Here is a 230,686-nt window from a genome sequence, read left to right on the forward strand (position 1 = left end):
ATCTGAACCGAAGCACTTCCTCACTGCTTACTTCGTCCAACTCTTTGATTATCAAGGAGTTTTCCGTTTCGTCTGCGCCGGAAGTGGGGCGAATTATAGACAGTTCCAGAGGGGCGTCAATACCTTTTTCATTAAATTGTCATATCGGTCAGAAATAGCCCTGAAAGCAAAGGGGCGAGCCTTGCGGCCCGCCCCTTGCGCTTAGTCATTACAAACTTGGGAACGCGAACTGCGACGCCTCATGGCTCGCACGCTGAGGCCAGCGCTGAGTGATTGCCTTACGCCGAGTGTAGAAACGCACGCCATCCGGACCGTAGGCATGCAGGTCGCCAAACAACGAACGCTTCCACCCGCCGAAGCTGTGGTACGCCACGGGAACGGGCAATGGCACGTTGACGCCGACCATCCCCACTTCAATCTCGTCACAGAACAGACGCGCAGCTTCACCATCCCGAGTAAAGATGCAGGTGCCGTTACCGTATTCGTGATCGTTGACCAGTTGCATGGCCTGCTCAAGGCTATTCACTCGGACAATGCACAGCACCGGCCCGAAGATCTCTTCTTTATAGATGCGCATCTCGGGAGTGACCTGATCGAACAGGCAGCCACCCAGGAAGAAACCATCTTCATGGCCCGACACCGTCAAGCCACGGCCATCGACCACCAACCTGGCGCCAGCGCCAACGCCGTCTTCTACATAACCAGTGACTTTGTCGCGGTGCTGGCCGGTTACCAATGGGCCCATGTCCAAACCACAAGAAGTACCTGCACCGATCTTCAGCGCTTTGATCTGAGGAACAAGCTTGGCCACCAGAGCATCGGCAACCTGATCACCGACACAGACCGCTACGGAGATCGCCATGCAGCGTTCACCGCACGAACCGTACGCTGCGCCCATCAATGCGCTGACAGCGTTATCCAGATCCGCGTCAGGCATCAGTACGGCGTGGTTCTTCGCGCCGCCCAGCGCCTGGACTCGCTTACCGCGGGCAGTCGCTTCTTTATAGATGTACTCGGCAATCGGAGTAGAGCCGACGAAGCTCAGCGCTTTGACTTCAGGCGCTTCGATCAGTGCATCCACCGCAGCCTTGTCGCCGTGCACCACGTTCAACACGCCTTTTGGCAAGCCGGCTTCGTGCAGAAGCTGTGCGATCAGAAGCGTAGAACTTGGGTCGCGCTCGGAAGGCTTGAGGATGAAGCAGTTGCCGCAGGCGATCGCCAGTGGGTACATCCACAGCGGCACCATGGCCGGGAAGTTGAACGGCGTGATGCCGGCCACAACACCCAAAGGTTGAAAGTCGGACCATGCGTCTATGTTCGGGCCGACGTTGCGGCTGTATTCGCCTTTGAGAATTTCCGGGGCCGCGCTGGCGTACTCAACGTTCTCGATCCCGCGCTTGAGCTCGCCCGCAGCATCTTCCAGAGTTTTGCCGTGCTCTTCGCTGATCAACTGCGCAATGCGCGCTTCGTTCTGCTCCAGCAACTGCTTGAAGCGGAACATGACCTGCGCACGCTTGGCAGGAGGCGTATTGCGCCACGCCGGGAACGCCGCCTTGGCTGAGTCGATCGCTTGCTGCACGGTTTCGCGGCTGGCCAATGGAACCTTGTGAATCGCCTGACCGGTCGATGGGTTGAAGACGTCAGCGGTACGGCCAGTGTCGCTGACCAACTCGCCGTGGATCAGGTGCTGGATGGTGCTCATGCGTTAACTCCGAAAAAAGTTTGCCCGCAGGCGCTACCGAAGTCGCGCCTGTTAATAGTAAGAGGAGATCAGTCGACCTGGTTGAGCGCTTCGCCCACGGCGTCAAACATGCGGTCCAGATCTTGCGGTGTGCTGTTGAAGGTTGGCCCGAACTGCAGGGTGTCTCCGCCAAAGCGCACATAGAAACCGGCTTTCCACAGCTTCATCGCTGCTTCGAACGGACGCACGATGGCGTCACCATCACGGGCAGCGATCTGAATCGCGCCAGCCAGCCCATAGTTGCGGATGTCGATGACGTTCTTGCTGCCCTTGAGACCATGCAGCGAGTTCTCGAAGTGCGGCGCTGTTTCAGCGACCTGCTGCACCAGATTTTCGCGCTGGAGGATATCCAGTGCCGCGAGGCCGGCGGCACAGGCCACTGGATGCGCCGAATAGGTATAGCCGTGAGGGAATTCAACCGCATATTCCGGCGTCGGCTGATTCATGAACGTCTGATAGATCTCGCTGCTGGCAATCACTGCGCCCATTGGAATGGCGCCGTTGGTGACCTGCTTGGCAATACACATCAGATCTGGGGTCACGCCGAAGCTGTCAGCACCGAACATCGAACCGGTACGACCAAAACCGGTAATGACTTCGTCGAAGATCAGCAGGATATTGTGCTGGTCGCAGATTTCACGCAGGCGCTTGAGATAACCCTGCGGCGGAACGATCACACCGGCAGAACCGGCCATTGGTTCGACGATTACCGCTGCGATATTTGACGCATCGTGCAGCTCGATCAATTTGAGCATTTCATCGGCCAGCGCGATCCCGCCCTGCTCAGGCATGCCGCGAGAATAGGCGTTGCTGGCGAGCAAGGTGTGAGGCAAATGATCGACATCCATCAATTGGCCAAACATCTTGCGGTTGCCGTTGACGCCACCCAGGCTGGTGCCCGCGATGTTCACACCGTGATAGCCACGAGCACGACCAATCATTTTGGTCTTGGTGGCCTGGCCTTTCAGGCGCCAGTAGGCACGTACCATCTTCACCGCAGTGTCCGCGCACTCGGAACCGGAGTCTGTGTAGAACACGTGGTTCAAGCTGCCGGGCGTCAGGTCGGTGATCTTTTCCGCCAGCTGGAAAGACAGCGGATGGCCGAACTGGAAAGCTGGGGAATAGTCGAGGGTGCCCAGTTGCCTGGAGACCGCTTCCTGGATTTCCTTGCGAGTATGGCCAGCGCCACAAGTCCACAGACCGGACAAACCGTCATAGATCTTGCGTCCCTTGTCGTCTGTCAGATAGCTGCCTTCTGCCGCAACGATCAGTCGCGGATCGCGCTGGAAATTGCGGTTGGCGGTGTAGGGCATCCAGTGGGCATCGAGCTTGAGCTGGCTTGCCACAGACATATCAGACGATTCGGGCATGTTCATTGGAATTAACCTCACAAGGGTGTGGGTGGCCTGTCTTCATATCTCTTGAACAGCGGCATGAAGCAGGTCCGGGTTGCAGCTACGTTGCCACGGGCATAAAGTCGGGAAAATCCTGCTTTTATGATCTTTAGTTGGCCGATTACTAAACTATGAGCACTCGCCGTTCCGACCCGCTGGCACAAGTCAGCGACTTTGATATCCGCCTGCTGCGCATTTTTCGAAGCGTAGTCGAATCAGGTGGCTTCTCCGCAGCAGAGAGCGCTCTGGGTATTGGCCGCTCTGCCATCAGTCAACAAATGAGCGATCTGGAGCAACGTCTCGGACTGCGCCTCTGTCAGCGCGGCCGAGCGGGGTTTTCGCTGACAGTAGAAGGCCGTGAGGTTTATCAGTCGTCGCTGCAGTTGCTGAGCGCGCTTGAAAGTTTTCGTACAGAGGTTAACGGCCTCCACCGACATTTGCGCGGTGAGCTGAACATCGGCTTGACCGATAACCTCGTCACCCTCCCCCACATGCGCATCACTCATGCGCTGTCGCAATTGAAAGAGCGCGGGCCGGATGTGCACATCAACATTCGGATGATCGCCCCCAATGAAGTCGAGCAAGGTGTGCTCGATGGCAGCCTGCATGTCGGCGTCGTGCCGCAGGCAAGCGCTCTTTCAGGTCTGGAGTATCAGCCGCTCTACAGCGAACGTTCGCTGTTGTACTGCGCAGTTGGCCACCCTCTTTTTTATGTGGATGACGCGCAATTGCCCGATGAGCGGCTTGCGGAGCAAGAGGCTATCGCGCCGACGTTCCGTTTGCCGACCGAAATCCAGGCCCACTACCAGGCACTCAAATGCACCGCCAGTGCTTCGGATCGAGAAGGCATGGCGTTTTTGATTCTGACCGGTCGCTACATCGGCTATCTGCCGGACCACTACGCAAGCTTCTGGGTGCAGCAAGGACGCTTGCGGGCATTGAAACCACAAGCGCGCTTTTATGATTTGAGCCTGGTGACCGTGACGCGCAAGGGACGCCGCCCTCATTTGGTGCTGGAGAGTTTCCTGGAAAGTCTGGACGCCACACGATGAAGCCTTCAATGCCTTCAAAGGCAAGTTCGAAAGCACACCGAACGCGTTAAAAAAACCAATAAGCATCTGTTTTAAAAAGATATTCACTTAAAGGATCTATAACTACCTGATCAGTTGGACAGGTTTTTGCAATGCAGGTGATGTCGGTGCAATGTCTCAGTGGTTCCCACAAGCGCGCGCCCGACTTGGCCAACACAAAAACCGAGAGTCCAGCATGCAGCCTGAAGCGCCAGACAATAACGACCTGATCTACGGCCTCAATGACAGACCCACCCCCGCACCCGCCATTCTCGCGGCCGTCCAACATGTCCTCGCAGCTTTCGTAGGGATCATCACGCCGCCACTGATCATTGGCTCGGCTCTGGGCCTGGGCGCTTACCTGCCCTACCTGATCAGCATGGCGCTGATGGTATCCGGCGTAGGCACTTTCATTCAGGCACGTCGTCCGTTCGGCATCGGCGCCGGGATGATCTGCCTGCAAGGGACCAGTTTTGCGTTTCTCGGCGCGGTTTTGTCCGCCGGCTTTATGGTCAAGCAACGCGGCGGCAGCCCAGAAGACATCATGGCAATGGTGTTTGGCGTGTGTTTCTTCGGTGCCATCGTGCAGATCGTGCTCAGCCGCTTCATCGGCCAGTTGCGGCGCGTCATCACCCCGCTGGTGACCGGCATCGTCATCACCCTGATCGGTGTCAGCCTGATCAAAGTCGGAGTGACTGATCTGGGAGGCGGTTTCAACGCCCCCGACTTTGGCGAACCGGTGAATCTGGTACTCGGCGTATTCGTGCTGCTGGTGATCATTCTGCTCAACCGCTCGAACACGCCCTGGGTTCGTCTTTCGGCGATCATCATCGGGCTGGCGGTTGGCAGCGTCGCTGCGTGGTTCAGCGGGAAACTGGTGCCGCACTCCATCAGCGATGTGGCATTGATCAGCATCCCTACGCCATTCCGCTTCGGTTTCAGCTTCGATTGGGCGGCTTTCTTGCCGGTCGCGCTGATTTATCTGATCAGCAGCATCGAAACCGTAGGCGACCTGACGGCCAACTGCATGCTCTCTCGCGAACCGATCAAGGGTCCGAGCTACATCGCGCGTCTCAAAGGCGGCGTGCTGGGTGATGGCGTCAGCTGCATGATCGCCGCAACCTTCAGCGCGTTCCCCAACACCACATTCGCCCAGAACAACGGGGTGATCCAACTGACTGGCGTCGCCAGCCGCTATGTAGGTCTCTACATCGGAGCGATCCTGTTTCTCCTCGGACTTTTCCCGGTGATCGGTGCGATTCTTCAACAGATCCCGAAACCGGTGCTCGGCGGCGCCACCCTCGTGATGTTCGGCAGCGTCGCAGCGGCAGGCGTTCGTATCCTCGCGCAATCACCATTGGATCGACGCAGCATGCTGATCATTGCGACGTCGTTCGGCGTCGGGCTGGGCATAGCCGCGCAACCGACGCTGCTCCATCACTTGCCACAGTTGGTACAAAACTTGTTTGATTCGGCCATCACCAGTGGCGGGCTCACAGCGATCGCGATGTGCATTCTGTTGCCGGAACGCAACGAGGCCAGCGCAGCAAAAAAGCCGGAAATCGAAGCCCTTGAGCACTAATTTCCACGGCCAACGCTTGTCGGATCGTCACGGGTGCGTTATCTGTTCAACCCGTCGCACCCAATGATCCGTCTGGAACCGCACATGACCCTTGAAGTCCCCGCTCACAGCGTCAGCGCCACTAAACCGGCGAGCCGTATTCGTCAGAAGAATGAAGAAACGATCATGAAGGCTGCCGAAGACGAGTTCGCTCGACACGGGTTCAAGGGCACCAGCATGAACACGATCGCGCAGAATGCAGGGCTGCCCAAGGCCAATCTGCACTACTACTTCACCAACAAGCTGGGGCTGTACATCGCGGTCCTGAGTAACATCATTCAGCTGTGGGACAGCACCTTCAACAATCTGAAGGTCGAGGACGATCCAGCCCAGGCACTGAGTCATTACATCCGCGCCAAAATGGAGTTTTCCCGGCGCCAGCCACAGGCCTCGCGGATTTTCGCGATGGAGATCATCAGCGGCGGCGAATGCCTGAACGAGTATTTCAGCCAGGATTACCGACAGTGGTTTCAGGGACGCGCCTCGGTGTTTCAGGCGTGGATCGATGCAGGCAAGATGGACGCGGTCGACCCGGTGCACCTGATTTTCCTGCTCTGGGGTAGCACGCAGCATTACGCCGACTTCGCCACTCAGATTTGCCAGGTTACCGGCCGCACACGCCTGACCAAGCAGGACATGGAGGAAGCCGGAAACAATCTGATCCGAATCATTCTCAAGGGTTGCGGGCTCACGCCACCGATCTGATACTCAAGACCCAAGCGTCTGGCTGGAACCGTCAATGCCCTCTACCCTCCTCGGCCCTTGCGAATTTCGTGAAGAGATTCGCAAGAGCCGTTTCATCACCCTCGCCGCTCCCATCAATAGCCCGGCTGACGCCCAAGCGTTTATCGAGCAAAACAGCGACCTCGATGCGACGCACAATTGCTGGGCCTGGAAACTGGGGGCGCAATACCGCAGCACTGATGATGGCGAACCCGGCGGCACAGCAGGCAGGCCGATTCTTGCGGCCATCGAAGCTCAGGATTTCGACCAAATCGTGGTACTGGTGATTCGCTGGTATGGCGGCATTCAACTGGGCACCGGCGGACTGGCCAGGGCCTACGGCGGTGGCGCCAACAAATGCCTGCAACGGGCTGAACGTAGGGCGCTGATCAACCGCGTCTCGCTGGCATTTGAGTGCACCTTCAGCGAACTGGCATTGGTTAAATTGCGCCTGGGCGAACTGAACGGTCTGGTAGAGAACGAGAACTTCATGGCCAACGGCGTGGAGTTGTCGATCGCGCTTGGCCCCGAGCAGATTGCAATCTTTCAGCGCCAGCTTTCCGATATCAGTCGCGGACGCATTGTCCTGCAACCGCAAAGTGACAACTGAGGCACCGTTTTTTATCCAGCCCGGCTATTCAGAGGTTGCCCACATCTACTGTGCATCCGCCTGTGGACAAGCTGAGCACATTCATGTGCAGGCCTTGATTCATATGGGCTTTACGACTTTGATCGTTTTTTGATCAACTCAGTTATCCACTGCACAAATAAGCCGTAAAACAGCAAGTTAGCCTCCCTTATCGCGACTCGGTCCTACTTTGTCCGGGCTTATGCCAGGGTTTGTGGGTTGCGCACATTAACTGTGGAGCAACCTGTGGATAACAAGTGCAAGGCTTCCCACAGTGCCGGGGATATCTCGCTCCGTGGCGACTGGTCATTTTTCATACAAAATTATTGAACCAAAATGACTCGGTGTTGAAATACTTCGCTCGGTGGTGGTGCTCCGTTGACCACAACGATGGCCAATTCCTGCGGGAGGCTGTCTTCCAAGCGTTAGCTGTTCCGTCGCAAAACCGCCGGCGGGCTGTGCCAATGGCGACTTACTGCGTGCCCAGCCTTGATCGCGATAAAAAACCTGACCAGCTGGCCAAGAAATTGCTAAGTGCAGTGGCGATCCACTTTTCCCGAGCCAGTCATGTCCAACACAACGACTCATGCGCGGCTGCAACTGCGCCACATCACCAAACGATATCCGGGGTGTCTTGCCAACGATGCCATCGACCTGAGCATTCAGCCGGGGGAAATCCACGCATTGCTCGGCGAGAACGGCGCGGGCAAAAGCACGTTGATGAAGATCATCTACGGCGTGGTTCAACCTGACGCCGGCCAGATCATCTGGCAAGGTCAAGCGTTGACGATGCGCAACCCCGCCCAGGCTCGAGAGCTGGGCATCGGTATGGTGTTTCAACATTTTTCGCTGTTCGAGACCCTGACCGTCGCGCAGAACATCGCACTGGCAATGGGCGCCTCTGCGGGTACACCCAAGCAACTGGAACCGCGGATTCGTGAGGTCTCGCAGCGTTACGGGATGGCCGTGGAACCTCAGCGGCTGGTTCACAGCCTGTCCATAGGCGAAAGGCAGAAAGTCGAAATCATTCGCTGCCTGATGCAGGACATCCGGTTGCTGATCCTCGATGAGCCGACCTCGGTGCTCACGCCGCAAGAGGCCGACGATCTTTTCGTCACTCTGCGTCGACTGGGAGATGAGGGCTGCAGCATTCTGTTCATCAGCCACAAGCTGGGTGAGGTTCGCGCGTTGTGCCACAGCGCCACCGTTCTGCGCGGCGGCAGGGTCTCAGGGCACTGTGTCCCTGCCGAATGCAGCGATCTGGAGTTGGCGCGGCTGATGGTTGGAGACGCAGAAGGACTGGTCGCTCACTACCCGAAGACAGAGGGCGCAGCCCCTTTTCTGCAAGTGGAAAGACTCTCCTGGCATAACCCCGACCCGTTCGGCTGCTCGCTCAAGGATCTGGATCTGCAGGTGCGTAGCGGCGAAATCGTCGGCATCGCAGGTGTCGCCGGTAACGGACAGGATGAGTTGCTCGCGTTGCTCAGCGGCGAACAAACCTTGCACCGCTCGCAGGCGCAACACATTCGTTTTGGAGACCTGGCTGTTGCTCATTTACGACCGGACGCCCGACGCAAACTGGGCCTGACCTTCGTGCCTGCCGAACGTCTTGGGCACGGGGCAGTGCCGGAAATGAGCCTTGCGGACAACGCCCTGTTAACCGCTTTCCAGCAAGGCCTGGTCAGCAAGGGGCTGATCCAGCGCAGCAAGGTTCTGGAGTTGGCAAACACCATCATCGAGCGCTTCGCGGTCAAAACGCCCGATGCGCAGACCGCCGCACGCAGCCTGTCGGGCGGCAACCTGCAGAAATTCATCCTGGGTCGCGAAATACTGCAAAAGCCGAAACTGCTGGTCGCGGCGCACCCGACCTGGGGCGTGGACGTTGGCGCAGCGGCAGCCATTCATCGCGCGCTGATCGCTCTGCGTGACGCAGGTGCGGCAATTCTGGTGATTTCCGAAGACCTCGATGAACTGTTTCAGATCAGTGACCGTATTGGCGCATTGTCGAGCGGACAACTGTCGGCACTGGTGCCCGCAGCGCAAACCTCGCAGGTGCAGGTCGGCGGTTGGATGGCCGGGCAATTCGACGCCGATCGCTCCTATCAACCTGCCTGCGCGCCGCTCACTTAAAGGAGGCTACGATGTTGCTTTCACTGGAACCGCGCGGACAAGAATCGCGCGCCATGTTATGGTTTTCCCCGCTGCTCGCGGCCATTCTGACCTTGATCTCGGGCTCGCTGCTGTTCGTTGCGCTTGGACTCGACCCGCTATTGACCCTGCACACATTGTTGATTGCGCCGGTCAGCGATCTGTATGGCTTGTCAGAATTAATGGTCAAGGCGCTGCCGATCCTGCTCTGCGCACTGGGGCTCGCCGTCGCCTACCAGGCACGAATCTGGAACATCGGCGCCGAAGGTCAGCTGTTGATCGGTGCACTGGCCGGGAGCGCGGTGGCCGTCAACGTCATCGACGTCGATAGCCGCTGGGTGTTAGCGCTGATTCTACTGATCGGCATTGCTGCGGGTGCCGCGTGGGCGGGCCTGACTGCCTGGCTGCGCACGCATTTCAATGCCAACGAAATCCTCACCAGCATCATGCTCAATTACATCGCGCTGAACCTGCTGCTGTATTTCGTACATGGGCCGCTGAAAGATCCTGCAGGCATGAACTTCCCCGAGTCAGCCATGTTCGGCGATGCCAGTCGTCTGCCGCTGCTGACCGAAGATGGTCGCGTCCACGCCGGGGTGTATTTCGCGCTGCTAGCCCTGGTTGCGGTCTGGGTCTTGTTGCAACGCAGCTTCGTCGGTTTTCAGATCAAGGTGCTGGGGCTGGACAAACGCGCGGCCGGATTAGTCGGTTTTCGTGAGAAACGTCTGGTCTGGCTGGCATTGCTGATCAGCGGCGGTCTTGCCGGCTTGGCTGGCGTCTGCGAAGTGGCCGGCCCGATCGGTCAACTGGTGCCTCAAGTGTCGCCGGGTTATGGCTACGCGGCGATTACGGTGGCATTTCTCGGCCGGCTCAACCCCATCGGCATTCTGTTCTCGAGCCTGCTGATGGCGCTGTTGTATCTGGGGGGTGAAAGCGCGCAGATGACCCTCAATTTGCCACAAGCCATTACGCAGCTGTTTCAGGGGATGATGCTCTTCTTCCTGCTGGCCTGCGATGTGCTGATTCTCTACCGCCCGCGCCTGAAGCTGCGCTGGGCTCGCCGCCAGATGGCCGCTGTGCCAGGAGCCGTGTGATGGATATCGATCTGCTGAGTAACATTCTCTTCGCAACCGTACGCTGCGGCACTCCGCTTCTGCTGGTGGCGCTGGGTGAGCTGGTCTGCGAGAAAAGCGGCGTACTCAATCTGGGCCAGGAAGGCATGATGCTGTTCGGTGCGGTGATCGGTTTCATCGTGGCTTTGAGCACCGGCAGTCTTTGGCTCGGCGTGTTGCTGGCGGTACTGGCGGGCATGCTGCTGTCTTCGCTGTTCGCACTGGTGGCGCTGGTGTTCAACGCCAATCAGGTGGCCACCGGTCTCGCATTGACGATCTTCGGTGTAGGACTCTCGAGTTTCGTTGGCGCCGCCTGGGTCGGCAAGCCGCTACTGGGTTTCGAACCCTTGGTTGTTCCTTATCTGAGCGACATTCCGCTGATCGGGCGGATGCTCTTCGCGCAGGACATTCTCGTGTATCTCTCCTTCGCACTGTTCGCTTTAGTGGCATGGACGCTTCTGAAAAGCCGTGTGGGTTTGGTGATTCAGGCTGTAGGAGAAAACCCTAACGCAGCCAGTGCGATGGGGCTTCCGGTGCTGTTCGTGCGCACGCTGGCCGTTCTGTTCGGTGGCGCCATGGCGGGTTTGGCAGGCGCTTATCTGTCCTTGGCCTATACGCCGATGTGGGCGGAAAACATGAGCGCGGGCCGCGGCTGGATTGCCTTGGCGCTGGTGGTGTTCGCCAGCTGGCGTGTCTGGCGTCTGCTGTTGGGTGCCTATCTTTTTGGCTTTGCGAGCATCTTGTATCTGGTGGCTCAGGGCGTTGGTCTGGCGATTCCTTCCAACTTGTTGGCGATGTTGCCGTATGTCGCGACGATCATGGTGCTGGTGTTACTGTCGCGAAATGCCCTGCGCACCCGACTGTATGCACCGGTTTCTCTGGGGCAGCCCTGGCAGTCGGGGCACTGACTCAGAGCCGAGAATGACCGTTGCGCCGGGAAAACCAAATTCCTGGGGTCCGGCGCGGTCAATTCTGCTGACGCTGCCTCGTTTCGTTTCGTTTTTCTAGGAGTTGCATCATGCCTGCCAAAAAAACCGCATTGATCATCGGCGCTTCCCGTGGCCTAGGGCTCGGGCTGGTCAAGCGCCTGACCGAGCAAGGCTGGGAAGTCACTGCAACCGTTCGCGATCAACACAATGCCGACGATCTCAAAGCAGTTCCCGGCGTTCACATTCAGACGCTGGACATGGACGAGCAATCGTCGCTGGAAGTGCTCACTCATAACCTCAAGGATCAGGTATACGACCTGCTGTTCGTCAACGCAGGCGTGACAGGTCCCAGACACGACAACCCGACCGACGCCACCGCCGGCGAACTCGGCCAGTTGTTCCTGACCAACGCCGTTGCCCCGATTCGGCTGGCCAAACGCTTCGTCGATCACATCCGCCCCAAAACCGGCGTCATCGCATTCATGAGTTCAGGCCTGGGCCGAGTCACCAGCCCCGGCTCACCTGAGCTTGCGCTGTACAAGGCGAGCAAGGCCGCACTCAACTCGATGACCAACACGTTCGTCACTCAACTGGGCGACAACAAACCCACCGTGCTGTCGATTCACCCCGGCTGGGTACGCACCTCCATGGGTGGAGAAGGCGCCGACATCGATGTAGAAACCAGCGTAAAGGGGATGGTCGAGCAGGTGGAGCGGTTCGCGGGGGAAGGCGGACACCATTTCGTGAATTACAAGGGGGAGACGATTCCTTGGTGAACGGAGACCTCTGACTCTTTGAGGCCCAAATTGGCAAGGGCCTCACACCCTGCCCCTCTCGCCCGTTTCCTACCCACTAAATCCGCGTTTACACCTCAACGAACATCCAGACGTCGGTTGTGCGTGTTATCGATGCCGATAACACTTGTGCATATCGAGCCTGGATGCAAAATATGAAGCCTGTAAAATTTTTAGGCGACTCACTGGAGCAGATACGAGCCTTCCCCGGCCCCGCACAATCAATCGCGGGTTTCCAATTGGACCGGATACAACGTGGAGTGGAAGCCGAGGACTGGAAGCCCATGACGTCGGTTGGCTCAGGAGTCCGGGAAATCAGAGTAAGGGAAACGTCGGGAGCGTTTCGTGTCATCTATCTGGCGACTCTGGCGGATGCGATTTATGTGTTGCACGCATTCCGTAAAACGACCCAACAGACCGAAAAGCGGGATATCGACCTTGCTGCGGCCCGGTTGCGTGACTTGATGAGAGGTAAGACATGAACGAAGAACAGGTATTTGCCAGTGTCTGGGATGCTCTCGCGGACACGCAACAGCAAGCAGCACATCTGAAGGTCAGGTCCGGGCTGATGATCGAGCTTAACGAGCGCATCAAACACTGGCCGGGTAGCGATACGGAAAAAGCACAAAGGCTCAAGATCACAAAGCCCCGCTTCTCGAACCTGAAATCGGGCCGGGTAGATCTGTTCAGCCTTGATGCGCTGGTAGATCTGGCCGCCAGCGCAGGCCTTGTCGTCTCGATGCATCTGGTCGCCGCCTGAATCGACGCAATACTTGATCGAAAGGTCAACTCGCCTCTACACTTCGCACCTTCGCCTCGCGGCTCCTTTTGAAGCCGCGGCGACCCTGGATCAGCAGACAGGGCAACACTGAGCTGGCGACCTGAACCCCACTTTCAGAGGAGCCGGCCAATGCCTGCGATCCGTATCTGGTTGAAAAATCCCCTTGCTGTGTTCACCGCCAACGACCTCGATGCTCGAGGCGGGCTGGTGGTACAAGGCGGTGTGATCGTTGAAATGCTTGCCGCGGGCCAGTCTCCTGCACAGCCTTGCGATCAGGTCTTCGATGCCCGCGAACATGTGTTGCTGCCGGGCATGATCAACACCCATCACCATTTTTATCAAACCCTGACCCGCGCCTGGGCGCCTGTCGTCAATCAACCGCTATTTCCGTGGCTGAAAACGCTGTACCCGGTGTGGGCGCGTCTGACGCCGGAAAAACTGGCGCTGGCCACCAAGGTTGCGCTGACCGAGCTGTTGTTATCTGGCTGCACCACCGCCGCCGATCACCATTATCTGTTTCCGGACGGGCTGGAAAACGCCATCGACGTTCAGGTGCAAAGCGTTCGCGAACTGGGCATGCGGGCAATGCTGACGCGCGGTTCGATGAGTCTGGGCGAGGCCGATGGTGGCCTGCCGCCGCAACAGACCGTGCAACAAGGCCACGTCATTCTCGAAGACAGTCAACGCTTGATAGACACCTATCACGAACGCGGCGATGGCGCGCAGATCCAGATCGCCCTGGCGCCCTGCTCGCCGTTTTCGGTGACCACCGAAATCATGTCCGAAAGCGCCGTGCTGGCGGACAAACTCGATGTTCGTCTGCATACCCATCTGGCCGAGACGCTGGATGAGGAGGATTTCTGTCTGCAACGGTTTGGCCTGCGCACCGTGGATTATCTGGACAGCGTCGGCTGGCTCGGCCCACGTACCTGGCTGGCTCACGGTATTCATTTCAACGAACAGGAAACCGCCCGACTGGGCGAGGCTGGCACCGGGATCTGTCACTGCCCGAGTTCGAACATGCGTTTGGCCTCGGGTATCTGTCCGACGCTGGACCTGATCGCCGCTGGCGCGCCTGTCGGACTGGGCGTGGATGGATCGGCGTCCAACGATGCCTCGAACATGATTCTGGAGGCCAAGCAGGCGCTTTATCTGCAACGGCTGCGATACGGCGCGGAGAAGATCACTCCGGAGCTGGCTTTGGGCTGGGCCACCAAAGGTTCGGCGAAGCTGTTGGGTCGCAGTGACATCGGTGAGCTGGCCGTGGGCAAACAGGCTGACCTGGCGCTGTTCAAACTGGATGAGCTGCGGTTCTCGGGCAGCCATGACCCGTTGTCGGCGATGTTGCTGTGCGGGGCCGACCGGGCTGATCGCGTGATGATCGGCGGTCAGTGGCGGGTGATCGATGGGCAGGTTGAGGGGCTGGATCTGAAGGGCTTGATCGCCGATCACCGGCAGGCTGCGGCGGAGTTGATCAAGGGCTAGCGCAAGGCTTGCTGTAGCAGCCCGGCCGATCGGCGTTCCGTTTGCCGGCGGTAGCGATATGGCTTATGCCACCGCCGGCAAGCCGGACTGCCAGATGATATGTGCGAGAACCCGGGTCAGGTTACAACCCCAACAGCGACAGCATCACGAACGTCGCAAACAGCACGAAGTGGGTCATGCCTTCGATGGCGTTGGTTTCACCGTCGTTGAGGTTGATCGCGCTGACCAGCAAGGTGACGAAGATCATCACGGTCTGCACCGGCGTCATCGCCATCTGGAACGGCTGGCCGGTGTACAGCGCCATGGCTTCCATCACTGGTACCGTCAGGATGACTGTGGATAACGAGGCGCCCAACGCGACGTTCACCACCGACTGCATCCTGTTCGCCAGTGCAGCGCGTAATGCCGTCAGAATCTCGGGGGCCGCCGAAATAGCGGCCACCAGGATTGCAGTCATCACCGGCGGCGCGCCGCTGCCTTCCAGTCCCAGGTCTACGGTTTTCGACATCACCTCGGCCAATGCGCCGATGATGATCACGCCGAAAACCAGCGTGCCGATGGAGAGTGGCAAGTTAACAGGCTCGCTCGGCTGCTCCGGCTGATCCTTACGCCGCTTCTTGTCCGGATAGCTGTAACTGAAGAAATAGCTGTGCGGCCCGACCTGCATCCGCAGAAACAATGCGTACAGCAGAATCATTGCGCCAATGGTGAAGGCCGAGTAGACCTTCCATTTCGACTCGGGAATGAATTCCGGCACCACCATTGAAACGGCCATCGCGGTGAGAATCATCACGCTGTAGGAGCGCGCCGAATCGTCGTTGTAGGACTGTTCGCCATGCTTGAGACCGCCCATCAATGCCGCCAGGCCAAGAATACCGTTGATGTCGAGCATGACCGCCGAGTAGATCGTGTCGCGCACCAGCGTCGGTGACGGCTCGTTGCTCATCATGATCGCCAGGATCACCACTTCCACCAGCACCGCCGACAGCGTGAGGATCATCGTGCCGTATGGGTCGCCGACTTTTTCGGCCAGCAGCTCGGCGTGGTGGGCCACACGCATGGAGGCGCAGACGATAAACATCACCAGCGCGATGCCAGCGATCAGGGCGACAGTGTTGCCGTGGCTGAGCAGTTGATGCTCGAAGGGGTAGGCGAAGCAGGTTGCGATCACCGCCAACAGAAGAAACTTTTCTTGCTTGAGAATCGTGCCCATCGCTGCCTTTTAGCCTTTGCGACCCAGGCCGCACATCCATGAAGTATTAACCGCTCAAGCGGTTGAGAGTGCTGGTTGTAAATAAAGGTTTCAAGACAGCAGCAATCAACCATCATTCTCTACGCTCGGTAAGCAGTGCGACACGCCGGCGGCGGCGATCTCATCGGTCACTCCGCCGGCAAGCCGTGCCGCTACAGAGTGAGTAGTCCTGCACCGGTTCGCGGCGTCTCCCTTCCCCTGCGCACCGTCCCTGAACACGCTGATCCCCTGACAGAGACCTTGCCATCAGAAGAATCCCGCCGCACAACGAGACCTGTCTTATTGGTCAGCTTTTTGCATTGAGTCGAACGCCCCGCCCAGACGGCCCGGCCCACAAGACCAAAGGAGCTCGACCTGCATGCTTTCCACCCTTCACTCACGTCGTCCGCTTAAAAAACTGATGTGCGCCATCGCCGCTGTCGTTGGCCTGAGTTCAAGCCTGATGGCCGCTGCGGCCGATCCCCTGAAAGTCGGTTTCGTCTACATCGGCCCTATCGGCGACCACGGCTGGACCTATCAGCATGAGCAGGGTCGTCAGGCCATGGCCAAGGCGCTGGGCGACAAAGTGACCACCAGTTTCGTCGAAAACGTACCGGAAGGCGCAGATGCCGAGCGGGTCATCCGCAACATGGCGAAGGGCGGTTATGACCTCGTCTTCACCACCTCGTTCGGCTACATGAACCCGACGCTTAAAGTCGCAAAGCAATTCCCCAAAGTGACCTTCGAGCACGCGACTGGCTACAAGCAGGACAAGAACATGGGCACGTATCTGGCCCGCACTTATGAAGGTCGCTACGTCGGTGGCTTCCTCGCGGCGAAGATGACCAAGACCAGGAAGATCGGTTATGTCGCCTCGTTCCCGATTCCGGAAGTGTTGCGTGACATCAACGCGATTCAATTGGCGCTGAACAAGTACAACCCGGGCACCGAAATCAAGGTGGTGTGGGTCAACTCCTGGTTCGATCCGGGCAAGGAAGCGGACGCCGCCAACGCGCTGATCGATCAGGGGGTCGACGTGGTCTTCCAGCACACCGATAGCCCGGCACCGATTCAGGCGGCAGAACGCCGTGGCGTTTATGCAGTGGGTTATGCCTCGGACATGGCGCACTTCGGCCCGAAAGCGGTGCTGACTTCCATCGTCAACAACTGGGGCCCGCATTACATTCAGGCTACCCAGGCAGTCATTGATGGCACGTGGAAATCCCAGGATTACTGGGGCGGTTTGAAGGAAGGGACGGTTGAGCTGCCGATCAGCGATCTGGTGCCTGCTGATGTGAAAGGCGAAGCACAGAAGATCATCGCCGATATTGAAAGCGGCGCGTTCCATCCATTCACCGGCCCGATCAAGGATCAGACCGGCGCCGTGAAGATCCCGGAAGGCAGTATTGCGACCAATGCCGAACTGGCATCCATGAACTATTACGTTGAAGGCGTGAAGGCGGATTTGCCGAAGTAAGGCAATCACAGCAATTAACCCGGTAGCAGCCTGGCTTGCCAGCGGTGGATATTTTGACAGCGCCGCCGCCCGCATCCCATCCTGCTACAGGGCGACATTTACCTTGTCTGGAGCCCGCATGAACCCGCTTCCCGTCATCGACATTTCCCCGCTCTACGCCAACGATGATCAGGCCTGGCATGACGTTGCCCGGCAGATCGATGCGGCCTGCCGCCAGTGGGGATTTTTCTACATCAAGGGTCACCCGATCAGCGCCGAGCGTATCGAACAGGTGATCGGAAATGCCCAACGGTTTTTCGCCCAACCCATGGATGAAAAACTCAACATCGACATCACCCAAAGCCAGCATCATCGCGGGTATGGAGCCATCGCCACCGAGCAACTGGACCCCAACCTGCCCAGCGATCTGAAAGAGACCTTCGACATGGGTCTGCATCTTCCGGCGGATCATCCTGACGTGGTCGCCGGAAAACCACTGCGCGGCCCTAATCGTCACCCCGACCTGCCGGGCTGGCAAAGCTTGATGGAGCAGCATTATCTGGACATGCAGGCATTGGCGCTGACCTTGTTACGGGCCATGACCCCGGCTCTGGGCATCGAACGTGACTTCTTCGATCAACGCTTCGAACAACCGGTCAGTGTGTTGCGAATGATCCATTACCCACCCCGCCACACTGCCACCAGCGAACAGCAACAAGGCGCTGGCGCGCACACTGATTACGGTTGCATCACGTTGCTTTATCAGGATGTCGCCGGTGGCCTGCAAGTGCGCGACGTTCGCGGCCAGTGGGTGGATGCGCCACCCATCGACGGCACGTTCGTGGTCAATCTCGGCGACATGATGGCGCGGTGGAGCAACGATCAGTACGTCTCGACGCCGCACCGGGTGATCAGCCCGTTGGGAGTCGACCGTTACTCGATGCCGTTTTTCGCCGAACCGCACCCGGACACGCGCGTCGAATGCCTGCCGGGCTGCGCCGACGACCAGCATCCGCCGCTGTATCCACCCACCACCTGTGCCGAGTTTCTGCTGTCACGGTTTGCTGATACTTACGCCTACAGAAGAGACCAGGAAGCCGAGGTCTGAACCGTCCGGTCAGGTTTTTAACCAGCCGTCACGCTCGACTCTGTAGAATGCCCACCATTGCACCTGATGAGAAAGCACATGTACGACTGGTTGAACGCCCTGCCCAAGGCTGAATTGCACCTGCATCTGGAAGGCTCGCTGGAGCCGGAGTTGCTGTTCGCCCTGGCTGAACGCAACAAGATCGCCCTGCCCTGGAACGACGTCGAAACCCTGCGCAAGGCTTATGCCTTCAATAACCTTCAGGAGTTTCTCGACCTTTATTATCAGGGCGCGGACGTACTGCGAACCGAGCAGGACTTCTACGACCTGACCTGGGCCTACCTGCAACGTTGCAAGGCGCAGAACGTCATTCACACCGAACCCTTCTTCGATCCGCAGACCCACACTGATCGCGGCATCCCCTTCGAAGTGGTGCTCAACGGCATCTCCAGCGCCTTGAAAGATGGCAAGGAGCAGTTGGGAATCGGCAGCGGCCTGATCCTCAGCTTCCTGCGCCACCTGAGCGAAGAAGAAGCTGAGAAAACCCTCGACATGGCCCTGCCGTTTCGCGACACCTTCGTCGCGGTCGGTCTGGACAGTTCGGAAATGGGTCATCCACCGAGCAAATTCAAGCGCGTATTCGACCGCGCTCGTGGCGAAGGCTTCCTGACCGTGGCCCACGCTGGCGAAGAAGGCCCGCCCGAGTACATCTGGGAAGCGCTGGACCTGCTGAAAATCCAGCGGATCGACCACGGTGTGCGAGCCATCGAAGACGAGCGGCTGATGCAGCGCATCATCGATGAGCAGATCCCGTTGACGGTCTGCCCGCTGTCCAACACCAAGCTTTGCGTGTTCGATCACATGAGCCAGCACAACATCCTCGACATGCTGGAGCGCGGGGTGAAGGTCACCGTGAACTCCGATGACCCGGCGTATTTCGGTGGGTATGTGACCGAGAACTTCCACGCGCTGCACGAACACCTGGGCATGACTCAGGATCAGGCGAAACGCCTGGCGCAGAACAGCCTGGACGCACGTCTGGTAAAACCGTAGAACGGGTCACGCCGCAGAAGCGATCTTGTTGATTTCGCGCTGCCCATTGGAGGAAACCTGCAAGGTGCAGGCTTCCTCTGTGGTGCGCAGCCATCCCAACTGCATGAACAGCTGCAATAACCCGGCCCCCAATGCGCCGCCCAGGTGCGGGCTGAGTTCGCTGCAGTCCGCACAGGCGCAGACCGTTTCCCGTTGTCGGTGAGCCAGCGCCGGGATGAAGATGCCTCGTTCGGCAAAGCGCGAGACTCCGATGTTGGTGACTTCAAGACGCTGATCGCACTGCTCGATCCAGCCTGCGCCCAACATCCGGTGATACAGCTCGGTCGCCAGCTCGCCTCCCAAATGGTCGGAACAGACACTCGCACGGCGTAAGGGCAAGGGCGGCAGTGGCTGCGCGACGCTACGACTGATCACCTCGGCACTGACCATCGACGCACTGGCCAACGCCTGAACCGCAGTGCCAACCTCGGGGGCGGCGAGCCTGAAAAATCGCTTCCTGCCACGGGTCTCCTGTCGCAACAAACCGCCCGAAGCCAGCCGTGCCAGATGCGCGCCGGCGGACGAGGTGGACAAACCTGCCAACAGCGCCAGTTCATCGGCCGCTCGCGAAGTCCCGTCCATCAGCGCCCACATCATTGCACTGCGTTTGGGATCGGCCAGCAGCGCGGCAATCTGACTGATGCAAGGTGCATGTTCCATGTCTTCACTCCCTGTTGAAACATTCGTCTATTACGATGACCGACTTGCCATTTACGTCGAGCAACCATGATCGTCGCCCCGAACGATCAATAGCCTTGATCTACATCACTGCATGGAAACTTCGCGCGGTAGAAGTCGTGAGGCAGTACAGATTTGCCTGGGCGACCACGACAGTTTCAAAGTCTTTGAGTTAATCCAGTCCATAGTGGCCGCATAGTATAAGCGCTGCACCTGCGCAGCGAATTAACTCCCCGAAGGCCAACACTGAGGCATGTCAGCCGTTTCGGTAAAACGTAGGGCAAAGGTTCCCCGCGCTCATTTCCGAAAAAACATACTCTCGCCTGATCGAAAAGCGCAGAACATCGGCCCTTCACAGGTTTGTGGGTGAAAAATCGCCGCGAGCAGCTGAGCAAATGCCTACAGCCAATAGTTAAAAAACTCTCAAGAAAAAAAGCGCTTGAGTCATCATCCCGCGTGAATTTCTTCCCTGTAGAAAGCGCCCTGATTTGTCCGACAGGCACACCCATGTAAGAAAAGTCTACTTTTTAAGTAGTAAACAACTTCAGCGAATTTCAATCTTTCCACCGACTTATCGATCCTCACAGCTACATCCGCCATCTGATGCAGCGCGCGCTCGACATACCCGCAAGGGCGCGGGCGACCTCTAAGTAGTCGCCTGCCCCCCCCCCGGGATCAGATACGAACGTCGTTATGCGGAATCAGCGCATCACGTTTTTGTTGCGCACGGCGCGTGACCACGGCAAGGCTGACCGCGAGCACCCCACACAAGGTGATGACCGTCGCCATGGGCACCGCCGTGCCGTCGTGCAGCACGCCAACCAGCGCTGCGGCTCCGGCTGCGACACTGAACTGCAGACACCCCAGAAGCGCCGAAGCACTGCCCGCGCGCTTGCCTTGGCCGGCCATGGCGCACGCGGAAGCATTGGGAATAATGCAGCCAAGACTCGCGATGTAGATGAACAGCGGAATAAGCAACGGCCAGAGTTTCTCGGTGTGCAGCGAGGCAATGCCGAGCAGCACCAGCGCCGCGCCCAGATACAGCCAGACCGTGCGCGACAATAACCACGCCGGGCCGAAGCGCCCGACCAGTCTGGCGTTGACCTGCGCGATGAGGATGAACCCCGCCGCATTGATGCCGAACAGCCAGCCGTAGTGCTCGGCGGGAACCCCGTACAACTTTATGAAAACGAACGGCGAGCCTGCGATGTAAGAGAACATCCCGGCCATGGCAATGCCGCCGGTCAAAGCGTGCCCCAGGAAAATCCGGTCCGCGAAAAGGCGCGCGTAAGCTTTCGGCGCGCCTGACAACGGGAGGCGCGGATGCCCGGCAGGCATGCTTTCGGGAAGCCCGATTGCGACGGCAGCGGCGGTCAGGGCGCTGAACAGCGTCAGCGTCATGAAGATCGTCTGCCAGCCATAGACATTCACCAGCAGACCGCCGAGCATCGGCGCCAGAATCGGCGCAAGCCCCATCACCAGCATCAGCTGGGAGAACACTTTCGCTGACTCCACCGGTGAGCATTTGTCACTGACGATGGCTCGCGACAGCACCATCCCGGCGCAACCGCCCAGGGCCTGGACAAAGCGCGCCGCAATCAGCCACTCAAGATTCGGCGCGAAGGCGCACGCCAGTGAAGCCAGGGTAAACAGCCCCACGCCGAACAACAACGGAGTGCGTCGACCAAAACGGTCAGCGATCGGGCCGTAGGCCAACTGACCAATGCTCAAACCCAGGAAGTAGGACGCCAGGGTCAACTGAACATGCTTTTCGTCCGTGCCGAACGCCAGGGCAATGGCCGGAAAACCGGGTAGATAAAAATCGATGGCCAATGGGCCGAAGGCGCTGAGCGCGCCAAGAATGAGGATGGTTCTAAGGTTCATTAATCTTCCAGGACAGGTCCGCGCAGCTCGACAGTTTAACAACCCTGAATCTACGCAGGCCCTCTGATAGAAAATTACTAGAAGACTTTTCAGAAATCCCAAACCGTCAGGCGGGAACAGGGAACTAACTCCCCTATACCGGGCATCGGTTAATGGATTTCTCACAGCGCTTTTACAAATAACTCACAGATCCGGTTCTAGACTTTTTTACAACTGTCGAGGATACGGACATGAACACGCGTTGGGTTGTGCTGTGGTGCTGCTTGGTTGTCGCCGGTTGTCAGTCTACCCATGACCAGTTACTGGCCGATGGTTATCCACCGGCGTTCGCTGACGGTTTTCAAGACGGCTGCGGGAGTGGACGGCAGTCAGTGGATGCCATGAAAGGTCAATACAAGAAAGATGTGCAGCGCTATTTGCGCGACACGATTTATGCGCAAGGCTGGAGTGACGGGTTTCGCCAGTGCCAGGCGCAACTGCAAAACAGCAACGTTCAGGATCAGGGCCGGAACAGCATCTGGAACGACCGTGATCGTGCCTGGGAACAACAGAAGACTCAGGACGCCGCCAAGGCGTACCGCTCGCACTGATATTCACAGGTCGCTGCGAGACATCCGGCGAAACTTCCGGAGTGCCAACATGGCCCAACGTTCATGACCCTTGAACAAGGAGCACATCATGAGTCGGGCCTTCGTCAATGAAGACCACGCCGCCGCGCAGGCCAGTCAGCCGGTCGAGCGGCAGATCAGTGGCAACCCCAACTACGTGACAGCCAGCGGACTTGCGCAGTTGCAGGCCCAGGTCGCGTCTCTGCAAGCGCAGCACAGCGACCAGACGGCTCGCGGTGAGAACGCCGACAAACAGCGTCTGGCCGACATCGAGCGCGATCTGCGCTACTTCAATCAACGTCTGCAAAGTGCTCAAGCGGTGCCCGCTGCGGTTTCCACCGAGAAGGTGCAGATCGGCAGTTGGGTGACCTTCGCCGACGAGCAGGATCATCGACAGCGCGTGCAATTGGTGGGGGAAGATCAGGCCGATGCGGCGAGTCAGCTGATCAACTGGGCCTCGCCATTGGGCAAAGCCTTGCTGGGCGCCGAGGTCGGCGATGAAGTCAGCTGGCGGCGTCCGGCGGGGGATCAGATGATCGAGGTTCTGCAGATCGAAGGGGATGTTTAAAGCATCGCTGTCTACGCGAAGATACGTGATTGATCGCAGTCTTACTGCAGACATGCAACCTGTGGGGAGGGAGGTTGCTCGCAAAGACATGGGTACATCCGATACCTCTGCATTGGTCGCGCCTGCATCTTCGCGAGCAAGCTCCCTCCTACAGAGATCGTGATCCTGCCGAGGAGGCCGGGGCTATCTGAACACCGGGGGCCATCTCAAAAACAAAAAACGGAGCCCGAGGGCTCCGTTTTCATGACACCAACCTGAAATCAGGCCAGTTTCTTGTGACGCACGCGGTGCGGTTGGGCAGCGGCATCGCCCAGGCGCTTCTTGCGATCGGCTTCGTACTCGGTGTAGTTGCCTTCGAAGAACACCGCTTGCGAATCGTCTTCGTACGCCAGGATGTGGGTCGCCACGCGGTCCAGGAACCAGCGATCGTGGGAGATCACAATGGCGGCGCCCGGGAAGTCCAACAGGGCTTCTTCCAGGGAACGCAGGGTTTCAACGTCGAGGTCGTTGGACGGTTCGTCGAGCAGCAGGACGTTGCCGCCCTCTTTCAGGGTCAACGCCAGGTGCAGACGACCGCGCTCACCACCGGACAGGTCCTTGACGAACTTCTGCTGATCGCCGCCCTTGAAGTTGAAGCGGCCGACATAGGTGCGCGACGGAATTTCGTAGTTGCCGATCTTGATCTGATCGGAACCGTCGGAAATCTGTGCGAAAACGGTCTTGCTGCCGTCAAGGTCATCACGGCTCTGATCGACGCACGCCAGTTGCACGGTTTCACCGATTTCGATGGAGCCCGAATCCGGTTGTTCCTTGCCCATCAGCATGCGGAAGAGTGTCGACTTACCGGCGCCGTTACCGCCGATCACGCCAACGATGGCGCCTTTGGGCATGGCGAACGATAGGTTGTCGATCAATACGCGATCGCCGTAGCCTTTGCTCACATTCTTGAATTCGATGACCTTGTCGCCCAGACGCGGACCGGCCGGGATGTAGATCTCGTTGGTCTCGCTGCGCTTCTGGAATTCCTGCGACTGCATTTCTTCGAAGCGTTGCAAGCGGGCCTTGGATTTGGACTGACGAGCCTTGGCGCCTTTGCGCACCCACTCCAGTTCTTCCTTCATGGCCTTTTCATGGGCCGACTGCTGCTTGGATTCCTGAGCCAGACGATCGGACTTGGCTTCCAGCCAGCCAGAGTAGTTGCCCTCGTACGGGATACCGGCGCCGCGGTCGAGTTCCAGAATCCAGCCAGCGACGTTGTCCAGGAAGTAGCGGTCGTGCGTGATTGCAACCACGGTACCCGGGAAGTCGTGCAGGAAGTGCTCCAGCCAGGCGACGGAATCGGCGTCCAGGTGGTTGGTAGGCTCGTCGAGCAGCAGCATGTCGGGTGCGGACAGCAGCAGGCGGCACAGGGCCACACGACGCTTCTCACCACCGGACAGGTGTTCGACCTTGGCGTCCCAGGCCGGCAGACGCAGCGCGTCGGCAGCGACTTCCAGTTGACGCTCCAGATTGTGGCCGTCGCTGGCTTGCAGGATCGCTTCCAGCTTCGCCTGTTCAGCGGCCAGCTTGTCGAAGTCGGCATCGGGCTCTGCGTAAGCAGCGTAAACCTCGTCCAGGCGCGCCTGAGCGTCCTTGATCACGCTGACCGCTTCTTCGACCACTTCACGAACGGTCTTGGTCGGGTCCAGCTGAGGTTCCTGCGGCAAGTAGCCGATGTTCAGTTCGGGCATCGGGCGCGCTTCACCATCGAACTCGGTGTCGACACCGGCCATGATTTTAAGCAGCGTGGATTTACCCGAACCGTTGAGACCGAGCACACCGATCTTGGCGCCCGGGAAGAACGACAGGGAGATGTTTTTCAGGATTTCCCGCTTCGGCGGAACAACTTTGCTCAGCCGATGCATGGTGAAGACGTATTGAGCCATGGAATGAAAACCTGGTTATGACGGTGAATAAAGGCGCGAGCTTTGCGTACAAACCCGGTGCTCCGTCGCAAAAACAGCATTTATTTATCTTCGCAACTTGCCGTCTCGCACTTGCGGGCCTTGAATTGATCGAGGCGTGATCACAATAGCGACGACAAAACTTCCGAGTACCGGTAATAAAGCTGGAGCAATGTTTGCAAGCGTTGCGCAAGGCTTGCAGAAATCGGGCACGTCGCGCGTGGCGCAAAGCTACCCGAATGCAGTCGACAGGGCAAACCGTGCAGCCCAATGGGGCTGGCACTTAGCCACAAGTCAGGGCATGCTAGCCGCCCTTTGGGCGTCGAGCTTATAGTGCATTTCGCACACGCTGATTCAGTCCAGCAGTCAGGATCACAGTTTGTCCACACCTACTCCCATTCCCTCCGTGCGCTCTACTAAAAGCGCCACGGCCGCGCCTTTTCGAGGCTCGCTCAAAGGCGCGCTGGCAGTGCTGGTGCTGCTCATGCTCGTGCTTTTGTTGTGGCAATTGGTCGAGCAGTTTCAGCAGACACAGGACCGTCAGCATCAACGCAGCGTCGATTACAGCATCCAGCTGGCAGACCGACTCAGCCTGAACATGGCCTTGAACGCCCAGGTCGCGCTGAACATGCTGGACGATGCCAAGGGCAAGCCGCAGAGCACCGGGCAACACGCCGCGACGGTGGATCGCCTGCGCCAGTCGATGCCCGATCTGCGAAGCGTTGCCTGGCTGGACAGTGATGCCAATGTCATCGCCGACACCGTCGAGGGCACCCCGGACGCCGACTTTTTGACTCGCCAGCGCGATAGGGTCAAGGGCCGTACCTACTATTACGCCGATGCCGACGATGGCTCGCTGTTTTACCTGTTCGTGCGCCAGCCAGGAAACGAGACTGAGCGCTACTGGGCCCTGCGCATGAACCCTGAGGCGTTGAAATCCCTGACCCGCCAGAGCGATCAGGATTTTCAGGCCCCCTGGCAGCTGGAAGACCGTGCGACACAGCGGCTGATCTATCGGGGCGACGCCGCCAACACGGCTTCGACCGACAAGAGTCTGCAGACCGTGTTGCTCGAACCCTTGACCAACAGTGACTGGCAACTGCGTGGGCTGTTCGATCCCGAGAAAACCCGTCAGGCCCTGATCGCGCCGCTGGTCGTCAAATGCCTGATCGCCCTGCTCTGCTCCATCGTGCCGTTGCTGGCGTTGCGCAGCTTGCGCCGTCGCCAGCGACAACTGCATGAAAGCCGACGCCGCTACAAGGATATCTTCGAAGGCACCGGGGTCGCGTTGTGCGTGCTCGATCTGTCCGGGCTGCCCGAGTACCTGAAACACCTGCAATTGCACAGCAGCGAAGAACTGGAAAAGCGCCTGATCGAGCATCCGGATCACCTCAAGGGTTTGCTGCACCAACTGCGTATCACCGAGGTCAATCAGGTTGCGGCGAGCCTGCTGCGCACCGAGTCTGCCGAGGGTGTCTGGCAGCAGTTGATCGAGGGCTGCCCGCGCGCGCGCCAAGGCATTGGCGTGCAACTGATCAAGGCGGTACTCGACGGCCAGAGTCAGCTGGAACTGGAAATCCTGCTGCCCGACGCCGAGGGTCACGATCAGCATCTGTGGCTGGTGGTGCGCCTGCCCGCGCAGCCCGAAGAATTCAACGCCGTCATCCTCAACATCAACGACATCACCAACCGCAAGCAGACCGAACTGGCGCTGCTGGAGCGGGAAAGCTTCTGGTCGGACGTGGTACGCACGGTCCCAGACCATCTGTACGTCCAGGACGTCGACAGCCGACGCATGATCTACAGCAACCATCATCTGGGCCAGACACTCGGCTACAGCAAGGAAGACTTGCAGCAGATGGGCGAGTACTTCTGGGAGATTCTGCTGCACCCGGACGATACCGACCGCTACGAGGAACTGCGCCTGACCCGCGCTCAGGAAGGCCGCAGCGAGTTGACCGAATGCCAGTTGCGCTTCCGTGATCGACTCGGGCAATGGCGTCGTTTCGATATTCGCGAGCAAGCCCTGGCCCCGGACCAGAATGGCCGCGTCACACGCATCATCGGTGTGGCCAAGGACATTACCGAGCAGGTCGAGGCCAGCCAGTCTCTGCGTGACAGCGAACAGCGCTACCGCATGCTGGCCGAAAGCATCAGCGATGTGATCTTTTCCACCGACCAGAAGCTGGCACCCAACTACGTCAGTCCTTCGGTAAATGCGGTACTGGGTTACAGCGCCGAGTGGATTCTGCAGAACGGCTGGAACTCGATCATCGCCAACCCGCAGCAGTTGTCGACTTTGGATGCCTTGCTGCATCGTGTCAGCAAGGCCCGGGGCAAGCCCGACGCCCTCGAAGCGTTGCGCAATGAAGTGACGACGCAGCTGTTCCTGTTCGACTGCCTGCGCGCCGATGGCCGCAAGATCCCGGTGGAACTGCGTCTGGTATTGGTGTGGGACGATTCCGGTAAGTTCGAGGGCATCCTCGGCGTGGGCCGGGATATCAGTCAGCAGCGCCGCGCGGAAAAAGACCTGCGCATGGCGGCGACGGTATTCGAGCACTCGACCTCGGCGATTCTGATCACAGACCCTGCCGGGTATATCGTTCAGGCCAACGATGCGTTCAGTCGGGTCAGCGGTTATGAAGTGCCTCAGGTGCTCGACCAGTTGCCGATGATGTTGACGGTCGAGGACCAGCAAGAAGCGCACATGGGGTACATCCTCAAGCAGCTGCATCAGCGCGGCAGTTGGGAGGGCGAGCTGTGGCTCAAGCGGCGCGATGGCGAACATTATCCGGCGTGGGTCGGCATCACGGCGGTGTTCGACGACGAAGGCGATCTGGCCAGTTACGTGTGTTTCTTCAGCGACATCAGCGAGCGTAAAGCCAGCGAGCAGCGGATTCACCGCCTCGCCTATTACGACGCCCTGACCCACCTGCCCAACCGCACGCTGTTCCAGGACCGTTTGCATACCGCGCTGCAACATGCCGAACGCCAGCACGCCTGGGTGGTGCTGATGTTCCTCGACCTGGACCGCTTCAAGCCGATCAACGACTCTCTGGGCCACGCCGCGGGCGACCGCATGCTCAAGGACATGGCGGCACGCCTGCTGGAGTGTGTGGCCGACGACGATACCGTGGCGCGCATGGGCGGCGACGAATTTACCTTGCTGTTGCAGCCCGGCGCCACGCAACAGGCCGCACTGACACGAGCAATTCACGTGGCCGAGCAGATTCTCGCCAGCCTGGTTAAACCGTTTGTGCTGGAAGGCCGTGAGTTCTTCGTCACCGCCAGCATCGGGATCGCGCTGAGCCCCCAGGACGGCAATGAGCTGAGCCAACTGATGAAGAACGCCGACACGGCGATGTATCACGCCAAGGAGCGTGGCAAGAACAACTTCCAGTTCTATCAGGCCGACATGAACGCCAGTGCCCTTGAGCGACTGGAACTGGAGAGCGACCTGCGCCATGCCCTGGAGCAGGAAGAGTTCACGCTGTACTACCAGCCGCAGTTCAGCGGCGACGGCAAGCGTCTGACCGGCACCGAAGCACTGCTGCGCTGGCGTCATCCACGTCGCGGCCTGGTGCCACCGGGGGATTTCATTCCGGTGCTCGAGGAGTTGGGTCTGGTGGTGGAAGTCGGCGAATGGGTGCTCAAGGAAGCCTGTCGTCAGCTGCGAGAATGGCACAAGGCCAAGGTGCGCGTGCCGAAAGTCTCGGTCAACATTTCCGCGCGGCAGTTCTCCGACGGCCAACTGGGGATGCGCATCGCCAATATCCTTCAGGAGACCGGACTACCTCCGGCCTGTCTGGAGCTGGAACTGACCGAAAGTATCCTGATGCGCGAAGTCAGCGAGGCGATGCAGATCCTCGATGGCCTCAAGCGGCTGGGCCTGAGTATCGCAGTGGATGACTTCGGCACCGGATACTCGTCGCTGAACTACCTCAAGCAGTTCCCCATCGACGTGCTGAAGATCGACCGCACCTTCGTTGACGGCCTGCCTTCCGGGGAGCAGGACGCGCAGATCGCCCGAGCCATCATCGCGATGGCCCACAGCCTGAACCTGGCGGTGATCGCCGAGGGCGTAGAAACCCTTGAGCAGCTGGAGTTCCTGCGTGAACACGGTTGCGATGAAGTGCAGGGTTACCTGTTCGGGCGCCCGATGCCGGCACAGCGATTCGAGGCGCAGTTCAGCAACGATGCGTTGTTCATGCTGGATTGATCTGACGCGATATCCACCGTAGCAGTCCGGCTTGCCGGCGGCAGCGATCCTGAGGACGTCACCGCCGGCAAGCCGGACGCTGCAGGGTCAGGTGTCAGCTCTTGAGCCACATGAAAACCGCTTGTCCACGACATGACCGGCTTTCATATGCCAGATAAAACGCGATGGGGTAGAATGCCCCCCTTTTCTATCGCCTGATCCCCGAGGACCGCCATGTTCAGCCGTAATTTGACTATCGCCAAGTACGACTCCGACCTGTATGCCGCTATGGAGCAAGAAGCCAAGCGCCAGGAAGAGCACATCGAGCTGATCGCCTCGGAAAACTACACCAGCCCCGCTGTCATGGAAGCCCAAGGCTCGGTACTGACCAACAAATACGCTGAAGGCTACCCAGGCAAGCGTTACTACGGCGGCTGCGAATACGTCGACATCGTCGAGCAACTGGCCATCGACCGCGCCAAAGAGCTGTTCGGTGCCGACTACGCCAACGTCCAGCCGCATGCTGGCTCGCAAGCCAACAGCGCCGTTTACCTGGCTTTGCTGAATGCTGGCGATACCATTCTGGGCATGAGCCTGGCCCACGGCGGTCACCTGACCCACGGCGCCAGCGTTTCCTCCTCCGGCAAGCTGTACAACGCCGTTCAATACGGCATCGACGGCAACGGCCTGATCGACTACGACGAAGTCGAGCGTCTGGCAGTCGAGCACAAGCCAAAAATGATCGTGGCCGGTTTCTCTGCCTACTCGCAGATCCTGGACTTCCCTCGCTTCCGCGCCATCGCTGACAAGGTCGGTGCCTACCTGTTCGTCGACATGGCTCACGTGGCCGGTCTGGTTGCTGCGGGTGTCTACCCGAACCCGGTTCCGTTCGCTGACGTCGTGACCACCACCACGCACAAGACCCTGCGCGGTCCACGTGGCGGCCTGATCCTGGCCAAAGCCAACGCCGAGATCGAGAAGAAACTGAACTCCGCCGTATTCCCGGGCGGCCAGGGCGGTCCTCTGGAGCACGTCATCGCGGCCAAGGCGATCTGCTTCAAGGAAGCACTGCAGCCTGAGTTCAAGACTTACCAGCAGCAAGTGGTGAAAAACGCCAAGGCCATGGCCGGCGTGTTCATCGAGCGCGGTTTCGACGTGGTTTCCGGCGGTACCGAGAATCACCTGTTCCTGCTCTCGCTGATCAAGCAGGACATTTCCGGTAAAGACGCCGACGCCGCTCTGGGCAAGGCGTTCATCACCGTGAACAAGAACTCCGTGCCAAACGACCCACGCTCCCCGTTCGTCACCTCCGGCCTGCGCTTCGGTACTCCGGCCGTGACCACTCGCGGCTTCAAGGAAGCAGAGTGCAAGGAACTGGCTGGCTGGATCTGCGACATCCTGGCTGACCTGAACAACGAAGCGGTGATCGACGCCGTTCGTGAGAAAGTCAAAGCCATCTGCGCCAAACTGCCGGTTTACGGCGCTTGATAGCAGTCGCTTGAAATGAAAAGCCCGGCTCTTGTGCCGGGCTTTTTTGTGTCTGGGCGGATTACTCCGCCGCCACTCTGGCAAAACCTTCCCGGATCTTCTCCTCGGGCAAGTCATCGGCGATGAACACGATCACGCTCTCGCGTTTCTCATCCGCGCCCCACTCGACATCGAAATCGAAGCCGTAGAGCTTCAACACGCCCTGGAACACCAGCTTGCGCTCTTCACCGGCGATGTTCAGCACGCCCTTGTAGCGCAGCAGCTGTTTGCCGTGGTCTTCGAGCAACTCGTTCATGAACTCGCTGAGCTTGTCGATATCCAGCGCCTTGTCGCTGCGCAGGACCAGGCTGCTGATGCGGTCGATGGAACGTCCCGCAGGTGCCGCCGGCCGAAGGACCATGCCGCCGATGTCGGCATTCAGGTTGAAGCCACGCACATCCAGCAACTCAGCCAGGTCGATCTTGCCGTGTTCGACCACTCGAATCGGCGCACGGCGGTTGATACGTGCAAGCCGCCCGCTCAGGGCCTTGAAAGTGGCCTCGTCTACAAGATCGGTCTTGCTCACCAGCAGGCGGTCGGCGAAACCGATCTGGGCCTGGGCGATGGTCTGTTCGAGATGGGTGTCGGCGTGCGCGGCGTCGACCAGGGTGATGATGCCGTCGAGGATGTAGCGCTCGCGCAGTTCCTCATCGATGAAAAAGGTCTGTGCCACGGGAGCCGGATCGGCCAGGCCGGTGCACTCGATCACCAGACGGTCGAAGGCGATCTCGCCACTGTCCAGACGCTCCAGCAGCAGGAACAGCGCCTTGGTCAGGTCAGTGTGGATGGTGCAGCAAACGCAGCCGTTGGACAGCGTCATCACTTGCACGGGCTCATCGCCCAGCAATTGCGTGTCGACCCCGGCATCACTGAATTCGTTTTCGATCACGGCGATTTTCAGGCCGTGCTCTTCCTTGAGCAGGTGACGCAGCAACGTGGTCTTGCCCGCGCCGAGGAAACCACTCAGGACGGTGACGGGAATAGGTTGCGAAGCGGTCATGCGTTCTCCTGCATCTTCTGATGTCTACGCCGCGTCATCCTGTGAAAGCGAACTCATTCGCGAGAGGGCGGCCCAGACAATGAAAGTCTTCAAATGAAAACGCGCCACGACAGGCGTGGCGCGCTCTTCAAACACGCGTAATCGGACTCAAGCCATCAACAGCACTTGGGCCCACCCTTGCCACCGTAACGCGCATCCTGGCGCTCGCGAAAGAACGCCTCGTACGACATGACCGGTTTGTCCGGGTGTTTGTTCTGCATATGTTCGACGTAGTTATCGTAGTCCGGCATGCCCACCATGAGGCGTGCAGCCTGGCCCAGATACTTACCCAAACGACTCAGGTCATTGAACATATGCAGCTCCTCGCCTCACAGCGCACTCAGTTGGTTTTCGGGAAGGCCTGGAATGGCGCTTCCTTGTCGGTACGCTCTTTCTTGGTCCAGGCGGCCCGTCCTACCTTGATTGCATAGAACAGGATGCTCAGCACCACAAACAGGAACAGCGTGGTCAGCGCCGCGTTGGTGTATGCGTTGAAGATCACGTGTTGCATCTGGTCCATGGATTTGGCCGGCGCCAGCACCTGACCGGCATCTGCCGCCGTACTGTACTTCTTCGCCAGCGCCAGGAAGCCTACCGCAGGGCTCGGGTCGAACAGTTTGATGAAGCCTGCAGTCACGGTGCAGATCAAAAGCCATGAGGCCGGCAGGATTGTGACCCACACATACTGCTGACGCTTCATTTTGATCAGTACGACAGTGGCCAACATCAGGGCAATACCGGCCAGCATCTGGTTGGAGATACCGAACAGCGGCCACAAGGTGTTGATGCCGCCCAGCGGATCGATCACGCCCTGATACAGCAGATAACCCCACAGCGCCACGCAACCACCGGTGCCAATGGCGTTGGCGGTCCAGGATTCAGTGCGTTTCAGCGATGGCACGAAGCTGCCGAGCAAGTCTTGCAGCATGAAGCGACCGGCACGGGTACCGGCGTCAACTGCAGTCAGGATGAAGAGCGCTTCGAACAGGATCGCGAAGTGGTACCAGAACGCCATGGTGTTCTGGCCCGGGAACGCCTGATGCAGGATCTGGGCGATACCCACCGCCAACGTTGGTGCACCACCGGCACGGGCCAGTACGGTGTTTTCGCCGATGTCTTTCGCGGTTGCGATCAGTTGATCCGGGGTAATGATGAAGCCCCAGCTGCTGACCATTTGCGCGACCGCATTGACGTCAGAGCCAACGATGGCCGCAGGGCTGTTCATGGCGAAGTAAACGCCTGGCTCGATGACCGAAGCCGCGACCATGGCCATGATTGCCACGAACGATTCCATCAGCATGCCGCCGTAACCGATGTAACGCGCGTTGACTTCGTTATCCAGCAGTTTCGGCGTGGTGCCCGACGAGATCAGCGCATGGAAGCCGGAAACAGCGCCACAGGCGATGGTGATGAACAGGAACGGGAACAGGGTGCCTTTCCAGACCGGGCCGGTGCCGTCGGTGAACTGGGTCAGGGCTGGCATTTTCAGCTCAGGCGCCAGAATCAGGATGCCGATTGCCAACGCGACGATGGTGCCGATTTTCAAGAAGGTCGACAGGTAATCCCGAGGCGCCAGCACCAGCCACACCGGCAGCATGGCGGCGACAAAACCATAACCCACCAGCATCCAGGTGATCTGTATGCCAGTGAACGTGAACATCGGCGCCCACTCAGGGCTGGCAGCGACCTGACCGCCGATCCAGATCGACAGCAGCAACAGCACCACGCCCACCACCGAGATCTCGCCAATGCGGCCCGGGCGGATGTAGCGCATGTAGATGCCCATGAACATCGCGATCGGGATGGTCGCCATGACCGTGAACATGCCCCAAGGGCTTTCGGCCAGGGCCTTAACCACAATCAGCGCCAACACCGCGAGGATGATGATCATGATCAGGAAGCAGCCGAACAAGGCGATAGTGCCGGGAACACGGCCCATTTCTTCGCGAACCATATCGCCCAGCGAGCGGCCGTTACGGCGGGTGGAAAGGAACAGGATCATGAAGTCCTGCACCGCACCGGCCAGTACTACGCCGGCGATCAGCCAGAGCGTGCCGGGCAGATAACCCATTTGCGCGGCGAGCACCGGGCCGACCAGCGGGCCAGCGCCAGCGATGGCAGCAAAGTGGTGACCGAAAAGGATGTGTTTGTTGGTCGGAACGTAGTCCAGACCATCGTTGTTGAGCACCGCAGGCGTCGCCCGGGTGGGGTCCAGTTGCATGACGCGCGACGCGATGAACAAGCTGTAGTAACGGTAAGCGACCAGATAAATGGCAACCGCAGCGACCACGATCCAGAGTGCGTTGATTGCCTCTCCCCGACGCAATGCAACCACTCCCAGGGCCCAGGCCCCAAGAATCGCAACCATCAGCCAGGGCACATGGCGCAGCAGACTATTATTGTTTTTCATTTTTTTATTTCCAGCTGAGTGGACTTGTGTGAGCAGCCTCCAGAGTTTAGCGCTGCTGAAGCGAAAGGCCACCCCCCACAATGGTCTAGCGCGGGATTTCACCTATAGTCAAAGCAGCCAAGGAGAAGTCGACACATGACAGATTCCCACGAAGACCGCAGACGCTTTAAACGCATTTCGTTCGACGCCAAGACCGAGTTGACTCAGGGCGACAAGAGTTGGGCGGTTCACCTCATCGACCTGTCGCTAAAAGGTCTGCTGATTGAGCGCCCATCACCGTGGCTCGGTAATCCCGCCGAGCCGTTCATCGTCGATATTCATCTGAACGTCGATATCGATGTGCAGATGGAAGTACGCCTGACCCACGACGATCACAACCATCTGGGGTTCGTCTGTGAACACATCGGGCTGGACTCAGTGACCCACTTGCGGCGATTGATCGAACTCAATCTGGCGGATCACGACGAGCTGGAGCGGGAGTTGGCGGCGTTGATTGAGGTTTGAGATGACCTGATTCAAATTCTCGGCAGAACCCAATCCCTGTAGGAGCTGCCGCTCAGCTAATTCGGGCAGGCAATCGGAGGTTACTCCTCAAACAACGCATCCAGCGCCTGATCGAGCCGGGTCACGGCAATCACGGTCAGGCCAGGCGGAGATTCCTTCGGCGCGTTGCCCTTGGGCACGATCGCGCGTTTGAAGCCGTGCTTGGCCGCTTCTTTCAAGCGTTCCTGACCGCTGGGCACCGGACGCACTTCGCCTGACAGGCCCACTTCCCCGAACACCAACAGATCACCCGGCAATGCCCGATTGCGCAGGCTGGACATCACGGCGGCCATCAGCGCCAGGTCTGACGCGGTCTCCAGCACCTTCACCCCGCCGACCACGTTGAGGAACACGTCCTGATCGTGAGTCGGAATGCCGCCGTGCCTATGCAGTACCGCCAGCAGCATTGCCAGACGGTTCTGATCCAGACCCAGCGTAACGCGGCGAGGGTTGGACAGATGACTGTCATCCACCAGCGCCTGAACCTCGACCAGCATGGGCCGGGTGCCTTCCCACGTCGCCATGACCACGCTGCCCGCAACAGCTTCCTGTGCGCGGGTCAGAAAAATCGCAGAAGGGTTGGAGACTTCTTTCAGGCCCTTGTCGGTCATGCCGAACACCCCTAGTTCGTTGACCGCGCCGAAACGGTTTTTCACCGCCCGCAACAAACGCAGACGACCGTCCGACTCCCCCTCGAAGTACAACACGGTGTCGACCATGTGTTCGAGCACGCGCGGGCCGGCCAAAGCGCCTTCCTTGGTCACGTGGCCGACCAGGAAGATCGCCGTGCCGCTCTGCTTGGCGTACCGCACCAGCAACGCAGCGCTCTCACGAACCTGCGATACGCCGCCCGGCGCCGATTGCAGTTGTTCGGTGAAAATCGTCTGGATCGAGTCGATCACCATGACTTTCGGCTGCTCGACCCGCGCGGTGGCGATGATGCTTTCGATGCAGGTCTCGGTCATCACCCGCAGTTTGTCCTGCGGCAACCCCAGGCGACGGGCGCGCATTGCCACTTGCTGTTGGGATTCTTCGCCGGTGACGTACAGCGCCGGCATGCGTTCAGCGATGGCGCAGAGGGTCTGCAAAAGAATGGTCGATTTGCCGATGCCGGGGTCGCCACCGATCAGCACCACTGAGCCGTCGACAAGGCCGCCGCCAAGCACGCGGTCAAGTTCCGCGGAGTTGGTGGAGAAGCGCGGGATCTCTTCGACGCTGACTTCGGCCAGGGTCTTGATCTGCGCCTGCTGGCCGGTCCAGCCCGCACGACCGCTGGGGGCCGCCGCTCCGCCGCTTTCGATGACCGTCTCTACCAGGGTGTTCCAGGCGCCGCATTCGCCGCATTGCCCGGCCCATTTGGGAAAGGTCGCGCCGCACTCGGTGCAGCCATACATGCGTTTGGCCTTGGCCATGAAACCCCCGCCGCAAAAAAGGGGGAATCATACCCCATGGCTCAAACGCCTGCGTGTGCGGGCAAGCAGGACCACCCTTTTGCGTGATTCGATAAAACTAACCCGCCCTGAGCCGGTCGATTGCATGGATTACGCGAGATGCGTGTAGCTGACATACACTGCATCCACCACCCTCATCTGTAACAAAGGAATACACCATGAGCGTACTAAGCGAGTTCAAAGCCTTTGCCGTCAAAGGGAACGTGGTCGACATGGCCGTCGGTATCATCATTGGCGCGGCATTCGGCAAGATCGTTTCGTCGTTCGTCGGCGATGTAATCATGCCGCCCCTGGGGCTGCTGATTGGCGGCGTGGACTTCAGTGATCTGGCAATCACCCTCAGAGGCGCAGAGGGAACGGCACCGGCGGTGGTACTGGCGTACGGCAAGTTCATTCAGACCGTGATCGACTTCATCATCGTGGCATTCGCGATCTTCATGGGCGTCAAGGCGATCAACCGCCTGAAGCGCGAAGAGGCCAAGGCCCCGACCGTCCCACCGGTTCCAACCCCGCAGGAAACCCTGCTGGCCGAAATCCGCGACCTGTTGAAAGAGCAGAACAGCAAGCCTGCTGCGCCAATCCAGGTGAATCCGGATCGTTTGGTCTGAGCGGCAGCTTGGCTGTCGGCACCGTTTGTGAAGTGCTGACGCAGCCCCAGTGGGAGGAAGCTTGCGCGCGAATGCGCCGGGTCATTGAAATGACATTGGCAGACACACCGCAATCGCGAGCAAGCGCCCTCCCACAGGTGATGATTTGCCGGCATGGCAGTTTCCGTCCTACCAATAATTCTCCACCGCCACCTGCCCCGGTTTGCGGGTCAGGGCCAGGCGCATGTCGCGGGTTTTGAGCAGTGCTCGGGTGTCGTCGATCATCTGTGGATTGCCGCAGATCATCACCCGCGAATGCTCCGGCGTCAGTTCCACACCTGCAGCCTTTTCCAGCGCACCGTTTTCGATCAGCGTGGTGATCCGGCCGTGCAGCGCGCCCGGATGTTCCTCACGGGTGACGGTAGCAATGAACTGAAACTTGTGCGCGTATTCGGCCAGGTACTCACGCTGGGTCAGGTCGGCGATCAGTTCCTGATAGGCCAGTTCCTGCGCTTCACGAACGCTGTACACCAGGATGATCCGCTCGAATTTCTCCCACACCTCGAAGTCCTGCAGAATCGACAGAAACGGGGCCACGCCTGTGCCTGTGGATAACATCCACAGATCGCGGCCATCGGTGAAGCGGTCCAGCGTCAGATAACCCACCGCCTGCTTTTCCACCATCAACGTGTCGCCCTCGCGCAAGCGGCTCAGCTCGCTGGTGAACTCCCCTCCCGGCACCACGATGGAGAAGAATTCGAGAAACTCGTCGAAGGGCGAAGACACCACCGAATAGGCCCGCCAGACCGTGCTGCCATCCGCCTTGGTGACGCCCAGCCGCGCAAACTGCCCTGCCGTAAAACGGAAACCCGGATCGCGGGTAGTGCGCAACGTGAACAGGCTTGGGGTAAGGGGAGTGACGTCCAGCAGCGTTTGCCGGGTGAACTTCTCTGCACTGGCAGTCATGGGGCGCTCCTGGCTCCTGTCGCTTGATCGAGGGCTAAGTCTCCCGCAAAAGTGCCGCAATAAACACCGTGGGTTTGTAGTGGTATCTCTCAAGGGAAGGTCAAGAAATCTGGTCGTTTTTAGAGCGTTTCGCGATTGGGCTTATCGCGATTGGACACAGGACAAAGGCCGCCAGCTTTTTAAAACCCTGAATACAATCACTTTTTCACGAAACCGGCTCTCGGCCATACGCTGTTCTCGTCGCTCGCGCCTGGCCGCCGGCAAACCGCAAAACGCGTTTTGTTCCTAGACTTCAATCAAAACGACAGTTGATTGAAATCAAGCACGGAGGCTTGTCATGGAACATCAGACACTGAACCTGCCAGAGGTCACAGATGGCATTCCTCTCGCAACCAGGGAACTGACGATTCGTGAAGTGGAAGTGCTCAAATGGTCCGCAGAGGGCAAGACCGCCGCTGAAGTGGCGATGATTCTGGATTTGAAGCTGCGAACGGTAAACTTCCACATCAGTAGCGCGATTCGCAAGATGGGCGTGACCAACAAGACATCCGCAGTAGTGAGAGCGGCACTCAACGGGGTATTCCAGGTGTAAAGATACCGGGGCAAAAAGCTCAGGTGCGAAACACCGAAAAACACGTAAAATCGCTGGTTTCGTGAGTCCGGTTGCAACGGCGCTTACATGACATCCGCCGAGCGCCTGAACGCGTCGCCAACGAATGGAAATACCCTGCACATGCCCCTGCTGACCACGCCTTTCGCCGAGCTCGACCTGATTCGCCAGCCGGAGCAGTCGGATGAACCGCTGCAGGCATTCGATGCCGCCGACGAGTACCTGCTCAATCACGTCGCCGAACACGGGCTGACGCTGCAGACCCGCGTGCTGATTCTCAATGACAGCTTCGGCGCACTGGCAGCCAGCCTGGCGCCGCATGCCGCGGTCACCAGCAGCACCGATTCGTTTTTGGCGGTGCAGGGCCTGGAGAAGAATCTGGCGCGCAACGGCCAAGCCTACGATGCCGTGCCGGTGATCCCCGCCAGCGAAGCGCTGACCGGGCCGTTCGACTGGGTGCTGATCCGCGTGCCGAAAACCCTGGCACTCCTGGAAGAGCAACTGATCCGCCTGCAAGGCCAACTGGCACCCGGCGCGAAAGTCGTTGCAGCCGGCATGATCAAACACCTGCCACGTTCGGCGGGCGAACTCCTGGAAGAGTACATCGGCCCGATTCAGGCCTCGTTGGCGGTCAAAAAAGCACGCCTGTTGTTCTGTACCCCTGAAGTCAAAACCTTTCAGCCATCGCCCTTCCCCACTCGCTACACGCTGGACGAGCCGAAGATCGAACTGATCAATCACGCCAATGTGTTCTGCCGCGACGGCCTGGACATCGGCACTCGCGCGTTCCTGCCGCATCTGCCGAAGAGCCTGGGGACGGCGCGGGTAGCGGATCTGGGCTGCGGCAACGGCGTGTTGGCAATTGCCAGCGCGCTGGCCAACCCCGATGCGCAGTACACGCTGGTGGACGAGTCGTTCATGGCGGTGCAATCGGCTCAGGAAAACTGGCAGCTTGCGCTGGGTGACCGCGAAGCTGTAATCCGTGCGGGTGATGGGCTGGCGGGTCAAGAACCCGATTCACTTGACGTGGTGCTGTGCAATCCGCCTTTCCATCAGCAGCAAGTGGTGGGGGATTTTCTGGCGTGGCGGATGTTCCAGCAGGCTCGCTCTGCGCTGGTGACGGGCGGCGCGCTGTACATCGTAGGGAACCGGCATTTGGGCTATCACTCCAAACTGTCGCGGCTGTTCCGGGGTGTGGAGCAAGTGGCAGCGACGCCGAAGTTCGTGATTCTCAAGGCCCGCAAATAAGCGACATCCCTGTAGCAGTTCGGCTTGCCGGCAGTGGCGTCCTCAAGATCGCTTCCACCGGCAAGCCGGACGGCTACAGGGATCTGTGCTGAAATCAGGAAGTCGTACACGCAAAAACCCGCCGAAGCGGGGTTTTTTGTTCAAAAAACACTCAATGCGTCTTCATCCCGGCCGCTGTCATGAACATGCGCAGCAAGCTGGCGACGATGAACAGCGCAAACACACTCCCCGCCCAGATGACCACTAGCCAGCCGAGACGCTGCCAGAGCGGTTTCTTCTGCGCAGGATCTTCGTCGTGAAAAGATTCTTTGCCGGACATCGCTAAACCCTCTCTTCTCGAAAAAGGCCCCGACTGCACGCCGGGACCGATGGCGACTAGTGGTAACCGTCCTCGTGGGTAACCTTGCCGCGGAACACGTAGTAGCTCCAGAAGGTGTAACCCAGAATGAACGGGATGATGAACAGCGTGCCGACCAGAATGAAGCCCTGGCTTTGCGGTGGCGAAGCGGCATCCCAGATCGATATCGCGGGCGGGATGATGTTCGGCCACAGGCTGATACCCAGACCGCTGTAGCCGAGGAATATCAGCACCAGCGTCAGCAGGAACGGCGTGTAATGCGCATTGCGCTCCACCGCTTTGAACAGCCCGTACATGGTCACCAGAACCAATGCAGGCACCGGCATGAACCAGAACAGGTTCGGGATGCTGAACCAGCGGTCAGCGATGTCCTGATGCGCCAGCGGCGTCCACAGGCTGACGATGCCCATCACCACCAGCGTGACAAGCGCCAGTGGCCGCGCCAGATCATGCATGGCCTTCTGCAAGTCGCCTTCGGTTTTCATGATCAGCCAGGTGCAGCCGAGCAAGGCGTACGCCACGATGAGCGCCAGGCCGCAGAACAGCGAGAACGGTGTCAGCCAGTCCAGCCCGCCCCCCGCGTAAGCGCGGTTGACCACCGGAATGCCGTCGATGTAAGCACCCAGCGCCACGCCCTGGAAGAAGGTCGCCACCAGCGAGCCGCCGATGAACGCCTTGTCCCAAAGATGGCGCTTGGCATCGGTGGCCTTGAAGCGGAACTCGAACGCCACGCCGCGAAAAATCAGCCCGATCAGCATGAAGATCAGCGGCAGATACAGCGCTTCGAGCACCACCGAATACGCCAGCGGGAACGCCCCGAACAATCCGGCACCGCCCAGTACCAACCAGGTTTCGTTGCCGTCCCACACGGGGGCGACAGTATTCATCATCACGTCACGGTCAGTCTTGTCCTTCATGAAAGGAAACAGAATCCCGATACCGAGATCGAAGCCGTCCATGATGACGTACATCATGATGCCGAAGATGATGATCACGGCCCAGATCAATGGCAGATCGATACCCATGGCTCAATTCCCCTCAGTCAGGCGGTCTTTACGATCATCGGTGCTGCTTTCATCCGCAGCGGAGAGAGGGCGTGCCGGCGTGCGTTTCTGACCTGGCCCGCCGTGAGTCGTATCGGCGCCCTCGTGGGTTTTCGGACCTTTGCGAACCAGACGCATCATGTAGCCGAAGCCTGCTCCGAACAGCATGAAATAGACCACGACGAACAGCACCAGCGTCAGGCTCATTTGTTCGACACTGTGATTGGACGATGCATTGGCCGTGCGCATCAGCCCGTAAACCACCCAGGGCTGACGCCCGATCTCAGTGGTAAACCACCCCGCCAGCAACGCGATCAGCCCCGAGGGTCCCATGCACATGACGAGGGTAAGAAACAGCCGGTTGCTGTAGAGATTTCCGCGCCAACGTAGCCAGGCACTCCACAAACCGGTCGCGATCATCAGCAAGCCAAGCGCAACCATGATCCGAAACGACCAGAAAATGATGGTTGAGTTGGGTCGGTCTTCTGGGGGAAAGGACTTCAATGCCGGGATCTGCTTGTCCAGACTGTGCGTCAATATCAAGCTTCCCAGATACGGGATTTCTACTGCGTATTTTGTTCTCTCCTCTTTCATGTCCGGCCAACCGAACAGAATCAGCGGAGTGGGTTCGTCCCCTACGTTTTCCCAGTGACCTTCGATCGCAGCAATTTTCGCAGGCTGGTGCTCCAGGGTGTTCAGACCATGGGCGTCGCCTACCATGGCCTGAATCGGCGCAACGATCAGCGCCATCCACATCGCCATCGACAACATCCGCCGAATCGCAGGATTATCGCGACCGCGCAGCAGGTGCCAAGCCGCCGATGCACCGACGAAAAACGCTGTGGCCACGAACGCGGCAATGGCCATGTGAGTAAGACGGTAGGGGAACGAGGGATTGAAGATCACGGCAAACCAGTCGACCGGAATAACGCGGCCATCGACGATTTCGTAACCTTGCGGCGTATGCATCCAACTGTTCGAAGCCAGAATCCAGAAGGTAGAAATCAGCGTGCCAACTGCCACCATAACGGTCGAAAAAAAGTGCAAACCTCGACCCACGCGGTTCCAGCCAAACAGCATGACCCCCAGGAAACCCGCCTCCAGGAAGAAGGCAGTCAGCACCTCATAAGTCAGCAGCGGACCGGTGATCGCGCCGGCGAAGTCGGAGAATCGGCTCCAGTTGGTGCCGAATTCGTACGCCATGACCAGACCGGAGACCACGCCCATGCCGAAGTTCACGGCAAAAATCTTCGACCAGAAATGGTAAAGATCGCGGTAGGTGTTGTCGTGAGTCTTGAGCCACAGGCCTTCGAGCACCGCGAGAAAACTCGCCAGACCGATGGTGATGGCAGGGAACAGGATGTGAAATGAAACAGTGAACGCGAACTGAATTCGGGCGAGATCGAGTGCCTCTAAACCGAACATAGGTCTTCCTCTATCAGGTGGTACCGGCTGCAGACCCGGGGCCTTCAGCGACTGCCCCCACGGTGTATTGAGTACGAGGTATTGCGTTTGTTCTTTTTAGTTTCGCGCTCGGGCCCCATAAGCAAAAAAGGCGACGCGGGAGTTGTGTCAAGCCGACAGATCAATCAAAACCAACCGCAGAATTGATGCAGATCAACCGACGTTGAAAGAGTAGTCCCATTTCGGCACATGCTCCGCGTGGTCTTTTGTCGCGTGGCGAGTTGCCTCACCCCTTGATGCAGAGCAGTTGGCTCGAAACCGGATCAGAGGGATCGCATTGGCGGGGGAAAGACTTCTCAGAGGCCGGCTCTCAGAAGGAAGCCCTGCGGGTGTCAGAGCGTTATGCGCAGGAACCCGAGCAGCGCCGTGACCAGTCGTCGGTAAAGCGCATCCACTTCCGGCACCAGGCCTTTGCCGCGCAGGCTGCCGTGCACCAGACCAGGACCGGGATCGAACTCGGTCGAAACGCCCGCCTCGCGCAGTGCCCGTTCATAGCAGACCCCATCGTCGCGCAATGGGTCGAACTGCGCCACGGCGATGAACGCAGGGGCCAACCCGCGAAAATCCTTGGCGTTGAGCGGCATTGCGTAGGGCGAGTGCTCGTCCTCTGGCAGGTAAAGCTGCCGATAGAGGTCCAGATCTGCGGTACTGAGCAAGGGTGCATCGAAACATTCCCTGCGTGAAGGCAGATCGTCGGCACCGCCAAGTCCGGGATAGACCAGCGCCTGCCCAACCGGCTGCCGCTCGCCGGCCTCGCGCAAGGCCAGACACAAGGCAGCCGCCAGGTTGCCTCCCGCGCTATCCCCGGCCACGGCTATTCGCCGAGGGTCGATATCCAGCCGCAGTGCCTGAATCTGCAGGGCATGCCAGACCTCAAGACAGTCGTCGAAGCCTGCCGGGAACGGGTGTTCCGGCGCCAATCGGTAGTCGATGGCGATCACCACCGCGTTGAGATCAACCGCCAGCGCCGCGGTGAGAAAATCGTGAGAATCCAGATCGCCAACCACCCAACCGCCGCCGTGCAGGTAAACCACGCAGGGCGCCGGGTGTTCCAGGGACAGGCGACGTGGGCGATAACTGCGCACCGCGACACCGGCCAGACTGAAATCCTTGACCTCGAGTTGCGGTGGGCGAGCGGGTGTGAAGGCTTCGCACATACGCGAATAAGAGCGACGCTGGTCAGCGATTTCCAGCGAGTCGACGCTGAAACTAAGGGTTTTGCCGATGAATTGAGCCATTTCTGGCGAGAGGGGGTAACGCATTCCTGTACTCCCATCAACCCGTCTCAAATCGCTGATATGGCCAACGACGAACACCTGTCGCAGTCCGGCTTGCCGGCGGTGGCGATCTCAATGACGCCACATGATCGGCACCATCATCTGACTTTCCTGAGCGGCCGTGAACTTCAGGTTGGTCATCAGCTTATTCACGTTCGGGCAACGGGTCGCGTAATCCGGGGCGGTTACCACCGATACCGTCGCAGCGCCTTCGCCCGGGCCGAACACGTCTTCGCTGCCAGTGAGGTAGGCGATCTTCATGTTGATGTTCATCGGGTGCGGGGTCCAGCCGACGAATACCACCCACTCGTTACGCTTGGTGACGCGTTGCACGGCGGCGAGCATGCCCGCTTCACCCGATTCCACCAACTGGAAGCCACCGAGACCGAACTGGTTCTTCTCGATCATGCCCTTGATGTTGGCGTTGGCGCCCGTGCCAGGCTCGATACCGTAGATCTTGCCGCCTAGCTTGTCCTTGAATTTGGCGATGTCGGCGAAGGTTTTCAGCCCGCCGTCGGCCACGTATTGCGGCACGGCCAGGGTCGCCTGGGCGTCGTTCATGCTTGGAGTGTCGAATACCTTGACCTGGTTGGCGGCCACGAAGGGGGCGATGTTCTTGTCCATCGCCGGTTTCCAGTAACCGAGGAAGACGTCGAGGCGGTCATCACGCAGGCCACCGAAAACGATCTGTTGGGCAGCACTGGTCTGTTTGACGTCGTAACCCATGTTCTGCAGGAGTACTTCGGCGACCGCGCTGGTGGCGATCACGTCGGTCCAGTTGACCACACCCATCCGCACGCTCTGACACTTGGCCGGCTCGGCGGCCATCAAGGCGGTACTGCTCAGCATCAACACACCGCAGCTGATCTGACGAATAAATCTCTTCATGCGTGCTCCTCGGGTCGGCTCGTTATTTTATTCAGCTCTTTTCGGCAGCTTTTCAAGGCTTAAAGACCCACGGCAGTTCGAATGCTGCCGCGTTGACGCAAATTACGCAGCAGCACCTTCCACGAAGCGCACCAGCGCGACCTGTGGTTGCACTGGGGCGACATTGGCTGAGGAGGCTACGAGGAAGAATACATTTCGTGGGAGGGACCTTGCTCGCGAAGGCGGGCTGTCAATCAATGCCGAGGCATTCAGACGGCCATTATTTCGCGAGCAAGCTTCCTCCCACGCCCCGGGGTTGGCCGACAGAAGGCGCTGGGCCATCAAAGCGAAGGCTTACAACACCTTATCCAGCGTGATCGGCAGTTCCCGGACCCGCTTGCCGGTGGCATGGTAGATGGCATTGGCGATCGCCGACGCCACACCCACGATGCCGATTTCGCCGACACCCTTGGAGCCGAGTTCGTTGACGATCTCGTCGTTCTCTTCGACAAACACCACATCGATGTCGCCGATGTCCGCGTTCACCGGGATGTGGTACTCGGCCAGGCTGTGATTCATGAAGCGCCCCAGATGATGGTCCGTGAGGGTTTCCTCCTGTAACGCCTGGCTGATACCCCAGACCACACCACCGAGAATCTGGCTGCGCGCAGTCTTGGGATTGACCACTCGCCCCGCCGCCACGGCACTCACCACCCGATTGACCCGGATCGTGCCCAGATCCTCATCCACCAGCACTTCGACGAACACCGCAGAATGCGTGGCTGTGGCATAGCCCTCGCGCTTCTTGTCCGGCTCGGCGTCGATGCGCACGTCCAGCACGTCATGGGACGACTCACGCACGATGTCGGCATAGGCAAATCGTTGCCCGCGAATGTGCAGGTAACCATCGCCGAATCCGACTTCCTCCATGTCCACTACCGCAAATTCCGCATGAGCCATGCGCACAGCATCCAACAGTTTGGTGCGCAGTCCCCGGCAGGCTTGCTGCACAGCGGTTCCGACCGAGGACACCGTGAACGAACCGCCTTGCAACGGTGCAGTCGGCAGCGAGCTGTCCCCTAACACGAAATGGATATCCTGCGGCATCACGCCCAGTGCCTCGGCAGCGATCTGGGTCATGACCGTGTAAGTGCCGGTGCCGATATCCGTGGTCGCGCTGGTCACCGTGATTTTGCCGTCGCTGTCGATACTGGCCTTCGCGCTGGCTTTCATCTGCATGGCTTCCCAGACGCCACCCGCCATACCCCAACCGACCAGTTGATGGCCATTACGCATGCTGCGCGGTTCGGGATTGCGCTTGTCCCAGCCAAACCGTTCGGCGCCCTGTTGATAACAGGCGCGCAGCTCCTTGCTGGAATAAGGCTTGTCTTCGTTGCCATTGCGCTCGGCAAAGTTGGTCAGGCGCAGCTGCACCGGATCGATGCCAGCGGCGCAGGCCAGTTCGTCCAGCGCGCACTCCAGGCCGACCATGCCCGAGGTCGCGCCCGGCGCGCGCATGTCCAGTGGCGTGTAGACGTCCAGCGGCGCAAGCTTGTAGGTGAGCTGCACCTTGTCGCATTGATAGAGCATGCCGCTCCACTCCACGACGTGCTCGGTGAAGTCCTCGAAGCGCGAAGTCTGGCCGATCACATCGTGCCCCACGGCCGTCAGCCGCCCCTCGGCATCAGCACCCAGACGCAGTCGCTGCAATGTGTTGGGGCGGTAGCCGAAGGTGAACATCTGTTGGCGTGTCAGGGTTACGCGAACCGAGCGCTTGAGCTGCAACGCCGCCATGACAGCCAGCGGTAGCTGGTACTGCGGCCGCAACCCTGAACCAAAAGCCCCGCCGACGAACGCCGCGAGAATGCGGATCTTCTCCTTCTCAAGGCCGAACACGTTGTGCAGGTAGTCCTGACAGTTCTGCGTGCCCTGGGTTTTGTCATGGATCTCGAGGCTGCCGTCATCCTGATAAAGAACGGTCGAGGCATGAGGCTCCATCGGGTTGTGATGTTCGTTCGGCGTGCTGTATCGGGCGTCGACGGTGAAAGCAGCTTTGGAAAAACCTGTCTGAAAGTCGCCACGAGGTTTGGGGGTTTCAGCGGGCGCGGTGTGGGCCTCATCTTGAGCGGCGGTCAGATCGGTCTGGTGGGCATCGACTTCATACTCGATGTTCACCAGCGAACCCGCATAACGCGCCAGTTCCAGCGTATCGGCAACGACCAGCGCCAACGGCTGACCGCTGTACAGCACCTTGTCGTTATACAGCGGCCGAAACGGCGAGCCTTTCGCCGAATCGGCGTCCTCGTAATCCTTGTCGTAACTGGCGACATGGGGCCGGTTGGTATGGTCGATCACCGCAACCACGCCCGGCACCTGCAAGGCTTGAGTGGTATCAATGCTTACGATTCGTCCGCAAGCGATGGTGCTGGACACCACGCTGCCATGCAGCAGCCCGGTTTGCGGGTATTCACCGGCGTAACGTGCCTGACCCGTGACCTTCAGATGACCGTCGACGCGATCCAGCGGTTGGCCTACGGGTGAAACCTTGCCGGTCGGGGATATTTTCGCGTTCATCAGACGTTCCCTCCTACAGCGGCGTCGCTCAGCGCACGAACAATCGCGCGCTGGGCCAGCTTGATTTTGAAAGCGTTGTGCGCGAGCGGCCTGGCGTCTCTGAGCATGGCATCGGCAGCGGCAACGAAACTCTCCCGAGAGACCGGTTTGCCTTTGAGCGATTCCTCGACGGCTTTGTCACGCCAAGGCTTGTGCGCCACACCGCCCAAGGCCAAACGCACGTCACGAATAATGTCGCCATCAAGTTCCAGCGCCGCCGCCACTGATACCAACGCAAAAGCGTACGACGCGCGATCCCGAATCTTCAGATAGTGGCTGTGGGAAACGAATCCGGCGGGTGGCAGCTCGATGGCGGTGATCAGCTCATCATCGGCCAACTGGTTGTCGCGCTGCGGTGAATCTTCCGGCAGACGATGAAAGTCGGCGAATTCGATGCTGCGCTTCCCTGCCCTTCCTTCTACATGCACCACCGCATCCAGGGCTGCGAGCGCCACGCACATGTCAGAAGGATGCGTCGCGACGCAATCGTCACTGGCGCCGAGAATGGCGTGAATCCGGTTCAGGCCGGTTTTTGCCGGGCAACCGCTCCCCGGCTCGCGCTTGTTGCAGGGCATGGCCGAGTCGTAGAAGTAATAACACCGAGTGCGCTGCAGCAGGTTGCCACCGGTACTGGCCATGTTGCGCAGTTGGGGTGAAGCACCCGCAAGGATGGCTTGGGACAACAGCGGATAGCGCGCTTCGATCATCGGATGCCACGCGAGATCGGCGTTGCTCACCAGCGCACCGATCAGCAGCCCGCCGCTCGGCGTTTCCTCTATGTCTTTCAGGGGCAGCCCGGTGATATCGATCAGGTGCTCCGGGCGATCGATATTTTCTTTCATCAGGTCAAGAAGGTTCGTACCGCCGGCGATGAAGCGACTGGCCGCACCGGCCAGATTGATCGCCTGACTGACCTCGACAGGCTTGCTGTAATTGAATGGATTCATGCCTGACGCCCTCCGTCCTTGGTCGCCGACTGTGGCAACGCTTCCTCCACCGCCGCGAGGATATTGCTGTAGGCACCGCAGCGGCACAGATTGCCACTCATCAGCTCTTTGATTTCGTCAGCCGTGCGAGCGCGCCCTTCATTTGCCAACCCCACAGCCGAGCAGATCTGCCCTGGTGTGCAATACCCGCATTGGAAGGCGTCGTGCTTGATGAACGCCTGCTGCATCGGGTGCAGGACATCGCCTTCGGCCAGCCCTTCGATGGTGGTCAGTTCGGCGCCATCGCACATGACCGCCAGCGTCAGGCAGGCATTGATGCGCTTGCCGTCGCGCAAGACGGTGCAGGCCCCGCACTGGCCGTGGTCACAGCCTTTTTTGGTACCCACCAGATCCAGCTGCTCGCGCAGCACGTCCAGCAACGTGGCCCAAGGTTGCACATTCAACTGCCTGGTTTGGCCGTTCAGGGTCAGAGCGATGGCATGCTCCGCGAATTCCTTCAGGTTCGTCGCGCTCATGGATAGCCTCACGGTAGGTATTTGATCAGCGCAGTCGATCTGCGTCTCTAGGGGTAGAGACTTACGTGTTTTGCCAAACGTTCAGGGTTTGTGATGAGCGTGTGTCGCCGCAGCAGTGCACTCGCCATTGACGCCAATCCGGACAATTGCAATCAAGCGACCAGCACCAGGCGCCATCGGGCAAAGCTGCTGGTATGATGCGCGGCTTTTTGCGACTGGCAGAATTTGTGCAGGCTGTTTCGGCAGGCTGTGCTTTGCTCTTCTAGTCGATTCAATTCATGGCGCGGGACGCCAAAGGAAGCCATACATGCTGGAGCGGCTGTTTCAACTCAAGGCACATGACACCAATGTGCGCACGGAAATCCTGGCCGGGGTCACGACGTTCCTGGCGATGGCCTACATCCTGTTCGTCAATCCGAGCATTCTCGGCGCGACCGGCATGGACAAGGGCGCCATCTTCGTCGCCACCTGCCTTGCAGCCGCCATTGGCTCCACGGTCATGGGCCTGATCGCCAACTACCCGATTGCGCTGGCACCGGGCATGGGCCTGAACGCCTTCTTCACCTACACCGTGGTCCTGCACATGGGCCACACCTGGCAAGTGGCGCTGGGTGCGGTGTTCATCTCTGCCGTGATGTTCTTCCTGCTGTCGATCTTTCGCATTCGCGAATGGATCATCAACAGCATCCCGCTGCCGCTGCGCTCGGCGATTGCCGCCGGTATCGGCCTGTTTCTGGCGCTGATCGCGCTGCACAACGCGGAAATCGTCGTCAGCAACCCGGCCACCATGGTCGGTCTGGGCGACCTGGCCAAGCCCGCACCGGTTCTCGCTGCACTCGGCTTCGCCCTGATCGTGGCGCTGGAAGCCCTGAAAGTGCGCGGCGCGGTGCTGATCGGCATTCTGGCGGTGACCATCGTCTCCATCCTGATGGGCTTCTCGCCGTTTGGCGGCGTGGTCTCGATGCCACCTTCGCTCGCCCCGACCTTCCTGCAACTGGACATCGCCGGTGCGCTGAACATCGGTCTGGTCAGCGTGATCTTCTCCTTCCTGTTCGTTGACCTGTTCGATAACTCCGGCACGCTGATCGGCGTTGCCAAGCGCGCAGGGCTGATGGGCAAGGACGGCCACATGCCGAAAATGGGCCGTGCGCTGATCGCTGACAGTACCGCCGCCATGGCCGGCTCGCTGCTCGGCACCTCGACCACCACCAGCTACATCGAATCGGCAGCCGGCGTGAGTGCCGGTGGCCGCACAGGCCTGACGGCCATCGTGGTCGCCGTGCTGTTCCTGCTGGCGCTGTTCTTCGCACCGTTGGCAGGCAGCGTCCCGGCGTTCGCCACCGCGCCGGCCCTGCTGTTCGTGGCCGTGCTGATGACCTCGGGCCTGGCGGAAATCAACTGGGACGACATCACTGAAGCGGCGCCTGTGGTACTCACCGCGCTGGCGATGCCGTTCACCTACTCCATCGCCAACGGCATCGCTTTTGGCTTCATTTCCTGGACAGTGATCAAGCTTCTGTCGGGCCGTGGCCGTGAGCTGAATTCGGCGCTGGTCATCCTGTCGATCCTGTTCGTGATCAAGCTGGGCTTCTATCCATGAGTTCTACGTTCGACCCTGCGAGCTACAGCCTTCAGCTCGACGAAAAAGCCGAGCGGCTGCGCGAGCTGCTCAAACCGTTCGACGCCCCCGAGCCTCAGGTATTCGACTCCCCGCGCGAGCATTACCGCCTGCGTGCCGAGTTCCGCCTGTGGCGCGACGACGGCAAGCGTCACTACGCGATGTTCACGCCGGGCGACAAGTACACGCCGATCCTGATCAACGACTTCCCCATCGCCAGCAAGCAGATCAACGCGCTGATGCCGGTACTGCGGGATCGTTGGGAAGCCAGCAAGACGCTCAACCACAAGCTGTTTCAGGTTGACTTCCTGACCACGCTGGCCGGCGACGGCATGATTACCCTGTGCTACCACCGCCCGCTGGATGACGCCTGGATGCTGGAAGCCGAGCAACTGGCGGCGGACTTGAAGGTCAGCGTCATCGGTCGCTCCAAAGGTCAGCGGCTGGTGATCGGTCGCGACTACGTGACCGAAGAGCTGGAAGTGGCCGGTCGCACCTTCAGCTATCGCCAGCCGGAAGGCGCCTTCACTCAGCCCAACGGCACCGTGAACCAGAAAATGCTGAGCTGGGCTTACGAGGCACTGGGCGATCGAGAAGACGATCTGCTCGAGTTGTACTGCGGCAACGGCAACTTCACGCTGCCGCTGGCCACCCGCGTGCGCAAGGTTCTGGCGACCGAGATCAGCAAGACTTCGGTCAATGCCGCGCTGAGCAATCTGGCGGACAACGCTGTGGACAACGTGTCGTTGGTGCGGCTGTCGGCAGAAGAGCTGACCGAGGCGCTGAACGACGTACGCCCGTTCCGTCGTCTGGCCGGTGTCGACCTCAAGAGCTATGACTTCGGTAGCGTTTTTGTCGATCCTCCGCGAGCCGGCATGGACCCCGACACCTGCGAGCTGACCCGCCGCTTCGAGCGCATCCTGTACATCTCCTGCAACCCGGAAACCCTGGCCGCCAACATCGCCCAACTGTACGACACCCATCGGGTCGAGCGCTGCGCGCTGTTCGACCAGTTTCCGTATACGCATCACATGGAATCGGGTGTGCTGCTGGTTCGTCGCTGATATCGCGCTTTGCCTTAGCACGACTTGCCGGCGGTGGCGTTTCCAGCCACCCTCGGCAATCAGCGCGCACAAATCCTGAAGCACAACGCGGCATGCCTGTTGGCCTGATATTCCCTAAGATCGCCCTTCATTTCAAAAAGGACGTTCTTATGAAAAACCTACTCGCCCCGTTTCTTGCCGGCCTGGTCCTGACGCTCGGCAGCACCAGCGCCATCGCTGGCAAGCCAGTGCCCAAGACGCTGGTCTCGCTACCCGCAGCACAACTTGATTGGCAGGATGTTCCCGGCACCAACGGCGCGGTCAGCTATGCCAACACCCAGGGGAATATCCTCAGCGACGGTAAGGGCTTCTACTCAGCCTTCGTCAAGTTCAAGTCGGGCACTGACAACGGCCTGCACAAACACACTCAGGCACTGCCGACCGTCGTACTCGCCGGGACTTTCTACGCCAATATCAACGGCACCCGTACCGAGTATCCGGCTGGTTCCTACTACAAACTGCCCGCCAAGCTTGCCCATGAAAGTGGCTGTGCCACGGGGGATGATTGCCTGCTGTTCCAGTATCAGGACAACAACTTCGATCTGGTGCCGGTCAAGTAATATCCAGACTCCTGACCAATCAACGCGAGAGGGGCCTGATCACCCCCTCTCACAGGCGCAACTACAACCTGAAGTCCTGCAACTTCTGCATGATCAATCGGCACATACTCCACCATTCATCATTAAATTTCTGACAGTAAGAGGCATATACCTCCTTACAGGTGTATAACATTCGGCCGTCTTTCGCTTCGATGGATGTCCTGCCTTGAGTTCCGAATCGCCCGCTTCGCCCTCCGAATCTTCCTCTGAAAGCGTGCTGCGCCAGCCCGGCTTCTTTGAGTTTCTGACCGCCCGCCTCGCCGCCGTATTTGCCATGCAAATTCAGGCCGTGGTGGTTGCCTGGCAGGTCTATGACATGACCCGCAGCCCGATATCGCTTGCGTATGTGGGCCTCGCTCAGTTCATTCCGATGTTGCTGTTGCTGATGCCCGCGGGCGACCTGATCGACCGTTACGACCGCAAGCTGATCCTGACCATCAGCTGGACCGTGCAAGCGGTATGCAGCCTGACGCTCATGCTGATTTCCGTCACTCATCACCAGGACACACGCCTGATCTACGCCACCCTGGCGTTGTTCGGCTGTGCGCGAGCCTTCACCGGGCCCGCGCTGCAAAGCCTGTTGCCGCAAGTCGTAGCCCGGGAAAAACTCGCCTCGGCCATCGCCACCAACAGCATGATCATGCGCATTGCCACCATCGCCGGGCCTCTGGTGGGCGGCGGGCTCTACGCGTTGGGCGGCGGCGGTCTGACCTACTCGGTGTGCATGGCCAGCTTCATCGCAGCGGTGCTGTTGCTGATTCGGGTGCCAGTGCTGTACGCGGGCAAGAAACAGATTCTTGAATCCACAGCCTGGAAACGCTTCACCGCTGGTATCGCCTTCATTCGCTCGCGACCCATCATTCTCGGCACCATCTCTCTGGACCTGTTCGCGGTGCTGCTGGGCGGCGTGGTGGCCTTGCTGCCGATCTATGCTCACGAAGTGCTGCATCTGGGGCCACAAGGGCTCGGCGCGTTGCGCAGCGCGATGAGTCTCGGCGAAGTGGGTACCGGTCTCTATCTGAGCGTGCGCCCATTCGACCGCAACGTCGGCATGGTGATGTTCATCGCCGTGGCCGTATTTGGACTGGCGAACCTGGTGTTCGCCTTGTCGACACTGTTCTGGCTCTCATTGCTGGCGCTGATGATCGCGGGCGCGGCGGACATGGTCAGCGTCTACATCCGTTCGACATTGGTGCAATTCTCCACGCCGGATGACATGCGCGGGCGAGTGAACGCGGTGAACATGCTGTTCATCGGCTCGTCCAACGAACTGGGCGAATTCCGCGCAGGCAGTAGCGCCGCACTCTGGGGCGCAGTGCCTGCGGCGGTCATCGGCGGGCTGTGTACGTTGGGCGTAGTCGGCACCTGGATGTGGGGCTTCAAGGCGTTGCGCCAGGTGAACCACTTTGCCGATGCATCGCCTGCCGAGGTGACCGAGAAGCAGACGGCGCGCGTTTGATCCAGTGATCGTTCCCACGCTTTGACCGTCCACACGCAGAGCGTGGGAACGATCAGGTGAACCTTGACCTGCAGCGCATAGCTTAAAGAGCCTTGATCTGACCGATTGCCACAGCACGCGGGCCTTCGCCGATGCCGTTTTCCAGCGGCGCGCCAAACGCATCGAGGCTGATCTGGAAGCGGTCGCCGGGCTGGGTTTTCACGCCATCGGCGAACGACAGGGTCGCAGTTCCGAAGTAATGAATGTGCACATCGCCTGGACGCAGGAACTGCGCGTACTTGAAGTGGTGGTATTCCAGGTTCGCCAGGCTGTGGCACATGTTGTCTTCGCCGCTGAGAAATTCCTTCTCCCAGATCACCTCGCCGTTGCGCTTGATCCGGCTCATCCCGGCCAGATGACGCGGCAGTTCGCCGACGCGCAATTCCGGACCGTAGGCGCAGTAACGCAGTTTGGAATGCGCGAGATACAGGTAGTTGCGGCGCTCCATGACGTGGTCGGAAAACTCGTTGCCCAGCGCGTAACCCAGACGATATGGCTGGCCGTCGTCGCCAATGACGTAGAGGCCGGTCAGCTCGGGTTCTTCGCCTGCGTCCTCTGCGAACGCAGGCACAGGGAAGTCCGCTCCCGGACGTACAACGATGCTGCCATCGCCTTTGTAGAACCACTCCGGTTGCGCGCCGACCTGACCTTGCGCAGGTTTGCCGCCTTCGATGCCCCACTTGAAGATCTTCATGGTGTCGGTCATGCCGGCTTCGACCTGACCGTCGTGCTGGTGCATCTTGTCCCGCGCCGAAGCGCTGCCCAGGTGGGTCAGGCCCGTGCCGCTGATCAGGCAGTGCGCAGGGTCTTCGTGATCCAGTGGAGGGAGGATCTGGCCGCTCTCCAGCAGGCCGGCGTAATCAGGACCGGGTTCGGTGCCGCGGCGTTGGACTTCATCTTGCAGGCTGTGTTTCGCGTGAATCGCGGCAAGGGCCAGCTCACGGGTGCTTGCGGTGTTGCAAATGACGTTGACCTGCGAGCCATCGACGACGCCGACCTGGCGCTGTCCGTGGCTGTTTTCGAATTGAATCAGGCGCATTGGGCTGAATCTCCAAGACTATGGGCCGTCAGGTGAGGACGGCGCTGCTGCGGCCGCACGTTGTTTAAAGACCGGTAGGGAATCTGTGGGAGGGAGCTTGCTCGCGAAAGGCCGGTACATGCGGCACATCTCCATCGAGCCAGCCACCCCCTATGCGAGCAAGCTCCCTCCCACGGTCGAAAGGCGATGCCTGAAAAATCACTCGATAATGTTGAACTCGCTCAGGTATTCATCGGAGATTTCCAGCCCCAGGCCCGGTTTGTTGTCGTCCAGCTGGATATAGCCAGTGACCGGTTGTGGCTCGCCCTTGAACACGTAGTAAAAGAGTTCGTTGCCGACTTCGACATCGAACACCGGGAAGAACTCGGCCATCGGCGAAGCGGTGGTGGACATGGTCAGGTGGTAGTTGTGCATCTGGCCGGCGTGAGGGATGACCGGCACCGACCAGGCTTCGGCCATGGCGTTGATCTTGCGTGCCGCGGTGATGCCGCCGACGCGGTTAGTGTCGTACTGGATCACGTCGACCGCACGGCGTTCGAGCATGTCCTTGAAGCCGTAGGAAGTGAATTCGTGCTCGCCGCCGGAGATCGGCATGATGCCCATCTTCTTCAGCTCGATGTAGCCTTCCAGGTCGTCGGCGATCACCGGCTCTTCCAGCCAGCGCGGTTCGAATTCGGCCAGCTTCGGCAACATGCGGCGGGCGTATTCCAGGGTCCAGCCCATGTAGCACTCGAGCATGATGTCGACGTCGGGACCGGCCAGTTCACGCAGCGCACGAACCTGCTCGATGTTGCGCCGCATGCCCGCCGGGCCGTCTTTCGGGCCGTAGCCGAAGCGCATTTTCAGCGCGGTAAAGCCCTGGCTCAGATAGCCCTGAGCCTCTTCCAGGAACAGGTCCAGGTTGTCGTTGGCATAGAGCTTGGAGGCGTAGGTCCAGATCTTTTCTTTGGTACGGCCACCGAGCAGCTTGAACACCGGCTTGTTGACCGCCTTGCCCATGATGTCCCAAATGGCGATATCGATGGCCGAGATGGCCGCCATGCCGATGCCTTTACGGCCCCAGGCGTGGCTCTGGCGGTACATCTTCTGCCAGATGTATTCGTTGTCGAACGGGTCTTCGCCGATGGCGATGGGGGCCAGATAGGTGTCGATGATTTCCTTGGCCACGCGCGGCGCCAGAGCGCAGTTACCGATGCCGACGATGCCGTTGTCGGTCTCGACTTCAACCACCAGCCAACCGTGGAAACGGAAGGAGCCCATGGCATCCCCACGCTCGAACAGAATGTCGCTGGCGTTGGTGCAGAAATGCGCCTGCGGTGGAACGACCTTGCCTTTCCATTCGAATACGCGGGTACGGATTGCCTTGATTTTCATGAGTAACGTTCCCTATGAACTTCTTGTAGTTGTTGTTCGAACGTCGCCGCAGAGCGCTGCGTCGTGTTTCGATGAGCAGATTTAGCCAGCGGCGACCGGGATCGGCTAATCACTTATGCGTATCCAGTGATAGCTCCAGGTGATCGCTCATCAAGGAGATCTGCGCGTGGAGTTATAGGAAAAAGACGGCAGATTGTGGAACGATCAACCCGGTCCCAAGAGCGACACGGTATTTGTGGGAGGGAGCTTGCTCGCACAATCAAGCGCGTCTTCCCATCCGCCAAAATCGCAGGCAAAAAAAACCGCAGAGCTCTGATCCAGCGCTCTGCGGCAAAACGTGGCCGGTTAGAAACCGGATAAAACGTCAAGCCATCACACGTTGCTCTGCCCCATGCGACAGCCGATCTCGAACGCCTGGCGAATCGCGCCGACGTTGGCCTTTCCCTGCCCTGCAATATCGAAGGCCGTGCCGTGCGCCGGCGTGGTGATCGGAATCGGCAAGCCGCCCTGCACCGTCACGCCTCGAGAGAAGCCCATCAGCTTGATCGCGATCTGGCCCTGGTCGTGGTACATCGTCACTACCGCGTCGAAGGCATTGGCGTCGCCCTGCACTTTCAGGAAAATCGTGTCTCCCGGATACGGCCCGTCGGCATTCATGCCCTGCGCCTGCGCGGTTTTCACCGCCGGGCCGATGATGTCGATTTCCTCGCGCCCGAACGAGCCGTTGTCACCATTGTGCGGGTTCAAGCCGCAGACACCGATGCGCGGCGCCTTCAGGCCGTTGCGCTTGAGCGCCGTGTCGATCAGCCGAATCGCTTCGATCACCCGCTGCTGACTCAGCATCCCCGGCACCGCCGACAACGCCACGTGAGACGTCACCCGCGAGGTCCACAGATTGTCCATCACGTTGAATTCGCAGAACGGCCCGCTGAAACCCAGCAGCTCGGCGAACCAGTGCAGTTCGTCGTTGTGATCCATGCCCGCCATGTGCAGCGAGGTCTTGTTCAGCGGCCCGAACAGCACCGAGTTGGTCACTTTGGCGGCCGTCAGCTCAACCGCAATCTTCAACGTATCGAGGCAGTAGCGGCCACCGATAGCGCTGGCCTCGCTGCGTGGAAATTCGCCCACGGCATCGCCGCGAAAGTTATAGAACAGCGGGGTGTCGTCGCTGAAATCCAGCGTGTCCAGTGAATCGATCTGACGATACGGGAACGAGACGCCCGCGATGTCCATGCCTCGACGCATTTCAGCTTCGTCAGCGATCAGCAGGACATGGGCCTGACTGCGCACTTTTTCGTCGCTGAGCAGACGTGCGATCAATTCCGGGCCGATGCCCGCCGGGTCACCGAGTACCATCGCAAATCGGGTTTTGTTCATGCCTGACTCCTCATCTGTTCTGGCCACGGACCTGCCGCGGCGCACGGCTCGCAGCGATAGATACGCTGCGCATTGCTGTAGAAAAGACGCTCCTGATCGGCGTGCGGCAGATCACGAACGATGTGTTTGAAACCGCTGTAGATGTCATCGAACGAGCCACACAGGCTGTCGACCGGGAAGTTGCTGGCAAACATCGCGCGCTCTGTGCCGAACATGGCGACGATCTCGCGCACGATCCAGGCGTTGTCGGCAGCCCTCCAGCGTCTGCCGCGAAGGCCGAGCCCGGAAATCTTCACCACGACGTTGGGCTGATCGGCGAGTTTCGCCATTGCCGCGTGCCAGCCTGCCAGGCCTTCGACGCTACGATCCGACGGCAGTCCGGCATGGTTGAGAATCAACGGGGTCTCAGGAAAATCCCGCGCCAGCAACTCGGCCTCGGGCAAATTCCACCATGGCGTCTGCAGGTCGAACCGCAGGCCCAGGTCGTGCAAGGCCGCGTAACTGCGCCGCCAGTGATCATCAGTCATCAACGTGCGATGCTCGCCCACTTCTTCAGGCGATGCAGGGCCGCCGGGTTTGTGTCGCACGCTGCGTACGCTGGCGAACAGGGCCTGTTCGGCGAGCACCGCGATGGCGTCTGGATGATCGAGCCAGGCCTGAGCCACCACCGCGTTGGGCACGCCATACCGGGCGGCGATCTGCTCGATGAATCGGGTCTCGCCAATCGGGTCGCTCGGGTTCCATTCGGTCTCGACGTAAACCGTCTGCACCACGTTGTGCTCGCCGGCATCGGCGAAGTAGTCGGCAGGCAGATAGCGCCGTTTGATCGCCGAGTAATCACCGTAGCGGAACGGTATATTTGCACCCTGCGCAAGCCACGGATGGTAGTTGGCTTGCGGATCCCAAAAGTGGTGATGGGCGTCGACAATCGGGCCGTTGTACAACTCATCAGCCATGGTTCACCTCACGCTGGCCATCGAGACCGATCAGCAAGGTTGCGAGGACGAACAACGCCGCGCAGCCAGCGAAGAAGGCCAGCACCGCACCAAAACCGCCGAAGTACTGCAGGATCAACCCCACCAGAATCGGTACGAAGATGCCGCCGATGCTGCCCGCCAGGTTCATCACGCCACCAATCAGACCGACGCGGGCCGGGGCCGCGAGCAACGCCGGGAAGCTCCAGTACAGGCTGCCCCACATCAGGAAGAACGCAGTCATCGCCAACAGCGCAACGGCGGCAATCGGATCACTCAGTTGCGGCAACAGCAGCAACGCGCCCAAGGCGATCACACCAGAAAACGTCAGCAGCCCCTTGACCGCCACGCCACGGCGCACGCCCTTGCGGATCAAACCATCGCAGAGGAAACCGCCGGTCAACGAACCCAGCGAGCCACAGATAAAGATCACGAACGTCGCGAAGCCGATGCCCTTGATGTCGAAACCCCGCGCCTGCGCCAGATAGCTCGGGCCCCAGGTCAGCAGACCGAAATACACCATCGCCCAGGTGGAGCGCCCGACCATCAAACCGGTGAGCGAACGGGCGGCGATACCCAGGCCCTTGACCTTGGCCCGGGCGGCTTCGGCAGCCGGCGTTTCACGGCCTGCGTTGATCTTCGCAAGCTCCGCCTCGTTGACCTGCGGATGCACCGAAGGATCGTCACGCAGATAGCGCCACGACACCCAGCCCAACAGCAGCGTCGCGACACCGGCGATGACGAAGGCCGAGCGCCAGGAGTCCAGCGAGACGATGAGGTACGCGATGATCAAACCACCGAGCGCCACGCCCAACGGGCTGCCGCTGTCCATCATCACCGCGCCACGGCTGCGCTCACTCGGCGCCAGCCACAGGGAAATCAGCTTGCCCCCGGACGGGAACAACGGAGCTTCTGCTGCACCGAGGAACATCCGCGCAAACAACAGCGAAGCACCCCCAGTAGCGAACCCCGCCAACACCTGAAACGTACCCCACAGCCCGGTTGACCAAGTGATCACCCGACGCGGCCCGAAACGGTCAATCATCCAGCCGCCTGGGATCTGCAACAGCGCATACGCCCAGAAGAAACTGCTGAGAATCAGACCCTGCATCGCAGGCGACAACGTGAATTCCTTGGCAATGGTCGGCATCGCGATCGACAGCGAAACGCGGTCGATGAGGTTGACCATGGTCAGCACGAAGATGATTGCGAAGATGCGCCAGCGCACGGTACTGGCCCTGGTCGCGCTGGCAACGCTGGAAACGGGAGGGGCATACGGTTCACCTGTCGCGGACAGGTGCACGTCGACGCTGCTGCGAGCCATGGGTGCGTACCTCGGTGTTGTTGTTTTTATTGTTGGCGTTCTTCTGCGAGAACACCCGTCGTGGCCGTCACTATCGAAGGCGCAGCGATAACCGTCTAATCAAAACTGGAAATACGGTGATAGCTGGAGGATATAGCAAGGGAGGGAAATGGTGATGGATGCGCTCATGGGTTGTCAGTACCACTGCAGAACAATTCCCGCGAAGGCTTGATGGCGTTCAGCTTTGCTCTGTTGGATAGATAGAGTGCTCTCTATCCCACCAGACAAAATGAAAGTGCGCCTGCACGATAAATCCCCATGCTCGGCGCCTTTGCCCACCCAAACGGAACCTGAAAACGGAGTCGTACTGCTCAAGATCGAGCTGCCGCCAACGAGCCTGCGCTTCGCCAATGAGGTCCCCAACTTCGTGCCCGTGATGCATTTTGTGGCCGGTGTCGGAGGAAAAATTGTCAATTTCCTTCCAGGTCAACTGAGCGAACTGCAGAAAAGGTGGGTGAATGACAGCGTTCCATTCTTCATGCGTCCACTCGCGTGCCTCTCCCCACGACCAGATATCCCGGCGATCTGCCTTGGAGACGCACCATGACATACGTGAGTCAAATCGGCTTCCATCTTGGATGGCTTTGGGAATTTGCTTAGCCTCAGCGGCAGCGCGTGCCAGATGCGGAGCAAGACGAGGGATATCACCGACTAGCTGAGTGTTTATGTGCCGAGGTTGCTGCTGAACGTGCACCTTGGCAAGCAACGCCAGTTTGCCAGCTTCGAATCTGTCCTGCGCCAGCGCCTTTCTTAGCGCACGTGCCTCGCTCTTCTTCCCCATCGGGCGACTAAAGCGAGGAGTAGTATTCGTGGAGTGCGGCCTGCGGGATGATCGCTTCGGATGACGCGCCTACTGGCAGCCCCTGACGAGCTTCAAGCCAAGGGTTTTCCTGATGGGTGAGGTTGCTCAGCCATTGAGCGGTTTTGTCCCCGTAGAACGCGAGAACCTTGTCGACGTTGCCACGTTCGGCTTGTGTCAGACTTTCACTGTCAGCATCGTCGAACAATGAAGAGCTGACCTTGAACATCCCTCGGTGGCGCGCGTACAACGTGGGTATCACAGGACCGTTTGCCCAAGCTTGAAAGTCCTCAGGAAACAGCGGCTCTTCTTCCCAGACCAGACTCCACGCCTGGGCATAGTACATCAGCTTCTGAAGCTTCATGGCCGACACTTCGCCAGTGCGCTCTGTGATGTATTTGGCGACTTCAAAGATTCTTGCCATGCCGGATCCTGTATTCCCTGCTGGTTAGAGCGTGTGTGTTCGGATCGGAAGTATAGCGCTCATCCCTATCGACCCCTAACTGATCGCCCACAACATTCAGCCATCTGAATTGTAGGCTGCTTCCGAGATATCAGAGAATTGTCCCTAAATCAGAATCAGTAAGTCTCAATTCAGCCTAATTGTTATCGAATCGATCCCTCCTTAAAGTACACCCCATGCAGCAGCCACTGAGCCAGACAGCCAGACGCGGCGCCGCTTTTGACTCTTATCTCTCTCGATTGAAAAAGGAATGCACCGATGACCACTTACAAGCGCCTGGACAAGAACGACGCCGTACTGCTGCTGGTTGATCATCAGACGGGGTTGATTTCGCTGGTGCAGGATTTCTCGCCAAACGAGTTCAAGAACAACGTGCTGGCCCTGGCCGATTGCGGCAAGTTTTTCGATCTGCCGACGATCCTGACCACCAGTTTCGAGCAAGGCCCTAACGGTCCGCTGGTGCCGGAATTGAAAGAGATGTTTCCGGATGCGCCGTACATCGCTCGTCCTGGTCAGATCAACGCCTGGGACAACGAAGATTTCGTCAAGGCAATCAAGGCGACCGGCCGCAAGCAACTGATCATCGCCGGCGTAGTGACTGACGTCTGCGTGACGTTCCCGACGCTGAGTGCGCTGGCTGAAGGTTTCGATGTGTTCGTGGTGACCGACGCTTCGGGCACGTTCAACGAGGGCGTGCAGCAAGCAGCATGGAATCGCATGTCGGCAGCCGGTGCGCAGTTGATGAACTGGTTCTCGGTGGCTTGCGAGCTTCACCGCGACTGGCGCAACGACATTGAAGGCCTGGGCAATCTGCTGTCCCAGCGCATCCCGAACTATCGCAACCTGATGAACGGCTACACGGCGCTGACGGCCAAGAAGTAATCGAATGTGCCCCTGGAGCAGCATGGCTTGCTGGCGGTGACGTACTTGAGATCGCCACCGCCGGGAAGACGGACTGCTGCAGGGGTATATTTCATGGCAACTACTTCATCAGCCAGAAACTTCGCAAGTAGCCCATCAGGCGAACTGCGCTATCAACCATTCCTTCAAGCGCCGGCACGCGGGATCGTCGGCCTTCTTCTCGTCGATCAGCAGGTATTGAACGGCGTCCTTGAGGTCCAGTTGCTCGGCGACGGGTCTGACCAGTTTTCCCTGTTCGAGCAGATGCCCGATCAGGTGATCCCATCCCAGCGCGACCCCTTGATCATCCAGCGCCATTTGCGTGAGCAGGCTGTAATCATTGGTGCTGAAGTACTGCGGACTGTGTGAAGCGGGAATTTGCACATCGACGTTCTGGAAGGAAAACCAGACGTTCCAGTCGACCTGTTCCGACAGCTGCGAGCGCCCGTAAGGGTTGAGGTCCAGCAGGACGCTTTCTCGCAGACCTTCCATCGTTCGAACCTCTGGATGCTCCTGCAAATAGGCAGGCGTGCAAACCGGGTAGACGACCTCGTGAAACAGCGGAATGCGCTCGAACCCTGGACGCAGGTCGAACACTTTGGTGATGAAAATATCCGGTGTGACACCAGGCTCCATCGCCAGAAAATGCTGGGTGGTGATGACGTTCAAGTCGAGATCGGGGTTGGCGCTGAAGAACTCTTTCATGCGATGCGCCAGCCACATCGTCGAAAACGCAGGGGAACAACACAGCGTCAGGGTTCGCTTGTCATTGCTTTCGCGACGGATACGCTCGGTGGCATTGAAGATATTGGTGAGCGAGAGCTGCGCCGCGTCGAACAGTGCTGTGCCGGAGGCGGTCAACCTCACTTCCCTGCCGGTGCGAATGAACAGTTCAGTGTTCAGGTAGAGTTCGAGATCGCGAATCTGCCGGCTGATCGCAGCCTGGGTCACGCAGAGCGCTTCGGCCGCGCGGGTGAAGTTGCGATACTTGGCCGCCGCAACGAATGACCTCATCGCCTTGAATGAGGGCATTTGCATCAACACCTGATCCTGCCGCGCGTCTTTCGCCATAACAAAAACTACCTGCTTTCTCACAAAAAAAGTCGATTCAGCCGACTGGCCGCCAGCCCCTATGATTTATCCCACGCCGCTCTATGTGACGCTAGCGAATCCAGCTTTCAGCCTCAGTCGGCGGGCACAGACAAGGACAAGAACAATGCGTTATCGCAATGCCGGACATGCTTTCGCTCATGGCGTGCAGACACTCATACCGCTGATTCCCGGGGTGATTCCGTTCGGGTTGGTGACCGGGGTCATGGCGACCGAAATGGGCATGTCGCCAGGTACAACAATGGGCATGACCTTGTTGTTCTATTCCGGCTCGGCGCAGATGGTGGCCCTGCAATTGCTGCACAATGCGGCGCTGCCACTGACGGTGGTGGTGACCGCGCTGATCATCAACCTGCGCTTCATCATGTACAGCGCGTCACTCGCTGCGCACCTGCACAAGCTGCCCCGGCGCTGGACCTGGTCGATGACCTATCTGCTCTCCGACCAATCCTATGCGCTGTCGACCCTGAAACTGGCATCCGGCGAATTGGGGGTTCATGCCAAACACTTTTACATGGGCACGGCCCTGGCGATGTACCTGGCGTGGCAGTTTTCGGTGCTGGCGGGTGTGATTCTGGGGGCGCGCATTCCTGAAACCTGGTCGCTGGGTTTTGCCATTCCGCTGTCGTTTCTGGCGTTGCTTGTTCCCAATCTGCGCAGCGCCGCAACACTGGGCGCAGCTGTCGTCGGGGGTGCGCTGGCGGTGCTGGCAATCAAGCTGCCCTACAACCTCGGGCTGGTGGCTGCTTCCGTTGGCGGCGTCGTGGCGGGACTGCTGATCGAGAATCTGCGCAAAGGCGCCGCTCCCGACACTTCGACAAACGCCATGGAGAGGGAAGCGCAATGAGCGACGTGGTCCTGTGGGGGATATTTCTGGCAGTTGGCGTGGGCACCTTCGCCATGCGTCTTTCGTTCGTCGAGCTGTATGGAAAGTGGCAGATGCCCGCGCTACTGGAGCGAGCGTTGCGTTACGTTCCAGCGAGCGTGCTCGCAGCATTGGTGTTGCCTTCGGTGGTTTACCCGCCCGGCCAGAATGAGTGGGTGTTGAACAATCCACAGATACCTGCGGCCGTGATCGCGGCCTTCATTGCCTGGAAAACCCGGAGCACGTTGCTGACGCTGGGCGTGGGAATGGGCGCGCTCTGGGCGTTCAAGTTTCTTGGCAATATGGGGTAACAACTCGATATCTCGGCTGAGACCTGTGGGAGGTAGCTTGCTCGCGAATAGGAAGTTGCGGCCAACGTCACATGGCGTCTGTACCCGGGCGTTCGCGAGCAAACTCTCTCCCACGAAAGCACATCGTCCCTTTCAGCCTATAACCCCAGGCTATCGGTGTATGTGATGTTTTGACTAGACGCGACATAGCAACTTTCACACACTCCTCGCATGGCTGATCGACACGGCGGCCACTCATAACAAATACAAGAAAGAGGATCACCATGCGAACCGCATCCTTTCGACGCGCGTCCCGTCTGCTGCTCGGCTGCACCTTGATGTGCGCCACAGCAATCCCCACCCTCGCCCTCGCCGCATGGCAACCTGACAAGAACGTCGAGATCGTCGTGGCCGGTGGTCCAGGCGGCGGCACCGATCAACTCGGCCGTTTGATCCAGTCGATCATCAGCACCCACAAGTTTCTTGACGTGAACACCGTGGTCCTCAACAAGGGCGGTGGCAACGGGGCTGAAGCTTTCCTCGACATGAAGGTCTCCAAGGGTGATGCCGACAAACTGGTCATTGCCACCAACAACATCTATCTGCTGCCGCTGGTCTCCAAACTCGGTTATGAGTGGCAGGAACTGACCCCGGTCGCCGCCGTTGCCGAGGACGATTTCATCCTCTGGACCTACAAAGACGCGCCATGGAAGGACGCCAAAGGTTTCTACGATGCGGTCAAGACAGACCCTTCGAAAATGCGCATGGGCGGCAGTCAGTCCAAGGACGTCGACCAGACCCTGACCCTGCTGCTGAACCAGACCAACAACACCAAGCTGGTCTACATCCCGTTCAAGAGCGGTAGCGAAGCGGCCACGCAACTGGCGGGCAAACACATCGCCGCCAACGTCAACAACCCCGCCGAAAGCATCAGCCAGTGGCGCGGCGACCAGGTGCAGCCGCTGTGCGTATTCAGCAAGGACCGCATGGGCTACACCGAGAAGGTCGCGGGTGACAAATCCTGGGCCGACGTGCCGACCTGTCACGAGGCCGGCCTGGGCATCGATCAATACCGTTTCCCGCGCACCATTTTCATGCCGGGCAATGTCAGCGCCGAGCAGCGCGCCTTCTACATCGACCTGATGCGCAAGGTCTCCGAAACACCTGAGTTCAAGGCCTACGTGACGCAGAACGCGCTGGTGCCGACCTTCCTCGAAGGCGATCAACTGACCGCCTACATCGAGAAGGACACCGCACGCGTCACCCCGGTTTTCAAGGAAGCCGGCTGGCTGCGCAACTGATCCGCCCCGCTGCCGTTCGCCTGTGAACAATGGCGCGCGGCAGCCACTCGCTGGAGGTGTTTGATGTCCAATTCTTCTCACTCGACCTCGCTGGTCGGCACCCGCTGGGTGGAACTCGGTCTCGCTGCGTTCACCCTGCTGATCGGTGCAGTGGTGATGTTCGGCAGCATCGAGCAAGGCATCGGCTGGGGCGACGCTGGCCCTGAGCCCGGCTATTTCCCTTTCTATATCGGCCTGCTGCTGGCCACCGCCAGCCTGGCGAACGCTGTGTTGACGTTCGTGCGCTGGAAACCCCTGAGCATCAGCTTCGTCAGCCGTGGCGAGTTCAAACAGGTGTTGTCGGTGTTCATACCCATCGCCCTCTTCGTCTGCGCCATGCCCTTCACCGGCATCTACCTGGCGTCTGCAGTGTTCATCGCCTGGTTCATGTGGCGCGACAAGGTCCGCGCCAAGCCTTACGGGTTATTCATGATCGGTAGCGTTTCGGTCGGGGCCGTGGTCGCCAGCTTTTTGATTTTCGACCTGTGGTTCAAGGTGCCACTGGACGCGGGGCCCATGGGCGACTTGATCGCAATGGCCGGGAGATCGCTGAAATGAGCGAATTCGATTCTCTGCTGCAAGGCATGAACCTGATCCTCACGCCCGGCCATATCGGGCTGATGGTGGTCGGCGTTCTGCTGGGCATTCTGGTCGGTGTCTTGCCCGGCCTCGGTGCACCCAATGGCGTGGCGTTGCTGCTGCCGCTCACCTTCACCATGTCGCCGGTGTCGGCGATCATCCTGCTATCGTGCATGTATTGGGGGGCGCTGTTCGGCGGGTCGATTACCTCGATTCTGTTCAATATTCCTGGCGAGCCGTCATCGGTGGCGACGACCTTCGACGGTTATCCCATGGCGCGTGACGGCCGGGCCGCCGAAGCCCTCACGGCTGCATTCAGCTCCGCGCTGATCGGCGCACTTGCAGGCGTCTTGCTGCTGACCTTCCTGTCGACTCGCATCGCTGAATTCGCGATGACCTTCAGTTCGCCGGAGTTCTTCGCGGTTTACCTGTTGGCCTTCTGCACCTTCATTGGCATGAGCAAGAACCCGCCGCTGAAAACCGTGGTCGCCATGATGATCGGTTTCGCGATGGCCGCCGTCGGCATGGACACCGTTTCCGGCAACCTGCGCCTGACCTTCGATCAACCAGCACTGATGACCGGCATCAGCTTCGAAGTGGCAGTGATCGGCCTGTTCGGCATCGGCGAGATTCTCTGCACTGTCGAAGAGGGCCTGGTGTTCCGTGGCGAGCATGCGCGCATCACGCCGATGGTCATTCTGCGCACCTGGGCCAAACTACCACGCTACTGGTTCACCATCCTGCGCAGTACCATCGTCGGTTGCTGGATGGGTGTGACTCCGGGCGGCCCGACTGCCGCCTCATTCATGAGCTACAGCATTGCCCGGCGCTTCTCGAAGAACCGCGACAACTTCGGCAAAGGCGAGCTGGAAGGCGTCATCGCCCCGGAAACCGCCGACCACGCAGCGGGCACCAGCGCTTTGCTGCCAATGCTGACGTTGGGCATTCCTGGCTCCGCGACCGCGGCGGTGATGCTCGGCGGCCTGATGATCTGGGGCCTGCACCCTGGTCCTACGCTGTTTGCCGAGCAACACGATTTCGTCTGGGGCCTGATCGCCAGCATGTATCTGGGCAACGTGGTCAGTCTGCTGGTGGTGCTGGCGACGGTGCCGCTGTTTGCGTCGATCCTGCGGATCCCGTTCTCGATCATCGCGCCGATCATCATCATGGTCTGCGCCATCGGGGCTTACTCGGTGCACAACTCGATGTTCGACGTGATGCTGATGCTGGGCTTTGGCGCGCTGGGTTATCTGTTCAAGAAACTCGGCTATCCGATTGCACCGTTGGTACTCGCCGCTGTGTTGGGCGACAAGGCCGAAGATGCGTTTCGCCAGTCAATGCTGTTCTCTGACGGGCAACTGGGAATCTTCTGGTCCAACCCGCTGGTCGGCAGTCTGACCACCGCCGCGTTGCTGATGCTGTTCTGGCCGCTGATCTCGGGTGGCATCAAAGCCGCCTTTGGCTGGCGTAATCGTCACGCAATCAAGCCGAAAACACTGTGATGACAAGCAATGCTGGAAATGCCCTGCAGTTCTTGTCAGGCTCGCCGCAGTCTTTCACGCGAGCCAATCACATGACCCGGATTCCTGAGGCCAACGTTATCCACAGCCGCCTGCGCCTGCGCCAGTTGCGGCTGATGCTGGCCTTGCAGGAATTGGGCTCGCTGCGCCGCGCCGCCGACAACATCGGCATGACCCAGCCGGCGGCAACCAAAATGCTGCACGAGGCCGAGGACCTGCTCGGGGTCGAACTGTTCGAGCGCCTGCCACGTGGCATGCGCCCGACGCCGTTCGGTGAAACGGTCATCTATTACGCGCGCATGGTCTTCGCTGAACTGAGCGGCATGCGCGAAGAACTGGTGGCGCTGGAGTCGGGAAATCTCGGGCGCGTGGCGGTCGGCGCGATTCCTGCGCTGGCCTCGGGCCTGCTGACCCGGACCATCGCCAACCTCAAGCAGAGCCATCCGCGTCTGTCGATGAGCATTCAGGTCGACACCAGCGATGTGCTGGTCCAGGCGCTGTTGCAGGATCAGCTCGACGTCGTGCTGGGCCGGATCCCCGGCGGCGCGCGAGCCGAAGAACTGCTGTTCGACAGCCTGGGCGAAGAGGAACTGTGCGTTATCGCCGGCGCCAGGAACCCGCTGGTCAACGCTAAGGATCTGAGCTGGTCCGCGTTGCAAAACGAAACCTGGGTGCTGCAACAACATCCAAGCCCTATGCGCGCCATCGTCAATCAGGTATTCCACAACGCCCGCGTCGACATCCCCAACAGCATCGTCGAAACCACCTCGATCATGACCTTGCTCTCACTGGTGCAGCAGACTGACATGCTCGGCATCACCCCGGTTTCCGTGGTCGAAGACTACGCCGGGCGAGACTTGCTCGCCGTCCTGCCCATCAGCTTCGAAGCGCGCCTTCCGCCCTATGGATTGATCACTCGCCGTCATCGCATTCAGTCGTCGGCGATGCAGGCGTTCATCAGTTCGGTGAAGATCGAGCACTCGAACGCTCAGGGTTGATCGTTCGGGCATCGATCGCGTTTTTTACTGAAATCGGAACAATCCGTAAGACGGCAAACACCGCCCGCGTAGGACCGTTCTGAAACCGCAAAACCCGCCCCCTCTTTCCCCTTAACAGCCCGGATTGCCTGTCCCATCCTTGCCAGCACTTCACTCGGCAAGGAATCGGCGACATGGCATTTGATGGATTTATCAAACTCGATGGCATCGCAGGCGAGTCACTGGATCAACGACATAAAGACTGGATTGAGATCGTTGCCTATAACTTCGGCGTCAACCAGAGCACCTCGGCGAGCGCCAGTTCAAACGGCGGCGCGGGCTCAGGTCGGGCCAGCCTGACGGACTTCAGCTTTAGCAAACGCCTGGACAAATCCAGCGCCCGACTCTTCGAGGCCAGTTGCTCCGGCGAACACATCAAAGAACTGACCCTGTGCCTGTACCGCGCCGGTGGTGAAAAACTCAAATACTACGAAGTGCGCCTCGAAGAAGTCATCATCTCGGACTTCTCGCAAAACGGCGAAAGCGGCGAACCGCTGGAAGAAGTGCAGATCAACTTCGGCCGCATCAATATCGTCTACACCCAACAGATACGCAGCGATGGCGCCGCCGCGGGCAACATCTCCGGCGGCTGGGACCGCATCGCCAACAAGCGCTTCAGCTGAGGCGCAGACATGAGCAAACCGTACGTTTTCATCAACGAGCAGATGCAATCCTATGCCACGTTGAAAAACCGCGTCGGCGGCGGCGCAAAGTTTGACGTGCTCAATGCGCACATCCGCAATGTGGTGGTCATGCCCGGTCAGGTAGTAATCATGGGCGACCTTTCGACCCGCACCTTGACCGGCGAAGAAATCGAACTGATGCACTACGCCAAAAACGCCCGCAGACAACTGCGCCAACATCAGGCCGGAGCCGATGGGCAGGTCATCGAGAACTACGACCTGCTGCAGCACATGCTCGGGTATGGATCGTTGGGGCTCGGCGCCGCGACGGGAAGCTGGGGCGCACACCTGGGGGGTGTCAAGAACACCCTGGAGGACATCGACCGTCTGTACAAACTGTCACTCACGCGAGGCACCCCCATCGCCCGGCAGGAGTTCATCAACCAGCGCAAAGCCCTCTTCGCCAAACTTGATATCCAACTGCAAGGCATCGCCCGATGGGGGACGAAGCTGAAAAAGAAGGGATCGATTAAAAAGATGCTCGGGATTTCGACGAAGAGTTATTTGCATACGGGGGAGATACAGGGGTATGCGAAGAAGGTCGGAGGTGTGGCGAAGGCAGTCAAAGTTCTGAAACACGGGACAGCTGTCGGAATAGGGATGAATATAGTGTCTACCGCTCTGGAAGTAAAAGAGGCGTGCACCACTGGAAGAGATGACTTATGCAAGAGGGCTCACTACGTGGAAGGCGCTAAACTGGTCTCGGGGGTTGCCGGCGGTTCTATCGGCGGTGCTGCCGGAGGCTACTTAGCGGCAAACATTTGCACTGTCGTGTTCGCTCTTCCAACAGGAGGATTAAGTGTCCTTGGGTGTGGAATAGTTGGTGGACTGGTAGGTGGATATGCTGGGGGAGCCATGGGCGAGTGGCACGGCGAACTTGCGGGCGAGATGCTCTATGATTGGGTTCCAAAGTGATGCAGCCGACGCTGGGTATTCTGTCACTCATCCTGCTTTGCTGTACGCTCTTAACGACACTGACCATGGCCATTTTCTGTTATCGAAAAATCGATCTGCTCGAGGGTTGCCTGGAAGACTGCAAATGCATATCGGACACTCGGTCCAGCTGGGGCGGGGGCATCATAGGAAGGCAAATGCGGATGAACATGATTTCGATAGTCATGACATTCCCCAAAATAATGCACGCCAAGGGATACATATCTGCAGACGCCAATATGAGAATCCCTAGAAATTTGAGAAGGCAGGTATTTTGGCATTATCTAGCCCTGCATCTGGTCTTCGTATGCATGATCGCATTTTGCGTTTTCATTAAGCTCCAATAAGGGCTTAGAGAGTATCTCTATAAGTGGACACCATGAGCAATGTACCTAGCGGTTTGTTGGCGTTTATCGTCCTGTCCGCCACGTTGGTACACATTGCGGGCTCCTATATATTTTTCCGACTGAACCTGGAAAAAATTGAAGACCAACTCAGTGATATCGATATGTTCTACCTGAACAAAAACTACTATGGCGACAGTTTCCTGGGTCGTAAGATGAGAGAAAACTTCATCACGCTGGTGCTCGTAGCCCCAGAAATATTCAAGAAGCAGGAGATCATCCCCCGACACAAACTTCTAAAGCTTTCGTATGGTTTGAGATGCGGAGTGCGGTTCATATTTCTATCGATGGCAGCCATCTGTTCATCAGCGGTGCTGTTGTACTTTTTTCGACTCCGCCACTGAAAGCAGAGAGTCGGACACTTAGCGAGTGGCTGAGCGCCCAGTCTCTCTGAACTGATGACTCTAGACTCGACAGGGCCTGAAGCCTGCCAGCGCTCGAGCTGTTCGACGCCCGCTGCTACGCAGAAAGAGTTTACGAATTGGAGAGCCTAATGCCGGTTCTAGCCTGTTTTGTGTTTATTTGGCTAATTTCTTCTTGCGCCAACCTCATCGTCATGACGTGGTTTACCTACCACAATATCGATGTCATCGAGCGACACCTGTCTGGCTGCAAGGCATTGCTGCCACCAGGGAACTATGGAAAGAAGGCTTCAGAGATTTAAGCAATTTACATCTGGCTTTTCGTCAATGTCGGGTTTCTGGCTGCGTTGTACTACGCGGTCAAGATTGCTAGATAGCCGATCCGCGCCAAGCACACCCTGCCCCTGCCAACACAAGCCCTGAACCATTCCCCGGCTTTTCCTCTCTTAGTCCCAGCAAGTCAGACGACCGGCCTCTCCCGCCGTCTACACTTCCCACACGACTAAAAGAGGATTGCTCCCATGCTCTGGAAAAAAGGACGTCGCAGTGACAACGTCGTCGACGCGCGCGACGACACCGGAGGCGGTGGCGGGATGCGCATCGGTGACAAGGGGCTGGGTATTGGCGGGATTGTGATCATTGTCGCGATCGGGCTGCTGACCGGGCAAGACCCCATGCAGATTCTCGGGCAGATCGCAGGCCAGATGGGCACGCAACAGGGCTCTCAGCAGGGGACGGCCGTGAACCCGCAAACGCGTCAGGCGCCTCCGGCCAACGACGAGCAGGCGGATTTCGTGCGGGCGGTCCTTGGCGACACGGAGGACACGTGGGGCCAGATTTTCCAGCAGGCGGGTCGTCAATATAAAAATCCGACGCTGATTCTGTTTCGTGGCCAGGTGCATTCGGCCTGCGGTTACGCGACTTCTGCCAGCGGACCATTTTATTGCCCGGGGGACCAGCGGGTGTATCTGGACATGGATTTCTTCCGCGAAATGACGCAAAGGTTCAAAGCAGCAGGGGATTTCGCTCAAGCCTACGTAATTGCGCATGAAGTTGGCCATCATGTGCAGACCTTGCTGGGGGTTTCAGCTAAAGTTGACGCCGCCCGTCAGCGCGGAATGCGCATGGAAGGTGACAACGGTCTGCTGGTGCGTCAGGAGCTGCAGGCTGACTGCCTCGCCGGTGTCTGGGCCTCTAACGCGCAAAAGCGTTTGAACTGGCTCGAGCCCGGTGATATTGAAGAGGCGCTGAACGCGGCCAACGCCATCGGCGATGACCGTTTGCAGCAACAGAGCCAGGGCCGTGTCGTGCCGGACTCGTTCACCCATGGGTCGTCTGCCCAGCGGGTTCGCTGGTTCAAGACAGGTTTTGCCCAGGGACAAATCAACCAATGCGATACGTTCGCCGCCAAGAGCCTCTGATCACATGATGAAACCGCTTTCGATCCTGTTGTTGGGCACCCTGATGAGCGTTACCGCTCATGCTGCGGATCAGGCGGTCAAATCCATCAGCCCCGACCGGCTGCTGATCAATGGAACATCTCAGGCCACGCTGGGCCTGAGCCAGAGTTGGGTACATCCCAACCCGCAGATCCAGCGGGTAGTCATCGTTTTTCACGGTCGCCTGCGCAATGCCCAGACGTATCTGCGCAGCGTCGAACGTGCGGCCAACCAGTCCAAGCAGCGGTCGAAAACCCTGCTGATTGCGCCGCAGTTCCTCGACGAGAAAGACATCACCGCCCACCATCTGCCGGAAACCATTCTGCGCTGGCATGCCAACGACTGGATGGCAGGCGATAAGTCCATGGGGGCCAAGCCGATCAGTTCATTCGTGGTCATCGACCATATTCTCAAGCGCCTGAGCGACAGCAAGCTGTTCCCGAACCTGAAGGAAATCGTGATTGCCGGGCATTCCGGGGGCGCGCAGGTGGTGCAGCGCTACGCGATGATCGGCGGCAAGGAAGACGCGCTGCTGAAGAAGGAAGGCATCAAGCTGCGCTACGTGATCGCCAACCCTTCGTCCTATGCGTATTTCGATGCCACTCGCCCGACGCCGGTGACGGCGGCCAGCTGTCCTGCTTTCGACACCTGGAAGTACGGCCTGAACAAGCTGCCAGCCTACGCAGGCAAGGATACGGCCGCCGAGCTTGAAGCCGCGTACGTGAAGCGCGACATCACTTATCTGCTGGGCGAACTGGACACTGACCCGAATCATCCTGCGCTGGACAAGGATTGCGGTGCAGAGGCACAAGGGCCGAATCGTATGGCTCGCGGGCACAACTACTTCGACTACCTGACCAAGCGCCATCCGGAAGGCCTCAACCAGCGTCTGGTGGAGGTGAAAGGGGTCGGCCACAACGGCGAAGGGATGTTTACCTCGCCTGAAGGGCAGACGGCGCTGTTCAAGGGGAATTGATTGACAGTGTCTGCCGAAGGCTCAGGCATCTCCACGAAGCCCCGGCGGACGCTTGATGTGTGAGAGGGAGTTGAATTACCTCCCTGTTTCTCCCTGCAGCATCGCCTGCAACGCGACACAATCATCCGCATGCCAGTCCGTCAATTCGGGCCAGGGATTTTCCGGCAGGTTGACCAGCACCGTGTGCGTGCCTGCCGCTCTGCCGCAGGCCAGATCGAACTGGTAGTCGCCGACCATCACCATCTGCGAAGGCTCGACGCTCCACGCTTCGGCCAGCTTCAACAGGCCGCCCGGATGTGGCTTGGGCGGCGCTTCGTCGCGACCGAGCACATCCTCGACCTCGAAACAGTCGGCAATACCGATGGCTTCGAGCGTCACATGGGCCAGCTCCCGCGCATTGCGGGTGAGAATGCCCAGGCGATAACCGCGCCCGGCCAGCTCTCTGACCAGTTCCACCGCGCCAACCGCAGGTTTCGATGCCACTGCCAGCTCCCGCTCGTGTTCCAGCAACCAAGCGTGCTTGGCCGCGGCGACGTCGGCAGGGAGAGCCGCAAGATGGGTGAGGATGTCGTCTTCCTGCGGAATGCTCAGAGCGCGTTTGATCGCGGGAAAGTCATGCACGGCAATGGTCAGCGTGCCGTCCATGTCGAACACCCAGTGCCGCAGTTGCGAGAGACTCATGCCCAGTCCTTGCGGTGGCGAATCAAGCCTTCCTGGCTGACCGACGCCACGAGTTTGCCTGCGCGGTTGTACACGCTGCCTCGGGAGAAGCCGCGAGAATTGCCGGCCCATGGGCTGTCCATGGCATAGAGCAGCCATTCATCGGCACGCAGTTCACCGTGGAACCACAACGAGTGGTCGAGGCTGGCGATCTGCATGTCCTTCTGCCAGACCGTCTTGCCGTGGGGCAGCAGCGAGGTTGTCAGCAGATTGAAATCCGAAGCGTAGGCGAGCATGTATTTGTGCAGCGCCGGGATGTCGGGCAGTGTGCCGTCGGCGCGAAACCAAACGTACTTCACCGGTTCGGTCGGCTTGGGGTTGTAGGGGTCGGATTCGGTCACCGGGCGGAATTCGATCGGTTTGGGGCACAGCAGTTTGTCTTTCATGTGCGCCGGAATCAGGTGCTCGCGCTGACGCATCAGTTCAAGTTCCGAGGGCAGGTTCTCCGGCCCCACCACTTGCGGCATCTGGCTCTGGTGCTCGAAGCCTTCTTCGTCGTACTGAAATGACGCGCTGCAGGTGAAGATCGGATGGCCCTTTTGAATAGCAGTGACGCGGCGAGTGCTGAAGCTGCCGCCATCGCGCACCCGGTCGACCTGATAGACCACGGGCAGATGCGCATCGCCAGGGCGCAGAAAGTAGCCGTGCAGCGAGTGCACATGGCGCTCGTCTTCGACGGTCTTGCTCGCCGCCGACAGCGACTGCCCCAACACCTGACCGCCAAACAGCTGGCGAAAGCCAAGGTCCTGGCTGCGGCCGCGGAAGAGATTTTCTTCGATCGGCTCCAGGCTCAACAGCGATACCAGATCATCCAGCACATGGCTCATTCGGGGCTCCTCGCACACGGTCTTCACACAGTCATTACATTAGCCGGACATGCGCGCCGGGCAGCGGCACGCATGGGGAATGGGCGAGATGATACAGATCTTTGCGCGATTCCCGCCAATCACAGGGTGGCGAGCCACTGCTGGCGGTTGATGCGATACAACACATGAGGCCGCAGCGGGTGGCCCTCGGGAAGCGTGGGATGGTCGAAATCATCGGCGGGGTTGTTGTGCATCCCGATGGCCTGCATGACCTTTTGCGAAGGCAGGTTGCTGACGGCGGTGAAGGACACGATCTCATCCAGTTCCACGTGTTCGAAGCCGCAGCCGAGCACGGTCCATGCGGCTTCGCTGGCGTAGCCCAGGCCCCAGTGTTCGCGCGCCAGGCGCCAGCCGATCTCGACCGCTGGCGTGAACGCTGTATTGAAGCCCACCACATTCAGCCCGGTAAAACCGATGAACTCGCCGGTGTCCTTGCGCTCGAGCGCCCACAAGCCAAAGCCGTATTCGGCAAAATGACCGCGCACCCGACCAATCATCTTGGCGCTTTCCAGCCGGGTAAGCGGCGCAGGAAAATAGCGCATGACCTGTGGATCAGCGCACATCTGCGCAAAGGCTGGCAAATCATCATCGCGCCACTGACGCATCAACAAGCGTGCGCTGTTGAGCTCAAGTATCGGCTCCATCGAACATCTCCCCTGCCCCACACATCATATTGCTCGTCAGTATGTCAGTGCCCGCTCACCTATATGGCTGTGCGGTGCCGGCCATAACTGGCAAGATTCCCCTTCGAAACCGACGCGTACGCACCATGTCCCTGCCGCTCATTTACCACGAAGACTACAGCCCGGCGTTTCCGCCCGACCATCGCTTTCCGATGGACAAGTTCCGGCTGCTCCACGACCACCTTATTGACACCGGCCTGACCACGGATGCTCAGTTGTTTCGCCCACAGGTGTGTCCGGACGACATTCTTGCCCTGGCCCATGAACCTTCGTACATCCGCCGTTATATGGACGGAGCCCTCTCCCGCGACGATCAGCGCCGCCTGGGCCTGCCGTGGAGCGAAGATCTGGCCCGACGCACGGTACGCGCCGTGGGCGGTTCGCTGCTGACCGCCGAAAAAGCGTTGGCGCATGGCCTGGCTTGTCATCTTGCAGGCGGCACCCATCACGCGCACTACGATTACCCGGCCGGTTTCTGCATCTTCAATGACCTGGCCATCATCAGCCAATACCTGTTGCAGAGTGGCCGCGTCGACCGGGTGCTGATCTTCGACTGCGACGTTCATCAAGGCGATGGTACGGCACGCATTCTCGAACACGTTGACGACGCGATCACGGTTTCGCTGCATTGCGAGAAAAACTTTCCCGCGCGCAAGGCCCAGAGCGACTGGGACATTCCGCTGCCAATGGGCATGGGTGACGATGATTATCTGAAGGTAGTCGATGACACGCTCAATTACCTGTTGCCGCTGTATCGACCCGACCTGGTGCTCTACGACGCCGGAGTCGATGTGCACAAAGACGACGCGCTGGGGTATCTGCAACTGACCGACGAAGGCGTGGCCCGCCGCGATGAAGCGGTCATGCGCCATTGTCTTGGACGCGATATTCCGGTGATGAGCGTGATCGGCGGTGGCTACAGCAAGGATCGTGAAGCACTGGCACGACGGCACGGGATTTTGCATCACAGTGCGCATCGAGTCTGGGTGTCGGAGGGGTTGTAGAGCGAGTCGGCCGACGAACTCAGCCCCATGGGCGCAATGCTCGCGAAGACTGCCTGTCAGCCGATCAAGAAGCGATTGATGTACCAACCTGTTCGCCAGCATGCCGGCTGCTACACAATCCCGCGGCAGGGTTAAGGTGTCCTGGTTACCCACATCCACTGTGGAACTGCCTGTGGATAACCTGCGCGCAACGCTGCAGACGCCATATAGCGCAAGGCCTGGCAAAGGCTGTACGTTTTTTGCTCAAAAGTTGTCCACAGGTCGCTCGTTTGCCATGAGGCTCGGGTAGAATGCGCGACCCACCTCAATGATCCGCATCTCGCCCATGACTCCAGACACGCCCCGCTCCGCACAAACAGTCGCCATCATCGGTGGTGGCCCGGCCGGGTTGATGGCTGCTGAAGTGCTGAGCCAGGCGGGTTTCAGGGTCGATGTGTACGACGCCATGCCATCGGTAGGACGCAAGTTTCTGCTGGCCGGTGTCGGCGGCATGAACATCACCCATTCCGAAGCGTATCCGGCGTTTCTATCCCGCTATGCCGAACGCGCGCCGATGATCGCACCGTTGCTGCGCAGCTTTGGGGCCGACGCGCTGTGCGAATGGATTCACGAATTGGGCATTCAAACCTTCGTCGGCAGTTCGGGCCGGGTTTTTCCCACCGACATGAAAGCCGCGCCGCTGCTGCGCGCCTGGCTCAAGCGGCTGCGCGATGCTGGCGTGGTCATCCACACCCGCCATCGCTGGCTGGGCTGGAACGCCGACAACAGTCTGCGCATTGCCAACCCTGAAGGCGAACTGGCGGTAAATCCCGCCGCGACGTTATTGGCCTTGGGCGGCGCGAGCTGGGCGCGTCTGGGATCAGACGGTGCATGGCTGCCGTTGCTTGAACAACGTCGGGTGCGGATTGCGCCCCTGCAACCGGCGAACAGCGGTTTCGAGGTGTCGGCATGGAGCGATTTGCTGCGCAGCAAATTTGCCGGTGCGCCACTGAAGAACATCGCCATCGGCCTTCAGGGTCAAACACTGCGTCTAGGCGAATGCGTGCTGACCGAGACTGGGATCGAGGGAAGCCTGATCTACGCCCTGTCAGCGCAGATCCGCGAAGCCATCAATCAACACGGCTCGGCCACGGTAGAAATCGATCTGCTGCCAGGCAAACGCCTTGCCGATGTGCAGAAGGCGTTGAGCAAACCCCGTGGTTCGCGTTCGATGTCAAAGCATCTGCACAGCCAGTTGAGTATCGATGGGGTCAAGGCAGGGTTGTTGCGGGAGCTGGCGTCAGCCGAATCTTTCGCTGACCCGACGTTGCTTGCCAATGCCTTGAAGGCCCTGCCCTTGACGCTGGTCAGACCGCGCCCACTGGACGAGGCGATCAGCACCGCTGGCGGCGTCACCTTCGAAGCCATGGACTCGCGACTGATGCTCAATGCATTGCCCGGCGTGTTCTGCGCCGGGGAAATGCTGGATTGGGAAGCCCCCACCGGCGGCTATCTGCTTACCGGCTGTTTTGCCAGCGGCCGCGCGGCGGGGTTGGGGATGGTGGAGTGGTTGCGCCATTCGTGACGCATCAAGCCACTCGATCGATCTGCGGCTTCATCGCGGGCACCGATTCCGGCTTCTCCACTGGCGCCTTCGCCTTGCTCGCACCACCGGCGACACGTTTGCCCAGTTCGTAGCCTTTCATCTCGATGTACTTGTGGGCGAAAGCCGCCACCACTACGCAGGACACCGCCACGGCCACGACGAAGATGTTGTTGGCCAACATCGAACCGGTGTCCATGAAACGCTGGCCATCAATCATCGGCGCCAGCTCCACGCCCGTCACTTTCTGCGCCACGATGAACACCGTGACCAGGCAGAACAGCACGGCGGCGTGAGTCATGTAGATCGAGTACGACAGCTTGCCCAACAGCACAAACACGCTGGTCTTGAGCAACGCCGACACCATCCCGCCCTCGAATGCGAACAACAGCACCAGACCGCAGAACGTCAGGCTGCCGAACGGCGAGCGGTAGTCGAAGTCGTTCATCACGATCCAGTAGGTCGCGTACATCATCGCGCACTCAAGCACGGTCATCAGCCATGGGCGTGGCACAAACCTGTCGCGAATCAGCAGGTACACCACATAGGTAATGTTGCCCGCGAAGAAGCATGACAGGCCGAGCATCGCGCGCTCTACCAGCGGTTCGTTCTCGGAAAAAATCAACACGAAGGCCACCAGCGAGATGGCAGCGAATGCCAGGAAACGGTTGCGCATGGACAACATGCACAGCGCGCCGAACAGCATGTAGATGTAGAACTCGATGCTGATGGTCCAGGACGGGTAGTTGAACGACATGGTCTCGGTGAGCGTGGTCCAGGCCTGAACCAGAAACAGGTTAGGCAGGATTTCCCGCGGTGCGAAAAGCCCGGTGAACGGCACGTTGTTCAAGTAGAAGCCTTTCTTGTAGGCAATCCAGCGAACGGTCTCGAACAGAATGAACAGGCCCAGCATCGCCAGGTGCAGCGGGTACAACCGGAAGACCCGGGAGATGAAAAAGGATTTGAAAGAAAGACTCGGCTTCATGCCGTAGGTGTGAGCAAGGACAAACCCGCTAAGGACAAAGAAGAAATTGAGGAGAACTTCGTCGCGCCGAAAAAACGGCAGCTGGATGAAGGTATCAACGACATGCAGATGGAAGAACACGACCAACAATGCGCAGACACCTCGGAAACTATCGAGTGTGGTAAATCGCTGAACAGGCTTCATAGCGCAACTTCCGTACTGGTTTATGAAAAAACGCCACCGTTGGCGGAGCTGGAGCCAGTACAAGGTATTTTGTTCGGCCTCCCCTCGACAGTTGAAATATTTCATCCCTGATACATACGACGGCGTGAAAGTTGACGCCAGTCTTTGACAGCAGTGACCCGACAGTCATGCAGAGACCCAATGGTCGACAAACAGAGAAAAAACAGCCGACGTTTTGCTGACGCGGCTCGGCCCGTCGACGCTGTGCGCTGCTGTCGCCGACGGGCCGGATGAGAGATGCGCGAATCAGTTACTTGAGCAACCGCTGCCCTGAATCAAGTAGTTCAACGTGTGGCGCTGGCCTTGGGAGTCCTCGTAGACCAGCGTCATGGGCTGGATACCGCAGACGCCTTCGTCAGGGGTCTGACTGATGACCCGGGCGATATCGAGGCCGACGGTGGCGCTGTGAGACGCAGCGCTCTCGGCATGGGCAGCCAGAGAGAACAGGCTCATTACAGCGATGGCGAGAAGTTTTTTCATGGTCGTCTCCTCAAGTCCGGGCAGATGAGCGGGCGTTCAACAACTGGCGGGCGGAGTCGGCAATCATCAGCACAGAACCGGCAAGCATCAGCACATCCTTGAGCACCAGCCGACCACCACCGGAGAGGTAGGGAAATCCGAAGTTGGCGTCCCCGAGATCGCCGACCCAGGCCTCAGGTGTGGTGATCAGGAAAGAGAGCGTGACGAGGGGAGTCAGGAACGACAGGATCGAACCGACCATGCCCAGCCGTCGAGAGAATCCGTAGGACAGCACCAGCAGGCCGATGAGAATTTCGACGCTGCCCAGACCATCCGAAAACGCGTAGGTGTTATTGCTCACCTGCCATTCACGCTTCAGCGGATCCAGTTGGCCTTCGTGGGTCAGGTGCTCCTTGTATTCATGGGGATGGTTGTAGAAGAACGACATCGCCGGGCTGTTGGCCACGAACGGTGTGATGCTGTCGGCTTCGTACGGCACGAATTTCAGCGCGCCGATCCAGATGAAGATGATGGCGACACCGATCCTGACCATATGAATGCCGAGTCGGTCAAGGCGGGTGGCTTTTTGCAGCAGGGTGTTGATGGTGAGCATGGCATTGAGCCCTCTGTGATTTCAGTGGACTCAAGGTTAAAGAGCGGTCGTCGTGGCGTTACGTCAGATCCGCTCAAGGTTTTGCGTGATCGTCTCAACCGATGGAGGGTGGTTTCCTACTATCAACCGCAGCGATGATCGCTACCAATCGTATTGACTTCTTAATAATCCAGCGCCGCGTAACATTGCCTCCATACCGAGTTACCCACTTACGAGTTCTGGAGCAAACATCATGAAAACCAACAAACTGATCCTTGGTCTGGCCTTCTCCGTACTGGCAACCAGCGCGTTCGCACTGCCAGCCGTCGATGCAAGCAAACAGGTGAACGCACCGGTTGTTGCCGAAAACGGTTCCTCCCACACTCATATCAACCGCGTCGCTGCCGATGGCGCCGACCGTGTGGGTGCCAACCGCGTCGCCGAGAACGGTTCGGAAAAAACTCACCTGGGCCGCATCGCAGCTGACGGCGCCGACCGTGTAGGTGCCAACCGCGTCGCCGAGAACGGTTCGGAAAAAACCCACCTGGGCCGCATCGCAGCTGACGGCGCCGACCGCGTAGGCGCCAACCGCGTCGCCGAGAACGGTTCGGAAAAAACCCAACTGGGCCGCATCGCTGCTGATGGCGCTGACCATGTCGGTGCAAGCCGCCTGAGCTGATCCTTCCCCGCTTCATCCCAGCCCGGCCTTTGCCGGGCTTGATTGTTTCTGGCCCCCGCTAAAACCGACAGCCGCTGTATGCCAATCGCTCAACGACAGGCGTGTAGGACAATCCTTCACCGTTTTTCGGACATTTCTTTCAGAAATCCCGCCTCTGGCCGATGCAATCGTACATTTGTATGTTTTGCTGGCCTTCTACAACAACAACTCTCCAGCTGACGACTTCGATAAATGGACATCCTGGAGAATTGTGATGAAGAGCTGGTTTGCGAACATCAGCGTCAACATGAAGCTGGCCCTCGGGTTTGGCGTCGTACTTGTATTTACTGCCCTGCTTGCGCTCATCGGCTGGACCAGCCTGGGCAACATGACTTACCGCAGCGACCGGGTTGCCGACATTTCGAAACTCAGCAACAAGCTGACCGACCTGCGCGTCACCCGCCTGCAGTACATGCTCAGCAATGGTGATGAGGCCGTGGCGCAGACCGTGCAAACCGCGCTGGATGCCTACAAGGCTCAGCAGCAGTACCTGCAGACCACCTTCAGCAACCCGCTGAACGTGCCGCTGATCAGGGCATTGGGCGAGCAGATCAGCGCCTATCAGGCATCGCTGAACAAAATGCGCGATGGCTACAAAGCCAGCGCCAAGGTACGCGCGGACATGGGCGTCGACGCCGTAAAGGCGGCCGAACTCATCGCTGCCATCAATGACGACGTGATGAAACTGGACCCGACCGACGAGCGTCGCTTCGAGCAATACCAGACCATCGTCAAGGCCAAGGAAGACGTGATGCTGGTGCGCTACGAAGTGCGCGGCTACACCGGCAACGTCACCGCCAAGACCGAAGAAGCCGCCACACGCCAGCTGTCCAGCGCCATCAGTGGGCTTGAGCAGCTCAACGCCACATTCGGTGGTTCCCAGGCAGACCGTTTGAAGCAACTTGAAGCTTCGTTGATCAGTTACCGCAACGCGGTCCAAGGCTTCAAGGTCGCCAACGACAACATCAACGCGGCGCGCGCCGAGATGACCGCCGAGCAGGCCGTGATCGTCAAGCTGAGCAAGGAGCTGATCGACTTGCAGACCTCACTGGGCGATGCCGACACTCAGCAGGCGCGCACACTGCAGATCGCCGGCACCCTGCTGGCGCTGATCTTCGGCGCCCTGGCAGCGGTGATCATTACTCGTCAGATCACCCGGCCACTGCAGGAAACTTTGACCGTGGTCGACCGCATCGCCTCGGGCGATCTGTCCCACGACCTGATCGTGACCCGCAAGGACGAATTGGGCGTGCTGCAACACGGCATTCAGCGCATGGGCGCTACTCTGCGCGACCTGATCGGCGGCATCCGCGACAGCGTCACGCAGATCGCCAGCGCCGCAGAGGAGCTGTCCGCCGTCACCGAGCAGACCAGCGCCGGCGTCAACAGCCAGAAAGTCGAGACCGATCAGGTCGCCACCGCCATGCATGAAATGTCGGCCACGGTTCACGAAGTCGCGCGCAATGCCGAACAGGCGTCGGTCGCAGCTTCGGCCGCCGATACCCAAGCCCGTGATGGCGACAAGGTCGTGGGTGAAGCGATTGCCCAGATCGAAAAGCTTGCCAGCGAAGTGATCCGTTCCACCGACGCCATGAACGTGCTGGAACAGGAAAGCGACAAGATCGGCAAGGTCATGGACGTGATCAAGGCCGTCGCCGAACAGACCAACCTGCTGGCCCTCAACGCCGCCATCGAAGCCGCCCGTGCCGGTGAAGCCGGACGTGGCTTTGCGGTCGTCGCCGATGAAGTTCGTGGTCTGGCACAACGCACCCAGCAATCGACCGAAGAAATCGAAGGCCTGGTCGCCGCCCTGCAGAACGGCACGCGTCAGGTCTCGGACATCATGCTCAGCAGCCGCCAGCTGACCGACAGCAGCGTCGCCCTGACCCGCAAGGCCGGCACTTCGCTGGAAAGCATCACCAACACGGTGTCCAACATCCAGGCGATGAACCAGCAGATCGCCGCCGCTGCCGAACAGCAAAGTTCGGTGGCCGAAGAGATCAGCCGCAGCATCCTCAACGTGCGCGACGTCTCCGAACAGACCGCTGCCGCCAGCGAAGAAACCGCCGCGTCGAGCGTCGAACTGGCCCGCCTGGGCAATCAGCTGCAGATGCTGGTCAGCCACTTCAAGGTGTAAATCAAGAAAGCCGCGCCGAGACCAACAATCCCGACGCGGCTTTTTTAATGATTTTGAAGACGAAAAGGCGTTTTCTAACAATAATGAGGGCTTCGTAACGATTTTGAGGGCCTCTCATGCGCAATTCAGCCGGTTATACCTGGCTTGCAGACACCTACAAGGTTGTTGTCTGCCAACCGCTGAAGGTGCGCAGTGAAATCGGCAGCACCCGAAAAGAAAGCATCGTCAACGGCATTCTCGAGCAAACCTTCCCCGCCCAGTATCAACCCGGCCCGACGTTGGCAGAACATCTGACGTTCGCGTTCAAACGCGAACCTCTGCACCTTGAATTTCTCGCCAGGCTTTTCTCCATCATCGACCCTCTTGAACTCGAAACATGGATCAAGGCAGAGCCGACCGGCCAGTTCGCTCGCAAAGCCTGCTTCCTCTACGAATGGTTCGAAAACCCGGCCCTGTCATACGCAGGCGTCGAGAAAGGCAACTACGTCGACTTCATGGATGACGCAAATTATCTGGTGAGTCAGGCACCACAGCGCAACGCGCGATGGCGGGTGATCGATAACCTTCCCGGCACACCGGACTTTTGCCCGACCATCCGTACCACTTCCACGCTCATGGCCCTGATTGATTACGACCTGAACGCGGAACTGGCTCGACTGGGCGGCGAATTCGGTCACGACACTCTCTTGCGCAGCGCCGTGTGGCTGACAATCAAGGAGAGTAAATCGAGCTTTGCCATCGAACACGAAGAGCAGCAAACCGATCGGATCAAACGCTTTGCAGCGGTCATGGAACAACGCTGCGGAACTGGCGCGCCCCCTTTGACTCAGGAGCAGATTGCGTCCATCCAGCAGGAGATTCTCGGCCCTCGGGCATTGTCCTATGGCATCCGCAAATCGCCCGTGTTCGTCGGGCAGACCCGTGGCTTCCAGAACGTGCTGCATTACCTGGCCCCGGCATGGCAAGACGTTGAAGCCATGCTTCGAGGATTGCAGGCTTTCGAATCCAATACCCGCGGCAGTTCTTCGATACTGCGCGCTGCCGTGATCTCCTTCGGTTTCGTGTACATCCATCCGTTGAGTGATGGCAATGGGCGGATCTCGCGCTTTCTGATCAACGACATCCTGCGTCGCGACGGCGCCTTGCCACCGCCCTACATCCTCCCTGTATCGGCAGTCATGCAGGACCACACCCTGCGTCCGCAGAACTACGATCAGGTACTCGACGAGTTTTCACGCCCTCTGATGCAAGTCATTGAGCCGGACGTTCGCTTTGAGGGCTATGTTAAATACACCGATGGAATGGAGTCGAATCTGCACTACGACGGCTACCTGCACAATTCTCCGGCGTGGCGATTCATCGATCTAACCCCACACGCCGAATATATCGCGCGGGTCATTCGTCAGACCGTCGATAAGGAAATGCGGGACGAAGCCAGCATCTTGCGCAATCATCAGCTCTTGCGCGATGCGATAAAGAATGTGTTCGAGGGCCCGGACGCGGACATCGACCGCATCATTCGCTCGATTCACCAGTCGGAAGGCCAGGTAGGCAATAAACTACTGAAGCAATACCCGCTGCTGGAGCAAGAGCCAATAAGAGCGGAGATTGTCGCATTGGTGTCCCGATTCCTCGGATGAAAACCACTGGATACTGTAGCCGGCCAGCACGCTAACAATTTTGAAGGTGAAAAGCCGTTTTCTAACAAAAATGAAGGCGGCTTAACGATTTTGAGGGATCAGTTCGTCAGTTGATTGGCGAACTGTCCGACCGCACTGACCACGCGCTGCGCGCCATCCTGAATTTCGACGATCACCGACCCCGCCTGTCCCGCCAGCTCCAGGCCCTGTTGCGCCTGTTGCTTGCCGCTGATGATCACGTTCACCGCCTGCTCGGCCAGTTGCTGATTCTGTTGCACCACACCGACGATTTCCTCGGTGGCCTTGCTGGTACGCGAGGCCAGTTGCCGGACTTCGTCGGCGACCACCGCAAAACCCCGCCCTTGTTCACCGGCCCGCGCGGCTTCGATGGCAGCGTTGAGCGCCAGCAAATTGGTTTGATCGGCGATGCTGCTGATGCTCTGGATGATCGAGCCGATCAGTTGGGACTGCTTGTCCAGTGCGCCAATCCGGTCGGCGGCCTGCTCCATGTGCTCGGCCAGCTGGCGCATCACATCCACCGTCTGCTGCACGACGGCCGCACCTTTCTGGGCGCTGCCATCGGTCTGTTGCGAGGTGCTGAACGCGATGTTCGCGGCCTCCGCGACTGCGATTTCTCGATTGACCTGATCGGTGATGATGGTGGCGAATTTCACCACTTTGTACAGCCGGTCGTGGGCGTCGGTAATAGGGTTATAGGAAGCCTCGAGCCAGACCACGCGCCCACGGCTGTCAACGCGCTTGAAGCGCTCGGCCACGTATTCACCCCGGCGCAGTTTGTCCCAGAACGCCCGATACTCTGGGGAGTTGTACTCCTCAGGCTCACAGAACATGCGGTGATGTTTGCCCTGAATCTGCGCCAGCGAATAGCCCATCGAACCGAGAAAGCGCTCGTTGGCGGTCAGCACCTCGCCGTCGAGGTTGAATTCGATCACGGCGGTGGAACGCTGCAACGCTTCGATCAGGTTTTCGTGCTCGCGGGAGTTTTCGATGGTGCGTGTCAGGTCACTGGAATGGACCGTGAAATACTTCACCCGCCCTGCACTGTCACGCACGGGCTGAACGATGGAGCGCAGCCAGGCTTCCTGACCGTTGCCCCGCATCAGACGCAGCGCGCCGTTGAGATGCTCGCCGCGGCTGATGGCGGATTTCATGCGCTGATAGAAATCCAGCTTCTTCACATAGTCGGGCACCAGATCGTCGATCGATCGCCCCACCAGCTCGGCATTGCGGTAATGCATTTCGTTTTCGAAGTTGCCGTTGACCGACTCGATTTTGCCCTGCGGATCCAGACGCATACCCAGCATTTCGCTGTCCAGACTGCTCCTCACCTGCTCGACCGATGAAAGTTCTTCACGCAGCGCGGCCAACTCTTGTTTAAGACGTTTATTGAACATGAAAGACGAACTTCCAGAGAGATGAGGGGATCACCTTGAGCATCGGCGTGGCCGGTCATTTCTTGAGCCTGGAGCAGATGAGCTGTCACTTTCAGGGCACCGCGCCGGACTGAACCAAGGCCGGTGAACGACGTCTTTGAGTCTGCTCCGGGAAGAAAGGGATTTACTCATCGCATAATTGCCACATACTGCCCGCGCTGTTTTTTATTCGTCAGAGCCAATTTCAATCTTCAATAACGCCAGGTTCATCTTCATGAAAAAAATCCTGCCTTATCTGCTGAGCGCCGCCATTTCCGTCATTCCAGCGGCATTTACTCAGGCCGCTACACCTGCCGCCCCAGTTCAACTGATCGTCCTGAGTTCCGGCGGTATCATGGGCGCCTTCAAGGCCGTGACCCCGGATTACGAGCAACGCGTGGGCGTGAAACTGCAAGGCGAAGTCGCGCCATCGATGGGGGCCACCCCGCAAGCCATTCCCAACCGCCTGGCCCGACAAGAACCTGCTGACGTGGTACTGATGGTCGGCGCCGCGCTGGACAAGTTGATCAAGGACGGCCAGGTCGATCCGAAAACCCGCGTCGATCTCGGCAAGTCTTACATCGCCATGGCCGTGAAACACGGTGCGCCGCATCCTGACATCAGCACCATGGAAGCCTTCAAACAGACGCTGCTCGACGCCAGGAGCATCGCCTACTCCGACAGCGCCAGCGGTGTTTATCTGTCCCGCGTGCTGTTCAATCAGATGCACATCGCCGAGCGTATTCAGGGTAAGAGTCACATGATCCCGGCGGAGCCTGTGGGCGAAGTCGTCGCTCGGGGCGATGCCGAAATCGGCTTTCAGCAGTTGAGCGAATTGAAGCCGGTGGATGGCATCGACATCATCGGCCTGATTCCCGATCAGGCGCAGCAGATGACCCTCTATTCGGCGGGCGTCGTTTCCAAAAGCAAGCACCCGGAACAGGCGAAGCAGTTTCTGGAGTTCCTGAGTTCGTCGGCGGCAGCGCCTGCGATCAAGGCCAGCGGCCTGGACCCGATCGCCAAATAAAGACGCTCTGTAGCAGTCAGACCTGAAGCTCGATCAACTCGCCCCGCACATCGAGGCCATCGATGTGCAGCATCCCGACGGTGATCGGCAGTTTGAAACGTCGAGGGCCGGCGCTGCCCGGATTGATGTACAGCACGCCGTGACGGGTTTGCTGCAGAGGTTTGTGCGAGTGGCCGGTGACGATCACCCGCACATCGGACGCCAGGGTTTCGGGCACATCGGCCAGAATATGCGTCACGTAAATCGCCAGTTTGCCTACTCGCAGCACCGCGTCAAAAGGCACGTCAGAGGCCCAGGCATCGTCGGTATCGTTATTGCCTCGCACCACGGTCAGCGGCGCTATTTCTCTCAGCGCCTCAAGGATCTCCGGCTTGCCGATGTCGCCGCCATGAATCAGGTAATCACAGCCGCGTAACGCCTCCAGCGCCTGGGGACGCAGCAGGCCGTGGGTGTCTGAAATGAGCCCGACTTTCACTGACATCGATCAACTCCCTGATGGCGAAGCCACGGCCTGGCGGGACTGCACCCACCTCATGCTGATCATCGCCAGCAGCGCGACCACGGCCACCAACGAGGCGAAGAACTCGCCAACGTGAGGCAAGCCAAACACCTGCACGCTGAAACCGACCGCCACCACCGGCACCGAAATCGATACGTACAGCACCACAAAGAACGCGGACGTCACCGCCGCCTTCTGATGCGGCGGACTGCTCGCCGTCACCGCGCCCATGCCGGCGCGCAGAATCATCCCCTGCCCGATGCCCGCGAGCAGCCCGGCAAGCACCAACAACAGCAACTGCGCCGTGGCGATGCTCAGCCCGAGGCAGATCATGCCGATAATCAAACCCACGCACCCAAGGCTCATGTGCAGCGACTTCGGCAGCCATTGCAGCGACGCCTGGCCCAGAATCGAGGCCACGAAAAACAGGCCGATCACCGCACCGATCAACAAGCCGCCGTGTACGTCCATGATGTGGATCATCACCGACGGCACCATGCTGGTGAACAAGCCCGCGACGCTGAAGCCTGCCAGCCCGGCAATCGATGCCGAGATGAACACGCTGCGCACCGAGGCCGGAACCGAAGGTTTCTGGATGCCCAGTTTCAGCTGAGGTGGACGCTGCACGGTTTCGCGAATGACCGCCACACCCAACGCGGCAAGCAGCAACAACGCCAGATGTACGTAGAACACCAGATGCAGAGGATCAGCCAGATGCTGCGAAGTGAACCCTGCCAGCAGTGGGCCAAGCCCCAGGCCCAGCATGTTCGCAGCGGTCGCCATCAACGTGGCGTTCTTGAACGTCTTTGGCGCCAGTTCAATCACCGCAACGGTCGCCGTGCCGGTCATGATTCCGGCCGAGAACCCCGAGAACAGGCGCCCCATCAGCAAGCCGCCAATCGAGTCGGTGCAGAGGAAAATCACCGCACTGATCGCGCCCATCAAGAGCCCGGCCAGCAGCATGGGCCGACGACCGAGCTGGTCCGACCAACTGCCGACCGCCAGCAATGCGGCGATCACACCGGCGGCGTAAATGGAGAAGATGATGGTCAGCCAACTCGCGTCAAAACCCAGCCGTTGCTGATAGATCGCGTACAGCGGCGTCGGCAGCGTGGTGCCGACCATGGCGATCAAAAGCGCAGCAGCAGCGATGAAAAAATCGCGAGAAGAAGGTGAAGCAGACGAGGTCATGAATCCTCCAGACCAATAAACGGACACACATTATTGGCCGATTGCGTACAAAGTGCCGGAAAAGTTTCAGTAGCGAGTGCACCTCAGCGCAAACCTTTGCGTTCGATCCGCATATTGCCCTCCACCGCAAGGCCACGAAGAATGGCGATGAAAACGTTAACATTCGACGCGTTTGCCGCACCGCATCCGGGCTGTGTCGTGCTAGCCTTGCTTGATCTCTGAACGACTGTGACTGCCCTCGACGTTGTCCGGTTTCAAGGCAGCCAATAGCCCATGACAAAAAAGACACCCGTCACTATTTCCGATATCGCCCGCCGCGTGAACATGACCCCGGTCACCGTTTCTCGCGCGCTGAACAAACCCGATCTGGTCAAGCCGGCCACTCTGGCGCGGATACTTGAGGTAGCTCAAGAACTGGATTACGTGCCCAATGCCTTCGCCCGCAGTCTCAAGCGCAGCGAAAGCATGATCATCGGTGTGATCACCGCTTCGGTGGACAACCCGTTCTACAGCGAGATGATCAAGGCGATTTCTCGCGAGGCCAAAAAGCACGGCTACACCATCATGCTGGTGGACACCGATGGCTCGGAAGATCTGGAGCGCAAGGCGGTCGATACCCTGCTCAGTTATCGCGTGGCGGGCATCGTGCTGTCGCCGGTGTCGGACGAGCCGGAATATCAGCCCAGCTACCTCAGCCGCCTGAGCAATGGCGACGTTCCGGTGGTGCAACTTGACCGCGCGCTGCATGACAGCCCGTTCAGCCATGTGGTGCTCGACAACTATCACAGCGGTTTGAAGGGTGCGCGTTATCTGCTGGCACAAAACCCGGACATGCAGCGCCTGCTGGTGTTGACCGGCCCTGCGCACTCACGGATTTCCGAGGAGCGCTTGAAAGGCGTGAAAGCGGCGCTGGCAGAGAGCGGCAAACAGGTGCAACTGGATGTCTTCGCCGGTGACTACACCCTGGAGCCGTCGTATCAGAGCACCTTGAATTACCTGCGCGAACAATCGGTGCCAGATGCGATTTTCGGCTTTAACCAGTTGATCACCCTGGGCGCCATGAAAGCCCTGCGTGATCGCGACATCGCTCATGAAAGCGTGCCGATCTGCGGCATCGACCGCCTGCCGTTCGCTGACATCTTTGGCATCCCCATCGCCTGCATCGCCCACGACGCGTCACTGGCGGGCAGCAGCGCGGTGACCATGTTGCTGGAGCGGATTCAGGACCGGTATCTGCCGAAAGCCAAGGTGGTCATTGTTGGGGAGCTGGAGAATGGGGTGTCGTAATAGCATTACATCGCTGTAGCAGCACGCCTTCCCGGCCGTCGGGACTTCGAGGACGCTACCGCCGGCAAGCCGGACTGCTACCGAATATTCCGCGACCGGTTTCAGCGACTGGTATACCCCCCATCAATCGGCAACGAAACGCCACTGATCATCGACGCCGCGCTGCTCAGCAAAAACAGGATCGGTGCCGCCACTTCCGAGGTTTCGGCAAAACGCCCCAGCGGAATCGCTGCCAATGCAGGGTCGCGTTTGCTCGGCTCGCTCCAGGCCATCTGCGCCATGGGCGTCAGGGTCACGGTAGGGTTGACGCTGTTGACCCGAATCCCGTACTTGCCCCATTCGCCACACTGCACGCGGGTCATGGCATCCATTGCGCCTTTCGACGCGCAGTAACTCAGGTGGTCATCCAGCGCCACCAGCGATGCCTGGCTGGATACGTTGACGATGCTGCCCTTCACACCCGCGCCGATCATCGCCTTGGCCACGCTGGCAGCGGTCATCGCTGCCGCGCGCACGTTGACACTCATCACCTGATCGAACGCAGCGGCGCTGACCTCGGTCGCAGCCTCCAGGATCGAAATCCCGGCGCAGTTGACCATCCCGTGCATCACTGGCAATTCGGCGAGCAATGCGGCGAGCTGCAGATGATCGGCCATGTCGACGCGCAGGATCTTGCAGCCTTGAGTCGCCAGGTCCTGCAGGGCCACGGGATCGCGCCCCATGGCAAATACTTCGGCGCCGGCCTTGAGCAATTGCTGCGCGACTTCCCAGCCAATGCCGCTGCTGGCGCCTGTGACCAGGATGCGCTGGCCGCTGAAATCAAAGTGGGCGGTGTTCACATTCACGCTTCCTGCAGACGATGCATGATCGGTTTCAGCGCCGGATACAGCGCCACGTAATCGGCGAAAAGACGCGAGTACAGCGCGACGTTGTCCGCCTGAGGTTCTGCCCGCAGCTCCAGCTCGACCCAGCCTTTGTGCACCTGCGCTTCATCCACCAGCCCCACTGCATGGGCCGCGAGTAACGCCGCGCCCAAAGCCGCTTCGACTTCCTGAACGATGGTGTAGACCGGAAAGTTGGTGACGTCGGCGATGATCTGCATCCACAGATCCGAATGGCTCGCTCCACCGACCACAATCAATCGAGGGTCCAGCGATTGCGCGCCTTTGGTGCCCGCTTCGATGTTGTGGCGCAGTGCGAAGGTGACACCCTCCAGCACCGCGCGATACAGGTGAATGCGGCTGTGATAGAGGTTCAAGCCAACGAAACTGCCGCTGGCTTTTGCGTCCCAGACCGGGCTGCGTTCGCCCATCAGATAGGGCTGGAACAACACCCCTTCGCTGCCAGCGGGAATCTTCATTGCCGCACGTTCGAGAATGACGTGGCTGTCTTCGCCGGTCTCGCGCCCCTGCTGTTCTTCAGCCTGGCAGAACTGCTCGCGAAACCAGCTCACCGAGGCGCCTGCGGTAATCGCCCCACCGAAAATGTAGAGGTCTTTCGCGCCGTTGAAAACGTGGGGGAAACTGACCAGACCATGCCGCGCATCGACCTGCTGATTGAGGTAACCCCAACACATGCTGGTGCCGATCATCGCGACGTGGTTACCGGCTTGAGTGACGCCCGCCGCGAATGTCGCCATGGCCGCATCCACGCCGCCGCCAAGCAACGGGATGCCTGCAACGAGGCCCAGGCGCTCGGCCCACTCGTCCAGCAAGCCCGCGACCACGTCACCGGAGTGCACCAGACGTTCCGGCATCATCGATTGCGCAATGCCCAGCGCATCGAGCATCTCGGTCGACCAGCCGCGGGCTTCGACGTCATAAACCCCGCCGATGTTGCCAGCGGAGCTGTGATCCACCGCCACTTCGCCTGTCAGGCAGTAATTGATATAGCTGTTGGGGGGCAGCAGATAGCGAGTGTCGGCCCAGACTTGCGGTTGCTTGTCCTTGAGCCAGAGCATCTTGGTGAAGCCGTAATAACTGTCCACCGAATTGCCAGTGATCGCGTAGAGACGTTCCAGATCGACGTTCTGATTGACCCACTCGACCTGCTCTTCGGCACGCCGGTCCATCCAGATCAGGCACGGGTAAAGGGGTTTGATCTGCGCATCGACGGCAATACCGGAGCCGCCGTACAGGCTGCTGACGCAGAGGGATTTGACGCTGTCCCTGGGCACGCCGCTTTTCTTCATGCACGCCGCGACGCAGATTTCCACGGCATCCAGCCACACCTGCGGCCATTGCTCGGCCCAGCGCGGTTTGGGGGTGTCGACCTTATAACTGTGGCTGTGCTGCGCGACGATGCGGCCCTGAGCATCGACCAGCAATGCCTTGGTGCTCTGGGTGCCGATGTCGACCCCGATGACGTATTCCATCTTCGTGCGCTCTCTTGTTATTGGTTTGCCCGATCATCACAGGTGACGCCTTGTCCCCTGCAGCAGCCCGGCCGGCTGCTACAGGTATTCACATGTCAGACCAACGGGATCAGTTGACCGGCTTGAGCAGCACCTTGATCGACTTGGTCGAGTCCGCCAATGCAAATGCCTCGGCGTAGTCATCCAGGCCGAAGTCGTGGGTCACGATGCCTTTGGAAGTCACCAGGCCGCGTTCGAACAGGTCGATGGCGATCGGGTAGCAATACGGGCCCAAGTGAGCACCGCGCACGTCCAGCTCCTTGCGGTCGCCGATGATCGACCAGTCGGCGCTGGTCTCGGCGCCGAACACGCTGAACTCGACGAAACGCCCCAACTTGCGAATCAGATCCAGCCCCTGGGTCACGCCAACCGGCACGCCTGTGGTTTCGATGTACACGTCGCAGCCATAGCCATCGGTCAGGCCGTTGATGATTTCTTTCGCGTTGTCGCGGCTCGGGTTGATCACCACATCGGCGCCGAATTTCTTCGCCAGCTCCAGACGCTCGTCGACCATGTCGATGACCACCAGTTTCTTCGGCGTTTTCAGTGCGGCGACTTGCACCATGCACAGGCCCAGGGTACCCGCACCGGCGATCACCAGCACGTCATCGAGCTGCACGTCGCCACGGTTGACGGTGTGAATCGAGCAGGCCATTGGCTCGATCAACGCGGAGTCTTCCAGCGAAACCGACTCGGGAATCTTGTGCACGATGGCGGTTTTCGGGATGCGCATGTACTGCGCCATGCCACCTTCGGCCACGTCTTTCTGGAAGCCGAAGATGTTGTGCACTTCGCACATCCAGTACTTGCCGGACTTACAGAATTTGCACTTCTCGCAGGGCACGATCTGCTCGGCAATCACCTTGTCGCCGACCTTCACACCGAAGTGCTCTTCAGCGCCCTCGCCCACAGAATCCACGTAACCGAAGAACTCATGGCCCGGCACCACTGGCGCCTTGACCCACGGGCTTTCGCCGCCCCAGAACATCGCCGCACCCGAATGGCATTTGCAGTCACTGGCGCAGATGCCGCAGGCGCCGATGCGTATCACCAGTTCGTTGATGCGCGCGACCGGCTTGGTGATCTGTTCCAGACGATAGTCTTTCGGCGCGTGGCAGACGACGGCTTGCATGGTGGTTTTTGTATTTTGTTCCATGTCGGGTTACCTGTTGAGATGTTTGGGTTGAGGCTGAAAGCGGCCCCGGTTGTCAGTTTGAATTCGTCGTTGGCTGTACCGACGTATTCGCGAGCAAGCTTCCTCCCAGAGGTTTGTGGCTGCTTACAAAAACGTGCCTTACTCCGATCAATTGTGGGAGGGAGCTTGCTCGCGAGAGCGTCGGTTCTAACAACACAGATTTATTTATGCCGCTGCCGGCTGATGAAAATCGCCAGCAGGATGATTGCGCCCTTGATCACGCTCTGCACATAAGGCGAGACGCCGAGCATGTTCAAACCATTGTTCAATACGCCCAGAAGCATGGCGCCGACCAGCGTGCCAATGATCACGCCGCGACCGCCGGCAATCGAGGCACCGCCGAGCACTACCGCCGCAATGGCATCCAGTTCGAAACCAACGCCGGCGTTGGGCTGGCCGCTCATCAATCGCGAAGACAGCACCAGCCCGGCAATCGCCGCGGTCAGGCCACTGATCGAATACACCAGCAGCTTGAAACGCGAAGCGCGCACGCCGGAGAGGCGCACCGCTTCCTCGTTGCCGCCAATGGCATACACATAACGCCCGATGCGCGTGTGTTGCAGCAGCACCCAGGCGAAGAAGTAGGTCACCAGCATGATCAGGATCGGCACCTGAATGCCGAACAGGGTGCCGCGACCAAACCAGGCGAACCAGTCCGGCATCCCGGAAATCGGATAGCCATCGGTGTACATCAGGCCCAGCCCGCGAGCGATACCCATGGTCGCCAGCGTCACGATGATCGGCGGCATTTTCAGGTAGGCGACGAAGATCCCATTGCCCACGCCAAACCCCACGCCGATCAGCAAACCGATGAGGATCGCAATCGGCGCTGGTACGCCCGCCACCATCAAGCCGGTGGTCAAGGTGCCAGACAGCGCCATCACCGGGCCGACAGACAAATCGATGCCGCCAGTGAGGATCACGCAGGTCATGCCCACGGCGATGATCGCGTTGATCGACACCTGCCGTGCAATGTTTTCCAGGTTCGCGCCGGTGAGGAATTTGTCGCTGGCGAAGATCATGAACACCGTCACCACCACCAGCCCCACAAAGGGATAAAACGCCGGCGAGCGGATCAGTTGGGCGAAGTTGAGCTTCATCCGGTTCGGTTGTGAGGTCATGGTTTTAATGGAGGTGTTCACTGTTCAGACTCCCGGTGGCATGGCGCATCACTTCTTGCGGATTGATGTCGTCTGCCTGCAGCACGTTGACAATGGCGCCCTTGTTGAAGACGGCTACGCGGTCGCACATGCCGATGATTTCCGGCAGTTCCGAGGAGATCATGATGATCGCGAAGCCTTGTTCGGTGAGTTTGCGCATCAGGTTGTAGATCTCGGCCTTGGCGCCGACGTCGATGCCTCGGGTCGGTTCGTCGAAGATCAGGATGTCGCAGTGGTGATTGATCCAGCGCGCAATGACGACTTTCTGCTGATTGCCGCCGCTGAGGTTCAGCACCCGGCTTTCGCAGTTTGGCGCCTTGATCGACAGCTGCTTCATCAGATCGGTAGTGGTGGTATCTTCCTTGTGTCGATCCACCAGATGCGCCGCGCTCTCGTACTTGCTCAGGTTATTCAGCGAAATGTTTTCCCGAATGCTGAAATCGACGATCAGCCCCTCGCTCTTGCGGCTTTCCGGCAACAGGCCAATACCGTTTGCCAGCGCATGAGCGGGGTCGCTGAGGTTGACCGAGTGGCCACGAAGCATCACGTCCTTGCTCACCACCGGCAACGCCCCGATGACGCCCAGCGCCAGCTCGGTGCGCCCGGAGCCGACCAGCCCGGCAAAGCCGAGAATTTCGCCCTTGTGCAGATTGAAGCTGTTGTGCGGTCCGTTGCGGGTCAGCTGAATGTCACGCACCTGCAACACCACTTCGCCTCGGGCCTGTGTCGGCTTGGGCGGAAAGCTCGCTTCCAGACGGCGCCCGACCATCATCTCCACCAGGGTGTCGATGTCACTGTCGGCGACGGTCAGCGCGCCAACGTTGGCGCCGTCGCGCAGCACGCTGATGCGGTCGCAAACCTGAAAGATTTCTTCGAGGTGATGAGAGATGAAAATCACCGCCACGCCCTGACTCTTCAGCTCGCGCATGATGTCGAACAACAACTCGGCTTCGGAGGGCGTGAGCGTCGCGGTGGGTTCGTCGAGAATCAGCAACCGTGCTTCGAGGGCCAGCGCCTTGGCGATCTCCACAAACTGTTGCTCGGCAACGCTCAAGTGCTGCACCGAGCAGTCCAGATTGATCTTCACCCCGAGACGATCGAACAGCCCGATAGCCTTCTCGCGCATCTGGCTCTTACGCAGCAACCCGAAGCCATTGACGATCTCGTGGCCGAGGAAAATGTTCTCCACGGCGTTGAGGTACGGGATCAGGCTGAACTCTTGAAAGACGATGCCGATGCCTGCGGCGATGGCTTCGTTGTAGGTCGCGAAATGCTGTTCCGCGCCATCGATACGGATGCTGCCCTGATCCTGATGCTCGACTCCGGCGAGGATCTTCATCAGCGTGGATTTGCCCGCGCCGTTCTCGCCGAGCAAGGCGTGGATCTCGCCGCGCTCGACCTGCAAATTGATCGACTTGAGCGCATGCACGCCGGGGTAGCTTTTACAGATGTTTTCCAATTGCAGAAGGCAGCTCATACGCACCTCATCGCAGCACGGCTCTGTGTGATGGCAGAGCGTGAACCCGTGGCGCTCGCCGGACGGAGGTCAGGCGAGCGACGACACGGCCGTCACCAGGTAAAGGTTTTGGCCTTGGCCTGATCCACCAGCAGGATGTCGACCGGAATGGTCGCCGGGACTTGCGAGCCCCACTTCTTGGCGAGCGCAAGCCCGAGCGCCAGACGCACCTGATCGCGCGGGTACTGAGCGGAGGTGGCGATGAACTTGCTGTTCGGCTTCTGGATTTCCTTCACCGCTTCCGGCGAGCCGTCGACGCTGGTCAGCTTGACGTCCATGCCGCTGGATTCGATGGCCGCCAGCGCGCCGAGCGAGCCGTTGTCGTTGACGCTGAACAGACCTTTCATGTTCGGCTGCGCCTGGAGCATGTTCTCAGTCACGCTGAGCGCCTGATCACGTTCCTGCTTGCCGTTCTGAATGCTGACAATCTTGATGTCCGGGTGCTTGGCCAATGCGTCTTTGCAACCGCGAACGCGCTCAAGGATCGGCACCACAGCGATGCCATCGAGGATGCCGACATCACCCTTGCCGCCGATGTTCTTGGCCAGATACTCACAGGCCTGCACACCCGCGTCGTAGTTCTTGGAGCCGACGAAGGAATCGAGCGGGCCGTTGGCCTGAGCATCGACCGCGACGACCACGACGCCTTTGTCATGGGCCTGCTTAACAGCGGACTGCACACCCACGGAGTCGGTCGGGTTGATGATCAGGATATCGATGCCCTTCTGCAGCATGTCTTCGATGTCGCTGATCTGCTTGGAGACATCATGGCGTGCGTCGGTGACCAACAAGGTCGCACCAATGCTGCTGGTGGCGTCCTGAAGAGCGTCCTTCATGGTCACGAAATAAGGGTTGTTGATCTCTTGAAACGAGGCACCGACTTTCAGCGGACCGGCTTTGGCAGCATCGGCGGCTTGAACGGTGAAGGAACCGGCGCACGCTACAGCCACAGCGAGCGAACAAAAAACGGCGGAGAAGCCCTTCTTGAGGCGGATTGTCATAGCGAAAAATCCCGTTGTTTTTATTGTTAAAGCGGAAATGTCATCGTTAACATTTTCGAAATTAGCAGAGAAACAATCGGTCCGCAACCGCCGCTAGTCATAGGACATTCGTCGGCTAGAAGCCATGTGGGTGATATTTCAGGGGCCCGGCGTTGACAGCACAATTTTCTCTGTCAATACTCGGGCCTGCGTTGTACGACAACGCATAACAGATAACAACAATAAAAAAGGAATATCCAGATGACACCATGGATCCGTCGGCACCTGTCGCTTCACGAAAATCACCGTCTCCTTTCCCCTCCAGACTTCTACTTCGCTATTGCCGGTTTCACTCCCGGCTGAATCGAGCGGCTGCTCGTTCAAACAGCGCTGAAGCAGGGTCGGTAGCGCCTCAGCCAATCAACCAGATCATGACGATCAGTGGATTACTTGCGTTCGTATTCGAAGCGATCATCGGTGCGCGCGCGTTGGCAAAAAAAGGGAGAACAATAAAAATGGCTTTTCAGACCACCACGCGTTCCTGGCTATTGCTGGGAGCAGGCAGCGTTGCGCTTAGTCTGCCCGGCATCAGCCACGCAGAAGGTTTCATCGATGACACCAAAGCCTCGCTCAATCTGCGTAACGCTTACTTCAATCGAAACTTCACAAACCCGGCTAACCCTCAGAATTACGCCGAAGAGTGGACGCAAAACTTTATCCTCGATGTGAGATCCGGCTTCACGCAGGGCACTGTCGGCTTCGGCCTGGACGTACTGGGGCTCTACTCTCAGAAGCTCGACGGCGGCAAGGGAACAGGCGGATCGCAGTTATTGCCGATTCATGATGACGGCCGACCTGCGGACAATTTCGGTCGACTGGGCGTCGCGGCCAAAGCGCGTGTCTCCAATACCGAATTGCGTGTCGGTGAATGGATGCCGGTTCTACCGATTCTCCGGTCTGATGACGGACGCTCGCTGCCACAGACATTCCGTGGCGGACAGATCACATCCAAAGAAATCGCTGGTTTTACGCTCTATGGCGGTCAGTTCCGCGGCAACAGCCCGCGCAACGACGCCAGCATGGAAGACATGTTCATGAACGGTAAATCGGCGGCATTCAAGTCGGACCGGTTCAATTTCGGTGGTGGCGAATACACGTTCAACGAAAAGCGCACCCAGGTCGGTCTCTGGTATGCGCAACTGGAAGATATCTACCAGCAGGAGTTCCTGAACCTTGTTCATAAGCAACCCGTAGGCGACTGGACGCTGGGCGCCAATCTCGGTTACTTCCAGGGCAAGGAAGACGGCCGCAAACTGGCTGGCGAACTGGATAACAAGACCGCTTATGCGATGCTTTCTGCCAATTACAAGGGCAACACCCTCTACCTTGGCCTGCAAAAGCTCTACGGCGACGATCAATGGATGAGAGTCAACGGTACCAGCGGCGGCACCCTGGCCAACGACAGTTACAACTCCAGCTATGACAATGCTCAGGAGCGCTCCTGGCAGCTTCGTCACGATCTGGATTTCGCGATCTTCGGCATTCCCGGCTTAACCATGATGAACCGCTACATCAGTGGCGATAACGTTCATATCGGGGCCGTGACCGACGGCAAGGAGTGGGGTCGTGAATCTGAACTGGCCTACACGGTACAAAGCGGGACGTTCAAGAGTCTCAATTTCAGATGGCGCAACTCTTCGATGAGACGCGATTTCAGCACCAATGAATTCGACGAGAACCGCATATTCGTCAGTTACCCGATATCGCTCAGGTAAATGTGATTTAGAGCGTATTGGGCGCTATGACAGGCCCACACGAGCGTCGAGGGACGGCGCGATGAAGGCTTCAACTTTCGTCGCGTTGACAAAAATCACAACCGTTACCGATAATCGCGCAAACGTCATACGACAACCGATGACACCTATAACAACAACATCAGAATCAGGGCTTTTCCGATGACTCAATTCAACGCCCAGACTCCGTTCAATCGCCTTCTGCTGACCGGTGCCGCTGGCGGTCTCGGCAAGGTGTTGCGCGAAAGCCTGCGTCCCTATGCAAATACTCTGCGTCTTTCCGATATCGCCGAAATGGCCCCCGCTGCCGGTCCTCACGAAGAAGTGCAGATCTGCGACCTGGCCGACAAAAATGCTGTTCATCAACTGGTCGAAGGCGTCGATGCCATCGTGCATTTCGGCGGTGTTTCGGTCGAGCGCTCGTTCGAAGAAATCCTCGGCCCAAACATCTGCGGCATTTTCCACATCTATGAAGCGGCGCGCCGTCATGGCGTGAAGCGGGTGATCTTCGCCAGTTCCAATCACGTCATCGGTTTCTATCGCCAGGACGAGACCATCGACGCCAGTGCTCTGCGTCGACCTGACAGCTACTACGGCCTGTCGAAGTCCTACGGCGAGGATATGGCCAGTTTCTATTTCGATCGCTATGGCATCGAGACCGTCAGCATTCGCATCGGCTCCTCGTTCCCCGAAGCACAGAATCGCCGCATGCTCGCCAGTTGGCTGAGCTATGACGATCTGACCCAACTGATCGAGCGCAGTCTGTTCACGCCCAACGTCGGTCACACCGTGGTCTACGGCGCGTCGGACAATAAAACGGTCTGGTGGGACAATCGTCTGGCGAATCATCTGGGCTACGAGCCCAAGGACAGCTCCGAGCAGTTCCGCGCCAAGGTCGAAGCCCAGCCCAAGCCCGCCGCGGACGATCCGGCGATGATCTATCAGGGCGGCGCCTTCGTTGCCTCAGGCCCGTTTGGTGACGAGTAATCCCCGGCAATAGAAACGGTCGGACATTGCGCCGACCCTGCCCGATCAACATCAAGGAATGATCGTCATGCAGGCTGAGTTGATTCTCGATGCACGCAACGCCACGGGCGAATGCCCGGTGTGGAACGCGCAGGAACAAGCGCTTTACTGGGTAGACATTCCAGCGAAGCGGCTGCATCGCTGGAGCCCGCTGGATAACAGCACGCAAAGCTGGGAAGCGCCGCAGATGCTCGCTTGCATCGCAAGCCATGGCGACGGCAGTTGGCTCGCCGGGCAGGAAAACGGACTGTTCCGGATACGCCCCAACGACGACGGCACTGTTGCGTCGGATCGGCTGATCGACGTTCGGCATCCGCGCTCGAACATGCGCTTCAATGATGGCCGTTGCGACCGGCAAGGCCGTTTCTGGGCCGGCACCATGTTCATGGACATGGCCGAAGCGTTGGAGGTGGGCTCGCTGTATCGCTTCGACGGCAGCCAAGGCGCCCCGCTCACCCCCTACATCACCAACATGATCGTGCCCAATGGCCTGGGCTTCAGCCCCGATGGCAAGATCATGTACCTCTCAGACTCGCATCCGACTGTGCAGAAGATCTGGGCCTTCGACTATGACGTCGACAGCGGAACGCCCCACAACAGGCGCCTGTTCGTCGACATGAACCAGTACCCCGGCCGTCCCGACGGCGCTGCGGTCGATGCCGAGGGTTGCTACTGGATCTGCGGCAACGACGAAGGTCTGATTCACCGTTTCACGCCCGAAGGAAAACTCGACCGTTCGCTGGCCGTGCCCGTCAAGAAGCCCTCGATGTGCGCGTTCGGCGGCCGTGAGCTGGACACCCTGTTCGTCACCTCGATCCGCCCCGGCGGAGACCTCAGCGATCAGCCGCTGGCAGGCGGTGTGTTCGCCTTGCAACCGGGCGTAAAGGGACTGGAAGAACCGCTTTTCAAAGGCTGACCCGCACGCTTTGCCGAGCTGTTCAGCGACACCGTTTCAACGTCGTACCGATCTATCTGAAAAAACAATAACAACACCGGAGAACATCCATGGACTTCAAACGCAAGCTCATCGTCGCAGCACTTCCTCTGGCGTTCTGCCTGGCAAACTCGGCACTGGCAGACGTCAAAATCAAATTCGCCGAAGTACACCCCGCAGGCTATCCCCCCGTTGTCGCCGAACAGGAGATGGGCAAGAAACTTGAGAAGGAAAGCAAAGGCGAGATCAGCTTCAAGATGTTCGCCGGCGGGGTGCTGGGCTCCGAGAAGGAGGTGGTGGAGCAGGTCCAGGCCAATGCAGTGCAAATGACCCGGGTGAGCCTGGGGATCGTCGGGCCTGTGGTCCCAGACGTCAATGTGTTCAACCTGCCGTTCGTGTTCCGCGATCACGCCCATATGCGCAAGGTCATCGACGGCGAGATCGGTCAGGAAATTCTCGACAAGATCACCAACTCCGACTTCAACCTCGTCGCGCTGGCGTGGATGGATGGCGGCACGCGCAACCTCTACACCAAGAAACCGGTGCGTGACATCGCCGACCTCAAGGGCATGAAAATCCGCGTGCAGGGCAACCCGGTATTCATCGACACCATCAATGCCATGGGCGGCAACGGCATCGCCATGGCCACCGGCGAAATCTTCAGCGCCCTGCAGACCGGTGTAATCGACGGCGCCGAAAACAACCCGCCGACCATGCTCGAACACAACCACTATCAGAACGCCAAGTTCTACACCCTGACCGAGCACCTGATCCTGCCGGAGCCGGTGGTCATCTCCAAGGCGACCTGGACCAAATTGACGCCTGAGCAACAGGCACTGGTGAAGAAGCTGGCGGTTGAAGCACAGGCTGAAGAGCGCGTGCTGTGGGACAAGAAATCAGCCGAAAGCGAAGCCAAATTGAAGGCCGCCGGGGTGGAGTTCATCTCCTTGAGCCCCGAGCAGAAGAAGGCCTTCTATGACGCCACAGCCGGAGTTCGTGAGAAATACGGCGCGCCCTACGCCGACCTGATCAAGCGCATCGAAGCGGTTCAGTGATTCCCTAAGCCTGATAACCCTCTTGTGAGCGGGCGAAAGCCCGCTCACAAGCGTGGTGGTGACCTCATGAAAAACACGATTCTGCGCTTCAACGACGCCGTCTATCGCCTCTGCATCGCCGTCGCCGGCCTGTCGATGCTGACGATGGCGCTGATCATCCCCTGGGGCATCTTTGCTCGCTACGTGCTCGGCTCAGGCTCCAGTTGGCCCGAGCCTGTCGCGATTCTGCTGATGGTGGTCTTCACCTTCTTCGGCGCCGCCGCCAGTTACCGAGCCGGCGCGCACATGGCGGTGAACATGGCGACCGATCGCATGCCCCCTGCCTTGCGCCAAGGCGCGGCGATTCTGGTGCAGATCCTGATGGCCGTCGTCTGCCTGTTTATGGCGGTCAAGGGCTGGAAGCTGTGTGCCAATACCTGGAACCAGTTCCTCGGTGAGATGCCCGGGTTGCGAGTCGGCGTGTCCTATCTGCCGATTCCAGTCGGTGGCGTGCTAACCCTGATGTTCGTGCTGGAGAAGCTGTTTCTGGGCGACCAGAGTCACCGTCGGGTCGTGCGTTTCGATCTGGTCGAAGAAAGCGAAGGAGCGGCATGAATGGACGCTTTTATTCTGTTGGGCAGCTTCATCGCGTTGATCCTGGTCGGCATGCCGGTGGCCTATGCACTGGGCCTGTCGGCATTGATCGGCGCGTGGTGGATCGAGATCCCGTTCGATGCGCTGATGATTCAGGTAGCGGGCGGGGTGAACAAGTTTTCGCTGCTGGCGATTCCTTTCTTCGTACTGGCCGGGGCGATCATGGCCGAGGGCGGGATGTCCCGGCGGCTGGTGGCGTTCGCGGGGGTGCTGGTGGGTTTCGTGCGCGGCGGCCTGTCACTGGTAAACATTGTTGCCTCGACCTTCTTCGGAGCCATCTCCGGCTCGTCGGTGGCCGATACGGCCTCAGTAGGCTCGGTGCTGATTCCGGAAATGGAACGCAACGGATATCCCCGCGAGTTCTCCACCGCGGTGACCGTCAGCGGCTCGGTACAAGCGCTGCTCACCCCTCCCAGCCATAACTCGGTGCTGTACTCGCTGGCCGCCGGTGGCACGGTGTCCATCGCCTCGCTGTTCGTGGCCGGGATCGTGCCAGGCCTGCTGTTGAGTGCGGTGATGATGGGGCTGTGCATGATCTTCGCGCGCAAGCGCAACTACCCCAAGGGCGAAGTCATTCCGCTGCGCCAGGCGCTGAAAATCGCCGGTGAAGCGCTGTGGGGAATGATGGCGATGGTCATCATTCTGGGCGGCATCCTGTCAGGCGTGTTCACCGCCACCGAGTCGGCAGCGATTGCGGTGCTGTGGGCGTTCTTCGTCACGATGTTCATCTACCGCGACTACAAATGGCGTGACCTGCCCAAGCTGATGCATCGCGCGGTGCGTACGGTGTCCATCGTCATGATCCTGATCGGTTTCGCTGCCAGCTTCGGCTACATCCTGACGCTGATGGAAATCCCGATGAAGATCACCACGGCGTTCCTGACGCTGTCGGACAACCGCTACGTGATCCTGATGTGCATCAACGTCATGCTGCTGTTGCTCGGCACTGTGATGGACATGGCGCCGCTGATCCTGATCCTCACGCCTATCCTGCTGCCGGTAATCGTCGGCATCGGCGTCGATCCGGTGCATTTCGGCATGATCATGCTGGTCAACCTCGGGATCGGCCTGATCACGCCTCCGGTGGGCGCGGTGCTGTTCGTGGGAGCGGCGGTGGGCAAGGTCACCATCGAGGCGACGGTCAAGGCGCTGCTGCCGTTCTACGTGGCGCTGTTCCTGGTACTGATGGCGGTGACGTACATTCCGGCGATCTCGCTGTGGTTGCCGAGCCTGGTGTTGTAGATCCGGCTGTAGCAGTACGACTTGCCGACGGGGGCGATTTCACTTCAGTCCCGTCGGCAAGTCTTCACACAATTTCTGCGAACTGAAATATAACGTGACACAAAATCATTACACCTCCCGCCCCGCGTAAAACGCCCGTTCTGCGGCGATCTGTTTCAAAAACGGACGGAAAAACCGTTTTTTTGATTCGAAAAAACATAATTTGAAATATTTATTCCGCACGTCTGGCGGAAGCTGTGCTAGGTCGCTAACCTCTCGCTTCGCCCGGCTGAAACGGTACATCTCAGGCAGTAGGTCCGAGGGCTCCAACGTTCCGAAGATTACGCAGCGAGGTGACCCCGATGCCCTACTCGACTTTTTCGGATGCTCAGGTAGCAAGTCTGATAAAGGCCATCGACAGTGACGGATACGCTGTCTTGCCAGGCTGGGCCAGCCCGGCACAATTGAAGGAGCTGCAAACGCTGGTCACTGACACCGTTGCCGCAGCCGGAAACGATTACGTTGCCCTCTCCGGCCGACAGCCCGTGCAGGGATCGCCCCTGTATGACTGGGGCAGTTCTCGGGATTTCATCGATCTATGCCGCCGCATTACCGAGGGCGCCACTGGCCAACGTTCGAGCGATGTGACCCTGACCCAGACCCTGCGCTGCCTGACCGGCAACGGCGGACGCAGGGAATCGCTGATCTTCCATTACGACTCGTTCGTCCTGACCACCATCATGCCGGTGTGCATGCCTGTAAGCGGCGAGCGTGGCGATCTGCTGATGCTGCCCAACCGTCGCCGGCTCAGGCATAGCTACCTGCGCAACCTGGTGGACAAGGTGCTGGTGGACAACAAATGGGTGCAGAAATATCTCAAAAACCGGTTTGCCATGGATGACAAGGCCTTCACCCGCATCGCGATGCAGCCAGGGCATATGTATCTGTTCTGGGGCTACCGGTCGCTGCACACCAACCTGCCCGTGGCCGAAGATGCCCTGCGCGCCACGGCGGTTTTCCACTATCACAACGTGCACGGCAGCAGCTCTCTGGCGAGTCGCTTGCGCAAGTCGCTGGGGACGATGAACGGACGGGATGTGCATGAGGACGTGCCGCAGACCTGACACTGTTCCTCTTTAGCGGTTCGGCTTGCAAGCGGTAGCGGTTTCCAGAGAGGTCACCGCCGGCAAGCCGAACAGCTGTAATTCCAAGGGACCTATTCAGAAATAAGCTTATGAAATCTGGTTATCTTCATAAATTCCCTGCATAAACTCTCCTTCTATATTTATGACAAAAGGTGATTAGCGGAACGCCGATTTATATCTTTATGATCTGAGCCACAACAACCTAAACAGGAGTTCAGGACATGGCGATTCAGATCAAACCCGTAGCAGGAAGAATCGGTGCCGAGTTGAGCGGTATCAAACTTTCCGGCGACATCTCGGCGCACGATTTCGACTTCATCAATCAGGCGCTGCTCAAACACAAGGTCTTGTTCTTCCGCGAGCAATTCCTGACCGACGATCAGCACGAAAGCTTCTCCCGCCGCTTCGGCGACCAGGTTCCGCACCCCACCGTGCGCTCTGCCGAGAAAAGCAGCGCGATCCTGCATCTGGATGCCAAGGAAACCCGCGCCAACTCTTGGCACACCGACGTCACGTTCGTCGCTAACTATCCGAAGATTTCCATCTTGCGCGGCGTGGTGATCCCTCCCTACGGCGGCGACACCGTTTGGGCCAACACCGCTACGGCTTACGCTGATTTGCCGGCTCCGCTGAAAGCATTGGCCGACAACCTGCGCGCCTTGCACACCAATGTCTACGACTATGCCGCCCCACGGGATACCGGCGAGGCCGGAGTGAAACGCTACCGCGAACAATTCACCGCCGAACTCTATGAAACCGAACATCCGCTGGTGCGAGTGCATCCGGAGACCGGTGAGCGCAGCCTGTTGCTCGGGCACTTCGTGAAACAGATTCAGGGCGTCAGCAGCAACGATTCCAAACAGCTGATTCGCCTGTTCCACGATCGCATCACCCACTTGGACAACACCGTGCGCTGGCGCTGGAGCGAAGGCGACGTAGTGATCTGGGACAACCGCGCGACCCAGCACATCGCGATCAACGACTACGGCAATGCCGAGCGTGTCGTGCGCCGCACCACAGTGGCGGGCGACATTCCGGTCGGCGTCGACGGGCGCTCCAGCCAGGCGATCAAACCGTCACCCGAAACCCTCTCGCCGAAGACAGAAGCCGACAAGAAACACTTGGCTGCCTGATACCCCTCCCCCTATTTTTTAAGGAAGAAACCGTCATGGCAAAGGCCAAGCGAACATCTGTATTCAGCACAAAAAGCGTAGCTACCGCACTGGCGGCGCTGCTGATGATGCCCTTGGCCGAGGCCGACGTTTTGCGCATCGGCGTGGCCAGCGCGGGGGGCGGCGATCCCGTCACCTTCAGCGGTTCGCCGTTGGGTATCGTGCGTAACCAGCAGTTGCTGGAAAAGGCCTTCGAGGGCACCGGCACCGAGATCCAGTGGTTCTTCTTCAAAGGCGCCGGGCCTGCGGTGAACGAGGCCCTGTCCAACCAACAGCTGGACTTCGCCTATCAAGGAGACCTGCCTGCTGTCGTCGGTCGCTCGAACGGCCTGGACACAAAGCTATTGGCGGGAATCGGTGTTCGGGCAAATGTGTACGTCGCGGTACCCAAGGGCTCTGACATCAAACGCATCGAGGACCTAAAGGGCAAGAAAGTCGCGCTGTTCCGCGGCACCAATGCGCACCTGGTGTTTCTTAAGCTGTTAGCCGATCACGGCCTGACCGAGCGGGATCTGAAAGTCATCAACCTGGATAACGGCAGTAGCCAGGCGGCGCTTGCTTCGAAAGGAGTCGATGCTGCTTTCGGCGGTCGTGAGCTTTTCAAATTGCGCGATCAGGGATTGATCGAAATCATCTTCGACAACCCAGACAACGATGTGCGCTACACCCGCCAGTGCGCACTGGTTGTTCGCGGTGCCTACGAAAAGGAACATGCAGACAATGTTCAAAAAGTAGTCAACGTCTTGGTAGATGCTGCGAAATGGGAGTCTGAACCAGGCAACCGTGATGCTGTGATCAACGAATGGGCCAAGACCAACGAACCCGTCGCCTCATTGAAGGCCGACTTTGACCATCTGAGCCTTCGCGACAGCGCCTCCCCACTGGTGGACGACTTCCTGCTGACTCGTTATCGAACTGTCGCTGAACAGGCCGTAAGCGAAAAAATGATTCGTCGCCCTGTGACCATCGATGGCTGGTTCGAGACCAAGTACCTGGAAACGGCACTGAAAGCCAAGGGGCTCGAACATTACTGGACCGCCTACGACGCGAACGGCAAGGCCCCAGCCAACAGTGCAACGGCGTCTTCGGACAAAGCCGTCAACAACGGAGGCTGACATCATGGCCAGAGCCACTGCCACCGCGCTCGACCGACAACAGGCGCCAGCGAAAAAACTGGCTCCCGTCGAACGCCTGCCCAACTTCCCCGCCCGGCCGGCGCGCAGGGTTTCGATAAAAACTGCGCCTCGGTCTGTCTGGCAAAAACGCGTGCTGAACGGTGCACTGCCCTGGTTGCTGCCACTGGCGCTGCTCGGGCTCTGGTATCTGGGTACCGAACGCGGCTGGCTATCGGAGCAGGTCCTGCCGCCACCCGCCTTCGTTTACCAGACGCTGGGCGATCTGATCAGCACCGGTGATCTCTGGCTCAACGCATCGGCGAGTCTGCAACGCGTTCTGGTGGGTTTTCTGATTGGCTCGGGCCTTGGCGTCAGCCTTGGTCTGGTCATGGGGCTGTCGAAAACCGTCGAGGATTATCTGCTTCCCACGTTCAACGCGCTGGTGCAAATCCCGGTCTTGGGCTGGATGCCCTTCGCGCTGCTGCTGTTCGGCATCGGCGAACCGCTCAAGTACGTGCTGATCGCCCACGCTGCATTGGTGCCGGTCACGCTGTGTACGTTGCAGGCGTTCCATCAGGTACCCAAGCGCTTGCTGGAAGTGGGTCGGGCGTACGGCTTCAGCCAGCGTCAGATCGTCACAGACATTGTCCTGCCGTCCGCCGTTGCCCCCATTTTCACCGGCCTGCGCCTGGGTTTCACAAAAGCCTGGCTGTCGCTGGTGGTCGTCGAATTGCTGGCCTCCAGCGAAGGCCTCGGCTACTTGATCGCCTATGGTCGTCAGTTGTTTCAGCTGGATCTGGTGATGGCTGCAGTGGTCGTGGTCGGCACGGTCGGACTGCTGATCGATCGCGGTTTCGAGTTCATCGAGCGTCGCCTGAATAAGGGTCGCGCCGCGACACCGGGGAGGCTGGCATGAGTTCATTGGCATCCACTCCAACTCCCCGCGCCAACAACTATCGCGGCTGGGTCGTGCCGGCAGTCGGCGTTGCCATCTGGTGGCTGGCGGCCAATCAAGGCTGGAGCGATTCGGGGCTGCTGGTTTCACCGCAGAAGGTCGCCATAACGGCGTGGGACCAGGTGTCGTCCGGGCAGTTCTGGCGGGCGATTTCATCGAGCCTGGCGCGCAACCTCAGCGGCTTTTTCATCGGCACGACACTGGGCCTGATCCTCGGCTGCCTGCTGGGGTTCTCACGCCTTTTCGAGCGCCTGGTCGGGCCGAGTTTCAACACGTTCAAGCAGATTTCCCTGTTCGCCTGGATTCCGCTGATTTCAGTGTGGTTCGGCCTTGGGGATGTGGCCAAAGTGGTGTTTCTATCGCTGGCCGCCTTGGTGCCGGTGGTGGTCAATACCTGCGATGGCCTGCGCAACGTGCCTCCAGCATTCCTCGAAGTCGCCAAGGTGTATGGCTTCAGCCGTTGGCAAACGGTGATTGGTGTGATGCTGCCGGCCGCGCTGCCCTCGATCTTCACCGGGATTTATCTGGCGCTGGTGTATTCGTGGCTGGCGACCATCGGCGCGGAATACCTGCTGGTGTCGGGAGACGGCATCGGCAATACGCTGATCGATGGCAGCGAGCATTTCATGATGGATCTGGTGCTGTTCGGCATGGTCATCATCGGGCTGGTCGGCTGGGCGTTGAACGTGCTGGCCAGACGACTCGAACGGCGCATGCAACGGCTTTACGGCATGACACCTCGCTAGTTTTCTCTCTTCGGCCATTCAGGATATTCCCCATGACTGCCAGCCAAGCGCTTCCTCTTCCGACACAACAGGGCAACGGCCTGCGTCTGGAAAACATCAGCAAACATTTTTCAAGCTCAGGCGCGGACGGCCAACTGCAAGTGCTGGACAACGTTCAGCTGGACATCGCCCCCGGCGAATTCATCACCATCGTCGGCGCCAGTGGTTGCGGAAAATCGACCTTGCTGCGGCTGATTCTAGGCCTTGATGAAGAGTTTGACGGGCAGATTCTGCTCGACGAAAAACCGATCAAGGGCACCGGTCTCGAGCGCGGCATTGTGTTTCAGGATCACCGGCTGTTTCCCTGGCTGACGGTCGAGCAAAACGTCGCCGTAGGCCTGAAAAACGCGCCGCTGACGCCTGCGCAAAAACGCGAAACCGTGCGTGAGCATATTGCTCTCGTGGGCCTGCAAGACTTCACCGAGTCCTACCCGCACCAGATTTCCGGCGGCATGGCTCAGCGTGTGGCGATCGCCCGCGGGCTGGTGAATCGTCCCAGCGTGTTGCTGCTGGACGAGCCCTTCGGTGCGCTGGATGCGCTGACCCGCACTCGCCTGCAACGGGAGCTGCAGAACATCTGGCAGCAGGAAAAGATCACCATGGTTCACGTCACCCATGATGTGGACGAAGCGGTGTATCTGGGCGATCGCGTGGTGGTGATGCAGCCGCATCCGGGTCGCATTCGGCGCATCGTCGACATCGACCTCCCCCGCCCGCGCAATCGCAGCGACGCGAAATTCATTGCGCTGCGCGACGATGTGTTGAGCGATTTTGCGGAGCTGGCTTGAGTCAGCGACTGCAAAAATGACCACCATGGCGCGGGCGCAATGAATCCTGGTGCGAGGGAGCTTCAGTTGTGAATCAGAAAACTTCCTTGCTACCCCGCCTCATGCAACGACACCTGATTGCGGCCGTTCTTCTTCGACGCATACAGCGCCTGGTCAGCCCATTCGATCAGCGTCTTGTGCTCGCTCAGCGGTGAGTTCATGTCCGCGACGCCCAGGCTGATGCTGCAACGAATGGCCTCCCCTTCGTGGAACACCTCTTGGGTTTCGACGGCCACCCGCAGCCGTTCAGCGAACATGCCCGCGCCGTATTTGTCGGTGTCCGGCAGCAGCACCGCATACTCCTCTCCGCCATAGCGCCCGGCAATGTCGGAGTCGCGGATGTGCTCGCGAATCACGTCGGCCACACGCTGGATCACCTTGTCGCCACACTGATGACCGTAGGTGTCGTTGACCCGCTTGAAGTGATCGATATCGAACATCACCAGCGCTGCCGACGTGCCGTAGCGAATGTGCCGTGCATACTCCAGCCGCAACGCCTCTTCCCAATGGCCGCGGTTGTACAACCCGGTGAGACGGTCGGTGCTGGAAAGCTTCTGCAACTCCCTGTTGGCAGCCTGAAGTTGCAGGCGGTTGGTCGCCACATCGGTGACGTCGTAGATCACCAGGCACACATGCGTAACGTCGCCGCTGGTGGCTCGCAGCGGAAACATCGTGGTGTTCTGGTACATGAAGTCTTCTTGCCCGGTGATCGGCTGATAGCTCTTGAAACGCACCAGATACGGACGCTGCTCCCAGATGGTGAAAGCGGGGGTGCCGAGGGTGATCACACTGTCGATCTTGTTTTTCAGCCAGTCTTCATTGATCTCGGGAAACAGCTCGAAAAACGAACGGTTGGCCGCCTCGTAGGGCAATACGCCGGAGCGGTTTTCCATGAAGGTGTTCCACACCTGAACTTCGTAATCCTGATTGAGTACCACCACACCGACGTCGATGCTCTGGGTGATGGTCAACAGCCAATGCAGCTCTTTAATGTCGATGCGATCGTTCATGAATCAGCTCATCAGGTAGGCGAGTTTGCGTGACAGCCGCTCTACCGAATCCTCGGTGAACAACATCAACAGATCGAAATGAATGTTGTGACCCTCCAGGCTGTAACTGATCTCCACAGCAAGGGTCTTTTTCCAGCGCTGCTGGTTGAGGCGGATCAGCTCCTCGATGCCGTTGTGCGCACCGAGCACCTGGGGATGGCCTTGAGAAAAGGCGATGTCGATTTGCTCGGCGATGCCGCTGAGGCAGGCGCCAATCAGGATCGATGACAGGTCCAGCAGCATTTCCATTTCGGAGTAGTGGCTGTCACGGATCTTCATTAACTGCGCCATGTCGGCGATTTCAGAGTCGTGAAACAACAGCAACGCTTCGCCGGCAATTCCGCCGCCGATGTACCCCTGGCAGACCGCGGTCAGCCGATCACTGCCTTGCGCGTCGGCCAGCGCCATGTGCAACTCGCCCACTTCCAGCATGTTGACGTTGGGCACCGGCAACTGAACGAAGACGCCCAGCACTCGCGCCAGCAGCGCAGCCGCACGGCCCATGGCGACGTTGACGGTTTCACGGAAAGCATCCTGAAAACTGATCGCGGCGTGTTCGGTCTTCGGCGCAAGGGTGACGTTACGAGAAGGCTCGCCCAACAGACCAAGACGCTGGAGGGTCAATTGCAGTTCAAGGGGGTCTGCCGGCTTCTTGAGGAAGGCCAGCGCACCGAGTTCGAGGGTGCGGCGCACGGCCTCTTCCTGAACGTCGCCCGACACCACGATGACCTTGGCTTGCATGTTTTCGGCACGCATGGCCGCCAGCGCCTGGTAACCGTCCATGTCCGGCATGGTCAGGTCCAGTAACACCACCTGGCCCAGGCCCTGACGGATCGCTTCCAGGCCTTCATGTCCATTGGTCGCTGTCGTGACCGACACCCCCCAATCGGAAGGCAAGGCGCGGATCAACTGTTTGCGCGCCATATTGGAGTCGTCGCAAATCAGCAGGGGGATCATGGGCATCGCTTTCAATCTCACAACAAAAGAGTTTCAGGCCGGGCCCGGAATTTCAGTGCAATTAGTTGTCGTGCAATACATAAGCCTGTGTGCAGAGGGATTTAACCTTCTGACAGCATCCTGCAAAAGTGAGTCGTTTCTTCACTCATTCAAAGAGGCGCTGCGTGCTATGCAATATTTATGCTCATGATTTTATTAACTGCTCATAAATAAATGGACGCTTGTTTTATGGCGTCAAGATTTCAACTTTAACGCGCCTACTTCATTGAATTGAGTCGGTGTCACGTCGACGAACGCCAATGCCGGCAAGTTCTGCCGGCCGATACTGAAGTATGAGTTTGCTGTACCCAGGTAGTACCGCACTGTATTCACGTAGGAGTGAGGCTGTCGACCAAGTGTTTTATTGTTGCTGTCGCCACGATGATTCAGATCAATGCTCACATCGGATTGCGAGGACAGATCGTCATGAACAGCCACAAAAAAGTGCAGCCACTCCACCTCGTAGCCGCAAGCCTGAACCAATCCGGTGCTCGCCACGACTCAGTGGTATCGGAGCGGATGGCGCTGGTGGAATTGCTGCAAGGCTATCTGACGATCACCGTCGAGCTGCATCAGTACGTCAACAGCCTTGAGCTGCGGCTGCGCAACGTGAGCTTCGTAGACGTACGCCAACTGTTCCATCGCATCGGGGCTGCCGTAGAACAGTGTTCGGCGTTCCTCGACGAGCGCATTCTGGATCTGGGGGCGCCCTCTCAACGGCAGACTCTCCGCCTGCTGGGGCACAACCCCGTCGACGCCTGGCACAACCTGAGTTTTGCAACCTGCATCCAGCACATCGGTACGCGAACCCATGCCCTGATGGGCTTCTCTACTCAGGCGAAAGAGTTCATGGACCGGGCTGTTATCAATGGTGATTACAACAGCCTGCATCTGGTGACCGATTGCATTTATCAGATCAGCCAGTTGGTGGCGCTGATCCAGATCCATATCCCGGCCGATCCCCTTCCCTCTCTCGCACCGCCGCAATCACTTTTGCACGGCGCCCTCTGAAACAATCTTCACACTTTGACCCTTCACGCAAACCCAATAATGGCGCAAAGCTATGATCTGCCAGTACTTTTTCTGCTGCCGCAGGAAAGACCGGTGAGTCTCTTTTTTGAAGCCTGGGTTAGTGCTGCGACTTGGACTCATCTTCGTCAAACTAATGAATGAGCTATACAATGCCGTCCGCAAACGACAGATGCGCAAGTGTTGGCGGGAGAACAGCCAAAGTTGAAATAACGCGCGCTAAAGTACGCAACTAGCCCAGGGTCGATTCCAGACAGTCAATCAACGTCTGCACCTGAAACGGTTTGGCGAGAAAGCAGACCGCAGTTCCGGTCATTGCGCGTTTGCGCACTGTTTCTTCGGGAAAGGCGGTGATGAAGATGGTGGGGATGTGAATCCCTTGCGTGGTCAGATGCTCATGTAATTCGACTCCGCTCATCTTAGGCATTTGCACGTCAGTGATCAGGCAATCAGCGTTGCGAACGTAGTCAGAACGAAGGAAATCCTCAGCCGAGGAAAAAACATTTACGAGAAAACCCAGTGAACGAACGAGGCTGTCGATGCTGGCGCGAACCGCGTTGTCGTCGTCGACCACAGCGATCATTGGGGGGCTGGACAAGCGATATACCTTTTTGCGGACCGAAAGAAATGCGCAGCGATGCGCATCACAACAGCCCACACGTTACCGGCCCCGCTCCAGCCCGAGAAGTATACGGGTGTATGACCGCGACGGACGGGGTAGACGGCGCCAGTGTCGCTCACGGCGATTGAATCAAGCTCCGTCGAGTGCCTGGGACATCTTCACCAGATCTGCGAACGTACGCGCCTGCATCTTCTTCATCGCATGCCCACGATGGATCTTCACAGTGATCTCGCTGAGGCCCATCTCGGAGGCGATCTGCTTGTTCATCAAGCCTGTGACGGCGTAGGCCATCACTTCCTGCTCGCGAGCAGTGAGCGTCTGGTAGCGGGCGCTCAAGTCAGCGGCGGTCTTGCCGGCTTCGCGACGCTTGCCGTCCTTCTGCAACGCCAGAGTCACGGCGTCCAGCAGGTCCTGCTCGCGGAAGGGTTTGACCAGAAAGTCCAGAGCCCCCGCCTTCATCGCCTTCACCGACATTGCGATATCGCCATGGCCACTGACGAACACGATGGGCATCGAGACTTTCATTTCCGTCAGGCGCACCTGAAAGTCCAGGCCGCTTTCGCCTTGCAGCCGCACATCGAGAATCAGGCAGGCCGGCACGTCCTCGAAGGGATGCTGCAAGAACTCCGCACCGGAGGCATAGGTATGGACGCGCATCCCCACGGACCGCAACAGGCTGTCGAGCCCGGTGCGAATCGAAGGGTCGTCATCGACCACGAAAACGATCGGGTTCAAGTCAGCGGTAGTCATGATGGAATCTGCTCACAGGCGGGTAGAGAGAAACTCAAGGCAGCGCCATGGCCCAACTCGCTCTCTGCCCAGATACGGCCGCCATGGGCATCGATGATCGAACGACAAATCGACAGGCCCATGCCCATCCCCTCTGGTTTGGTAGTGAAAAACGGGTTGAACAGGCTGGGCAGGTTAGGCACCGAAATGCCTGGCCCATTGTCCTGAACACGCAGCGAAACATCGCCATTCCCAGCGTTGCCCAAGACCAGCGAAAGAGTGCGCGCCTTGCCGTGCATCCCCGACATGGCCTGCATGGCATTCATCAGCAAATTGATGATTACCTGCTGCAACTGCACTTTATCGCCCCTGACCCACATCGGCTCGCTCACCGGTTTGAACTCGAAATTCACACGGTGACGCAGTATCTCGCGCCGCACGAGCGCGACCGACTCCTGCAGAACATCCTGCAGATCGATGGGAACATGCTTCGGATCGGTCTTGCGCGACAGGGCCCGGATTCGCCGAATGACCTCACTGGCACGATGCGCTTCGCTCTTGATGCGCTCAATGGCGCTGCGTACCTCGCCCAGGTCGGGAACCTCTCGATTCAACCAGCGCAGTCCAGCCTCGGCATTGGTAGTGATCGCCGACAATGGCTGATTGACCTCGTGGGCAATGGAAGCCGCCATCTCGCCCAGAGTCGTCACGCGGGTGACATGAGCCAGCTGGCTTTGAGAGCGATGCAGTGCCTCTTCGGCATTCTTCGCTGCGGTGACATCCATTAACGCGCCGATGTATTCGCAATCACCGGAGGCATCATGAACCTGGCGTGCCAGCATGCGTACGAACTTGCAGGAGCCATCGCTCATGAGCACTCGAAACTCGGCCTCCATGTTCGAGTGACGCGCATAGGCCTGTTCGATGAGGGATTTGAGATCGTCTGTGTCTTCAGGGTGTGTGCGACCGATCATGTACTCCAGCGTCGGCTGCAAATGATCGTCGAACTGAAAAATACGTCGAGCCTCGTCGGACCAGTACATTTCCGCGCTAGGCATTTTCAAGCCGATACTCCCCGTCTGACTCAGGCGCTGAGCACCCGCCAGAAACGCCTCGCTGCGATGGAGCAGATGCACCTGTTCCTGCAAGGCGTCACGAGCCGCCTTATTTTTCAAAGCCAGAAAGGCCGTGATGGCGATGGCACAGAGGCTGACCAGACAGCGGGCAAAAGGCGGTACCAGCCATTCGGGCCCGTGGGAAAAGAGGAAGGCGGCCAGTGTCAGAAGCCCACAGACCAATGAGACCGTAGCGACCCCTGCGCGCGAAAACAGGTCTCCGGACATCAGGATGACCGCGACGTAGAGCACGGCAATCGCAACATCGAGCGAGCTGAGCCAGTCGATCAGGAAAATGACCAAGGCGAGCACCAACGCACCCAGCCTCAACAGCCAGACGCTGGGCGGGATCTGGGCCCGGGGAGCCGCTACCTTAGCAGCTGGGACAGTATTCATTGCGACCGTTTTGCCTTTTTTGAATCATTGGAATGGCAGCGCAAAGATGTTTTCTACGGGCAGCGAATGCCGCGTTCGCCTCATCCATCAAAAGGTGTGGAGAGGTCAGAATAGTATTTTTTCTGTTGATCGTTTGCCCATAGGACGAACGTATCGAACGGGACACAAATATACGCAGGAATGAGGGGTGAAGACAGGCTATGACAGCCGGGGATGGGAATATTGAGCATATGTGCTGCGTTGATATTGGCGCAGCTGAATAGAACAAGCCCCGGCGTGAACGCCAGGGCTTGTAATGGTCACATCCGTATGACCTTCGCATGAACCTTCAATCGACCAACCGACGGCCTCCCTGGCCGTCAATCGTCCGTTCTAACGGTTCTTGGGAAAAACTTTATTCAGCTTTCAGGCCGTCAGCCGAAACAGCTTTGACGCCTTTGATTTTCTTGGTGATCGCTACAGCAGTTGCTTTCTGCGATTCGGAAACCGCGACAGTCGACGACAGGGAAACCACGCCTTTGTTGGTTTCAACCTTGATGTCGGAGCCAGGAATGCCTTTTTCGGTCAGCAGATCAGATTTGACCTTGGTAGTGATCCAGGTATCGGAAGTAGCTTCCTTGGTTTTGGCGACTTCATTTGCAGCGACCACCATCGGAGCTTGGGTAGAGGTCTGGGCCATGGCTACGTTTGCCATGGTCAGAGTCAGAGCAGTGGCGGTAGCGGCAGCAATAGCGAACTTCTTCATACGAGTAACTCCTGTTTTTCTCAGAATCTGCGCCAACCTCGTTGGCCGCAGGGTTACGGTATATATCGCAAGCGCTGTGCCAAACCGGTTGAAGATAATATTCTCTTTGTTATCAATGACTTATAAATTCGTGGATCCGACATGATCGTGCAGATTGCCCGTTTACGGAAAGTTCCGCTTGCAAGATGCATGTTCTGACCGAGCCGTGACTGTCTGTTTTTACCGTAACTCATTAATTGCACACGAAAAAAAAGAGCCCCAAAGGGCTCTTTTCTCAAGCGCTGACGCAATGTGACCAGAAGCGCGTGCGATTAAACGCCCGACGCCTTGGCTGCAGCAACGTCCTTGATCGACAGCTTGATACGGCCGCGGTTGTCGACGTCCAGTACCAGCACTTCGACTTCCTGCCCTTCTTTCAGCACGTCGGTGACTTTCTCGACACGAGCATCGCTCAGCATAGAGATGTGCACCAGACCGTCTTTGCCAGGCAGGATGTTGACGAATGCGCCGAAGTCGACGATGCGCTCAACCTTGCCGACGTAGATCTTGCCGATTTCAGCTTCTGCGGTAATACCCAGAACGCGCTGACGTGCTGCTTCAGCCGCTTCCTTGGTTTCGCCGAAGATCTTGATCGAGCCATCGTCTTCGATGTCGATCGAGGCCTTGGTTTCCTCACAGATGGCACGGATGGTCGCGCCGCCTTTACCGATGACGTCACGGATCTTGTCGGTGTCGATCTTCATCGCGATCATGGTCGGAGCGTTTTCCGACAGCTCGGTACGCGACTGACCAATGATGTTGTTCATCTGACCGAGGATGTTCAGGCGAGCTTCCAGGGCCTGGCCCAGGGCAATCTCCATGATCTCTTCGGTGATGCCCTTGATCTTGATGTCCATCTGCAGTGCGGTGACGCCTTTGGCGGTACCGGCTACCTTGAAGTCCATGTCGCCGAGGTGGTCTTCGTCACCCAGGATGTCGGTCAGAATGGCGAACTTCTCGCCTTCCTTGACCAGACCCATCGCGATACCGGCAACAGGTGCCTTCATCGGAACACCAGCGTCCATCAGTGCCAGGGAAGCACCGCAGACCGAAGCCATCGAGCTTGAACCGTTGGATTCAGTGATTTCCGATACGACGCGGATGGTGTACGGGAAAGCGTCAGCTGCTGGCAGCATGGCCTGAACCGAACGACGAGCCAAACGGCCGTGACCGATTTCGCGACGACCAGCGCCACCCATGCGACCACACTCGCCTACCGAGAACGGAGGGAAGTTGTAGTGCAGCATGAAGGGGTCTTTTTTCTCGCCTTCAAGGGTGTCGAGCAGCTGTGCATCACGAGCAGTACCCAGAGTGGCAACGACCAGTGCCTGAGTTTCGCCACGGGTGAACAGTGCCGAACCATGAGTCTTCGGCAGAACGCCGACTTCGATGTTCAGCGGGCGTACGGTACGGGTGTCGCGACCGTCGATACGTGGCTTGCCGTTGACGATGTTTTCGCGAACGGTGCGGTATTCGATTTCGCCGAATGCGGCTTTGACTTCAGAAGCAGACGGGCTGCCTTCTTCAACGGCCAGCTTGGCAACGATCTGATCCTTCAACTCGCCCAGGCGAGCATAACGATCGGCCTTGACGGTGATGGTGTAGGCCTCGGAAATGGCAGCGCCGAACTCGGAGCGGATAGCGCCCAGCAGTTCAGTGGCTCCAGCCTTCGGAGCCCAAGCCCAGGTAGGCTTGGCCGCTTCTGCAGCCAGCTCTTTGACAGCCTTGATCACCGACTGGAATTCGTCGTGAGCAAACAGAACCGCGCCCAGCATCTGGTCTTCGGTCAGCTCTTTGGCTTCCGACTCAACCATCAGTACCGCTTCTTCGGTACCGGCAACGACCATGTCCAGGCTCGAAGCTTTCAGTTGCTCGTAAGTCGGGTTCAGCAGGTAGCCGGTGCTTTCGTGGAAAGCCACACGAGCGGCGCCGATCGGGCCGTCGAAAGGAATACCGGAGATTGCCAGGGCAGCCGAGGTACCGATCATCGCAGCGATGTCCGGATCGGTTTTCTTGCTGGTGGAAACGACGGTGCAGACAACCTGCACTTCGTTCATGAAACCTTCAGGAAACAGAGGGCGGATCGGACGGTCGATCAGACGCGAGGTGAGGGTCTCCTTCTCGGAAGGACGGCCTTCACGCTTGAAAAAACCGCCAGGAATCTTGCCTGCAGCGTAGGTTTTTTCTTGGTAGTGAACGGAAAGTGGGAAGAAGCCTTTGCCAGCGTCTGCTTGTTTGGCGCCGACCACAGTCACGAGAACGGTGACGTCGTCGTCAACGGTGACCAATACTGCACCAGAAGCCTGACGGGCGATGCGGCCTGTCTCCAGGGTTACGGTCGATTGACCGAATTGAAACTTCTTGATTACCGGGTTCACGGTTTCCTACCTTATTTGTGGCTCTTGGGGGAACTGGTTTCTTGCGAATTCTTGGGCAGTGAGGGGAATCGGACCCTTCGCCAGTCCAGGGTGAAACGTAAAACGTGTATCCAGATAAAACTTGAGGCTGGGAGCCTGCCACGCCTCGGCGGAAACCCGCAGATGCACGACAGACAACCAACCTCTAGCGCAATCGCTGATTAGCGACGCAGACCCAGGCGACCGATCAGAGCGCTGTAACGGCTCACGTCTTTGCCTTTCAGGTAGTCCAGCAGCTTACGACGCTGGTTAACCATGCGGATCAGACCACGACGGGAGTGGTGATCTTTACCGTTGGCCTTGAAGTGACCTTGCAGTTTGTTGATGTTGGCGGTCAGCAGTGCAACTTGCACTTCTGGCGAACCAGTGTCACCAACAGCTTGCTGGTAGTCAGCAACGATTTGAGCTTTTTCTTGAACGTCGAGAGCCATGAGGCAATCCTTTTATCAGGAAACTGTTTCAAAGAAACAGCTTCAACAGGCCAGGGACAAATCCCTGTATCTATAAGAGAGGAGTGACCGTGCCTGTTGACAGCCACCCTCTTACCGCCGCGCCAGGAAAACCCTGACCCGACGGGTTCGGTCACTCTGACCGAATCAGTCGACGTGGCGCAATACGCCCGTCTTCACTCACTTCACCGATCCCGATGAAGCGTCCTTCATGATCCTGCACCCGCACCATGCCGAACTTCGGCGCATCCGGGGCTCTCACTGGCTGACCGTGCAACCAGTAAAACGAACTGTGCTCGGAAAACTTCAACAGCGGCCAGTCAAGCAGACCACTGTCGGAAGGCATCAGGAAGCGATCGACTGCTTCATTGCCACCTTCGGCGTGCACCGCTTCCAGCTCCTCCAGCGTTACCGTCTGGGCAAGCGTGAAAGGTCCGGCCTGTGTACGGCGCAGTTCGGCAACATACGCACCACAGCCAAGCTTTTCACCAATATCTTCCACCAGGGTACGAATATAGGTGCCTTTGCTGCAGTCGACGGCCAAACGAGCGGTCTCGCCTTCACTCGCCAATAATTCCAGGCGCGCAATAGTAACAGAACGCGCTTCGCGCTCCACCACTTCCCCTGCCCGGGCCAACTTGTACAGCGGCTGGCCATCACGCTTCAGGGCCGAGTACATCGGCGGTATCTGACTGATTTGTCCGCGAAATCCGGGCAGCACAGACTCGATATCGGCGCGACCAACGGTCACCGGACGGGTCTGCAAAACTTCGCCCTCAGCGTCAGCCGTGGTGGTGGTCTTGCCCAGCTGCATCAGGGTTTCGTAACCCTTGTCGGAATCCAGCAGGTACTGCGAGAACTTGGTCGCCTCGCCAAAGCACAACGGCAGTACGCCGGTGGCCAGTGGGTCGAGGCTGCCGGTGTGGCCGGCCTTTTCCGCATTGAGCAACCAGCGGACCTTCTGCAAGGCGGCGTTGGAAGTAAAACCCAGCGGCTTGTCGAGCAGGATGATGCCACTGACGTTGCGGCGGATACGCTTGACCTGAGCCACGCCGTTACTCCTCCGAACCGTCTTGCTTTGGCGCGGATTCGTGCTGACCGTCTTCGGCCACTGCGCGCTCGATCAACGCCGACAGATGCGCGCCACGGGCGACGCTTTCGTCGTAGTGGAAGTGCAACTGAGGCACGCTGCGCAGCTTCATTTCACGCGCCAGTTGCATGCGCAGAAAGCCCGCTGCGGAGTTGAGCACCTTGATCGACTGCTTGATTTCTTCGGCGCTGTCTTCACCCATCACGGTGATGTAGATCTTGGCGTGACCGACGTCACGGCTGACGTCGACGGCGGTGATGGTGACCAGACCCACGCGTGGATCCTTGACCTCACGGCGAATCAACTGAGCCAGCTCGCGCTGCATCTGATCGCCGATACGTTGGGTACGGCTGTATTCTTTTGCCATGTCTTGTTACCTGTACTGACCCACGGCAAAAGCCATGCGGTCTGAAAGCGGCAAACGCCCGGCCTGGCAGAAGCCGGACCGGGCGTTGCGTTTAGAATCCATGGCAGGCGTTGGGCATTTGCATGCGACGACTGCCATGACTCTTGAAGCTCGCGACTTAGAGGCTGCGAGCAACCTGGACCTTCTCGAAGACTTCGATCTTGTCACCGACCTTGACGTCGTTGTAGCTCTTGACGCCGATACCGCATTCCATGCCGGCACGTACTTCGGAAGCGTCATCCTTGAAGCGGCGCAGAGACTCCAGCTCGCCTTCGAAGATAACGATGTCTTCACGCAGTACACGGATCGGACGGTTACGGTGCACAACACCTTCGATCACCATGCAACCAGCGATCGCGCCAAACTTCGGCGAACGGAACACGTCGCGAACTTCGGCGATACCCAGGATGTTCTCCCGGACGTCGCTGCCAAGCATACCGGTCAGGGCTTTCTTGACGTCTTCGATGATGTCGTAGATCACGTTGTAGTAACGCATATCCAGACCTTCCTGCTCGACGATCTTGCGCGCGCCGGCATCGGCACGCACGTTGAAGCCAAACAGTACAGCGTTGGAAGCCAGTGCCAGGTTGGCGTCGGACTCGGTGATACCACCGACACCGCCACCGACCACGCGCACTTGCACTTCGTCGTTGCCCAGGCCATTCAATGCGCCCTGCAAAGCTTCCAGCGAACCACGGACGTCGGATTTGAGGACGATGTTGAGCGTCTTCTTCTCGGCCTGACCCATGTTTTCGAAGATGTTTTCCAGCTTGCCGGCGTGAGCGCGAGCCAGTTTGACTTCGCGGAACTTGCCTTGACGGAACAGAGCCACTTCACGGGCTTTCTTCTCGTCAGCAACCACGCTCATCTCGTCGCCAGCGTCCGGGGTACCGTCCAGGCCGAGGATCTCGACAGGGATGGAAGGACCGGCTTCCTTGATTGGCTTGCCGTTCTCGTCGAGCATGGCACGCACTCGACCATAGTTCGAACCGACCAGCACCATGTCGCCCTGGCGCAGGGTACCGTCTTGAACCAGGACGGTTGCAACCGGGCCACGACCTTTGTCGAGACGCGATTCAACGACAACACCACGGCCAGGAGCCGATGGAGTCGCTTTCAGTTCGAGGACTTCAGCTTGCAGCAGAACGGCTTCAAGCAGCTCGTCCACGCCGGTACCGACTTTAGCCGACACAGGTACGAACGGCGTATCACCGCCCCACTCTTCGGACGTCACGCCGTGAACCGACAGTTCGCTACGGATGCGATCAAGATCGGCGCCCGGCTTGTCGATCTTGTTCACCGCGACAACCAGCGGAACGCCAGCAGCAACAGCGTGCTGAACGGCTTCAATGGTCTGCGGCATCACGCCGTCGTCAGCAGCAACGACCAGAATCACGATGTCGGTCGCCTTGGCACCACGAGCACGCATTGCGGTAAACGCGGCGTGACCCGGGGTGTCGAGGAAGGTGACCATGCCGCGTTCGGTTTCAACGTGGTATGCACCGATGTGCTGGGTGATGCCACCGGCTTCGCCAGCAGCTACCTTGGCACGACGGATGTAGTCGAGCAGCGAGGTTTTACCGTGGTCAACGTGGCCCATTACGGTCACGACTGGTGCACGGGAGAACGTCTCGCCTTCAAACTTCAGGGACTCGGCCAGGGAATCTTCCAGAGCGGTGTCGCTGACCAGGGTCACTTTGTGGCCCAGTTCTTCGGCTACCAGTTGAGCAGTTTCCTGATCAAGCACCTGGTTGATGGTCGCTGGAGTACCCAGTTTGAACATGAACTTGATGATTTCAGCAGCCTTCACCGACATCTGATTGGCGAGATCACCAACAGTGATGGTCTCGCCGATCTGCACATCACGCACGACAGGGCCGGTCGGGCTCTGGAAACCGTGGGCGTTGCGCTTCTTCAGCTTGGCCTTGCCGCGACCACCACGACGGAAGCCATCGCTTTCTTCGTCGGTAGTACGTGGAGCAACGCGCGGTGCTGGTGCCTTTTCCTTGACCGAGGCACGATGCGGAGCGTTTTTGCGCTCACCATCACCACCACCGCTGCGGCGATTGTTATCGTCGTTACGTGGTTTGTCAGGACGACGTTGCTCGTCTTTCTTGCGAACATCGGCAACAGGAGCAGGTGCAGCCACAGGTGCTTCCTGAGCAGGCTGGGCAACAGCTTGCGCCGCAGGCTCAGAGGCTGGAGCAGCAACCGCGTCAACCGCTTGCGGAGCAGGAGCAGGCTGGCGACGCGCTTCTTCTTCGGCACGCTGACGGGCTTCTTCTTCAGCCTTTTGACGAGCGGCATTTTCTACCGCACGACGCTCTTCCTGCTCACGCTTGCGCTCGGCTTCGATTTCTTCCGGGCTGCGCTGTACAAAGACTTTCTTTTTACGCACTTCAACGCTGATGCTCTTGCTGCCAGCAACGCGCAGAGTACTGGTGGTTTTACGCTGCAAAGTGATCTTGCGCGGTTCTTCCACTTTAGCCTTGTGGCCGCTTTTCAGGTGCGTCAACAGGGCTTGTTTTTCGTTATCGGTCACAACTTGCTCGGCGGCGGTGTGCGGCAGACCTGCCTCACGCATCTGCTGTAACAGGCGCTCTACCGGTGTGTCGACCGTTTTGGCCAGTTCTTTCACCGTGACTTGCGTCATGCACTTCTCTCCTCAGGCCGCATTTACTTACTCGAACCAATGGGCTCGGGCGGCCATGATCAACTTGCCGGCACGATCATCGTCAATGCCGTCGATGTCGAGCAGATCGTCAATAGACTGCTCGGCCAGGTCTTCGCGGGTAACTACGCCGCGCACCGCCAGTTCCATCGCCAAATCCTTGTCCATACCCTCAAGCGAGAGCAGGTCTTCGGCCGGATGGGCGTCTGCCAGCTTTTCCTCAGTAGCGATGGCTTTAGTCAACAAACGATCCTTGGCACGAGCACGAAGCTCGTTGACGATGTCTTCGTCAAAGCCGTCGATGTTGAGCATTTCTTCCAACGGTACGTAGGCAATCTCTTCCAGGCTGGTGAAGCCTTCGTCGACCAGCACCTGTGCAAGCTCTTCGTCGACTTCCAGCTCGTCGATGAAGTTGCGCAGGATGTCGCCGGTTTCCGCTTGCTGCTTGGCCTGGATGTCCGATTCGGTCATCACGTTCAAGGTCCAGCCAGTCAACTGGCTCGCCAGACGCACGTTTTGACCACCGCGGCCAATCGCCTGGGCCAGGTTGTCTGCGCCTACAGCGATGTCCATGGCGTGGGCGTCTTCATCAACGATGATCGCTGCCACTTCGGCAGGCGACATGGCGTTGATGACGAACTGCGCCGGATTGTCGTCCCAGAGCACGATATCCACACGCTCGCCGCCCAACTCGCCGGAAACAGCCTGGACACGCGAACCGCGCATGCCGATGCAAGCGCCTTGCGGGTCGATGCGTTTGTCCTTGGAGCGAACTGCGATCTTTGCACGCGAACCAGGATCACGAGAGGCAGCCATCACCTCGATGAGACCTTCGGCGATTTCCGGAACTTCAATCCGGAACAGCTCGATCAGCATCTCTGGCGCAGTACGCGACAGGATCAGCTGAGGACCACGGTTTTCAGTGCGGATTTCTTTGAGCAGTGCACGAACGCGGACACCCACACGGAAAGTTTCCCGGGAGATGATGTCTTCACGCGCCAGCAGCGCCTCGGCATTGTTACCCAAGTCGACGATGACATTGTCACGTGTAACTTTTTTAACAGTACCGGAAATGATTTCGCCCAGACGCTCACGATAAGCGTCTACGACTTGAGCGCGCTCGGCTTCGCGAACCTTCTGCACAATGACTTGCTTGGCAGTCTGGGCGGCGATGCGACCGAACTCGATGGACTCGATCTTATCTTCTACAACGTCGCCGACCTTGGCGCCCGGATGAGTCTCGGCAACCTTGCTCGGCCATGTTTCGATCGCTGGATCGTCGAGATCTTCTTCCTCGACGACCGTCCAGCGACGGAAAGTCTCATAAGCGCCCGTGTGGCGATTGATTTCCACACGAAGGTCAACTTCGTCTTCGAAACGCTTTTTAGTGGCCGTGGCCAGAGCTATCTCAAGCGCCTCAAAAATCACATCGGCCGGTACGCCTTTTTCATTGGATACCGACTCAACAACCAGCAGTACTTCTTTGCTCATCGTACGCCTCGCCTTTCGCAAGCCATTGGATCCGCGGGATCCGCGTCTCAGTCAAACGTGGGAATAATGTTGGCTTTGTCGATCAGATCGATCGGCAACAGGTATTCGTGATCATCCACTTGCACCACGACATCCTGCTCCTCCACCCCGCGGAGAAGGCCTTGAAAGTTACGTCGACCGTCGAAGGGCGAGCGCAGCTTTATCTTCACTTGTTCCCCGGCAAAGGCTGCAAACTGCTCGATGGTGAACAGCGGGCGTTCCATGCCTGGAGAAGAAACTTCGAGCGTATATTCGGAGCTGATCGGATCTTCTACGTCCAGAACACCGCTGATCTGACGGCTGACGATGGCACAATCGTCCACCAGCACGCCGCCCTCTTTATCGATATAAACGCGCAACATTGAGTGACGACCCTGGGCCGAAAACTCGATACCCCAGCATTCATAGCCAAGGGCCACGACCACCGGGGCCAACAAGGCCTGCAACTGTTCTAGCTTGCTCGACACCTGAACCCCCTCGTGCATGCTGTGCAAATAAAAAATGGGCAAAGCGCCCATCATGAAAAACGCCGTTGAACAGCGGCGTAATAAAGTGTCCAGCTAACAAAAAGCCCCTGAAAAGGGGCTCCGCTAAAACTGGTTGCGGGGGCTGGATTTGAACCAACGACCTTCGGGTTATGAGCCCGACGAGCTACCAGACTGCTCCACCCCGCGACAAAGCTGGGGCGGAAGTATACGACCGATCCCGATTTGGGTCAATCCGACACATCCACCTACAAGAAAGCCCGCTACTGCGGGCTGACTTGTTCAATTGGTACCGAGAAGGGGACTCGAACCCCTACACCCTATGGGCACAACCACCTCAAGGTTGCGTGTCTACCAATTCCACCACCTCGGCATTACAACTCTTTTTGCAGCCCCGACATCAACTGCGAATCCTGTGTTACTTCTGTTCTGGAGCGGCAGGAACATCAGCTGGAGCAGCGGCTGGTTTCTGTTGTCCTTCCAGGACCGGAACATCATCTGCTGCCGGCTTTTGCTTGACTTCCAACACTGCTGGATCTGGCAAACCTACTTGAGTCAGCTGATGAGCTTTCTCTTTAGCAAAGTAACCTAACCCTAAGCTGGTTATGAAGAAACAGGCGGCAAGTATAGCAGTAAGTTTACTAAGAAAGGTAGAGGAACCTTGGCCTCCGAAGACAGTATTTGATGCACCTGCCCCGAACGACGCGCCAGCGTCCGCACCTTTACCCTGCTGAAGCAATACCAGAGCAACAACGCCCAGAGCACCCAGCAGATGAAGAACGACTACGACTGTTTCCAGCATTTTTCAGTTTCCCGCGGCGCGAATGATCGCACCGAACTCATCTGCATTCAGGGAAGCACCACCAATGAGGCCCCCATCGATATCCGGCATGCCGAACAGTTCAGCCGCATTGGCCGCCTTCACGCTGCCGCCATATAGAAGCCGCACACCTTGCGCGACTTCAGAATTCTCTTTCGCCAACTGCGCACGAATCGCTGCGTGCACGTCTTGCGCCTGCTGAGGCGTAGCCGTCAATCCGGTACCAATGGCCCAGACTGGCTCGTAGGCAATTACCGCATTCACGAAAGCGTCGATGCCCAGCTCTTCGATGATGCTGTCGAGCTGCTGCCCGACGACCTCAAGCGTTTTACCAGCTTCGCGCTGCTCAAGTGTTTCACCGATACACAGCACCGGCGTCAGACCACTTGCCTGGGCCGCCGCAAACTTGCGGTTCAGGACCTCGTTGCTTTCGCCCAGAATCTGGCGGCGCTCCGAGTGCCCTACAAGCACCAGCTTGCAACCTGCATCCTGCAACTGAGTCGGCGAAATTTCACCGGTCAGCGCTCCCTGCCCCGCTTCGTGCGCGCAGTTCTGCGCACCTACCGAAATCGAGTGTTCTTCGAAGCACTCGGCAACGAAGCTGACGTGCAGGCTCGTAGGGAATACCGCAACATCGACACCGTCAGGAATGGCCATATTTGCCAAACCTTCGACCAGCTCAGCGACGCTGGCGCAGGTACCGTGCATTTTCCAGTTACCAGCTACCATAGGGCGACGCATGCTGTACCTCGTCGGTCAAAGTGGGCGCAGATGTTACCCAACAGTTTCAACACTGGCAAGCCGAAATCAGGCGCAAACTTCAGCAACCAGTTTTGCCAGCTCGTCGGCATAGCCAGCGACCAGTGTTTCGTCCTCGCCTTCGACCATTACGCGTACCAACGGCTCTGTGCCGGACTTGCGCAAGAGCACGCGCCCACGCCCCCCCATGGCAGCAGTGACGCGATCACATGCCTCTTTGACCGCGGGGTGCTGCACTGGGTCAATCTTGCCACCTTCGAAGCGCACATTGACCAACACCTGCGGGCATTTATTCAGGCCCTGACGCGACTCGGCCAGGCTTTGACCGGAACGCTTCAATGCGAGCAAGACCTGCAGCGCGGCAATGATCGCATCCCCCGTTGTGGTGTGCTGGAAGCAGACCACGTGACCGGAATTCTCACCACCAACCTGCCAGTTGCGCTCGAGCAGCTCCGCAATGACATAGCGGTCGCCCACATTAGCCCGCACGAACGGGATACTCAGCTCAGCCAGGGCCAGCTCCAACCCCAGATTGCTCATCAAGGTACCGACGACACCGCCCTGCAGGCGGCCGCGCTCGTGCAGATCACGCGCAATGATGTAAATCAGCTCGTCCCCATCTACGACTGCCCCGGTGTGATCGACCATCAACACGCGATCACCATCGCCATCGAAGCCGATACCCAGATCTGCCTTCTCCGCCACCACAGCTGCCTGCAACGCCCCCATGTGGGTGGACCCACAGTCGTCGTTGATATTCAGACCGTTAGGTGCAGCGGACAGTACAGTAACGTGCGCGCCCAGCTCTCGAAAAACGTTCGGCGCCACCTTGTAGGTCGCACCATGAGCGCAGTCGATCACCAGCCTCAAGCCAGCAAAACTGGTACTGGTGGGCACGCTACTCTTGCAGAACTCGATGTAACGGCCTGCGGCATCGTTGATTCGAGAAACCTTGCCAAGCTGCTCCGACTCGACGACGGTCATCGGCGCATCAAGCAGTTCTTCGATCATCATCTCGACCTCATCCGGCAGCTTGGTGCCCTGCCCGGAGAAGAACTTGATGCCGTTATCGTGATGCGGGTTATGGGATGCGCTGATAACGATGCCCGCCTGCGCATGGAAGGTACGGGTAAGGTAAGCGATGGCCGGTGTAGGCATCGGACCGAGCAGCATCACATCGGCACCGGCCGCAGACAAACCGGCCTCAAGCGCCGACTCGAACATATAACCGGAGATCCGCGTGTCCTTGCCTACCAGAATGCGGCATGCACCCATCTTGCGGAACGCCATGCCCGCCGCCCAGCCCAACTTGAGCATGAAATCGGGCGTGATCGGGAATTGACCTACACGACCGCGAATGCCGTCGGTTCCGAAATATTTCTTAGTGCTCATGGGTGCTCCAGATTTCTTATTTTGCTGATTCAACAGCAGCAATCATGCGTACGACGTCGACGGTTTCCGGGACATCGTGCACACGCAAAATTCTCGCGCCTTTAATCATCGCCATTGCAGCCAGGGCAAGGGCGCCGTAAAGCCGTTGATCCACCGGCTTGTCCAGCACTTTGCCGATCATACTCTTGCGAGAGACGCCAACCAGCAACGGCCGGCCCAGCACATGCAAGGCCTCCATGTGCTTGAACAGGCTGAGATTGTGTTCAAGGGTCTTCGCGAAACCGTAACCAGGATCGAGGATGATCTTTTCGGCGCAGATTCCGGCGGCGACACAGGCATCCATCCGCTCCTGAAGGAACGAACTGACCTCGCCGACTAGATTCTCGTAATGGGGATCATTCTGCATGTCAGTCGGCTCGCCACGCATATGCATTAGACACACAGGCAAGCCTGTGGCGACTGCGGCGTCGAGCGCGCCGTCGCGACGCAGCGATCGCACATCATTGATCAAGCCCGCGCCGAGCCGCGCAGTCTCGCGGATGACCGCAGGCGTGGAGGTATCCACCGAAATGATCACATCCAGCTCGCGACTGATTGCCTCGACGATGGGCGCCACGCGCTCGAGCTCTTCAACCGGAGAAACGGCACGAGCGCCGGGGCGCGTGGACTCACCGCCAACGTCGATCAACGTCGCCCCCGCAGCAACCATTTGCGCCGCATGACGCAAGGCAATGTCACGCTGGGCGAATCTGCCGCCATCGGAGAACGAATCGGGGGTGATATTGAGGATTCCCATGACGTGAGTCCGGGACAAATCAAGAACCCGGTTGCCGCAAGGCAACCGGGTTGGGTACAGCGCAGAAGTCATGTCAGGCCTTAGTGTTCAGCAGCTGGACCGCCAATCGGAGTTTCCGGGCGCGGACCGACCGGAGCGGTCGGCGTGCCGGAAGTACCGGAGCCACCTTCCCAGTCACGCGGTTCGCGCGGAGCGCGGCCCGCCATGATGTCATCTATCTGCTCGGCATCGATGGTTTCATACTTCATCAACGCGTCAGCCATCGCATCCAGCTTGTCGCGATTGTCGGTGAGAATCTGTTTCGCCGTGCCATAGCACTGGTCGATGATGCTGCGCACTTCGGAGTCGATCATCTTCGCGGTTTCACCCGAGAGACTTGAGCTCTGACCGCCACCACCACGACCCAGGTAACCGCCATCTTCATCTTCGGAGTACATCAGCGGACCCATTTTCTCGGACAGGCCCCACTTGGTGACCATGTTCCGCGCAATCTGGCTCGCACGCATGATGTCGTTGGACGCACCGGTGGTGACACCGTCGAAGCCCAACGTCATTTCTTCAGCGATACGACCGCCATACAGCGAGCAGATCTGGCTGATCAGGGCGCGCTTGGACAGGCTGTAGCGATCCTCTTCAGGGAGGAACATGGTCACACCCAGAGCGCGACCACGTGGAATGATCGAAACCTTGTAGACCGGGTCGTGCTCAGGCACAACGCGACCCACGATGGCGTGACCAGCCTCGTGATAAGCAGTGTTCTGCTTCTCTTTCTCGGACATGACCATCGATTTGCGCTCGGCGCCCATCATGATCTTGTCCTTGGCCAGTTCGAATTCTTTCATTTCGACGATGCGCTTACCGACGCGAGCGGCGAACAACGACGCCTCGTTCACCAGGTTAGCCAGATCGGCACCGGAGAAGCCAGGTGTGCCACGTGCGATAACGGCAGGATTGACGTCGTCACCCATAGGCACTTTGCGCATGTGGACTTTCAGGATCTGCTCGCGACCGCGAATATCCGGCAGGCCCACGACGACCTGACGGTCGAAACGGCCTGGACGCAGCAGCGCAGGGTCGAGCACATCCGGACGGTTAGTCGCAGCGATGACGATGATGCCATCGTTCATCTCAAAGCCGTCCATCTCCACCAGCAACTGGTTGAGGGTCTGCTCGCGTTCGTCATGACCGCCGCCCATGCCGGCGCCACGATGGCGACCGACAGCGTCGATTTCGTCGATGAAGATAATGCAAGGCGCGTGCTTCTTGGCCTGTTCGAACATGTCACGAACGCGGCTTGCACCGACGCCCACGAACATCTCGACGAAGTCGGAACCGGAAATGGTGAAGAACGGCACCTTGGCTTCGCCGGCAATAGCCTTGGCCAGCAAAGTCTTACCAGTACCTGGAGGGCCAACCATCAGAACGCCACGAGGGATACGACCGCCCAGACGCTGGAACTTGCCCGGATCACGAAGGAATTCGACCAGCTCGCCTACCTCCTCCTTGGCCTCGTCACAGCCTGCGACGTCAGCCAGCGTGGTCTTGACCTGATCTTCGGAAAGCAGGCGCGCCTTGCTCTTGCCGAAGCTCATCGGCCCACCCTTGCCTCCCGCACCACCTTGCATCTGGCGCATGAAGAACATGAAGACAGCGATGATCACGAGGATCGGGAAGCTGGCAACCAGCAACTGAGTCCAGATGCTCTGCTGCTCAGGCTGCTTGCCTTCAATCACGACATTGTTGTCGACCAGATCACCGATCAGGCCGTTGTCCTGAATGGCGGGACGAATGGTCTTGAAGGTGTCGCCGTCGCTGCGCTTGCCCGTGATGACGTAGCCGTCAACGGCAACTTTCTCGACCTTGCCATCCTTCACCTGCTGGATGAACTCGGAGTAGTTGAGGGTCTGCGGCTCGTTCGGGCTGGAGAAGTTGTTCATCACGGTCACCAGGACCGCAGCGATGATCAACCACAGGATCAAATTCTTTGCCATATCGTTCAATTAGCTACCCTCTGAAGCAAGCTCCACGCTGGAGCGTGCCTCGCATGATATTCACCGGCCTAACTTACTACAGATCCTACAGGTGCGGCAGGCGGCGTCTGTAACCCTTTGTGAAACTTTGACTACAAGATGTTCGTTACGACTCGTAAATAAAGCCATTTGAAAAAAACTATTGCCCTTACTCGGAATCGCCCGGTGCCTCATAACCGCCCTTGAAACCGCGGCCAAGAAGGTACTGCTCGCGAGAGCGGTCACGGGAGGACAGAGGCTTGCGCATCTGTACCTTGTCGAACATTTTGCGAACCTCCTTGTGGTACACGTCGAAACCTTCACCCTGGAAGACCTTGATCAGAAAATCACCACCCGGACGCAGAACCCGACCCGCCAGGTCGAGCGCCAACTCGCAAAGGAACATGGCGCGTGGCATATCCACAGCGCTCAATCCACTCATATTGGGGGCCATATCGGAAATCACAAGGTCTACTTGAGTATTACCGATCGCCGCGAGGATCTGCTTGAACACCTCATCCTCGGTGAAATCCCCTTGAATAAAGGTCACATCCGGGATGCTGTCCATCTCCAGAATGTCGGATGCAATCAAACGACCTTTACCACCAATCAGACGACTGGTCACCTGAGACCAGCCTCCAGGGGCAGCACCAAGGTCGACAACCGTCATGCCGGGACGAATGATTTTGTCCTTCTCCTGGATTTCCAGAAGCTTGTAGCTGGCACGGGAACGGTAGCCATCTTTCTGTGCCATTTTGACGTACTTGTCGTCGAAATGTTCTCTCAGCCAGTTATGGCTGCTCTTGGAACGCTGCGCCACGGGGCACCTCGATGATATGCGTCGTGATTAACTGGGCGGAGCCACGAGCCCTCGGGTAAAATGGCCGCCAATTTTACAGAATCAGACGAAAAGGGTCAGATTATGCCGCTCACTAACGAGCAGAAGAAACAGTACAAATCCATTGGACACGACCTGAAGCCGGTCCTGATGGTTGCCGGCAACGGCCTGAGTGAGGGCGTGCTGGCCGAGCTTGATCGCGCTCTGGTAGATCATGAACTGATCAAGGTTCAGATCAAGCTGGAAGACCGCGACGATCGCCGCGCCGTCATTGAAGAACTTTGCAAACACGGTCGCGCGGAACTCGTGCAGACCATCGGCAAAATGGCGCTGATCTATCGCAAGAACCCGCAGCCTAACAAACAGCTGTCCAACATTCACCGCTACAAATAACGGTGATGCCTGCCAGCGGCGCGGTTCACGCGCCCTGACCGGGATTTACCGAGTGCCCGCGTTAAGCAGCGAAACGTACGGCACCGCGAAATACTTCCGCGCACCATCCCCTCGCCCAACCGCGAAAACCATCCCTTCAAAGGGATGGCGCCCGCAGCCACAGTCAAACGTGCTTGACCACGACAATCTCGTACTCGATCACACCGCTCGGCGTTTTCACAGCGACCACATCGCCCTCTTCCTTGGCGATCAAGGCGCGAGCGATTGGCGACCCGACGGAAATCTTGCCTAGCTTGATATCCGCTTCATCTTCGCCAACGATCTGATAGGTCACGCTTTCGTCGGTCTCGACGTTGGCGATTTCCACGGTAGAGCCAAAGATGACCTTACCTGTGTGGGCGATCGTTGTAACGTCGATGATGACCGCATTCTGCATGCGGCCCTCGATGTCACGGATACGCGCCTCGACCATGCCCTGCTGTTCGCGAGCAGCATGGTATTCAGCGTTTTCCTTCAAGTCACCCAACTCGCGCGCAGTACCGATGTCCTGGCTGAGCTTTGGGCGAACCACCTTGGTCAGATGGGTCAGTTCTTCTTCCAGAGCGCGAGCGCCCTGGACTGTCATGGGGTACTTGATCATGCTTTCAATCCTGCATGCAGATCCTGCAAGCGGCGAACGGTTTTTTCAGGACCGAACTTCAGCGCTTCACAGATGGCCTCGCCCGCAGCAATGGTAGTGGTGCAGTAGATCTTGTGCTGCAAGGCGTTACGACGGATGGAGTAGGAATCCGCGATCGACTGACGACCCTCGGTGGTGTTGATGATCAGAGTGACTTCGTCGTTCTTGATCATGTCGACCACGTGCGGGCGGCCTTCGGTCACTTTGTTGACACGACGGACTTTCAGGCCCGCAGCCTCGATCAGTCGCGCAGTACCGGCAGTGGCAACGACTTCGAAGCCCAGCTCGATCAGGTCGCGCGCAACGCCAGCCACCAGAGGCTTGTCGTCGTCACGGACGCTGATGAACGCGGCACCGCCAGTCGGCAGAACCTCACTGGCGCCCATCTGGGCCTTGGCGAAGGCCTCGCCGAAGGTGTCACCGACACCCATGACTTCGCCTGTGGATTTCATCTCAGGGCCAAGGATCGGGTCAACGCCAGGGAATTTGGCAAATGGGAACACCGCCTCTTTCACGCTGTAGAAGTTCGGGATGATTTCCTTGGTGAAGCTCAGTTCTTTCAGGGTTTTGCCCGCCATGACGCGTGCCGCGATCATCGCCAGAGAAACACCGATGCACTTGGAAACGAACGGCACAGTGCGAGAGGCACGCGGGTTCACTTCGATGACGTAGATGTCCTCGCCCTGCAACGCCAGCTGCACGTTCATCAGACCCACGACACCCAGCTCCAGGGCCATCTTCTTGACCTGCTCACGCATCTCGTCCTGGATGTGCGCAGGCAGCGAGTATGGCGGCAGCGAGCATGCGGAGTCACCGGAGTGGACGCCCGCCTGTTCGATGTGCTGCATGATTGCGCCGATGACCACGTCGGTGCCGTCACATACAGCATCCACGTCCATTTCAATCGCGCAGTTGAGGAAGTGATCCAGCAGCACCGGGCTGTCGTTGGACACTTGAACCGCTTCACGCAGGTAGCGCTTGAGTTCGTCTTCCTGGTAAACGATTTCCATTGCACGACCGCCCAGTACATAGGACGGACGAACGACCAGCGGGTAGCCGATCTTGGCAGCCGCGCGAATCGCTTCGTCTTCGCTGCGTACGGTGGCGTTCGGCGGCTGACGCAGGTTCAGGCGCTCGACCATTTGCTGGAAGCGCTCACGGTCTTCTGCGCGGTCGATAGCGTCAGGGCTGGTGCCGATGATCGGCACGCCAGCGGCTTCCAGAGCGCGAGCGAGTTTCAGCGGAGTCTGACCGCCGTACTGAACGATCACACCTTTCGGCTTCTCGACGCGAACGATTTCCAGCACGTCTTCCAGGGTCACTGGCTCGAAGTACAGGCGATCTGAGGTGTCGTAGTCGGTCGACACGGTTTCCGGGTTGCAGTTGACCATGATGGTCTCGTACCCATCTTCACGCAGCGCCAGCGCGGCATGTACGCAGCAATAGTCGAACTCGATGCCCTGGCCGATACGGTTAGGACCGCCGCCCAGAATCATGATCTTGTCACGAGCCGAAGGATTGGCTTCGCACTCTTCCTCGTACGTGGAGTACATGTACGCGGTGTCGGTCGCGAATTCGGCTGCGCAGGTATCGACGCGCTTGTAGACCGGATAGATGTCCAGCTTGTGACGATGCGCGCGCAGACTCTTCTCGGTCACGCCCAGCAGCTTGGCCAGACGCGCATCGGAGAAGCCCTTGCGCTTGAGACGGAACATCACGTCACGATCAATGGCCGACATGCCCATGGTCTTGACCTTCTCTTCTTCCTTGATCAGATCTTCGATCTGGACCAGGAACCAAGGGTCAATCATGTTCATGCCGAAAATCTGCTCGACGGTCATGCCTGCGCGGAAAGCGTCGGCCACGTACCAGATGCGCTCAGCGCCCGGAACGGTCAGCTCGCGCTTGAGGATGCTCGCGCTTTCAGGGTCGGCCAGATCCAGCTTCGGATCGAGGCCGCTGACGCCGACTTCCAGACCGCGCAGAGCTTTCTGCAGAGATTCCTGGAAGGTACGGCCGATAGCCATCACCTCGCCTACCGACTTCATTTGGGTGGTCAGGCGCGCATCAGCCTTGGAGAACTTCTCGAAAGCGAAACGGGGCAGCTTGGTCACGACGTAGTCGATAGACGGCTCGAACGAGGCCGGGGTCTTGCCGCCAGTAATGTCGTTCTGCAGTTCGTCAAGGGTGTAACCGACAGCCAGCTTGGCCGCAACCTTGGCGATCGGGAAGCCAGTCGCCTTGGAGGCCAGCGCCGAGGAGCGGGAAACGCGCGGGTTCATCTCGATCACGACCATACGGCCAGTGTCCGGGCAGATACCGAATTGCACGTTGGAACCACCGGTTTCAACGCCGATCTCGCGCAGGACCGCCAGCGAGGCGTTACGCAAGATCTGGTATTCCTTGTCGGTCAGGGTCTGCGCCGGCGCTACGGTGATGGAGTCACCGGTGTGCACGCCCATCGGGTCGAAGTTTTCGATGGAGCAGACGATGATGCAGTTGTCCTTTTTGTCACGGACAACTTCCATTTCATATTCTTTCCAACCGATCAGGGATTCGTCGATCAGCAGCTCTTTGGTCGGAGACAGGTCCAGACCGCGAGCGCAGATTTCTTCGAACTCTTCGCGGTTGTAAGCGATACCGCCACCGGTGCCACCCATGGTGAAGGATGGGCGGATGATGCACGGGAAGCCCAGCTTCTCGAGGACTGCATTGGCCTCTTCCATGCTATGGGCGATGCCGGAACGCGGGCATGCCAGACCGATGGACTTCATGGCCTTGTCGAAACGCGAGCGATCTTCAGCCTTGTCGATGGTGTCGGCGTTGGCGCCAATCATCTCAACGCCGAATTTCTCCAGAACGCCTTCGCGCTCCAAGTCCAGTGCGCAGTTCAGCGCGGTCTGGCCACCCATGGTCGGCAGCAGTGCGTCCGGACGCTCTTTTTCAATGATCTTGGCAACGGTCGCCCACTTGATCGGCTCGATGTAGGTGGCGTCGGCCATGGCCGGGTCGGTCATGATGGTGGCCGGGTTGGAGTTCACCAGGATGACGCGGTAACCCTCTTCGCGCAGTGCCTTACAAGCCTGGGCGCCGGAGTAGTCGAATTCGCAGGCCTGGCCGATCACGATCGGGCCAGCACCAAGAATCAGGATGCTTTTAATGTCTGTACGTTTTGGCATGGGTTGTCACTCGAATCCTGTGTCAGTCGGCAAGCCGTCTTGAACATTCTCTGAGGTGCCGGGCGGGATGTCGGATGTTTCCGTCCCGCCGCTGGCACCTGCTCGCTACAGTCGCAAGTCCGCCGCTTAGCGGCGCTTGGCCATGGCTGTGATGAAGCGATCAAACAGCGGGGCAACGTCGTTCGGGCCCGGGCTCGCTTCAGGGTGGCCCTGGAAGCTGAACGCGTCCTTGTCGGTGCGCTCGATACCCTGCAGGGTGCCGTCGAACAGCGACTTGTGGATGGCGCGTACGTTGCCAGGCAAGGTGCTTTCGTCTACCGCGAAACCGTGGTTCTGGCTGGTGATCATGACCACGCCTGTGTCCAGATCCTGGACCGGGTGGTTTGCACCGTGGTGGCCGTGACCCATCTTGACGGTCTTGGCGCCGGAGGCCAGAGCCAACAGCTGGTGGCCCAGGCAAATGCCGAACACCGGAATTTCGGTCTGCAGCACATCCTTGATGGCCTGGATCGCGTAGTCGCATGGCTCGGGGTCGCCCGGGCCGTTGGACAGGAACACGCCATCAGGATTGAGCGCCAGCACTTCGCTGGCTGGCGTCTGGGCCGGCACCACAGTCACGCGGCAACCGCGCTCGACCAGCATGCGCAGAATGTTGGTCTTGACGCCGTAGTCATAGGCAACCACGTTGTACGGCAGGTCAGCAGCAGCGATTTCTGGATGGCTATCGGTTTTCAGGCTCCAGACGCTGGAGCGCCACTCGTAGCTCTTCCTGGTGCTGACTTCTTTCGCCAGATCCATGCCTTTCAGGCCCGGGAAGCCGCGAGCAGCAGCGATGGCGGCTTCTTCGGTGATGTCGTCGCCGGCCATGATGCAGCCGTTCTGCGCACCTTTCTCACGCAAAATGCGGGTCAGGCGGCGGGTGTCGATGCCAGCGATGGCAACCACGTTGTTGGCTTTCAGATAGTCAGCCAGGGACATCTTGTTACGCCAGTTGCTCGCCACCAGAGGCAGGTCACGAATCACCAGACCCGCCGACCAGACGCGATCGGATTCGGCGTCTTCCGGCGTGGTGCCAGTGTTGCCGATGTGAGGGTAAGTCAGGGTGACGATTTGCTGGGCATAGGAAGGATCGGTAAGGATTTCCTGATAGCCGGTCATTGCGGTGTTGAACACCACCTCACCAACGGTCTGACCGTCGGCTCCAATGGCTTCGCCGCGAAAAATGCTGCCATCAGCAAGGGCGAGTATGGCTGGCTTAGTCAAGAAGACCTCCCGTAATAAAGCCTGAAAGGGCGATCGCAGGTTGTAAAAAAGCGGAATGACGTATAGACACGTCACCCCGCTTTTTTTCATCGAATTATCTGCGCGCTTTTAGTGGACACACTAAAGCTGTAGCTTACAGAAAAGGGCTTTTTTAATCCACCGCTAAAACGCCTTTAAGGCTCGGGAATGCGACAGGACATCGCTTAGCGGGTCAAAACTGCGGGCAGGATACAGGTAAAACCCCTTTCCTGCCCGCATTGTTGCGGCTTCCATGAGCGGATCAATGCAGATCCAGTACATCCTGCATGTCGTACAGGCCAGCCGTTTTGCCGTCGAGCCACAATGCCGCACGAACGGCACCCTTGGCGAATGTCATGCGACTGGATGCCTTGTGAGTGATCTCCAGGCGCTCGCCTTCAGCGGCGAAAAGCACCGTGTGATCACCGACCACATCGCCGCCACGCACCGTAGCGAAACCGATGGTGTCGCGCTCACGAACGCCGGTGTGGCCCTGACGCCCATAAACCGCAACCTTGCTCAGATCCCGCCCTAACGTGTTAGCGATCACCTCACCCATGCTGACCGCAGTACCCGACGGGGCGTCAACCTTATTGCGATGATGCGCTTCGATAATCTCGATATCGGCATCCTCACCCATCACCCGCGCGGCCAGTTCCAGCAGCTTGAACGACAGATTCACACCCACACTGAAGTTGGACGCGAAGACGATCGGAATTTCCTTGCTCGCCTCTGCCAGCACGTGCTTCTGCTCGGCCGTCAGACCCGTGGTGCCAATGACCATAGCCTTGCCCGCCTTGCGGCAGAAAGCCAGGTTCTTCAGCATGACGTCGGGCAGCGTGAAGTCGATCAAAACGTCAAACTCGTCGGCAACCTGCTCCAGATTGCCGGTCAGCTGAACACCAATACGGCCCAGCGAAGCCAGTTCACCAGCGTCAGCTCCAATCATCGTGCTACCCGGACGGACAATTGCAGCAGTCAGGCCTGTCAGGGGCGCGCGCTCCTGAACAGCCTCGACCAGATGCTTGCCCATGCGCCCGGCAGCGCCCATCACAGCAATACGTCGCATGCGTTATTCCTTAGAGGTCGCCGAAGAATCGCTTCACGCCTTCGAACCAGCCACTGGCCTTGGGCGAATGCGAGCTGTCGCCTTCCAGCGAGGCACGGAACTCTTCGAGCAGTTCGCGCTGACGACGCCCCAGATTGACCGGGGTCTCCACCGCCACACGACACATCAGATCGCCCGCACCGCCACCACGGACGGGCGCGACACCCTTGCCACGCAGACGGAACTGCTTGCCGGTCTGAGTTCCCTCGGGAATCTTCAGTTTGACGCGACCGTCGAGGGTCGGCACTTCCAGTTCGCCACCCAGCGCAGCATCGGTGAAGCTGATCGGCACTTCGCAATACAAGTGCTTGCCATCGCGCTGAAAGATCGCGTGCTCGCGCACGTTGATCACCACGTACAGATCGCCCGTCGGGCCACCTTGAACACCCGCCTCGCCTTCGCCCGACAGGCGAATGCGGTCGCCGGTGTCAACGCCAGCCGGAACCTTGACCGACAGCGTCTTGTACTCTTCGACACGGCCTTCGCCATGACAGGAGTCGCAAGGGTCGGAAATGATCTTGCCGTTGCCATGGCAACGCGGGCAGGTCTGCTGTACAGAGAAGAAGCCCTGCTGCATACGAACCTGACCAATACCGCCACAGGTCGGGCATGTGACTGGCGAGGAGCCTTTCTTGGCGCCGCTGCCATCACACGGCTTGCAGTTCACCAGCGTTGGCACGCGAATGCTGACCGTGGTGCCGCGCACGGCTTCCTCAAGGTTCAGCTCAAGGGTGTAACGCAGGTCACTGCCACGCTGTGCGCCGCCACGACCACCGCCACCCGCCCGGCCACCGCCGAAGAAGTCGCTGAAGACATCGCCGAAGATGTCGGAGAAATTGGCGCCGCCGCCGCCGAAACCGCCACCGCCCATGCCTTGATCGACACCGGCATGGCCGTATTGGTCATACGCCGCGCGCTTGCTGGCGTCGGACAACACTTCGTAGGCTTCGTTGGCTTCCTTGAAGGCATCTTCCGAGGCCTTGTCGCCCGGATTGCGGTCAGGGTGATACTTCATCGCGAGACGACGGTATGCCTTTTTCAGGTCCGCCTCGCTGGAGCCGCGCTCCACCCCCAATACTTCGTAATAGTCACGCTTTGACATAAGTTATCTGCACTCTTGAGGACGTCCGACATGACCCTCCTGAGTCTGCCGAACTCGTTGAGCCCCTTTCAGGCCCGGACCCAACTCACGTCAATTCAACGATCCTGGTCTTGGTTCAACGGCCTTCTATCGACCGAGAAAAGCGGCAGAACAAGCCGGATTGCAGGAGCTTCCGGCTTTGCCACGAGGCTCGCGAGCACAGCTCGCGAACCTTGAAAATTTTGGGTGTTCCAGACACGCCAACGCGGGAGCAAGCTCCCGCGCGGCGACATCCTACCAGCGACCACTCGAAAATGGTCAACCGGCGATCAAGTGAGCCTGCGCTTACTTGTGGTCTTTGACTTCTTCGAACTCAGCGTCGACGACATCGTCAGCCGGCTTGCTTTCTTCCTGAGCGGCCTGTGCACCTTCAGGCTTCTCGGCCTGCTCGGCGTACATCTTCTGAGCAACAGGTGCGGAGACTTTCGACAGCTCTTCGACTTTCGCGTCGATAGCAGCCTTGTCGTCGCCTTTCACGGCAGCTTCCAGAGCGACCACGGCAGCTTCGATCGCGGTCTTCTCTTCGGCAGTGACCTTGTCACCCGCGTCAGCGACCATTTTGCGAGTCGAGTGAACCAGTGCGTCGCCTTGGTTGCGAGCCGATGCCAGCTCCTCGAACTTGCGGTCTTCGTCGGCGTTGGTTTCAGCATCGCGAATCATCTGCTGAATCTCTTCCTCGGACAGACCGGAGTTGGCCTTGATCACGATCGACTGAGTCTTGCCGGTAGCCTTGTCTTTCGCACCGACGTGCAGGATGCCGTTGGCGTCGATGTCGAAGGTCACTTCGATCTGAGGCACACCACGTGGAGCCGGTGGAATCTCGGCCAGATCGAACTTGCCCAGCGACTTGTTCTGTGCGGCTTGCTTGCGCTCGCCTTGCAGAACGTGAATGGTCACAGCGCCCTGGTTGTCGTCGGCAGTCGAGAACACCTGCGATTTCTTGGTAGGAATCGTGGTGTTTTTCTCGATCAGCGCAGTCATCACGCCGCCCATGGTTTCGATACCCAGGGTCAGCGGGCTGACGTCCAGCAGCAGCACGTCCTTAACGTCACCCGCCAGAACCGCGCCCTGGATGGCAGCACCCATGGCAACAGCTTCGTCTGGGTTGACGTCTTTACGAGCTTCTTTGCCGAAGAATTCGGTCACTTTCTGTTGAACCAGCGGCATCCGGGTCTGACCGCCGACCAGGATCACATCATTGATCTTGCCGATGTCGATACCGGCGTCTTTCAGAGCGATGCGGCAAGGCTCGATGGTGCGCTGAACCAGGTCTTCAACCAGCGATTCCAGCTTGGCGCGGGAGATTTTCACGTTCAGGTGCTTGGGACCGGTGGCGTCTGCTGTGATGTACGGCAGGTTCACGTCGGTCTGCAGACTGGACGACAGTTCGATCTTGGCTTTTTCAGCGGCTTCTTTCAGGCGCTGCATCGCCAGCGGGTCGCCCTTGAGGTTCATGCCGCTTTCTTTCTTGAATTCGTCAACGAGGTAGTCGATCAGACGAATGTCGAAGTCTTCACCACCCAGGAACGTATCGCCGTTGGTGGCCAATACTTCGAACTGGTGCTCGCCGTCGACTTCGGCAATTTCGATGACCGAAACGTCGAAGGTACCGCCACCCAGGTCATAAACGATGACAGTGTGGTCGCCCTTCGCTTTGTCCATACCATAGGCAAGAGCGGCTGCGGTTGGTTCGTTGATGATGCGTTTTACGTCCAGACCCGCGATACGGCCGGCGTCTTTGGTCGCCTGACGCTGGCTGTCGTTGAAGTAAGCCGGAACGGTGATGACCGCTTCGGTCACGGTCTCGCCCAGGTAATCTTCGGCGGTTTTCTTCATCTTCTTCAGGATTTCCGCGGAAATCTGAGGAGGCGACATTTTCTGGCCGTTCACTTCAACCCAGGCGTCACCGTTGTCAGCCTTGGCGATTTTGTAAGGCACCATCTTGATGTCTTTCTGTACGACTTCTTCGTCGAAGCGACGACCGATCAGACGCTTCACCGCGTACAGAGTGTTGTGCGGGTTGGTCACAGCCTGACGCTTGGCCGACTGACCCACCAGGATTTCGCCGTCGTTGGCGTACGCAACGATCGAAGGGGTGGTACGCGCGCCTTCGGCATTCTCGATAACCTTGACGTTACCGTTTTCCAGAATGGAGACGCAGGAGTTGGTGGTCCCCAGGTCGATACCGATAATCTTGCCCATCTTTGACTCTCCCGAAACTTTAATTAGGTTGCCGCAACTGCGTTTACAAATTGCGGTAATTCTTTAAACGCATGGCCTGTAAATGGGGGCCACTCAGCTGATTTCAAGCCTGCTCGTCAATTGACGGTGCAACAGGCGACGGTGCCTTGCTGACCACGACCATGGCCGGGCGCAGCAGACGACCGTTAAGCTGATAACCCTTCTGAAACACCTTCAGTACGCTGTTCGGCTCGACGTCAGCGCTTTCCTGCATCGCCATTGCCTGATGATGCTCGGCATTGAATGGCTGGCCGTGTGGATCGATGGCCTCCAGGTGATAACGCTTGAGGGTGTCGGCGAACATCTTCAGGGTCAGCTCGATGCCTTCGCGCATCGGACGGATGCTTTCGTCATCCGGGTTGGACAGGTCCAGACCACGCTCGAGGCTGTCGACGATCGGCAGCAGGTCGCCGGCGAACTTCTCCAGCGCGAATTTGTGGGCCTTCTCCACGTCCTGCTCTGCACGCCGGCGGACGTTCTGCAGATCCGCAGCGACACGCAGAGACTGGTCCTGCGCCGCAGCCAGTTGCTCTTCCAGCACTTGCACACGGGTTACCAAATCTTCACCGGAGGTCGCCGCCTCGGCAGCCTGATCCTGAGCCTGCGTATCCGGGTTCTGTTCGTCAGCCATAGTTCTCTCCTTCTAATTACGTCCGTGAGCTCAACTCACGCTTCTGCCCGGCTATATGGGGCCGTAATTTTCGGCTTCAAGGGGTTTGGGTGCGGGATCCGGCGAATAACCCTACAAATTTTCCGACATGACCCGTTTCATAACGCGGCCGGTAAAAATCGGGCATCAGTGCTAAAAACTTCTTCGAGCCTGCCAAATCGAGCTAAGCGCGGGCATTGTCAGCCCAAAGCAAAACACTGTATAAATAACCAGACAAATCGCTTGGGAGCCGCCCATATGCTGGTGCACCTGTCCATACACAACTACGCCATCGTTGAACACCTCGATCTGGAGCTGGATCGTGGCATGAGCGTGATCACCGGGGAAACCGGCGCCGGTAAGTCGATCATGCTCGACGCGCTGGGCCTGACCCTGGGCGATCGCGCCGACAGCGGCGTGGTGAGACCGGGCGCCGACAAGGCGGATATCCTTGCGACATTCGATGTTTCGGACATTCCGGAAGCCGACGCCTGGCTCAAGGAGCGAGACCTCGAGACCGATGGCCCGTGCATTCTGCGCAGAGTGATCACTGCCGAAGGCCGCTCCCGCTCTTATATAAATGGGACACCCTGCCCACAAGGTGACCTGAAGGCACTGGGCGAACTGCTGATCGATATCCACAGCCAGCACGAACATCAATCGCTGCTCAAGACCGACACCCATCGTCGGCTGCTGGACGAATATGCGGGCGCAACCGATCTCGCCCGTCAGGTCCAACTGGCCGCCCAGCGCTGGCGCCAGACCCGTCAGGAGCTTGAGCGCCTGGCGAACTCTGGCGATGAGCAACGCGCAAAGCATCAATTGCTGAGCTATCAGCTGGAAGAACTCGAAAGCCTGAGCCTGGGCGAAAACGAACTCGAATATCTGGAGCAGGAACAGACCACTCTCACCAACGCCGAAAGCCTGCTGGGCATTTGCCGACAAGTGGTCGAGCTCTGCAGCGAGAGTGACTCGGGCAACGCGCTCAACGCCCTCACCGCAAGCCTTAACCGGCTGACCAGTGTGAACAATTCGCCTGATGCGCTGAACGAGGCCACCAACCTGCTCTCCAGTGCGCAGATCCAGGTCGAAGAAGCGGTCGGTGAAATCAACCGGTTTCTGGACCGTTTCGAGGCCGATCCGGCGCGCCTGCAACAGATCGAGGAACGTCTCGATACGATTTACACATTGGCGCGCAAACATCGCGTGCATCCGAACGAGGTCCCGGCGCTCCACCAGAAGCTGCTGGACGAGATCGAAACGCTGAATGCCAATGACGAAGCCATAGAGCGCCTTGAGCATGAACTCGGATCCTACGCCCGCCACTACCAGGAAAAGGCTCGCGAATTAAGCGATCTGCGCCATCGCGCCGCGCCCGAACTGGCCCACGCGGTGGAACATGAAATCCAGCGCCTGGGCATGCCCGGAGGCCGCTTCAACATTGAGTTGCGACAAAACATAGACAAAGAGCTGTCGCCTCATGGTCTTGAACAGGTAGAGCTGCTGGTGAGCGCCAACCCGGGCCAACCGCTCAAGGCGCTGGCAAAGGTGGCGTCCGGTGGCGAGCTGTCGCGGATCAGCCTGGCGATTCAGGTCATTACCGCTCAAACCTCTCGCGTACCGACACTGGTATTCGACGAAGTTGACGTTGGCATTGGAGGCCCGACGGCGGAAATCGTGGGTCAGTTGCTACGCCGGCTCGGAGAGCGTGGGCAGGTCATGACCGTCACCCACCTGCCGCAGGTCGCCGCTCAAGGACATCAACACCTGTTCGTGCACAAGGTTCGCGACGAAGAGGCCACCCGCACGGCGGTGTCCAAGCTCAGCAAAAGCGAGCGTGTAGAGGAGGTGGCGAGGATGCTGGGCGGGATCGACCTCACCAAGGAATCTCTGGCACACGCGAAGAAGATGGTTGTGGCAGCGAAATCCTGATCAGGTGGCAAAAACAACAAAGGCGACCCGAGGGTCGCCTTTGTTTTGTTTCAAAAAAAGACTTACGCCTTTTTCGTACGTACGTAGAGCACCAGATTGTGGTCCACCAGCTCGAAGCCGTGTTTCACCACAATGGCTTTCTGCAGCTTCTCGATCTCTTCGTCGAAGAACTCGATCACCTCGCCGGAATCCACGTTGACCATGTGGTCGTGGTGGCCTCCGTCAGCCAGTTCGAATACGGCATGACCGCCGTCGAAGTTGTGGCGAACCACCAACCCGGCTGCTTCGAACTGAGTCAAAACACGGTAAACCGTTGCCAGACCGACGTCTTCGTTGGCCTCCATAAGCGCCTTGTAGACGTCTTCCGCGCTCATGTGGCGCTGCTCTGCAGAATCGAGCATTTGAAGGATCTTGACCCGTGGCAGGGTCACTTTAAGTCCAGCTTTGCGTAGTTCGCTATTTTCAACCATGGTCAGCTTTCTCGCAGACGCTGCTTCGCAGCTTCTCTTAATGCAGGTATGATCGGGGTTTACGTTGTCCCAGCCAAGATAGTGGAAGTCGCCCACCGATGCAAAACACCAAGCTCTTGCTAACCAGTTTCACCTTCGTGGGACTGCTCGCACTCGCCGGTTGTTCATTCCCCGGGGTTTATAAAATCGACATCCAACAGGGCAATGTCGTCACGCAGGACATGATAGACCAGTTAAGGCCCGGAATGACCCGTCGGCAAGTAAGGTTTATCATGGGCAACCCCCTGTTGACCGACACGTTCCACGCTGATCGCTGGGATTACCTGTACAGCCTGCAGCCTGGTGGCGGCGAACGCCAACAGGAACGCATCAGCCTGATATTCAATGCCAACGATCAACTGGCGAGCCTCTCCGGCGACTTCAAACCGGGCGTGAGCCGCGACGAGGCGATCCTCGGCAAGAGCAGCGACACCATTGTTACCCCCGAAAACAAAGGGGAACAGCAGCCTCAGAAGGAAGAGCCGCCGAAACCGGGCTCCCTGCTGGAACAGATCCAGAACGACGTCGACAAGGTCGAAACCGTTCCTGTCCCGACTCAAGAACCGCTGGATACCAATCCACGCTGATCTCGCTGGCATCCAGAACCAGCACAAAAAAGCCCGGCACTGCCGGGCTTTTTTACGCCTTTCAATCGAAGCGATGAAAAACTTAAATCGGTTTATCTACGCTTTCCGGGCCCTCGCAGCCTTCTCTGCACGCATACGACGTATCTCTTTCGGATCGGCCAACAACGGGCGATAAATTTCGACCCTGTCACCCTCCTCCAGTTGACGCACCTGCGGATCAGCAACCACCCTGCCAAAGATCCCCAAGGGACATTGCGCCAGATCCAGTTCCGAGAACCGCTGCGCGATCCCCGACGCCGTCACCGCGCCCAGCACCGTAGTGCCCTTGGGCACACCGAGCTTGATCAGTTCCTGGCGATCGACCGCGGCATACACCACCTCGATGCTGATCATCACCTCAGCCATGCAGCTCTTTGGCTCGCTGGCAGAAGGCGTCCACCAATGTATTGGCTGCCTGATTGAACAGAGGGCCCAGGGTGGCCCGCACGATGGATCCGGAATAATCGAAGGACAGATCAAGGCTGATCTTGCAGGCCTTTTCACCCAGCGCCTTGAAGGTCCAGACGCCATGCAGCTGACTGAACGGTCCCTCTTCCAGATTCATTTCGATGGTCTGGCCTGGTGTCAGCGTGTTGCGGGTAACGAAGTGCTGACTCAGCCCACCCTTTGCCACCTCGACCCGGGCACGCATCGAAGTATCGCTCTGCTCCAGCACCGTGGCGCCGGAACACCATGGCAGGAACTCCGAGTAGTGAGCCACGTCGTTGACCAGGTCGTACAGCACCTGAGCGGGATACGGCAACAGGGCCGAACGTTGAATATGCGTAGTCATGTCAGCGTCATTTCCAAAGCTGAGCGGCAAACACAATCAGAATGCCGATCGGCGCCACATAGCGCATCAAAAAGAACGTCAGAGCGAAGAGTACCGGACTGCGCACTGACAACTCGTCGCGCACCGCGTCTCGGCCCATCACCCAACCTGCGAAAATCACAAAGCACAATCCACCCAACGGCAACATGATCCGCGAGGTAAAGAAATCGATCACGCCGAAGAAATCCAGCCCCGCGGTCGCACCCCACTGGTAGAGGTGAAACGCGCCGCCTTCGTTCACGAAGAATTTGGCCTGCTTCCAGATGTTGAACGAGAACACTGTCCCCAGCCCAACGAACCAGCAGATGAACGATAGCCAGAACGTTACCCAGCCACGACGCACCTTGGTGCGCTCCACCAGATAAGCCACCATCGGTTCCAACAGCGAGATCGCCGAACTCCAGGCTGCCACAGCGACGAGGATGAAAAACACCACGCCCATGACCGTGCCGAACGCTACGTTACCAAACGCGTACGGCAAGGTAACGAACATCAGACCCGGGCCCTCGCCGGGATTGAGGCCGGCCGCGAACACAATCGGAAACAATGCCAGACCCGCCAGCAGCGAAACGAAGGTATCCAGCAGCGCGACACCAACCACGGTCGCGCTGATCGACGCTTCCTTGGTCATGTACGCACCGTAGATCATGATCGAGCCAACACCCACACTCAGCGAGAAAAAGGCGTGCCCCATCGCTGGCAACAAGCCCTCCATGATCTGCTCGGGCTTGAAGTCGAACATGAAATGCACGCCTTCCATGAAGTGCCCGGTCGTGAGGCTGTAGCCCAGCAGGATCACCATCAACACGAACATCAAGGGCATCAGGATACGCAGGCTGCGCTCAAGACCAGCGTTCACGCCCTTGGCGATGGTGATCGCCGACAGCAGCATGAACAGCGTGTGCCAGGCCACCAGACGCCATGGGTCGGCAATCATTTCGCCGAAGAACGCGCCCACGCCATCGGGGGTCACGGCCTGAAAATCGCCCTTGCCGACATCGATGATGTATTCCAGCGACCAGCCGCCGACCACACTATAAAAAGAAAGAATCAGCAGCGCGGTGATCATCCCGGCAAACGCGCCCCAGGACCACTTACCCGAATGCCCCGCTTCGCGAGCGAGCACCTTCAAGGCATTGGCCGGGCTTTGACGGGCGCGGCGACCGATCAGGGTTTCGGCCATCATCACCGGAATGCCGATCAGCGCGATGCACGCCAGGAACACCAGCACGAACGCGCCGCCGCCATAGACGCCAACCATGTAGGGGAATTTCCATATGCTTCCCAACCCCACGGCGGAGCCGGTGGCGGCCAGGATGAACACCCAGCGACTCGCCCAGCTACCGTGAACCGAAACCTTGTCCGTCGACATCGTTGACACGTCCAACACGCAAAAAAGATCGCGCATTGTCCGGGATTCACTCAACGTGCTCAAGCACACAGCTTCAGCTTGCAGAGCCCATAGCCGAGAGCACCGTTGATCCCTATAATGCGTCGCCTATGGCTAAGCTCAAGAAACATCCCACAGGGACCATCGCGCAAAATAAAAAGGCGCGTCACGATTACTTCATCGAACACAAGTTCGAGGCCGGTCTGGTCCTGGCTGGCTGGGAAGTAAAAAGCCTGCGTGCCAACAAGGTGCAGCTGGTGGACAGTTACGTGCTGCTCAAGGACGGTGAGGCCTGGCTGATGGGCAGCCACATCTCTCCGCTGACGACAGCCAGTACCCACGTCATCGCTGACCCGACACGCACCCGCAAACTGCTGCTCAACAAGCGCGAGCTGGAAAAGCTCACAAGCTCCGTTCAGCAGAAAGGCTATGCCTGCGTGGCCCTTTCCCTTTACTGGAAGCAGCACTTGATCAAGTGCGAGATTGCTTTGGGTAAAGGCAAGAAGGAATACGACAAGCGCGACACCGAGCGCGAACGCGACTCCAATCGCGAGCTGCAACGCGCCGTGCGGAACAAAGGCAAGGAAGACTGACAGTCGCCGATCTAGCGCTGACTTCCCAGTAGCAGCATGGCTTTCCGGCGGTGGCGATTTCAAGGGCGCCACCGTTGGCAAGCCGTACTGCTACAGAAGTCGCATACGCTTTAGATGCCGTTACGCCGCTCGGCACGCGCTGTGCGCTGAACCTGCTGACGCACCTCCTCCAGCACTTCCTGCACATAGAGCAGATGACGACTGGACACCTCTCGGGCATCGTCCGCCCGCCCTTCGATAATCGCCAGATACAGCTCACGATGCTGATTGATCAGCATGTCGCGAGTCTCTGCGCGCTGCTTGTACATCCCGCCGATATTGGTCACGACGTTGCGTCGCAACAGATCGAACAAACCGCGAATGGTGTGCAGCAAGACCGCGTTATGGCTGGCCTCGGCAATCGCCAGATGAAAGTTCGCATCGGCAGCGCCCTCTTCCGCGCGACTCACTTCATCGACCCGGCTGTAGCAATCCTGCAAAGCATCGAACGCTTCACGCAGCCGCGTGCGGTCGACATCAGTCGCGCGTATCGCCGCGTAATAGGCGCATGAGGCTTCAAGGGTGTGACGGAATTCCAGCAGGTCGCGCTGCGCTTCGGGGCTGCTCTCCAGCAGATGCAGCAATGGATCGCTGAAGGTCGATCCCAGGTTTTCAACGACATAGTTGCCGCCGCCCTGGCGACTCACCAGCAAGCCTTTGGCGGTGAGCTTCTGGATGGCTTCGCGCAGGGAGGGACGCGAGACGCCGAACTGCTCTGCCAGCGCGCGCTCTGCGGGCAGGCGTCCACCTGCCCTGAGCGTGCCCTCGAGAATCATTCGTTCGAGCTGTTCGACAATATCGTCAGACAAGCGGCGCTGCCGCACCTGATCAAAGCCCATATACCCCTTCACTCCACATCCACAACTGCCCCGTCACACACAACGACAAAGGGCGCATATTCTCGCTGATTGTGATGAGACATTCACCAAGCAGCTGTAGGACAAATCACCGATTCAAGCAAAAAGCCGGATAAGTGCTACAAAAGTTCTAGGGCCTTAAATTGACACACCAAGGCCAAGGCTTTTAACCTAGCGCCAAGACATTGTAAATTGGTATTACCAATTTACGAATGCCGGCGACTAGTGGTCATCCTCCACGACACGCCGCAGGCAATTCGCGACGGCGGAATGCTTGAGCTGGTGAGCTGTGCGACTCGTTCGTCAGCACCGGCAGGAAGACAGACAAGCAGTTGTCGCCTGCAGGAGCCGCGCACGTAAGACATGGACACCGGGCCTAACCAACAACAATTAGGGGCCTCCTACATGCAAACCTGGCAACAGCTCTACACACCTCTCGGCAGCCTGAGCCTTTCGGCGCTGGCTGCAGTCGTTCCAATCGTGTTTTTCTTTCTCGCGCTGGCCGTATTCCGGCTTAAAGGGCACGTTGCAGGTGCAATCACCTTGTTGCTGGCCGTCCTCATTGCAATCTTCGCGTTCCAGATGCCAGCTGACATGGCCGTCGCTTCGGCGGTCTATGGCTTCCTCTACGGTCTGTGGCCCATCGCCTGGATCATCATCGCGGCGGTATTCCTCTACAAACTGACGGTAAAAAGCGGCCAGTTCGAGATCATTCGCAGCTCGGTCATGTCGATCACCGACGACCAGCGCTTGCAGGTCTTGCTCATCGGCTTCTGCTTCGGCGCATTCCTTGAAGGTGCGGCAGGCTTCGGCGCTCCGGTAGCGATCACGGCAGCATTGCTGGTAGGCCTGGGCTTGAACCCGCTTTACGCAGCAGGTCTGTGCCTGATCGCCAACACCGCGCCAGTGGCTTTCGGTGCGTTGGGGATTCCGATCATCGTCGCCGGCCAGGTGTCGGGCATCGACGCGTTCAAGATCGGCGCCATGGCGGGCCGTCAATTGCCGCTGCTGTCGGTCTTCGTACCGTTCTGGCTGATGTTCATGATGGACGGCGTGAAGGGCGTGAAAGAAACCTGGCCAGCGGCGCTGGTTGCAGGCGGCAGCTTTGCCATCGTGCAGTTCCTGACCTCCAACTACATTGGCCCGGAGCTGCCAGACATTACCTCGGCACTGGTCAGCCTCGTGTCCCTGACCTTCTTCCTGAAAGTCTGGCAACCGGCTCGCGCAGCCGACGCGCAGGTCGCCAGCGCGGGCGGCGGTGCAGCCGTGATGGGCGGCGGTCCTGGCGGCTTCGGTCAGCCACGCACCACCAAGAAATCCCCTTACTCCACCGGCACCATCATCAAAGCCTGGTCGCCCTTCCTGATTCTGACCGTGATCGTGACGATCTGGACCCTGAAGCCGTTCAAGGCCCTGTTCGCCGCAGGCGGTCCGCTGCAATCGCTGACGATGAACTTCCCGGTACCGCATCTGGATCAATTGGTGATGAAGGGCGCGCCAATCGTCGCCAACGCCACCGCAATGCCGGCCGTTTACAAGTTCGACCTGCTGGCGGCCTCGGGTAGCGCGATTCTGGTTTCGGCCATTCTGGCGATGATCGTGCTGCGTATCAGCGCCAAAACTGGTATTACCACTTTCAAAGAAACGCTGATCGAGCTGCGCTGGGCCATCGTGTCCATCGGCATGGTGCTGGCATTCGCCTTCGTCATGAACTACTCGGGTATGTCTTCGACACTCGCGCTGGTGCTGGCGGGAACAGGTGCGGCATTCCCGTTCTTCTCGCCATTCCTCGGCTGGCTAGGCGTGTTCCTGACCGGCTCCGACACCTCGTCCAACGCGCTGTTTGGTTCGCTGCAAGCAACCACTGCGCATCAATTGGGTGTCAGTGACGTGTTGATGGTGGCCGCCAACTCCAGCGGCGGCGTGACCGGCAAGATGATTTCTCCGCAATCGATCGCAGTCGCCTGTGCAGCTACCGGCCTGGTCGGCAAGGAATCGGACCTGTTCCGCTTCACCCTCAAGCACAGCATCTTCTTCGCGGCCATCGTTGGCTGCATCACCTACGTTCAAGCGTACTGGTTGACCGGCATGCTGGTTCACTAAGAGACGAGCGCCGGGCGTGCCAATGCGCGCCCGGTCGCTGCCCCGCTCACTCAACGTTGCGAGACCCCATGATCATTTCTGCTTCCACCGACTATCGTGCCGCAGCGCAACGCAAGCTGCCGCCGTTCCTGTTTCACTACGCCGACGGTGGCGCCTATGCTGAGCACACCTTGCGTCATAACGTGTCAGACCTGTCCGAAATCGCCCTGCGCCAGCGCGTTCTGAAGAACATGTCCGAGCTGAGCCTGGAAACCACCCTGTTCAACGAAACAATGAGCATGCCGATAGCGCTGGCCCCGGTGGGCTTGTGCGGAATGTACGCTCGCCGGGGGGAAGTCCAGGCGGCTCGGGCTGCCGCGTCCAAGGGCATTCCTTTTACCCTGTCCACCGTGTCGCTGTGCCCGATCGAAGAAGTCGCGCCCGCCATCGACCGTCCCATGTGGTTTCAACTGTACGTTCTCAAGGATCGCGGCTTCATGCGCAACGCCCTTGAGCGCGCCAAGGCGGCTGGCGTCAAGACGCTGGTCTTCACTGTCGACATGCCGGTTCCCGGCGCTCGATACCGTGACCTGCACTCAGGCATGAGCGGCAAGAACGGCCCTATTCGTCGCGTATTGCAAGCCATGACCCGCCCTCAATGGGCGTGGGACGTAGGCGTGAACGGCCGTCCTCACGATCTGGGCAACGTCTCGGCCTATCGCGGCAATCCTACCGGCCTGACCGACTACATCGCCTGGCTCGGCAACAATTTCGACCCGTCGATTTCCTGGAAGGACCTGGAGTGGATTCGCGACTTCTGGGACGGTCCGATGATCATCAAGGGCATTCTTGACCCGGACGACGCCCGCGATGCCGTGAAATTCGGTGCCGACGGCATCGTCGTTTCCAACCACGGCGGCCGCCAGCTCGATGGCGTGCTGTCCAGCGCTCGCGCCCTGCCAGCCATCGCCGACGCCGTAAAGGGCGAAATAAAGATTCTCGCCGACTCCGGCATCCGCAGCGGTCTGGACGTGGTGCGCATGATCGCACTCGGCGCCGATACCGTACTGATCGGCCGCGCGTTCATCTATGCCCTCGCCACCCACGGCGAAGCCGGCGTGAAACACTTGCTCGACCTGTTCGAAAAAGAGATGCGCGTGGCGATGGTGCTGACCGGCGCCAAATCCATCAGCGAAATTTCCCGCGATTCGCTGGTTCGCGAACTCGGCGCCTGAGCGCAATCCGTAGAGAACGCACGCGGCACGCCAGATGCCGCGGCGCCACGATGATGACCCCGTGAGGAAGACCGTATGAGCCTGCCCGCCGCCTTCCTGGCCGATGTGAAGCGCCTGATTCCCGCCGGGCGCCTGTTCGACGATCCACTGTCGACCCTGGCGTTTGGCACTGACGCCAGCTTCTACCGCTTGATTCCCAAGCTGGTGATTCGCGTCGAATCGGAAGACGAAGTGGTCGAGTTACTCAAACTGGCGCAGGTCGACCGGGTACCGGTGACCTTTCGCGCAGCGGGGACCAGCCTTTCCGGACAGGCGATCAGCGACTCTGTCCTGATGGTGCTTGGCGATAACTGGAATGGCCGGGAAATCCGCCGCGACGGCGAGCAGATCCGTCTGCAACCCGGCGTCATCGGCGCCCAGGCCAATGCCTGGCTGCTGCCGTTTGGACGCAAGATCGGCCCGGACCCGGCGTCGATCAATGCGGCCAAAATCGGCGGCATCGTCGCCAACAACTCCAGCGGCATGTGCTGCGGCACGGCGCAGAACACCTATCACACTCTGGCAGGCATTCGGCTGGTACTCGCCGATGGCACGCGCATCGACACCGAGGATGCTCAGAGCGTTGCTACCTTCCGTGTCAGCCACGGAAAACTGCTCGACCGCCTGGCTGAACTGGGTCGCGAAACCCGCGCCAACACCGAGCTCGCGGCCAGGATTCGCCACAAATATCGCCTGAAAAATACCACCGGCCTGTCGCTCAACGCCTTGGTCGATTTCGACGAGCCGCTGGATATTCTCAGTCATCTGCTGGTCGGCTCAGAGGGGACGCTCGGGTTCATCAGCGCAGTGACCTACGACACGGTGCTCGATCACCCGAACAAAGCTTCGGCGCTCATCATATTCCCGGATGTTGAAACCTGCTGCAATGCGGTCACCGTGCTGAAAACCCAGCCTGTGTCTGCGGTGGAGTTGCTCGACCGCCGCAGCATGCGCTCGGTGCAGAACAAACCGGGCATGCCGTCGTTCGTACGCGAACTGTCTGAAAACGCCTGCGCCCTGTTGATCGAAGCGCGCGCAGCAACCCAGCCTTTGCTGCACGAACAACTGGCGCAGATCATGGCGTCGATTGCGCATTTCCCAGTCGAGAAGCAGGTCGATTTCACCGAGGACCCGACCGAAAACGCCCGCCTGTGGGCCATCCGCAAAGACACCTTTCCTGCCGTCGGCGCGGTGCGCGAAACCGGCACCACAGTGATCATCGAGGACGTCACCTTCCCGGTCGAACAACTGGCCATGGGCGTTAGACGGCTGATCGAGCTGTTCGACAAACACCACTATGACGAAGCGATCCTGTTCGGCCACGCGCTGGAAGGGAACCTGCACTTCGTCTTCACCCAGGGCTTCAATGACCCTGAAGAAGTCGCCCGTTATTCGGCGTTCATGGACGACGTCACACAGCTGGTGGCCGTAGAGTTCAATGGCTCGCTCAAAGCCGAACACGGCACCGGCCGCAACATGGCGCCTTTCGTGGAGCTCGAATGGGGCAGCGACGCCTACCAACTGATGTGGAAACTCAAGCGCCTGCTGGACCCTAACGGCATCCTCAATCCAGACGTGGTACTGAGCGAAGATCCGCAGATCCACCTCAAAAACCTGAAGCCCATGCCCGCCGCCGACGCCATCGTCGACAAATGCATCGAATGCGGTTTCTGCGAACCAGTGTGCCCGTCGAAAGGACTGACTCTGAGCCCACGCCAGCGCATCGTGATGTGGCGAGACATTCAGGCGAAGAAGCGCGCAGGCACCGACACCACCGCGCTGGAGCGCGACTTTCACTATCAAGGCATCGACACCTGCGCTGCCACCGGGCTTTGCGCGCAGCGTTGCCCGGTCGGCATCAACACCGGCGAGCTGGTCAAAAAGTTGCGCGCCCAGGAAGCCACCCATGGCAAGGCCGCTGGCTGGTTGGCGCACCACTTCACTACAGCTTTAAAAGGTGCGCGCTTTACGCTGCATGCCGCCAACGGCGCGCGCATGGTGTTGGGCGCGCCGAGGCTGGCGAAGATTTCCGCTGCACTGACCAAAGCATCATCCGGGCGCGTGCCGCAATGGACCCCGGCCATGCCACAGCCGGAAAACGCCATCCGCTTCAGCCCTCCGGTTGAGGATCAGCGCCCACGTGTGGTCTATCTTGCGGCCTGTGTTTCGCGGGTTATGGGCCCGGCGGCGGCGGATCACGAACAGATGTCCTTGATGGACAAAACTCGAGGCCTGCTGAAAAAAGCCGGTTACCAAGTGGTATTCCCCGAGGATCAGGACAACCTCTGCTGCGGCCAACCCTTCGCCTCCAAAGGCTACACCGAGCACGCTGAAGAGAAGCGACAGCAACTGTTGGCCGCGCTGACCAAGGCCAGTCGCGGCGGCCTCGATCCGATCTACTGCGACACCAGCCCCTGCACGTTGCGCCTGGTTCAGGACCTCAAGGAAACCCGTCTTGATCTGTACGACCCGGTGCGCTTCATCCGCACCCACCTGCTGGACAAACTGGTGTTCACGCCCCAGCAGGAAGCCATCGCGGTTCACGTCACCTGCAGCACCCAGCATCTCGGTGAAAGCCAGGCGCTGATCGAACTGGCGCGACTGTGCAGCGTCAACGTGGTGATTCCAGAAGGCATTCATTGCTGCGGTTTCGCCGGTGACAAAGGCTTCACCACCCCTGAGTTGAATGCCCACTCCCTACGCACTCTGAAAGACGCCGTGCAGTACTGCAGCGAAGGCATTTCCACCAGCCGCACCTGTGAGATCGGGCTCACCCAGCACGGTGGCATCGACTACCACGGGCTGGTCTACCTCGTTGATCGGGTCACACGACCAAGATCCGCTTGATGCACACAAATGGGGCGAAATTCGCCCCATTTTGATGACACATCCTGCAACATGGCTTTTTCACACCACTTGCGAAATAAATAGAACCCCTGCGATAGCGCACAGTCCATCTCTTTAAGCGCCACATCCACTGGACGCTTATTCCTCTATCTCGGACATCGGCCTCAACGAACCGGCCATACCGAGTCCACAGGCTTAAGGAGATACACATGAAGCGCACAGCACTGACTGGATTGTTTCTTACCGCTGCACTGTTGGGTTCCCCGGTATTCGCTGCTGACGACCTGTGCGGCGCCAACCTGCAGACGTTGAAGGATGCTCAGAAATCCGCCAACACCAACCTGAGCCCCGATACCAAAAGCGAGACAGGTACCGCGTACGATCAGGCGATGACCGCGCAAAAGGCTGGTGATGACAAGAAATGCATCGAAATCACCACCAAGGCCATTCAGGATCTCAAAACCATCGGCTCCGGTAACGAAGGCGCGAAGTAATGATCGGCACGGGCCGGCCGAAAGCCGGTCCGCCCATCTGCGCAGAGGCTTGAGGTCGACGTATCCTATTGATTCGGGTACACTCCTCGACCTGACTGCTAGAGCAGCAGAATTGGGGCCGATTAGGATTCGACGCCGGTGATGAAACTCTAGGGGCATGCCGACTTGGTAACAGAAGTCGTAAATCCACTGTTGCAACTTTCTATAGTTGCCAATGACGAAACCTACGGGGAAGCACGTCTCGCCGCGTAAGCGGTGAAACCCTTCCTTCTGGTAGCTTCGGCTCCAGCAATCACCAGGGGATGCCTGTAAACCCAAAGTGATTGTCATACAGAACAGGATCGCCGTGCAGTACGCTGTGGACGAATCGGCTAAAACTTACACAGCTCGCCCAAAGCACCCTGCCCGTCGGGTCGCTGAGGGTTAACTTAATAGACACGGCTAAGCATGTAGGCCCGAAAGCGGAGTACTGGCGGACGGGGGTTCAAATCCCCCCGGCTCCACCAAACATAAAAAAGACGTCCTCGGACGTCTTTTTTTGTGCCTGCAAAAAACTCAAACCGGCACCGGCGCACTCCCCGAAACCAACCCGGCATCGCGCAGTGCATCCCAGAACGCAGCTGGAATTACAGCCTGTAGCGCTGCAACATCCTCAGCGATTCGCTCCGGGCGGCTTGCCCCTGGAATCACCGCAGCCACCGCCGGGTTGGCGAGGGCGAATTGCAGGGCGGCGGCCTTGATGTCGACGCCGTGGGCCTGAGCGATGCGTTTGATGTGCTCGACCTTGGCGATGATTTGCGGGCTGGCTTTCTGGTATTCGAAGTGCGCGCCGCCGGCCAGAATACCGGAGCTGTAGGGGCCGCCGACGACGATGTCGGTGTTCTGGGCCTTGGCCTCTGCCATCAGGCGCTGCAACGCGCGTTCGTGGTCCAAGAGGGAGTAGCGGCCGGCGAGCAGAAAACCGTCGGGGTTTGCTTCTTCAAGCCCCAGGGTCAACTCGATGGGTTCGACGCGATTCACGCCCAGGCCCCACGCCTTGATCACGCCTTGCTCTTTCAGGCGGGTCAGCACCTTGAAAGCACCGGTGCGTGCCTGTTCGAAATACTGCAGCCATTCGTCACCGTAGAAGTCCTGAGCGATGTCGTGAATCCAGACGATGTCCAGGCGGTCGGTCTTCAGGCGCTTCAGGCTGTCTTCGATGGAGCGCATTGTGGCGTCGGCGCTGTAGTCGTTGACGATCTTGTTGCGCAGGCCGTGTTCGAACACGCCGCTTTTTTCGCCGAGGTCGCGGGCGCTGTTATCCAGTTCGTCGAGGATCACGCGGCCAACCTTGGTGCTGAGCACGAAGTCGTCGCGTTTGTATTTGTGCAACGCATTGCCCAAACGAATTTCCGAGAGGCCGGCGCCGTAGAACGGCGCGGTATCGAAGTAGCGAACGCCTGCTGCCCATGCGGCGTCAACGGTGACCAGCGCTTCGTCTTCGGGGATGTTGCGGAACATGTTACCCAGTGGTGCGGTACCGAAACCCAGCACTCCGGGGAGTTTGTCTTTCAAGCTCATGGTTCTGTTCTCCAGATCGTCTGTGGGTCGCTGTTGCGACCGTTGAGCCGATCCTAGATTGCCAAGCCGAGACCGTCCAAGACACAATGGGAAACACTTGAGACCCTAAGAGCATTACCATGATCGATCTGCGCCAGCTTCGCTATTTCGTCGTCGTCGCCGAAGAGGAGCATGTCGGCCGCGCAGCGGAGCGGCTGCATATTTCGCAGTCGCCATTGAGCCGTCAGATTGCTCAGCTGGAAGAACGCTTGGGTCTGGTGCTGTTCGAGCGCAGCCAGCAGCGCATTAAGCTGACCACCGATGGCCGCACGTTCCTGAGCGAAGCACGGGCGCTGCTGACGCATGCCAATCGGCTGGAATCGCTGGGCAAGCGGTTGGGCCGTGGTGAAGAAGGAGGCTTGTGCATCGGCTATATCGAGCAGGCGATGCACGCCAATGTGCTGCCAGCGGCGTTGAGTGCGGTGCGCGAAATTCGGCCCGCCATGCATGTGGCGCTGTACAACCTCAATTCCTCCGACCAGCTCGAAGGGCTGCGTCAGCGCAGTCTGGACGTGGCGCTGGTCAGCGAGCCGCCCAGTGATGACGACCCGGATCTGACCCACCGCCAGTTGCTGGAAGACCCGATGTTATTGGCCCTCCCCGTCAATCATCCGCTGGCTGACGTTGAGCGCCTGACTCCGGCCGATCTGCAGGATATGGACTGGATCGGGGTGAAATCCAGCCAGGGACAGAATCACCACGATGACTTTGTCGCGGCCTGTATTCGCGCGGGTTTCACCCCGGAAATACGCCTGGAAGCCGCCGAACCGTACACTGCCCTCGGCCTGGTAGCCGCTGGGCTCGGCATCGCGATGACGCAAAAGAGCCTTAATCAGGCCGCTCATCCGGGCGTGGTGTTTCGCGAGCTGCCATGGCTGACGTTCACGATGCCGTTATGGGCGGCGTGGCATCGGGTCAATCTGCGGCCGCTGGTGGAAACCTTTCGGCTGATCCTCACAGGGCCTGAATCTGCGCCATTCAACCCGAATAATACAGTGGTCAGTTTTTCCAAAGAGCAATGACCGAACTGGATCGCCGTCCAGCATCAGAGGCTGCGTCTCTTGCGGTTTAACCGAATGAGCATCGACGCGTATTGAACAACGTGCCCGAGAATCCCGGAAGATAGCCATCAGTCCTTCGATCTGAGAAAGGACCGAACGTTGACGGCGTCATTCGGTCGAATGGGGCATGCAATGTTCGCATTGCATCCCCGAATAAGAAGGAGACACCCATGGTTACTCACTTCAAGGTTTCAGGACACTTGGCATGCGGCCACCACGGCGCGAACTTGAGTTCCAGCACCGATCTCAAGAGTGTCAAATGCCGCTCCTGCCGCAACACCGATGCTTTCAAAGAAGCCCAACGCGACAGACGCAACGCTGCACGCAGAACTGCACGTAAAGCAAAATCACCTCATGTCGCAACTGACTGGCGCGGAGCCTGGACCGAGCATCTGACCGCAATGCCCGGTACTCACCGCCTGCCTCGCGGGTTTGGCGGACAACCAAGCGTTTAGTCGCCGGAAATTCATCGTTTCACCTGCGCGCCGTGAGCCACTTTGACGCATGGGGCGCAGGTTGTGACAACGATAACAACGGCGTAGACTCCGCCTCATCTGGTCGTACCCTCCCATACTCATAATATTTTGCTGACTGCATGCACCGCACAGGCCTTGAGCCTCGCGCGGCGTTTTTGCTTGTTGGCATTTTGTAAGTGTGAACTCGACGACCCTGGCTGTTCGAATCTTTATCTTGAGGCTGACGCGTCCTTCAATGAACACCACCGATGCTCGCACTGGAAGTTGGCTCAGCGTCATCGCGCTGGCCCTGGCGGCCTTCATTTTCAATACCACCGAGTTCGTGCCTGTCGGACTGCTGAGCGCGATCGGCCATAGTTTCGACATGACCACCGCCCAAGTCGGCCTGATGCTGACGGTCTATGCATGGATCGTTTCTCTGACGTCGCTGCCGATGATGCTGATGACTCGCAACATCGAGCGGCGCAAGTTACTGACGTTCGTGTTCATCCTGTTCATCGCCAGTCATGTGATGTCGAGCATGGCTTCGAGCTTCAGCATGTTGCTGGTCAGCCGCGTCGGCATTGCGCTGGCTCATGCGGTCTTCTGGTCGATCACCGCCTCGCTGGCGGTCAGGGTGGCGCCCGCAGGCAAGCAGGTGCAGGCCCTTGGGCTGTTGGCCACCGGCACTTCGCTGGCCATGGTGCTCGGCATCCCGCTGGGTCGCGTGTTGGGTGAAGCGCTGGGTTGGCGCATGACGTTCCTGGCCATTGCCGGCGCTGCCGGGCTGACCGTGCTGGTGCTGATCAAATCGCTGCCACTGCTGCCGAGCCAGAACTCGGGCTCGCTGCGCAGCCTGCCACTCCTGTTCAAGCGTCCGGCATTGGTCTCGCTGTACGTGCTCACCGCGCTGGTGATTACCGCTCAGTTCACGGCCTACAGCTACATAGAACCTTTCGCACAGGTCGTTGGGAAGATGAGCGGCGACATGATCACCATCGTCCTCTTGCTGTTCGGCGGCGCGGGCATCCTTGGCTCTGTCGTCTTCAGCCGCTACAACAACCGTTACCCACGCGGCCTTTTGGTCACCGCCATTGGTGCGCTGGCGTTGTGTCTGGTTCTGTTGCTGCCGTTGTCCGCCAAGGCGTCCTGGATTGCGACGTTGAGCGTGGTCTGGGGCATGGCGATCATGTGCTTCGGTCTGGTCATGCAGGCCAAGGTACTGGCGATGGCACCGGACGCGACGGACGTTGCAATGTCGCTGCACTCGGGCATCTACAACATCGGCATCGGCGGCGGCGCACTGCTCGGCAGCGTGGTGATCAGCCAGCTGGGCATCGCCAACATCGGGCTGGTGGGCGGGCTGGTGGCGATCAGCGGCCTGCTGCTGGCGTGCCTGGCGACCTATCGCTACGGCGAAACCCTGCGCGCCTGAATGCGGTCTGCGTTGTGGGAGCCGGCTTGCTGGCTCTCACAGGTTTATCCCGTAGGGGCACAGGATTAAGCCTTCATTTCCGGGTTCCCACGCCAACCATCATTCCTGTCGATATCCAACATTCCTGCATTTGCCTTCCGCTCAAAATTCAGGGGCGTACTATCACCTCACACCCAGACACGAACCGAGGGCAGGAAAAATGGTTATTCATCTTCTGACTTGCTTGACGCTGACAGCTTTCACCAGCTACGTCGTCGCCCTCAAACTTTTCGCGCTGCAACCCGTGCCTGTCACGGCGGACGAAAACGTTAATCGTGTTATGGCACGGGCCAACTAAGGCCCAAGTAGCTGACACTTATCAGCACCTTTTACCGTCCAACTTTCTGTTTGATGCGGAGCACTCGACATGACCCGAGACGTCACCCTGCACGTTAGTTTTCCCGACTTTGGAAAAAACTATTACTCACAACATGTCGTCACTCGTAAACAGCGCCACAGCCTGATTGAAGACAAACGTTTCGACGCTTTCATGATGCCGTCGGCGGAAAACCACTTCAGTAATGAAGTGGTGGGCTTCAACGATCAGTTCCGTTTTCTGACTGATGTGTTAGCCATGCATCTGCTGGAAGTTGAAGCGGCGCGACCTGCCAGGCAAACCCGCCAACCGGCTCAGTCGCGCAGTCTGTAATCACAGGCCATTAACGTAGATTGTCGCGAGCCTCGTGCTCGACATCAGTCACGTTAATGGCCTGTTGCTTTTCCGCTCCAGGCCCCCTCTCCGCGCTACCCTCAATCGACCCGCAATCAACATTCAGTGCACTTGACGCTTGATTCCTCTCATCCAGGCTGTGTTGATTCAAAATTATTGAATCAAAAGTGCATTATTTCGAATTTGCCTCCTGCCCGCTTTCTGGCCACAATCGCCGTGCTTTGAGTGCGACCGGATAGCTGCCGCAACAGCTCTCCATTGTCGTTCTGCCCTTTGAAATATCTGGCACTTGCCCCTTTTGTGCGGGAGCTCTGTCCCTGCCGACGAGCTCCTTTTTTCGTCCTGGAACTTCATCGTTTGAAAACGCTTCTGCGCAGCTTCATCCCCCATTCCCTCAATACCCATCCGGCCGAATGGTCCCGCGCGGCCTTGGGCGCCTGCCTGGGTATTTTCATCAGTGCGCTGGTGAGCAGACAGTTGTTCGGCATCGACGTCACCTTGCATCTGCTAGGGCCGGTAGGCGCGTCGGCGGTGCTGTTGTTTGCCGTGTCGACCGGCGCGCTGGCGCAGCCATGGTCGATCATCGGTAGCTATCTGATCTCGGCCTTGGTTGCCGTGCTCTGCATCCGGCTGTTCGGCAACACAGTCACCGCCGCCAGTGTCGCGGTGTGTTCGGCGATTCTGATCATGTGCGTGTTTCGCTGCCTGCATCCACCAGGCGCAGCAGTGGCCATCAGCATCATTACCTCCAGGCAGGAGCTGTCAGCGCTCGGTTTGCAGGTGTTATTACCGGTGATGCTCAACGCCGCCTGCCTGCTGATCACCGCGCTGATCTACAACAACCTGACGCTGGTGCGTTACCCCCGCCCTCACGGGAAAACCACGCACGGACAGGAGGCGGCAACGCCTGAGCCAAGCGGTTTCAGCAGCGAGGATCTGGACAGGGCGCTGGATGACGTAGGGTCGTTCGTCGATGTGTCACGGGAGGACCTGGAGACGATCCTGCACAAGACCGAAGAGAACGCGCAGCATCGCAACCGGACCGACATCGATACCAGGCAGATCATCTCGCGCAGCACGCAAAGCCTGTCGCTGGAGCATTCAGTGGCGGACGCGATGAAGATGCTGGCCGGGCACGGCAGCAAATACCTGCCGGTGCTCGACGCCGATCGCAAGGTGATCGGCATCATCAGTCTGGTGGATTGAGGCGTGAGAGGTGTTCAGCCCGTATGCATCAAATCAACGGGTCCCAACGCTGCGACCAATCGCCGTTTTCCTTGGCGATCTCACGCAGCAACTCGAAGGCGCGACGCAGGGTCGATGACGGATTGTCCCGCGAGTAAACAAGGTAAGTCGGATAGCTGAACTCGGGCGCCAGCGGCACGCGTTCGACGATTCCACGGTCCAGCCACGTCTGCACCACACGGGTACGGAAATAGCCCGCGCCGCCGTTATCGAGGATGTATTGCAGCGCGAACGGCCCCAGATTGAAGGCCACCGCCGCTTTGGACTTCTCGGGCATCGCTGCGTCGTGCTGCCGGCGAAACTCAGGGCCCCAATCGATATAGACGTAGGGCTCGGGCTTGCCGACCACACGTACCAGAATCAGCTTCTCTTCGAGCAACTCCTCGACCTGAAGACTCGGCCAGTACGCGGGCTGATAAACCAGAGCAGCATCCAGTACGCCGCGCTCGATGTCTTTCATTAACGCATCGCCCTCCTTGACCTCCGAATGCAGTGCGTAATCAGGAATCGCCTTGCGAATCTCGCTGACCCAACTGAGCATCAGCGGGTTGCACAGACTCATTTCCGCCCCCACCCGCAACACATGGCGATAGCCGTCGGGCAACGGCAATTCGCGGCGCGCAGCGTCCCAGGTCTGCACCAGTTGATTGGCGAACACCACGAACGCTTCGCCGTCCGAGGTCAGCTTTGCCCCGGTGCGATTGCGGATGAACAACGTGCAGTTGAGGTGACTTTCCAGTTTCTGCACGCGAGCCGTGATGGCGGTCTGGGTGACATGCAGTTTTTCAGCGGCGGCCATGAGGCTGCCCAGGCGAACGATTTCGAGAAAGGTACGGGCGAGGTCGATGTCCATCGGTACGGCTTCTTGCGTCGTGGAGGCGCCGTCATGTTAGCGCAGCGGCTGGCGATGTTCCGGCAAAAACGTCAGCGGTATCCGACGTGAAACATGCGAGCCATCTGGCGAAAATCAGAAATCCGCTGTCTCATGCAGCAGGTTCGTACAGATCACGAGCCCCTTACCTACCTTTCTGCGGAAAACAACATGAAACACGCCCTGCTCACCGGCCTGCTCCTGACTGCATTCGCCCTGCCCTTCGCGGCGTCTGCCAACGACGACAACAGTCAGTGCCAGATAAACCTGAGCAAAGTACGAGATGCCAAAGTCGCCAAACCCAATCTCAGCGATGCCGTTAGAAGCGACGTCGACACCACCGTCCACCGCGCCGAATCAGCGTTGGCGCGGCACAACGACGATGGGGCCAGAGAGTGTGTTTCATTGACGCAGCAGGCGCTGCAGAAAATTCAGAGTAACTAGGCCAGCGCATGCAATCCTGCCCCTTGTAAGAAGGAGTTGCTCGCGATGAAGCCTGCACATCCAACACATTGCTTGCGTCTGGGTGTCAGTCTTCGCGAGCAAGCTCCCTCCCACGAGTTTGGGTTGTGCCAGTGGCTGAGCGCAGCCATGCCCTCACATCACTTCAACACCAACAATCGATAAACCCCCGCCTCGCTCTCGATCCCGTGGGTGTCATGGGTGAAGCCCGGGAATGACTTGTCGAAGCTCTCCAGCGCCTTGAGATAGGCCAGCAATGGCCCGTCAGCAGGCCCGGCATTTTCTCCCGGCATCAGCAGCGGAATCCCTGGTGGATAAGGCACGATCCCCGTCGCTGCGAGACGCCCTGCGGCTTCTTCCAACGTCACCAGTTCCACCTCGTTTCTGACCAGCTTCTCATAGGCTTCTACCGGGCTGAACTCGGCTTTGGGCAACGTCCCGAACGCCTGCGACATGGCGGCAGTGGTCTTGGTTTTCTTCATTGCGGCGAAGATGTCTTCGGCCAGATCTTTCAAACCCATACCGGCATAGCGCTCATGATTGGCGGTCAGCAGATCGGGCAGGCACAGCTCCAGTTCCAGGTTGGTGTCGTAATCTCGCTTGAAGTCCAGCAGCGCATTGACCAGCGTGCCCCACTTGCCTTTGGTGATGCCGATGGAAAACAGGAACAGGATGGTGAAATCGGTGGTTTTCTCGACCACGATACCCTGCCGCCCGAGATAGGCCGTGAGCACACAGGCCGGGATGCCGAAGTCGAGCAGGTTGCCGTCGTCGCCCATGCCTGGGCTGAGGATCGACACTTTGATCGGGTCGAGCATGCAATAGCCGTCTTCGATGTCGCCGAAGCCGTGCCATACCTCATTAGGGTGCAGCACCCAGCAGCTCGGGTCGGTCTTGAGCCTGACCGGATCGACCTCGTGAAACGCAATCGACGTCGCACCTGCCTGCACTGAGGGTGGCTGCCAGCATGAAAAGAACCAGTCGTCGTTAGCGAGCATGTCGCTCTGCATGCGCGAGATGACTTGCCGGAAAGCGATCGCCTCTTCAATGGATTCGGTGGTCAGGATATGCCCGCTTGGCGCTTCCATCATCGCCGAACTGACGTCGCACGAGGCCATGATCGCGTAGTTCGGCGAGGTCGAGGCATGCATCATGTACGACTCGTTGAAGCGCCCATGGGGAATCGGATTACGCCCGTTGCGCACATGGATCATCGAGGCCTGAGACAACGCCGCCAGCAGCTTGTGGGTCGACTGGGTGGCGAACACCGTCGGCTTGGACGGGTCGTGATCGTCCGGGCTGCCGTGCATCGCGAAGCGATCCTTGTACAGCGGGTTGAAGCGCGCATAGCCATACCAGGCTTCGTCAAAGTGCAGCCGGTCGACGCTCTCGCCCAGCAGTTCTTCAACGCGAGTGACGTTGTAAGTCAGGCCGTCGTAAGTGGAGTTGGTAACGATGGCGTGCACCGGTGTCGGATCGATGTGGCTCTTGACCAGCGGGTTGTTGGCGATGGCCGCCTTCACGCCCTCGGCGCTCAGGGTTTGCGGCAGGATCGGCCCGATGATGCCGAAGCGGTTTCGGGTCGGCACCAGGTAGGTCGGAATGGCCCCGGACAGCGTCATCGCATGCTCGGCGGATTTGTGGCAATTGCGGTCGCACAGGGCAATCTGGTCACGCGTGACGCTCGCCATGAGGATCACGCGGTTGGACATCGACGAGCCGTTGGTCACGTAGTACGTGCGATGGGCGCCGAACACCTTGGCCGCGTAACGCTCACCCTGACCGATGGGGCCGCTGTGATCGAGCAGCGAGCCCAGTTCGCCGACTGAAATCGACAGGTCGGAACGCAGCAGATTCTCGCCGAAGAACTCATAGAACGCCCGACCTGCCGTGCTTTTCAGAAACGCCGTGCCGCCCGCATGCCCCGGCGTGTGCCAGGAGTATTCATAGCAGCGGGCGAACTTCAGCAGCGCACCGAACATCGGCGGCAGCACCGCCTGACGATAGCGCTCGATGGCGGCCATGATCCGGCCACTGAGGAAGCGGCTGGTGTCTTCCGGCAGCCAGATGAAGTCGTCCGCGTGCTGCATGACAATCAACGGGACATTCGAGGCCGTGCTGCGATCACTGATCAGAAACACCGGTACGCGGGTGTTGCGCTCGCGCAGCGCAGTCAGCAGATCGATGCATTCCTGGTGGTCTTCGCTGTCGTCCATTTCCCAACTGAGCAGCACGCACTGGATCGCCGGATCGGTGCTGAGAATCGACTTGGCGTCGCTCAGGCTTTCCGAGGTCAACACGCTGATGGCGCGGTCTTCCACATCGCTGATCAGCTGGATCAGTGCCCGGCCGAACACGCTGCGTTTGTCGGGCTGCTTGCTGACGAGCAACGCCAGCATGCCGAGCAGGTGTCTGTTTTCCGTCATGATTGGGTCTCCAGTTGGGCAGAGTTCAAGTTATTAACAGGGACAGGCTCACCGACGATGTGCTGCGCGGCGACGGTTTGTGTTGGCACGCTGTTATTGAGTGCCTCGAGTTTGATCAGGCGGGTGTTGACGAAACCGAACAGCGTGTAGCCGATGATGGTCGCCACGCCGCCGAGCATCAGCGCCTGAGCGCCGGAGCTGTACAGCGCCAGATAGCTATAGGCCGCCGCGATCCAGGCGACGATATTGGTAATGAGCGCCTTGTCCGCCGGGACGTTGGACACCTTCTGCAGCGTCATCAAGGTGGCCATGGACAGGATGTAGGGCACCAGGTTGGTGACCACCGCCAGGTTCACCAGGGTGTCGAACTGCTTGGCCAGGTCAGGGCTGATCGTGAGCAGGGCCATGGCGGTCTGCATCGCCAGCAGGATCAGCATGCTGATGATCGGCACCCCGTGCTTGTTGGCCTTGGCGAAGATCGGCAGGAAGTAACCGGTGTCCGCCGAACTCTTGAACACCTGCGCCACGGTGAACTGCCAGCCCAGCAGCGAGCCGATGCAGGCCAGAACCATCAGGCCCATGACGATGTTGCCAATCATCGGGGTGAACATCTTGGCGAACACCAGCCCGAACGGCGCAGTGGAGGACACCAGTTCCGCGTTATCGACAATGCCGGCGATCACGTTGGTGGACACGATGTAGATCACCGCCGCACCCAGCGTCCCACCCAGAACGGCAATGGGAACGTTCTTCTCGGGATTTTCGACGGCATCGCCGTTGGCGCACGCAGACTCCAGCCCGAGAAACGCCCACAGGGTAATCGCCACCGAAGCGCCAGCCGCCTGATACCAAGCCATGCCGTGAGGGTTCCAGCCCGCTGCGTAAATACTACTGTCGAACCAGAACCAGCCAACAGTGGAGACCAATACCACGGGTGCAATGACACCCCAGACCGTCACTGCGCCGATCTTGCCGGTAATGCTCGCGCCGCCGAAGTTGGCGAAGGTGGTAATCCACAACAACGCGATGGTCGCCAGGCCAACTTGCAGCGAACCGAGCTGTATATTGAACAGGGTCTGGATATAACCCACCGCCGTGATACTGATCGCCACGTTGGCAATCAACAACGACAGCCCGTATGTGTAGTTGGTGATGTAGTTGCCGGACTTGCCGAAGGTGTATTCAGCATATCCGCCCATGCCACCCGTCTTGCGGCTGAGCATGCCGCAGCGGGCAAAGGCGTATGCCAGAGCCAGCGAGCCGGTGGCCGTGATCAGCCAGGAAAGGATTGAAATACCGCCAACCTCGGCGAGTTTGGTAGGCAACAACACAATGCCGGAGCCCAGCATGTTGACGGCGGTCAACATGGTCAGCTGTCCCACGCTCATTTTCTTTGCGACTGACATTCCGTTGCCCCATTTGATGAAGTGAGAGGCTTTTAGCTATAGCAAAGGTTTGTTACTAAGCAAGAAAGTCAGACTTTATAAAGCAATAGCCAAGAGCCACCTTTTTATGAATTCGAAGTAGGTGACCCGGACTTTTAAATAAAAAAATAACTTGCCGCTTCAAACGGATGGATACGCTAAATGCCTGACACCCAACATAACGTCAGGTATTCGATGGGCTTTGATCTGGGTCAAGCCGCGCCCGAATACCTGAGTCACTCGTTCGATCAGTTGGCCAGCGTGTTCTTCAAACGCGACATCACTTCGAGGTCTGTTCGCTCGAAACGCAAGGGCGTTACCGACACTCCGCCATGGGTCACAACGAAGGTTTCGCTGTCATCGAAATCCGGACGCTCGTGACGATCGATATTCAGCCAGTAGTACCCTTGCTCGCGCATGTCGGTGCGTTTGGTGATGTTCAAACCGTCCATGCGCCCGATGCCCTGCCGGGTGATCTGAAGCGGTTTCGCCTGTTGCGGTTCGACGTCGGGGAAGTTGATGTTCAGGCAAACGTCGGCCGCCCATTCCATGCCAATCACCGCGCGAATGACGTCCGGCGCGAGCGCGCGTGCAGTGTCCCACCTCACGGCATCGCGACGGGTGAAAAACTGGCTCAGGGCAATCGATGGCACGCCCAGCAGCAACCCGGCCATGGCTGCGCCGACGGTACCGGAAAACATGGTTTCGACGCCCAGGTTGGCGCCCTTGTTGATCCCGGAAAGCAGCAGTTGCGGCGGCTTGTCCATCAGCTCGCGCAAACCGATAGCCACGCAGTCGGCCGGGGTGCCCGACACCGAATAACGTCTCTCGCCCCGAGCCTTCACCCGCAGCGGATGGTGAATGCTCAAGGCATGGGAAATCCCGCTCTGATCCTGCTCCGGCGCGACGATCCACACTTCGTCCGCCAGCTCGCGGGCCACGGCCTCCAGGACCTCCAGCCCCGGCGCGTCGATGCCGTCGTCGTTGGTGATCAGGATCCTCTCGATTCGCGGGCTCGACATGTTTCTCTCCTCGGCAGTGTGATGAACGACAATGCCGAACACTGTCACATGCCTCGGGAAAGCCTCGCAACCCTTGCGCGGCAAACGTCGTTAAACGCGAAACGCGCCAATCAGCTGCTTGAGTTCGACCACCTGCGCCGACAGTTGGCGGCTGGCGTGTTCGGTCTGGTTCGCGCCATTGGCCGTGCGCTCACCCGCCAGATTGATCTCGACGATGTTTTGGTCGATGTCATGAGCTACCGCAGTCTGTTGCTCCACAGCCGCGGCGATCTGCTGATTCTGATCGACGATCATGCCCACCGCATCGAGGATATTTTCCAGCGCCTGCTGCACCTGCTCGGACTGCCCGACCGTGTTGCTGGCGACCTCATGACTCACGCCCATGGCTTTCACCGCCGCGCCGACTCCGCCTTGCAGATGAGCGATCATCTGCTCGATTTCCTCAGTGGATTGCTGAGTGCGTCGCGCCAGCGTGCGAACCTCGTCGGCCACCACCGCAAAACCCCTGCCCTGTTCGCCAGCGCGGGCGGCCTCGATGGCGGCGTTGAGCGCCAGCAGGTTGGTCTGTTGCGCGACGCTCTTGATCACGTCCAGCACCCGGCTTATCGACAGGCTGTCGCTTGCCAGTTGATTGATCACCAGCACCGATTGATCGATCTCACTGGCCAGACGCGCGATGCTGCCCTGTTGAGACTGCACCAACCCTCGCCCGTTTTCCGTTTCCTGGTTGACGCTGTGCGCGCTGCTGACCGCCGCTGCGGCGCTGCGCGCGACTTCCAGCGAAGTCGCGCTCATCTGGTTCATCGCGGTCGCCACCTGCTCGATCTGGCTGCGTTGCCCGGCCACTGCCTGATTGCTGCTGGCAGACACCGACTCAACCTGCGCCGACTGTCGCTCGACCTCGGCCACGGTCTGGCCCACCCGTTCGATCAGGTCGTGAATCTTTGCCACCGTGCCGTTGAATACGCGCCCAAGCTCGCCCAACTCGTCACGGCTGTGCGCAGTGAAACTCACGGTCATGTCGCCCGCTGCCACCTTGTCCATCACCGCCCCAAGGCGCCGCAACGTCGTGCGGGTCGAGGCATAGAAGCCACCGTAGAGATAACCGATCAGCAAAAACACGCCTGCGAGCGCCGAGACCAGGAGGATCATCTGCTGACGCTTTTCCACCAGCCGCGCCTGCAACTGCACGTCGATGAACTTCACCGTCGCGGCGTTGAGTTGGTAGGTGTGCGCCATCAGGCCCGTGACGCTTTCGTAAAAACTCTGCCATGGAGCGTCCAGGGTTTCGGCCATCACCACTTGCTCATCGAACAGCTCGCTGGCCTGCTTCAATGAGCCATGGCTGGCCTTCGCGGCGGTATCGAGGGCCGCGCGCGCGGAGGCGCTATTGCCCAGGGCGTCCTGCAGTTTCAGCGCGTAATCGGCCTGAAGTTTTTCCAGCTTTTGCAGCAAGTCATCGAAGCGCGTGCTCGCGGCGGAGTTGAGCTGCCCCTGCCCCAGCGAATACGAGCCCATCGTGCGGCCGTCGCCCAGGGTTTGCGTGACCTGTGCGGTGATGCCGGTGATGAGCTCGCCAAGCTGGCGGATGTCACTGTTGTCGTCTTGGGAGAGCCCGGCCTGGCTGGCGATGACTTTGCTGAACGTCTGCGCCTTGTTCAGCAGTTTCTCCATCATGCCGCTGCGATTCTGCAGGCTGGATTCGGTTTGCTGAGCCTTGAAATCCGCGATCAGCTCATCGCGCTTGGCATTGAATGCGCTGACTTGGACGGCGTCTTCGGTGACTGGTTTGAGAGAGGTCAAGGTGCTGAGAATGGTGGATTCGAGCGTCGCGACCTTGCAATCGATTTCCGCCACCGGGCCAGACTGGCCGAGGACGGCATTGATTTCGATGAGGTCGGTCAGGGTCTCCAGGTCACGACGCAGATCGAGGCTGGTATCAAGCAGTTGCAGGCTTTGCTGCTCGATGCGCGTGCCGACGAATTCACGATAGGCATCGCGAACCAGATAGAAGTTGGTGACCAGCATCGGCAGGAAAAACAGGACGCTGATCAGGCTGAACTTCATGCCGAAACTCAGCCGGTTCATCAACGCGATGGCCGGATACAGAGGGCTTCTCACGAGACATCTCCCCTTTCGCTTTTATTGTTATGGGCACCGCTCTTCGGCGGTATAGCGCTAAGCCATTACCGCGAAGAGATGTATACCTGATAACGAAAGGAGGTTTTGTAAACAAAAGTAAACGAGGTATTTGCGCCTCACTCAAACGAACAAGGTGCACAACGCAAAGCCTGCATACCAGACAATCGCCGAGCGAATCAGCAGCTCCCAGAGCACATCCAGGCTGTTCACGCCCTCGACGCCCACCACCGGAGCAGGCACCTCGCCTGCCACACAACCGGCCTTGGTGATCAATGCCGAAGCGTTGATGTTCCAGTTGAGCAGCTCGCTGAGCATCACGCGGCTGACTGCAACGAAGTTGCCGACCAGTGCAAAACTCGCCGCCAGCAGGCGCACCGGCACCCAATCGAAGGCATGTCGTAGTTGAGTCGCGCGCTCGACCAGAGCCGGAGTCTTGCCATGCTCTGACGCCAACGCCAGCAAGCGATAGGCCAACGCTGCAACCGGGCCCAGCAGGAAGTACCAGAAGATCACCGCGAAGAAACCCTGATAGACCTGCCACAGCAGGTAGGTCTGCACGCCGCCCAACAGTTGCTCTTCGTTTTCTGCCTGAACCCCGAGATCACGATCGGCCACCAGCACCGCCGCCTCCTGATCGCCACGTCGGCAGGCGTCGCGGAACGAACCAAGATTGGCCTTGATATCGCCACGGCCCAAGCTGTAAATCAGCACCAGCAGGTGAATGGGCAGGGCCAGCCAGCCGTACGCCACCGAGCCGACAATCCACAACACCAGCGCCAGCAGCAACAGCGGAAACAGAATCGTCAGCGTCAGGATCCACCAGGGACGCTTCGCCGAACGGGGGTTGGACTCAAGCCGGCCGAGCTGATTCAGCCAGGGCGCATCGCGCTGAACACGCTGACGCAGGGCGGAAAATTTCTCTATCCACACTGCCAGCAGTAACACCAGAAAACTCATCACCCGCTCCTTGATTCAATTCTGCAAAGCCGAACGAAAACGCGCCCAATCAAAGCATGGACCCGGATCGGTCTTGCGTCCCGGGGCGATATCGCTGTGCCCGGTAATTCGTTGTGAAGTGATCGCCGGCCAGGCCGACTGCAACTGTCGGGTCAGGGCGATCAGCGCGTCATATTGGGCGTCGGTGAACGGCTGCTCATCAGTGCCTTCCAGCTCGATGCCGATGGAGAAGTCATTACAGGTTTCACGGCCATCGAACAGCGAAACCCCCGCATGCCACGCGCGATCCAGACAGGAGACGAACTGCGTCAGCTCGCCATCACGCTCGATCAGAAAATGCGCGGACACCCGCAGCTCGGCAATGCTTTCAAAGTAAGGGTGCTCTGTGACGTCCAGCCGGTTCTGGAAGAACGCCTGAACCTTGCCGGTCTTGAACTGCGCAGGCGGCAGGCTGATGTTGTGGATCACCAGCAGCGAGATCTCGGCTTCGGGGCGAGCGTTGAAATTGGGCGAGGGGCAATGATGCGCGCCGTGGCACCAGCCCGTGGCAGGGTCCAATCGCATGAAGGGTCCTTAAAGCATGAAATCGACAGCGGCCAGTATGCCCGCGATGAGGAAGGAAGTGGGGAGCGAAGTGGGATCCGGCTGTTGCGATCGCCTGTAGCAGTCCGGTTTGCCGGCGCTGAGGGCTATGAATCGCCGCTGCTGGCAAACCGAACACCACCAAGCTAATTGCTAGAAGCGCGCTTATTCGATTTACCCTTTGAGCTTGCGCAGATTGCCCAACACCGACTCCAGCGCACGATCGAATAGCAGCGAGTCGTCCAGCACCCGAATAGCCCCGCGACGAAACTCGACGGCCAGGCCCATACGGGTTTTCTCGAGGACCTTCATGCCGGTGCGATTGACGAACACATAGCGCCCGCTTGGCTCGACGATGGCCGCGAGTTTGCAGCGCAGTTTGTGGTCTTCATCCTCTTGAAGCTCGACCCAACTGCCCAGTCGCAGTTTGTCAACCTGCATCAGGCCCTCATCGTTCTCGGGCAGGTGCAGCAAAGGCTCACTGACGACTTGCTCACCCGGGGCCACCAGCACGATCTCTTCCACCACCGCCATCATCGACGGCCCATTGCCGGACTCGTTGACGGGTATTTCATCCGGTGCACCCGGCGCTTGGGCCACGTGATTGAAAGCCTGCACATGCAAGGCTTCGAGCTGGCTGAAAAATTCGCTGGTGGCAAACGGATCGAACGCCGCGCTGCTCAGACCGTCGCGCAGAGACTTGAGCAAACCTGGCACCAGCTCCAGCAGACGCTGACGCGCATCCGGCTCGGCATGGGGTTCAACGCTCCAGATCAAGTCGTCCATCGCCTGCAAGCCAGCCTTCCACTCGCCGGACTCCTCGCCATGCTTGAGGCAGGTGAGCAACAGCACCTTGCTCCACGCCTCCTGCAGCAGGCGCACGACCACCTCAGGCAGGGTTTTGCCCAGCAGACGATCATTGAGCGCCTGCTGAACCCGCTGCCGCGCCAGTTCGGCCAGCGCACGGCCTTCTTCGGCATCACGGGTGCGCTGTTCGAGCAGTTCGCTGCGACGGCGCTCATCGCTGGTGAACGCGAGGAAATCCACCAGCAGCTCGGTGAAAATCGCCGGGTCGTCGACAAAGTCATGCAACAGGCGCTGCACGATCTGATCGATGCGCGTGTACAGCGAGTCCCGTTGACTGTCATCACGACCGCCCCAGCCCAACGCCGCCGAAGCAATCTCGTTCAGCAGCCGACGCGCCGGATGGCTACCACGGCTGAAAAAGCTCTTGTCGATGACCGCGACTTTGAGCATCGGAATCTGCAAACGGCCAATCAGCGCCCGCAGCGAACTCGGCAGATTGCGGTCGTCAAGGATGAACTCGAAGAGCATCGAGATCAGGTTGATCACGTCTTCGTCGATGGTTCCGACGGTGCGGAATTTGCCGCTGCGCGCACTCACTCGGCCAATCAGCTGCTCCAACTGCGAACGCAGGTCGAAGTCATCCGGGTTTTCGGCCCGGGGCACGTATTGCTGCAGATGAGACAGCAGACGCAGCAGGTCCTGACTCGAAATCGGCCGGGCTTCGGCGGCGTTGTCCGGACGTGGCGTCAGATTGCCGCGCACGTACACCAGCAACTCCTGCAACGCCGAAAAGACCTCCTGCACGCTCTTGTCGAGCTTCTCGGCTGCCTGAACCATCGCCGCGCTATCGGCTCTTTGCGCCTCGGTCGCCGCCGCTACGCTGGCCCGGTCGGTCGAGCGCCGCGAAGGCAGGACTTTCAGATCCGGCAAGACACCCGCCGCGATCAGCAGCAGGTTGGCTTCGTCATACAATTGGTCAGCGTTGGACAGCGCGTACTTCTCGAACAGCTTGAGAATGATCAGCTTGACCTTGATCTCGACGCCAAGGCTACGCCCGGCCTGCAAGAAAAAGTCGCACAGCAGTGTCGGACCCAACGGATTGGTTTCGTCAGTCAGAGGCTGCGGAATCAGTTCGTTCAGGCGCGTGGTCAGTTGGCTCAGGGCAACGCCGTCGCGGTTCATGACCTTGGTCACCATGGAGTCGACGGCAACAGTACGCTCCAGATCATCGTTATGAACCAGCGCGAGTTTGTCGAAGGAGACAGGTTCGGAAAGGATAGGCTCGGCGATCTCGTAGTTGCCGAGACGCAAGAAGGCTTCGAAGAATTTGTCGAGGAAGTTGCGCTCGATGCTCTTTCGCTTCAGGCGCAGGTCGCGCATGGCTTCGAAAAAAATGTTCTGTTCGGCGTTGTTGTGCGCGCGATCCGCCATTTCAAATAGCGTGTCGTCAGCGTTGTCGAACAACGTCTGCAGGCTCTCCTTGAGCTGCTGGGCGGCCTTGTCGCGCACCTGCAACAGAACGACGGGCAGCCGAGCGACAGGCGAAGACCCGGAATGATCCGGGCTCGTCTTGCTCAGAGGCACCACCTTATTGTCGTTCTGCATCAAGGACTCCTTTGATCACTCACAACAGCCACTGCAACAGCCACAACCTGATCGCAAACGGAGGAAAGACCTCCACTTGGTCAGCGCTCGAATTTGTAGTCCCTGGGGTGTACAGGCGGACGTCAAAGCTATGACGTCAAATACAAGGCGAATTATGTTTTAAATGCGGCCCGCTCGCCAGCGGACTCTTCGCCTTGTTTGGAATAGTAGGAGTTGGCAAAGCAGCATGTGCAGCGATAGACCGCGAAAATCGCAATCTGTCGCATCAGGGGCAAAAAAACCGACAAAGTGCAGGCCATGCACTCAGATGAAGGGTACGACGCAGGTGGGTTGGTACAGTCGACTGCCTTATACTCGGGCCACTTAGTAAGTGGAGCCCGATATGCCGAATCTACGTCTTGCCACGCTGACCGCTGAAATCGAAGCCAACGTACGCCGTGCGTTGCTTGAAGACGTCGGCACCGGCGACATCACCGCGCAGCTGATCCCCGCCGAGCGCCTGGCCAAGGCCACCGTCATCTCTCGCGATGCCGCGGTGATCGCCGGCACCGCCTGGGTCGACAGCGTGTTTCGCCAGTTGGACCAGCGCGTAGCGGTGCATTGGCAAGTCGCCGACGGTGAGCGGGTCAAACCCAATCAGGCGCTGTTCCACCTCGAAGGCCCTGCCCGCTCCCTGCTGACCGGCGAGCGCAGCGCGCTCAACTTCCTGCAGATGCTATCCGGCGTCGCGACACGCTCGCAGCATTACGCCGATATGGTCGCCGACACCCAGGTCAAACTGCTCGACACCCGCAAAACCCTCCCCGGCCTGCGCCTGGCGCAGAAATACGCCGTCACCTGCGGCGGTTGCCACAACCATCGCATCGGCCTGTTCGACGCCTTCCTGATCAAGGAAAACCACATCGCTGCCTGCGGCGGCATCGCCGAAGCGATCACCGCCGCGCACAAAATCGCCCCCGGCAAACCGGTAGAAGTCGAAGTCGAAAGCCTCGACGAACTCAAACAGGCCCTCGACGGGGGCGCCGACATCATCATGCTCGACGAACTGAGCCTGGACGACATGCGCGAAGCCGTCCGCCTCACCGCCGGCCGCGCCAAACTCGAAGCCAGCGGCGGCGTCACCGATGCCACCTTGCGCACCATTGCCGAAACGGGTGTGGACTACATCTCGATCGGCACGCTGACCAAGGATGTGAAGGCGGTGGATCTGTCGATGCGGTTGAGTATTTGATCGGTAGCGTTTCGGAAATGTAGAAACGAAAAAGCCCGGTCCTGATAAGGGGCCGGGCTTTTTGTGTTTCTTGGTGCCGAAAACAGGAATCGAATAATCGGCATCTAAGCCCCGTACTACCTATAAAATCTCAGTCTCATATAAATAAAAGGTACTCATTTAGGTACTTGATGAGCCTCGGTGAGCTGCCAGCACCTTGAAGCTTAGCGCTGAGCAAACGTAACGGCATGTAGAGGATATTCTGATGCGATCCGCTAAAGGCCCTGATCATCAGATTCTGAGCAGCACCACGCGTTATGCGAACGCGTGGCGCACAACGAAAAAACCCGCCAGTTAGGCGGGTTTTTTCGTTTATCATCTGTCCTCGGGGGGGAGGCTTTGCCCGCAAGTCCCGTGGCTAGTGATTACGAATACTAAGGATGATCGCCCGTGTCGTCAATGCAGGTAGCTGTAGTACAAATCGCGGGGGCCGTGAGAAATACGCTTTCCGCCGCAAGACTAGGGACTTATGAAGCCATCGCAGCGGCTGCTGGCCGAGATGCAGAAGCAGCGGTCGCTCTGTATGCTTGGAATGCACAGATATCCGGTGCGCTGCTACCCCCTTTGCATCTCTGTGAGGTAGCAATACGAAACGCTGTCTCGGACGCTCTGGAGGCGCTTTACGGAGCCCGTTGGCCATGGAACCCTACCTTTGAGCGAAGCTTACCTCGGCAAAGTGGGCCAGGTTACAACGCGCTAGCCGACCTGCAGCAAGTCAGAAACAAGGCGACGTCCACTGGCCAAGTGATAACCGAACTCAAATTCGTGTTCTGGGAAAAAATGTTCACGAGCCGCCACGACGGTCGAGTGTGGAACCCCCATCTATTGCGCGTCCTGCCGAACCTAGATCAGACGAAAACCGTCGCCGCGCTGCGACTAGAAATTCACAATGATCTAAACAACATCAGGCTGCTACGCAACCGCATCGCGCATCATGAGCCGGTTCTACAGCGCAATCTGCAGAACGACCTCGGCATCATCACGCGCCTGGTGGAGTCGCGATGCCAAGTCTCCTCAGGCTGGATGATGGGATTTCAGCAGGTCCAGTCGCTAATCGGTACCAAGCCCTTCTGATTCAGAGAAGACGAACAGGCTGCGGATGCACCCGCTGCGCGAAGCTGAAACAAAAAAACCGCCAAAAAGGCGGTTTTTTGTTTACTCTCATCTGTCCTCGGGGGGAGGCTTACGCCCGCAAGTCCCGTGGCTAGTGGATAAAAATATACCTAGAAAGGCCCTTCACGTCAACCAGCCCCGCAGTCGCTCATCGAGTGGAAAGACAGCTGCGCTCGACCGGCGAAGCAATGGCAACCGCGTAGGCAAGCCTAGCTCGTAGGCAACCGGCTGCTCCCCCAGGCACGGTAGCACCAAGCTTGAGCTGGCAACTGCTGCTAAACGACACTTGATCTAGGGAAGGCGTCCTGAAGAAGTGAAGATGCCATCCCGGCCCCAGCCCAGATTTTCCTCGACAATCAGTCGTCACTGAGGTCAGAGATAGTGCCTAAGCCCCATAGGTGCCACTTCTCCGCAAAATTTCCTCCGAGCGCTGCTTTCCAACCATATCCGCGAAACCTCGGAGCTTGTTAAAATCATGTACAGTTGGGCTCCTACAGGAGCATGAGGTTGCAGGCGAACCAACCACTTTTGTGCAGCCGGTTATGATGCTGATTAGCTTTGTCAGAGATCAGTCCGGTTTTCGATCATTATCCATGGATAGACCGATTATGTCCTCGAATGAGCTGGACGGTGCTGAACGTACTGACCCCCAAGCAGACCGTCTTCCTTCATCAGGTGAGAGCCCTGAGAAAGTGGAAGCTCCGAGTACAGTTGTCACGTCTGCTTTCGCATCCAACGATCCTTCGGAAAATTCAGACACGCCAGCAGAGCCAGTTGGGACGAAACAGCATACGCCCGAAATCACGGAAAGCGCCGCAAAATCCGCCCCCTTGGTAGAGCCTAGCCTGCTTAAACCCGACGATCGCGAAAAAATATCTGACCAATGGGTAAATGTAGCCTCGAAGAAAATCGAAAACGACCAAAAAACATTTCATCGAAAAGTACTAACTCGCGTTAGCGCCAAGAAGGTGACCTTTAAAAATGTCTCTTTCTTTCAAACCGTATTCGACACCTGTTACTTCAGCTACTGCGTCTTCGATTCCTGCAATTTTATAGGATGCAGATTCGTCGCATGCAACTTGAATCAATCTACCTTTCCTGGCTGCAAGTTCGATTACACAATTTTCGAACGCACTCAAGTTGATGATGAAATCCTGAGCGCAGCCCCAGAGCGCAACAATCTTAAATTAAAATTTGCACGCACTCTGCGGATGAACTATCAACAAATCGGTGACGCCAAATCTGTTAACCGAGCAATTGTCGTAGAGCTCGAAGCCACAGAAATATTCTTGAAAGAGTCTTGGAGCAGCAATAGCGACTACCACAGAAAAAAATACGTCGGTTTGTCTCGAGTATGGCAATTTTTCAAATGGGTGGAGTTTAAGACGTTAGATTTTGTATGGGGCAATGGCGAGAGTGTTGGAAAACTGCTTAGGTCAATAGCCTGGGTAGTTTTCGTAGTAGGCATTATAGACATGGCTTACTCCACCGGCGCGAAGCCGTTTACAGGTTTCCTGCAGAGCTTCGTAACTGCCCCCGCATTATTCCTAGGCGTGAAGGCTCTACCAGACTCAATTCCGCCACTGCTATCCGCTGGCATTTCTGCCTTACGGCTACTCGGCTTTGCCTTCTTAACGGCCATTTTAGTCAAGCGGTTCGGGAGGCGGTGATGCATATATACGCCTTTGGATCGGTGTGTCGAGGTGAGATCGATCAAGGATCAGATGTAGATATGCTGGCATGTGTCAGCGATGACGCATGCCCAATTGATGGCCAACAGTATTCAATATATACCTACGATAAGCTTCGTGAGCTGTGGCTCTCCGGGAATCCCTTCGTATGGCATCTTCACTTGGAGTCGAAGCTGGTTTTTAGCTCTGACGGCAGAGATTTTTTAGCCGAGCTCGGGGCGCCCCAAAAATATATCAATATCGAGTCCGATCTTGAGAAATTTACGGAACTATTCAATAGCTCTAGCATTGCGCTATCAAATAGCCTAGACAACGCCATTTTCAATATATCGTGCGTTTTCCTGGCAGTGCGCAATGCAGCAATGTGCTATTCCCTCCATGTTGGACAGCCCGAATTCTCACGCCGCTCCGCTCTAAACATAACCCCTGCGCTAGAAATACCTCATGAGATATATAGTACTCTAATTAGAGCAAGACTGCTATCCTCTCGTGGGCATGGCACCCTCATCTCAAAAACAGAAATACTTGCCGTGATAGATCAAATCAAAACAATTCATTCCTGGTTAGATTGCCTGGAGAAAAGCCAAAATGAAAAGTGAGTTTAATAATCGCATCAATGCCCAGCGAGAAGTTATTAGTACCATAAATAAGCTTGGCTGGAATGAAGAGCTGCTAGGCCTATCCTCAGGTGGTATTGCACGCTGGGCGCTAGCCAACCGCATTTCCATGGACGACCCACTTCACACGCTCGTAGTCAGGGCTGCAGAAAAATTGTTCTTCTTGGCCAATAAGAGCCAAGAACAGATAACCGATGAATACCGGAATCTTTCGACTGAAGTGACAGAGTTAATTCTTCAGATAAAGAAAGCAGCTATGGCCCGCTGATCGTCGCTTCAACGGGCTTCCGAAAATTACTAGTTACAAACAGCGGCAGCCTTGATCTCGCTCAAACCTAGCGTTCTCTACAAGCACCATAATATGGTGTTGCAATAAAAATGGAGATCAGCACTAAAGCTTCAAAATCCGCAACCCATCAGCAGCTATTTTTGACCGGCAAGTAAACCATATGCTTGCCGACCACAAGCTAGACCGCTACCGAGTTATATTTTCCCGGCCATCTGCCGTGCATAATTCCGATCACTCAGATCTTTCTTAGGATCAGCCCTCACCCAAACAGTCGCTTTATCACAGCTCAAGCAAGTGATAATGGTTCTGTCGCTATTTAGTGAGTACAGTTTCGCACTAGATCCTTCTCCGACCGTCAAGCCGGCATCTGTCACCTCAAATCCTGGAATCTCATAGCTAAGGCGATCCATTGTTTCATATTTAAAAGTCCAAACTCTGATCTGCTTACTGCGCCAGACACCCATGATAGTCAAAGGATCATGCTTCGTGGTCCGCTGATAAACCCAATCGCCTTCGAACGGGGCAAGCTTTTGAGCCTCTGTATCGCGCCGCCCCTTCTCTAACGCTTCCTTCTGAATTTTCTCCAGCTCAGCGTTCAACGCTTCTTCTCTTTTACGGGCCTGTTCTTTGAGCAATTGGTCTACATCGTACGGCCCTTTAGGATCGTAATTCCAGACAAGCTCATCCGCCCTCATGCCGAGCACCTTACAGTTGAGGCAGTCCAAGCTCCGCTCATCAACGTTACGCTTCATAACAAGTCGTAACGAGCTATTTTTATCGTCAAGAAGGAGTTTCCCATCCTTTTGCGAAACCTTGAGCTTACCAACCGGTTTGATACCAGTCGCGACAATATCTGCGAAGAGCTCTGCCTGATCACCATGGATATTCAGCACCATAGCGCCTTTTGAGCTTGACTCTTGATATCTGTAAGCCCCAGTGAAATCCTCGCCACCGCATCCACTAATGACGGCACAGGCAACAGCCACTGAAGCAGATTTAAACAGCGTACGCATAACGTTCTTCCGTTGAGTAATTATCGCCTAAGGGCGATGCGTCACAGAGCGATACCACTTTAACATCACCGATCTAGGTGATGTGGTTCCATGTGGTTGAGTTGCGCGATAAAGAACTCGGCGCGAAATTCGTCCAGCCGCATCAGCATCGGCATACGGTACAAGCGCAGGACGTTACCCTCTCTGGCGATGAGCACAGACCGCGCAACAGAGGCCGACCACCTCATAGCTGGAAACAAACAGCTCACGATAACCAACTCGTCTAGATTTGCGCGCATCATTGATTGCGCCCCCTGCGCTCTAGCCACTCAGCCAAAACCCACAGCGCCACCCCCACCACCCACAGCACTCCAAGGAGCCAAGGCGGTACCGGCCAGTGAGAACTCACACAAAAGCCCGCAGCCGCAAGGCCTAGACACACTAGAACTGTTCTCATATGGAGCGTCTCCTACCAGGGTGAGCGGTCACGCTATCCGATGATTTCGCGTGTCATCGCCCCGCCAGAAAAAATCGTCAACACCCACCTTGGAGATTGGCGGTTGCACGCTGGAGGGACTTGAGCTGCATTCAGGGACGCCCTGACACCTCGGCGATGACTGACTGGGGACTCTCAGTGGTTTTTTGACGTTTCCCGGTTGATGCGTCGGTGAAACGCAGGGGCGAACGACGCCCGGCCAGGTAATCTCGCACTCCAGCCAAAGCCCCCTCAGGGTTTCACAGGGCACTGTCTGGGTAAGGCTCAGGTCCCGCGCATGGAATGCGCGGTTTGTCGCTGAATGCCTAAGGTGTAGTGATGGAGGGTTGTGCTGGCGTGCCCCACCTTCGGTGACGTCGCCGCCAGCACCAGGACGATCAGCGCCGCCCCTCTTACCCGAAAAATATTCCATAGATTACCGCGGCACTTGGATCTGCGTGTCGCATGGGAACTATGGCATAGCCATTTAGCTGAAACGTGCTGGGATGTTGCTCTGCACCGGCTAGACGGTGCTGGCTGCGAAAGATTTCTTGAATACAGCTATATCTTTATTGAGACTACTCATCTGATCAACCAGCATCGCCTGCCTTGCTTCTAGAAGGTAAATTTTAAGTGGCATGGCTAGACTAATGTCATAAATACTCGGGACAGCAGAAGCTTCTACAGACTGCAACACAACATCATCTTCGGTGACGTTATCTACGAGGTAGATCAGTCGTTCTGTACAGCCAGCCAAACCAAACGCTAGATACAAACCCTTAACAACACCCGAAACGTTAATTCTCTTCCCTCCGTCCTCCCCGGGAAGAAAGCTACCCATTTTTATTTTCTTACCCCTCCGATAAGCTATCCCGCCCCATAGCGTTTTCCTGCTGAACTCAGGGACGCTACTAGCAAAAGGATTATTAATACAACCTTCTTCATCTATGGGTACTTTGCGCATCATCTTAAACCAAGGCAGCTAGTCGTCGAAGCAGCATAAGGATGCCCCCTTCTCCTCACAACCGAAGTCATCACAGTTACTCGATGGTGGCACCAAGTACCCTGAGATATCATGGCGACCTTAAAAAAGGACAGCAGGCTCATGAGCGAGAAACCAGATCAGGAAGATTCCCTCACCTCAGGCGTGGTGCGCAGTTTCATGTCGGAGAAGGGGTTTGGCTTCATCCAAGGAGATGATGGACGCAGCTACTTCGTTCACATCAAAAGCGTGGAAGGCGGAGAGCTATTTGACGGGCAGCCCGTAACATTTGAGGGGCAGCCAGGCCCCAAAGGATACAGAGCAGTAAGGGTCATACCGGGAGAGCGCCCCCCGCCTCCAGGCTACGCATACGAATCTCCGAACCGGTTCATTTGGACACGGGACTCAACCGCACGTGGCTTCGACACCATCTTCACCTTTGGAAGTGGCTGGGCGGAGTCGAACAACCCCAACGAAGCTAGAGCCTTGTTGGAAAAAGCTTGCATGGATCGTGGGGGCAACGCTGTCTTAAACGTACAACTTGAGAAATACAGCCGTAATGATGGCTGCTCAAACTATTACTACACCATGCACCGCTTCACTGGGGATTACGCCAATGTCCAGAAAATCGTAACCACCACAGACCAGAACTGGATAGCAGGCTGCGCTCAATGGGAGCGAGACGTCTTGGAGCGGATAGAAAATGAAAACGCCCAGCTTTCTACTCCTGACCACGCTATTACCAGCCTCGTACCACCCGGCGCATTCAAGCACGGAGCTGTCTTACTGCTGAGTTGGACAGCCACGTTCATGAAAATTTTGGGTCACGCACTGATGGCCTTCGCGAAGCTGATGCGTCGGTAGCTACATCCCCTCCCTTATCCGCACGGAATGCGATACCACCCGGCACTACCAGCATAGACCGCACTCAATCCAAATACCGGCTGGTTGTGCCCGCTATGTAACGCGCCTAAATGGCGCTTCACATAGCGGGCACAGCGGACTACCTCAATTTCGCGCAACAAATACAACGCAGCGCAGTTGCGTTGTTTGCCGATCCCTATTTTCGTAAGCTGATCAGGCACCAAGCCGTATTGCCCGGCAGTCTCGTTACCCGTGTGATTCATGGGACGAGGCAGTGGCAATGGGATCCGTCTGCGTCATCGCAGGTCGATAACCCAATGGCCACACTCGCGTCATCGCGCGTGTGACCAAACTAATTCCGACTTCACATCGGAGCCTTTAACCACCTCGGAGAAAAAACGACAACCTGCATAGTCAGCCAGACCCAATGGCAAACGCACCTGAGCGAGCAATCAGGAACCCACTCGGAGACTCCGAGTAGGCGTGAGCAGTCCCCGCCTGCATGACATGCAAAGGGGGGCGAACAGGCACACAACGAACCATCCTCGGATGGTGTGTCGCTGAACCAATAACGGTCAGGAGTTCTTACACCCGATAGAGAGAGTCCCATGAGCGAATTCGATGCGCAGAGCATTACTAAACGCCTCAAAGCCGAGTCTAGGATTCGGCGAAAACCGCGAACGTATGCCCAGCGTCGCTCGTTGCTGGACAACTACAAGTACGAACTGCTGCAACTCGACCTAGCTGGTTGCAATGGCAGCGAACTGCAACGCTGGATAGCCGAGAAGGGAATCAGGATTCAGCGCTCGACTGTGAACCGATGGTTACACCGGAATCGGCAGAGTGGCTAAGTTCGCCAAGCCTACGAAGCAGGCTGCGTCCGTAATGAAGAAGCTTCAAGGCACCCACATCCGCTCAGTGGGCACCGTCCGTAATTATGAGCAACGCTTGATACGCATCACCGCCTACCTTCAGGAGAATCGACTAGGCAGCCTCCGCGAGATGACACCTCAACGCGCAGTTGACTACCTTCAGCAACGTGCGGGGGAAGTGGGCCAGAAGACCTTGGATATGGAGCGCCAAGCCTTACAAGCAATGATGCAATACGTCACAAACCAGCTCGCTCCAGGTAAGACTCTCGAAATCATCAAGAGCACTGCGACTGCACGTCTCGGAACGAAGAAACAACCTACGCTAGGTCGCCGACTGGCCGACCAGGCAAGAGCGTACACCCGCCAACAGATGATTCTGATCGCGACTCGGCAAGCCCCCCACAATTCACTCTCCACTGAGATTGCGTACGCTGCCGGCCTCCGCGCTCATGAGTTACTGGGCCTACGCCGGACCCATCTTCAAGTACCGGATGAACGTCCTGCAAATGAAATGAAATTCTCTGGAATTCGAGAGACGACCATCAGCTACACCGTGCATGGCAAAGGTGGGCTGATCCGAGAAGTACGCGTCCCTATCCCACTGGCTCAACGCCTAGAGAGAACGCGATTGGCAGAGCCCCGGGTCGTTAAAGATCGAGGGATCAACTACCAACAATTTTATGGGATTGGAGGGGGACAGCCTTGGAGCAAAAGCGTTAGCGCAGCTTCCAAAGGTGTACTCGGCTGGTCAAATGGCGCACATGGGCTGCGGCATACATATGCTCAAGAGCGAATGGCTGCACTGCAACGTCACCTCCCCAGGAAGCAGGCTTTGGAAGTGGTGTCACAAGAAATGGGCCATTTCCGGCCAGAAATTACCGAGGTCTATCTACGTTGAGCGCCACCGTCGATCCAAATCTAGTCAGCAGCAGCGTTCTGCTCAGTCGTGGATGAGCTTCCAGTAGCAGAGAAGGGATTAGATTTGATTAGAAATAGATTAGCAGTCACTGCTCTCGCGCGCGAAGCCTTGTTCCTACTGGGCTGCAGCGCAATTTATCGCTCAAGGAAGGGGGTGATGGAACGGTAACGGCGGGGTGCCAGAACGGCATTTCATGGGTGCTGGAACGGTATCGCAGGGGTGCTGGAACGGTATCCACAGGGGTGCTGGAACGGTATCGACAGGGGTGCTGGAACGTCATGGAGAATTGCACTCCACTTGACCACCCGTTTGCATTGCCAATGACCTGTCATTTGCATCCGACGTGACCAGGCGCTTGCACGAAACTAGACCGGCGCACTGCATGCCCTAGACCGGCTGGACTCGACCCAAAAGTGACGGTGGCGACAGGCAAAAATCGGCCGAAAACGGACGCTCAATAGGATCGTACCAAGGAGCCTCGGGCGATCACGGCTGAGCCAAACTGCCGTCGATTATAGACTCTTGAGCCGCGCTAATGTCATCTGAGCCCTTAGCGCAGAACTGCACATCCCGTGTGAATGTATCTCCAAGATGGCCGATCCTAAAAACGCCGCCGGTAGCTAACCCCTGAGTCAGATGATTCTCACTTAGCTCATAGAACTCACTCAAGCAAATCCAAGTATTTTTCTGAAAGCACGTCGAACTAGCAGGAAAGAAGAAAGCAGCAAATCTGTTGGCACTTTGACAGCCAAAATCATTCCGGTAGTGGTGTCCTTGCGATGTGGTTTTGGCCACCAAGACAATCCCACTTTGCAAGTTTCCCAGTACAACCAAGTACTTGTCTTTGGTTGTACCATCAGCAAACACGAAATCTTTATGGAGATAGATCGTCCCTGGGGTCACATTATTTCCTTAGCGTAGCGACCATTTCTGCTCGATCGGCGGCGTGTCCCATAACGGCGTCCTCCTCCTGTCTACGCACAGCCATCCGGTACGGAATTTTCTGTTGCTTTCGCCCCTGAACTTCATAGATCTGATGCCATGGCAAGTTTTCTAGGTGGGTTTCCTCCACCATTTGCTCTGCGTCAGAGTTTTTAAACTGATCTGCCAGACTTTGCATGATGCGAAGCTCACGCTTCGAAAAATGCGACGGATCAAATTTGCTTAAAGCCTCGACTCGAAACATCTGCCCCTTCGCGATAGGGATGAATTCGAATGAGCAGTTCCCCTCCCAATCTTGCTCAGGACTTTTAAGCTCCTCGAAGAGGTCGGTAGGTACTGGCCCCATTGGCCACGCGAAATACTCGAGCCCGGTGACTGGCCGCCCGGTATCTCTGAAATGGGTAAAGTCTAGGAAATACAGGAGCTTAAATAGCTTCGTCTTTCCCAGTTTTCGTGTGTTTTGCGCAAAAAACTTGACCGCTTCGATAAGTTTTTCACGTTCATGGTCTATTAACATGGGTACAAGGATAGCTCACTGTGCGCTCTTGACTCTATAGCACCGGACCATTGGCTCTGCAACCGACCTTCAACGCGAATCATGATCGAGTTCATAGTCGTATTGGAGGGGCTGTGAAGCCATCGAATTGGGGCAGATGGGTCGGCTTCGGCCAGGGGCGACCGACTTACGTCGACCCTTTTACGGCCGGTCGCTAAAGCGCTGAACGGTGGAAACTCTGACGGCTATGCTCAGCCGTCGTGGAGGAGGCTATCCGTTGGAAGACTGGAATGGTATCGACAGGGGTGCAACGGTATCCGCAAGAGCATAAAACGATACAGTGCAGCTTATACGGCACGAGCAGAGGCGCGGGAGCGTTATGAGCATGCGGAGGGAGACTATCAACGCTTCTTAGCTAAATGCCGCTTCTGCGATGCACTGGGAGTTGTCACAACCTGTACTAAGTGGTTTTTGAAAAGATAGCTAAACGGCTTTCCAAAATTGGCGCTTTCTTGCCGCACCGCTTCAAGAGATCGTCGCAAATTTTGTCTGAAATCGCTCAGAGAACTTGCACAGCTTCCGCACAACCGATGCAAGGTCTCAACCTTCAGATCATATGGCCGCGCATGACTTGCATAGAAACCATGTACCCACTGCGCTAGCGGCTGGCCACGCAAAGCACGTCTTATCGACCAATCAACATCAGTGAATTGATCTTCACGAAATAAAACCCTCAGCTTAGGATTCAATCGTATTGCATACGCACGTCCACTTCGTTCGCCATGATCACGATAAACCTCATGAATCAAGCTACCTTCATATGAAATCCGGCCTAGCTTAATCTTCAAAGCAGTAGCCTTCAGACGACTGATGCTGAGATCTAGGTTGGTACGATTTTTACCGCTATCGTTTTTCCCCAAAATCTTTAATAGACGATATGCAGTGACCCTACACTCAGCCCCCCATTCCTGCGTTCTTGAGCAATGTAGCACTGCCTCCCAAACGTCCAAGTCCCCTTGATCAAGGAGGACCCCGGTATACATGACGCTGGCATCCCCTAGCGAGCTTATCTCTAACTGCTCAACGTAATGGCGCGCTCCCGTCTTCATTATCCCAAAAAGTGCTGATCGAAGGGCTACATTAGGTACACGCCGAACTGAGTCGGACCAATTTGGAAGCGATCCATACTCGACCGTCGGCTGAACCTCAACATGCTTACTCTCGTCACTCCGCTTTGCACTGATACGCTCATTGTGCTCCGCTAATATTGCATTGACGCGCCTAGCCATTGGGGGATTTGTAGTCATAATCAGCGGCTGGAGGAGCTGATTTTGTCTGTGACCCACGCCTGTACTTGCTCGACAGGCCAGGCGACAGAGTTTGCGCCCAATGAGACACCGGTAGGAAACTCGCCAGCTCGAATCAACCGGTAGATCTGAGATTTGCTCAACCCCACGAGGGCGCAGACACCCGGCAGTCGAAGTAACAAGGGTGAGACAGGTTGGCTAGCCATCTGGGTGGGTCTCCTTGGGCCCGAGTAGATGGCTAGAGATTTAATAGCACCCAAGATGCTGAGTCTTGGCAATTGCCAATTTCAGGAGGAAATGCCAAAAAAACTCTTCTCTATGCGGCCCCCTCAGCGCCATCAGTCAGCCGTGCAGACATATATTTCTTTAGGGTTTTTTGACTTTTCGGCATTTCTACCTCTGCGGCGTCGGCAAGGGCCAATACTGCGGAAAACACGTCCACGTTTTTTCGTGGAGAGCGCAATGCAGCGGCTCGTCGTTTGATAGCATCAGCTCGCTTCACGGCGTCAACATCGTCTGATAATTCAACATGAGCCTTGTCAACCTCTTTGATCAGGTTTACCAGACCACTGATTATCAAACTAATAGAGTTTAATTCTTTGACCTGTAACTCCTCTACCTGCCTGCCATGGTCAGCTGCTACGCCAGATTCACCCAGCAATAAATAGACTGGAGCTGTTCCTCCGAAACCTTCTATCCACTCAGCCAAAGCTTTTTTAGACAAATAGATAAGACTCACGGGAATATCTTTACCGCCCTTATCATCTTCACAGTAGGAATGTATGAGATCGTAACCTTCATTAGGAACGGAATCAAACAAAGAATCCAGGTAGTTTATTAAGTCTCTAAAAAACAACTTATACGTTCGAATCGAACGCCGTGATGAGTCCGCCCTACCGACCCAGAACATATCGCTTGGCAGCGCGATTTTACCTTGAAGCACACAGTGCTGCTGAAACAAGTCGTCTATCAGTTTATGGAGGGCGTGCGCGGCCTCGGGAACATCAAGCTCATAATAACGGGCATACCCATAAATAAAGTCGAATAGGCGCATCTCATTATTCATACGATGGAGCCTTCTGCAGAGGACGACTTATTGGGAGTTGAAGACAACGCATCAAGATAGTCGGCATACCATTGGAGCATCTCACGACGACCCTCTAGATATTGCGCATGGTTGTAAGTTCCGCGAATCGTGTTTTTGTCCACATGCGACAATTGAGTTTCCACCCATTCACTGCGATACCCCTGCTCGTGCAAGGTAGTAGACATCGTGTGGCGGAATCCATGACCTGTGGCGCGGCCCTCGTAGCCAGACCGCTTAAGCAACTGGTTAACCGCAGCCTCACTCATGGGTTTTGCCGGATCGTTACGCCCAGGGAAGGCTAACGTGTAGCCCCCGGTGATACTCTCCAACTCCCGCAGAGCAACGACCGCCTGCGTCGAAAGGGGAACCAAATGATCACGACGCTTTTTCATCCTCTTCGCCGGAATCATCCAAAGCTTCTTCGCTAAATCAAATTCTGACCAAGGAGCCCCTCTCAGCTCAGCAGTGCGCACACCTGTGAGCATCAACAGGCGAGTCGCAATTTTCACCACGTCATGCGCAGAACATGCGTGAACGCTTCTTAACAGATCAGGGACTTCCGCAATTGGCAAAAATGGGTAGTGTCGAGAAACCGGAACCTGAAGTGCTCCCCCCACGTCGGAGATAGGGTTGTACTCAGCCCGACCGGTGGCAATCGCAAACCGGTAAACCTCTTGGCAGCGCTGACGGACCTTCCGCAGTTTCTCCAGTGCTCCTCGCGATTCAATACGACGGAATACCTGTAGCCACAGCATCGGCTTGATGTCGATGAGGGGCAAGCCCCCAACGTGTCCGAAAATGTCGAGTTCGAAAGCCTCCATAACATCGTTCGCATAGCCTACTGACCAGCGCGCCGATTTATGTTGGTGCCACTCCAGTGCCAGGCTCTTGAATGTGTTGGCACGAGAGATCGACGCCTGAGCCCGGGCGACTTTTCTCTCAAGCCCTGGGTGCTTGCCTTGAGAGACAAGTTGGCGAGCGTCGGACGCAGACTGACGGGCTTGGGCGAGCGTCACTTTTTCGATAGTGCCAAGGGAGATGTGTGACTGCTTCCCATCAAGGCGGAAGCGAAAGCGCCAAGATTTGCCGCCCGCGGCTCGGACCCAAAGGAATAGCCCTCCTCCATCCGCCAGACCATAGTCCTGCTCTCGCGGCGCAGAATTCTTCACCTGCAAAACCGTCAATGGCATTTCGAGTACCCATAGATAATTGAACCTATGAAAGGTACTCGCACGGGTACTCGCGACGCAAGGGCTTGGATGAGACTGGATGGCACCGCCTGAAACAAGAAGCCCGCACTGAGCGGGCTTCTTGAGGATTCATGACACTGCTTGGCACTGCATGAACCTGTCTACTGGTGCCGAAAACAGGAATCGAACCTGCGACCTTCGCGTTACGAGTGCGCTGCTCTACCGACTGAGCTATTTCGGCTAGTTATCATCTACTTACGAAGCTGCGCCGCAACCCTTTGGCCGGTACTCCTCATCGACCGAAGTCGTGCACGTCCAAAGACCTGTAGCATCACGTGAAAGTATTACTGCTTTGCCACTCACAGCAGGAGGGGCATTCTGAAGATCGCATTTCAGTGCCGAGGTGGTGGCTCCCACAGTAGTAGTGCAGTTAGCGCCAGCCGTGGTAGGAACATTCATATTTGTGTTCGAGGGTGTCGTACCTTGGTTGATGAGGTCTTCATAAACAGTTTTTAGTGCCGAAATTTCAGCTAGCCCTGCTGTGACCTTAGCCTTTGCCTGATATTTGGAATACGCCGGGATAGCGACTGCTGCCAAGATACCGATGATCGCGACAACGATCATCAATTCGATCAGTGTGAAGCCTTTTTGTGCCTTCATGAGTACTTCTCCAAAATCATGACGATGCAGTAGTGGTGTGTGTTGAGCCTGCATTCCTTATGCCAACCCAAATGCCCGCTAAACCGCTCAGGCACTGAATTTTTATCGATGAGCGCCTGTTGCGATAGGCCAAAAAGTGACATTTATTGTCACCCCCCGTGCATCCATTTGGCAGCGCAGCCTGACTACGCTATAAACCACACACTGTCCGTGTCTGGTGGTTTTATGACTGATGTTGTCCTCACCGGTTTGGCCAAACAACTCGTTGTGGCCGAACTGCTCAATGAAAAAGTTGCACAACAGGCCTATCAGCAGGCACGACGCGACAAGCTCTCTTTGGTCAGCTATCTGGTGCAGAACAAGCTGGTCAACAGCCTGACGCTAGCCGAAGTTGCGTCTGATCAGTTCGGGCTTCCCTTCCTGGACCTCAGCACGCTAGACAAGGAGAGCCAACCCAGAGGGCTTGTAAGCGAAAAACTCGTCCGCCAGCACTCGGCGCTTCCTTTATGGCGCCGTGGCAACAAGCTATTCGTCGGTGTTTCCGATCCGACCAACCACCAGGCAATCACTGATATTCAATTCAGCACGGGGCTGAACACCGAAGCCATTCTGGTTGAAGATGACAAACTCAGCGTCGCCATCGATAAGTTTTTCGATACCCATAGCGGTCTGGGTGAGATGGCTGATGTAGATCTCAGCCTGGAAATCGAATCCTCCAGCGACAATAAGGAAACGACGCTGGGGGAAGTCGATGCGGACGACGCGCCGGTGGTCCGTTTCGTCAACAAGATGCTGATGGACGCCATTCGTCTGGGCTCATCCGACCTGCACTTCGAACCCTACGAGAAAATATTTCGCGTCCGGTTGCGTACCGACGGCATTTTGCACGAAGTTGCAAAGCCACCAACTCAACTGGCCGGACGCATCGCCGCCCGCTTGAAAGTGATGGCCGGGCTCGATATTTCCGAGCGACGGAGGCCGCAGGATGGCCGTATCAAGCTGCGTATTTCCAAGAATCGCGCAATCGATTTTCGGGTAAACACCCTGCCAACGCTCTGGGGCGAGAAGATCGTCATGCGGATCCTCGACCCTACCAGCGCACAAATGGGGATCGATTCCTTAGGCTACGAGCCGGATCAAAAAGCCCTTTATCTCGAAGCGCTGCGTCAGCCGCAGGGCATGATCCTGGTGACCGGCCCGACTGGGTCAGGCAAAACTGTATCTCTCTATACCGGCCTCAACATCCTGAATACAGTGGATATCAACATTTCCACTGCGGAAGATCCGGTTGAAATCAATCTGGAGGGCATCAACCAAGTCAACGTCAACCCCCGTCAAGGCATGGACTTCTCCCAAGCACTGAGAGCGTTCCTGCGGCAGGACCCTGATGTCATCATGGTGGGTGAGATTCGAGACTTGGAAACGGCAGAAATTGCCATCAAGGCCTCACAAACTGGCCATATGGTGTTATCCACACTTCACACCAACAGCGCCGCAGAGACCTTGACCCGCTTGCATCACATGGGAATCGCCGCATTTAACATTGCTACCGCAATCAACCTGATTATCGCTCAGCGCCTTGCACGAAAACTTTGCCCACATTGTAAGAAAGAAATCGATGTCCCTAAAGACACTCTGTTGGCAGAGGGCTTTGCGGAAGACCAAATCGGTACCTTCAAGCTTTATTCGCCGGTGGGCTGTGATCAATGCAACGGTGGTTACAAAGGTCGAGTGGGCATTTATGAAGTCGTGAAAAACACACCTGCTCTTGAACGCATCATCATGGAAGAGGGTAACTCCATCGAAATCTCCACCCAAATGCGCAAAGACGGTTTTAACGACTTGCGTACCTCTGGCCTGCTCAAGGCTATGCAAGGGGTCACAAGCCTCGAGGAAATAAACCGGGTAACCAAGGATTGACATGGCAACCAAAGCAGTGAAGACACCCAAGGTGGCCAAACCTGTCGTATACGCGTGGGAAGGGGTAGACAGAAAAGGCGCAAAAGTTACGGGCGAACTGACGGGACATAACCCTGCGCTGGTCAAGGCGCAACTGCGCAAACAAGGCATCAACCCACTTAAAGTTCGCAAAAAATCGGTTTCGATTTTCAGCGCCGGAAAGAAAATCAAGCCGCTGGACATCGCATTTTTTTCGCGCCAAATGGCAACAATGATGAAGGCTGGGGTTCCCTTGCTCCAGTCGTTTGACATCATCAGCGAAGGCTCAGCCAACCCCAACATGCGCAAGCTTGTTGACGACATCAAACAGGAAGTGGCCGCCGGCCACAGCTTTGCTACTGCCTTGCGGCAGAAGCCGCAATACTTCGACGATTTGTTTTGCAATCTGGTTGATGCTGGCGAACAGGCGGGCGCCCTTGAGTCCCTTCTGGATCGGGTCGCGACATATAAGGAAAAGACTGAGTCGCTGAAGGCGAAGATCAAAAAAGCGATGACCTACCCAATCGCGGTGGTCATCGTCGCGTTTATCGTCACGGGTATTTTGCTGATTAAGGTTGTTCCGCAATTTCAATCGCTTTTCGCAGGTTTTGGTGCTGACTTGCCCGCGTTTACGATGATGGTTATTCACTTGTCGCAGTACCTTCAGGACTACTGGTTCATCTTTCTGTTGGTACTATTCGCGAGTATTTTTGCCTTCAGGCGGGCGCATAAAACATCGGAAAAGTTCAGAAACGGGCTCGACCGGACACTGCTCAAGGTTCCGGTCATTGGACCGCTTCTCTACAAGTCGGCAGTGGCACGTTACGCCCGAACGTTGGCGACTACTTTCGCTGCCGGGGTGCCGTTGGTTGACGCGCTGGACTCTGTATCAGGCGCGACGGGAAACATCATCTTCAAAAATGCCGTCAACAAGGTGAAGCAGGACGTATCAACGGGCATGCAGCTGAATTTTTCAATGCGAAGCACCGGCGTTTTTCCAACCTTAGCAGTGCAAATGACGGCCATCGGTGAAGAATCAGGCGCGTTGGACTCCATGCTCGATAAAGTCGCAACCTATTACGAAGAGGAAGTCGATAACATGGTCGACAGCCTGACCAGCCTGATGGAGCCCATGATCATGGCGGTCCTGGGCGTGATCGTCGGTGGTCTCGTTATTGCCATGTACCTCCCCATCTTCCAGCTCGGAAACGTCGTCTAACCATGTCCCTCCTCGACCTCCTGGCCAGCTCCCCGCTGGCCTTCGTTTTATGCGCCCTCGTTTTAGGCTTGCTCGTCGGCAGTTTCCTCAACGTCGTCGTGTACCGCCTGCCCAAGATGATGCTTCGCGACTGGAAGGCTCAGGCCCGGGAAGTTCTGGAACTTCCTGCTGAACCGCAGCCGGAAACCTTCAACCTGATCCTCCCTCACTCGCGCTGCCCGCATTGCTCGCACAAGATCCGCGCGTGGGAAAACCTGCCGGTGGTGAGTTATCTGTTTCTCGGCGGCAAGTGTTCGAGTTGCAAGGCGCCGATCAGCAAGCGTTATCCGTTGGTCGAGCTGACCTGTGGGCTGATCTCGGCGTACGTGGCGTGGCATTTCGGATTCGGCTGGCAGGCTGGCACAGTGATGGTTTTGAGCTGGGGATTGTTGTCGATGAGCCTCATTGATGCTGATCACCAGCTGTTGCCAGACGCAATTGTGTTGCCGCTGTTGTGGTTGGGTCTGATCGTCAATGCGTTCGGGCTATTCGCCTCGCTGACCGATGCCTTGTGGGGCGCGGTGGCGGGCTATCTGGTGTTGTGGTGTGTGTTTTGGCTGTTCAAGCTGATCACCGGCAAGGAAGGCATGGGCTACGGCGACTTCAAGTTGCTGGCGATGCTTGGCGCCTGGGGCGGCTGGCAGATTTTGCCGCTGACGATTCTGCTGTCGTCGATTGTCGGTGCGGTGTTGGGCCTGATTTTGCTGCGTTTGCGCAATGTCGAAACCAGCACGCCGATCCCCTTCGGTCCTTATCTGGCCATCGCGGGGTGGATCGCATTGCTCTGGGGTGATCAAATAACCACTTCGTATTTGCAGATCGCCGGTTTTCGATGACTTCTCCCGCTACAACACCCTGGATTCTTGGCCTTACTGGCGGTATCGGCAGTGGCAAGAGTGCGGCTGCACAGTGTTTCGTCGATCTGGGCATTCATCTGGTGGATGCCGACAACGCGGCGCGCTGGGTGGTCGAACCGGGGCGCCCTGCTCTGGCGAAGATTGCCGAGCACTTCGGCGCTGATGTGTTGCAGGCCGACGGCACGCTGGATCGGGCGGCGTTGCGTGAGTTGATTTTCAAGGATCCGCAGCAGCGGGTCTGGCTGGAAGGTTTGCTGCATCCGCTGATTCGCGAGGAAATCCGACAGTATCTGGCCCGCGCTGAATCGCCTTACGCGATTCTGGTGTCGCCGTTATTGCTGGAGACTTCGCAGCATCAGATGGTCCAGCGCGTACTCGTCATCGATGTGCCGGAAGCGGTGCAGATCGAGCGTACGGTGTTGCGCGACAAGACCAACGAAGCGCAGGTGCGGGCGATTCTCGAGGCACAGGCCAGCCGGGAAGAACGCTTGAGCCGCTCCGATGATGTGATCGTCAACGACCGGGACCCTGCGTGGCTGAAAAGCGAAGTCGAGCGACTGCATCACTTTTATCTAACTTTGCGTGGAGGCCAATGATGAGCCAACCAATGACCGTCGATTGCCCAACCTGCGGAGCTCCTGTGGAATGGACGCCGGAGAGCAAGTTCCGGCCGTTCTGTTCAGACCGCTGCAAGCTGATCGACCTGGGCGCCTGGGCGTCGGAAGAACACGCGATTCCGGTTGCGCCGGATGCGGAAGACGAACTGTTTTCGGGTGATTTCGATCCGCGCCAGCACTGATCAACTGCGGTATTGAAACTTTGCGGCGCCCCCTCACCCCTGTCGCAGTCCGGATTGCCGGCGGTGGCGCCCTTCAGATCGCTACCGCCGGCAAGCCGTGCTGCTGCTGAGCTAGACACCAATAGATCAACTGTCCCCATCATCCGTCCACGGCTCCGACAGGTAACGGGTGCGATTGAACGTTTCCAGCCACTCGGGGCAGAACACCACTAAGGCCGTAACGATCATTCCGTTGATGAACGCTTCAGGAAAGATGATCAGCCACAGGTAGCCGATGAAATCTCCTAGCCATTCCGGCATGGCAAAAATCCCGTCGTACCAGAGCAGTCCCATCGCCACTAACAGGGATGTCAACGCAACCAGTGCCGCAGCGAAGAAGCCCGAGCAGAAGATGTAGGTAAACGGGCTCTTCGGTTGTGCGCGCTCAACGATCAGCGAACAGCCTTCTGTGATCAGCACGGGCATCCCGACCAGCAGCAAGCCATTGACGCCCAGCGAAGCCAGGTCCTGGCGCCCCATCGCAAGTAACCCCAATTGCGCAATCAAGCCGCCGACCATCGCCAGCGGCCAGTCCAACAACAGGGTAACGGCGGTCATGCCGAGAAGATGGTAGGAAACGCCGGTGTCGAAATCCCGCCGCATCAGCCACAGCAGAAACAACGCGAAAACGGTGCCGAAAAACAGGTGCTGACGTCGGGTGTCGCTGAACAGTTCGACCCAGGGACAGCGCCACACCGCCCACACCAGCAGTGGCAGATAAAACAGCCAAGCGAGGAACATGGTTTGCGAGGTGAGCACTTGGGTTCCGATCATGATGAGTGCTTCTTCTGGGTTCGGATAAGGGGCAGTCTACGCCTGTTGAAACAGCCTGCGTGTCCAAACTAAAAACACCCGATGGAGCGTATTTATTCGCTCCATCGGGTGGAAACATGCATTTCGATTGTGAGTTAGCCAAGCTTACGCTGTGGGGCTCCGTGAACCATGGTGTAGGCGTAGTCGACACCCATGCCGTAAGCGCCGCTGTGTTCCAGTACCAGTTGCATGACCGCTTCGTAGGTTTCCTTGTGTGCCCAGTCGCGCTGGAACTCGAGCAAGACCTGCTGCCAGGTGACCGGCACCGCGCCGGCCTGAATCATGCGTTGCACCGACATGTCGTGCGCTTCCTTGGTGGTGCCACCCGAAGCGTCGGTGACGATGTACACCTCGTAGCCTTCGGCCAGCGCGTCCAGCGTCGGGAAGTTCAGGCAGACTTCAGTCCACAGCGCAGCGATGATCAGCTTTTTGCGCCCGGTGGCCTTCACCGCTTCGACCAGTTTCTTGTCTTCCCAGGAGTTCATCGAGGTGCGCTCGATGGGCTGTTGCTCCGGGTGTACTGCCAGCAGTTCAGGCCAGATGTAGCCGCTGAAGCTCTTGGTTTCGACCGAGGTGTAGATGGTCGGCACGTCGAAGATCTTCGCTGACTTGGCCAGGCCGATGGTGTTGTTCTTCAGCGTTTGACGATCGATCGACTGCACGCCGAAGGCCATTTGTGGCTGGTGGTCGATCAGGATCAGAGCAGAGTTGGTTGGGTTCAGCAGTTCGCGGATAGACATGGCATGTTCCTTTAGATGTCGATAATGGTCAGTAGTGGTTAGCCGCTCTAGCTCTTGGGTTCTGCCCGGTGAGCTGTTTGCTTGCTGGCTTGGGAGTAAATCTACGGACTAGCCGACTAAGGAACAATCCCATAGAATCGAGACTTATTGTTTCCAAATTAGGGACGTTAATGGATCGTATCGAATGCATGCGCGCTTTCGTCGCCACCGTCGGGGCGAATGGCTTTGCGGCTGCAGCCCGAGCGCTGGATGTTCCGCGCTCGAAGGTCAGTAAACAGATTCAGGCGCTGGAAGAAGCCATCGGTGTGCAATTGCTGCAACGCACGACTCGTAGCCTGCATCTGACCGAGGCTGGCGCCGAGTACTACGATGCCTGTCGCGATGTCATCGCTTCGCTAGACGAAGCCGAGCAGCGCGCAAGAACGGGAATGGGCGAGATACGTGGCGTGCTGCGGGTCAATGCGCCGATGTCGTTTGGTTTGAGCCGGCTGGGTCCGCTGATTCCGCTGTTCAACGAACGGCACCCGAATGTCGAATTGCAGGTGGTACTCAGCGACCAGCAGGTCGACCCGGTCAAAGGCGGTTTTGACGTGACCATCCGTATCGCCAGCCTGCCGGACTCATCGATGGTCGCTAAAACCATCGCGCCTGCTCCACGGATCATGGTCGCTTCCCCCGCCTATCTTGAGCGGGAGGGCGAACCACAGTCCCCCAAAGACCTGAGCCATCACAAATTCCTCAGCTACGGCTATCTACAAAGCGGCATCAGCCTGCATTTGTGCAACGGCAAGGAGACCCAGCGCGTGACCGTCAGCGGGCCGCTGCACGCCAATAACGGCGATATCCTGGCTCAGGCTGCGGTGTCAGGAATGGGGATTGCGCTGCTGCCCAACTTCATCGTCGAAAGGGCCGTGGCCGATGGTCGGCTGAAACCGGTGTTGTGCGACTGGCAGGCACCGGCGATTTCGGTGAACGCGGTGTATCCGTCGGCGCGCCGGGTGCCGATGAAGACCCGGGCATTCATTGACTTTCTAGTGGAAGAGCTGGCGTTGGGGACGGCGGGGTTTTGAAGACCTGGAAATTGCTGGAGCATGCTGAGCAGCTTTTTGATTCTGGCCAACGGCCGTGGGAGGGAGCTTGCTCGCGATGGGTAAGTACATCCAACACATATCAATGTCCGATCTACCGATTCGGCGAGCAAGCTCCCTCCCACGGGTTCCGTGTCAGGACAGCAATCTCATGAAGATTCGAGATGGCCGCTTTATTAAACCACCGCCCCAACCGGCTCCTTGCCTTCCAGCACAGCCGCCAAGCTGACCAGCACCATCTCTCCCATTCGCGTACGCGTCTGCACCGTCGCGCTGGCGCGATGGGGTTGCAGGATGACGGTTTCCAACTCGAACAACGCGTCAGGCACGTTCGGCTCGTCGGCGAAGACATCGAGCCCTGCGCCAGCAATCGATCCGGATTGCAGCGCGGCGATCAGGTCCGGTTCATTGACCAGGCTGCCCCGCGCCACGTTGATCAAATAGCCCTCTGCGCCCAGCGCGTCGAGCACCTTGGCATTGATGATCCCCTTGGCCTTGTCGGCGGCTGCGGCGACGATCAGCGCATCGCTTTGTCGAGCCAGCTCCACCAGATCGCTGACAAAGGTGTACGGCACATCGCTCATCGCGCTCAGGTCGGTGTAGCTGATTGGGCAGCCGAATGCCGCCGCGCGAGTGGCGACTGCACGCCCTACCCGTCCCAGCCCGACGATGCCGATGCGCATGCCACTGAACTGACGCGCCAGGGGCAGCGGAACCAATGGCGTCGCAGTCCTGGCCCATTCGCCGGAACGCACGTAACGATCACCGGTACCCAGCCCGCGACAGGCCGAAATCAGCAAGCCGATGGCAAGGTCGGCGACGTCTTCGGTCAGCGCGCCGATGGTGGCCGTCACACGAATCCCGCGGTCCCGCGCATAAGCCAGGTCCACGGCGTCAGTACCGACGCCATTGACCGCAATGACCTCCACTTTCGGCAGTTGCTCAAGCACTTCGCGCTTGATACCGGTGTGGCCGCCCGTGACCACGCCACGAATGTTGGCGCCATGCTCGCGCAGATACGCAGCCTTGTCCGCCTGCTGAAAGTAAGGGCGTACGGTGTACAGCTCATTGAGCTTCGCGTTGACTTGCGGAATCAGGATCGGGCTCAGCTGTAGAATTTCTGGTTTCATCGAGGTCTCGCTCATATCGGATCGGACGGGATCAACCACGGCCCACGAAAGGCATGTTGGTCGCCATGACGGTCATGTTCAGGACGTTGGCCGACAGCGGCAGCGCAGAGATGTAGCGCACGGCGTCGGCGATGTGTTTGACGTCGATCATCGGCTCTACTGCAATCGATCCATTGGCCTGCCGCACGCCTTTGGTCATGCGTACCGACAGCTCGGTCAGGGCATTACCGATGTCGATCTGGCTGCAGGCGATATTGAACTCGCGACCGTCCAGCGCCAGGCTTTTGGTCAGGCCCAATACGGCGTGTTTGCTGGCGGTGTAAGGGCCGGTGAAGGGGCGCGGCACATGAGCGGAAATCGATCCGTTGTTGATGATCCGACCGCCCTGCGGCGACTGTTTGCGCATCAACCCGAACGCGCCACGGCTGCACAGAAAAACCCCGGTGACGTTGGTGTCGATCACACTCAGCCACTTCTCGACCGGCAGTTCATCCATCGGTACCGCAGGGGCGTTGACGCCCGCGTTGTTGAACACCACGTCGAGCCGGCCGTAGACCTCTTCGATGGTTGCGAACAGCTTGTCGACGCTGGCCGGATCGCGCACGTCGGTGGACACGGCCAGCGCCTCGCCACCTTGTTCACGGGCCAGCGCGACCAGCTCTTCCAGAGGCTCGATGCGACGCCCGGTGACCACGACCTTGTAACCGTCTTCCAGCAGACCGAATGCGACAGCGCGACCAATGCCGCTGCCAGCGCCGGTCACCAAGGCAATTTTCGAGAGGGATTGTTGTTCAGTCATTGTTGTTCTCCTGTTGCTCGTCTGGATGCTGTGTTTTGCGGTTCAGCTTGCGCGGCGGCTGCCGATTCGCACTTCGAATTCACCGATTCCACTGATACCTGCGTTGATCACGTCACCCGCTTCGAGTGCTGCGACGCCAGGCGGTGTGCCGGTCATGATCAGATCGCCTGCGCGCAGGCTGACCGAATGTGAAAGCTGGCTGACGATTTCGCTGACCGACCAGATCTGACTCTCCAGATCCGAACGCTGACGTTCCACACCGTTGACACTCAGCCAGATCGCGCCCTGCCTCGGATGGCCGTCGCGGCTTGCGGGAACAATTGGCGTGATCGGCGCCGAGCCATCGAACGCTTTGGCCGGCTCCCACGGATTGCCGATGGCCTTGGCCGCCATTTGCAGGTCGCGGCGGGTCAGGTCCAGGCCTGCGGCATAGCCCCAGACGTGCTCCAGCGCCTGTTCTTCGTTGATCTCGAAACCGTCTTTTCCGATAGCCACGACCAGTTCGATTTCGTGGCAGAACTGATCGGTCTGGGTCGGGAAATCCAGCTCGCCCGTGGCATCGATGACCGAGGTCGAAGGCTTCATGAAGAACGCAGGGACTTCGCGAACTGCGTTGAGCGAGTCGCCCCAGTGGTAGTTACGGCCCAGGCAGAAAACTCGGGCGACGGGGAAACGTGCATCGCTGCCGCTGACCGGCAGACTGGCGATGCGCGTGGGTTCGAATACAAAGTTGCTCATGTAGATTCCTCATGGCCCGGGGCCGTTTCATCCAGAGACTACGGGATCGAATCGCCCGAAAGTTGGACAAAACCGTGTTCGCGCTGGACTAAAAAACTCAATATTTCAGACATAAAAAAGGCGTACTCACGTACGCCCTTGCCTAGTACGGCAGAAAGTCACACACACATTCTTGAGGCTTACTTCGACTTGAGTTCAATGCGGTAGATGCGGCCCAACAGCAGCGAGTAAGACAGCGTACCCATGCAGGCCATGCCGCCGATGAACCAGAACGCCCAGGCGAAATTCCCCGTCAGATGAAGAATCTGGCCGATGACGATCGGCGTCACGATGCCTCCGATATTCGCCGCCAGGCTGGTGATGCCGCCCGTAAGACCGATCAACTCTTTCGGTGCGATCTCGGACACCGCAGCCCAGGAAGCGGACGCGATACCTTGTGCGAAGAAGGCGATGGTCAGCAGTGCGATGCAGAGTTCGTTGGAGTCGGTGAAGTTGACCAGCATGATCGACATACCCAGCGCCGAGCCCACCACCAACGGCAGCTTGCGAGCGAAGGACAGCGACACACCGCGACGAATCATCCAGTCGGCAATGAACCCTGCCAGCAACACACCGACGGTTGCGCCAATGAACGGAAGAACAGCGAAGATGCCGACCTTGACCATGGTCAGGTGACGCTCTTCAATCAGGTAGGTCGGGAACCAGGTCAGGAAGAAATACAGTGCCGACGTACTGGCAAACTTGCCCAGACAGATCGCCCAGACCTGACGATACTTCAACAACTCGGCAATCTGCGCCCACTTGAATTTGTTCTTGTCCTTGCTGCTCTTGACCAGACCGCCGCCCGCTTCGATGTAGTCGAGTTCCTGTTTGCTGACCTTCTTGCAGTTCAGCGGATCGCGGTACAGGTAGAGCCAGGCGATACCAAACAGGATGCCGACGATGCCGGTGCTGTAGAACACGTGGCGCCAGTCGTAGGTGGTCGCCAGCCAGAGCAACAAGCCAGTGAACAACGCGGTGCCCAGATACTGGCCGCACACGTAGATACTACTTGCCATGCCTCGCTCACGGGCCGGGAACCAGACCGTGACAGCGCGGCTGTTGGCCGGAAACGCAGGCGCTTCCATGGCACCGATAGCCAGACGCAACCCGAACAGCGAGGCGAAGCCACCTGCCATGCCCTGGCATACGGTGACAGCCGACCAGGAGATCAGCGAGGCGCCATACGTCAGCCGCGATCCGAAGCGGTCGGCGATGAAACCGGCGGGCACCAGGGCGAAAGCGTAGGTCCAGGCGAATGCCGAGAAGATCAGGCCCATCTGGACTTTGTCCAGGCCAAGATCCTTGGCCATGAAGGGAGCGGCGATGGAGATGTTGACCCGGTCCACGTAGTTGATGATCGTGGCGATCAACAACAGCGAGAGCATGAACCAGCGACGATGGGACGACAGGCGGGCCGGTGCTGCTGCGGGAGCGGCCACACTGGCGTTGATCGCCTGAATATCAGGATTGCTCGACATGAGAATTCCTCGTTGTTTTTATTGGAATCGAGTGATGAAGCGCACCCTTAAGTTATCGTACGACTAGTTTTAAACAAGACGCTGCTTAGAACTTTTTGGGATTTCAGGCCGTCCGCCTAATTATTTGTCCAAGAAATCTCAAGCGCGCAGCAGGGTCATTCAAGACCTACTGCACCGTTGAAAAGCCTGTTCTAGAGCGCTGGAAAAATTTCAGTCCCTTGCGGATTTTTTGGACAAAAAAACTCGCACCTCTCAGCAGAAAGGCTTTGAATGAAGTCATAGGACAACTGACAATGAAAAGCAGAACAATGAGGAACCCATGATGGACTCTGCCAATCGCGTCCCCACATTCGGCATGCAGCAACGCAGCGAGCGGCCGGACTTTTATATCCGTGGCAAGACCGAAGGCAAACCGGAAACCGCGCCCCATCGTCATGAATATTTCCAGATCCAGATCAACCTGGGTGGTGATACGGTGCAGCACATTGGCGGCGTCGTTCGCCCATTTCCGCGCAACACCCTGGCTTTCATTCTGCCGCACAAACTGCACCTGATCCCGCATCCACCCGAAGGCAATTTCCTGCTGATCAACTTTTCCCAGACGTTTCTGCTGCCGCAATTGCAATGCGACCCGCTGGATCTGGAAGACGTCGCCATTGCCCTCGCTCCAGAGCTTTCGCCCTTCCGTTTTCAGGAGCATCTGGACTTCACGCTGAGCGCCGAAAACTTCGCGGAAGTCCAGCGCCTGCTCGACCGAATGCGTGGGCTGGACCAAAACCGCCAGTTCGGTACGCGGGAGATTCTCAAGGGCTGTCTACTGCAGCTGATTGGTACGGTCTGCGAGCTCTACGCCGAGCCGATCAAACTGCTGGCCGACGACAATGCCGCTGAACGCAGTCGTCGCGACGCGCTGGCGCGGATGTCGGAGTACGTGCGCAAGAACCTCAGCGACCCGGACCTGAGCTTGAAGAAGGCGGCATCAGCGGCATTTCTTTCGCCCAATTACCTGACCCACTGGCTGCGCAAGGAAGTGGGCAAGACTTTCAGCGAGCTGGTCCTTGAACGCCGCATGCACCTGGCGCGCACGCTGCTGCTCAATGGCAGCAAGCCTGTGGGGGAAGTCGCGAGGCTCTGCGGTTTCGCCGACGAAGCCTACTTCTCCCGCCGCTTCCGCCACGCCCACGGCATGCCGCCTGGGCAGTTCAGGAAGCAGAGGGATTTGTAGTCATGCATTCCTGCGAATCACATTCGGTAACAGTCGATTAGTAGTCATCACCGCCCTCTGTCGCGATAAGGACGCCCCCGACAATAGAAGAACGGAAGCCTCGCGCTCGGATGACAGAGTTTGTAACGCCCACTGGGGCAACGTATTCACTCAGACACCTTTCACCTTCAAACCATATTTTTGGAGTGACGGTGAACAAAAAGGCGTACGACCTACCGATCCAGGTGATGTACCGCGACCATTGTTATACGAGGTCGTTTATCGTCGAATCCGACGATCCTGAGCTCCTCTTCACACCGAGCACAGGAGAGAGGAGAGTTTTTTGCCCTGACAGATGGGCCTACTCATGTGGGTTGCCCGGTATCGTCGACAATCTGATTCGACAAAACGCGCAGTGCTACTCGGCCTCTCAGGACGGTCTGTACTTCAAAGTCGAGAGTTCAACCGCAAACAGACGGACCACGCCTCACGCGGGTTGGTATCTGTTCTTCAAATTTCGTCCGCATCGACGCGGGGTCGGGATCATCCTGTCTGTCGAAAGCAACCATGAGCGCACTAGCTGGCCATCCAACGCCAGAGGGCGCAAGCCAGCGCGATTTCGTGTCCTCCTGACAGACTACTTGCGCAGAAGGCCGGACCTGCTGGAGCGGGTAAAACCATAGGCATAAAAAACCCTGCTCTGATTAACAGAGCAGGGTTTTGAATTTCAGGCCGGGCCGCTTGACCAGAAGGTCTATCCCGCCACCATGCTGAGCACGGCTTTCGGCAGGGCCAAGTTACCTTGGCGGCATGGATACTCTCCCGTTAGGGTACACCGGCATGCGCATTCCACGGGCCGAATCATAGAAAACGAGCGGCAGCATTACAAGCGAAAACACAATCTCTGATCATGCATGGTGTCATGGGAAGATGATTCGCGCGGTACATCCCCCGGATCCGAAAGTTTTTTTCGGAGCGACATGCCAAGCTCGCACATTTTATTTTTTAGATGCGGATCAGAGCGCTAAGCTTCCCTTCATGGATGACTCCGACTATCTACGTCTGCTGACGATCCAGGCCGAGCAAGCCAATGCGTTTCTGTCCAATGCGCGCAAATGGGAGCGTGAGCGCTGGGTGTGCCAGCGTTTGCTGCAAGGCCTGAACATCCCTCATCGCACCGACGACTTTCTGCCCGCCGGGCAGGAACCGCCGGACGTACTGTTTCGCGATGCGTGTTTTGAGGTGTTCTTCGTCCTCGATGAAGGTCGTCGGCTCAACGATGAATGGCGAGAGGAATTGCAGCGACGGCGCAGCGCTTTTTCCCTGAGCCAACTGGTGCGGCGCGAGGCCAAACCCAAACGCATTCCCGCCTCCGAGCTGCTGCGGCGCCTGGCGCCCACACTGCGCAAGAAGGCCCACAACTACAAGGAGCGCGGGCTGGACCTGAGCGAACTGGACATCATCGCTTTCGCCAGTCTCAAGCGCGAAGTCCTGGACCTGAACAGCCACTTTCCACCGCCCACTGAATACCTGCGTCAGGGCTGGCGTTCGCTGTCTCTGGTCGGGCCGACCTTCGCCCGCGTGCTGTTTGCGCACCCGGACGCGCCGGATTTTCTGCGGACCAATCTGGGGCGCAGCGTGGTGTTCGATGTGGGGATCAGCCTGTGATGGCGCAAATCATGGGCGAATGTTACAAAAGCGCCATCGCTCGTTGAAATCCGCTGTATCGAACAGCCGGAGTCTGTCGTCAACGAAGTTAACGCATCGAAGACCGCTGTCGCCTGACGCCGGTCAACGTTCATGACGAGGCTTATATGACCAGCCGCCTGAACCCCGAGGACCAAAAGCGTGTCGAAGAGTACCTTCGGGCACCGCAGCACCAAGTCGAGCGCCGGCCATTCAAGCCTTGGCTGCTCCTGGTGGTGGTCCTGACGGTGGTGATCGGGCTGGGCCTGCTGAGCCGTTTACTGAGCTATCTGACGCTATGAGCTGCCTGGCGCTCGCTCGGATAGAACCTCTAGAGAATTCCTTAAGCCTTATGAGATATCCCCATGACTCATCGTATCGTGATCGTCGGCGGAGGCGCTGGTGGTCTGGAGCTGGCCACCCGCCTGGGTAAAACCCTTGGCAAAAAAGGCACCGCCAGCGTCACGCTGGTAGACGCCAATCTGACCCACATCTGGAAACCGTTGTTGCACGAAGTGGCCGCCGGTTCGCTCAATTCCTACGAGGACGAGCTGAACTACGTGGCTCAGGCCAAGTGGAATCACTTCCAGTTTCAGCTGGGTCGCATGACCGGTCTTGATCGCGAGAACAAGCAGATCCATCTCGCTGCCACGCTGGACGAAAACGGCAATGAGCTGGTGCCGGCACGCAGTCTTGACTACGACTCTCTGGTGATTTCCGTCGGCAGTACAACGAACGATTTCGGCACCAAGGGCGCGGCCGAACACTGCCTGTTTCTTGACACCCGCAAGCAGGCCGAGCGTTTCCATCAGCAATTGCTCAATCGCTATCTGCGTGCCCACGCCAGTGAGTTGGCAGCCACCGAAGAAATCAACGTGGCCATCGTGGGCGCAGGTGCAACAGGCGTCGAACTGGCTGCTGAACTGCACAACGCCGCCCACGAACTGGCTGCTTACGGTCTAGGCCAGATCAAGCCCGAGAACCTGCGAATCACGGTAATCGAGGCAGGTCCTCGGGTGTTGCCTGCCCTGCCGGAACGCATCGGCGGTCCAGTACACAAGACGCTGGAGAAGCTCGGCGTCACAGTGCTGACCAACTCCGCAGTGAGCGAGGTAACAACTGAAGGGCTGGTGACTGCGACCGGTCAAGTGATTCCGGCAACCTTGAAAGTCTGGGCGGCAGGCATCCGCGCTCCGGCGTTTCTGGAAGGTATCGCGGGGCTTGAAACCAATCGCATCAACCAGCTGCAGGTTCGCCCCACGCTGCAAACGACCCGCGACGACAATATCTTTGCCTTCGGCGACTGCGCGGCCTGTCCGCAGAAAGGCACCGACCGCAACGTTCCGCCACGGGCGCAGGCTGCGCACCAACAGGCGTCGCTGTTAGTGAAATCCTTGAAGCTGCGCATCGAAGGCGGCGATCTGCCTGAGTACACCTACAAGGACTACGGCTCGCTGATTTCGCTGTCGAAGTTCTCGGCCGTGGGCAACCTGATGGGCAACCTGACTGGCAGTGTGATGCTCGAGGGCTGGCTGGCGCGGATGTTTTACATCTCGCTGTACCGCATGCACCAGATGGCGCTGTACGGCACATTCCGTACGCTGATGCTGATGCTCGGCAGCCGCATCGGCCGCGGGACCGAGCCGAGGATGAAGCTGCACTAAGACCCAGTGATCAGTGACCGCTGACACACCACGAATCCCGTAGCAGTCCGGCTTGCCGGCGGTAGCGATTTCAAGACCGCGACCGCCGGCCAGCCGGACTGCTACGGGACATCCATCTCATCACGACAGAAGCCCTACGGCATCACCCGCCCTTTCCCCGAATGCTTGGCCTTGTACATCCAGCGGTCCGCTTCGCGCATCAGCTCATCCGGCGGTTTGCCGGAACCGGGCTCGTACATGGAAAAGCCGACACTGGCGTTGGTTCGGATCACATCGCCCTTGATGATGATCGGCTCGGCAACCGCAGCCAGTAGCTTCTTCGCCACCTCTCGCGCCTCGTCCACACCCGGTGCGATGCCTTCCAGAATCACGATAAATTCATCCCCTGCCAGCCGAACCAGACTGTCAGTGCGTCTGATGCAGCTTTGCAGGCGCGCGGAAATCGTTCGCAGCAGGTCATCTCCCGCGTCGTGCCCATAGGTGTCGTTGATGCCCTTGAAGCCATCCAGATCGATGAACATCAATGCCAGCTGCACCGTCGAGCGATCGGCGCGGGCCTGAGCGATGGGCAGCAGGGCGTCCAGCGCACGACGGTTGTAGAGACCGGTCAACGCATCGTGCCGAGCTTCCTGTTCAAGCTCTTTGCGCGACTGAATGTCCTGAATGATCGAGATGAAATATTCCAGATGCCCGTCTTCGGACAGCTTCTTGGTGACACTGAGGCTGACCCAGACTGAACTGCCATCTTTGCGCAGATAGCGCTTTTCCAGCTGGTATCGATCAGTTTCGTTGTCGATCAGCTGACGCAGCAACTCCATGTCAGTGTTCAGGTCATCGGGATGGGTGATGTCCTGAAAGGTCAGATCTTTGAGTTCGGCAGGCGTGTAATCGAGAATGTCGCAAAGGGCCGCATTGACGCTGATCCAGCCGCCATCGGGTGCTACCAGCGCAATGCCCACCGACGCCAGTTCGAACATCGAGCGATAGCCAGCCTCACTGGCCTTGAACAATGCATCGGAGCGATTCTTCTGCATCCGCGCCAGCATCAGGTTTTCCCGCAACTGCATCTCGCGGCTGACGATGTCAGCGAGATCGCGCAGCGTGTCGATTTCTTCCTGAGTCAGTTCGCGCGGGCGCTCGTCAATGGCGCACAGGGTGCCAACGGCAAACCCCTTGCTGGTGCGAATCGGCACGCCTGCGTAAAAACGGATATGGGGAGCGCCGGTGACCAACTGGTTATCGCGAAAGCGTTCGTCCTCGGCGGCATCCGGTACCACCAGCGGCGTGGTTTGCAGAATGGCGTGGGCGCAGAAGGCCATTTCCCGCGGCGTTTCGCTTGCTTCAAGACCCGTGCGGGACTTGAACCACTGGCGGTCTTCGTCGACCAGCGAAACCAGCGCAATCGGCACATCGAGCACGCGCGCCACCAGACGAGTGATCCGGTCGAGGGAGACTTCCGCTGGCGTGTCGAGGATTTCAAGCCCGTGCAGCGCCTCGAGGCGCTCTTTTTCATATGGAGGAGTTGGCGCTTTCATATTCCGGCCGATCCTGAAAAGACTGTCTGGAGTCTATACCGGGTGTCGGCAATGCGCACCCGCAAGGTCCGGATGGGCGATCAATCTGACGCGAACGCCTGCCCTGAAGCTCTACGACGAAGCAGCTCAATGAACTGCATCCTCTCGCGACTGGCCGCCTCGCCCTTGCGGGTCAGTAAACCGAACGGCGCCATGCGCTCCTCGATACTGACCGGCAACGCCTTGACCAGGCCCATCTTCAAATAGTCCCGCAGGGCAGATTCGGACAGCACCATGATCGCGTCGGTCAGTTGCACCAGTTGCTGCATCGAATACACCGAACTGCACTCGATGATGTCGGCGGGTGCCGGCAGTGCCAGACGCTCAAGGGCCTGATCGAAGGCAATGCGCGCCGGGCTGCTCTCCGGTTGCAGAATCCAGGGCCAGTCACTGACCAGTTCGGCCCAATCCAGTTTGCGACGCCTGGCCAGCGGATGCCCCTGATGCACCACCACCATCAACTGTTCGTTGCCTAGAGGCTCGAACTCATAATGCTCGCGGTCTGTGGCGGCGTTGCGTCGGGCAATGGCCAGGTCGATACGCCCCTGTTCCAACAGCTGGATGACCTGATCGCTGGTGTCGCCCATGATCCTGATGCGCAGTTGCGGGTTGAGCGCCTTGATCTCGGCCACCGCGTTCATTACCAGATCCGGTGCCGCGCCCATGATCGTGCCAATCGCCAGATACCCATAACCGCCCTGTAACCTGGCCTGCATGTCGGCGGCGCAGCGATCCAGCCCGCTCAATGCCGACTCGGCAAAGCGCAACAGCTCCTTGCCCAATGCCGTCGGGCGCATGCCCCGAGGCAAGCGCTCGAACAACTCGCAGCCGAACATATCTTCGATCTCATGCAGCATCCGCGTCGCGGCCGGCTGCGACATGTGCATGTTCATCGAGGCGCGATGCAGGTTCATGCTGGATCCGAGCACCACCAGCATTTGCAGGTGTTTGTAGCGCAGACGGCTGAACAGGTGATGAGGCGAACTGTTGTCGGCCATGGACGAATCTCTTTATCGATACCGTGAGGGTATCGATCCTAAGCTAAAAACGATTGGTCGCGCATCGTTTCGCGGCAGTAGAGTCTGTGCCGTACGCAGTCAAATAATTCCAAAAAGGAAACTGTCGTGAACACACTCCCCGCGTCCTTGCTGGCCAAGGTTTCATGGCGTCTGCTGCCCTTCCTCCTGTTGATGTACATCATGGCGTTCCTTGACCGCGCCAATGTCGGTTTTGCCAAGCAGGCCTTTCAGGCCGATACCGGCATCAGCGACACGGCATTCGCGTTCGGCGCAGGCGTTTTCTTCGCCGGGTACGCGCTACTTGAAGTGCCGAGCAACCTGATCCTGCACAAGATCGGAGCCAAGCTCTGGATGTGCCGAATCATGGTGACCTGGGGTCTGGTTTCTGCGGCCATGGTGTTCGCTCACAACGAAACCACCTTTTATGTGCTGCGCTTTTTGCTCGGTGTGGCCGAAGCCGGGTTCTTCCCCGGGGTCATTCTCTACCTCACCTACTGGTTCCCCCAGGCCGCGCGTGGCCGGGCAATGGGCTTCTTCTACTTCGGCGCGCCACTGGCTTTCATCTTCGGCAGCCCGCTGTCTGGCCTGTTACTCGAACTGGACGGGGTGCTCGGCAGCCACGGCTGGCAGTGGCTGTTCGCGGTTGAAGGCTTGATGGCCACAGCGGTGGGCGTCTGGGCTTACTTCTACCTGGACAACCGCCCGGCCGACGCCAAGTGGCTGAGCCTGGATGAACGCCACCAACTCCAAAGCGTACTCGACGCCGAGGACAGCCAGAAACAGGGCCATGGCAGCGCGCTCAAGGCCATGTGCCAACCGGCGGTGCTGTACCTGTGTGCGATTTATCTGCTGATTCAAGCCAGTGTCTATGGGGTGGTGTTTTACCTGCCCTCCCAGGTTGCCGGGTTGATGGGCAGCAAGGTCGGTTTCATGGTCGGGTTGGTCAGCGCGATTCCGTGGGTCTGCGCTCTGATTGCCGCCTGGCGTGTTCCGGCGATCGCCGATCGCACCGGCCAGCGTCGGCTGGTCGCGGCACTGACCCTGGTGGTTTCAGGGCTTGGCATTGCGGCTTCGGTGACCTTTGCCAATCCCCTCCTTGCCATCCTTGCACTGTGTTTCGCCGCGTCCGGATTCATTGCTGTACAGCCCGTATTCTGGACTTTCCCCGGTAGTTTTCTGGCAGGGAGCGCGGCGGCAGGCGCGATAGCGCTGATCAACTCCTTCGGTGCGCTGGGCGGTTTCATTGCGCCAATCATCAAGAACTGGGCCGAAGGCGCGTTTCAGACCCCCACCGCCGGCCTCTACCTGTTGTCGGTGACCACACTGATCGCAGCGGCCTTGATCATGGGCATCCGGCCGCCCAAGTCGAGCGCGGCGCACAAGCTACCGACCTTTCAACACTGATCGCCATTCACTGGAATCACAGGAGTCCTCCATGAGCACGCCAACCATCAAACACGTCCGCGCTTTCGTTCTGCGGGGCGGTGGTGCCGATTATCACGATCAGGGCGATGGCCATTGGATCGACGATCACATCGCCACCCCCATGAGTAAATATCCGGAATACCGCCAGAGCCGCCGTAGCTTCGGCATCAACGTACTCGGCACGCTGGTGGTAGAAATCGAGGACTCGGCGGGCAACGTCGGCTTTGCCGTGACCACCGGCGGCGAGCCGGCGGCGTATATCGTCGAGAAACACCTGGCGCGGTTTCTCGAAGGCGCCAAGGTCACCGACATTGAAAAAATCTGGGATCAGATGTACCTGTCTTCGCAGTACTACGGCCGCAAGGGGCTGGTGATCAACACCATTTCCGGCATCGACCTGGCGCTGTGGGATTTGCTGGGCAAGGTTCGACAGGAGCCGGTTCATCAGCTGCTGGGCGGCGCCGTGCGTGATGAATTACAGTTTTATGCCACGGGTGCACGCCCGGACCTGGCGCAGAAAATGGGCTTCATAGGAGGGAAACTGCCGTTGCACCACGGCCCTGCTGAAGGCGAAGAAGGCCTGCGTAAAAACCTCGAAGCGCTGGCGGTGATGCGCGAGCGCGTGGGCAAGGATTTCTGGTTGATGCTCGACTGCTGGATGAGCCTGGACCTCAATTACGCCACCAGGCTGGCCAACGGTGCTCAGGAATTCGGGCTGAAATGGATCGAGGAAGCGCTTTCCCCCGACGACTATTGGGGTTACGCCGAACTGCGTAAAAACGTACCCAAGGGCATGCTGGTCACCACTGGAGAACATGAAGCCACCCGCTGGGGCTTCCGCATGTTGCTGGAGATGGGGTGCTGCGACATCATTCAGCCAGATGTGGGCTGGTGCGGCGGCATTACCGAGCTGATCAAGATTTCGGCGCTGGCCGATGCACACAACGCGATGGTCGTACCCCACGGGTCTTCGGTGTACAGCTATCACTTCGTCGCGACGCGCACCAACAGCCCCTTCGCCGAATTTCTGATGATGGCGCCGAAGGCGGACGAAGTGGTGCCGATGTTTCATCCGCAACTACTGGGTGAACCGGTTCCCGAAAATGGCCGCATGCGATTGTCTAGACTCGACCAACCGGGCTTTGGCGTGACGCTCAATCCCGAGTGCCAACTGCATCGTCCCTATACCCACTGACAGGAGTCGAGCATGAAAATGCCGCACAACGCTTTCAAGGCTGCGCTGGCCAAACGCGAGCCGCAATACGGCATCTGGGCCGGTTTTGCCACCGGTTACGCCTCGGAAATCGTCGCAGGTCTGGGCTATGACTGGATGCTAATCGACGGCGAGCACGCGCCCAATACCGTCCCGAGCATTCTGTCGCAGCTGCAGGCTGTCATGCCCTACAGCACAGCGCCTGTGGTTCGCGCAGTGACTGGCGACGCCGTGCTGATCAAGCAGCTGCTGGATGTCGGGGTGCAGACGCTGATGGTGCCGATGGTCGAATCTGCAGAACAGGCACGCGCGTTGGTGCAAGCCATGCGCTATCCGCCCCATGGCATTCGCGGTGTCGGTGGCGGCCTGACCCGCGCCACCCGCTGGGATGCCGTACCGGATTACCTGAATACCGCGCATGAAGAGCTGTGCCTGATTGTGCAGGTGGAGTCTCGCGCGGGCGTGGAAAATGTCGAGGCCATTGCCGCGGTCGATGGCGTGGACGCGGTGTTCATCGGGCCTGCCGACTTATCTACAGGACTCGGACATATCGGCAATCCGTCGCACCCCGAAGTGCAGAAGCATATCCGCCACGCCGTCGATGCAACCCTGGCGGCGGGCAAGGTCTGCGGCATCCTCGCTCCGGCCGAAGACGACGCACGGCGGTACATGAGCTGGGGTTGTCAGTTCGTTGCGGTGGGCATCGATATCAGCCTGCTGCGTCAGGCAGCGAAGGAAAATCTCGCGCGCTATCGGGAAGGCCCGGAAACGACCGGGCCCTCGCGGACGTATTGATCGACAGGCGCAATTACAGACACTTGCTGTCATAAAAACGTGCTGATTACTGTGATCCCATAAAGACATCACACCCCGATGTCGCTCGATTACAGGAAGTCATCCATGTTTCAGCTTTCCCGAATGATGCTGGCCGCAGGCGTTGGCATTGCACTCAACCTGTCCCTGCTGAACGGCGCCAGCGCAGCGCAAGAGGTCACCGGCGCTGGCTCCACGTTCATCTATCCGGTCCTCTACAAGTGGGCCACCGACTACGACCAGAAGACCGGTATAAAGGTGAACTACCAGAGCATCGGCTCTGGCGCGGGCATTGCGCAGATCAAGGAAGGCGCAGTGGACTTCGGCGCAACTGACATGCCGATGAGTTCGGCCGACCTGCAAAGCCTGGGCTTGCAGCAATTCCCCTCAGTAATAGGCGGCGTGGTCCCGGTGATCAACATCGCTTCGATCAAAACCGGCAGCATGAAATTCAGCGGCCCGGTTCTGGCCGATATCTACATGGGCAAGATCAGCAAGTGGAATGACCCGGCGCTTGCCGCGCTCAACCCTGACCTGAAACTGCCAGCCGACAAAATCAACGTCGTCTATCGCTCAGATGACTCAGGCACCACCTTCAACTGGGCGAGCTATCTGTCGAAGGTCAGCAACGACTGGAAAACCAAAGTGGGCGCCGGCACTTCGGTGAAATGGCCCGTGGGGATTGGCAGTAAAGGCAGCGAAGGTGTGGCGTCGTACGTGAAGAAGATGCCGAACTCGATTGGCTACGTCGAATACGCCTACATCAAGCAACAGAACATGAACTTCGGCCTGTTGCAGAACGCTGCGGGGAATTTCGTGGCACCCAACACCGAATCCTTCCAGGCCGCTGCCGCCACTGCTGACTGGAAAAACGCCAAGGACTTCGACCTGTCGATGCTCAACGCGCCGGGTGACAACGCTTACCCGATCACTGCTGCCACCTTCATCGTGCTCTACAAACAACCCAAGAACGCCGACCGGCAGAAAGCGGTGCAGGATTTCTTCCGCTGGACACTGGAAAGCGGTCAGGAACACGCCCGCGCACTGGATTTCGCACCGATCCCTGTGGATCTGAAAAATCAGATCGAAGCCTACTGGGGTGATGCGCCGAAAGCGCCGTAAAGGTTCGAGAAACGAAAAAAGGCGTCCCGAAGGACGCCTTTTTTGTTGGTTCAACGCGAGTGGCGTTTGAACCTTATTTTCTACCCGGATACTGCTGGGGCGAAAATGGTCGGGGTAAGGGGATTCGAACTCCTGACATCCTGCTCCCAAAGCAGGCGCGCTACCGGACTGCGCTATACCCCGGTGTTACAAAAATACGCCCCGAAGAGCGTATTTCAAGCGGGTGACGCGACTGGCGTCACTCCCTAAGATCCAACCCGATACAGCCAGGTCAAAAATGGTGGGTCGTGTGGGATTCGAACCTACGACCAATTGGTTAAAAGCCAACTGCTCTACCAACTGAGCTAACGACCCAAAAATGGTCGGGGTAAGGGGATTCGAACTCCTGACATCCTGCTCCCAAAGCAGGCGCGCTACCGGACTGCGCTATACCCCGACGGTACTACTTCTGGAAATTGGCTCCGTGACCAGGACTCGAACCTGGGACCCAATGATTAACAGTCATTTGCTCTACCGACTGAGCTATCACGGAATTATTCAATTTCAGATGCAGCGTTTGACGCACTTCAACACAACAAATTCAGTACATCTTTGCGAGACGAATCTTGCACTTACCACCCTGAATCTACTGCATTTTCAGTCTCTTTGACCTGTCTGCATCGCTGCGTTCACGTCTCTGAGGCGCGCTATTCTACATTCCCAGAAACAGGTGTCAACCCTCTAAATTGCTTTTAAGACAATGATTTGCGACTTTTTTTCGATAAGGCCTCCAGACCCCGAAAATCCGCCTTTCTGGCCCCAAATCCACACAACATAAAAAAGGCGCCCCCTCGGAGCGCCCTTTTCACAACTATCTATATAGAGAGCAGAGAATCAAACGAAGGCGATCTCGTCGTCCACCACCGTGCCCTTGATGCTGGTGCCTGGCATGAAGCCACCGGACAGAATCAACTGCGCCAGCGGGTTCTCGATCCAGCGCTGGATGGCACGCTTGAGCGGACGGGCACCATAGACCGGGTCGTAACCCACGGCAATCAGCTTATCCATGGCCTCAGGGGTCAGCTCCAGTTTGAGATCCCGCTCGGCCAGACGCTGACGCAGACGGCCCAGCTGAATCTCGGTGATGCCTGCGATCTGCTCACGGCCCAGCGGCTCGAAGATCACCACTTCATCCACCCGGTTGATGAATTCCGGCCGGAAGTGCGTACTCACGGCATCCATCACCGCCGCACGCTGCGCTTCACGGTCACCAACCAGTTCCTGAATCCGGGCAGACCCCAGGTTCGAGGTCATGACAATGACTGTGTTACGGAAATCGACGGTACGACCGTGGCTGTCAGTCAGGCGACCGTCTTCGAGCACTTGCAAGAGGATGTTGAATACATCCGGATGCGCTTTCTCCACCTCGTCCAGCAGAATCACCGAATAAGGCTTGCGACGCACAGCCTCGGTCAGGTACCCGCCCTCTTCGTAACCAACGTATCCCGGAGGCGCGCCGATCAGTCGGGCCACGGAATGTTTCTCCATGAACTCGGACATGTCGATGCGGACCATGGCCTCTTCGGTGTCGAACAGGAATTCCGCCAGCGCCTTGCACAACTCGGTCTTACCCACACCGGTCGGGCCAAGGAACATGAACGAGCCACTTGGGCGATTCGGATCGGACAACCCGGCTCGCGAACGACGTACCGCGTTGGCCACCGCCACCACAGCCTCGTTCTGACCGATGACGCGCTGATGCAACAGGCTTTCCATCTTCAGCAGCTTGTCGCGTTCACCTTCAAGCATCTTCGACACCGGAATGCCAGTCCACTTGGAGACGACTTCCGCGATCTCCTCCTCGGTCACCTTGCTGCGCAACAGCTGGTTCTCAGGCTTGCCGTGCTGATCGACCATCTGCAGGCTGCGCTCCAGGTCGGGAATGACCCCGTACTGCAATTCAGCCATGCGGTTGAGGTCGCCACGGCGACGAGCCGCTTCCAGCTCCTGACGCGACTGTTCGATCTTCTGCTGAATTTGCGCGGAGCCCGTCACCTCGGCTTTTTCGGAGGTCCAGATCTCTTCCAGATCAGCGTATTCGCGCTCCAGACGTTCGATTTCTTCCTGAAGCTTTTCGAGACGCTTGATGGCTGCCTCGTCGTCTTCTTTCTTCAACGCCTGGGACTCGACTTTCAGCTGGATCAAGCGACGCTCAAGACGATCGAGCACTTCGGGCTTGGAATCGATCTCCATACGAATGCGGCTGGCCGCTTCGTCGATCAGGTCGATCGCTTTGTCCGGCAGTTGCCTGTCCGTGATGTAACGATGGCTGAGCTTGGCCGCTGCGATGATCGCGCCGTCGGTGATCGCCACTTTATGGTGAACTTCGTAGCGTTCTTTCAGGCCACGCAGAATCGCGATGGTGTCTTCTTCGCTCGGCTCGTCCACCAGCACTTTCTGGAAACGCCGCTCCAGGGCTGCATCCTTCTCTATATATTGGCGGTACTCATTGAGCGTCGTGGCACCGACGCAGTGCAGCTCGCCACGGGCCAGGGCCGGCTTGAGCATGTTGCCGGCGTCCATCGAACCTTCGGCCTTGCCCGCACCGACCATCGTGTGCAATTCGTCGATGAACAGGATGATCTGCCCTTCCTGCTTCGACAGCTCGTTTAGCAACGCTTTCAGGCGCTCTTCGAACTCACCACGGAATTTGGCACCGGCGATCAACGCCCCCATGTCGAGGGAAAGCAGCCGCTTGCCGCGCAGGCCATCGGGTACTTCGCCGTTAATGATGCGCTGAGCCAGACCTTCGGCGATGGCGGTTTTACCCACACCAGGCTCACCGATCAGGACCGGGTTGTTCTTGGTCCGACGCTGCAAGACCTGGATGGTCCGACGAATCTCGTCGTCACGGCCGATCACCGGGTCGAGCTTGCCTTCCTCGGCACGCTTGGTCAGGTCGACCGTGTATTTATCCAGCGCCTGACGGGACTCTTCGGCATTGGGGTCGTTGACCGCCTCGCCGCCGCGCAGGTTGCTGATGGCATTTTCCAGCGCCTTCTTGCTTACGCCCTGCCCCAGCAGCAACTTGCCGAGCTTGCTGTTTTCATCCATTGCCGCGAGCAACACCAGCTCGCTGGAAATGAACTGGTCGCCCTTTTGCTGAGCCAGACGGTCGGCCTGATTGAGCAGGCGCGCAAGATCCTGCGACATGTTGACGTCGCCGGTCGGGTTTTGAATCTTCGGCAGTTGGTCAAGCTCCTTGCTCAACGCCTTGCGCAGGCTGTTGATGTCGAAGCCGACTTGCAGCAGCAGGGGTTTGATCGAACCACCCTGCTGTTCGAGCAGCGCCTGCATGAGGTGCGCGGGCTCGATGGCGGGATGGTCCATACCCACCGCCAGAGACTGAGAATCAGATAAAGCGAGCTGTAATTTGCTGGTTAAACGGTCAATACGCATTGGTCACCTTCCTAATGGGCAGGCCGGAGCAATGAACACACCTTAACGAAGAAAACCTGCCAGATAGCCCTTAGATGTGGCCGATTGCACAGGATTCAAGCGCCGAGTGCTTGACACAGATCAACATTAGCTTGTGGAGGAGGATTATGAAGGGAATATGGCCTTGGCAAAGCGCCAAGGCGTATCAGACGCCGTCGATCCACACCAACGACGCAAACCGCCCGGTGCGCGCGCCGCGACGGTAGGAAAAGAAGCGCTCATCGTTGTAGGTCGACAAGCCGCCGCCGTACACCGCCGTCACGCCATGGGCCGCCAGACGCAAGCGCGCCAACTGGTAGATATCGGCCATGAACTTGCCAGTATTGACGCTCGGCGCGAACGCTTCGACCGTTTCAGGATGGATCGCCATGAAGGCTTCTCGCACCTCAGGACCGACTTCGAACGCCTGAGGACCGATCGCCGGGCCAAGCCAGACGAGAATCTCGGGCGGTGCGTCGGCAAAACTGTCGACCGCCGCCTCCAGCACACCTGCCGCCAGCCCACGCCAGCCAGCATGGGCTCCCGCGACTTGTGTGCCCGACCGATTGCAGAACAGCGCTGGCAGGCAATCGGCCGTCATGATGGTGCAGGCCACGCCGGGGGTTCTGGTCCAGCTGGCGTCCGCCTCCATCACCGCCTCCATCACCGCCTCAGGCGACGCTTCGACGACATTGATGCCGTGGACCTGTTTGAGCCAGGCGGGCCGGGTGTTCAGCTGCGAGGTCAGTAAAGACCGGTTATGAGCAACGGCCTGAGGATCGTCGTCGACATGATCGCCCAGATTGAAGCTGTCGAACGGCGCAACGCTGACGCCGCCCGCGCGAGTGGTGACGCACGCCTTGATACCGACCGGCGCAGGCCAGTCGGGAATCAGCCAGTCCGCCACGAACTCACTCATCCGATGAACGCCTCACGGTCCTGCTTGAGCAGCGACAGCAGCCAGACGAAATCATCAGGCAACGGAGATTCCCAGCTCATGCGCTGACCGGTCGTCGGATGGTCCAGCTCCAGGAAGCGTGCATGCAGCGCCTGACGCGGGAAATGTTTCAGCGATTCGACCATGGTAACGCTGGCCGCTGGGGGAATACGGAAGCGACCGCCGTAGGCCGGATCACCGACCAACGGGAAATTGATGTGGGCCATGTGCACGCGAATCTGGTGCGTACGACCGGTTTCCAGCTTGACCCGCACGTGAGTGTGAGAACGGAAACGCTCCAGCACACGATAGTGACTGACCGCAGGTTTGCCGCCTTCCATTACCGCCATGCGCTGGCGCTGCTGACCGTGGCGACCGATAGGCGCGTTGATCTTGCCTCCGGCCGTCACGACACCGATCACGATGCACTCATAAATGCGGCTGACGCTGCGATTCTGCAGTTGGGTGACCAGCTGGGTCTGCGCCTGAATGGTCTTGGCCACCACCATCAAGCCGGTGGTGTCCTTGTCCAGCCGGTGCACGATGCCTGCGCGCGGGACATTGATGATGTCCGGCACGTGATGCAGCAAGGCATTGAGCAGCGTGCCGTCGGCATGACCTGCCGCCGGATGCACGACCAGACCGGCCGGTTTGTTGATCACCAGAATCTGGTCGTCTTCGTAGACGATGTCCAGTTCGATATCCTGCGCAACCCACTCGCCCTGAGCTTCCTGCTCGGCTTTGAGGACCAGTACCGCGCCGCCATGCACGATGTCACGCGGGCGCAAAACGCCTCCGTCCACAGTCAGGCGGCCGTCTTTGATCCAGGCGGAAAGGCGCGAGCGCGAGTGCTCGGCGAAGAGTTGGGCGGCGACTTGGTCGAGGCGTTGACCGCCCATTTCGGACGGCACCTCTGCGCGGAGTTCTATGATCTCAGACATGCTCAAACTAGGAGGTGGCACTGGCCTTTGGTTTCGGCTGTGCGCTTGTGGTTAAATACGGCGTCTTTTGTCCCGGGGGTTCCACGGGGCGCCCATCATAACAGGACGGTCCTGCGCAAGACAGCAGGCCGTTATAGGGACGCAAGCCGCCATGCAAGTGAAACACCTGCTGCTGATAGCCATCCTCGGACTTACCGCTGCCTGTTCTTCGAAGAAAGAAGTCATCGACGAAAACCTCAGCGAAGTCGAGCTGTACCAGCAGGCGCAGGCCGATCTGGACAACAACAGCTACAACAGCGCGACCGAGAAACTGAAGGCTCTGGAATCGCGCTACCCGTTCGGTCGCTATGCCGACCAGGCGCAGCTGGAGCTGATCTACGCCAACTACAAGAACGGTGAGCCAGAGGCCGCAAAATCCGCTGCCGAGCGTTTCATTCGTCTGCACCCACAGCATCCGAACGTCGACTACGCCTATTACCTCAAGGGCCTGACCTCGTTCGACCAGGACGTGGGCATCATTGCGCGCTTCCTGCCGCTGGACCAGACCAAGCGTGACCCGGGTGCTGCCCGTGACTCTTACAACGAATTCGCCCAGCTGACCAGCCGCTACCCCAACAGCCGCTACGCGCCGGACGCCAAGCAACGCATGATTTACCTGCGTAACTTGCTGGCCGCGTACGAAATCCACGTCGCCGACTACTACTTGACCCGTCAGGCGTATGTCGCAGCGGTCAACCGTGGTCGTTACGTCGTGGAAAACTTCCAGGAAACCCCATCGGTCGGCGACGGCCTGGCGGTCATGGTCGAGGGTTATCAGCGTCTGCATCTGGACGATCTGGCCGACACCAGCCTGCAAGTGTTGAAAGCCAACTATCCGGATCACCCGCAACTGGCTGACGGCAAGTTCGAAGCACGCACGCCGGACCCGGACAACCGTTCGTGGCTGTCGAAAGCAACGCTGGGCCTGATCGAAAGCCGTCCGCCGCTGCCGCCGGGAGAAACCCGCGCCAACCAGGACGTGATCAAGCAGTACGAAGACGCCAAGGAAGCCATTCCAGCGGATCTGCTGCCTGAAAACCAGACTGATGAGCCGCAGAAAAACGAAGATGACGACGGCACGCCTAAAAGCCGCTCGATCTTCAGCTACATGACGTTCGGCCTGTTCGACTGATCGCAGTCACGGGCAAGTGTCAGACAAAGAGGTCCTCAGGGACCTCTTTTTCGTTTCAGAGCGTTTTCCGACAGCCTTGGCAGGCGCAGATCACTGTCCGCCCGACAATGCCTTGGCTACACTGCGTCATCTTCACTTCATAAGCTGGTAGACATGATTCGCTTGATTATGTGGATCGCCTTGATCATGGCGATCATCTGGTTTTTCAAACGCGTGACCAAAGGCTCTGCGCCGCGCGCCAAACCGGCTGCACCGGAAATCGACGCCGCGCCCATGGTCCGTTGCGCGCAATGCGGCGTGCATGTACCGCGTGACCGTGCACTGAGTCAGGGCCAGCAATGGTATTGCACAGAAGCTCACCGGCTTCAGGGCCCCGCTGCACGTGACCGCTGAAACCCTGTCGCTGGCGACACCTCAGGCCCAGCGGATTCTGCGGCTGTATCACCTTTACCGTCTGAGCATCGGCATTCTCATGGTGCTGCTGATTTCCAGCAGCCTGGATGCCGAATTGCTGGAAATGGCGGACATCGAACTGTTCCGCACCGGATGTTGGCTGTATCTGGTATTCAACATCCTGGTTGTCGTGCTGCTCGAGCGGCCGACTCGCCAAGGCCAGCTGTTTACGCTGGCCATGACCGACGCTCTGATGCTGTGCGCGCTGTTCTATGCCGGCGGCGGCGCACCCAGCGGCATCGGCAACCTGATCGTCGCCTCGGTGGCCATCAGCAATGTGTTGTTGCGTAAACGGACCGGCTTGCTGATTGCCGCAGTCTCGGCCATCGGCATCATCTACCTGACCTTCTTCATCAGCTATCACAAGCCTGCGGCGGCCAATCACTTCGTTCAGGCGGGCTCCCTCGGGGCCCTGTGCTTTGCCGCGGCGATGCTGGTGCAAACCTTGGCGCGGCGCCTGCAACTCAGCGAAGACATCGCCGAGCGGCGCGCCGCCGATGTGGATAACCTCGAAGAACTCAACGCGCTGATCCTGCAGCGCATGCGCACAGGCATTCTGGTGCTGGACGCCAATCGCCAGGTGTTGCTGGCCAATCAAAGCGCGCTGACATTACTGGGCCACAACCATTTACTCGGCGAAATCATCGACCCCTATTCGCCACAACTGGTCGAGCGGCTGCGGCAGTGGCTGATCAACTCTTCCATGGCGCCTCGCAGCATTACCACCTCGGCGATCGGGCCCGTGCTGCGCCCCGGTTTCATTGCGCTCACCCGTGGCAACCATCGGCACACACTGGTGTTTCTCGACGACCTGTCGCAAATTTCCCAGCAGGCCCAACAACTCAAGCTCGCCGCGCTTGGCCGATTGACGGCCGGGATCGCCCACGAAATCCGCAACCCGCTGGGCGCCATCAGTCACGCCGCGCAACTGCTCCACGAATCCGAGGAACTGACCTCGCCGGACCGGCGTCTCAGTGAGATCATCCAAGATCAATCGCGACGTATGAATCTGGTGATCGAGAACGTCTTGCAGTTGTCCCGCCGACGTCAGACCGAACCCCACCTGCTCGACCTCAGGCAGTGGCTCAAACATTTCGTCAGCGACACCCGCAGCAGGCTAACCGCTGATCAGGCTCTGCACCTGGACATCGGCTTTGGCACGCTGACCACGCGCATGGACGCCGAACAACTCCAGCAGGTCGTGACTAATCTTGTGCAGAATGGCTTGCGCTACAGCGGTCAGTTGCATGAGAAAGCTCAAGTCTGGCTGCGTCTGTTCCACGACCCGCACAGCGAACTGCCCAGCCTGGAAGTGCTGGACGATGGCGCAGGCGTTGCCGACGAGCATCTGACGAAGATATTCGAGCCCTTCTTCACCACTGAGAGCAAGGGAACCGGTCTTGGCCTGTACCTTTCGCGAGAATTGTGCGAAAGCAATCAGGCGAACCTGGATTACACACCACGGGAAGGTGGCGGCAGTTGCATGCGGATCACCTTCGCCCATCCGTTCAAATTGAGTTGAACATGAGCCAACGGCAAAAGATCCTGATCGTCGACGATGAGCCGGACATTCGCGAACTGCTGGAGATCACCCTGGGGCGGATGAAACTGGACACTCGCAGTGCGCGCAACGTCAAGGAAGCCCAGGAATGGCTGGCCCGCGAGCCTTTCGACCTGTGCCTGACCGACATGCGTCTGCCCGATGGCAATGGTCTGGAGCTGGTGCAGCACATCCAGAAGCGCCACACCCAGGTGCCGGTGGCGATGATCACAGCCCACGGCAGCGTTGACACCGCGATCCATGCCCTCAAGGCGGGCGCCTTCGACTTCCTCACCAAGCCGGTGGATCTGGGTCGGTTGCGTGAACTGGTGGGCAGCGCCCTGCTGCTGCGCGCTTCACCTTCCAACGAAAACAGTATCGATAACCGACTGCTCGGTAATTCGCCGCCGATGCAGGCGCTGCGCAAGCAGATTGGCAAGTTGGCCCGCAGTCAGGCGCCGATCTACATCAGCGGCGAATCGGGCAGCGGCAAGGAATTGGTCGCCCGATTGATTCACGAACAGGGTCCGCGCATCGACAAACCCTTTGTGCCGGTCAACTGTGGCGCGATTCCGGCAGAACTGATGGAAAGCGAGTTCTTCGGTCATCGCAAAGGCAGCTTCACCGGCGCCCACGAGGACAAGCCCGGCCTCTTTCAGGCTGCCAATGGCGGGACACTGTTCCTCGACGAGGTCGCGGATCTGCCGCTGGCGATGCAGGTCAAACTGCTGCGCGCGATTCAGGAGAAATCCGTGCGCGCCGTGGGTGGCCAGCAGGAGCAGGTGGTCGACGTCCGCGTTCTTTGTGCGACTCACAAAGACCTGAGTGTGGAGGTCGCCGCCCAACGTTTCCGGCAGGACCTGTATTACCGCCTCAACGTCATCGAACTGCGCGTCCCGCCGCTGCGCGAACGTCGAGAAGACATCGAAGAAATCGCCAACAGCGTCCTGCGTCGCCTGGCCGAAGGCGCCGACGAGCCGCCAGCGCGCCTGGCGATTCAAGCGCTGACGGCGTTGAAGGGCTACCGTTTTCCCGGCAACGTTCGCGAGCTGGAAAACATGCTGGAGCGGGCCTACACCCTGTGCGAGAACGATCAGATCAACGCCGACGACCTGCGGCTGGCCGAGCCCGCCAGCGTCAACAATCAGGACGGCCCGAGCCTGGCCGACATCGACAATCTGGAAGACTACCTGGAAAGCGTCGAACGCAAGCTGATCCTGCAGGCCCTGGAAGAAACCCGCTGGAACCGCACGGCTGCTGCGCAACGGCTGAACCTGACGTTCAGGTCGATGCGCTATCGGTTGAAAAAGTTGGGGCTGGAGTAGGTCACTCTGCAACAAGCTTCTTGATAAGTCCCAAAAAGGGACCTATCGTTCCCTTTTTGGGACTTATCTCTCGGAAGCTTCAATGTCTATTGGCGACGCACTCTTTACCACGACCCAACAACGACTACTTGGATTGCTCTATGGCAATCCGGAACGAAGCTTCTACACCAACGAAATAGGCCGCTGGGCAAAGGTCGGAAGAGGCAGCATGGTCCGCGAACTGGAGAGGCTCCATTCAGCCGGCCTGCTCACTGCCACTCGCCAAGGTAATCAGATCCACTACCAAGCTAACCCCGCCAATCCTGTTTTTGGGGAGCTTGTCGCCATCGTGCGGAAAACCTTCGGGATTGCCGACTACTTGCGGGAAGAATTGATGCCGTTCGCCGACCGCATCGAGCGAGCTTTTGTATATGGCTCTATAGCCAAGGGCACCGCAAATACATCCAGTGACATTGATTTGATGCTGATTGGCGAAGGGATCAGCTACAGCGAAGTGATGGAGCGTATGATCCCGCTCGAAGAGTTACTGGGCAGGACGATCAATCCGACGTTGTACACCCCGGCGGACTGGCAGGCCAAGCTTGAGGCAGGCAACAGTTTCGTAGTACGAGTGGCGGAGCAGGATCAGATCGAGATCATCGGACGTACGTAGGGAGATGCCACGGAATGGGCGGCAATGACAACCTGGAGAACCTGGTACGCAGCGGTGGATTGAAGCTTGAACCGCCCGACAGGAAAGAGTGCGTTGGCCTGGTCCGCTCCGCCGCCGATCGGCTTCATGATGCCCACAACCCTACCCTCTCTTACGCCAGCCGCTTCGACCTCGCGTATAACGCGGCCCATGCCCTCGCCCTGGCCGCGATGCGCATGAAGGGGTACCGTTCGGACCGCCGCTATCTCGTATTTCAGTGCCTGCCCCACACCATCGAGCTGGACAGGGTGAAGGTGCGCCTGTTCGCGCTATGTCATGAACGCCGCAATCTGGCCGAGTATGAAGGCTACATGGATGTGGATGAGCCGCTCCTGGTAGAGCTATTGGCAAGCACCGACGCTCTGCGCCTTCTGGTACAGAGCGCTATGCACGGTTAAGCCTCAACTCTTCCCGATGGCGCATACGGCGCCGGATCAATGATCGGCGCATCGCCCATCAGCAGATCGGTCAGCAACTGGCACGACGCAGGCGCGAGCACCAGACCATTGCGGAAATGCCCGCAGTTGAGCCACAGCCCTTCATGATTCGGCAACTGCCCAATAAACGGAATGCCGTCCGGCGAGCCTGGGCGCAGCCCGGCCCAATGCCCCACCACTTCAGCGTCGGCCAGTGCCGGGATCAGTTCGATGGCCGAGGCTTTCAGGCTTTCCAGCGCCGTACCGGTTGGCGTCTTGTCGTAGCCTTCATGCTCCAGCGTGCTGCCGATCAGGATGTGTCCGTCACGACGAGGAATGGCGTAGCGGCCCTTGGCGAGAATCATGCTCGGCAGGAAGTCCGACGCGCACTTGTACAGAATCATCTGGCCTTTGACAGGTTCTACCGGCAGTTCAAGCCCGAGCCTTGCGAGAAGATCGCCGCTCCAGGCGCCCGCTGCCAACACCACGGCATCCCCCAGAATGTCTCCCGCCGGAGTGCTGACACCAATGACCTTGTCACCATCGCGCACGAAATCGCCGACCTCGGACTGCTCATGAATCGTGACATTGGGCATCGCCAGCAATGCCGCTTTCAGCGATTTGACCAGACGCGGATTACGCACATTGGCGATGTCGGCCATGTAGACCGCACGCGAATAACCGCCGCCCATCACCGGCACAGCGTCGTAAACCGCCGAGATGTCCACTGACGTCAAAGGGCGGTTCATACGCTCGGCCCACTCCAGCGCCTCATTTTCGTCATCGAGGTCCAACCAGTAGAGACCGGTCTTGTGCACTTCGGGGTCCAGGCCCGTCGCTTCGAGCAAACGCTCGCCCAACTGCGGATAGAAATCCTGCGACCAATGCGCCAACGCCGTTACCGCCGGGCTGTAGCGCCAGGGATACAGCGGCGAAACGATGCCCCCGCCCGCCCACGAAGACTCCTGCCCCACGCCTGAACGATCAAGCAGCACCACGCTCTGGACTTTTGAAGCGAGATTGAAGGCCGTCAACAGACCGATGACGCCACCACCGACGATTACTACGTGTTGCCTGGACATGCAGAACCCGATCATCAATAGGAAATAAACGTCGGCTCATGCCCAACAGGTGGCTGAGAAACCGACTCGACAATGGCCAAAAAACCACGCCATGCCACTGGTCCGGCGAATATCCCCGGACATCCACTACATAGCGACTTCGAACCTGAGTAGTATCACCATATTTCAAACGAAAAATGGAATTTCCTCGATGGATTTCAGCTCAGGGTCTGCGGGCTCAGGCACGCACCCGAACCTGCATCGCAGCTGGCAGTGTCCTCAAAGGCGCGATAACGCCGGGTTTACCTTGATCGAATTGATTGTGGTGGTTGTGATCGTGGGGATTTTTGCTGCGATTGCCTTGCCGAGCTTTTCGAGTCTGCTGCACCGGATGAATGTCCGGGCAGGTGCCAACGAACTCTACGACCTCCTTCAATACGCAAGATCGGAAGCCGTCACCCGAGGCACCAACGTGACGATCAGCGCCCCTGTTGGTACCACTGATATCAGCGTAGTTGCTGGCGGTACCACACTGAGACGAGTAGGCACCAACGGCCTGCAATCGGGTATCGCGATCAACTCCGTTGCCAACACTGTGGTTTTCTCCCCTACCGGCAACGCGTCGACCAGTGCCTGCTTTCAAATCACCTATGCGACCGACACCACCATCGCCCCGCAATATATTGCGCTGTTGACGAGCGGCCGAGTGACGGCGCCATCGACTGCAAAACCGGGTGGTTGCTGATGCAAATGCAAACTTCAGCCCTGCGCCGCAGTGGCGGCTTCAGCATGATTGAAGTGCTCGTGAGCCTGATCATCATCGCTGTCGGCGTGCTCGGCATGGTCGCCCTGCAAAGCAAGGCTATCCCATACACGCAGGATTCTGTGCAGCGCAATACAGCCATCATGCTCGCCGACGACCTCGCGGAAATAATCCGCAGCGCCGGTACCTGCACCGCCGCAAACAGTTGCGTAAAGCCGCCTGGCACGAACTTCCCGTCGGTCCCTGGCAGCTGCAGCCCCACGCCAGTCGATCTATCGGCCCAAATTGGCTGCTGGACTGCACAAGCCAGCCGGGCGTTACCGGGCGTGACCGCTGCGATATTGAAGGACTCGTTCTATATTTGCCGAAGCAAGGTGCCCGGCGATAGTCAGACCGCCTGCGGCACCAGTGAGACCAGCAACAGCGAAGTCGAGATACAGCTGGCCTGGACGGTGAAGTCGACCGCCGAATGCCTGGACACCAATAGGGTGGGCACCACGTGCACCTACCGTCTCAGGACGAGGATGCGCATGTTATGAAACGCCTGTTCCCACTCTCTTCGCGCCGCAACACTCAGCAAGGCTTGTCGCTGATCGAGTTGATGGTGGCGATGCTCATCGGCTTGTTCCTGATACTCGGCGTCACGCAGATATTCATCAACAATCAGAAAAGCTATCTCTTCCAGCAAGGTCAGGTGGGTAACCAGGAGAACGGCCGCTTCGTCCTGTCGGTTCTGCAACAGGAGCTTTCCAAGGCGGGCTACCGCAGCAACCCGGCCACCGCGTTCCCTGCCAGCTCGGGGCTTGGCTGTACATTCCCCGAAGATGCCGCTGTGGTAGCCGTTTCGAACATAGCCTTCTGCTTACGCTATCAGGCCGCCAATAAAAGCGACGTCAACTGCCAGGGCGCGGCGCTCTCATCGGCCAATCAGGACGCCATCACACTGCCCTATCAGAAAGGGGTGATGAATCCGGTCGTCATCGAGAAAATCGAGTTTGACGCGAACACCAGCTCAATCATTTGCACCTCAGGAGCAAGCTCCCAGCAGCTCGTCACTGGCGTGGCGGGGTTGCGTTTCGAATATGGCTCCGGTGCAGCGGATCTTAAGGTCATCTCGGCCTACAGCCCCAATCCCGCCGCAAGCACGACCGATGTCATCAGCGCGGTTCGATACACCGTTTTGATGCAGAGCCCGGGTACTGCATCTTTGCGTGAGGGCGCCAATCCATCAGCGGCATTGACAGAGTGGAACAACAGATTCAATCCAGACCTGGCGGACACCAATCAGATTTACCAGTTGGTTCAAGGCACGACCATGATCAGGAACCGGATGCAATGACTGCCTTCAATCCTGCTGCAAACCGTCGCCAGACCGGCGCCACATTGCTGGTTGCAATCATGATGCTCTTGATCATTACGCTGCTCGCTCTGTCGAGCATGCGCGGCGTATCTCTGGAGTCCCGGATCACGGGCAATCTGAAAATGCAGAAAACCCTGTTCAACGCAGCTGAAGGCGGGTTGCGTATCGGCGAAAACAGTATCAGTAAGGCCGCTCCGCCCTCAGCGAGCAGCGCGTGCAATAGCACATTCTGTCTGCGCTGGAGCCTTTCGGACCTCACCGTCAGCACCTCTAAAGACACACCTGCGCGGTTCACAACGTCCGATGGCAGCAACGTGACCACTATCGCGAACAACTATGACGTGAAGGTCCAGTGGTACGTCGTCGATCTGGGGAATCTCGTCGGTTCCAGCCCAGGCAACTGCGCCGCTCTCGGCTGCGGGCCACACCACTATGAAGTTAACGCCTGCGCGTCGACAGTGCTTTGCACCAGTGATACGACCACCCCTCGCGTTATATTGCGCACCGTCATCGCCCGGTACTACCCATGAAGATTTGCCGATCCCTGTGCGCTGTAAACGTAATCAAATACATGTCGCTGCTGACGACAATGGCCGCGACCTGGGCGCTGTCGATCACAGCAGCACTGGCGGCGGTAAGTCAGGTACCGGCCCAGGCTCCGCTGTTCGTTAATGATTCAGTTCCCCCGCTGAACATGCTGGTGGTCGGCCGAGATCACAAGCTGTTTTTCCCCGCCTATAACGACGCGTCCGATCTGGACGGTGATGGCTCCATCGACATCCGCTACAAGCCCTCGATCGACTATCTCGGCTATTTCGATTCACTGACGTGTTACAACTACAGCGGGGGGTATTTCACTGCGAACTCCAACACGACCAAAGCCAATCTCAAGAAATGCCCCGGTAGCTGGAGCGGTGACTATCTCAACTACCTGACCACCTCTCGAGCAGATGCACTGCGCAAGGTGCTTTACGGCGGCTATCGAAGCACGGACACAACTAACCAGACGATCCTTGAGCGCGCCTATATCCCCACCGACGCGCACACGTGGGGCAAGGAATACCGCAGCCCGACGGTCGACGGCTATAACCTGTCCGACTACACCCCTTTCGCAAACCCGACCGGCAGCAACTACGCGCTGTTCGCCAACAACACTCAATCTTCCGCGCCGCTGTTACGGGTATTGCCCAACGTTTCCAACATCCGCATTTTTGGTTGGGTTTCCCGGGAGGTTACTCAAGGCGGCTTGGTGGCGACTAACACCAGCTTCCAGGATGTCGTGGTCGTGCCCTCGGATTATCAAGTCCGTGTCGAGGTGTGCAAAACCGGCTTTCTGGAGAGCAATTGCAAGCTCTACCCCAACGGTAAATACAAACCGACCGGAATCCTCCACGATTACGGTGAAGGCAATCAGATGTATTTCGGCCTGATGACAGGCACCTACCAGAACAACATTCAGGGCGGCGTAATTCGCAAGGCAATCAGCAGTTTTGCCAACGAGATCGAGACGTCGACCGGAATCTTCGGCACCAAAGGTCTGCTAGGGGTCTATACCAAGGGCGGGATTATTGGAACGCTTGACGGGCTGCGAATCCGGTCCAGCGGATGCAGCACCACTGGCAACTCCATCACTAATGGTGCATGCCAGGACTGGGGAAACCCATTGGCCGAGATGATGTTCGAGACCATGCGTTACTTCAGTGGCGCGACCAACCCGACGACCGGGTTTCTATCAGGCGCGGGTGACCTGGCTCTGGGACTCAGCGGCCTCACCAGCTGGACGAAC

The 230,686-nt window shown here is 58.4% G+C and carries 208 protein-coding genes, 7 tRNA genes, 1 other RNA gene and 1 pseudogene (1 of these 217 cut by a window edge); 107 read left to right on the forward strand and 110 right to left on the reverse strand.

All coding sequences use genetic code 11. The annotated features are described in order from the left end of the window. Positions 1-208 precede the first annotated feature (208 nt). Positions 209-1,702: a CoA-acylating methylmalonate-semialdehyde dehydrogenase gene (locus BWR59_RS15215; RefSeq protein ID WP_081566474.1), complete on the reverse strand. Its 1,494-nt coding sequence runs from the start codon at positions 1,700-1,702 to the stop codon at positions 209-211. 68 nt (positions 1,703-1,770) lie between these two features. Beyond that, positions 1,771-3,117 carry an aspartate aminotransferase family protein gene (locus tag BWR59_RS15220; RefSeq protein WP_081566475.1) on the reverse strand — a complete coding sequence of 449 codons (1,347 nt, stop codon included), beginning with the start codon at positions 3,115-3,117 and terminating at the stop codon, positions 1,771-1,773. Positions 3,118-3,266: 149 nt separating this feature from the next. On the opposite strand from BWR59_RS15220, the gene BWR59_RS15225 reads away from it, so the two are divergent. The 11 genes from BWR59_RS15225 to BWR59_RS15275 all read left to right on the forward strand — a co-directional run bounded on the left by BWR59_RS15225 (position 3,267) and on the right by BWR59_RS15275 (position 14,426). Further along, positions 3,267-4,187, forward strand: a complete 921-nt coding sequence (locus tag BWR59_RS15225) for a LysR family transcriptional regulator (RefSeq protein ID WP_081566476.1) — start codon at positions 3,267-3,269, stop codon at positions 4,185-4,187. 214 nt (positions 4,188-4,401) lie between these two features. Further along, positions 4,402-5,787, forward strand: a complete 1,386-nt coding sequence (locus tag BWR59_RS15230) for a nucleobase:cation symporter-2 family protein (RefSeq protein ID WP_081566477.1) — start codon at positions 4,402-4,404, stop codon at positions 5,785-5,787. Between the two features lie 84 nt (positions 5,788-5,871). Further along, on the forward strand, positions 5,872-6,531 hold the full coding sequence (locus BWR59_RS15235) for a TetR/AcrR family transcriptional regulator (protein ID WP_081566690.1): 660 nt from the start codon (positions 5,872-5,874) through the stop codon (positions 6,529-6,531). A 34-nt stretch (positions 6,532-6,565) separates the two neighbouring features. Then, positions 6,566-7,159, forward strand: coding sequence for a YigZ family protein (locus BWR59_RS15240; protein WP_081566478.1), 594 nt, complete (start codon positions 6,566-6,568; stop codon positions 7,157-7,159). A 585-nt stretch (positions 7,160-7,744) separates the two neighbouring features. Then, positions 7,745-9,307, forward strand: a complete 1,563-nt coding sequence (locus BWR59_RS15245) for an ABC transporter ATP-binding protein (RefSeq protein ID WP_081566479.1) — start codon at positions 7,745-7,747, stop codon at positions 9,305-9,307. 11 nt (positions 9,308-9,318) lie between these two features. Beyond that, positions 9,319-10,419, forward strand: coding sequence for an ABC transporter permease (locus BWR59_RS15250; RefSeq protein ID WP_081566480.1), 1,101 nt, complete (start codon positions 9,319-9,321; stop codon positions 10,417-10,419). Beyond that, positions 10,419-11,345: an ABC transporter permease gene (locus BWR59_RS15255; RefSeq protein ID WP_081566481.1), complete on the forward strand. Its 927-nt coding sequence runs from the start codon at positions 10,419-10,421 to the stop codon at positions 11,343-11,345. The genes BWR59_RS15250 and BWR59_RS15255 overlap by 1 nt, the downstream gene beginning before the upstream one ends. A gap of 110 nt (positions 11,346-11,455) precedes the next feature. Then, entirely contained in the window at positions 11,456-12,142 is a 687-nt protein-coding gene (locus tag BWR59_RS15260; RefSeq protein WP_081566482.1) for an SDR family oxidoreductase, read from the forward strand. A 164-nt stretch (positions 12,143-12,306) separates the two neighbouring features. Next, a complete protein-coding gene (locus tag BWR59_RS15265; protein WP_218191213.1) occupies positions 12,307-12,642 on the forward strand; it encodes a type II toxin-antitoxin system RelE/ParE family toxin in 336 nt (111 codons plus the stop codon). After that, positions 12,639-12,920: an XRE family transcriptional regulator gene (locus BWR59_RS15270; protein WP_081566484.1), complete on the forward strand. Its 282-nt coding sequence runs from the start codon at positions 12,639-12,641 to the stop codon at positions 12,918-12,920. Before BWR59_RS15265 ends, BWR59_RS15270 begins: the two co-directional genes overlap by 4 nt. Before the next feature lie 150 nt (positions 12,921-13,070). After that, positions 13,071-14,426 carry an 8-oxoguanine deaminase gene (locus BWR59_RS15275; protein ID WP_081566485.1) on the forward strand — a complete coding sequence of 452 codons (1,356 nt, stop codon included), beginning with the start codon at positions 13,071-13,073 and terminating at the stop codon, positions 14,424-14,426. A gap of 121 nt (positions 14,427-14,547) precedes the next feature. On the opposite strand, the gene BWR59_RS15280 is transcribed toward BWR59_RS15275, so the two are convergent. Beyond that, complete coding sequence (locus BWR59_RS15280; protein ID WP_081566486.1) at positions 14,548-15,639, reverse strand: calcium:proton antiporter; 1,092 nt, start codon at positions 15,637-15,639, stop codon at positions 14,548-14,550. Positions 15,640-16,036: 397 nt separating this feature from the next. Here BWR59_RS15280 and BWR59_RS15285 point away from each other — a divergent pair, with 397 nt between their 5' ends. The 3 genes from BWR59_RS15285 (at position 16,037) to BWR59_RS15295 (ending at position 19,253) form a co-directional block, all read left to right on the forward strand. Continuing rightward, complete coding sequence (locus tag BWR59_RS15285) at positions 16,037-17,134, forward strand: BMP family ABC transporter substrate-binding protein (protein WP_081566487.1); 1,098 nt, start codon at positions 16,037-16,039, stop codon at positions 17,132-17,134. Between the two features lie 118 nt (positions 17,135-17,252). Beyond that, positions 17,253-18,221: a 2-oxoglutarate and iron-dependent oxygenase domain-containing protein gene (locus BWR59_RS15290; protein WP_081566488.1), complete on the forward strand. Its 969-nt coding sequence runs from the start codon at positions 17,253-17,255 to the stop codon at positions 18,219-18,221. 78 nt (positions 18,222-18,299) lie between these two features. After that, a complete protein-coding gene (locus BWR59_RS15295) occupies positions 18,300-19,253 on the forward strand; it encodes an adenosine deaminase (RefSeq protein WP_081566489.1) in 954 nt (317 codons plus the stop codon). A gap of 6 nt (positions 19,254-19,259) precedes the next feature. Here the strand turns inward: BWR59_RS15295 and BWR59_RS15300 are convergent, their stop codons facing one another. Both BWR59_RS15300 and BWR59_RS15305 read right to left on the reverse strand, forming a co-directional pair. Next, positions 19,260-19,952 (reverse strand): winged helix-turn-helix domain-containing protein, encoded by a 693-nt coding sequence (locus tag BWR59_RS15300; protein WP_081566490.1) that lies wholly within the window; start codon positions 19,950-19,952, stop codon positions 19,260-19,262. A 693-nt stretch (positions 19,953-20,645) separates the two neighbouring features. After that, on the reverse strand, positions 20,646-21,854 hold the full coding sequence (locus tag BWR59_RS15305) for a multidrug effflux MFS transporter (RefSeq protein WP_081566491.1): 1,209 nt from the start codon (positions 21,852-21,854) through the stop codon (positions 20,646-20,648). A gap of 230 nt (positions 21,855-22,084) precedes the next feature. Here BWR59_RS15305 and BWR59_RS15310 point away from each other — a divergent pair, with 230 nt between their 5' ends. Both BWR59_RS15310 and BWR59_RS15315 read left to right on the forward strand, forming a co-directional pair. Then, positions 22,085-22,444: a hypothetical protein gene (locus BWR59_RS15310; RefSeq protein WP_081566492.1), complete on the forward strand. Its 360-nt coding sequence runs from the start codon at positions 22,085-22,087 to the stop codon at positions 22,442-22,444. 88 nt (positions 22,445-22,532) lie between these two features. After that, on the forward strand, positions 22,533-23,030 hold the full coding sequence (locus BWR59_RS15315; RefSeq protein WP_081566493.1) for a GreA/GreB family elongation factor: 498 nt from the start codon (positions 22,533-22,535) through the stop codon (positions 23,028-23,030). 260 nt (positions 23,031-23,290) lie between these two features. Here the strand turns inward: BWR59_RS15315 and ettA are convergent, their stop codons facing one another. Beyond that, the gene (gene ettA, locus BWR59_RS15320; protein WP_081566494.1) at positions 23,291-24,955 is read right to left on the reverse strand and encodes an energy-dependent translational throttle protein EttA; all 1,665 of its coding nucleotides are present in this window, start codon (positions 24,953-24,955) and stop codon (positions 23,291-23,293) included. Positions 24,956-25,457: 502 nt separating this feature from the next. Between ettA and BWR59_RS15325 the strand changes: the two genes are divergently transcribed. Together BWR59_RS15325 and glyA are read left to right on the forward strand one after the other, a co-directional pair. After that, positions 25,458-29,192, forward strand: coding sequence for an EAL domain-containing protein (locus BWR59_RS15325; RefSeq protein WP_081566691.1), 3,735 nt, complete (start codon positions 25,458-25,460; stop codon positions 29,190-29,192). A gap of 213 nt (positions 29,193-29,405) precedes the next feature. Next, positions 29,406-30,659, forward strand: a complete 1,254-nt coding sequence (glyA, locus tag BWR59_RS15330) for a serine hydroxymethyltransferase (RefSeq protein ID WP_081566495.1) — start codon at positions 29,406-29,408, stop codon at positions 30,657-30,659. Positions 30,660-30,720: 61 nt separating this feature from the next. On the opposite strand, the gene yjiA is transcribed toward glyA, so the two are convergent. The 3 genes from yjiA to BWR59_RS15345 form a co-directional block, all read right to left on the reverse strand. Further along, the gene (yjiA, locus tag BWR59_RS15335; RefSeq protein ID WP_081566496.1) at positions 30,721-31,698 is read right to left on the reverse strand and encodes a GTPase; all 978 of its coding nucleotides are present in this window, start codon (positions 31,696-31,698) and stop codon (positions 30,721-30,723) included. Positions 31,699-31,853: 155 nt separating this feature from the next. Further along, on the reverse strand, positions 31,854-32,051 hold the full coding sequence (locus BWR59_RS15340; RefSeq protein ID WP_081566497.1) for a YbdD/YjiX family protein: 198 nt from the start codon (positions 32,049-32,051) through the stop codon (positions 31,854-31,856). A gap of 26 nt (positions 32,052-32,077) precedes the next feature. Continuing rightward, positions 32,078-34,147: a carbon starvation CstA family protein gene (locus tag BWR59_RS15345; RefSeq protein WP_081566498.1), complete on the reverse strand. Its 2,070-nt coding sequence runs from the start codon at positions 34,145-34,147 to the stop codon at positions 32,078-32,080. A gap of 135 nt (positions 34,148-34,282) precedes the next feature. On the opposite strand from BWR59_RS15345, the gene BWR59_RS15350 reads away from it, so the two are divergent. Next, the gene (locus BWR59_RS15350) at positions 34,283-34,651 is read left to right on the forward strand and encodes a PilZ domain-containing protein (protein WP_081566499.1); all 369 of its coding nucleotides are present in this window, start codon (positions 34,283-34,285) and stop codon (positions 34,649-34,651) included. An 80-nt stretch (positions 34,652-34,731) separates the two neighbouring features. On the opposite strand, the gene radA is transcribed toward BWR59_RS15350, so the two are convergent. Then, positions 34,732-36,102: a DNA repair protein RadA gene (radA, locus tag BWR59_RS15355; protein ID WP_062390018.1), complete on the reverse strand. Its 1,371-nt coding sequence runs from the start codon at positions 36,100-36,102 to the stop codon at positions 34,732-34,734. Between the two features lie 197 nt (positions 36,103-36,299). Between radA and mscL the strand changes: the two genes are divergently transcribed. Then, the gene (gene mscL, locus BWR59_RS15360; protein ID WP_081566500.1) at positions 36,300-36,749 is read left to right on the forward strand and encodes a large-conductance mechanosensitive channel protein MscL; all 450 of its coding nucleotides are present in this window, start codon (positions 36,300-36,302) and stop codon (positions 36,747-36,749) included. A 168-nt stretch (positions 36,750-36,917) separates the two neighbouring features. Here mscL and BWR59_RS15365 read toward each other — a convergent pair whose 3' ends face one another. After that, positions 36,918-37,694 carry a ferredoxin--NADP reductase gene (locus BWR59_RS15365; RefSeq protein WP_081566501.1) on the reverse strand — a complete coding sequence of 259 codons (777 nt, stop codon included), beginning with the start codon at positions 37,692-37,694 and terminating at the stop codon, positions 36,918-36,920. A gap of 337 nt (positions 37,695-38,031) precedes the next feature. Here BWR59_RS15365 and BWR59_RS15370 point away from each other — a divergent pair, with 337 nt between their 5' ends. Then, positions 38,032-38,286, forward strand: coding sequence for a helix-turn-helix transcriptional regulator (locus tag BWR59_RS15370; RefSeq protein WP_081566502.1), 255 nt, complete (start codon positions 38,032-38,034; stop codon positions 38,284-38,286). A gap of 141 nt (positions 38,287-38,427) precedes the next feature. Then, on the forward strand, positions 38,428-39,552 hold the full coding sequence (locus tag BWR59_RS15375) for a class I SAM-dependent methyltransferase (protein ID WP_081566503.1): 1,125 nt from the start codon (positions 38,428-38,430) through the stop codon (positions 39,550-39,552). Positions 39,553-39,703: 151 nt separating this feature from the next. Here BWR59_RS15375 and BWR59_RS15380 read toward each other — a convergent pair whose 3' ends face one another. From BWR59_RS15380 to BWR59_RS15415, 8 genes and pseudogenes are all read right to left on the reverse strand, one after another. Beyond that, positions 39,704-39,871, reverse strand: coding sequence for a DUF2474 domain-containing protein (locus BWR59_RS15380; protein WP_081566504.1), 168 nt, complete (start codon positions 39,869-39,871; stop codon positions 39,704-39,706). Positions 39,872-39,927: 56 nt separating this feature from the next. Continuing rightward, entirely contained in the window at positions 39,928-40,935 is a 1,008-nt protein-coding gene (gene cydB / locus BWR59_RS15385) for a cytochrome d ubiquinol oxidase subunit II (protein ID WP_081566505.1), read from the reverse strand. A gap of 3 nt (positions 40,936-40,938) precedes the next feature. Beyond that, positions 40,939-42,378 (reverse strand): cytochrome ubiquinol oxidase subunit I, encoded by a 1,440-nt coding sequence (locus tag BWR59_RS15390; protein WP_081566506.1) that lies wholly within the window; start codon positions 42,376-42,378, stop codon positions 40,939-40,941. Positions 42,379-42,749: 371 nt separating this feature from the next. After that, positions 42,750-43,679, reverse strand: coding sequence for an alpha/beta hydrolase (locus tag BWR59_RS15395; RefSeq protein ID WP_081566507.1), 930 nt, complete (start codon positions 43,677-43,679; stop codon positions 42,750-42,752). Between the two features lie 18 nt (positions 43,680-43,697). Beyond that, positions 43,698-44,582 (reverse strand): annotated as a pseudogene (locus BWR59_RS15400) (glycine betaine ABC transporter substrate-binding protein); the annotation flags it as partial. A 333-nt stretch (positions 44,583-44,915) separates the two neighbouring features. After that, positions 44,916-47,135 (reverse strand): xanthine dehydrogenase family protein molybdopterin-binding subunit, encoded by a 2,220-nt coding sequence (locus tag BWR59_RS15405; protein WP_081566509.1) that lies wholly within the window; start codon positions 47,133-47,135, stop codon positions 44,916-44,918. After that, on the reverse strand, positions 47,135-48,121 hold the full coding sequence (locus tag BWR59_RS15410; protein ID WP_081566510.1) for a xanthine dehydrogenase family protein subunit M: 987 nt from the start codon (positions 48,119-48,121) through the stop codon (positions 47,135-47,137). The genes BWR59_RS15405 and BWR59_RS15410 overlap by 1 nt, the downstream gene beginning before the upstream one ends. Next, positions 48,118-48,636 carry a (2Fe-2S)-binding protein gene (locus tag BWR59_RS15415; RefSeq protein ID WP_081566511.1) on the reverse strand — a complete coding sequence of 173 codons (519 nt, stop codon included), beginning with the start codon at positions 48,634-48,636 and terminating at the stop codon, positions 48,118-48,120. The genes BWR59_RS15410 and BWR59_RS15415 overlap by 4 nt, the downstream gene beginning before the upstream one ends. Positions 48,637-48,943: 307 nt before the next feature. On the opposite strand from BWR59_RS15415, the gene BWR59_RS15420 reads away from it, so the two are divergent. The 4 genes from BWR59_RS15420 to BWR59_RS15435 all read left to right on the forward strand — a co-directional run bounded on the left by BWR59_RS15420 (position 48,944) and on the right by BWR59_RS15435 (position 53,415). Beyond that, positions 48,944-50,236, forward strand: coding sequence for an NCS2 family permease (locus BWR59_RS15420; protein WP_081566512.1), 1,293 nt, complete (start codon positions 48,944-48,946; stop codon positions 50,234-50,236). Then, positions 50,233-51,318, forward strand: a complete 1,086-nt coding sequence (trmA, locus tag BWR59_RS15425; protein ID WP_081566513.1) for a tRNA (uridine(54)-C5)-methyltransferase TrmA — start codon at positions 50,233-50,235, stop codon at positions 51,316-51,318. Before BWR59_RS15420 ends, trmA begins: the two co-directional genes overlap by 4 nt. Positions 51,319-51,467: 149 nt before the next feature. Beyond that, positions 51,468-51,917, forward strand: a complete 450-nt coding sequence (locus tag BWR59_RS15430; RefSeq protein ID WP_081566514.1) for a cupin domain-containing protein — start codon at positions 51,468-51,470, stop codon at positions 51,915-51,917. 205 nt (positions 51,918-52,122) lie between these two features. Then, entirely contained in the window at positions 52,123-53,415 is a 1,293-nt protein-coding gene (locus BWR59_RS15435; protein ID WP_081566515.1) for an MFS transporter, read from the forward strand. A gap of 82 nt (positions 53,416-53,497) precedes the next feature. Here BWR59_RS15435 and araD1 read toward each other — a convergent pair whose 3' ends face one another. The 7 genes from araD1 to BWR59_RS15470 all read right to left on the reverse strand — a co-directional run bounded on the left by araD1 (position 53,498) and on the right by BWR59_RS15470 (position 60,804). Then, a complete protein-coding gene (gene araD1 / locus BWR59_RS15440) occupies positions 53,498-54,493 on the reverse strand; it encodes an AraD1 family protein (protein ID WP_081566516.1) in 996 nt (331 codons plus the stop codon). Between the two features lie 198 nt (positions 54,494-54,691). After that, positions 54,692-55,867, reverse strand: coding sequence for an L-rhamnonate dehydratase (locus BWR59_RS15445; protein ID WP_081566517.1), 1,176 nt, complete (start codon positions 55,865-55,867; stop codon positions 54,692-54,694). A 372-nt stretch (positions 55,868-56,239) separates the two neighbouring features. Then, positions 56,240-57,244 (reverse strand): 4-hydroxythreonine-4-phosphate dehydrogenase PdxA, encoded by a 1,005-nt coding sequence (locus BWR59_RS15450; RefSeq protein WP_081566518.1) that lies wholly within the window; start codon positions 57,242-57,244, stop codon positions 56,240-56,242. Then, positions 57,241-58,200, reverse strand: a complete 960-nt coding sequence (locus BWR59_RS15455; RefSeq protein WP_081566519.1) for an amidohydrolase — start codon at positions 58,198-58,200, stop codon at positions 57,241-57,243. The genes BWR59_RS15450 and BWR59_RS15455 overlap by 4 nt, the downstream gene beginning before the upstream one ends. After that, the gene (locus BWR59_RS15460; RefSeq protein WP_081566520.1) at positions 58,193-59,542 is read right to left on the reverse strand and encodes an MFS transporter; all 1,350 of its coding nucleotides are present in this window, start codon (positions 59,540-59,542) and stop codon (positions 58,193-58,195) included. Before BWR59_RS15460 ends, BWR59_RS15455 begins: the two co-directional genes overlap by 8 nt. A gap of 217 nt (positions 59,543-59,759) precedes the next feature. Further along, entirely contained in the window at positions 59,760-60,362 is a 603-nt protein-coding gene (locus BWR59_RS15465) for a hypothetical protein (RefSeq protein WP_081566521.1), read from the reverse strand. Between the two features lie 7 nt (positions 60,363-60,369). Then, positions 60,370-60,804: a type II toxin-antitoxin system antitoxin SocA domain-containing protein gene (locus tag BWR59_RS15470; protein WP_081566522.1), complete on the reverse strand. Its 435-nt coding sequence runs from the start codon at positions 60,802-60,804 to the stop codon at positions 60,370-60,372. Between the two features lie 297 nt (positions 60,805-61,101). Here BWR59_RS15470 and ycaC point away from each other — a divergent pair, with 297 nt between their 5' ends. Next, on the forward strand, positions 61,102-61,725 hold the full coding sequence (gene ycaC / locus BWR59_RS15475) for an isochorismate family cysteine hydrolase YcaC (protein WP_081566523.1): 624 nt from the start codon (positions 61,102-61,104) through the stop codon (positions 61,723-61,725). 135 nt (positions 61,726-61,860) lie between these two features. On the opposite strand, the gene BWR59_RS15480 is transcribed toward ycaC, so the two are convergent. Further along, positions 61,861-62,775, reverse strand: a complete 915-nt coding sequence (locus BWR59_RS15480) for a LysR family transcriptional regulator (protein ID WP_081566692.1) — start codon at positions 62,773-62,775, stop codon at positions 61,861-61,863. Positions 62,776-62,959: 184 nt separating this feature from the next. Between BWR59_RS15480 and BWR59_RS15485 the strand changes: the two genes are divergently transcribed. The 11 genes from BWR59_RS15485 (at position 62,960) to BWR59_RS15540 (ending at position 73,281) form a co-directional block, all read left to right on the forward strand. Next, complete coding sequence (locus tag BWR59_RS15485) at positions 62,960-63,700, forward strand: AzlC family ABC transporter permease (RefSeq protein WP_081566524.1); 741 nt, start codon at positions 62,960-62,962, stop codon at positions 63,698-63,700. Then, positions 63,697-64,029 carry an AzlD domain-containing protein gene (locus tag BWR59_RS15490; protein WP_081566525.1) on the forward strand — a complete coding sequence of 111 codons (333 nt, stop codon included), beginning with the start codon at positions 63,697-63,699 and terminating at the stop codon, positions 64,027-64,029. The genes BWR59_RS15485 and BWR59_RS15490 overlap by 4 nt, the downstream gene beginning before the upstream one ends. Before the next feature lie 263 nt (positions 64,030-64,292). Next, positions 64,293-65,309: a tripartite tricarboxylate transporter substrate binding protein gene (locus BWR59_RS15495; RefSeq protein WP_081566526.1), complete on the forward strand. Its 1,017-nt coding sequence runs from the start codon at positions 64,293-64,295 to the stop codon at positions 65,307-65,309. Positions 65,310-65,372: 63 nt separating this feature from the next. Then, positions 65,373-65,906 carry a tripartite tricarboxylate transporter TctB family protein gene (locus tag BWR59_RS15500; protein WP_081566527.1) on the forward strand — a complete coding sequence of 178 codons (534 nt, stop codon included), beginning with the start codon at positions 65,373-65,375 and terminating at the stop codon, positions 65,904-65,906. Next, complete coding sequence (locus BWR59_RS15505; protein WP_081566528.1) at positions 65,903-67,429, forward strand: tripartite tricarboxylate transporter permease; 1,527 nt, start codon at positions 65,903-65,905, stop codon at positions 67,427-67,429. The genes BWR59_RS15500 and BWR59_RS15505 overlap by 4 nt, the downstream gene beginning before the upstream one ends. A 71-nt stretch (positions 67,430-67,500) precedes the next feature. Next, the gene (locus BWR59_RS15510; RefSeq protein WP_081566693.1) at positions 67,501-68,445 is read left to right on the forward strand and encodes a LysR family transcriptional regulator; all 945 of its coding nucleotides are present in this window, start codon (positions 67,501-67,503) and stop codon (positions 68,443-68,445) included. 173 nt (positions 68,446-68,618) lie between these two features. Continuing rightward, positions 68,619-69,107: a type VI secretion system tube protein Hcp gene (locus BWR59_RS15515; protein WP_081566529.1), complete on the forward strand. Its 489-nt coding sequence runs from the start codon at positions 68,619-68,621 to the stop codon at positions 69,105-69,107. A gap of 9 nt (positions 69,108-69,116) precedes the next feature. Beyond that, the gene (locus BWR59_RS15520; RefSeq protein WP_081566530.1) at positions 69,117-70,082 is read left to right on the forward strand and encodes a hypothetical protein; all 966 of its coding nucleotides are present in this window, start codon (positions 69,117-69,119) and stop codon (positions 70,080-70,082) included. A 397-nt stretch (positions 70,083-70,479) separates the two neighbouring features. Next, positions 70,480-70,848 carry a hypothetical protein gene (locus BWR59_RS15530; RefSeq protein ID WP_081566532.1) on the forward strand — a complete coding sequence of 123 codons (369 nt, stop codon included), beginning with the start codon at positions 70,480-70,482 and terminating at the stop codon, positions 70,846-70,848. A 539-nt stretch (positions 70,849-71,387) separates the two neighbouring features. After that, positions 71,388-72,287: a neutral zinc metallopeptidase gene (locus BWR59_RS15535; protein ID WP_081566533.1), complete on the forward strand. Its 900-nt coding sequence runs from the start codon at positions 71,388-71,390 to the stop codon at positions 72,285-72,287. Between the two features lie 4 nt (positions 72,288-72,291). Then, a complete protein-coding gene (locus BWR59_RS15540; RefSeq protein ID WP_081566534.1) occupies positions 72,292-73,281 on the forward strand; it encodes a hypothetical protein in 990 nt (329 codons plus the stop codon). A 75-nt stretch (positions 73,282-73,356) separates the two neighbouring features. On the opposite strand, the gene BWR59_RS15545 is transcribed toward BWR59_RS15540, so the two are convergent. The 3 genes from BWR59_RS15545 to BWR59_RS15555 all read right to left on the reverse strand — a co-directional run bounded on the left by BWR59_RS15545 (position 73,357) and on the right by BWR59_RS15555 (position 75,511). Continuing rightward, on the reverse strand, positions 73,357-73,962 hold the full coding sequence (locus BWR59_RS15545; protein ID WP_081566535.1) for an HAD family hydrolase: 606 nt from the start codon (positions 73,960-73,962) through the stop codon (positions 73,357-73,359). Next, positions 73,959-74,828, reverse strand: coding sequence for an acyl-CoA thioesterase II (gene tesB / locus BWR59_RS15550; RefSeq protein ID WP_081566536.1), 870 nt, complete (start codon positions 74,826-74,828; stop codon positions 73,959-73,961). The genes BWR59_RS15545 and tesB overlap by 4 nt, the downstream gene beginning before the upstream one ends. Before the next feature lie 119 nt (positions 74,829-74,947). After that, a complete protein-coding gene (locus tag BWR59_RS15555; protein WP_081566537.1) occupies positions 74,948-75,511 on the reverse strand; it encodes a GNAT family N-acetyltransferase in 564 nt (187 codons plus the stop codon). A 125-nt stretch (positions 75,512-75,636) separates the two neighbouring features. Between BWR59_RS15555 and BWR59_RS15560 the strand changes: the two genes are divergently transcribed. Together BWR59_RS15560 and BWR59_RS15565 are read left to right on the forward strand one after the other, a co-directional pair. After that, on the forward strand, positions 75,637-76,554 hold the full coding sequence (locus BWR59_RS15560) for a histone deacetylase (protein WP_081566538.1): 918 nt from the start codon (positions 75,637-75,639) through the stop codon (positions 76,552-76,554). Positions 76,555-76,861: 307 nt separating this feature from the next. Beyond that, entirely contained in the window at positions 76,862-78,118 is a 1,257-nt protein-coding gene (locus BWR59_RS15565; protein WP_143490842.1) for a TIGR03862 family flavoprotein, read from the forward strand. A 4-nt stretch (positions 78,119-78,122) separates the two neighbouring features. On the opposite strand, the gene BWR59_RS15570 is transcribed toward BWR59_RS15565, so the two are convergent. Continuing rightward, the gene (locus tag BWR59_RS15570) at positions 78,123-79,241 is read right to left on the reverse strand and encodes an acyltransferase (RefSeq protein WP_230982027.1); all 1,119 of its coding nucleotides are present in this window, start codon (positions 79,239-79,241) and stop codon (positions 78,123-78,125) included. Between BWR59_RS15570 and BWR59_RS32810 the strand changes: the two genes are divergently transcribed. Beyond that, positions 79,131-79,415, forward strand: a complete 285-nt coding sequence (locus tag BWR59_RS32810) for a hypothetical protein (protein ID WP_230982030.1) — start codon at positions 79,131-79,133, stop codon at positions 79,413-79,415. The two genes, BWR59_RS15570 and BWR59_RS32810, sit on opposite strands and share 111 nt — an antisense overlap. A gap of 174 nt (positions 79,416-79,589) precedes the next feature. On the opposite strand, the gene BWR59_RS15575 is transcribed toward BWR59_RS32810, so the two are convergent. Together BWR59_RS15575 and rclC are read right to left on the reverse strand one after the other, a co-directional pair. Next, positions 79,590-79,823: a DUF2790 domain-containing protein gene (locus BWR59_RS15575; protein WP_081566540.1), complete on the reverse strand. Its 234-nt coding sequence runs from the start codon at positions 79,821-79,823 to the stop codon at positions 79,590-79,592. 10 nt (positions 79,824-79,833) lie between these two features. Continuing rightward, complete coding sequence (gene rclC, locus BWR59_RS15580; RefSeq protein WP_081566541.1) at positions 79,834-80,415, reverse strand: reactive chlorine resistance membrane protein RclC; 582 nt, start codon at positions 80,413-80,415, stop codon at positions 79,834-79,836. A 232-nt stretch (positions 80,416-80,647) separates the two neighbouring features. Between rclC and BWR59_RS15585 the strand changes: the two genes are divergently transcribed. From BWR59_RS15585 to BWR59_RS15595, 3 genes are all read left to right on the forward strand, one after another. Then, positions 80,648-81,073: a hypothetical protein gene (locus BWR59_RS15585; RefSeq protein ID WP_081566542.1), complete on the forward strand. Its 426-nt coding sequence runs from the start codon at positions 80,648-80,650 to the stop codon at positions 81,071-81,073. A 253-nt stretch (positions 81,074-81,326) separates the two neighbouring features. After that, complete coding sequence (locus BWR59_RS15590; protein ID WP_081566543.1) at positions 81,327-83,249, forward strand: methyl-accepting chemotaxis protein; 1,923 nt, start codon at positions 81,327-81,329, stop codon at positions 83,247-83,249. Positions 83,250-83,365: 116 nt separating this feature from the next. Beyond that, the gene (locus tag BWR59_RS15595; RefSeq protein ID WP_081566544.1) at positions 83,366-84,889 is read left to right on the forward strand and encodes a Fic family protein; all 1,524 of its coding nucleotides are present in this window, start codon (positions 83,366-83,368) and stop codon (positions 84,887-84,889) included. A gap of 98 nt (positions 84,890-84,987) precedes the next feature. Here BWR59_RS15595 and BWR59_RS15600 read toward each other — a convergent pair whose 3' ends face one another. Beyond that, complete coding sequence (locus BWR59_RS15600) at positions 84,988-86,304, reverse strand: PAS domain-containing methyl-accepting chemotaxis protein (RefSeq protein ID WP_081566545.1); 1,317 nt, start codon at positions 86,302-86,304, stop codon at positions 84,988-84,990. A gap of 253 nt (positions 86,305-86,557) precedes the next feature. Here BWR59_RS15600 and BWR59_RS15605 point away from each other — a divergent pair, with 253 nt between their 5' ends. After that, positions 86,558-87,349 carry a substrate-binding domain-containing protein gene (locus tag BWR59_RS15605; protein WP_081566546.1) on the forward strand — a complete coding sequence of 264 codons (792 nt, stop codon included), beginning with the start codon at positions 86,558-86,560 and terminating at the stop codon, positions 87,347-87,349. 16 nt (positions 87,350-87,365) lie between these two features. On the opposite strand, the gene BWR59_RS15610 is transcribed toward BWR59_RS15605, so the two are convergent. Next, positions 87,366-87,830, reverse strand: a complete 465-nt coding sequence (locus BWR59_RS15610; RefSeq protein WP_143490843.1) for a metallophosphoesterase family protein — start codon at positions 87,828-87,830, stop codon at positions 87,366-87,368. Positions 87,831-87,833: 3 nt separating this feature from the next. Then, positions 87,834-89,039: an MFS transporter gene (locus BWR59_RS15615; protein WP_081566547.1), complete on the reverse strand. Its 1,206-nt coding sequence runs from the start codon at positions 89,037-89,039 to the stop codon at positions 87,834-87,836. A 273-nt stretch (positions 89,040-89,312) separates the two neighbouring features. Between BWR59_RS15615 and BWR59_RS15620 the strand changes: the two genes are divergently transcribed. Beyond that, the gene (locus tag BWR59_RS15620) at positions 89,313-90,326 is read left to right on the forward strand and encodes a LacI family DNA-binding transcriptional regulator (protein ID WP_081566548.1); all 1,014 of its coding nucleotides are present in this window, start codon (positions 89,313-89,315) and stop codon (positions 90,324-90,326) included. Between the two features lie 101 nt (positions 90,327-90,427). On the opposite strand, the gene BWR59_RS15625 is transcribed toward BWR59_RS15620, so the two are convergent. From BWR59_RS15625 to BWR59_RS15650, 6 genes are all read right to left on the reverse strand, one after another. Then, positions 90,428-91,165, reverse strand: a complete 738-nt coding sequence (locus BWR59_RS15625; RefSeq protein ID WP_081566549.1) for an SDR family oxidoreductase — start codon at positions 91,163-91,165, stop codon at positions 90,428-90,430. Between the two features lie 2 nt (positions 91,166-91,167). After that, positions 91,168-92,700 carry an FGGY-family carbohydrate kinase gene (locus BWR59_RS15630; RefSeq protein ID WP_081566550.1) on the reverse strand — a complete coding sequence of 511 codons (1,533 nt, stop codon included), beginning with the start codon at positions 92,698-92,700 and terminating at the stop codon, positions 91,168-91,170. Positions 92,701-92,809: 109 nt separating this feature from the next. Next, entirely contained in the window at positions 92,810-93,895 is a 1,086-nt protein-coding gene (locus BWR59_RS15635) for an alcohol dehydrogenase catalytic domain-containing protein (protein ID WP_081566551.1), read from the reverse strand. 200 nt (positions 93,896-94,095) lie between these two features. After that, positions 94,096-95,055, reverse strand: coding sequence for a ribose ABC transporter permease (locus BWR59_RS15640; protein ID WP_081566552.1), 960 nt, complete (start codon positions 95,053-95,055; stop codon positions 94,096-94,098). Between the two features lie 4 nt (positions 95,056-95,059). Further along, on the reverse strand, positions 95,060-96,571 hold the full coding sequence (locus BWR59_RS15645; RefSeq protein ID WP_081566553.1) for a sugar ABC transporter ATP-binding protein: 1,512 nt from the start codon (positions 96,569-96,571) through the stop codon (positions 95,060-95,062). 92 nt (positions 96,572-96,663) lie between these two features. Then, a complete protein-coding gene (locus tag BWR59_RS15650) occupies positions 96,664-97,611 on the reverse strand; it encodes a substrate-binding domain-containing protein (RefSeq protein WP_081566554.1) in 948 nt (315 codons plus the stop codon). Positions 97,612-98,105: 494 nt separating this feature from the next. On the opposite strand from BWR59_RS15650, the gene BWR59_RS15655 reads away from it, so the two are divergent. From BWR59_RS15655 to BWR59_RS15710, 12 genes are all read left to right on the forward strand, one after another. Further along, positions 98,106-99,365: an OprD family porin gene (locus tag BWR59_RS15655; protein WP_081566555.1), complete on the forward strand. Its 1,260-nt coding sequence runs from the start codon at positions 98,106-98,108 to the stop codon at positions 99,363-99,365. A gap of 180 nt (positions 99,366-99,545) precedes the next feature. After that, complete coding sequence (locus tag BWR59_RS15660; RefSeq protein ID WP_081566556.1) at positions 99,546-100,370, forward strand: NAD(P)-dependent oxidoreductase; 825 nt, start codon at positions 99,546-99,548, stop codon at positions 100,368-100,370. A 67-nt stretch (positions 100,371-100,437) separates the two neighbouring features. Further along, positions 100,438-101,325, forward strand: coding sequence for an SMP-30/gluconolactonase/LRE family protein (locus tag BWR59_RS15665; RefSeq protein ID WP_081566557.1), 888 nt, complete (start codon positions 100,438-100,440; stop codon positions 101,323-101,325). Positions 101,326-101,414: 89 nt separating this feature from the next. Continuing rightward, positions 101,415-102,398, forward strand: a complete 984-nt coding sequence (locus BWR59_RS15670) for a TRAP transporter substrate-binding protein (protein ID WP_081566558.1) — start codon at positions 101,415-101,417, stop codon at positions 102,396-102,398. A gap of 66 nt (positions 102,399-102,464) precedes the next feature. Beyond that, positions 102,465-102,992 carry a TRAP transporter small permease gene (locus BWR59_RS15675; protein WP_081566559.1) on the forward strand — a complete coding sequence of 176 codons (528 nt, stop codon included), beginning with the start codon at positions 102,465-102,467 and terminating at the stop codon, positions 102,990-102,992. Further along, a complete protein-coding gene (locus BWR59_RS15680) occupies positions 102,993-104,273 on the forward strand; it encodes a TRAP transporter large permease (RefSeq protein ID WP_081566560.1) in 1,281 nt (426 codons plus the stop codon). Positions 104,274-104,614: 341 nt separating this feature from the next. After that, on the forward strand, positions 104,615-105,376 hold the full coding sequence (locus tag BWR59_RS15685) for a hypothetical protein (RefSeq protein WP_081566561.1): 762 nt from the start codon (positions 104,615-104,617) through the stop codon (positions 105,374-105,376). Positions 105,377-105,618: 242 nt separating this feature from the next. Beyond that, the gene (locus BWR59_RS15690) at positions 105,619-106,530 is read left to right on the forward strand and encodes a TauD/TfdA family dioxygenase (RefSeq protein WP_081566562.1); all 912 of its coding nucleotides are present in this window, start codon (positions 105,619-105,621) and stop codon (positions 106,528-106,530) included. Between the two features lie 35 nt (positions 106,531-106,565). Then, complete coding sequence (locus BWR59_RS15695) at positions 106,566-107,684, forward strand: ABC transporter substrate-binding protein (protein ID WP_081566563.1); 1,119 nt, start codon at positions 106,566-106,568, stop codon at positions 107,682-107,684. A 4-nt stretch (positions 107,685-107,688) separates the two neighbouring features. After that, entirely contained in the window at positions 107,689-108,600 is a 912-nt protein-coding gene (locus tag BWR59_RS15700) for an ABC transporter permease (RefSeq protein WP_081566564.1), read from the forward strand. Continuing rightward, entirely contained in the window at positions 108,597-109,385 is a 789-nt protein-coding gene (locus BWR59_RS15705) for an ABC transporter permease (RefSeq protein WP_081566565.1), read from the forward strand. Before BWR59_RS15700 ends, BWR59_RS15705 begins: the two co-directional genes overlap by 4 nt. Before the next feature lie 32 nt (positions 109,386-109,417). Further along, positions 109,418-110,212: an ABC transporter ATP-binding protein gene (locus BWR59_RS15710; protein ID WP_081566566.1), complete on the forward strand. Its 795-nt coding sequence runs from the start codon at positions 109,418-109,420 to the stop codon at positions 110,210-110,212. A gap of 89 nt (positions 110,213-110,301) precedes the next feature. Here BWR59_RS15710 and BWR59_RS15715 read toward each other — a convergent pair whose 3' ends face one another. Next, complete coding sequence (locus BWR59_RS15715; protein WP_081566567.1) at positions 110,302-111,261, reverse strand: sensor domain-containing diguanylate cyclase; 960 nt, start codon at positions 111,259-111,261, stop codon at positions 110,302-110,304. 3 nt (positions 111,262-111,264) lie between these two features. Beyond that, positions 111,265-112,263, reverse strand: a complete 999-nt coding sequence (locus BWR59_RS15720; RefSeq protein ID WP_081566568.1) for a response regulator — start codon at positions 112,261-112,263, stop codon at positions 111,265-111,267. A 459-nt stretch (positions 112,264-112,722) separates the two neighbouring features. Here BWR59_RS15720 and BWR59_RS15725 point away from each other — a divergent pair, with 459 nt between their 5' ends. After that, entirely contained in the window at positions 112,723-113,307 is a 585-nt protein-coding gene (locus BWR59_RS15725; RefSeq protein WP_081566569.1) for a hypothetical protein, read from the forward strand. Positions 113,308-113,557: 250 nt separating this feature from the next. Here the strand turns inward: BWR59_RS15725 and BWR59_RS15730 are convergent, their stop codons facing one another. The 19 genes from BWR59_RS15730 to rlmE form a co-directional block, all read right to left on the reverse strand. Next, positions 113,558-113,908 (reverse strand): response regulator, encoded by a 351-nt coding sequence (locus tag BWR59_RS15730; protein WP_081566570.1) that lies wholly within the window; start codon positions 113,906-113,908, stop codon positions 113,558-113,560. A 168-nt stretch (positions 113,909-114,076) separates the two neighbouring features. Then, positions 114,077-114,697, reverse strand: a complete 621-nt coding sequence (locus BWR59_RS15735; RefSeq protein WP_081566571.1) for a response regulator transcription factor — start codon at positions 114,695-114,697, stop codon at positions 114,077-114,079. Then, positions 114,694-116,187: an ATP-binding protein gene (locus tag BWR59_RS15740; protein ID WP_081566572.1), complete on the reverse strand. Its 1,494-nt coding sequence runs from the start codon at positions 116,185-116,187 to the stop codon at positions 114,694-114,696. Before BWR59_RS15740 ends, BWR59_RS15735 begins: the two co-directional genes overlap by 4 nt. A gap of 394 nt (positions 116,188-116,581) precedes the next feature. Next, the gene (locus BWR59_RS15745; RefSeq protein WP_081566573.1) at positions 116,582-116,932 is read right to left on the reverse strand and encodes a BON domain-containing protein; all 351 of its coding nucleotides are present in this window, start codon (positions 116,930-116,932) and stop codon (positions 116,582-116,584) included. A gap of 311 nt (positions 116,933-117,243) precedes the next feature. Continuing rightward, on the reverse strand, positions 117,244-119,349 hold the full coding sequence (pnp, locus tag BWR59_RS15750; protein WP_081566574.1) for a polyribonucleotide nucleotidyltransferase: 2,106 nt from the start codon (positions 119,347-119,349) through the stop codon (positions 117,244-117,246). A gap of 200 nt (positions 119,350-119,549) precedes the next feature. Next, complete coding sequence (gene rpsO, locus BWR59_RS15755) at positions 119,550-119,819, reverse strand: 30S ribosomal protein S15 (protein WP_046820615.1); 270 nt, start codon at positions 119,817-119,819, stop codon at positions 119,550-119,552. Positions 119,820-119,970: 151 nt separating this feature from the next. Further along, on the reverse strand, positions 119,971-120,888 hold the full coding sequence (truB, locus tag BWR59_RS15760) for a tRNA pseudouridine(55) synthase TruB (protein WP_081566575.1): 918 nt from the start codon (positions 120,886-120,888) through the stop codon (positions 119,971-119,973). Positions 120,889-120,892: 4 nt separating this feature from the next. Further along, entirely contained in the window at positions 120,893-121,294 is a 402-nt protein-coding gene (gene rbfA / locus BWR59_RS15765) for a 30S ribosome-binding factor RbfA (RefSeq protein WP_081566576.1), read from the reverse strand. A gap of 157 nt (positions 121,295-121,451) precedes the next feature. Further along, the gene (gene infB, locus BWR59_RS15770) at positions 121,452-123,986 is read right to left on the reverse strand and encodes a translation initiation factor IF-2 (protein WP_081566577.1); all 2,535 of its coding nucleotides are present in this window, start codon (positions 123,984-123,986) and stop codon (positions 121,452-121,454) included. Between the two features lie 27 nt (positions 123,987-124,013). Next, positions 124,014-125,495: a transcription termination factor NusA gene (gene nusA, locus BWR59_RS15775; RefSeq protein ID WP_081566578.1), complete on the reverse strand. Its 1,482-nt coding sequence runs from the start codon at positions 125,493-125,495 to the stop codon at positions 124,014-124,016. A gap of 47 nt (positions 125,496-125,542) precedes the next feature. Further along, positions 125,543-126,001, reverse strand: coding sequence for a ribosome maturation factor RimP (gene rimP, locus BWR59_RS15780; protein ID WP_081566696.1), 459 nt, complete (start codon positions 125,999-126,001; stop codon positions 125,543-125,545). 130 nt (positions 126,002-126,131) lie between these two features. Then, positions 126,132-126,208: transfer RNA gene (locus BWR59_RS15785), tRNA-Met, on the reverse strand. 98 nt (positions 126,209-126,306) lie between these two features. Continuing rightward, positions 126,307-126,392: transfer RNA gene (locus BWR59_RS15790), tRNA-Leu, on the reverse strand. Between the two features lie 45 nt (positions 126,393-126,437). Beyond that, on the reverse strand, positions 126,438-126,821 hold the full coding sequence (secG, locus tag BWR59_RS15795; RefSeq protein WP_081566579.1) for a preprotein translocase subunit SecG: 384 nt from the start codon (positions 126,819-126,821) through the stop codon (positions 126,438-126,440). 3 nt (positions 126,822-126,824) lie between these two features. After that, on the reverse strand, positions 126,825-127,580 hold the full coding sequence (gene tpiA, locus BWR59_RS15800; protein ID WP_081566580.1) for a triose-phosphate isomerase: 756 nt from the start codon (positions 127,578-127,580) through the stop codon (positions 126,825-126,827). A 66-nt stretch (positions 127,581-127,646) separates the two neighbouring features. Then, the gene (gene glmM / locus BWR59_RS15805) at positions 127,647-128,990 is read right to left on the reverse strand and encodes a phosphoglucosamine mutase (RefSeq protein WP_081566581.1); all 1,344 of its coding nucleotides are present in this window, start codon (positions 128,988-128,990) and stop codon (positions 127,647-127,649) included. Positions 128,991-129,006: 16 nt separating this feature from the next. Next, positions 129,007-129,858, reverse strand: a complete 852-nt coding sequence (gene folP / locus BWR59_RS15810; RefSeq protein WP_081566582.1) for a dihydropteroate synthase — start codon at positions 129,856-129,858, stop codon at positions 129,007-129,009. A gap of 8 nt (positions 129,859-129,866) precedes the next feature. Continuing rightward, positions 129,867-131,777, reverse strand: a complete 1,911-nt coding sequence (gene ftsH, locus BWR59_RS15815) for an ATP-dependent zinc metalloprotease FtsH (protein WP_081566583.1) — start codon at positions 131,775-131,777, stop codon at positions 129,867-129,869. A 187-nt stretch (positions 131,778-131,964) separates the two neighbouring features. Next, complete coding sequence (gene rlmE / locus BWR59_RS15820; protein WP_081566584.1) at positions 131,965-132,615, reverse strand: 23S rRNA (uridine(2552)-2'-O)-methyltransferase RlmE; 651 nt, start codon at positions 132,613-132,615, stop codon at positions 131,965-131,967. Positions 132,616-132,717: 102 nt separating this feature from the next. On the opposite strand from rlmE, the gene yhbY reads away from it, so the two are divergent. After that, entirely contained in the window at positions 132,718-133,026 is a 309-nt protein-coding gene (gene yhbY / locus BWR59_RS15825) for a ribosome assembly RNA-binding protein YhbY (RefSeq protein WP_081566697.1), read from the forward strand. A gap of 163 nt (positions 133,027-133,189) precedes the next feature. Here yhbY and greA read toward each other — a convergent pair whose 3' ends face one another. The 7 genes from greA to grpE form a co-directional block, all read right to left on the reverse strand. Then, positions 133,190-133,666 (reverse strand): transcription elongation factor GreA, encoded by a 477-nt coding sequence (greA, locus tag BWR59_RS15830; RefSeq protein WP_081566585.1) that lies wholly within the window; start codon positions 133,664-133,666, stop codon positions 133,190-133,192. Beyond that, entirely contained in the window at positions 133,663-136,884 is a 3,222-nt protein-coding gene (gene carB / locus BWR59_RS15835; protein WP_081566586.1) for a carbamoyl-phosphate synthase large subunit, read from the reverse strand. Before carB ends, greA begins: the two co-directional genes overlap by 4 nt. 126 nt (positions 136,885-137,010) lie before the next feature. Continuing rightward, positions 137,011-138,147, reverse strand: a complete 1,137-nt coding sequence (carA, locus tag BWR59_RS15840; protein WP_081566587.1) for a glutamine-hydrolyzing carbamoyl-phosphate synthase small subunit — start codon at positions 138,145-138,147, stop codon at positions 137,011-137,013. A gap of 280 nt (positions 138,148-138,427) precedes the next feature. After that, positions 138,428-139,234 carry a 4-hydroxy-tetrahydrodipicolinate reductase gene (gene dapB, locus BWR59_RS15845; protein ID WP_081566588.1) on the reverse strand — a complete coding sequence of 269 codons (807 nt, stop codon included), beginning with the start codon at positions 139,232-139,234 and terminating at the stop codon, positions 138,428-138,430. 10 nt (positions 139,235-139,244) lie between these two features. Next, entirely contained in the window at positions 139,245-140,375 is a 1,131-nt protein-coding gene (gene dnaJ, locus BWR59_RS15850; protein WP_081566589.1) for a molecular chaperone DnaJ, read from the reverse strand. Between the two features lie 324 nt (positions 140,376-140,699). After that, positions 140,700-142,616: a molecular chaperone DnaK gene (dnaK, locus tag BWR59_RS15855; RefSeq protein ID WP_081566590.1), complete on the reverse strand. Its 1,917-nt coding sequence runs from the start codon at positions 142,614-142,616 to the stop codon at positions 140,700-140,702. A 103-nt stretch (positions 142,617-142,719) separates the two neighbouring features. After that, positions 142,720-143,286, reverse strand: coding sequence for a nucleotide exchange factor GrpE (gene grpE / locus BWR59_RS15860; RefSeq protein ID WP_081566591.1), 567 nt, complete (start codon positions 143,284-143,286; stop codon positions 142,720-142,722). A 276-nt stretch (positions 143,287-143,562) separates the two neighbouring features. Here grpE and recN point away from each other — a divergent pair, with 276 nt between their 5' ends. Next, complete coding sequence (gene recN / locus BWR59_RS15865; protein WP_081566592.1) at positions 143,563-145,236, forward strand: DNA repair protein RecN; 1,674 nt, start codon at positions 143,563-143,565, stop codon at positions 145,234-145,236. 62 nt (positions 145,237-145,298) lie between these two features. On the opposite strand, the gene fur is transcribed toward recN, so the two are convergent. Beyond that, positions 145,299-145,706 carry a ferric iron uptake transcriptional regulator gene (fur, locus tag BWR59_RS15870; protein ID WP_081566593.1) on the reverse strand — a complete coding sequence of 136 codons (408 nt, stop codon included), beginning with the start codon at positions 145,704-145,706 and terminating at the stop codon, positions 145,299-145,301. Between the two features lie 98 nt (positions 145,707-145,804). On the opposite strand from fur, the gene BWR59_RS15875 reads away from it, so the two are divergent. Further along, a complete protein-coding gene (locus BWR59_RS15875) occupies positions 145,805-146,332 on the forward strand; it encodes an outer membrane protein assembly factor BamE (RefSeq protein WP_081566594.1) in 528 nt (175 codons plus the stop codon). Positions 146,333-146,428: 96 nt separating this feature from the next. Here BWR59_RS15875 and BWR59_RS15880 read toward each other — a convergent pair whose 3' ends face one another. Genes BWR59_RS15880 through BWR59_RS15890 form a run of 3 tightly spaced genes read right to left on the reverse strand, consistent with a single transcriptional unit; the run spans position 146,429 to position 148,575 of the window. Next, positions 146,429-146,737 carry an RnfH family protein gene (locus BWR59_RS15880; protein ID WP_081566595.1) on the reverse strand — a complete coding sequence of 103 codons (309 nt, stop codon included), beginning with the start codon at positions 146,735-146,737 and terminating at the stop codon, positions 146,429-146,431. Further along, a complete protein-coding gene (locus BWR59_RS15885; RefSeq protein ID WP_081566596.1) occupies positions 146,730-147,164 on the reverse strand; it encodes a type II toxin-antitoxin system RatA family toxin in 435 nt (144 codons plus the stop codon). The genes BWR59_RS15880 and BWR59_RS15885 overlap by 8 nt, the downstream gene beginning before the upstream one ends. Before the next feature lie 7 nt (positions 147,165-147,171). After that, entirely contained in the window at positions 147,172-148,575 is a 1,404-nt protein-coding gene (locus BWR59_RS15890) for a sodium-dependent transporter (protein WP_081566698.1), read from the reverse strand. A 128-nt stretch (positions 148,576-148,703) separates the two neighbouring features. Between BWR59_RS15890 and smpB the strand changes: the two genes are divergently transcribed. Further along, positions 148,704-149,186 carry an SsrA-binding protein SmpB gene (gene smpB, locus BWR59_RS15895; protein WP_081566597.1) on the forward strand — a complete coding sequence of 161 codons (483 nt, stop codon included), beginning with the start codon at positions 148,704-148,706 and terminating at the stop codon, positions 149,184-149,186. Between the two features lie 110 nt (positions 149,187-149,296). Here smpB and BWR59_RS15900 read toward each other — a convergent pair whose 3' ends face one another. Then, a complete protein-coding gene (locus BWR59_RS15900) occupies positions 149,297-150,064 on the reverse strand; it encodes a GntR family transcriptional regulator (RefSeq protein ID WP_081566598.1) in 768 nt (255 codons plus the stop codon). 423 nt (positions 150,065-150,487) lie between these two features. On the opposite strand from BWR59_RS15900, the gene BWR59_RS15905 reads away from it, so the two are divergent. From BWR59_RS15905 to ssrA, 5 genes are all read left to right on the forward strand, one after another. After that, positions 150,488-152,185, forward strand: coding sequence for a lactate permease LctP family transporter (locus BWR59_RS15905; protein WP_081566699.1), 1,698 nt, complete (start codon positions 150,488-150,490; stop codon positions 152,183-152,185). A 68-nt stretch (positions 152,186-152,253) separates the two neighbouring features. After that, complete coding sequence (lldD, locus tag BWR59_RS15910; RefSeq protein WP_081566599.1) at positions 152,254-153,399, forward strand: FMN-dependent L-lactate dehydrogenase LldD; 1,146 nt, start codon at positions 152,254-152,256, stop codon at positions 153,397-153,399. A 75-nt stretch (positions 153,400-153,474) separates the two neighbouring features. After that, the gene (locus BWR59_RS15915; RefSeq protein ID WP_081566600.1) at positions 153,475-156,285 is read left to right on the forward strand and encodes an FAD-binding and (Fe-S)-binding domain-containing protein; all 2,811 of its coding nucleotides are present in this window, start codon (positions 153,475-153,477) and stop codon (positions 156,283-156,285) included. Positions 156,286-156,494: 209 nt separating this feature from the next. Beyond that, a complete protein-coding gene (locus BWR59_RS15920; protein WP_081566601.1) occupies positions 156,495-156,779 on the forward strand; it encodes a hypothetical protein in 285 nt (94 codons plus the stop codon). Between the two features lie 114 nt (positions 156,780-156,893). Next, positions 156,894-157,285: a transfer-messenger RNA gene (gene ssrA / locus BWR59_RS15925) on the forward strand. Positions 157,286-157,334: 49 nt separating this feature from the next. On the opposite strand, the gene BWR59_RS15930 is transcribed toward ssrA, so the two are convergent. After that, complete coding sequence (locus tag BWR59_RS15930) at positions 157,335-158,339, reverse strand: aldo/keto reductase (protein WP_081566602.1); 1,005 nt, start codon at positions 158,337-158,339, stop codon at positions 157,335-157,337. Between the two features lie 119 nt (positions 158,340-158,458). On the opposite strand from BWR59_RS15930, the gene BWR59_RS15935 reads away from it, so the two are divergent. The 5 genes from BWR59_RS15935 to BWR59_RS15955 all read left to right on the forward strand — a co-directional run bounded on the left by BWR59_RS15935 (position 158,459) and on the right by BWR59_RS15955 (position 163,244). Continuing rightward, entirely contained in the window at positions 158,459-159,400 is a 942-nt protein-coding gene (locus BWR59_RS15935; RefSeq protein WP_081566603.1) for a LysR substrate-binding domain-containing protein, read from the forward strand. 209 nt (positions 159,401-159,609) lie between these two features. Next, on the forward strand, positions 159,610-159,894 hold the full coding sequence (locus BWR59_RS32815; protein ID WP_081566604.1) for a hypothetical protein: 285 nt from the start codon (positions 159,610-159,612) through the stop codon (positions 159,892-159,894). Positions 159,895-160,150: 256 nt separating this feature from the next. Beyond that, a complete protein-coding gene (locus BWR59_RS15945) occupies positions 160,151-161,329 on the forward strand; it encodes a sugar transporter (protein WP_081566605.1) in 1,179 nt (392 codons plus the stop codon). Between the two features lie 406 nt (positions 161,330-161,735). Beyond that, a complete protein-coding gene (locus BWR59_RS15950) occupies positions 161,736-162,017 on the forward strand; it encodes a hypothetical protein (RefSeq protein WP_081566606.1) in 282 nt (93 codons plus the stop codon). A gap of 378 nt (positions 162,018-162,395) precedes the next feature. Next, complete coding sequence (locus BWR59_RS15955) at positions 162,396-163,244, forward strand: HPP family protein (protein ID WP_168184492.1); 849 nt, start codon at positions 162,396-162,398, stop codon at positions 163,242-163,244. A 28-nt stretch (positions 163,245-163,272) separates the two neighbouring features. Here the strand turns inward: BWR59_RS15955 and BWR59_RS15960 are convergent, their stop codons facing one another. Next, a complete protein-coding gene (locus BWR59_RS15960) occupies positions 163,273-164,136 on the reverse strand; it encodes a LysR family transcriptional regulator (protein WP_081566608.1) in 864 nt (287 codons plus the stop codon). Positions 164,137-164,325: 189 nt separating this feature from the next. On the opposite strand from BWR59_RS15960, the gene BWR59_RS15965 reads away from it, so the two are divergent. Further along, complete coding sequence (locus BWR59_RS15965; protein ID WP_081566609.1) at positions 164,326-164,598, forward strand: hypothetical protein; 273 nt, start codon at positions 164,326-164,328, stop codon at positions 164,596-164,598. Between the two features lie 158 nt (positions 164,599-164,756). Here BWR59_RS15965 and BWR59_RS15970 read toward each other — a convergent pair whose 3' ends face one another. From BWR59_RS15970 to BWR59_RS16000, 7 genes are all read right to left on the reverse strand, one after another. After that, entirely contained in the window at positions 164,757-167,042 is a 2,286-nt protein-coding gene (locus BWR59_RS15970) for an Orn/Lys/Arg decarboxylase N-terminal domain-containing protein (RefSeq protein WP_081566610.1), read from the reverse strand. After that, positions 167,039-168,448 carry a putrescine-ornithine antiporter gene (gene potE / locus BWR59_RS15975; RefSeq protein WP_081566611.1) on the reverse strand — a complete coding sequence of 470 codons (1,410 nt, stop codon included), beginning with the start codon at positions 168,446-168,448 and terminating at the stop codon, positions 167,039-167,041. The genes BWR59_RS15970 and potE overlap by 4 nt, the downstream gene beginning before the upstream one ends. A 266-nt stretch (positions 168,449-168,714) precedes the next feature. Further along, positions 168,715-169,488, reverse strand: coding sequence for a 5'/3'-nucleotidase SurE (surE, locus tag BWR59_RS15980; RefSeq protein WP_081566612.1), 774 nt, complete (start codon positions 169,486-169,488; stop codon positions 168,715-168,717). 90 nt (positions 169,489-169,578) lie between these two features. Then, a complete protein-coding gene (locus BWR59_RS15985) occupies positions 169,579-171,609 on the reverse strand; it encodes a methyl-accepting chemotaxis protein (RefSeq protein ID WP_081566613.1) in 2,031 nt (676 codons plus the stop codon). A gap of 141 nt (positions 171,610-171,750) precedes the next feature. Continuing rightward, positions 171,751-172,587 carry a regulatory signaling modulator protein AmpE gene (ampE, locus tag BWR59_RS15990; RefSeq protein ID WP_081566614.1) on the reverse strand — a complete coding sequence of 279 codons (837 nt, stop codon included), beginning with the start codon at positions 172,585-172,587 and terminating at the stop codon, positions 171,751-171,753. Positions 172,588-172,602: 15 nt separating this feature from the next. Then, positions 172,603-173,151 (reverse strand): 1,6-anhydro-N-acetylmuramyl-L-alanine amidase AmpD, encoded by a 549-nt coding sequence (ampD, locus tag BWR59_RS15995; protein ID WP_081566615.1) that lies wholly within the window; start codon positions 173,149-173,151, stop codon positions 172,603-172,605. Positions 173,152-173,343: 192 nt separating this feature from the next. Next, positions 173,344-175,581, reverse strand: a complete 2,238-nt coding sequence (locus tag BWR59_RS16000; protein WP_081566616.1) for a DUF1631 domain-containing protein — start codon at positions 175,579-175,581, stop codon at positions 173,344-173,346. 382 nt (positions 175,582-175,963) lie between these two features. Here BWR59_RS16000 and nadC point away from each other — a divergent pair, with 382 nt between their 5' ends. The 5 genes from nadC to BWR59_RS16025 all read left to right on the forward strand — a co-directional run bounded on the left by nadC (position 175,964) and on the right by BWR59_RS16025 (position 180,540). Further along, on the forward strand, positions 175,964-176,812 hold the full coding sequence (gene nadC, locus BWR59_RS16005) for a carboxylating nicotinate-nucleotide diphosphorylase (protein WP_081566617.1): 849 nt from the start codon (positions 175,964-175,966) through the stop codon (positions 176,810-176,812). Positions 176,813-177,250: 438 nt separating this feature from the next. Continuing rightward, positions 177,251-177,925: an Abi family protein gene (locus BWR59_RS16010; RefSeq protein ID WP_081566618.1), complete on the forward strand. Its 675-nt coding sequence runs from the start codon at positions 177,251-177,253 to the stop codon at positions 177,923-177,925. A 647-nt stretch (positions 177,926-178,572) separates the two neighbouring features. Further along, positions 178,573-179,634, forward strand: a complete 1,062-nt coding sequence (locus tag BWR59_RS16015; protein ID WP_081566619.1) for a pentapeptide repeat-containing protein — start codon at positions 178,573-178,575, stop codon at positions 179,632-179,634. After that, on the forward strand, positions 179,634-180,254 hold the full coding sequence (locus BWR59_RS16020) for a nucleotidyltransferase domain-containing protein (protein WP_081566620.1): 621 nt from the start codon (positions 179,634-179,636) through the stop codon (positions 180,252-180,254). Before BWR59_RS16015 ends, BWR59_RS16020 begins: the two co-directional genes overlap by 1 nt. After that, positions 180,244-180,540, forward strand: coding sequence for a hypothetical protein (locus tag BWR59_RS16025; protein WP_081566621.1), 297 nt, complete (start codon positions 180,244-180,246; stop codon positions 180,538-180,540). The genes BWR59_RS16020 and BWR59_RS16025 overlap by 11 nt, the downstream gene beginning before the upstream one ends. Before the next feature lie 215 nt (positions 180,541-180,755). Here BWR59_RS16025 and BWR59_RS16030 read toward each other — a convergent pair whose 3' ends face one another. Then, positions 180,756-181,574 (reverse strand): hypothetical protein, encoded by an 819-nt coding sequence (locus tag BWR59_RS16030; protein ID WP_081566622.1) that lies wholly within the window; start codon positions 181,572-181,574, stop codon positions 180,756-180,758. A gap of 977 nt (positions 181,575-182,551) precedes the next feature. Beyond that, the gene (locus BWR59_RS16040) at positions 182,552-182,995 is read right to left on the reverse strand and encodes a hypothetical protein (protein WP_143490844.1); all 444 of its coding nucleotides are present in this window, start codon (positions 182,993-182,995) and stop codon (positions 182,552-182,554) included. A 138-nt stretch (positions 182,996-183,133) separates the two neighbouring features. Here BWR59_RS16040 and BWR59_RS16045 point away from each other — a divergent pair, with 138 nt between their 5' ends. The 3 genes from BWR59_RS16045 (at position 183,134) to BWR59_RS16055 (ending at position 185,644) form a co-directional block, all read left to right on the forward strand. Then, positions 183,134-183,874 (forward strand): cold shock domain-containing protein, encoded by a 741-nt coding sequence (locus BWR59_RS16045; protein ID WP_081566700.1) that lies wholly within the window; start codon positions 183,134-183,136, stop codon positions 183,872-183,874. A gap of 608 nt (positions 183,875-184,482) precedes the next feature. After that, positions 184,483-184,725 carry a hypothetical protein gene (locus BWR59_RS16050; RefSeq protein ID WP_081566625.1) on the forward strand — a complete coding sequence of 81 codons (243 nt, stop codon included), beginning with the start codon at positions 184,483-184,485 and terminating at the stop codon, positions 184,723-184,725. Beyond that, positions 184,718-185,644 (forward strand): site-specific integrase, encoded by a 927-nt coding sequence (locus tag BWR59_RS16055; protein ID WP_230982025.1) that lies wholly within the window; start codon positions 184,718-184,720, stop codon positions 185,642-185,644. The genes BWR59_RS16050 and BWR59_RS16055 overlap by 8 nt, the downstream gene beginning before the upstream one ends. Before the next feature lie 507 nt (positions 185,645-186,151). On the opposite strand, the gene BWR59_RS16060 is transcribed toward BWR59_RS16055, so the two are convergent. From BWR59_RS16060 to BWR59_RS16095, 8 genes are all read right to left on the reverse strand, one after another. Next, positions 186,152-186,568 carry a hypothetical protein gene (locus BWR59_RS16060; RefSeq protein ID WP_081566626.1) on the reverse strand — a complete coding sequence of 139 codons (417 nt, stop codon included), beginning with the start codon at positions 186,566-186,568 and terminating at the stop codon, positions 186,152-186,154. 1 nt (position 186,569) lies between these two features. Next, positions 186,570-187,124: a Panacea domain-containing protein gene (locus BWR59_RS16065; protein WP_081566627.1), complete on the reverse strand. Its 555-nt coding sequence runs from the start codon at positions 187,122-187,124 to the stop codon at positions 186,570-186,572. 380 nt (positions 187,125-187,504) lie between these two features. Beyond that, positions 187,505-188,410: a plasmid replication initiator TrfA gene (gene trfA, locus BWR59_RS16070; protein WP_081566628.1), complete on the reverse strand. Its 906-nt coding sequence runs from the start codon at positions 188,408-188,410 to the stop codon at positions 187,505-187,507. 2 nt (positions 188,411-188,412) lie between these two features. Next, positions 188,413-188,616 carry an AlpA family phage regulatory protein gene (locus BWR59_RS16075; RefSeq protein WP_081566629.1) on the reverse strand — a complete coding sequence of 68 codons (204 nt, stop codon included), beginning with the start codon at positions 188,614-188,616 and terminating at the stop codon, positions 188,413-188,415. Between the two features lie 110 nt (positions 188,617-188,726). After that, on the reverse strand, positions 188,727-189,476 hold the full coding sequence (locus BWR59_RS16080; protein ID WP_081566630.1) for a hypothetical protein: 750 nt from the start codon (positions 189,474-189,476) through the stop codon (positions 188,727-188,729). After that, positions 189,473-190,687 (reverse strand): tyrosine-type recombinase/integrase, encoded by a 1,215-nt coding sequence (locus BWR59_RS16085; RefSeq protein ID WP_081566631.1) that lies wholly within the window; start codon positions 190,685-190,687, stop codon positions 189,473-189,475. Before BWR59_RS16085 ends, BWR59_RS16080 begins: the two co-directional genes overlap by 4 nt. 165 nt (positions 190,688-190,852) lie before the next feature. Further along, positions 190,853-190,928, reverse strand: a tRNA-Thr gene (locus BWR59_RS16090). Between the two features lie 14 nt (positions 190,929-190,942). Further along, entirely contained in the window at positions 190,943-191,347 is a 405-nt protein-coding gene (locus BWR59_RS16095; RefSeq protein WP_081566632.1) for a pilin, read from the reverse strand. Between the two features lie 225 nt (positions 191,348-191,572). Between BWR59_RS16095 and pilB the strand changes: the two genes are divergently transcribed. From pilB to yacG, 5 genes are read left to right on the forward strand one after another with little or no spacing between them, the layout of a single operon-like run. Continuing rightward, positions 191,573-193,267 carry a type IV-A pilus assembly ATPase PilB gene (gene pilB, locus BWR59_RS16100; RefSeq protein WP_081566633.1) on the forward strand — a complete coding sequence of 565 codons (1,695 nt, stop codon included), beginning with the start codon at positions 191,573-191,575 and terminating at the stop codon, positions 193,265-193,267. Between the two features lies 1 nt (position 193,268). Then, the gene (locus BWR59_RS16105) at positions 193,269-194,504 is read left to right on the forward strand and encodes a type II secretion system F family protein (protein WP_081566634.1); all 1,236 of its coding nucleotides are present in this window, start codon (positions 193,269-193,271) and stop codon (positions 194,502-194,504) included. 2 nt (positions 194,505-194,506) lie between these two features. After that, positions 194,507-195,379, forward strand: coding sequence for an A24 family peptidase (locus BWR59_RS16110; protein WP_081566635.1), 873 nt, complete (start codon positions 194,507-194,509; stop codon positions 195,377-195,379). Further along, positions 195,376-195,996: a dephospho-CoA kinase gene (coaE, locus tag BWR59_RS16115; protein ID WP_081566636.1), complete on the forward strand. Its 621-nt coding sequence runs from the start codon at positions 195,376-195,378 to the stop codon at positions 195,994-195,996. Before BWR59_RS16110 ends, coaE begins: the two co-directional genes overlap by 4 nt. After that, positions 195,996-196,199, forward strand: coding sequence for a DNA gyrase inhibitor YacG (yacG, locus tag BWR59_RS16120; protein WP_062378727.1), 204 nt, complete (start codon positions 195,996-195,998; stop codon positions 196,197-196,199). The genes coaE and yacG overlap by 1 nt, the downstream gene beginning before the upstream one ends. Before the next feature lie 126 nt (positions 196,200-196,325). Here yacG and BWR59_RS16125 read toward each other — a convergent pair whose 3' ends face one another. Together BWR59_RS16125 and BWR59_RS16130 are read right to left on the reverse strand one after the other, a co-directional pair. Then, positions 196,326-197,012 carry an energy-coupling factor ABC transporter permease gene (locus BWR59_RS16125; protein WP_081566637.1) on the reverse strand — a complete coding sequence of 229 codons (687 nt, stop codon included), beginning with the start codon at positions 197,010-197,012 and terminating at the stop codon, positions 196,326-196,328. A 134-nt stretch (positions 197,013-197,146) separates the two neighbouring features. After that, a complete protein-coding gene (locus BWR59_RS16130) occupies positions 197,147-197,791 on the reverse strand; it encodes a hydrolase (RefSeq protein ID WP_081566638.1) in 645 nt (214 codons plus the stop codon). Positions 197,792-197,961: 170 nt separating this feature from the next. Here BWR59_RS16130 and BWR59_RS16135 point away from each other — a divergent pair, with 170 nt between their 5' ends. Beyond that, a complete protein-coding gene (locus BWR59_RS16135) occupies positions 197,962-198,861 on the forward strand; it encodes a LysR family transcriptional regulator (RefSeq protein ID WP_081566639.1) in 900 nt (299 codons plus the stop codon). A 194-nt stretch (positions 198,862-199,055) separates the two neighbouring features. Here BWR59_RS16135 and BWR59_RS16140 read toward each other — a convergent pair whose 3' ends face one another. The 4 genes from BWR59_RS16140 to BWR59_RS16155 form a co-directional block, all read right to left on the reverse strand. After that, positions 199,056-200,009, reverse strand: coding sequence for a 2-hydroxyacid dehydrogenase (locus BWR59_RS16140; RefSeq protein ID WP_081566640.1), 954 nt, complete (start codon positions 200,007-200,009; stop codon positions 199,056-199,058). Between the two features lie 31 nt (positions 200,010-200,040). After that, a complete protein-coding gene (locus BWR59_RS16145; RefSeq protein ID WP_081566641.1) occupies positions 200,041-200,808 on the reverse strand; it encodes an SDR family oxidoreductase in 768 nt (255 codons plus the stop codon). A gap of 42 nt (positions 200,809-200,850) precedes the next feature. Next, positions 200,851-201,552 (reverse strand): fumarylacetoacetate hydrolase family protein, encoded by a 702-nt coding sequence (locus BWR59_RS16150; protein WP_081566642.1) that lies wholly within the window; start codon positions 201,550-201,552, stop codon positions 200,851-200,853. A 173-nt stretch (positions 201,553-201,725) separates the two neighbouring features. Further along, entirely contained in the window at positions 201,726-203,066 is a 1,341-nt protein-coding gene (locus BWR59_RS16155; RefSeq protein ID WP_081566643.1) for an MFS transporter, read from the reverse strand. Between the two features lie 322 nt (positions 203,067-203,388). Here BWR59_RS16155 and BWR59_RS16160 point away from each other — a divergent pair, with 322 nt between their 5' ends. From BWR59_RS16160 to BWR59_RS16175, 4 genes are all read left to right on the forward strand, one after another. After that, positions 203,389-204,291 (forward strand): AraC family transcriptional regulator, encoded by a 903-nt coding sequence (locus BWR59_RS16160; protein ID WP_081566702.1) that lies wholly within the window; start codon positions 203,389-203,391, stop codon positions 204,289-204,291. Positions 204,292-205,308: 1,017 nt separating this feature from the next. Further along, complete coding sequence (locus tag BWR59_RS16165; RefSeq protein ID WP_081566644.1) at positions 205,309-205,938, forward strand: DUF1780 domain-containing protein; 630 nt, start codon at positions 205,309-205,311, stop codon at positions 205,936-205,938. Positions 205,939-206,084: 146 nt separating this feature from the next. Further along, the gene (locus tag BWR59_RS16170) at positions 206,085-206,258 is read left to right on the forward strand and encodes a DUF3094 family protein (protein WP_081566645.1); all 174 of its coding nucleotides are present in this window, start codon (positions 206,085-206,087) and stop codon (positions 206,256-206,258) included. 63 nt (positions 206,259-206,321) lie between these two features. Then, complete coding sequence (locus BWR59_RS16175; protein ID WP_081566646.1) at positions 206,322-207,620, forward strand: NAD(P)/FAD-dependent oxidoreductase; 1,299 nt, start codon at positions 206,322-206,324, stop codon at positions 207,618-207,620. 134 nt (positions 207,621-207,754) lie between these two features. Here BWR59_RS16175 and BWR59_RS16180 read toward each other — a convergent pair whose 3' ends face one another. Continuing rightward, positions 207,755-209,155, reverse strand: coding sequence for a sensor domain-containing diguanylate cyclase (locus tag BWR59_RS16180; protein WP_081566647.1), 1,401 nt, complete (start codon positions 209,153-209,155; stop codon positions 207,755-207,757). 80 nt (positions 209,156-209,235) lie between these two features. Beyond that, positions 209,236-210,192: a LysR family transcriptional regulator gene (locus BWR59_RS16185; RefSeq protein ID WP_081566648.1), complete on the reverse strand. Its 957-nt coding sequence runs from the start codon at positions 210,190-210,192 to the stop codon at positions 209,236-209,238. 126 nt (positions 210,193-210,318) lie between these two features. Here BWR59_RS16185 and BWR59_RS16190 point away from each other — a divergent pair, with 126 nt between their 5' ends. The 4 genes from BWR59_RS16190 to pstS all read left to right on the forward strand — a co-directional run bounded on the left by BWR59_RS16190 (position 210,319) and on the right by pstS (position 214,786). Beyond that, a complete protein-coding gene (locus BWR59_RS16190; RefSeq protein ID WP_143490845.1) occupies positions 210,319-211,617 on the forward strand; it encodes an MFS transporter in 1,299 nt (432 codons plus the stop codon). 31 nt (positions 211,618-211,648) lie between these two features. Then, positions 211,649-212,833, forward strand: a complete 1,185-nt coding sequence (gene rhmD / locus BWR59_RS16195; protein ID WP_081566649.1) for an L-rhamnonate dehydratase — start codon at positions 211,649-211,651, stop codon at positions 212,831-212,833. Positions 212,834-212,845: 12 nt separating this feature from the next. Continuing rightward, positions 212,846-213,646, forward strand: a complete 801-nt coding sequence (locus BWR59_RS16200; RefSeq protein WP_081566650.1) for an HpcH/HpaI aldolase/citrate lyase family protein — start codon at positions 212,846-212,848, stop codon at positions 213,644-213,646. Positions 213,647-213,769: 123 nt separating this feature from the next. After that, a complete protein-coding gene (gene pstS / locus BWR59_RS16205; RefSeq protein ID WP_081566704.1) occupies positions 213,770-214,786 on the forward strand; it encodes a phosphate ABC transporter substrate-binding protein PstS in 1,017 nt (338 codons plus the stop codon). Positions 214,787-214,892: 106 nt separating this feature from the next. On the opposite strand, the gene BWR59_RS16210 is transcribed toward pstS, so the two are convergent. The 7 genes from BWR59_RS16210 to rluD form a co-directional block, all read right to left on the reverse strand. After that, a tRNA-Pro gene (locus tag BWR59_RS16210) sits at positions 214,893-214,969 on the reverse strand. A 95-nt stretch (positions 214,970-215,064) separates the two neighbouring features. Continuing rightward, positions 215,065-215,140, reverse strand: a tRNA-Lys gene (locus BWR59_RS16215). Between the two features lie 5 nt (positions 215,141-215,145). Beyond that, positions 215,146-215,222 (reverse strand) — tRNA-Pro (locus tag BWR59_RS16220). A 20-nt stretch (positions 215,223-215,242) separates the two neighbouring features. After that, positions 215,243-215,318, reverse strand: a tRNA-Asn gene (locus tag BWR59_RS16225). Between the two features lie 341 nt (positions 215,319-215,659). Then, positions 215,660-218,224, reverse strand: a complete 2,565-nt coding sequence (clpB, locus tag BWR59_RS16230; RefSeq protein ID WP_081566651.1) for an ATP-dependent chaperone ClpB — start codon at positions 218,222-218,224, stop codon at positions 215,660-215,662. A 184-nt stretch (positions 218,225-218,408) separates the two neighbouring features. After that, positions 218,409-219,149, reverse strand: a complete 741-nt coding sequence (gene pgeF, locus BWR59_RS16235) for a peptidoglycan editing factor PgeF (RefSeq protein WP_081566705.1) — start codon at positions 219,147-219,149, stop codon at positions 218,409-218,411. An 8-nt stretch (positions 219,150-219,157) separates the two neighbouring features. Next, positions 219,158-220,120 (reverse strand): 23S rRNA pseudouridine(1911/1915/1917) synthase RluD, encoded by a 963-nt coding sequence (rluD, locus tag BWR59_RS16240; protein WP_081566652.1) that lies wholly within the window; start codon positions 220,118-220,120, stop codon positions 219,158-219,160. Between the two features lie 151 nt (positions 220,121-220,271). Between rluD and BWR59_RS16245 the strand changes: the two genes are divergently transcribed. The 6 genes from BWR59_RS16245 to BWR59_RS16270 all read left to right on the forward strand — a co-directional run bounded on the left by BWR59_RS16245 (position 220,272) and on the right by BWR59_RS16270 (position 225,698). Then, positions 220,272-221,291 (forward strand): outer membrane protein assembly factor BamD, encoded by a 1,020-nt coding sequence (locus BWR59_RS16245; RefSeq protein WP_081566653.1) that lies wholly within the window; start codon positions 220,272-220,274, stop codon positions 221,289-221,291. A gap of 153 nt (positions 221,292-221,444) precedes the next feature. Further along, on the forward strand, positions 221,445-221,684 hold the full coding sequence (locus BWR59_RS16250) for a PP0621 family protein (protein ID WP_081566654.1): 240 nt from the start codon (positions 221,445-221,447) through the stop codon (positions 221,682-221,684). Beyond that, complete coding sequence (locus BWR59_RS16255; RefSeq protein ID WP_081566655.1) at positions 221,674-223,266, forward strand: ATP-binding protein; 1,593 nt, start codon at positions 221,674-221,676, stop codon at positions 223,264-223,266. The genes BWR59_RS16250 and BWR59_RS16255 overlap by 11 nt, the downstream gene beginning before the upstream one ends. Before the next feature lie 2 nt (positions 223,267-223,268). Further along, a complete protein-coding gene (locus tag BWR59_RS16260; protein WP_081566656.1) occupies positions 223,269-224,609 on the forward strand; it encodes a sigma-54 dependent transcriptional regulator in 1,341 nt (446 codons plus the stop codon). Positions 224,610-224,691: 82 nt separating this feature from the next. Then, complete coding sequence (locus BWR59_RS16265; RefSeq protein WP_081566657.1) at positions 224,692-225,261, forward strand: nucleotidyltransferase domain-containing protein; 570 nt, start codon at positions 224,692-224,694, stop codon at positions 225,259-225,261. A gap of 14 nt (positions 225,262-225,275) precedes the next feature. Continuing rightward, positions 225,276-225,698 carry a hypothetical protein gene (locus BWR59_RS16270; RefSeq protein WP_081566658.1) on the forward strand — a complete coding sequence of 141 codons (423 nt, stop codon included), beginning with the start codon at positions 225,276-225,278 and terminating at the stop codon, positions 225,696-225,698. On the opposite strand, the gene thiO is transcribed toward BWR59_RS16270, so the two are convergent. Next, positions 225,695-226,798 (reverse strand): glycine oxidase ThiO, encoded by a 1,104-nt coding sequence (gene thiO, locus BWR59_RS16275; protein ID WP_081566706.1) that lies wholly within the window; start codon positions 226,796-226,798, stop codon positions 225,695-225,697. The genes BWR59_RS16270 and thiO overlap by 4 nt on opposite strands. A 190-nt stretch (positions 226,799-226,988) precedes the next feature. On the opposite strand from thiO, the gene BWR59_RS16280 reads away from it, so the two are divergent. The 5 genes in view from BWR59_RS16280 to BWR59_RS16300 are tightly spaced (at most 41 nt apart) and all read left to right on the forward strand, a layout consistent with a single transcriptional unit that may run on beyond the window. Further along, entirely contained in the window at positions 226,989-227,522 is a 534-nt protein-coding gene (locus BWR59_RS16280; RefSeq protein WP_168184493.1) for a GspH/FimT family pseudopilin, read from the forward strand. Beyond that, positions 227,522-228,079: a type IV pilus modification protein PilV gene (gene pilV / locus BWR59_RS16285; RefSeq protein ID WP_230982026.1), complete on the forward strand. Its 558-nt coding sequence runs from the start codon at positions 227,522-227,524 to the stop codon at positions 228,077-228,079. Before BWR59_RS16280 ends, pilV begins: the two co-directional genes overlap by 1 nt. After that, the gene (locus tag BWR59_RS16290) at positions 228,076-228,879 is read left to right on the forward strand and encodes a PilW family protein (RefSeq protein ID WP_081566660.1); all 804 of its coding nucleotides are present in this window, start codon (positions 228,076-228,078) and stop codon (positions 228,877-228,879) included. The genes pilV and BWR59_RS16290 overlap by 4 nt, the downstream gene beginning before the upstream one ends. Further along, a complete protein-coding gene (locus BWR59_RS33095; RefSeq protein WP_081566661.1) occupies positions 228,876-229,430 on the forward strand; it encodes a PilX N-terminal domain-containing pilus assembly protein in 555 nt (184 codons plus the stop codon). The genes BWR59_RS16290 and BWR59_RS33095 overlap by 4 nt, the downstream gene beginning before the upstream one ends. Positions 229,431-229,471: 41 nt before the next feature. Beyond that, positions 229,472-230,686, forward strand: the start of a protein-coding gene (locus BWR59_RS16300) for a PilC/PilY family type IV pilus protein (RefSeq protein WP_081566662.1). 3,186 nt of this gene lie beyond the right edge of the window; the window shows 1,215 of its 4,401 coding nt (coding positions 1-1,215); it begins with the start codon at positions 229,472-229,474; the stop codon falls past the right edge of the window.

This window comes from Pseudomonas sp. Bc-h (assembly GCF_002080045.1).
Taxonomy (GTDB): Bacteria; Pseudomonadota; Gammaproteobacteria; order Pseudomonadales; family Pseudomonadaceae; genus Aquipseudomonas.

Bases quoted from the DNA above. Each gene is read 5' to 3' on its own strand.
- BWR59_RS15270 (WP_081566484.1), top strand. From the start codon at position 12,639: ATGAACGAAGAACAGGTATTTGCCAGTGTCTGGGATGCTCTCGCGGAC.
- BWR59_RS16155 (WP_081566643.1), bottom strand. From the start codon at position 203,066: ATGTCGAGCAATCCTGATATTCAGGCGATCAACGCCAGTGTGGCCGCT.
- dnaK (WP_081566590.1), bottom strand. From the start codon at position 142,616: ATGGGCAAGATTATCGGTATCGACCTGGGGACCACCAACTCCTGCGTC.
- BWR59_RS15500 (WP_081566527.1), top strand. From the start codon at position 65,373: ATGTCCAATTCTTCTCACTCGACCTCGCTGGTCGGCACCCGCTGGGTG.
- BWR59_RS15445 (WP_081566517.1), bottom strand. From the start codon at position 55,867: ATGAAAATCAAGGCAATCCGTACCCGCGTATTCGAATGGAAAGGCAAG.
- BWR59_RS15590 (WP_081566543.1), top strand. From the start codon at position 81,327: ATGAAGAGCTGGTTTGCGAACATCAGCGTCAACATGAAGCTGGCCCTC.
- BWR59_RS15545 (WP_081566535.1), bottom strand. From the start codon at position 73,962: ATGAGTCTCTCGCAACTGCGGCACTGGGTGTTCGACATGGACGGCACG.
- BWR59_RS15745 (WP_081566573.1), bottom strand. From the start codon at position 116,932: ATGAAGAAGTTCGCTATTGCTGCCGCTACCGCCACTGCTCTGACTCTG.
- pstS (WP_081566704.1), top strand. From the start codon at position 213,770: ATGATGCTGGCCGCAGGCGTTGGCATTGCACTCAACCTGTCCCTGCTG.
- folP (WP_081566582.1), bottom strand. From the start codon at position 129,858: ATGACTTCTGCGCTGTACCCAACCCGGTTGCCTTGCGGCAACCGGGTT.
- BWR59_RS16085 (WP_081566631.1), bottom strand. From the start codon at position 190,687: ATGCCATTGACGGTTTTGCAGGTGAAGAATTCTGCGCCGCGAGAGCAG.
- BWR59_RS15915 (WP_081566600.1), top strand. From the start codon at position 153,475: ATGAGCCTGCCCGCCGCCTTCCTGGCCGATGTGAAGCGCCTGATTCCC.
- BWR59_RS15290 (WP_081566488.1), top strand. From the start codon at position 17,253: ATGAACCCGCTTCCCGTCATCGACATTTCCCCGCTCTACGCCAACGAT.
- BWR59_RS15255 (WP_081566481.1), top strand. From the start codon at position 10,419: ATGGATATCGATCTGCTGAGTAACATTCTCTTCGCAACCGTACGCTGC.
- BWR59_RS15970 (WP_081566610.1), bottom strand. From the start codon at position 167,042: ATGACGGAAAACAGACACCTGCTCGGCATGCTGGCGTTGCTCGTCAGC.
- BWR59_RS16290 (WP_081566660.1), top strand. From the start codon at position 228,076: ATGAAACGCCTGTTCCCACTCTCTTCGCGCCGCAACACTCAGCAAGGC.
- BWR59_RS15430 (WP_081566514.1), top strand. From the start codon at position 51,468: ATGAAAAACCTACTCGCCCCGTTTCTTGCCGGCCTGGTCCTGACGCTC.
- BWR59_RS15295 (WP_081566489.1), top strand. From the start codon at position 18,300: ATGTACGACTGGTTGAACGCCCTGCCCAAGGCTGAATTGCACCTGCAT.
- BWR59_RS15685 (WP_081566561.1), top strand. From the start codon at position 104,615: ATGCCCTACTCGACTTTTTCGGATGCTCAGGTAGCAAGTCTGATAAAG.
- BWR59_RS16260 (WP_081566656.1), top strand. From the start codon at position 223,269: ATGAGCCAACGGCAAAAGATCCTGATCGTCGACGATGAGCCGGACATT.
- BWR59_RS16095 (WP_081566632.1), bottom strand. From the start codon at position 191,347: ATGAAGGCACAAAAAGGCTTCACACTGATCGAATTGATGATCGTTGTC.
- BWR59_RS16040 (WP_143490844.1), bottom strand. From the start codon at position 182,995: ATGATGCGCAAAGTACCCATAGATGAAGAAGGTTGTATTAATAATCCT.
- secG (WP_081566579.1), bottom strand. From the start codon at position 126,821: ATGCTGGAAACAGTCGTAGTCGTTCTTCATCTGCTGGGTGCTCTGGGC.
- BWR59_RS16185 (WP_081566648.1), bottom strand. From the start codon at position 210,192: ATGGCCGACAACAGTTCGCCTCATCACCTGTTCAGCCGTCTGCGCTAC.
- BWR59_RS15410 (WP_081566510.1), bottom strand. From the start codon at position 48,121: ATGAATCCATTCAATTACAGCAAGCCTGTCGAGGTCAGTCAGGCGATC.
- BWR59_RS16175 (WP_081566646.1), top strand. From the start codon at position 206,322: ATGACTCATCGTATCGTGATCGTCGGCGGAGGCGCTGGTGGTCTGGAG.
- BWR59_RS15490 (WP_081566525.1), top strand. From the start codon at position 63,697: ATGAGCGACGTGGTCCTGTGGGGGATATTTCTGGCAGTTGGCGTGGGC.
- BWR59_RS16025 (WP_081566621.1), top strand. From the start codon at position 180,244: ATGAAAAGTGAGTTTAATAATCGCATCAATGCCCAGCGAGAAGTTATT.
- BWR59_RS15380 (WP_081566504.1), bottom strand. From the start codon at position 39,871: ATGTCCGGCAAAGAATCTTTTCACGACGAAGATCCTGCGCAGAAGAAA.
- potE (WP_081566611.1), bottom strand. From the start codon at position 168,448: ATGTCAGTCGCAAAGAAAATGAGCGTGGGACAGCTGACCATGTTGACC.
- fur (WP_081566593.1), bottom strand. From the start codon at position 145,706: ATGGTTGAAAATAGCGAACTACGCAAAGCTGGACTTAAAGTGACCCTG.
- BWR59_RS15705 (WP_081566565.1), top strand. From the start codon at position 108,597: ATGAGTTCATTGGCATCCACTCCAACTCCCCGCGCCAACAACTATCGC.
- BWR59_RS15390 (WP_081566506.1), bottom strand. From the start codon at position 42,378: ATGTTCGGTTTAGAGGCACTCGATCTCGCCCGAATTCAGTTCGCGTTC.
- BWR59_RS15375 (WP_081566503.1), top strand. From the start codon at position 38,428: ATGCCCCTGCTGACCACGCCTTTCGCCGAGCTCGACCTGATTCGCCAG.
- ettA (WP_081566494.1), bottom strand. From the start codon at position 24,955: ATGGCTCAATACGTCTTCACCATGCATCGGCTGAGCAAAGTTGTTCCG.
- BWR59_RS15485 (WP_081566524.1), top strand. From the start codon at position 62,960: ATGCGTTATCGCAATGCCGGACATGCTTTCGCTCATGGCGTGCAGACA.
- infB (WP_081566577.1), bottom strand. From the start codon at position 123,986: ATGACGCAAGTCACGGTGAAAGAACTGGCCAAAACGGTCGACACACCG.
- BWR59_RS15950 (WP_081566606.1), top strand. From the start codon at position 161,736: ATGACCCGAGACGTCACCCTGCACGTTAGTTTTCCCGACTTTGGAAAA.
- BWR59_RS15605 (WP_081566546.1), top strand. From the start codon at position 86,558: ATGAAAAAAATCCTGCCTTATCTGCTGAGCGCCGCCATTTCCGTCATT.
- BWR59_RS15535 (WP_081566533.1), top strand. From the start codon at position 71,388: ATGCTCTGGAAAAAAGGACGTCGCAGTGACAACGTCGTCGACGCGCGC.
- surE (WP_081566612.1), bottom strand. From the start codon at position 169,488: ATGTCGAGCCCGCGAATCGAGAGGATCCTGATCACCAACGACGACGGC.
- BWR59_RS15740 (WP_081566572.1), bottom strand. From the start codon at position 116,187: ATGAATACTGTCCCAGCTGCTAAGGTAGCGGCTCCCCGGGCCCAGATC.
- BWR59_RS15575 (WP_081566540.1), bottom strand. From the start codon at position 79,823: ATGAAAAAACTTCTCGCCATCGCTGTAATGAGCCTGTTCTCTCTGGCT.
- BWR59_RS15960 (WP_081566608.1), bottom strand. From the start codon at position 164,136: ATGGACATCGACCTCGCCCGTACCTTTCTCGAAATCGTTCGCCTGGGC.
- BWR59_RS15585 (WP_081566542.1), top strand. From the start codon at position 80,648: ATGAAAACCAACAAACTGATCCTTGGTCTGGCCTTCTCCGTACTGGCA.
- dnaJ (WP_081566589.1), bottom strand. From the start codon at position 140,375: ATGTCAAAGCGTGACTATTACGAAGTATTGGGGGTGGAGCGCGGCTCC.
- glmM (WP_081566581.1), bottom strand. From the start codon at position 128,990: ATGAGCACTAAGAAATATTTCGGAACCGACGGCATTCGCGGTCGTGTA.
- BWR59_RS16045 (WP_081566700.1), top strand. From the start codon at position 183,134: ATGAGCGAGAAACCAGATCAGGAAGATTCCCTCACCTCAGGCGTGGTG.
- BWR59_RS15460 (WP_081566520.1), bottom strand. From the start codon at position 59,542: ATGGCTCGCAGCAGCGTCGACGTGCACCTGTCCGCGACAGGTGAACCG.
- BWR59_RS15670 (WP_081566558.1), top strand. From the start codon at position 101,415: ATGGACTTCAAACGCAAGCTCATCGTCGCAGCACTTCCTCTGGCGTTC.
- ampE (WP_081566614.1), bottom strand. From the start codon at position 172,587: ATGAGTTTTCTGGTGTTACTGCTGGCAGTGTGGATAGAGAAATTTTCC.
- BWR59_RS16065 (WP_081566627.1), bottom strand. From the start codon at position 187,124: ATGTTAATAGACCATGAACGTGAAAAACTTATCGAAGCGGTCAAGTTT.
- yhbY (WP_081566697.1), top strand. From the start codon at position 132,718: ATGCCGCTCACTAACGAGCAGAAGAAACAGTACAAATCCATTGGACAC.
- BWR59_RS15635 (WP_081566551.1), bottom strand. From the start codon at position 93,895: ATGGAACAAAATACAAAAACCACCATGCAAGCCGTCGTCTGCCACGCG.
- BWR59_RS15365 (WP_081566501.1), bottom strand. From the start codon at position 37,694: ATGACTGCCAGTGCAGAGAAGTTCACCCGGCAAACGCTGCTGGACGTC.
- BWR59_RS16140 (WP_081566640.1), bottom strand. From the start codon at position 200,009: ATGAAACCAGAAATTCTACAGCTGAGCCCGATCCTGATTCCGCAAGTC.
- BWR59_RS15645 (WP_081566553.1), bottom strand. From the start codon at position 96,571: ATGAGCTGCCTTCTGCAATTGGAAAACATCTGTAAAAGCTACCCCGGC.
- BWR59_RS15920 (WP_081566601.1), top strand. From the start codon at position 156,495: ATGAAGCGCACAGCACTGACTGGATTGTTTCTTACCGCTGCACTGTTG.
- BWR59_RS15420 (WP_081566512.1), top strand. From the start codon at position 48,944: ATGCTGGAGCGGCTGTTTCAACTCAAGGCACATGACACCAATGTGCGC.
- BWR59_RS15695 (WP_081566563.1), top strand. From the start codon at position 106,566: ATGGCAAAGGCCAAGCGAACATCTGTATTCAGCACAAAAAGCGTAGCT.
- BWR59_RS15285 (WP_081566487.1), top strand. From the start codon at position 16,037: ATGCTTTCCACCCTTCACTCACGTCGTCCGCTTAAAAAACTGATGTGC.
- BWR59_RS15935 (WP_081566603.1), top strand. From the start codon at position 158,459: ATGATCGATCTGCGCCAGCTTCGCTATTTCGTCGTCGTCGCCGAAGAG.
- greA (WP_081566585.1), bottom strand. From the start codon at position 133,666: ATGATCAAGTACCCCATGACAGTCCAGGGCGCTCGCGCTCTGGAAGAA.
- pilV (WP_230982026.1), top strand. From the start codon at position 227,522: ATGCAAATGCAAACTTCAGCCCTGCGCCGCAGTGGCGGCTTCAGCATG.
- BWR59_RS15345 (WP_081566498.1), bottom strand. From the start codon at position 34,147: ATGAAAAACAATAATAGTCTGCTGCGCCATGTGCCCTGGCTGATGGTT.
- carB (WP_081566586.1), bottom strand. From the start codon at position 136,884: ATGCCAAAACGTACAGACATTAAAAGCATCCTGATTCTTGGTGCTGGC.
- BWR59_RS15675 (WP_081566559.1), top strand. From the start codon at position 102,465: ATGAAAAACACGATTCTGCGCTTCAACGACGCCGTCTATCGCCTCTGC.
- BWR59_RS16080 (WP_081566630.1), bottom strand. From the start codon at position 189,476: ATGAATAATGAGATGCGCCTATTCGACTTTATTTATGGGTATGCCCGT.
- BWR59_RS15395 (WP_081566507.1), bottom strand. From the start codon at position 43,679: ATGCGTTACCCCCTCTCGCCAGAAATGGCTCAATTCATCGGCAAAACC.
- BWR59_RS16265 (WP_081566657.1), top strand. From the start codon at position 224,692: ATGTCTATTGGCGACGCACTCTTTACCACGACCCAACAACGACTACTT.
- rpsO (WP_046820615.1), bottom strand. From the start codon at position 119,819: ATGGCTCTCGACGTTCAAGAAAAAGCTCAAATCGTTGCTGACTACCAG.
- coaE (WP_081566636.1), top strand. From the start codon at position 195,376: ATGACTTCTCCCGCTACAACACCCTGGATTCTTGGCCTTACTGGCGGT.
- BWR59_RS15350 (WP_081566499.1), top strand. From the start codon at position 34,283: ATGACAGATTCCCACGAAGACCGCAGACGCTTTAAACGCATTTCGTTC.
- trmA (WP_081566513.1), top strand. From the start codon at position 50,233: ATGAGTTCTACGTTCGACCCTGCGAGCTACAGCCTTCAGCTCGACGAA.
- BWR59_RS15600 (WP_081566545.1), bottom strand. From the start codon at position 86,304: ATGTTCAATAAACGTCTTAAACAAGAGTTGGCCGCGCTGCGTGAAGAA.
- rluD (WP_081566652.1), bottom strand. From the start codon at position 220,120: ATGTCTGAGATCATAGAACTCCGCGCAGAGGTGCCGTCCGAAATGGGC.
- BWR59_RS15655 (WP_081566555.1), top strand. From the start codon at position 98,106: ATGGCTTTTCAGACCACCACGCGTTCCTGGCTATTGCTGGGAGCAGGC.
- BWR59_RS16010 (WP_081566618.1), top strand. From the start codon at position 177,251: ATGCAGGTAGCTGTAGTACAAATCGCGGGGGCCGTGAGAAATACGCTT.
- thiO (WP_081566706.1), bottom strand. From the start codon at position 226,798: ATGTCCAGGCAACACGTAGTAATCGTCGGTGGTGGCGTCATCGGTCTG.
- BWR59_RS15370 (WP_081566502.1), top strand. From the start codon at position 38,032: ATGGAACATCAGACACTGAACCTGCCAGAGGTCACAGATGGCATTCCT.
- rbfA (WP_081566576.1), bottom strand. From the start codon at position 121,294: ATGGCAAAAGAATACAGCCGTACCCAACGTATCGGCGATCAGATGCAG.
- BWR59_RS15965 (WP_081566609.1), top strand. From the start codon at position 164,326: ATGAAACACGCCCTGCTCACCGGCCTGCTCCTGACTGCATTCGCCCTG.
- BWR59_RS15300 (WP_081566490.1), bottom strand. From the start codon at position 19,952: ATGGAACATGCACCTTGCATCAGTCAGATTGCCGCGCTGCTGGCCGAT.
- ycaC (WP_081566523.1), top strand. From the start codon at position 61,102: ATGACCACTTACAAGCGCCTGGACAAGAACGACGCCGTACTGCTGCTG.
- BWR59_RS15640 (WP_081566552.1), bottom strand. From the start codon at position 95,055: ATGACCTCACAACCGAACCGGATGAAGCTCAACTTCGCCCAACTGATC.
- BWR59_RS15660 (WP_081566556.1), top strand. From the start codon at position 99,546: ATGACTCAATTCAACGCCCAGACTCCGTTCAATCGCCTTCTGCTGACC.
- BWR59_RS15325 (WP_081566691.1), top strand. From the start codon at position 25,458: ATGCTCGTGCTTTTGTTGTGGCAATTGGTCGAGCAGTTTCAGCAGACA.
- BWR59_RS16200 (WP_081566650.1), top strand. From the start codon at position 212,846: ATGAAAATGCCGCACAACGCTTTCAAGGCTGCGCTGGCCAAACGCGAG.
- yacG (WP_062378727.1), top strand. From the start codon at position 195,996: ATGAGCCAACCAATGACCGTCGATTGCCCAACCTGCGGAGCTCCTGTG.
- BWR59_RS16015 (WP_081566619.1), top strand. From the start codon at position 178,573: ATGTCCTCGAATGAGCTGGACGGTGCTGAACGTACTGACCCCCAAGCA.
- BWR59_RS15715 (WP_081566567.1), bottom strand. From the start codon at position 111,261: ATGAACGATCGCATCGACATTAAAGAGCTGCATTGGCTGTTGACCATC.
- BWR59_RS16050 (WP_081566625.1), top strand. From the start codon at position 184,483: ATGAGCGAATTCGATGCGCAGAGCATTACTAAACGCCTCAAAGCCGAG.
- BWR59_RS15890 (WP_081566698.1), bottom strand. From the start codon at position 148,575: ATGTCGACGGACAAGGTTTCGGTTCACGGTAGCTGGGCGAGTCGCTGG.
- BWR59_RS15735 (WP_081566571.1), bottom strand. From the start codon at position 114,697: ATGACTACCGCTGACTTGAACCCGATCGTTTTCGTGGTCGATGACGAC.
- BWR59_RS15710 (WP_081566566.1), top strand. From the start codon at position 109,418: ATGACTGCCAGCCAAGCGCTTCCTCTTCCGACACAACAGGGCAACGGC.
- BWR59_RS16135 (WP_081566639.1), top strand. From the start codon at position 197,962: ATGGATCGTATCGAATGCATGCGCGCTTTCGTCGCCACCGTCGGGGCG.
- BWR59_RS15610 (WP_143490843.1), bottom strand. From the start codon at position 87,830: ATGTCAGTGAAAGTCGGGCTCATTTCAGACACCCACGGCCTGCTGCGT.
- BWR59_RS15260 (WP_081566482.1), top strand. From the start codon at position 11,456: ATGCCTGCCAAAAAAACCGCATTGATCATCGGCGCTTCCCGTGGCCTA.
- BWR59_RS15945 (WP_081566605.1), top strand. From the start codon at position 160,151: ATGAACACCACCGATGCTCGCACTGGAAGTTGGCTCAGCGTCATCGCG.
- BWR59_RS15340 (WP_081566497.1), bottom strand. From the start codon at position 32,051: ATGTTCAATGACCTGAGTCGTTTGGGTAAGTATCTGGGCCAGGCTGCA.
- BWR59_RS16180 (WP_081566647.1), bottom strand. From the start codon at position 209,155: ATGAAAGCGCCAACTCCTCCATATGAAAAAGAGCGCCTCGAGGCGCTG.
- BWR59_RS15275 (WP_081566485.1), top strand. From the start codon at position 13,071: ATGCCTGCGATCCGTATCTGGTTGAAAAATCCCCTTGCTGTGTTCACC.
- BWR59_RS32815 (WP_081566604.1), top strand. From the start codon at position 159,610: ATGGTTACTCACTTCAAGGTTTCAGGACACTTGGCATGCGGCCACCAC.
- glyA (WP_081566495.1), top strand. From the start codon at position 29,406: ATGTTCAGCCGTAATTTGACTATCGCCAAGTACGACTCCGACCTGTAT.
- BWR59_RS16145 (WP_081566641.1), bottom strand. From the start codon at position 200,808: ATGACTGAACAACAATCCCTCTCGAAAATTGCCTTGGTGACCGGCGCT.
- BWR59_RS16110 (WP_081566635.1), top strand. From the start codon at position 194,507: ATGTCCCTCCTCGACCTCCTGGCCAGCTCCCCGCTGGCCTTCGTTTTA.
- mscL (WP_081566500.1), top strand. From the start codon at position 36,300: ATGAGCGTACTAAGCGAGTTCAAAGCCTTTGCCGTCAAAGGGAACGTG.
- BWR59_RS15515 (WP_081566529.1), top strand. From the start codon at position 68,619: ATGGCATTTGATGGATTTATCAAACTCGATGGCATCGCAGGCGAGTCA.
- BWR59_RS15725 (WP_081566569.1), top strand. From the start codon at position 112,723: ATGAACAGCCACAAAAAAGTGCAGCCACTCCACCTCGTAGCCGCAAGC.
- BWR59_RS15495 (WP_081566526.1), top strand. From the start codon at position 64,293: ATGCGAACCGCATCCTTTCGACGCGCGTCCCGTCTGCTGCTCGGCTGC.
- radA (WP_062390018.1), bottom strand. From the start codon at position 36,102: ATGGCCAAGGCCAAACGCATGTATGGCTGCACCGAGTGCGGCGCGACC.
- BWR59_RS15280 (WP_081566486.1), bottom strand. From the start codon at position 15,639: ATGGGCACGATTCTCAAGCAAGAAAAGTTTCTTCTGTTGGCGGTGATC.
- recN (WP_081566592.1), top strand. From the start codon at position 143,563: ATGCTGGTGCACCTGTCCATACACAACTACGCCATCGTTGAACACCTC.
- BWR59_RS15450 (WP_081566518.1), bottom strand. From the start codon at position 57,244: ATGAACAAAACCCGATTTGCGATGGTACTCGGTGACCCGGCGGGCATC.
- BWR59_RS15230 (WP_081566477.1), top strand. From the start codon at position 4,402: ATGCAGCCTGAAGCGCCAGACAATAACGACCTGATCTACGGCCTCAAT.
- grpE (WP_081566591.1), bottom strand. From the start codon at position 143,286: ATGGCTGACGAACAGAACCCGGATACGCAGGCTCAGGATCAGGCTGCC.
- BWR59_RS15470 (WP_081566522.1), bottom strand. From the start codon at position 60,804: ATGGCAAGAATCTTTGAAGTCGCCAAATACATCACAGAGCGCACTGGC.
- BWR59_RS15225 (WP_081566476.1), top strand. From the start codon at position 3,267: ATGAGCACTCGCCGTTCCGACCCGCTGGCACAAGTCAGCGACTTTGAT.
- BWR59_RS16125 (WP_081566637.1), bottom strand. From the start codon at position 197,012: ATGATCGGAACCCAAGTGCTCACCTCGCAAACCATGTTCCTCGCTTGG.
- BWR59_RS16245 (WP_081566653.1), top strand. From the start codon at position 220,272: ATGCAAGTGAAACACCTGCTGCTGATAGCCATCCTCGGACTTACCGCT.
- BWR59_RS15880 (WP_081566595.1), bottom strand. From the start codon at position 146,737: ATGGCTGAGGTGATGATCAGCATCGAGGTGGTGTATGCCGCGGTCGAT.
- BWR59_RS16270 (WP_081566658.1), top strand. From the start codon at position 225,276: ATGGGCGGCAATGACAACCTGGAGAACCTGGTACGCAGCGGTGGATTG.
- BWR59_RS15510 (WP_081566693.1), top strand. From the start codon at position 67,501: ATGACCCGGATTCCTGAGGCCAACGTTATCCACAGCCGCCTGCGCCTG.
- BWR59_RS15680 (WP_081566560.1), top strand. From the start codon at position 102,993: ATGGACGCTTTTATTCTGTTGGGCAGCTTCATCGCGTTGATCCTGGTC.
- BWR59_RS15520 (WP_081566530.1), top strand. From the start codon at position 69,117: ATGAGCAAACCGTACGTTTTCATCAACGAGCAGATGCAATCCTATGCC.
- BWR59_RS15265 (WP_218191213.1), top strand. From the start codon at position 12,307: ATGCAAAATATGAAGCCTGTAAAATTTTTAGGCGACTCACTGGAGCAG.
- BWR59_RS16165 (WP_081566644.1), top strand. From the start codon at position 205,309: ATGGATGACTCCGACTATCTACGTCTGCTGACGATCCAGGCCGAGCAA.
- clpB (WP_081566651.1), bottom strand. From the start codon at position 218,224: ATGCGTATTGACCGTTTAACCAGCAAATTACAGCTCGCTTTATCTGAT.
- BWR59_RS15700 (WP_081566564.1), top strand. From the start codon at position 107,689: ATGGCCAGAGCCACTGCCACCGCGCTCGACCGACAACAGGCGCCAGCG.
- tpiA (WP_081566580.1), bottom strand. From the start codon at position 127,580: ATGCGTCGCCCTATGGTAGCTGGTAACTGGAAAATGCACGGTACCTGC.
- ampD (WP_081566615.1), bottom strand. From the start codon at position 173,151: ATGCGATTGGACCCTGCCACGGGCTGGTGCCACGGCGCGCATCATTGC.
- BWR59_RS15595 (WP_081566544.1), top strand. From the start codon at position 83,366: ATGCGCAATTCAGCCGGTTATACCTGGCTTGCAGACACCTACAAGGTT.
- BWR59_RS15720 (WP_081566568.1), bottom strand. From the start codon at position 112,263: ATGCCCATGATCCCCCTGCTGATTTGCGACGACTCCAATATGGCGCGC.
- cydB (WP_081566505.1), bottom strand. From the start codon at position 40,935: ATGGGTATCGATCTGCCATTGATCTGGGCCGTGATCATCATCTTCGGC.
- BWR59_RS15885 (WP_081566596.1), bottom strand. From the start codon at position 147,164: ATGACTACGCATATTCAACGTTCGGCCCTGTTGCCGTATCCCGCTCAG.
- BWR59_RS16250 (WP_081566654.1), top strand. From the start codon at position 221,445: ATGATTCGCTTGATTATGTGGATCGCCTTGATCATGGCGATCATCTGG.
- BWR59_RS15465 (WP_081566521.1), bottom strand. From the start codon at position 60,362: ATGGGGAAGAAGAGCGAGGCACGTGCGCTAAGAAAGGCGCTGGCGCAG.
- BWR59_RS16075 (WP_081566629.1), bottom strand. From the start codon at position 188,616: ATGGCTAGCCAACCTGTCTCACCCTTGTTACTTCGACTGCCGGGTGTC.
- BWR59_RS16020 (WP_081566620.1), top strand. From the start codon at position 179,634: ATGCATATATACGCCTTTGGATCGGTGTGTCGAGGTGAGATCGATCAA.
- BWR59_RS15250 (WP_081566480.1), top strand. From the start codon at position 9,319: ATGTTGCTTTCACTGGAACCGCGCGGACAAGAATCGCGCGCCATGTTA.
- BWR59_RS15315 (WP_081566493.1), top strand. From the start codon at position 22,533: ATGAGTCGGGCCTTCGTCAATGAAGACCACGCCGCCGCGCAGGCCAGT.
- BWR59_RS15900 (WP_081566598.1), bottom strand. From the start codon at position 150,064: ATGGGCTTTGATCAGGTGCGGCAGCGCCGCTTGTCTGACGATATTGTC.
- rhmD (WP_081566649.1), top strand. From the start codon at position 211,649: ATGAGCACGCCAACCATCAAACACGTCCGCGCTTTCGTTCTGCGGGGC.
- BWR59_RS15240 (WP_081566478.1), top strand. From the start codon at position 6,566: ATGCCCTCTACCCTCCTCGGCCCTTGCGAATTTCGTGAAGAGATTCGC.
- BWR59_RS15480 (WP_081566692.1), bottom strand. From the start codon at position 62,775: ATGCCCTCATTCAAGGCGATGAGGTCATTCGTTGCGGCGGCCAAGTAT.
- smpB (WP_081566597.1), top strand. From the start codon at position 148,704: ATGGCTAAGCTCAAGAAACATCCCACAGGGACCATCGCGCAAAATAAA.
- BWR59_RS15220 (WP_081566475.1), bottom strand. From the start codon at position 3,117: ATGAACATGCCCGAATCGTCTGATATGTCTGTGGCAAGCCAGCTCAAG.
- BWR59_RS15690 (WP_081566562.1), top strand. From the start codon at position 105,619: ATGGCGATTCAGATCAAACCCGTAGCAGGAAGAATCGGTGCCGAGTTG.
- BWR59_RS15540 (WP_081566534.1), top strand. From the start codon at position 72,292: ATGATGAAACCGCTTTCGATCCTGTTGTTGGGCACCCTGATGAGCGTT.
- BWR59_RS16000 (WP_081566616.1), bottom strand. From the start codon at position 175,581: ATGCAGAACGACAATAAGGTGGTGCCTCTGAGCAAGACGAGCCCGGAT.
- BWR59_RS15245 (WP_081566479.1), top strand. From the start codon at position 7,745: ATGTCCAACACAACGACTCATGCGCGGCTGCAACTGCGCCACATCACC.
- BWR59_RS16130 (WP_081566638.1), bottom strand. From the start codon at position 197,791: ATGTCTATCCGCGAACTGCTGAACCCAACCAACTCTGCTCTGATCCTG.
- BWR59_RS15305 (WP_081566491.1), bottom strand. From the start codon at position 21,854: ATGAACCTTAGAACCATCCTCATTCTTGGCGCGCTCAGCGCCTTCGGC.
- BWR59_RS16160 (WP_081566702.1), top strand. From the start codon at position 203,389: ATGGACTCTGCCAATCGCGTCCCCACATTCGGCATGCAGCAACGCAGC.
- BWR59_RS15630 (WP_081566550.1), bottom strand. From the start codon at position 92,700: ATGGAATACGTCATCGGGGTCGACATCGGCACCCAGAGCACCAAGGCA.
- BWR59_RS33095 (WP_081566661.1), top strand. From the start codon at position 228,876: ATGACTGCCTTCAATCCTGCTGCAAACCGTCGCCAGACCGGCGCCACA.
- BWR59_RS15310 (WP_081566492.1), top strand. From the start codon at position 22,085: ATGAACACGCGTTGGGTTGTGCTGTGGTGCTGCTTGGTTGTCGCCGGT.
- BWR59_RS15565 (WP_143490842.1), top strand. From the start codon at position 76,862: ATGATCCGCATCTCGCCCATGACTCCAGACACGCCCCGCTCCGCACAA.
- yjiA (WP_081566496.1), bottom strand. From the start codon at position 31,698: ATGACCGCTTCGCAACCTATTCCCGTCACCGTCCTGAGTGGTTTCCTC.
- BWR59_RS15415 (WP_081566511.1), bottom strand. From the start codon at position 48,636: ATGAGCGCGACGAACCTGAAGGAATTCGCGGAGCATGCCATCGCTCTG.
- BWR59_RS15665 (WP_081566557.1), top strand. From the start codon at position 100,438: ATGCAGGCTGAGTTGATTCTCGATGCACGCAACGCCACGGGCGAATGC.
- BWR59_RS15215 (WP_081566474.1), bottom strand. From the start codon at position 1,702: ATGAGCACCATCCAGCACCTGATCCACGGCGAGTTGGTCAGCGACACT.
- pilB (WP_081566633.1), top strand. From the start codon at position 191,573: ATGACTGATGTTGTCCTCACCGGTTTGGCCAAACAACTCGTTGTGGCC.
- ftsH (WP_081566583.1), bottom strand. From the start codon at position 131,777: ATGGCAAAGAATTTGATCCTGTGGTTGATCATCGCTGCGGTCCTGGTG.
- BWR59_RS15530 (WP_081566532.1), top strand. From the start codon at position 70,480: ATGAGCAATGTACCTAGCGGTTTGTTGGCGTTTATCGTCCTGTCCGCC.
- BWR59_RS15620 (WP_081566548.1), top strand. From the start codon at position 89,313: ATGACAAAAAAGACACCCGTCACTATTTCCGATATCGCCCGCCGCGTG.
- rclC (WP_081566541.1), bottom strand. From the start codon at position 80,415: ATGCTCACCATCAACACCCTGCTGCAAAAAGCCACCCGCCTTGACCGA.
- trfA (WP_081566628.1), bottom strand. From the start codon at position 188,410: ATGACTACAAATCCCCCAATGGCTAGGCGCGTCAATGCAATATTAGCG.
- BWR59_RS15650 (WP_081566554.1), bottom strand. From the start codon at position 97,611: ATGACAATCCGCCTCAAGAAGGGCTTCTCCGCCGTTTTTTGTTCGCTC.
- BWR59_RS15930 (WP_081566602.1), bottom strand. From the start codon at position 158,339: ATGAGCTTGAAAGACAAACTCCCCGGAGTGCTGGGTTTCGGTACCGCA.
- lldD (WP_081566599.1), top strand. From the start codon at position 152,254: ATGATCATTTCTGCTTCCACCGACTATCGTGCCGCAGCGCAACGCAAG.
- BWR59_RS15455 (WP_081566519.1), bottom strand. From the start codon at position 58,200: ATGGCTGATGAGTTGTACAACGGCCCGATTGTCGACGCCCATCACCAC.
- BWR59_RS16105 (WP_081566634.1), top strand. From the start codon at position 193,269: ATGGCAACCAAAGCAGTGAAGACACCCAAGGTGGCCAAACCTGTCGTA.
- BWR59_RS16170 (WP_081566645.1), top strand. From the start codon at position 206,085: ATGACCAGCCGCCTGAACCCCGAGGACCAAAAGCGTGTCGAAGAGTAC.
- BWR59_RS15615 (WP_081566547.1), bottom strand. From the start codon at position 89,039: ATGACCTCGTCTGCTTCACCTTCTTCTCGCGATTTTTTCATCGCTGCT.
- araD1 (WP_081566516.1), bottom strand. From the start codon at position 54,493: ATGCGCCTGATTCAATTCGAAAACAGCCACGGACAGCGCCAGGTCGGC.
- BWR59_RS15560 (WP_081566538.1), top strand. From the start codon at position 75,637: ATGTCCCTGCCGCTCATTTACCACGAAGACTACAGCCCGGCGTTTCCG.
- BWR59_RS15235 (WP_081566690.1), top strand. From the start codon at position 5,872: ATGACCCTTGAAGTCCCCGCTCACAGCGTCAGCGCCACTAAACCGGCG.
- nusA (WP_081566578.1), bottom strand. From the start codon at position 125,495: ATGAGCAAAGAAGTACTGCTGGTTGTTGAGTCGGTATCCAATGAAAAA.
- tesB (WP_081566536.1), bottom strand. From the start codon at position 74,828: ATGAGCCATGTGCTGGATGATCTGGTATCGCTGTTGAGCCTGGAGCCG.
- BWR59_RS15405 (WP_081566509.1), bottom strand. From the start codon at position 47,135: ATGAACGCGAAAATATCCCCGACCGGCAAGGTTTCACCCGTAGGCCAA.
- dapB (WP_081566588.1), bottom strand. From the start codon at position 139,234: ATGCGACGTATTGCTGTGATGGGCGCTGCCGGGCGCATGGGCAAGCAT.
- BWR59_RS15905 (WP_081566699.1), top strand. From the start codon at position 150,488: ATGCAAACCTGGCAACAGCTCTACACACCTCTCGGCAGCCTGAGCCTT.
- nadC (WP_081566617.1), top strand. From the start codon at position 175,964: ATGCCGAATCTACGTCTTGCCACGCTGACCGCTGAAATCGAAGCCAAC.
- BWR59_RS15505 (WP_081566528.1), top strand. From the start codon at position 65,903: ATGAGCGAATTCGATTCTCTGCTGCAAGGCATGAACCTGATCCTCACG.
- BWR59_RS15555 (WP_081566537.1), bottom strand. From the start codon at position 75,511: ATGGAGCCGATACTTGAGCTCAACAGCGCACGCTTGTTGATGCGTCAG.
- BWR59_RS15875 (WP_081566594.1), top strand. From the start codon at position 145,805: ATGCAAAACACCAAGCTCTTGCTAACCAGTTTCACCTTCGTGGGACTG.
- BWR59_RS16280 (WP_168184493.1), top strand. From the start codon at position 226,989: ATGGATTTCAGCTCAGGGTCTGCGGGCTCAGGCACGCACCCGAACCTG.
- BWR59_RS16030 (WP_081566622.1), bottom strand. From the start codon at position 181,574: ATGCGTACGCTGTTTAAATCTGCTTCAGTGGCTGTTGCCTGTGCCGTC.
- BWR59_RS15730 (WP_081566570.1), bottom strand. From the start codon at position 113,908: ATGATCGCTGTGGTCGACGACGACAACGCGGTTCGCGCCAGCATCGAC.